The organism is Mediterraneibacter faecis (assembly GCF_055383675.1).
On the sequence record NZ_AP043803.1, the window covers coordinates 887,229 to 1,117,914 of the forward strand.

The window sequence follows — 230,686 nt, forward strand, 5'->3', positions numbered from 1 at the left end:
GACCAAGGGTGTCCTATTCATAGAGTTGCTATGATTAACGTGAGGGGAATCTGAAGGAAGGTGGAGGCAAATCTCTGGTCTGACGAACAGAAATCACATCAGGCTACAGTTAAGGATAAGGTTGCACAACAAACTAAAGTCCAATAACTACTCGGAATTAACAGTAGTAAATGTGGCAGATATATGGAGAGAAAGAAACGTGTGGTACCAAGGGAGGTCTCGTCAGCGGATGAAAACAGAGTATGAAATCCGTCAGTAACAACGAATGGAGAGAAGTCAGCAGAAGCCATAGTAAACCAGTGGTTGCAAACACTGGCGAAGGGCTGAACTTTAGGAGACACAAGCAATGAATGTAACTGAAAGTAGATTTAAGAACAGACAACTTCATATGGAAGACTATCTGCAAATGGTATCTGCGGAACAGAAAGAGTATGCAGAAGTGTTCGACTACTCTAAGATTGCTGAAAAGAGCGGTGTCATCACAGACTATTGGACGAACAATCTTTTGGATTTGATTTTGCGAAAAGGCAATCTAAACAATGCCTATAAACAAGTCAAGAAAAACAAAGGAAAAGGTGGAATCGATGGTATGCAGGTGGATGAACTTCTGCCCTTCCTTAGAGAAAACCAAGATTCCTTAATCCAAGAGATAAGGGAAGGAAAGTATAAGCCTAACCCAGTTCGAAGGGTAGAAATACCCAAGGAAACAAAAGGCGAATTTCGAAAGTTAGGAGTTCCTACTGTTGTTGATAGAGTTATTCAACAGGCAATAGCACAGGAATTATCGCCAATCTATGAGGAGCAATTCTCAGAAAATAGTTTCGGTTTCAGACCAAAGCGAGGAGCACACGATGCTCTCAGACAATGCCAAAAGAACGTAAATGATGGCTACGTATATGTGGTAGATATGGACTTGGAAAAGTTCTTCGACACAGTATGCCAGAATAAGCTGATAGAAGTATTGTCAAGAACCATCAAAGATGGCAGAGTTATATCCTTAATACACAAATATCTGAATGCGGGAGTAATCGCAAAAGGAATGTTTGAACGTACAGAGGTTGGAATGCCACAAGGCGGTCCGCTTAGCCCATTGCTTAGTAATGTAATGCTAAATGAGTTGGATAAGGAACTGGAGAATAGAGGACATAGATTTGTCCGATACGCAGACGATTGTATGATTTTCTGCAAGAGCAGAAAAAGCGCAGAAAGAACCTTGAAGAACATCATTCCATTTATTGAAAAGAAACTATTTCTTAAAGTAAATCGGAAGAAAACAGAGGTGGCTCATATCAGCACAGTCAAATACCTCGGATATAGCTTTTATAGACATAAAGGTAAATGCGGATTTAGAGTACACCCGAAGTCAGTAGCAAAGATGAAGAATAGAATCAGAGAACTTACTGACAGGAACAAAGGGATAAGCAATGAAGTGCGAGAAAAGAAGTATCAAGAGTATGTGCGAGGATGGGTAGAATATTTTAGATTTGCAGACATGAAGAAACTTCTCCAGAAAACGGACGAATGGGCAAGACGCAGAATCAGAGCGGTCTATTGGAAACAGTGGAAGAAAATCAAAACAAAGTGCCGAATGCTGAAAGCACTAGGATTAGAGGATTGGAAAGCCAAGGAATTAGCCAACAGTAGAAAAGGCTATTGGAGAATGGCGAAAGTCTTGAACCAAATCTTTTCGAATAAAATAATAGCCAAGTTAGGATATACATCCATGCTTGACTATTATCTAGTAGTCTACGAAAACTAAAGAACCGCCGTGTACCGAACGGTACGCACGGTGGTGTGAGAGGTCGGCTAATCAACTAATGGTTAGCCTCCTACTCGATGGATATTTATCTTCGTACCTTCATCGCACTAAGTGCAGCACCGATCGCACCGGCGTAACGGGCATCCGGGCAGGAAAAAACATCTTTTCCAAGTTCTTTTGATAAAGCCTCACGGATGTAATCACATTCACACAGACCTCCGGTCAGGCAGAATGTGAACATTTCACCATTCATCCGGCTGACCTGGGCGGCAACTTTACGAATGGTGGAATTTACTACTGCATAAGCAATATTTTCTTTTGGCTCGCCTTTACCGATCAGTCCGATGACCTCAGATTCTGCGAATACAGTACACATAGAGCTGATCGTTGTGTCAGAACCCAGGCGTGCCAGATCAAACATTTCATTTGGGCGAAGGGAAAGTGTGTTGGCCATCACTTCAAGAAAACGTCCGGTTCCGGCGGCACATTTATCATTCATGATAAAATCTTTTACGAATCCCTGTTCAATCTGGATGATCTTCGTATCCTGGCCACCGATGTCAATTACGGTCAGGTCAGGATGCTGAAATAAATGTACGGCACCAAGTGCATGACAGGTGATCTCTGTAACAGTCTTATCGGCATAAGGAACAGAGATACGTCCGTAACCGGTTGCTACACAGTGGGAAGATTCATTAGAAAGATTGATTCCGGCAAACTCCAGTTTTTGACGGATTTCCTCGGCTGTATCTACGCTGCTCCATCCGGTTGGCTGAACGAATTCCAGGATAAGTTCTTTCTTTTCGTTCAAAACAACTGTCTTCGCACAGGTTGAACCGATGTCAATTCCAATATAGTTCATAATAAAAGCTCCTTTATAAAAACAGTCGGCTCTCACACGAGAACAGCCGATTGTTCAGAGCCAACCTCCAAAATGCTACGCATTTCGTCGGTGTGGCGTATCCGCCAAATAAAATTTCAAAAACATTCTTAAAAATGCAAGCATTTTATAGCTGTTTTTTGAAATTTTGCTTGGCTCTGAACAGTTACCAGATTATAACATTTCGATAAAGGCTGCAATACGTGTATTCAGCTGTCCGACATCAGTCTGGGAATAATCTGTCTCAACATTCATGTATGGAATTCCTTTTTCCTCGTTTACAAAGCGGCGGATGGAAAGAGTCTCTACGTTATATGTGTGGCATGCCTGAAGAGTCATCTCAAGGACTCCGTCTACCTTATACTCATCAATCAATCTTCCGAGAAGTTCCAGACGGTTCGGGTTTGGAGTCATAACAGAACATCCGATTGAGAGGTAACGCTCTGCGATTGCCTGGTAAATGTCTTCAGCATCTTCGTCAATGAGGCGGTCGATGGATTTTGCACCGGAGCAGTTTTCAAATGTAACAACGATTCCACCGTTATTCTCAACAGCGTCGATAATCTTCTCTGTTGCACCGCCGATCGGACATCCTGTGATCAGGATTCTAGGTTTCTTATCTTCACGTTTTCCTTCCGCATATTCTTTCTCGATCTTGGCTGTCAGTGCGTCAACTTCGTCGGCGATCAGAGTGCGGTCAAGCTTAAAACCGCTTCCATACAGAACGCGGAAAAGATCATGACCTTTGATCGGTGCAGGATCATGTCTCATAACTCCGTAAAGATTCTTCAAGGATGTGCGGACTTCATTTTCAAGCTTAACTGCTTCACGAACCTGTTCCTCCGTGATCGTTACCTCGAATTTTTTTTCGAGATATTCTTTGAAGCGGAGAATCTCAGCCTTCCAAAGGTCGAGTACTTCAGCTTTCTGGGATTGTGGCAGTTCCATGATGAAGACCTCTTTGAATTCGCCCATGTATTCGTACATTTTCTTCTTACCGTCACATGTTGTCTCTCCGACAACAACGTCTGAGAAGTAGAAGAAAGGGCATTTGTCTGTCTTTGCAAATCCATAACTTGATTTGATCAGTGGGCATAAGTTACGTGGAAGATCTTTTTCTGCTGCTGGGATCGTCTCATCAGATGTAGAGCAGAGGCTGACTGTTGCTGCGCCCATTGCCATGGCAATCTCCTTTGGAAAATAAGTACAGTAGGATCCAATCACAGGGATTCCTTTGTCTTTCAACTGTTTTACAGCGAGAAATGATTTCTGACGCTGTTCTGCGAATTCTTCGAATACTTCCGGTAAATCTTTAATAATTTCCATAATCGTTCTCCTTATTGTTGGTTTTGTGGATGGCTGTTGTAGAGAGCTTATTTTATTAAACGTATGCTTTCCAAAAAAACAAACGATGGGAATAATACACTCATAACCAAAGTCTTTATAGATAAATTTTATCGTTTTTGAATGAAGTTTTCCAATAGATAATGTGTATATGAAATGAATATATATAGATGAAACCTATAAGTGAAAAAGGAGAAGAAACTACAGTCGGAAATACGGGTTATAATTTACATATATCATTAAGTGCCAAATGTTATTACAAACCCTACTCTTTGTTTAAGCGGAAAAATATGATACAATAGGGAAAGTAATGTGATAATAACATGCGGAAAGGATCTGGATTATATGAATCAGTTTATGAATCAGGTTGCACTTCAGACCTTTAGCAGTTTTGATACCGGGAATAAGCCATCCGAAGAACAGGAACCGGAGAGATTCTACCACGGATTTGTTCTTGGACTGATCGTGGATTTAGCCGAAAAATATAGAATTACATCGAACAGAGAAAGCGGATTTGCATTTCGTGGAAAAAAGGTTTTGATAGGAACAGAAGAATAAAGGTAAAATAAAGGGATGAAGATTTTAGGGGATTCATCCTTTTGTTATAGTAACAAAAAGATTTTAAAAAGTTTTCTTTCCACTGGCTTTCCTTGTATTTACCAGTGAAATCGGATATACTAAAGAATAGTCAATCTTTGAAAAATTTGATATTTATAAGAACAAAAACCAAGGAGAAAAAGAATGAGTATATATGATTTGAATGCATATGAAGTGCTCCAGACAGAAGATTTATCTGATCTGAAGTCAAAGGGGACACTTCTGAAGCATAAGAAAAGCGGAGCACGAGTGCTTCTTATGGAAAATGATGATGAGAACAAGGTGTTTACAATTGGATTCCGTACACCACCGTCAGACAGTACAGGAGTTCCACACATTATGGAACATTCTGTTCTGTGCGGATCGAAAGAATTCCCGGTGAAGGATCCGTTTGTTGAGCTTGTGAAAGGTTCTCTGAATACATTTTTGAATGCGATGACTTATCCGGACAAGACGGTATATCCGGTGGCAAGTTGCAATGACAAGGATTTCCAGAACCTGATGCATGTCTATATGGATGCAGTATTTTATCCAAATATTTATCAGAATGACAAGACATTCCGCCAGGAAGGTTGGAGCTATAAGCTGGATGATCCAGATGGAGAGTTGACAATCAGCGGTGTTGTATACAACGAGATGAAAGGAGCATTCTCTTCTCCGGAAGGCGTACTTGACCGCGTGGTTCTGAACTCTCTGTTCCCGGATAATACGTATTCCGTAGAGTCCGGTGGAGACCCGGAGGTGATTCCGGAACTTACTTATGAGCAATTTTTAGATTTCCATAGAAAGTATTATCATCCATCTAACAGCTATATTTATCTGTATGGTGATATGAATATGGAAGAGAAATTAAGATGGCTTGACGAGAAGTATTTGTCAGATTTTGAGAATGAACCGGTGGATTCAGAGATTCATCTGCAGAAGCCATTTACAGAGATGAAGGAAGTCGTTCAGGAGTATTCCATCGCAAGTGAAGAGAATGAGGAGGATAACACCTATCTTTCTTATAACAAAGTGATCGGTACTACACTGGATGAGAAACTATATCTGGCATTTGAGATTCTGGATTACGCACTTCTGTCCGCACCGGGCGCACCGCTGAAGAAAGCACTTCTGGATGCTGGGGTCGGCAAGGATATCTCAGGATCTTATGACAACGGAGTTTATCAGCCGATCTTCTCTGTGATTTCTAAGAATGCGAATGTAGAGCAGAAGGAAGAATTCGTTCGTGTAATTGAAGATACATTGAAAGATATTGTGAAAAATGGAATCAATAAGAAAGCACTTCGCGCAGGAATCAACTATCATGAATTCCGTTTCCGCGAGGCTGATTTCGGAAATTATCCGCGTGGATTGATGTATGGTCTTCAGTTGTTTGACAGCTGGCTGTATGATGAGACGAAACCATTTATCCATATGCAGGCGATTCCGACATTTGAATTTTTGAAAGAACAGGTGGAAACAGGATACTTTGAAGAACTGATCCAGAAATATCTCCTGGATAATACACATGGTTCTATCGTGATCATTAAGCCGGAGCGTGGACGTACTGCAAGAATGGATAAGGAACTTGCAGATAAGCTTCAAGCATACAAAGACAGTTTGTCAAAAGAAGAAATCGATGCACTTGTGAAAGCGACGAAAGAGTTGGAAGAATATCAGGAAGAAGAGTCGGCACCGGAGGATTTGGCGAAGATTCCTGTACTCGGACGCGAAGATATTTCCAGAGAGATCGCACCGATTTATAATAAAGAGCTTGAGACAAGCGGAGTGAAGCTGGTACACCATGAAGTTGAGACGAATGGAATTGGATACACAGCGCTTTTGTTTGACCTGTCCGGTATTCCGGAAGAGAAACTTCCATATATCAGCATTCTGCAGAGTGTGCTTGGAATTATTAATACAAAGAATTATGAATACAGTGAATTATTTAATGAGATCAATGTACACACAGGAGGAATCGGAACTTCTCTTGAGCTTTACACAGACGTAACAAAGGTAAAGGAGAAAGAATTCCGTGCAACATTTGAAATCAAAGGTAAAGCACTGTATCCGAAGATGAATGTTCTGTTTTCTATGATGCGTGAGATTCTGATGGAATCTGATCTTGGAGATGAGAAGCGTCTGAAAGAAATCTTAGCAATGTTGAAATCCAGACTGCAGATGTCTTTCCTGTCATCCGGACACACAACAGCAGCCCTTCGTTCCCTGTCTTATACTTCACCGATGGCGAAGTTCAAGGATGATACAGATGGAATCGGTTACTATGAGGTTGTAAAGGAACTGGAGGAAAACTTTGAGGAGAAGAAAGCAGAACTGATTGAAAACTTAAGACAGATTGCACAGCAGATTTTCCGCAAGGATAATCTGATCATCAGTTATACTTCATCAGCGGATGGTCTTGCACCGATGGAAGAGGCATTTGCAAAGATTGCAGACACACTTCATACAGAGGAGAAGGAAGCAGAGATACCGTGTGAAATTCATTGTGTGAAACGCAACGAGGGATTCAAGACATCTTCAAAAGTTCAGTATGTTGCAAGAACAGGTAACTTTATCGACCGTGGTGTTGAGTATACAGGAGCACTTCAGATTCTGAAAGTCATCTTGAGCTATGATTATCTGTGGCAGAATGTCCGTGTGAAGGGCGGAGCTTACGGATGCATGAGCAGCTTCAATCGTATTGGAGAGGGATATCTGGTATCTTACCGTGACCCGAATCTGGAGAAGACAATGGAAATCTACGAAGGAGTTGTGGATTATCTGAAGAACTTCAATGTAGATGACAGAGACATGAACAAGTTTATTATCGGAACGATCAGTAATATCGACCGTCCGATGAATCCGGCAGCAAAGGGAAGCAGGTCAATGAATCTTTATATGAACCATGTATCTGCTGAGATGATCAGGGAAGAGAGAGATCAGATCCTTGATGCACAGCAGTCAGAACATCCGTGCACTTGCCGATGTACTTCAAGCATTACTTGATGCACATGAACTTTGCGTGATCGGAAGTGAAGAGAAGATTGAGGAGCAGAAAGAGATGTTCCTTGAAATAAAGACACTTTAAGATGGAAAAAGAAAGGAAAAAGTATGCAGGATAATTTTAAATCAGGATTTGTCACACTGATCGGAAGACCAAATGTTGGAAAATCTACTTTGATGAATCGTCTGATCGGACAGAAGATTGCAATCACATCAAATAAACCACAGACAACAAGAAACCGTATCCAGACTGTTCTGACAACAGAGGAAGGTCAGATTGTGTTCGTAGATACACCGGGAATTCACAAAGCAAAGAATAAACTTGGTGAGTATATGGTGAATATTGCAGAACGTTCTTTGAATGAAGTGGATGTTGTACTTTGGCTTGTAGAGCCATCTACATTTATCGGTGCAGGTGAGAAGCATATTATTGAGCAGTTAAAGAAGGTAAAGACACCGGTTATTCTTGTTATTAATAAAGTTGATATGGTGAAGAAGGAAGAGGTTCTTACGTTTATTGATGCATATCGTAAGGAATGTGATTTTGCAGAAATCGTTCCGGTATCTGCAAGAAGAGGCGATAATACGGATGAGCTTGTAAATGTAATTATGAAATATCTTCCATACGGACCGCAGTTCTATGATGAAGATACAATCACAGACCAGCCGGAGCGCCAGATCGTGGCAGAGATTATCCGCGAGAAAGCATTGCACAGCTTGAATGAGGAGATCCCTCATGGAATCGCAGTAGCAATCGATCAGATGAAGATGAACCACAAAGTGTGTCATATTGATGCTACAATCATCTGCGAGAGAGATTCCCATAAAGGGATCATCATCGGAAAGCAGGGAAGTATGCTGAAAAAAATCGGAAGTACTGCAAGATTTGAGATCGAGCGTTTGCTGGATTGCAAAGTAAATTTGAAGCTGTGGGTGAAGGTTCAGAAGAACTGGAGAGACAGCGATTATATGATGAAAAATTTTGGATACAGGGAAGACGAGATGTAAGCCCTGAGATGCATTTGCGGTAAATTCTGAAGATATTCTAAAGAAAAAAGTGCTGTTCCTTAAAGAATGGCACTTTTTTCTTTAATAAATGCCAAAGCCTATTGTTATTATGAAAAAGTGGGATAAAATGATGTAAGTACATAGCAATGGAGCAATCTGGTTACATCATAAAATGGGAAAAGAATGGAGAAAACAAGAAGTGAGACAAAGGACAGGGGATTTGGACAGAAAGAGAATAATAGAAATCTTACTCCCGCCGGTAATTGTTTTTCTGGTGAATTCAGCTGTCTACTGGGGAGCACCGAGATTGACAGATACAAGTGAGTACCATAACCTGTCACTTGCATTAGATACAAAGATCCCATTGATCCCGGTATTTATTCTTGTTTATTTTGGATGTTACATTTTCTGGGTGATTAATTATCTGCTTGTATCATTGCGGGAGGAAGAGATAAAATACAGATTCTTTACGGCTGATTTGTATGCAAGAATCATTTGTTTTCTGTTTTTTGTGTTTTATCCGACAACAAATGTAAGACCAGAACTTGTAGGAAACGGAATTTTTGTTCAGGGCATGCGTTTTTTATATCAGATTGATAAACCGGTGAATTTATTTCCATCAATCCATTGTATGGCAAGCTGGTTCTGTTGTATTGGAATCAGGGGAGATAAAAAAGTACCGGGGTGGTATAAGATCGTATCTGTAATGATCGCAGTGTTGGTCTTTGTTTCTACGCTTGTAACAAAACAGCATGTAATTGTGGATGTGATCGGTGGAGTTGCGGTAGCGGAGCTGACCTGGTTTGTGAGCTGCCGGACAAACGGATGGAAAATTTACAGAAATCTGGTTCGTAAAGCAGGAGGAGAAAATGGAAAATAAAAAGAAAATGATATTTAATGTACTTTTTCTCTTTCTTGTCTTTGCGGCAACAATCTATGGAGTATTCCATGGGGAGGATTTAAGTGAGATTGCAGAAATTCTGAAAACAGTGAATTCATACTGGTTGCTTCCGGGTGTTGCCTGTGTGATTATCTTTATCTGGGGAGAGTCAATTATTATATTTTATATGATGCATACGCTTGGTATTCATCTAAAGAAATGGAAATGTTTCTTGTTTTCCTCTGTAGGATTCTTTTTCAGCTGTATCACACCATCCGCAACAGGAGGACAGCCGGCACAGATTTATTATATGAAGAAAGAGAAAATTCCAATCCCGGTATCAACGCTTGTATTGATGATTGTCACGATTACCTATAAAATGGTTCTCGTTGTGATCGGTCTTGGACTTATGATCTTCGGCAGGGGATTCATCAGAACACATATGTATAATATCCGTCATATTTTTTATCTTGGAACAGGCCTAAATGTATTTTGTGTGGCTTCTATGCTGCTCCTTGTATTTCATCCGGTGCTTGCGCGTTCTATTCTTGTAAAAGGGATGGAACTGCTGGAAAAAATGCATCTGATGCGATATAAAAGTACAAGAATTGAGAAACTGAATGCATCGATGGATCAGTATCATACAACAGCGGTTTATCTGAAAGATCATATAATGGTACTGGTCAATGTATTTGCAATCACATTATTTCAGAGGTTCGCACTGTTTACAGCAACCTGGTTTGTATATAAGGCATTTGGACTGTCCGGAACGAATGCATTCGTGATTATTCTTCTGCAGTCTGTGATTTCCGTTTCTGTGGATATGCTGCCACTGCCGGGGGGGATGGGAATCAGTGAAAAACTGTTTTCGATGATTTTTGAACCAGTTTTTGGAAGTGCACTTTTGATCCCGGGAATGATCTTAAGCAGAGGACTTGGATATTATACAGAATTATTGATCAGTGCAATTTTTACGATCGTGGCGAATTTTACAATAGGAAGAAACTTAAGGAAGAAAGCATAAATAAAAGGATGGTTATTCTGATAAGAATAAAAGCAAGGGGGAAATAAAATGTTAGGTGTTTATGATTACACAGTTATACTTACATATATCAGTCTGTGGATTTCAATTGGTGGGATGATGCTGTCATTGAATGGACATCTGGATCTTGCAGTATTGTGTCTTGCATTGTCTGGTCTGTGTGATATGTTTGATGGGAAGATTGCAAGAACAAAGAAGGATAGAACAGAAACAGAGAAACGTTTTGGAATCCAGATTGATTCACTGTGCGACATTGTCTGTTTTGGAGTTGGACCGGCGATCATCTGTTATTGTATGGGAATGAATGGGATTGTCGGTGTTCTTATTCTTATGTTTTATGTGTTGGCAGGATTGATCCGTCTGGCATGGTTTAATGTAACAGAAGAGTGCCGACAGGATGAGACAACAGAGAACAGAAAGTGTTATCAGGGATTGCCGATCACATCCATGTCGATCGCATTACCGATTCTTGTTGTGCTTCGCCCATTTTTGCACTGTGATTTCAGAATTGCACTGCATGCGATGGTTCTTCTTGTAGGACTTCTGTTTGTTATGGATTTCAAATTAAAAAAGCCGGGGAATAAGACACTTTCTGCATTAGTCGGAGTAGTAGCGGTTGCAGTAGTCTGGACATTGAGACGAAGATTCATGTAAGAGGAGAGATTATGATTTATGCAGACAGAAACGGAAACAGGATGGAGAAAACAACAGGGCAGGACAGATTCCTGGAATATATCTATGGACATACATTGACAAGAATGATGTTGAAACCATTGCTTGGATCCGGGGTATCCCGACTTGGCGGAAAAGTGCTGGACAGCAGAGTGTCCAGGCTGTTGATTCCATCGTTTGTCAGAAAGAATCAGATTGATCTGTCAATCTATGAAAAGAAACATTATTCTTCTTATAATGACTTTTTTACGCGTAAGATTTTAGTGGAGGAACGTCCGATTGACGGAAGAAAAGAAGTGCTGATCAGTCCTTGTGACGGGAAAGTGACAGTTTGTCCGATTCAAAGGGATGGACTTTTTCTTATCAAACAGACACAGTATACAGTCCGTAGTCTTCTGAAGGATGAAAAGCTTGCGAAACGCTATGAAGGTGGAACAGCTTATATAATCCGTCTCACGGTAGATGACTACCACAGATATTGTTATGTGGCAGATGGTGTGAAATCTGCACAGCGAAAGATCAGAGGAGTATTCCATACAGTAAATCCGGTGGCAAATGACTATGCTCCGATTTACAAGATGAATACAAGGGAATATTGTCTTGTACAGACAGAAGAACTGGGAACCGTTTTGCAGATGGAAGTCGGTGCTCTTATGGTTGGACGGATTAAGAATTATAAAAAGAAAGTATCTGTTGTACACCGGGGAGAAGAAAAAGGAATGTTCGAGTTTGGCGGGTCTACAGTCGTTCTTTTGACAGAGCCGGGAAAAGTGCAGACGGATGAAGATCTGGTGAGAAACAGTGCAACCGGTGCAGAGACATTGGTAAAGATGGGTGAGAAAATTGGTGAAAAATGTCAGAAAGAACCGTTTTCGGGCGAGAACTGAGGATTTTCTATAGCTTTCTAAAATAAAGTGTGCTAAAATGGCTGTGTTTGTTGATGAAACACAGCCATTTTTTGCAAATATGCAGAGAAACTGTTACTGTTCACTCCCGTGTCAATCACTCCGCTGATTGACACGGAGGAGGCATGTTTTGGCTTGAATGCATCTCGCCTTATCGCCAAAGGCGATTTAAAATGGCGAGATGCGTTGCTGGTCGCACATCGTGTGAACAGTAACGAGAAACTTTTTCGTATCAATATGGAGATAAGACAGAGAGAAGGAGGAAAATTCAGGTGAAAAAGAGAAGAATACTTGCAGTTCTTTTGATTGTTGCACTTGCAGTTGCTTCTTTTTCCGGTTGTGGAAAGAAGAAAGAAAAGGAAGAGCCAAAGAAAGAGACAAAGCAGGTAGTACAAAAGGAAGAAGAGCCGGAAGAAGTAGAAGAAGAGCCGGAAGTTAATCAGGAGACATTTGCTATTTTTGGAGTTGACTCCAGGGAAAATAATCTTGGTAAGGGAACAAGATCAGACTCCCTGATGGTGGTAAATGTAGATAATACAAATAAAAAAGTGTATATTGCTTCTGTCTATAGAGATTGTTATGTACAGATTGAAGGTCATGGTCTGGATAAGATCACACATGCACACTCTTTCGGAGGACCGGAGCTTGCAATGGATACATTAAATACAAACTTTGATCTGGATATTCAGAAATATATTACAGTTAACTTCATGAATGTTGCAGAACTGGTTGATGATATGGGTGGAATCGAGCAGGATATTACAGAAGAAGAAACAAAGTATATCAACGGTTATATTAATGAGCTTAATGGAATCAGGGGAACATCTTCTGCACAAATTACAGAAGCTGGTACTTATACATTAGACGGAACACAGGCGGTTGCATTTAGCCGTATCCGTTATACAGAAGGAGGAGATTATAAGAGAAGTGAAAGACAGAGAACAATTCTCTTTAAGATTTTCTCAAAAGCACAGGAGCTCGACAAAGCGAAAAAGATCGATATTGCCAAGAGCATGCTTGATAAAATTAATACAAACTATTTAGAGAGCGAAGTGCTTCGTCTTTTAAGTACAATCACAGAATACAAGGTGGAAGCAATGGATGCATTTCCAAAGGTATTCTATTCCGGTAAGATTGATGGTGTGTTCTATGAAGTTCCGGTTACATTGAATGACATGAGTACACAGATGCATACATTTTTGTATCCGACAGAAACGTATACACCTTCTGAGACAGTTCAGTCGATCAGTGCTCAGGAAAGTGCGGTAGCACCAACAGCGAATAATGATTTTACACAGCAGTAAGAGCTGGAGTTAAACCGATTTTTGAAAAGAGTTGTGAGAAATAGAGGATAATCTCGTTTTTTACAGCTCTTTTTTGTATATGAAAAAGTCATGTTCTGGTTACTGTTCTGATATAGAAAAACATCTACTCGGGTTGCAATTACTTTCAATTTTATAAAATGTGTGTTATCCTAGCATTGGATGTTATTTGAACGTTTAACTAAGATAAGAAAAAGGTAGATAAGGGGTAAGAAATGAAATACGAGAAGATGAATAATCTCTTCCTGCGTCAGTCCTATCTGGATTCCTGGGAAGATTATGAAAGAAGTTTAAAGAAAAAAAGCTTTATCAAATGGGATTATATTATATTGACAGCATCAAATGAAGCACAGGCAACGGCTTATCGGAATCAGATCGAGAACCGTCTGGAAAAAGGTCTTCTTCCGGAAGAGACAACGTATGCGGTTCTTCCGGATCCGGAGGGAAAACGTGTGGGATCAGGAGGAGCTACATTTCAGGTGATGCGTTATATTGCAGAACAGGAACCGGAGAGAGAGAATCCTTTTAAGAATCGTAGAATTCTTGTGATTCATTCAGGTGGTGACAGCAAGAGAGTGCCGCAGTATTCTGCAATCGGCAAGCTTTTCTCACCGGTTCCAAGAGAATTGCCGGATGGAAGAAGTTCCACTTTGTTTGATGAGTTTATTGTAGGGATGTCAGGGGTTCCATCCAGGATTCAGGAAGGAATGCTTGTTTTGTCAGGTGATGTATTGCTTCTGTTTAATCCACTTCAGATTGATGCGCAGTTTGACGGAGCGGCAGCAATTTCCATTAAAGAGCCGGTAGCTACAGGAAAGAATCATGGCGTATTTCTGAATGACGGACATGATTATGTAAAGTGTTTTCTTCATAAACAGACAGAAGAGCGTCTGCGAGAGATGGGAGCTGTTAATAAAGCAGGAAATGTAGATCTTGATACAGGTGCGGTATTGTTTGGCAGCGCACTGTTGCAGGCACTGTTCCGTCTGATTTCAACAGAGGGCAAAGTAGACGAGAAGAAATTCCGTCAGTTTTGTAATGAAGAAGCAAGGATCAGCTTTTATGGAGACTTTTTATATCCGCTTGCAAATGATTCTACATTAGAAGATTTCTATAAAGAGGCAGCAGAAGGACAGCTCAATGAGGCACTGCATGAATGCAGGACACAGATCTGGAATGCGATCCATCATTTCTCAATGAAGCTGTTGTGTCTGTCACCGGCGGAATTTATTCATTTCGGGACAACAAGGGAATTGAGAAGCCTTGTAACAAAAAATGTGCAGGATTACGAGTTCCTGGATTGGAAGATGCAGGTGAATTCAGCGGTGCAAAAAGAAGGATTTGCAGCGCATAATGCTTATGTAGGAAGCCGTGCAAAGATAGGAAAAGAAGCATATCTGGAGAATTGTTATATTCTTGGTAATTCTGAGGTCGGCGACGGAACCGTTCTTTCCCATGTGCGCATTATGGACCGGAAGATTCCAGAACAGATTGTTATGCACGGAATTGAACTGACAGGTGGGAAAAAAGTAATTAGGATTTATGGTGTACCAGATAATCCGAAAGGAAAATATCCGGGAGAGGTTTCATTTCTCGGCACGACATTGAATCAGTTTATGGCTCAGAATAAAGTGACGAAAGAAGAACTCTGGAAAGGAGAAGAGACCTATCTGTGGTTTGCAGATCTTTACCCGGTGTGTGATGACTGGGAAGATGCACTTGATATGGCTGAAATCATTTACAAGATGGCACATGGTACTGCAACAAAAGAAGAGATTTCCAGATGGCGTGAGACTGAACGTTTGAGCCTCTATTCCAGTTTTAATGCAGCAGATATTGAGGCATCCTGTGATCAGGAGAGGTTTCTTGAAAACCGTATTCTTGCAAGGTGTTTCATCAGAAAACTGGAGCAGGGAATGTATTATGCGGATGCACTCAAGATATTTGGAAAGCGTGGAATATCGAAAGAAATCTTTAAGTTACTGATGGAAGATGCGGCAGAAGCAGATTTCTCATTGAAGATTCGAATCTATCATGCAGTCTCCTGTTATATGAAAAAGACAAGAACGATTTATGATGATCTGCATTATGATGCACTTGAGAATGACTGTTTTGGAACAATCCAGGAGGTAATTTATGAAGAAGCAGAGAAGAAACTTCCGGATAGTGCAGGATATAGAATTGTAAAAGATCAGGTTGATATCGCCCTTCCGGTTCGCGTGAACTGGGGCGGAGGCTGGACGGATACACCACCACATTGTAATGAAAAGGGTGGAGTAGTTCTTAATGCTGCAATGAAATTAAGAGGAATTTATCCGGTACAGATCACGGTGAAGAGATTAGATGAGCTTCATGTGGAATTTGAAAGTAAGGATATCGGAGTCTATACAACTGTAGACAGTGCAGCTGAGATCCAGGATTGTCATAATCCATATGATTCATTTGCACTGCATAAAGCAGCTTTGATCGCCTGTGGAATTATCCCGGTCAGGGAAGAAGCAGATCTTCAGGAGATTTTAAAGCGGATGGGAGGAGGAATCTATCTTTCTACCCAGGTTTATGGAGTACCGAAAGGATCAGGACTTGGAACAAGCAGTATCTTATCAGGAGCGTGCGTAAAGGGAATCTTTGAATTTCTTGGTCAGGAGCGTACAGATGCAGAGATCTATGATGTTGTCCTTGGTATGGAGCAGATCATGAGTACCGGAGGAGGATGGCAGGATCAGGTTGGCGGACTGACAGAAGGAATTAAACTGATCTCAACAAAACCGGGGATTGCTCAGAATCTTGTTGTAGAGAAGATAGAAATGCCGGAAGAGGGAAAGAAAGAACTGAAAGAACGTTTCGCATTGATTTATACTGGTCAGAGGCGTCTCGCAAGAAATTTGCTGCGTGATGTGGTTGGTGGCTATATCGGAAGCAGACCAGAATCATTGAAGGCATTAAAGGAGATGAAGGCAGTCGCCGTGTTAATGCGTTTTGCACTGGAGCAGGGAGATATTGACGAATTTGCTGAGCTTTTAAACCAACATTGGAAATTGTCCTGTATGTTGGATGCCGGTACAACCAATACCTGTATAGATCAGATCCTTCTTGTATGTGAAGACCTGATCGATGGGAAGTTTATATCAGGAGCCGGTGGAGGCGGATTCATTCAGGTGATTCTAAAGAAAGATGTGACAAAGGAGCAGCTGCATGAACGTCTGCATGGCGTGTTCCAGGACAGTGGCGTAGATGTATGGGATTGCGAATTACTTGTTTAACGTATAAGTAAGACAAGAAATGAAATTTGACAAAGAATTTCTACATGGTATAATGAGCGAAAAAGAAAGCAGTATATCAGTTAGGAGTAGATTTTTGAAGAGCAATAAGAAAACGAATAGAGCGAAGAACAGGAAATTGACGATGATCTCATTTTTGCCGGCAATCATTTGGCTGATCCTTCTTCTGGTTTTGTCAAGCCAGAATGGACCACAGACAGCGGCAACCAGTCTGCCGATGGCAGAATGGATCCAACAGCACTTTTTTCCACAGGACAGTGTGGATTATGTGCATATGTATCTGAGAAAATGGGCACACTTTATCGTTTATTTCATAGAATCAGGATTATTGGTTCTGGCAATGAAGAATGTGATGAAAGCCTGGAAAGCGGCGTGTGCGGTATTCGGACTTTGTACGATCCTGGCAATTGCAGATGAGGCACACAAGGTTCTGATCGTAGGAAGACACTGTCAGTGGGATGAAGCAGGAATCAATATTGTCGGTGTGATCATGGGAGTGTTGCTGACCTGGAGTATTCTATGGCTGATTCGTTGGGCAAGGGGAACACTTGAAGATTAGAAGGAATATTTTCGCAGAAAGCTTCATATAATGACATCAGGAAGACAAGCGGTGAAAGGGGAAATCGAAAGGTGGTTCTTGGATATATTGTCTGTTTTCTCGGTGGTCTGATTCTGGGCGTAGTCCTTATGTGTTTGCTTCAGATAAAGAGATGATTTGTGAGAGAGGTTGAGAGGCCTCTCTTTTTTGTATATCAGGAAAGTATTTTCCTGATATACAAAAAATACTCCGTTTAGGATCTGCACAAATCCGAAAAACACCCGTTGTTGTTTTACATAAACTTAACATTTGGTTGATTTCAGACTTTACATTTCTTACGTAACATATGTACTGTGCTTGAGGGAAGCATAAATGACTGCAGAAAATAAAAAAAAGAAAATGCAGTGGGATTAGAAATGTGTATGAAATGTAAAGGAGATAATTGACATGAAAATGAAAAAGTTTATTGCATTACTTACAGTAGCAGGTATGACAGCAACAATGGCAGTTGGATGTGGAAGTTCATCAAACGAAACTTCAGATAATGCAGCAGATACAAATACAGAGAGCAGTGACAGCTCATTAAGCGGAACAATCACAGCAGCCGGTTCATCAGCACTGAAACCACTTGCTGATGATGCAGCAGATTCGTTTCTAAATGATCATCCGGATGTATCTATCACAATTGATGCAGGCGGTTCAGGAGAAGGACTGAAGCAGGTATCAGAAGGAACTGTAGATATCGGTAACTCTGATGTGGCAGCAGAAGATAAACTGGATGAGACAGCAGCAAAAGAGCTTGTAGATCATCAGGTATGTGTTGTAACTATGGCACCGATCGTAAACAAAGATGTTGCAGAAGCAGGTGTTAAGAGTCTTACAAAAGAGCAGTTGATCTCCATCTTCACAGGAAAGACAACAAACTGGAAAGATGTTGGAGGACCGGATGAGGATATCGTTCTTGTAACACGTCCTGAGTCTTCAGGAACAAGAGCAACATTCCAGAAATATGCACTGGACGGAAACGAAGAAGCTTCTAACACATCCATGGAAACAGATGATTCCGGAGTTCTTCTTACAAATGTAAAGAGTACAAACGGAGCAATCGGTTATGTAGCACTTTCTTATCTGACAGGAGATGCAGGTGTTGAGACAGTAGCAATTGATGATGTTGAGCCAACACTTGAGAATACTTACAGCGGAAAATATCCTGTATGGACATTCGAGCATATGTACACAAAGGGTGAACCAAATGAAGTGACAAAAGCATTCCTTGATTATATTACAGGTGATGAATATGGCGCTCAGATGGAGAAACTTGGTTATGGTGTTGCATCTAAGATGACTGTAACAGAGCATTAATAGTGTTACTGTTCACTCCCGTGTCAATCACTTCGCTGATTGACACGGAGGATGCATGTTTTGGCTTGAATGCATCTCGCCCCATCGCCAAAGGCGATTTAAAATGGCGAGATGCGTTGCTGGTCGCACATCGTGTGAACAGTAACCTAATAGCATAAAGTGAAAAGCTATGAAATGTACTGTGTGTTCCGAGAAAATTCAGAACAGCAGTACATTTCACTGATAAAAGGTGAAAATATGAAGAAACAAAACATGTTTACAAAAGAGTATGCATGGAGAGGACTGATGACAGCAGGCGGTTTGCTTGTTATTGCCATCACAATCTGTATCGGAGCCTTTCTTATATATAAGGGATCCGGTACATTTACGATATTTGGTCATTCCATATTTGAATTCTTAGGATCGACAGACTGGAACCCGGAAGATAATGCACAGGGTGGTGGAACTGTCGGAGCATTGATCTTTATTGTGGGTTCTCTATGTACATGTGGTCTGGCACTTCTGATTGCGACTCCATTTGCAGTAGGTTCTGCAATCTTTATGATTGAGATCGCGCCGAAATTCGGAGAAAAGTTTTACAGACCAATCGTTGAAATTTTCGCAGGAATTCCATCAGTTGTTTATGGATGGGTTGGACTTACAGTTCTAATTCCGGCAATTAAGAAAGTATTTCATTTACAGGTTGGACATTCAGTTCTTGCGGCAGGGATTGTTTTGGCACTGATGATCTTCCCAACCATCAGTAATGTAGCAGCAGATTCCATTCATTCTGTGCCAAAAGATTACCGTATGGCAGCCTACGGACTGGGTTCTACAAGATGGCAGTCCATTTATAAAGTTGTCATTCCGGCAGCAGGTTCAGGAATTCTTTCAGGAATTATTCTCGGACTTGCGAGAGCATTCGGTGAGGCACTTGCGGTTGCAATGGTAATTGGACAGACAACAGCTCTTCCAAAGGGATTATTCTCCACAACAAAGAGTTTGACTACAGAAATCGCAGCACAGATGGGAAATGCAACGGAGGGCGGTGAGATGAAGACAGCACTCTGGACAATGGCATTGTTATTGTTCTTATTGTCTCTGTTATTCATCCTGCTGATCCATTATTTCTCAAGACCGAAGAAAGACAAAGAGTAAGGGGGAGCAAATAGATGAATCGAGTACAACGTGCGCGTGGAATAAATCAAATAATGACCGGCGTGTTTTATCTGATCGCAGTGTTCTTCTTTACATTATTGATTGGATTTGCATCTTATGTAATTATTAAAGGATTTACAGGAGCAACACCGGAGATGTTTGCCTTTGCAAGAAAAGGAAGCATCGGAAACCAGTTGTTCAATACAATTTATCTAGTATTTATTTCGTTGTTATTCTCCATTCCGCTTGGAGTGACAGCCGGAATCTATCTGGCAATGTATGCGAAGAAAGGATTTCTTACAAAATTTCTAAGAATCTGTATTGAGACACTTTCTTCGCTTCCGTCCATTGTTGTTGGATTGTTTGGATATCTGGTATTTCTTGTGTTTTTCGGACTTGGAAAGAGTCTTCTCGCGGGAGCATTATCAGTTTCTATTCTGGCGATCCCAGTTATCACAACAACGACAGAGGACGCGATCAATGGTCTGCCGGGACATTACCTGCAGGCAAGTCTTGGACTTGGAGCAACAAGATGGCAGTCCATTTATCATGTGTTGATCCCGGCGTGTATCCCAAGAATCATGACAGGTGTCATCCTGGCAGCAGGAAGAGGATTTGGTGAGGCGGCAGCACTTCTGTATACAACAGGATCAGGAACAGATCTGCGCTGGAACAACTGGAATCTGACATCCCCAACCTGCCCGCTGAATATTTTCCGTCCGGCAGAGACATTGTCATTGCAGATCTGGGGACTTCAGATCAATGGACAGGATCCGAATCTTGCAAACCTGTCAGCAGCAATCCTGATGATTCTTGTTCTGCTGTTCAGCATTGGCGCAAATGCATTGAGCCGACACATTAATAAGAAGAATTCAGGAAACTAAAGACAGAAAATGAAAGAGGAAGCCAACTGATAATTTCTATGTCAATCATTTCGTTGACTGGCATGTAGAAAGGATAATTAATAAAAATGGAAGCAAAAAAAGCAAATGATTATAAATTTGATATCAGCCATCTGAATCTTCATTATGGAGACTTCCATGCACTCAAAGATGTGAATATGAAGATCGAGGCGAATAAGATCACTGCATTTATCGGACCTTCCGGATGTGGAAAATCTACATTTCTGAAGACACTGAACCGTATGAATGATCTGGTGGAAAATTGTAAGATTGATGGAAATGTTCTGCTCGACGGTAAGGACATTTTCAAGGAAATGGACGAGATCACACTGCGTCATCGTGTTGGAATGGTATTTCAGCAGCCAAATCCATTTCCAAAGAGTGTGTATGACAATGTGGCTTACGGACCGAGAATTGCCGGAATCAAGAAAAAATCTCAGCTGGATGAGATCGTTGAGCGAAGCCTTCGTCAGGCAGCGATTTGGGATGAACTCAAAGACCGTCTGAATAAAAGTGCGCTCGGACTTTCCGGTGGACAGCAGCAGAGACTTTGTATCGCAAGAACACTGGCAGTTGAGCCGGAAGTAATTCTGATGGATGAGCCGACATCCGCACTGGATCCAATCTCAACATCTAAGATTGAAGACCTTGCGATGGAACTGAAAAAAGATTATACTATCGTTATGGTAACGCATAATATGCAGCAAGCTGTCCGTGTATCGGATAACACAGCATTTTTCCTCTTAGGAGAAGTGATTGAATATAATGACACTGAGAAATTGTTCTCCATTCCTGAGGATAAGAGAACTGAGGATTACATCACAGGGAGGTTTGGTTGATTTATGCGTAACAGATATGATATGCAGCTGCATCTTTTGGATACACAGCTTACACATATGGGTGAGTTGTGTGAAACAGCAATTGCAAAGGTAACTCAGGCATTAAAGGAAGGTAACACGGAACAGGCTCAGGTTGTGATCAAAGAAGATGAAGAGATCGATCAGATTGAAAAAGATATCGAGAGACTTTGTCTGAAGCTTCTGCTCCAGCAGCAGCCGGTCGCAAGAGACCTCAGAAGAATCTCAGCAGCACTTAAGATGATCACAGATATGGAGCGAATCGGAGATCAGACTTCTGATATCGCAGAGATCATCATTTCATCCAAGTGGGAGAAGATGGATGAGAATCTTGACAAGCTGACAGCGATGGCAACAGGCGTAAGCAAGATGGTTCGCAACAGTGTAACAGCATATGTTGAGAAAGATTTGGAGCTTGCACGTACAGTCATGAATGATGATGATGAGATTGATGATTATTTTGATGAGATCCGGGATCAGATCATCCAGCTGATCCGTGAGGCTGATGGCCGTGATGGAAGAAAACTCTTTGATTTTATCATGGTTACAAAGTATCTTGAGCGAATCGGAGACCATGCGACAAATATTGCCGAGTGGGTAGAATTTGCAATTACCGGAGTGCATAAGGATAGTGCTGTAATGCATTAGAAGGAGAAAGAAATATATGATTTTTTGTGTAGAAGATGACGATAACATTCGCGAACTTGTAATCTACACTCTGGAGACAACCGGACTGGAAGCCAGAGGATTTGCAGACGGGACGGCATTTATGGAGGCTTTGGCGTTTGACACGCCAGAGCTTGTTTTGCTTGATATTATGCTTCCAGGGGAAGATGGACTCGAGATTCTTAAGAAACTGAAAAATTCATCAAAGACAAAGGATATCCCTGTGATCATGGTGACAGCGAAGGGGTCAGAGTATGATAAGGTAGTGGGATTGGATTCCGGCGCGGATGATTATGTGACGAAACCATTTGGTATGATGGAGCTGATTTCCAGAATCAAAGCAGTGCTTCGCAGAAGTGGAAAGCAACAGGATAAGACGAAACTTTCTGTTGGAGGAATCAGCTTAGATACGAAGAAACATGAAGTAAAAGTAGATGGCGAGCAAGTTGTGCTGACATTGAAGGAATTTGAACTTCTTGAGAAATTGATGCGCAATCAGGGAATCGTGCTGACAAGAGACCAGCTACTGACAGAGATCTGGGGATATGATTTTGATGGAGAGACGAGAACGGTTGATGTTCATATCCGGACACTCCGCCAGAAGTTAGGTGAGCAGGGCAGTCTGGTCAAGACAGTTCGTGGTGTTGGATATCGGATCGGTGGAGAAGCGTAATACAAGTCTGGAGGATATGAGAAAGTGAGAAAACGAATTCAGAAAAGCATGATGTTTATACTGATTGCAATTTTAGTTCCGATATATCTGATCATGTCTGTTGTTGTGTATCAGCGGAACCTGAAGATCCTTGAGGGTGAGATCAAACAGGAAGCAGCGTATATCAAACGGGCAGTCGATCTGTCAGGAACAGAGTATCTTGCACAGCTGGATGATGTGGATCAGGGAACGCGAGTGACGCTGATCGCATCTACGGGAGATGTTCTGTATGATTCCAGAAATGATGGAAGTACGATGGAGAATCATAAGACCAGAGCCGAAGTACAGCAGGCTTTGAAGAATGGAACAGGCGAGAAGATCCGTATGTCAGATACCGTAAGCAAAGAATTGTATTATTATGCGGTTCTTCTGGATGATGGGAACGTTCTCCGTGTTTCAAAATCAATGGATAGTCTGATGTGGACTTCATTAAATATTTTGCCGGTGGTTATAGGGATTGGAATCATTGGACTTGTACTTGCCTGGTTTCTTGCAAAATGGCAGACAAACAGACTGATGGAACCTGTAATTCATCTGGATTTGGAAAACCCATTGGATAATGTTGTATATGAGGAGATGACCCCGCTTTTGAAAGCTATGGATAAGCAGAATAAAGAAAAAGAAGCTGTGGCCAATATGCGTAAAGAATTCTCTGCAAATGTATCCCATGAGCTGAAAACTCCGCTCACTTCGATTTCCGGATACGCAGAGATCATGATGAATGGACTCGTGCGTCCGGAGGATATTCCGAGATTTTCTGAGACAATTTATAAGGAGGCACGTCGGCTTTTGACATTGATTGAAGATATTATTAAAATATCAAAGCTAGATGACGAATCTGTTGAGCTTGAGAAAGAAGATGTAGATTTATTTGAACTGACGAGAGAAATTGTCAGTCGTCTTTCTCTTACTGCGGCTCAGCGGAATATTCATATGGAACTGACAGGAGAATCTGTGAAAATACATGGAATCCGTCAGATTCTGGATGAAATGATCTATAATATTACAGAAAATGCTGTAAAGTATAATAAAGAAAATGGAAATGTAACCATTTGGGTAGGAAATACACTGGAAGGACCGAAAGTCCGCGTGAGTGATACAGGAATCGGAATTCCAAAAGAACATCAGGATAGAATCTTTGAACGATTCTACAGAGTTGATAAGAGCCATTCGAAAGAACGGGGTGGAACAGGACTTGGACTGTCGATCGTGAAGCATGGAGCAATTCTGCATGGGGCAAAAGTTCAGGTGGATAGTGAGTACGGAAAAGGAACAAGAATGGAGATTATATTTCCTGAGAAATAAAATAGTGCTGTTTTACGCAGGAGAAGAGGAAGAAAACCTTCCTTTTCTTCTGCGTTTTTGCTTGAATCAAACAAGAGGTTGTGCTAGGATAGATATAACAAGTGGAAAATATCCCCTGCGGCTGATTTTACGTTACTGTTCACTCCCGTGTCAATCACTTCGCTGATTGACACGGAGGATGCGTGTTTTGACTTGAATGCATCTCGCCCCATCGCCAAAGGCGATTTAAAATGGCGAGATGCGTTGCTGGTCGCACATCGTGTGAGCAGTAACGATTTTACAGAAGACAGCAGGAGATCTGTTTTACACGAAAGAGAAAGGGGCTACGCGTATGCTGATAGAAGTTGATTTCAACAGTGATGAGGCGATTTACATTCAATTGTGTAACCAGATCATTCTTGGTATTGCTATGTCAGATATTCAGGAAGGGGATTCACTCCCATCTGTCAGACAGCTTGCAGATACGGTTGGAGTGAATATGCATACTGTGAACAAAGCGTATCATGTGTTGAAGCAGGAAGGATATATTAGTCTGGATAAACGCAGAGGTGCAGTGATCGCAGTTGATGTAGATAAACTTCAGCAGCTCGAAGTGATGAAAGAGCAGTTAAGGATCGTACTTGCGCGAGGGCGTTGCAAGAATATCTCACGGCAGGAGGTTCATGGGCTGGTAGATGAGATATTTGACGAGTATGAGCTGCACGAGAACCGGTAGCAGAGAAGTAGAAAGACATAAGGGAGATATATATGCAGATTTCATATACAAAGTCGGCGCAGCATGCGCTTAAGTATGCGGCTAGAGCTGCCAGAGAGATGAAGCATCCGTATATCGGAACAGAACATTTGCTTCTGGCATTGAGAGAAGAATATACAGGAGTGGCAGGACAGGTACTTGCGAACAGTGGAGTAGAGTCGGAGAAGATTCTGAAGCTGATGGATGAGCTGATCACTCCGGCAGAAGAACATCCGGCAGCGAAAGGAAAGAGGTTAGAAGAGAGTCCGAGACTCCAGTATCTGTTAGAGAACAGCGCGAAGGAGTGTAAAAGACTCCGTACAACGGAAATCGGAACAGAACATCTCCTTCTTGCGATGATACGTGATGTGGATTGTGTGGCAGCAAAGATTCTGATCACATTGAATGTGAATCTTCAGAAATTATTCCAGAGCATTATGAATGCAGCAGGGATCGATCCGAAGATCTATCAGGAAGAACTTCAGGAGGATAATCGCGGAAGCGGTGCGATGATGGAGCAGTACTGTACAGATCTGACAGAACGTGCGGCAGAAGGAAAAATGGATCCGGTTGTGGGAAGAAACCAGGAAATTTACCGTCTGATGGAGATTTTAAGCCGAAGAACAAAGAACAACCCATGTCTGGTTGGAGAACCGGGGGTTGGTAAGACAGCAATTATTGAAGGTTTAGCACAGAGAATCGCATCCGGTGTGGTTCCGGAGAAGATGAAAGATAAGAAGATTTACAGTCTGGATCTTCCGGGACTGATCGCTGGTTCAAAGTACCGTGGTGAGTTTGAAGAGCGTATGAAAGGCCTGATCTCAGAAGTAGAGGCCTGTGGAAATGTGATTCTGTTCCTTGATGAGATCCATACGATGATCGGTGCCGGAGGCGCAGAAGGAGCGATTGATGCATCCAACATTCTGAAACCTTCACTGGCGAGAGGAGAGATGCAGCTGATCGGTGCAACTACGATTGCGGAATATCGGAAGTACATTGAGAAAGATGCAGCACTTGAGCGAAGATTCCAACCGGTGACGATTGAAGAGCCGACACAGGATCAGTGTATTGAGATCTTAAAAGGTCTGAAAGAGAAATACGAAGCGCATCATAAAGTTGTGATCGAAGAACAGGCACTGGAGTCAGCAGTACAGCTGTCAGAGCGTTACATCACAGACCGGAATCTTCCGGATAAGGCGATTGATGTTTTAGATGAAGCATGCTCAAAGGTGAGTCTGAAGGGATATGAGGTTCCAGAGAATCTGAAGCAGTTAGAACAGGCAGTGAAAGAACTTGCTTCGCAGAAGGAAGAGAGCATTGAACGGGGAGATTTTGCAGAAGCGTCCCTGATTCAGAAAGAACAGGATGCAGTGCAGAAGAAATTAGACTCAGTGAAGAAACGCTTTGAGAAGAAACAGGCGAAGGTCAACCCACCGGTAACTGTAGATGCGGTTGCAGAAGTGGTGTCTGCTTGGACAAAAGTACCGGTGAGTAAGCTCGCAGAGAGTGATGCCCAGCGTCTGAAGAATCTGGAGCATGTCCTTCAGAAGAGAGTGATCGGACAGGACGAGGCTGTCGGCGCAGTTGCAAGAGCCGTGAAGAGAGGAAGAGTCGGACTGAAAGATCCGAAGCGCCCGATCGGTTCCTTCCTGTTCCTGGGACCAACCGGTGTTGGTAAGACAGAATTATCAAAAGCACTGGCAGAAGCATTATTTGGGAAAGAAGATGCAATGATCCGTGTTGATATGTCAGAATATATGGAGAAACATTCCGTTTCCAAGATGATCGGATCTCCTCCGGGATATGTCGGTCATGAAGAAGGTGGACAACTCAGTGACCAGGTGCGTACACATCCATATTCCGTGATTCTGTTTGATGAGATTGAGAAAGCACATCCGGATGTATTCAATGTACTTCTTCAGGTGCTGGATGATGGGCATATTACAGATTCTCAGGGGAGAAAGGTTGACTTTTCTAATACTGTAATTATTATGACATCAAATGCAGGTGCGAAAGCAATTGTTGAACCGAAGAAGCTAGGATTTGCGACAAAAGAAGATCCGGCCAGTGATTATAAGAAGATGAAGCAGAATGTGATGGATGAAGTGAAGCAGATCTTCCGTCCGGAATTCCTGAATCGAATTGATGAGATTATTGTATTCCATTCACTCGGCAAAGAAGAGATGAAGAAAATCGTTTCTTTGTTATGCAATCAGTTTACTAAACGTCTGGAATCACAGATGAATATTCATCTGAAACTGCGTGAATCTGCGAAGGCTCTCATTGTGGAGAAAGGAACGGATGCGAAGTACGGAGCAAGACCACTGCGCCGTGCATTGCAGACAGAACTGGAGGATAAGCTGGCAGATGCGATCCTGAACGGAGAGATTCAAGAAGGGGATCATGTGGCAGCAGGAGCATCCAAAAAGGGAATTCATTTTGTGAAGACAGAATCTTAAAATCACATCGAATTGTAAATGTGAAGAATAAATAAAATCTATAGAAAAACTATTTTAAGTAGTATATAATAGGAACATATATATACCCAGGAGGAAATTAAAAATGGCAACAGTGAAAGAATTATTGCGTGCAGAGAACGACGGAACATTAAGCTTTGGAGATTACACTCTTGCATCCAAGACAAAGAAGGACGGATTTGAATTTAAAGGAGATCTTTATAAAGTAAAGACATTTGCGGAGATTACAAAGCTGGAGAAAAATGGAATGTTCGTTTATGAGTCTGTTCCGGGAAGTACAGTAGAGAACTTCAAAGAGACAGAAACAGAAGTTGAGTTCACAGTTTCCGCACCGGAAGACGTACAGTTTACATTGGAACTTGAGCCAGAGAGCGAATATGAAGTATTTATCGCCGGAGAGTCTGCAGGTAAGATGGGAACAAACTTAAGCGGAAAATTAAGTGTAAGTGTTGAACTTAACGCAGATCAGAGTGCTGCAATCAAAGTTGTCAAATGCTAATCAGTCAGATTCGGATAGAAACAAGAGTAGTGTAAAAACAGAGGGAAAGGAATTGCAAGATGCGCCTTTCCCTTTTCTAATCTATAAACCTGGCAAGCTGTATTACGCTTGCTTCGAACAGAAAGGAAATTATGAATGGCAAAAGGAAAGAAAACAGTTTACTTCTGTCAGAATTGTGGGCATGAGGAAGCGAAGTGGCTTGGTCAGTGTCCAATGTGTAAGGAATGGAATACATTTGTCGAGGAGAGAATTGACAGTGGCATCACGAAAGGAACGACTGTAGCAGCCAGAGCGGTGAATGAAGCGAAAGTGGTCCCAATCACAGAAGTTTCCGCGGATGATGATACAAGGAATAAGACTGGAATTAAAGAATTAGACAGGGTTCTTGGTGGTGGGATCGTGCCGGGGTCACTCGTTCTGGTAGGAGGAGATCCGGGAATTGGAAAATCAACTTTGCTCTTGCAAGTCTGCCAGAGGATGGCGAAGCAGCAGAAGATTTTATATATTTCAGGTGAAGAGTCTCAGACTCAGATCAAGCTTCGTGCAAACCGTATGGGTGAATTTAGCCAGAATCTGTTGCTTTTGTGTGAGACGAATCTTGGGATTATCCGCAGCGTGATCGAGAAAGAGAAGCCGGAGCTTGTGATCATTGATTCCATCCAGACGATGTACAGTGAAGATGTGAATTCCGCACCGGGAAGTGTCTCCCAGGTCCGTGAGTCTACGAATGTATTTATGCAGCTGGCGAAGGGACTATGTATCCCAATCTTCATTGTTGGCCATGTGACAAAAGAAGGAACCGTGGCTGGTCCGCGTGTGCTGGAACATATGGTGGATACGGTACTTTATTTTGAAGGAGATCGTCATGCATCTTACCGAATCCTCAGAGCTGTGAAGAATCGTTTTGGCTCTACGAATGAGATCGGTGTCTTTGAGATGAGACAGAATGGACTTGTAGAAGTAGAGAATCCATCCGAATATATGCTGAGTGGAAAACCGGAGAATGCATCCGGTTCAGTTGTAGCCTGTTCGATGGAGGGAACACGCCCAATTCTTCTGGAGATTCAGGCACTAGTTGCAAGAACGAACTTTGGTATGCCGAGAAGAACTGCAGCAGGAACAGATTATAACAGGGTGAATCTTCTGATGGCAGTACTTGAAAAACGACTTGGTATGAATCTTGGAAATTGCGATGCCTATGTAAATATTGCGGGCGGAATCAAGATGAATGAGCCGGCAATCGATCTCGGAATCGTGATGGCACTCGTGTCAAGTTACCGGAATCGTCCGATCGATGAAAAAACGATCGTGTTCGGTGAGGTTGGTCTGAGTGGTGAGGTACGTGCGGTGAATATGCCGGAGCAGCGTGTGGCTGAGGCGAAGAAGCTTGGATTCGAGACGTGTATCCTTCCGGAAGTGTGCATGAAAACGGTGAAGGATGTTAAGGGAATCAAGCTGCTGGGTGTGAAGAGTGTGAATGAGGCTGTGGCGATTTTTTAGTAATAAGAAACATTGCAAGGTTATAATGAAATAGAGCAAATGAAGAAAGAAGTTTCTGATATAAGATGAAAATTTTATGTTAGAAACTTCTTTTTATATCTTAGGACGCATTTTAGTTTACAACATGCTGAAAAATAATGGATAACGGAGTAATATAATAAACCATTGCTCTAAAAAATAAAAAAACAAACAGTATATAACAGTTGACAACAGTGATACACTGTTATATACTGTTTACAACAGGAGGTTGCTTATGAAGATTATAATCAATAATTCATCGATGGTACCGATCTATGAACAGATCATGGAGCAGATCAAGGCGCAGATCATCTCCGGAGAATTAAAAGAAAATGATATACTGCCGTCAGTGAGAACGATGGCAAAGGAACTGAAGATCAGTGCACTTACCGTAAAGAAGGCATATGACAATCTGGAAGCGGAGGGCATGACGGTCACGGTTCATGGAAAAGGAACTTATGTTGCAGCTTCGAATACACAGTTGATGGAAGAAGAGCGCAGGAAAGAAGTTGAGGCGGATCTGGAAGCGGCGATTCAGAAAGGAAGACGCTGCGGAATGAAAGAGGAAGAGATCCGCTCCTTGTTTGAACTCATCATGGAGGACGAATAATTATGTTAGATATCAAAGGGGTAAAGAAAAGCTACGGCGAATTTCAGTTAGACTGTTCGCTAAATGTAGAAAAAGGAAGAATCACAGGTCTGGTCGGAGAGAACGGAGCCGGTAAGAGCACTGTGTTCAAGGCAGTACTCGGACTCATTTCCTATGATGGTGGCGAGATAAAGATTCTTGGAAAAACACCGCAAGAGTTAAGCGAGAAAGAGAAAGAACAGATAGGAGTAGTCCTGGCAGAAGCAGGATTCAGCGGATATTTAAAAGGAAAAGATGTTAAGGCAGTTCTTGCCAAACTGTATCCAAAGTTTGAAGAAGAAAAATTTCTTCAGATGTGTGAAAGATATCAGATTCCACTGGATAAATTCTTAAAAGAGTATTCAACCGGAATGAAAGCAAAGCTGAATCTGATCATTGCATTGACGCATCAGGCAGATTTTCTGATGCTGGATGAGCCGACAGCCGGTCTTGATGTCGGAGCAAGAGAAGGGATGCTGGATATTTTGAGAACATATATGGAAGAAGAACCGGAGAGAAGTATCCTGATCAGTTCACATATATCTTCAGACTTAGAGCATCTGTGTGATGATATTTATGTGATTCATAAAGGAAAGATCGTACTTCATGAAGAGATGGATAGAATTCTTGAAAAGTATGCCATGTTGAAAGTCAGCGAGGAACAGTATCAGGCTTTAGATAAAAACTATATCCTGAAAGAGAGAAAAGAAAATTTCGGAATTGCCTGTCTGACAAATGAGAAGCAGTATTATACAGAAAATTATCCGGAAATTGTAGTGGAAAGCGGATCACTCGATCAGGTGATTCTGATGTTGACAGGAGGCGGGATGTGATGAAAGGAATCAGAGGACTTTTGGAAAAGGATTTTCGGTTGTTTTTTCGGCAAGGTGGCAATCTTTTTTTTGTGTTAGCGTTTGTGGCGTTATTTTTTACGCTGACGGAAAAGAAGACAGCTACTTTTATTGCAATCTATATCCCATCTGTTATAGCAGTATATGCGGGGAATACAATTAGTTATGATGAAAACAATCATGGATATATGTATTTATTTTCTTTACCTGTAAATAGAAAAGTATATGTTAGAGAAAAATATATTTTTTCCTTTATTATGACAGCGTGTGGATGGTGTATTGGAGTAATCTGTGCAGGAATCACTGTACTCATAAAGCCAGAAGAAGTGTTTGATCCGGAAACGCTGGCAATGGAGTTGATCACAATCTTTGTATTTCAGGCAATTGCGGGAATTACGATTGCAATTCGGTTAAGGTTTGAAGGAGAGAAAGGACGATTAGTGCTACCAATTGCAATTTTAATTGTTTTTGCAATTTGTTATGCAATTGGCTCTTTTGTGATGGATAACCTGGGATTAAAAGAAAGTATTTTGTATATGATAGAAGGGATAGGTGATTTTGAAATTGCGATTGCACTTATCGTGCTGAGTCTGCTTGTATGGTTCATTTCTTATATTTACAGTATGAGAGTCATGAAAAAGAAAGAGTTTTAGTTATTGTTCACTTTTTAAGATGGAGTGATGAAATCAGATGGTGTCAGCCATTTGGTTTCATCATTTTTATATATTGAATTTAATTAACTATCTAACTTGTTTGTGTGCAAAAAGTATTAAGAAAATGTGAAAAAATAGAAATAATATTGACTTACTTTGTGAAAAGTACTATATTTTCATTTAGTTAATTAACTAACTAATTTTCACTATTCATTCTGTGGAAAAAGGGATAGTCAGAATTTTTTTGTAGAATGTATCAATAGATCAAGGAGGGAAAAGAACGTGAAGTGTCATAAAGAAGATGCCCCATTACTTGGATTGATGGGACAGAGTATGCGCCTGATCGGAAAGAGAGCACAGGAATTGTATGCAGAATACGATTTGAACAGAGCCCAGTCAGGGATCTTATTTGCCCTTCATCAGGAAGATTCCATGTCTCAGAAAGAACTTGCGAAGCGCCTGAATGTAACGCCGCCGTCAATTACATCGATGATCAAGAAGATGGAACAGGAAGGTTACATTACAAGAAAAGCCGATGAACAGGACCAGAGAGTGATGCGCCTGACTCTTGCACAGAAAGGGAGAGACAGCATTGCTTATGTGATCAAGACAGCTGAGAAACTGGAAGAAAAAGTGTTTGAAGGAATGAGCGTGGAAGAGAAGATGCTTTTTCGCCGGCTGCTCCTGCAGATTATAGAGAATGTGGAGTAGTGAATGAAGTAGATTACTGTCGCTGAGAATCAGCGGTTAGTGATAAATTGTGTAACTTGAAGAGAGTTGTTGTTGCTTACACATATTGCGAACAGTAACAGAGAATTACCAGGAAAGGAAATACGCAGATTATGAAGAACTTATTCAAATACGCTGCATCGTACTGGAAAGCCATGATTGCGATCGTGCTGATTCTGGTTGTGCAGGCGTATTGTGATCTGTCCTTGCCGGCCTATACATCAGATATTGTAAATGTAGGAATCCAGCAGGGCGGTATTGAAGATGAAGTACCGAGACAGATTGCAATAGAAGAAATGGAAAAATTGCTTTTGTTTGTATCGGAAGACGATCAACAGACGGTGATGGATGCATATACAGAAGATAATACTTCTTATAAAAAAGAAGCTTATGTCTTGAAAGATTCTGTTGCTGAAGAGGAAAATACGATGGAGAATCTGAAAGATATTCTTCAGATTCCAATGATGATGACATCCGGAATCGAGTCCGGAAGTGATACAACAAAACAGATGGAAGACAAGCTGAAAGAGCAGATGTCCCAGGGAATGGCGCAGAGCATGCCACAAGGGGCAGACCGGACAATGCCGGAAGGTGAATCCCAGGCGGAATCCCAGGCAGTGTCACTGGATGACATGTCTATGTTTGATCTTCTGAAAATGCTTCCGGCTGAGCAGAGAGCAACAATGGTTGAGAAGATCGAAGAGCAGATGTCAGAGATGCCGGATACAATTCTTGATCAGGCATCAGTGAGCTTCTGCAGGAGTGCATATAAAGACCTTGGAATGGACATGGATCAGACACAGATTCATTATCTGTTAAAAACAGGAGGTCAGATGGCTGCACTTGCTCTTCTTGGAATGGTAGCAAGTATTATGGTTGCATTTCTGGCATCAAGAGTTGGAGCAAGTGCAGGACGTGATCTGAGAAGTGGAGTATTCCATAAGGTTGTTGGATTTTCAAACAACGAGTTCAATCACTTCTCAACAGCATCTTTGATCACGAGAAGTACGAATGATATCCAGCAGATTCAGATGCTGATCGTTATGCTGCTTCGTATGGTTCTGTATGCGCCAATCCTTGCAATCGGTGGAGTGCTGCAGGTTATGAAGACGAATGTATCCATGTCCTGGATCATCGGACTTGCAGTTATTATCATTGCATTTGTAGTTTTGTTGCTGTTCCTTGTTGTTATGCCAAAGTTCAAAGTGCTGCAGAATCTTGTTGACAAGTTGAACCTTGTAACAAGAGAGATTCTGACAGGACTTCCGGTTATCCGTGCCTTCAGCACAGAGAAGCATGAGGAAGAGAGATTTGATGATGCAAACCGCACTCTGACAAAGACGAACCTTTTCGTCAATCGTGCAATGACATTTATGATGCCGGTGATGATGTTAGTCATGAACGGTGTATCTGTTCTGATCGTATGGACAGGAGCACATGGAATCAGTGATGGACAGATGCAGGTTGGAGATATGATGGCATTTATCCAATATACGATGCAGATCATTATGGGATTCTTAATGCTTTGTATGATTTCAATTATGCTTCCAAGAGCAGCTGTGGCAGCAGACCGTGTTGAGGAAGTATTGAAGAGTGAGACGATGATCCACGATCCAAAGCAAGAAAAACATTTCCCAGAAGACGGAAAAGGAGTACTTACTTTCGATCATGTATCTTTCCGTTATCCAGGTGCAGATGAAGATGTTCTGGAAGATATTACATTTACGGCAAAACCTGGTGAGACAACAGCAATCATTGGAAGTACCGGAAGTGGTAAGTCTACGCTGGTAAATCTGATTCCACGTTTCTATGATGTGACATCCGGAGATATTACGCTGGATGGTGTAGATATCCGTGAAGTGAAACAGCAGGAACTTCGTGAGAAGCTTGGATATGTTCCGCAGAAGGGAGTTCTGTTCTCGGGAGATATCGCATCTAATATCATGTTTGGTAATTCACATGGAAGCGATGATGAGATGATCGAGGCGGCAGAGATTGCACAGGCAACAGAATTTATTGACACAAAACCGGAGAAATATAAGAGCCCGATCTCACAGGGAGGTTCGAATGTATCCGGTGGACAGAAGCAGAGACTTTCTATTGCAAGAGCAATCGCAAAGCACCCGCAGGTATTTATTTTTGACGACAGTTTTTCTGCCCTTGACTATAAGACGGATGTAACACTCCGCCGTGCGCTGGCTGAAAAGACAAGCGGAAGTACGGTGCTGATCGTTGCACAGAGAATCAGCACGATCCTGCATGCAGAGCAAATCATAGTATTGGACGAAGGCAAAGTGGCAGGTAAGGGAACTCATGCGGAGCTTCTCAAGAACTGTCCGGTATACCGTGAAATCGCAGAATCCCAGCTGTCCAGGAAAGAGTTAGAAGCAGCGTTAAATGAGCAGACAGATGGAAAGGAGGATCAGATTCATGGCTAGAATGCATGGCGGTCGAAGACCGAATGAAAAAGCAAAAGACTTCAAAGGAACAATGAAGAAACTGATCCGCTACATGGCAATTTACAAAGTACAGGTATTTTTCGTAGCCGTGTTTGCTATCTGTGGAACGATATTCAATATTGTCGGACCGAAGATTTTAGGAAAAGCAACGACGGAGATTTTCAATGGACTTGTAAGTAAAGTTTCCGGTGGAGACGGAATGAATTTCGGTAAAATCGGACAGATTCTGCTGACTGTTCTTTGCCTGTATGTGATCAGCGCAATCTGCAGTTTTGTGCAGGGATATTTGATGACGGGGGTGTCTCAGAAGACAACCTACCGTTTGAGAAGAGAAATCTCCGAGAAGATCAACCGCATGCCGATGAGCTATTTTGACACAAAGCCGGTAGGTGAAGTGCTTTCCCGTGTGACAAATGATGTTGACACACTTGGACAGAGCCTGAACCAGAGTGCGACTCAGATGATCACATCGGTTACAACTCTGATAGGTGTATTTATCATGATGTTGTCAATCAGCCCGCTGATGACAGTGATTGCAGTTTTGATTCTTCCGCTTTCTGCCGGATTGATCGGATTCGTAATGAAACATTCACAGAAATATTTCGTAGGGCAGCAGACATACCTTGGAAATGTGAATGGACAGGTAGAAGAAATCTATGGTGGTCATAACATCATCAAGGCATTTAATAAAGAAGAGGAAGTAATTGAAGTATTCAATGAAACAAATGATAAGCTGTATGATTCCGCATGGAAATCCCAGTTCTTTTCCGGTTTGATGATGCCTGTAATGCAGTTTGTAGGAAACTTGGGTTACGTGGCAGTGGCAATCCTTGGGGGATATCTGACAATTAAGGATGTGATCGAGGTTGGAGATATCCAGTCCTTTATTCAGTATGTACGTAACTTTACACAGCCATTGCAGCAGATCGCACAGGTGGCGAATATGCTTCAGTCAACAGCTGCAGCATCAGAGCGTGTCTTCGAGTTCCTGGAAGGACCGGAAGAAGATCAGACAGTAGAGAATCCGGTTTCTGTAGAGAATCTTCAGGGAAATGTTGAATTTGAGCATGTACGTTTTGGATACAATGAAGATAAGATCATCATCAATGACTTCTCAGCGGATGTGAAAGAAGGCCAGAAGATCGCAATTGTTGGTCCGACAGGAGCCGGAAAGACAACAATGATCAAATTGCTCATGCGTTTCTATGATGTGAATGGAGGTTCGATCAAGATTGACGGACACGATGCCCGGGACTTCAATAGAAGTGAACTCCGTGAAATGTTCGGAATGGTTCTGCAGGATACCTGGCTGTTCCATGGTACGATCAGTGACAATATCCGTTACGGAAAACTGAATGCGACAGAGGAAGAAGTGATTCAGGCAGCGAAGGCGGCACATGTGCATCGTTTCATCCAGACACTTCCGGGTGGATACAATATGGAACTGAATGAAGAAGCAAGTAATGTATCCCAGGGACAGAAACAGCTCCTCACAATCGCAAGGGCAATCCTTGCAGATCCGAAGATCCTGATTCTCGACGAGGCGACAAGTTCCGTTGATACCCGTACAGAAGAAATGATCCAGAAAGCAATGGACAATCTGATGAAGGGAAGAACAAGCTTTGTTATTGCCCACAGATTATCAACGATCCGTGATGCAGATCTGATCCTTGTTATGAAAGACGGGGATATCATCGAACAGGGAAATCACGAGGAACTTCTTGCAAGAGGCGGTTTCTATGCAGATCTGTATAATTCTCAGTTCGAAAGTACGACAGAGATCGCGTAAAATAATAAGAAACTCTATTATCTCTTCCAGATTAGAATATGGCAGGGATAATAGAGTTTTTTTCTATAAAGGATTAGCTAAAAATTCAATCGTATATTGTTCAAGTGAAGCAAGAAGCTTATCAAGTGGAAATACCTTAAGATCATTTACAGCATCTTCGGTAACACTGAGATATCCATGCAATGAATCCAGGACTTGCTGTACATTTCCATACTGAATTTCATTAATCCCTGGATTTATTATCTGTGCGTTCAGATCGAGTGGAATCTGATAACGATTTACAAGATAAGTATTCATCTTTGTATAGTCACCGTAATAATATTCCTCAGTAAGATACTTTTCAAAAGGGATATAAGTCTGAAAATTTCTGATATAAACGGTCGCAATCTCTTCTTTTATATCTGTAATCTGTCCGGTTTCATCATAAAAATCAACAATCTCCGGAATAAAATCCTTGAAAAACCGACGGTCGATATATAAATGAAAATAGTAGCCCAAAACACTGGAATCAGAAAGAAGAGAGTCATATTTAGCAGTAAAACGTGTTAAATCCGGAAATACCATCATCTTATCACGATAAACAGGGTTACGGAAATGTGAAACCTCTTTTTGGTCTGTTGCATCCGGTAGAAGATTCCCAATCAGAAAATCATTTACAGATTGAATCGGATAAGGAAAATCAGGGTACTCGTGAAGATGGCTTCGCAGCATCTGGGCTGCAGTTAAATGTAAAATAAAACCAGGCATGAGAAAATCCTTTCATAATATAAAGCTGATACTATCTTAACATGAAATGAGTATATTATACAAGCAGGCTGATACGGGAGTAAAATAAGTCCTTTTTGTCATGTCACGAATTTGATATTTTGAGTTCTTATTTTGTATATTAATGTGTTCTGATTTGATATTCTTTTATCACAGTAAAGATAGAATTGCAGATAGTAGGAATGGCTGCAATTTGTTTATAATAAGTGTGATAGGAGAATGTGAAGTATGAAATATGGTTTTTTTGACGAATCGAAAAAAGAATATGTGATCACAAGACCGGATACACCGGCACCTTGGGTGAACTATCTTGGATCTCCAGAATATGGAGCAATTATTTCTAATAATGCAGGTGGATATAGCTTTGCAAAATCAGGAGCGAACGGAAGAATTTTAAGATATATCTTCAATCAGTTTGACCAGCCGGGAAGATATATCTACTTAAGAGATCAGGAGAGTGAAGATTATTGGTCAGCTTCCTGGCAGCCGGTAGGAAAAGATCTGAATTCTTATAAGAGCGAATGTCATCATGGTACAGCATACACAAAGATGATGGCTGATTATAGCCAGATCCATTCAGAAGTAAGATACTATGTTCCGCTGAATCAGTCTTATGAAGTGTGGAATCTTGCAGTGACAAATACCTCAGATCGCATACGCAAGATCAATGTAACAGGCTATGCAGAATTTACAAACAACAGCAATTACGAGCAGGATCAGGTAAATCTTCAGTACTCTCAGTTCATTACAAGAACAGTGTTCCGTGGAAACCGTGTGCGGCAGATGATCCATGCCAATCTGGATCAGCTGGAAGATGGAAAAGATGTGGATGACAAGATCGTTGTTGACCGTTTCTTCGGACTTGCAGGTGCAAAGGTTGATTCCTGGTGTGGAAGCAGGGAAGGTTTCCTTGGAAGATATCATGGATACAACAATCCGGTCGGAGTGGAAGATGGTATTTTAAATTGTGAAGGAAATTATAATGAAAATGGATGTGGAGCATTAGCTACAATCCTGACTTTATATCCGGGAGAGACAAAAGAAATAGCATTTATTGTTGGTATGAAAGAAGATGCTGATGCAGAAACAATCATGTCTCGTTATGAGGATTGTGAAACAATCTGCAGAAATGAATTGGAAGAACTGATCCAGTACTGGCATGGACATCTGTCCCATTTCCAGGTGAAGACACCAAGCGAAGAATTTAATATAATGATCAATACATGGAATGCATATAACTGCTTTATGACATTTATCTGGTCACGTGCTGCATCCTTTACATATTGTGGACTGAGAAATGGATACGGTTATCGTGACACAGTACAGGATATCCAGGGTGTGATCCATCTGGCACCGGAGATGGCAGTAGAGAAGATCCGCTTCATGCTTTCTGCGCAAGTAAATAATGGTGGAGGGCTTCCACTTGTAAAATTCACACACAATCCGGGACATGAGGATACACCGGATGATGCTTCTTATGTGCAGGAGACAGGACACCCGGCTTATCGTGCAGATGATGCGTTGTGGCTGTTCCCGACAGTATACAAATACATTTCCGAGACGGGAAATCTGGAATTTATCGATGAAGTGATTCCGTTTGCAAATAAAGAAGAAGGTACCGTGTACGAGCATTTGAAACGTGCAATAGATTTCTCCATGAATCATCTTGGAAAGCATGGTATGCCGGCAGGACTTTATGCTGACTGGAATGACTGCTTAAGACTCGGAAAAGATGGAGAGTCAACCTTCGTTGCATTACAGTTCTACTATGCAATGACAATTTTGAAGGAATTTGCTGAGTATAAGAAAGACACAGAATATCTGAATTATCTGGAGGAAAGTCAGAAGAAGCTGGAAAAACTGATCCAGGATCTCTGTTGGAACGAAGACCGCTTTATCCGTGGTTTCACAGAGGATGGTGAAGTGATCGGACAGCGCACAGATCCGGAGGCAAATATGTGGCTGAACCCACAGAGCTGGTCTGTGATCAGTGGGCTTGCAAATGAAGCGCAGGCAGATCTTGCACTTCAGAATGTATATGACAAACTGAATACAGAATATGGTGCAATCCTGATGGATCCTCCGTATCATGCACATGCATTTGAAGGTGCACTGGCTGTGATCTACAATGCCGGAACAAAGGAAAATGCAGGAATTTTCTCACAGTCTCAGGGATGGATCATTCTTGCAGAGGCGCTTCGTGGACACGGAGAGAGAGCATTTAACTATTTTATTGAAAATGCACCGGCTGCACAGAATAATCGTGCAGAGATCAGAAGACTTGAACCATACTGCTATGGACAGTTTACAGAAGGAAAACACAGCCCGAACTTCGGCCGTTCTCATGTACATTGGCTGACAGGAACAGCATCTACGGTTATGGTGGGATGTGTAGAAGGGATTCTCGGAATGCGGCCAGACTTCTATGGACTGAAGATTGCTCCGTCAGTACCGAAAGAGTGGGAGGAATTTGAAATCGAAAAAGATTTCAGAGGTTCACATTTACATATCGTTGTGAAAAATCCGGGGCATGCAGAGTCAGGATGTGAAAAACTTTTCGTAAATGGAGAACAAATGAAAGATAATTATATTCCACAGGAGAAGTTAACAAAGACAACAGAGGTAGAATTATTCCTTTCTTAAATGAAATGACGAGGGACTGGACATGAGAAAAATCAATTTTACAGATAAAAACGGAACATTTACGATTACAAATCCGGAAAATTATAGTGGACTTTACTTACCACTGGCAGGAGAAGAAGGTCTGAAATCCAGTATTACACCAACTTTGGGGGGAGATAGTAAAACGGACCAGAATCATTTCCTTCTCGAACCTGTCAGCATTGAAAACCTTCACAATAACCGTGGCACCAGAAATTTCTGGTGTCGGGTAGAAGGAAAAGGCTACTGGTCAGCATGTGGAGTTTCAGCGGAGCAGGAGTTTGATAAATATACAGACAGACAGGATGAAAGTACTCTGGAAGCAGGAATGATGTGGCAGAAGTTGACAAGAACTTCAAAAAAATATGATCTTCAGTCAGAAATCACATCCTTTGTTTCTATTGATGGCACAACAGAGATCCAGCTGATCAAGATTACAAATCTTTCGGAAGAAGAACAGGAAGTAACACCGATCGTTGCCATTCCGGTTTATGGAAGAAGCGCAGATAATATCCGCGACCACAGACATGTCACATCACTTCTTCACAGAATCGACACGAAAGAATGTGGCGTAGAAGTTACACCAGTATTATCCTTTGATGAGCGTGGACATCAGAAAAATGATACGACTTATTTTGTATATGGTTTTACAGCAGAAGGAAATGCCCCGAAGGAGTTTTATCCGACTGTTGAAAGTTTTATTGGAGAGGGAGGTTCTTTCCTGATTCCGGAAGCAGTACGTGTAGAAAAAACGGGATGTACCGCAGGCTGCCATCTGGAGGGGAAAGAGGCTGTTGGGGCATTCAGGTTTGAACGCAGAAAATTAAAAGCAAATGAATCAATAGAGTATGTTGTTCTTGCCGGAGCAACGGGAGAAAAGGCTTCCATTTCAAAAATCTGTACTTCATTTGGTACGAAGGAGCAGGCGGAGAACGAGCTTGCCAAAGTGAAAAAGTATTGGACAGAAAAAGTAAATGTAGAGTTTGAAACCGGTGATGAAGCTACAGACAATTATCTGAAGTGGATTTGCTTCCAGCCAATTTTAAGAAGAATTTATGGATGTTCCTTCCTTCCATATCACGATTATGGAAAAGGAGGAAGAGGCTGGAGAGATCTCTGGCAGGATTGCCTTGCACTTCTGATTATGGATCCTTCAAACGTCCGTCAGATGATCGTGGATAATTATGGCGGAGTAAGAATTGATGGAACAAATGCGACAATCATCGGAAATAAGCAGGGTGAGTTTATTGCAGACAGAAACAATATTACACGTGTCTGGATGGATCATGCATTCTGGCCATTTGTAACGACTCGTCTGTATCTGGATCAGACAGGAGATATGGATGTTCTGTTTGAAAAGGTTCCGTATTTTAAAGATTTGCAGTCTATGAGAGGTACTGCACATGATAAGCTTTGGAACAGCGAATATGGACAGAAGCAGAAAACAGAAAGAGACCACATTTATTTCGGAACAGTTTTGGAGCATATTCTTTTACAGAATCTGTGTGCGTTCTATGATGTAGGAGAGCATAATGAAATGCGTCTTCATGGTGCCGACTGGAATGATGCACTGGACATGGCATGGGAGAAGGGTGAAAGTGTTGCATTTACCTGTGCTTATGCCGGAAATTTGAGAAATATTGCAAAAACACTCCGTCAGTTGGAAGAAATCAGTGGAAGCAGCAAGATTGAAATTGCACATGAGATGGAAGATCTTCTTGCAGGAAGCGTGGAACTGTATGAAGATGCAGCACGTAAGCAGGCACTCCTTGCAGGATACGCAAAGAAGTGTGAACATAATATCAGTGGAGACACAATTGTTGTAAGATTGGATCAACTTGCGGCTAATCTTGAGGGAAAAGCAGACTGGATGATGAAAAACATCCGTGCCAACGAATGGGTGAAGGATGGAGAAGATGGCTGGTTCAATGGCTATTATGATAACCATGGCAGAAAAGTAGAAGGCGTTATGGATGAAAGCGTGAGAATGATGCTGACCGGACAAGTATTTGCCATTATGAGTGGAACGGCAACAGAAGATCAGGTGGAATCTATCTGCAGGAGTGCAGACAAGTATCTTTATGATCAGAAAGCCGGCGGATACCGTTTGAACACAAACTTCCATGAGGAAAAATTTGATCTTGGAAGAATGTTTGGATTTGCTTATGGCGAGAAAGAGAATGGAGCAGTGTTCTCACACATGGCTGTTATGTACTCAAATGCATTGTACCAGAGAGGATTTGCAAAAGAAGGAAATAAAGTACTTCAGGCACTTTTAGATGCAGCAATGGAATTTGATAACAGTAAGATGTATCCTGGACTTCCGGAATATTTTGATAATCAGGGAAGAGGCCTCTATGCATATCTGACAGGCGCTGCAAGCTGGTATATGCTTACCATGATCACAGAAGTGTTTGGGGTGAAAGGAGATTGCGGTGACTTGAAGATCGCACCTGCACTTATGCCGGAACAGTATAATCAGAATGGAAAAGCAGTACTTAAGATGACATTTGCCGGAAGGAACTTTGAGATTATATTCTATAATAAAGAAAAGAAAGAATTTGATCAGTTGAAGATCCAGAAAGCAGCTTGCGATGGAAAAGCATTAGAAATAACAGCTGAAAGGTGTACAATACTTTCAAAGAGAGAGATTCAGATGCTCTCAGTGAAAGAGACACATAAGATTGAAATTGAATTAGTATAATCGACAGATTAAAAAAAGATAAAAATACTGTCAGAAAGAGAATTGCTTTCTGACAGTATTTTTTGTGGGAAAATCTGCGAATTCTTCTGTGAAGAAATCTGATTTTACCACATGCTTTTATAGTATTTGTCCCGGTACTTCTTTGGAGTGAGCCCGGTAAAGTTCTCGAATGTCTGGATGAAGTGACTCTGTGAAGAAAATGCAAGATAATTTGCGATATCTACAATTGATTTGTTTGAGTATCGCAGCAGATGAGTTGCTTTTTCTATCTTCTGTTCACGGATATAATCGCTGACAGAGACTCCCAGATTCTGCTTGAAAATGCGTGAAAGATAATTCGTGGAAAGTCCGGTGTGGTCAGCAAGAACCTGAATCGTGATTCTTTCTTTGATGTGACTGTAAATATAATCAACACATTGCATAACGGGTTTTGATAAAATGGAACTTTTTTTCTGAAGAATCATCTTACCTGTAAAATCCTTTGCCATCTCATGGTGAAGATCTGCAACCTGACGGATCGTTGTGCAGGAATCCATCTTCAGAATATAGAAGTCACTGAGCCTGTAAGCCTGCTCTGGTTCGAGCCCACCGTCGATACAATAACGGGTCAACATTGCAGTGGTGACAACAAAATGGTATTTTATATTAGTAAGCGCATTACGGGATAGAACACCTGTTCCTTCCAGGCGAATAAATTCATCTTCGGAACAGTTTTTAATGACTGCTTCCATGTCGCCGGAGCGTACAGCATTATAGAAAGAATATTCTACAGTTGGTGATCTGTGAAGAGTTTCTAATTCGCTGTTTTCGAGTTCTGTATTGTACCATTCATTAGATAAAGTCATAAAAAACCTCCTTTTTTATATTATGACATGAATTTGATATTTTGTTAAGATAAATAATATAATCGGAGGAAAAAAGATGGTATATTTAGTTCAACAACAAGAAAAGCATAGCAGAGTGCTTAGATAAAGGAGGATTTATAAATGAAAAAGAGAGTTGTTGCGATTCTTATGGCAACAGTAGTTGCTGTTGGATCACTCGCTGGATGTGGAAGCAAAGGCGGAAATGGCGGAGAGGCCAGTACAGAAGAAGGAAAGGTAATTAACATTTATTCTTGGAATGATGAGTTCCGTGAGAGACTGGAAGCTGTATATCCTGAAGTTGAGTCAACATCCAAAGATGGAACTGTTACAACATTGAAAGATGGAACAGAGATCCACTGGATCATCAATCCAAACCAGGATGGTGTTTATCAGCAGAAACTTGATGAGGCACTTATGAAACAGGCAGATGTTGATACAGATGATAAAGTAGATATCTTCCTGTCAGAGACAGACTATGTATACAAATATACAGATGCTGAAGCAGACACTGCAGTACCACTGAAGGATCTTGGAATTGATCCGGATAAAGATCTTGCAGATCAGTACGACTTCACAAAAACAACAGCATCTGATGCAGACGGGGTTCAGAGAGGATCTACATGGCAGTGCTGCCCGGGAACAATGGTTTACCGTCGTGATATTGCAAAAGAGGTATTCGGAACAGACGATCCGACTGCTGTAGGTGAAAAAGTAAAAGACTGGGCTGCTATGAAACAGACAGCAGAAGAATTGAAGCAGAAAGGATATTATGCATTTGCTTCTTATGCTGATACATTCCGTCTCTATGGAAACAACATTTCTAATTCATGGGTAAAAGATGGAGACACAAAGGTTACAGTTGATCCAATGATCATGCAGTGGATTAATGATTCAAAAGAATGGCTGGATGCAGGTTACTTAAACCCGACAGTAAAAGGTCAGTGGAATGATGACTGGAACAAAGCAATGGGAAGTCAGTCCAAAGTATTTGCATTTCTCTTCCCGGCATGGGGTATTGATTTCACATTGAAACCGAACTGGGATGGAGAAGACGGCGTATGGGGAGTAACAAACCCACCGCAGGAATACAACTGGGGAGGATCTTACATCCATGTTGCAACAGGTACAGATAATCCGGAACATGCAAAAGACATTATCCTTGCTATGACAGCAAAAAAAGATAATCTGTTAAAGATCTCCCAGGATTACTCAGACTTTACAAATACAAAATCCGGTATGCAGGAAGCAGCAAACGATGATGCTACATATGGTTCAGAATTCCTTGGCGGACAGAACCCATTCCAGTACTTTGCACCAGTTGCTGAAAACATCAAGATCGCACCACTTTCCGCTTACGATCAGGGATGTGTGGAGTTGATCCAGAACGCATTCAGCGATTACTTCCAGGGCAAAGTTGACTTTGAGAAAGCAAAATCAAACTTTGAAACAGCAATTAAAGAACGTTATCCTGACATTACAGAGGTTGTTTGGCCAGAATAATGTCTGGAATGAACAGCTACTAACGCAGGGAGCTCTGTGACAGCAGAGCCTCTGTTCTGTTAGAAGATATTGTGGAAAGGAAGAACCATTATGAAGAAAAAGAAAAAAAGTATTGATTATGGAAAATGGGGATATATATTTATTCTTCCTTTTTTCGTAGCATACATTATTTTCTCATTGATACCGTTGATCGATACAGTAAGGTATAGTTTCTTTGAATATTACCGATCAGGAATTAAAGAGGTTGGACCGAATTTTATAGGAATGGCAAACTATGTGAGTCTTCTTCATTCAGATATGCTGAAATATGGAGTGAATACTTTAATTCTGTGGGTAATCGGATTTATACCTCAGATTGTGATCGCGCTGGTACTTGCAGCGTGGTTCACTGATGTCCGATTAAAGATTAGAGGGCAGCAGTTTTTCAAAGTTGTCATTTATCTTCCAAACCTGATTATGGCATCTGCATTTGCATTGTTATTCTTTACAATGTTCTCAACAAATGGACCGATTAACTCAATTCTGATGTCAATCGGAATCCTGAAAAAACCGATCGATTTCCTTGGATCTGTATTTGGAACAAGATCGTTGATCGGATTTATGAACTTCCTGATGTGGTTTGGAAATACAACTATTATGTTGATGGCAGCAATCATGGGAATCAGTCAGGACGTCTTCGAGGCATCTGACCTGGATGGATGTAACAGTATCCAGAGATTCTTCTATATTACACTGCCTTTGATCCGTCCAATTCTGGCATATACATTGATCACATCCATTATTGGCGGACTTCAGATGTTCGATGTTCCTCAGATCCTGACAAATGGACAGGGTAACCCGAACAGAACATCCATGACTCTGATCATGTTCCTGAATAGTCATCTGAAGAGCAAAAACTATGGAATGGCCGGTGCACTTTCTGTATATCTGTTTATCGTAAGTGCAATCCTCTGTTTCTTTGTATATCGTATGACAAATGATAACGATCCGGATGGTTCTAAGAAAGCAGCTAAGAAAAGAGCAAAAGCAGAAAGGAGAAAGAGATAATGAAATCAAAAACAAAGTCAAGTCGTGGACGTAGCATACTGGCACATACCGTATTGATTCTGTTATCTTTTATGTGTCTGTTTTTCTTCTATGTATTGATTATAAATGCAACACGTTCTCATGCAGAGCTACAGAAGGGATTCTCAGCACTGCCGGGAAAATATTTCTTGACAAATCTAAAAAATGTAGCGAATGACGGAAGCTTCCCGATGTTCCGTGGTATTTTGAACAGTTTGATCGTATCAGGGTGTTCAGCAGCATTATGTACCTATTTTTCAGCTCTGACAGCATATGGACTTTATGCTTATGATTTTAAAGGAAAAAAAGTAGCATTTACATTTATTATGGCAATCCTTGTTATGCCTACACAGGTTACAGCAATGGGATTCCTGAAATTGGTTACGAACATGGGAATGTATGATTCTCTGCTTCCATTGATCATTCCATCAATTGCATCACCGGCTGTATTTTATTTCATGTACAGTTATCTGCAGTCTTCCCTTCCGATTTCTCTTGTAGAAGCGGCAAGAATAGATGGATCTGGAGAATTTAAGACATTTAACCACATTGTTCTTCCAATCATGAAGCCGGCAATTGCAGTTCAGGCAATCTTTACTTTCGTAGGTTCCTGGAACAATTACTTCGTTCCGGCTTTGATCATTCAGTCAAAGAATAAGATGACAGTCCCGATCCTGATCGCAACACTTCGTGGAGCGGACTATATGAACTTTGATATGGGTAAAATCTACATGATGATCACGGTAGCAATCGTGCCGATCATTATTGTATACCTGCTGTTGTCTAAATATATCATTGCAGGAGTTACTCTTGGTGGAGTAAAAGAATAATAAGAATTAAGTTGTTGGAGGAAAGCTGTCATTTAGTGGGCAGCTTTTTTCTTACAGTTGGTTTATCTCAGTCGAGAAGACTCCCACCTCTTCAGGTGGTGAGTAATAGCAAATTTGTTCTCAGTTGGAGTCCAATCTCCGACTGAGATAAACGCTCCGCGAGGATGCGCAGTGATTCTGATAGGAATATGTCAGCTTCGCTGACCAGAATCACGCGCCAAGTCTCACGGAGGTTCGAATTGAATTAAGGAGATGTGTAAATGGAAAAGAATTTGAAACATAGTGGAACAAGAAGTACAGAAGTTTGCCAGCGTGAAATAGATCATGCTGTGTTTGCACGTGAGGCAGCAGAAGAAGGAATTGTTCTGTTGAAAAACGAAGGACTGCTTCCATTAAAAAAAGATACAAAGATTGCACTTTTGGGGATTGGGGCAGAAAAGACGATTAAAGGTGGTACTGGTTCCGGAGATGTAAATAACAGAGAAAGTGTATCTATATATGCCGGAATGAAAGAGAAAAACGCGGGTATTGTAAGCGAGGAGTGGCTGAAAGATTATCACAACCGCTATGAGCAGGCGAGAACAGAGTGGAAGGAGCAGATCTTAGAAGCTGCAAAACATGTAGACAATCCGTTTGATGCCTATGCTGCCAATCCATTTGCCATGCCGGATGGCCGTGCGGTGACAAGTGAAGATATCAAGGCTGCGGAAGCAGCGGTTTATGTTATAAGCCGTATTTCCGGCGAAGGAAAGGACAGAAGAAAAAGAAAAGGGGATTATTATCTGAGTGACCAGGAAGAAAAAGATCTGTATTTCCTGAATGAGCAGAAAATCCCAACTGTATTGATCCTTAATGCAGGTGGACCGGTAGAACTTACAGACCTGCTGGCTGGAACAGAAAATATATGTGCAATCCTGAATATTTCCCAGCTTGGACAGGAAGGTGGAAATGCAGTTGCTGATATATTGTTTGGAGAAGTTACACCGAGTGGAAAGCTGACAACAACATGGACAAAACGCTACGATGATTGTCCGGCAGCAGAGGAGTTCAGCTATTTGAACGGAAATCTTGAGACGGAAGAATATGCGGAAGGAATCTATGTTGGATACCGCTATTTTGACAGCTTTGGAATTGAACCATTATTTTCATTTGGTTATGGTCTGTCTTATACAGAATTTGACATTCGACTTTGCGATATAAATACTGATTCGAAAGGTGTGACAGTAACTGTTGAGGTAGAAAACACAGGAACAACATACAGCGGAAAAGAAGTTGTGCAGATTTATGCTTCTCTTCCTCAGGATGGAAGCAGAAAAGAATTCCGTCGTCTGGTCGGATATGAAAAGACAGAAGAACTGAAACCGGGAGAGAAAGAGATGCTGAATATTGTTCTTCCTGCAAAGGCGTTCGCAAGCTTTTTAGAAGAGCAGCAGGAGTGGAGAATCCAGGCTGGTGCTTATGGAATATGGATTGGAAACAGCTTGTCAGAGGCAAAACTTTCAGCGGGGGTAAAGGTATCTGCTGATGTAATGATGGAGAAAACAAAGAAACTGGAAGATCATAGTGAAGTTGTTGAAATCAAAGACTGTGCAGAAGAATTATGCAGACGCGCAGAAGAATGGACAGCACTGCTTGAGGAACTTCCGAACGTATCATTTGAACCAGAGGCAGAAGAAAAGAAAGTATGCAGATTTCCAGAAGAAACGGAGATTCCTGTAGAAGATTTGATTCCACTTATGTATGGAAATATGTCTGAAATCAGAAGTACACTTGGAGCATCTGGAATTAAAGTGCCGGGAACAGCAGGAGAGACGAGTGAAGCACTGCTTGATCAATACGGAATCCCATCTTTGATCATGGCAGACGGACCGGCCGGAATCCGCCTGCAGCAAACTTATGAAGTAGACCGTGAGAAAGATACAGTTTATGGAACAGGTGTGCTTGGTTCACTTGAAAATGGTTATCTTGTTGGAAAAAAAGACCATGAGGGCGCGGAACGTTACTATCAGTATTGTACTGCATTTCCGGTAGGAACAGCACTTGCACAGTCCTGGAACAAAAAACTGATGGAACAGTTTGGACGGAAGGTTGCGGCAGAGATGGAAGAATTTCATATTAATCTCTGGCTTGCACCAGGATTGAATATTCACAGAAATCCGCTGTGTGGAAGAAACTTTGAATATTATTCAGAAGATCCATTCCTTGCAGGCACACTGGCAGCAGCAGTGACCAGAGGAGTTCAGAGCAGACCGGGATGTGGTGTTACAATCAAGCATTTTGCATGCAATAATCAGGAAGATAACAGAATGGGTGTTGATGCACACATATCAGAAAGAACATTGAGAGAAATTTATCTCAGAGGTTTTGAAATTGCAGTGAAAGAGGGTGCACCAACTGCGATCATGTCTTCCTATAATCTGATCAATGGTGTGCATGCAGCAAACAGCAAGGACCTTTGTACAAGGATTGCACGTGAAGAGTGGGGCTTTGACGGAGTTATCATGTCTGACTGGAATACAACAGTACCGGAGGATGGAAGTATTCCGTGGGTTTGTGTGGCAGCAGGAAATGATATTATCATGCCGGGAAATCCGGATGATGATAAAAACATTCGTGATGCGTATAAAGAAGGAAAACTTACAGAAAAAGAAATCCGTCTTTGTGCAAACAGAATCCTGAAACTGATTCGAAGATTAAGTTGATTATGTCAATTTAGTTTTTGCCCTATGTTCCCTAACCCTATCAGCTTACTGTAAGCAAGCTTGCAATAGCTGTCGTGTTTTGGAATGTATGTTACGCATCTGCAACAACCGAAAGAACTGACGTCCTTTCGGTTAAGGGCATTCGCCCTATGTTCCCCAACCCTACCAGCCTGTTGCAAGCAAGCTTGCAATAGCTGTCGTGTTTTGGAATGTATGTTACGCATCTGCAACAACCGAAAGAACTGACGTCCTTTCGGTTAAGGGCATTCGCCCTATGTTCCCCAACCCTACCAGCTTACTGCAAGCAAGCTTGCAATAGCTGTTAGTGTTTGGGAACGCAGATGCTAATTTTTCAGAATATTCTGAATTGCATGAAATATATAAAAAACATTGACAATTAGAAATGGCTATGATAAGATAACATTCGTCGCTGAGAACGGCACTGAAAACTACAGAACAGATGCTTGGGTAAGAGGAAGGCGCGGAGGCGGACAGTCCCTGAGAGAGAAAAAGTTCGAAGAAAAGATTTATAAGTAAAGATGATAAAAACTTATAAGAAATTTTAAAAAGTGGTTGACAGAAAAGTTTGAATGTGATAGCATAAATACACTGCTAGTGAGAAGTAATCAAACGGATTCGGCAGTGAAAGAAAAATAAAAAAGTTCTTGACAAAGATAAAAGCTTTTGATAAAATATAAAAGCTGTCGCTTGAAAAGAACGACACAAACAAAGAACCTTGATAACTGAACAATAGACAACAACAACCCTTGAAAATTTCTTTAAGAGAAGATTTTTAAGAACGGTTTTTAAACAAACCAAAACAACAGTAAAAAGGGAAGAATTAGCTAGTTAGTTGGTTCTGAACTGGATACAAACACTTTTAACGAGAGTTTGATCCTGGCTCAGGATGAACGCTGGCGGCGTGCTTAACACATGCAAGTCGAACGAAGCACCTTGATTTGATTCTTCGGATGAAGATCTTGGTGACTGAGTGGCGGACGGGTGAGTAACGCGTGGGTAACCTGCCTCATACAGGGGGATAACAGTTAGAAATGACTGCTAATACCGCATAAGACCACAGCACCGCATGGTGCAGGGGTAAAAACTCCGGTGGTATGAGATGGACCCGCGTCTGATTAGGTAGTTGGTGGGGTAACGGCCTACCAAGCCGACGATCAGTAGCCGACCTGAGAGGGTGACCGGCCACATTGGGACTGAGACACGGCCCAAACTCCTACGGGAGGCAGCAGTGGGGAATATTGCACAATGGGGGAAACCCTGATGCAGCGACGCCGCGTGAGCGATGAAGTATTTCGGTATGTAAAGCTCTATCAGCAGGGAAGAAAATGACGGTACCTGACTAAGAAGCACCGGCTAAATACGTGCCAGCAGCCGCGGTAATACGTATGGTGCAAGCGTTATCCGGATTTACTGGGTGTAAAGGGAGCGTAGACGGAGTGGCAAGTCTGATGTGAAAACCCGGGGCTCAACCCCGGGACTGCATTGGAAACTGTCAATCTAGAGTACCGGAGAGGTAAGCGGAATTCCTAGTGTAGCGGTGAAATGCGTAGATATTAGGAGGAACACCAGTGGCGAAGGCGGCTTACTGGACGGTAACTGACGTTGAGGCTCGAAAGCGTGGGGAGCAAACAGGATTAGATACCCTGGTAGTCCACGCCGTAAACGATGACTACTAGGTGTCGGGCAGCAAAGCTGTTCGGTGCCGCAGCAAACGCAATAAGTAGTCCACCTGGGGAGTACGTTCGCAAGAATGAAACTCAAAGGAATTGACGGGGACCCGCACAAGCGGTGGAGCATGTGGTTTAATTCGAAGCAACGCGAAGAACCTTACCTGCTCTTGACATCTCCCTGACCGGCAAGTAATGTTGCCTTTCCTTCGGGACAGGGATGACAGGTGGTGCATGGTTGTCGTCAGCTCGTGTCGTGAGATGTTGGGTTAAGTCCCGCAACGAGCGCAACCCCTATCTTTAGTAGCCAGCGGTTTGGCCGGGCACTCTAGAGAGACTGCCAGGGATAACCTGGAGGAAGGTGGGGATGACGTCAAATCATCATGCCCCTTATGAGCAGGGCTACACACGTGCTACAATGGCGTAAACAAAGGGAGGCAGAACCGCGAGGTCGAGCAAATCCCAAAAATAACGTCTCAGTTCGGATTGTAGTCTGCAACTCGACTACATGAAGCTGGAATCGCTAGTAATCGCGAATCAGAATGTCGCGGTGAATACGTTCCCGGGTCTTGTACACACCGCCCGTCACACCATGGGAGTCAGTAACGCCCGAAGTCAGTGACCCAACCGTAAGGAGGGAGCTGCCGAAGGTGGGACCGATAACTGGGGTGAAGTCGTAACAAGGTAGCCGTATCGGAAGGTGCGGCTGGATCACCTCCTTTCTAAGGAAGAAAAAAGTAGAGAGTTTTTACTGTTGTCTATTGTTGGGTTATCAAGTAACCAAAACTTTTGGTGGCGATGCGCTTAGGGGTAACACCCGTTCCCATCCCGAACACGATGGTAAAGACCTAAGCGGCCGATGGTACTGCACTGGAGACGGTGTGGGAGAGTAGGTGGCCGCCAAATTAAAAAGAAAATAAACCGAGAGGTTCTGCGATAAAGCTGGTCTTCACCAGTGATCAGAGTTTAAAAGAAAGCTTTTAGTCTCTGATGACTGATGAAAAAGTCAGTCAGATGAAGAACTGAATAAGGACTTCATCTTATGTACCTTGAAAACTGCATATAGTAAAAATCAATAGATTTAGATAAATATCTAATCAAGACATCCGAGGTAATGTTAACAACATTAACTTACAGTCTGAAGAAAACAGACTTAAAATAAATTGACTATCACCAACGCATACAACGCTATGTATGTGTGGACATTATCCCATTCCCGTGGGATGAGGTCGAGTTGGTTATGCTGATAAGAGCGTATGGTGGATGCCTTGGCACTAAGAGCCGATGAAAGACGTGATAAGCTGCGAAAAGCTTCGGGGAGGAGCAAATATCCTTTGATCCGGAGATTTCTGAATGGGGAAACCTACTTGAGCAAACCTCAAGTATCCTTAAGCCAATACATAACTTAAGGAAGGGAACCCGGTGAACTGAAACATCTAAGTAGCCGGAGGAAGAGAAAACAACATGTGATTCTGTGAGTAGCGGCGAGCGAAAACGGAAGAGCCCAAACCAGCGTGCGTGCATGCTGGGGTTCGGACCGCGGAATTGATTCAACGAGTTTAGCAGAACGGTTTTGGGAAAGCCGGCCAGAGAGGGTGAAAGCCCCGTAAGCGAAAGACGAGTTGACATGGCGGGATCCAGAGTACCACGAGACACGTGGAACCTTGTGGGAAGATGCGGGGACCACCCCGTAAGGCTAAATACTACTTAGTGACCGATAGCGCATAGTACTGTGAAGGAAAGGTGAAAAGGACCCCGGGAGGGGAGTGAAAAAGAACCTGAAACCATATGTTTACAAGCTGTGGAAGAGCTTTATATGCTCAACCGCGTACTTTTTGTAGAACGGTCCGGCGAGTTACGCTGGCTGGCGAGGTTAAGGACTAAAGGTCCGGAGCCGAAGGGAAACCAAGTCTGAATAGGGCGCATAGTCAGTCGGAGTAGACCCGAAACCGGGTGATCTATCCATGTCCAGGTTGAAGTTGCCGTAAAAGGCAATGGAGGACCGAACCCACATCCGTTGAAAAGGGTGGGGATGAGGTGTGGATAGGGGAGAAATTCCAATCGAACCCGGAGATAGCTGGTTCTCCTCGAAATAGCTTTAGGGCTAGCCTCATACGAGTCTTGCGGAGGTAGAGCACTGAATTCCTAAGGGGGCGTCAAAGCTTACTAAGGGATATCAAACTCCGAATGCCGTGTAGATGATGTATGGGAGTCAGACGATCCGAGATAAGTTGGGTGGTCAAAAGGGAAAGAGCCCAGACCAACAGCTAAGGCCCCAAAATGTGTGTTAAGTGGAAAAGGATGTGGGATTTCGAAGACAACTAGGATGTTGGCTCAGAAGCAGCCATTCATTCAAAGAGTGCGTAATAGCTCACTAGTCGAGAGGTCCTGCGCCGAAAATGTCCGGGGCTAAAACACACTGCCGAAGCTTTGGAATTGAGAATTCAATTGGTAGAGGAGCATTCTTAAAGGGACGAAGCAGTACCGAAAGGAGCTGTGGACTTTTAAGAAGAGAGAATGCCGGAATGAGTAGCGAGAGGAAGGTGGGAATCCTTCCGGCCGAATATCTAAGGTTTCCAGAGTAAAGCTGATCTGCTCTGGGTAAGTCGGGGCCTAAGGCGAGGTCGAAAGACGTAGTCGATGGATAACAGGTTGAAATTCCTGTACTATCCTGTAACAGAACTGTGGGGACACAGGCAGAGAGCGTGAGCCGGGAATGGAAAGACCGGTACAAGCGAGGTAGGAGAAGAGTTGGCAAATCCGCTCTTTAATCTGAAGACGTGATGTGGACTGAAAATAAGTAGGGAAGCACGTGAGCTGACTGTCAAGAAAAGCCGCTATTGTTTGCAGGATACCCGTACCGTAAACCGACACAGGTGGATGAGGAGAGAATCCTAAGGCCGACGGGAGAAGCATTGTTAAGGAACTCGGCAAAATGACTCCGTAACTTCGGGAGAAGGAGTGCCAGTAAGATGGCCGCAGAGAATTGGCCCAAGCAACTGTTTAGCAAAAACACAGGTCTATGCAAAACCGAAAGGTGAGGTATATGGGCTGACGCCTGCCCGGTGCTGGAAGGTTAAGGGGAGAGGTTAGCGCAAGCGAAGCTTTGAACTTAAGCCCCAGTAAACGGCGGCCGTAACTATAACGGTCCTAAGGTAGCGAAATTCCTTGTCGGGTAAGTTCCGACCCGCACGAAAGGCGTAATGATTTGGGCACTGTCTCAACAATGCACCCGGTGAAATTGAAATACCAGTGAAGATGCTGGTTACCTGCGCCAGGACGGAAAGACCCCATGGAGCTTTACTCCAGCTTGATACTGGGATTCGGTATTGCATGTACAGGATAGGTGGGAGGCTAGGAAATGGTAACGCCAGTTGCCATGGAGCCAATGTTGGGATACCACCCTTGCAGTACTGGGTTTCTAACCAGCAGCCGTGATCCGGCTGGGGGACAATGTCAGGTGGGGAGTTTGACTGGGGCGGTCGCCTCCGAAAGGGTATCGGAGGCGCTCAAAGGTTCCCTCAGAATGGTTGGAAACCATTCGAAGAGTGCAAAGGCAGAAGGGAGCTTGACTGCGACACCGACGGGTGGAGCAGGTACGAAAGTAGGACTTAGTGATCCGGTGGTATAAAGTGGGATTGCCATCGCTCAACGGATAAAAGCTACCCTGGGGATAACAGGCTTATCACTCCCAAGAGTTCACATCGACGGAGTGGTTTGGCACCTCGATGTCGGCTCATCGCATCCTGGGGCTGAAGTAGGTCCCAAGGGTTGGGCTGTTCGCCCATTAAAGCGGTACGCGAGCTGGGTTCAGAACGTCGTGAGACAGTTCGGTCCCTATCCGGCGTGGGCGTAAGATATTTGAGAGGAGCTGTCCTTAGTACGAGAGGACCGGGATGGACTGGCCGCTGGTGTATCTGTTGTCTTACCAAAGGCATAGCAGAGTAGCCAAGCCGGGAAGGGATAAACGCTGAAGGCATCTAAGCGTGAAGCCCCCCTCAAGATGAGATATCTCATAACGTCAAGTTAGTAAGACCCCTTGAAGACGACGAGGTAGATAGGGCAGAGGTGGAAGTGTGGTAACACATGGAGCTGACTGTTACTAATAGGTCGAGGGCATAACCAAAGCAGTGATAGGTTTGGATGATGATGTTGGTTTTGACTGTATGTAGTTTTGAAGGTACATGGAATATAGACAGGAATGAGAAGCAGTGCGAAAGCGCTGTTTTTTTCTTTGCAAAATTAAGTAACCTACACATATTGAAAAAAATAAAAATATAGGTTACAATAATAATGGGTGATGAACTATGGAGATACAACAAACTTACAGAATGTTAAAATATCAAGAAGCACTTTATAAAAAGGAGTTGGATATTAAGAAAAAAGAATTACAAGAAATTTCTATGGAAAAGCAAAACATTACAATAAAGAAAATTCATGGCGAATTATATTATTATGCACAACAACGTAAAGATGGAAAGGTCAAAAGCAGATATCTGTCTCCAGTTATTCCGGGAAAGATAGCAGATATAGAAAATATTCAGTTAAGAATTGAGCATTTGTCAAATGAGATACAAGATTTAGAATGGGATATTATGACTGCAAGTAAGATGCTAGCGTGCTATGAGAAGAGGACTAAAAAAGAAAATTTCATGGATGAATTTACTTTTGAAGTATACTGGAAAGATGAAATTACGGCCAGAGTATATGTGAAAAAGAAAAATGTTATTGTATCACGCTTTTCAGACAATCCAGGGCGACAACTATTTGCAGAGAAGAAGATGACTCGTTATCAGTTAGGCAAGATCTTAGAATTAAGATGCTTTGAAAAAGGTAGGCCTGATATTGATGAAATCTTAAAACATCTGGGACTTAAAGAGTATAATCCATATGAAATAGTACGAAAGACACATGGTGTCAGTCATAATGATTTTATATGGTTTCGCTTTCCGGGAGAAAATATCACAAGCAAAGATGTATTGGTAAGGTGAAGATATGTTTAGTGAAAATTTTTCCATAGAACGAAATGTATTAAGATATCAGATTGATAGATACAACAACAAACTTGATGTATTTTAACATTACTTGACCATATTTAACGAATATAGCTAAAAAACAGATTGTACTCTGTTTTTGCTTGACAAATCACTCCTTCGCGGTCTAATATATGACTCATAAAGAATATCAATTCGTTTTGAGGAGGAGATTATTATTATGAAGATGTGGAAAAAAGCAGCAAGTGTAATGCTTGCATCAGCTATGGTAGTATCATTAGCAGCATGTGGAAGTTCAGGAAATAAGAGCGGAGGCTCATCCGATTCTGACACTTTTAAAATTGGTGGTATCGGACCTACAACAGGAGATGCAGCAATCTACGGAACAGCTGTAAAGAATGGTATTCAGCTTGCAGTAGATGAGATCAACGCAGCAGGCGGAATCAATGGAAAGCAGATCGAATATAAGTTTGAAGACGATCAGGCAGATTCAGAAAAATCTGTAAATGCTTACAATACTCTGAAAGACTGGGGAATGCAGGCACTGATCGGAACAACAACTTCTACACCTTGTACAGCAGTTGTTGAGGAGACTCATTCAGATAACATGTTCCAGCTGACACCATCTGCTACAGCAGTAGACAGTATCCAGTATGACAATGCATTCCGTATGTGTTTCTCAGATCCTAACCAGGGTAGCGCATCAGCAGATTACATTGCAGAGAACAAGCTTGCAACAAAAGTAGCAATCATTTATAACAGCTCTGACACATATTCATCAGGAATTTATCAGACATTTGCGACAGAGGCAAAGGCAAAAGGCCTTGATGTTGTAGCAGCAGAAGCATTTACAGCAGATAACAAGACAGACTTCTCTGTACAGATCCAGAAAGCAAAAGATGCAGGTGCTGAACTTGTATTCCTTCCAATTTACTATCAGGAAGCTTCTCTGATTCTTGCTCAGGCAAACAAAGCAGGATTTACACCGAAGTGGTTCGGATGTGACGGTATGGACGGTATCCTTGATCTTGATGGATTTGACGCAAGTCTTGCAGAAGACTTAATGTTCCTTACACCATTTACAGCAAATGCTACAGACGAAGCAACACAGAAATTCGTTGCTGATTACAAAGAAGCATTTGGAGACACACCGATTCAGTTCGCAGCAGATGCTTATGACTGTGTATACGTAATCAAAGCAGCAGCTGAGAAAGAAGATGTTACACCGGATAAGAGCGTATCAGATATCTGTGACGCACTTAAAAAAGGTATGACAGAGATCACATATGATGGACTTACTGGAAAGAGCATCACATGGTCAGAGGATGGAGAGCCTACAAAAGAGCCTACAGTAGTTGTTGTTAAGAGTGGAGAGTATCAGGTACTTCAGGCAGAAGATGCTGCTGAATAATTGATCTATCAAATTCATTTAGAAAAATACAGAGAGCAGCAACACTCTTTGCAGATACATTAAAAGAATAGGAGAAGTCCCCCCGACAGACATCGTTTCTGCCGGGGGACTTCTTTTAGGAGCAGTGTTAGTCATTTGATTTACAAGATGTTTTTCCGTTGGTGTGGCCATAGTTTCAAGCTTGTGAATTTTCTATAGCATGCTGTTCTATCTTTGTGCTATTATTTATATTATACTTTTTATAAATGTAAGATATGGTGTGCTTCTGAAGAATTCGGAAGAAGCTTAAGAAAGGGAAAAATCATGAATACAGTAAAAGTAAGAAATATTGAAATTGGCGCTGGAATCCCGAAAATCTGTGTACCTATTGTTGGCGTAACAAGAGAAGAGATTCTTGCAGCAGCCGAGAATATCAAGTCAACAAAGGCTGATGTTGTTGAGTGGCGTGTTGACTGGTATGAAGATATCTTTGATTTTACAAAGACAGAGGCGACAATGCAGGCACTTCGTGAGGTGCTTGGGGAGATGCCGATTCTTTTCACATTCCGCACATCAAAAGAAGGTGGAGAGAAAGCAATCGAGACAGAGGCTTATGTTGAACTGAATCAGAATGCGGCGAAGACAGGACTTGTTGATCTGGTAGATGTTGAAGCATTTACAGGAGATGATGTAGTGAAGGCTGTTGTTGAGATAGCACATGAAAACGGAGTAAAAGTGATCGCTTCTAACCATGATTTCCATAAAACTCCGGCAAAAGAGGAAATCGTATCCCGTTTAAGAAAAATGCAGGAGCTTGGAGCAGATATTCCGAAGATCGCTGTGATGCCACAGAATAAGAAAGATGTTCTTACACTTCTTGCAGCGACAGAAGAGATGGCAAGCGAGTATGCAGATCGTCCGATCATTACAATGTCTATGTCAGGAACAGGTGTGATCAGCCGTCTCTGTGGAGAAGTCTTTGGTTCTGCATTGACATTTGGAGCAGTTGGGAAAGTATCTGCACCGGGACAGATGAGGATTGAAGATCTGACAACAGTACTTGGATTACTTCATAAAAGTCTGTAAATAAGAATCCGCGAAAGAAGAAAAAGACAGTATTTTTAGGTATAGATAGAAAAAACGGAAAATGTTGTCTTTTTTCTTACAAAAGTCAAAAAATAACACAGGAAAACAGAGCGGATTCTGTTTTTTGTATTGATACGAGAAAATAATTATGCTATAATCAATTCAATTTAAAAGGTTAAAGTAGTACCTTACAAAAATATAAAAAGGATGAGAGGGACGGATATGAGCTTTATTTCATATTTAGTAAATGGACTAAGTCTTGGCAGTGTCTATGCGTTGATCGCGCTTGGATACACAATGGTATATGGAATCGCCAAGATGTTGAACTTTGCACATGGTGATGTGATCATGATCGGTGCATATGTAGCTTTGATCACGATGAAGCAGGCAGGACTTCCTACCTGGGTGGCAATCCTGATTTCAATCATTGCCTGTACAGTACTTGGTGTTCTGATGGAGCGTGTAGCGTATAAGCCACTTCGTAATGCAACATCTTCACTTGCCGTACTGATCACAGCTATCGGTGTCAGTTATCTGCTTCAGAATGTAGCACTTCTGATCTTCGGTGCGAATGCACAGACATTCCCATCAGTGATCAAGTGGAGCGGACTTTCACTTGCAGATGGCAAGCTGAATATTTCAGGAGAGACAATTGTTACGATCGTAGTTTGTGTGGTTATTATGATCGCATTGATCACATTTGTTCAGAAGACAAAACCAGGACAGGCGATGCGTGCAGTATCAGAGGATAGAGGCGCAGCGCAATTAATGGGTATCAATGTAAATGCAACAATTGCTCTTACATTTGCGATTGGTTCCGGACTTGCAGCAGTAGCCGGTGTGCTTCTGTGTTCTACCTACCCGAGCCTGACACCATACACAGGTGCGATGCCTGGTATCAAAGCGTTCGTGGCAGCTGTATTTGGAGGAATCGGTTCCATTCCGGGTGCATTTATCGGAGGAATTCTTTTGGGAATCATCGAGATACTCAGTAAGGCATACATTTCTTCCCAGCTTGCAGATGCGATCGTGTTCGCAGTTCTGATCATTGTGTTGCTTGTGAAGCCTACAGGACTTCTAGGCAAGAAGATTCAGGAGAAAGTGTAGGTGGATGGAGTTATGTTGAAGAATATGAATAAAACAAAGAGAAGTAATCTCATCACTTATGCTATCGTGATTGTAGCTTTCATAGTGATGCAGACTTTAAGCAGCACAGGAAGTATTTCCAGTCTTTTGACAGGACTTCTTGTTCCGCTTTGTACATATATTATCCTGGCGGTTTCTCTGAACCTTGTAGTAGGTATTCTCGGAGAACTTAGCCTTGGCCATGCAGGATTTATGTGTGTGGGAGCATTTTCCAGTGCATTTTTCTCAAAATGTATGAGAGATGTGATCGAGAATTCGATTGTACGATTTCTGCTTGCACTTTTGATCGGTGTTGTAGTAGCAGCAATCTTCGGTGTTATCATCGGAATCCCGGTACTTCGTCTGAAAGGCGATTACCTTGCAATCGTTACACTTGCATTCGGTGAGATCATAAAGAACCTTGTAAATGTTCTTTATATTGGAAAGGATTCCAAAGGATTTCATTTTGCAACAAAGGACGTTATGGCACTTGACATGGATCCAGACGGAACAGTTATTCTGAACGGTCCGCAGGGAATCACAGGAACTCCGAAGGATTCAACTTTCCTGATCGGATTTATCCTGATCATGGTGACATTATTTATCGTACTCAACCTGATCAATTCCAGAGACGGACGTGCGATCATGGCGATCCGTGATAATGTAATCGCAGCTGAGTCTATCGGAATCAATGTTACAAAATATAAACTCATGGCATTTACAATTTCAGCAGCTATGGCCGGTGCAGCAGGTGTTCTGTATGCACACAACCTGTCAACACTGACAGCAAATACAAACAACTTTGGATACAATATGTCCATCACGATTCTTGTCTTTGTAGTACTTGGTGGAATCGGAAATATCCGTGGATCTATTATTGCAGCAGTTATCCTGACACTCCTTCCGGAGCTTCTCCGTGGACTGTCTGATTACCGTATGTTGATCTATGCGATCGTTCTGATCATCATGATGCTCTTTAACTGGGCACCAAAGGCAATCGAGTGGAGAGAGAAGTATCTTCATTTTGGAAAGAAAAAGGAGGCTTAAGTAAGAATGAGTACATTATTAGATGTAAAAAATCTTGGAATTTCTTTCGGAGGTCTCCGTGCGGTAAATGACTTTGACCTCAAGATACAGAAAGAAGAACTTTACGGATTGATTGGACCAAATGGTGCCGGTAAGACAACCGTATTCAACCTTCTGACAGGAGTATATAAACCGGATTCAGGAAAGGTTCTTTTGGACGGAAAGGATCTTACAGGAAAGAAAAATATTGAGATCAGTAAGGCCGGAATTGCAAGAACATTCCAGAACATCCGTCTTTTCAAAGAACTGACTGTTCTTGATAATGTTAAAGTAGGACTTCACAACCATCATCATTACTCTACGATCGAAGGAATCTTAAGACTTCCGAATTATCGTAAGGTAGAAAAAGAGATGAATGAAAAGGCGATGGAGCTTCTGAAGGTATTCGATCTTGAGAAGTTTGCGTCATATAAGGCTGCAAACCTTCCTTATGGACAGCAGAGAAAACTGGAGATTGCCAGAGCACTTGCGACAGATCCAAAGCTTCTTCTTCTGGATGAGCCGGCAGCAGGAATGAACCCGAACGAGACAGGAGAACTGATGGATATGATCCGTTTCGTGAGAGATGAGTTCCATATGACGATCCTTCTGATCGAACATGATATGAAACTGGTAAGTGGTATCTGCGAGGAGCTGACAGTACTCAACTTCGGTGAAGTACTTGCACAGGGCAAGACAACAGATGTACTGAATGATCCTCAGGTAATCAAGGCATATCTGGGAGAATAGGGGGAAGATAACAATGGCAATGCTTGAAGTCAAAGACTTAGAAGTATATTATGGAATGATCCAGGCAATCAAAGGCATTTCCTTTGAGGTAAATCAGGGAGAGGTTATTGCACTGATCGGCGCGAACGGAGCCGGAAAGACAACAACACTTCATACAATTACAGGACTTCTTTCTCCAAAGAAAGGTTCTGTTATGTTTGAAGGAACTGATATCACAAAGATCCCGGCGCATAAGATCGTGTCTATGGGAATGGCTCACGTTCCGGAAGGACGAAGAGTTTTCGCTGAACTGAGTGTTTATGAAAACCTTAAAATGGGCGCCTATACAAGAAAAGATAAAAATGAGATCGAAGAGAGTCTTGCAAATGTTTATAAGAGATTCCCACGTCTGGAAGAGAGAAGAAATCAGATGGCCGGAACACTCAGTGGTGGAGAGCAGCAGATGCTTGCCATGGGACGTGCACTGATGTCTAAACCGAAGATCATTCTGATGGATGAGCCTTCTATGGGACTTTCTCCAATCTTTGTAAATGAGATTTTTGATATTATCCAGGCAGTAAGTGAGAGTGGAACAACAGTACTTCTTGTAGAACAGAATGCAAAGAAAGCTCTTTCTATCGCAGATCGCGCCTATGTTCTTGAGACTGGTAAGATCACAATGTCAGGAAATGCAAAAGACCTGCTGGAAGATGAAGCAGTTAAGAAAGCGTATTTAGGAGAATAGGAGGCGATTCAGGTGAGCAGCAATATTGTAATTACAATGGCGAGACAGTATGGAAGCGGTGGTAAGACAATCGGAGCTATGCTTGCAAAAGAGCTTGGAATCAACTGTTATAGCAGAGAAATCCTGCGTATGGCATCCGAGGAAAGCGGAATTAACGAGAGACTCTTCGGTATGAGTGATGAGAAGATGAAGGGAGCCGGCTGGTTCAAGATCCTCAGTCGTCCATACGACGGAGAACTTCTTCCGCCGGAAGATAAAGACTTCGTTTCAGAAGAAAATATCTTTAACTATCAGGCAAAGATCATCAAAGATCTGGCTGAGAAAGAATCCTGTGTAATCGTTGGAAGATGTGCAGATTATGTTCTGAAAGACAATCCAAATGTTGTCAGTGTGTTTGTTCATGCAGATGAGAAATTCTGTCTTGATCGTGCGATGGAGCGTAACAGTATGACAGAAAAAGAAATGAAAAAATACATCGAGAAGACGGATAAATTTCGCGGTGATTTCTATCGTTACCATACAGGACACGAGTGGGCAGATGCAAGAAATTATGATTTGTGCCTGAACAGTGGAAAGCTTGGATTCCAGAAATGCGTGGAAGAGATCAAAGCATATATCAAGATCAGATTTGATCTGTAAATGAAAGAGAAAGCAGACAAAAGAAACAAGTCTGCAAGAAGAAAGAGATACGGTTGCGTATCTCTTTCTTGCTATCTGAAATGTGCTGCATGCAGGCGACATCGTTCTACAAAATGTGAACTGATATCATGCTATACTGTGACAGAAATAAAATAAGTGTAACTGTTCAGAGCCAACCTCCAAAATGCTACGCATTTCGTCGGTGTGGCGTATCCGCCAAATAAAATTTCAAAAACAGTTTTAAAAATGCAAGCATTTTATACCTGTTTTTGAAATTTTGCTTGGCTCTGAACAATTACAAATAAGTTATTCAAATTACAGTTAGAAAAGAGGTAAAGTTGATGTCAGGAAAAAAAGAAAAGAAGCATTTTATAGTAGGAATTATAATGGTTGCAATTATCGTCGCAGCAACAGCAACAATGATCTATTGTTACATAAACCGTTTTGATCCGCAGGAATATGTACAGGCATTTTTAGATGTATCTTATAAGCAGAAAACAGAATCCTATATAAAACAGACCGGCATTTCCGAGAAAGAAGCAAAACAGGTTTTCGAAGATAATCTTGCTTATACAATGGAAAAATTTCCGGAGCATGTAATGACAGATGAGATGACAGAAGAATATAGAGAGCTGTTTGCAGATCTTGCAAAGAAGACATCTTATACTGTAGGAGAAGCAACCAGGGAAGAAAATGGAACTTATCAGGTTGTTCTTACAGTGAAACCAATCACATTGCTGAAGGATACTTATGCTGAATTTCAGGAGAAGGCGCAGGAATACGCCACAAAAGTTTCAAATGATGTGATGAACGGACAGGCTATGCCAGAAGAAACACAGATGCAGACAGAAATTTATCAGATCTATTATGAGGTTTTAAGACAGGCGGAAGAGAAAGGGCTGAAGTACGGAAAACCAAATAAAATTGTTCTTCATGTAGAAAAAGATAAAGAGGGAAAATATGGAATCAGAAAAGCAGACCTGCAAAATCTGGATCACCTGCTGATTGAATCTGTCGGAGAAGAACAGGAGAAAGAAAATAGTTAAACAAGAGGAAAAAAGCGAAAAGAGTGGAAGAATTGGAAAGAAAAACAGAAGAGAAAATGATTCAAAAGAAAGAATTAAGAAGAAAAATAAAAGAAAAACTTTCTTTTACAACAGAAAAATACAGAAAAGAAGCAGACAGAAAGATTACAGAAAGCGTTTTGGAACTGAATGAATACAAGAGCGCAGACTGTGTGTTCTGTTATGTGAGCACAGAGAAAGAAATGGATACATTTTCTATATTGCAAGATATTCTTCAATCAGGAAAGCATCTTGGAGTGCCAAAGTGTACGGGAAAAGGAATTATGAACGTATACGAGATCCACTCATTACAAGAGCTGTATCCGGGTGCATATGGAATCCTTGAACCAAAAGAAGACCCGGAAAGATTGATTCAGCCGGAAGCAATTGATTTTGCTTTCATTCCATGTATCAGCTGCGATAGAAGCGGAAGACGCCTTGGTCACGGAGGTGGATATTACGACAGATATCTGGAAAAGACACATTGCGTGAAAGCAGCACTTTGCAGGGAGGAACTGCTTGTAGACGAAATTCCCGTGGAGGAACATGATCTGCGGATGGACCTTGTGATTTCTGAAAAAGGTTGTTATAAGATGTAAATAGTAAGGGCAGATTTAACTCGTATGAGTCAGATCTGCCCTTGAAAATTATTTAATCGTTTTCATTTCTGTAATTGGCCAGTAACGAAAGACTGCTTTCCCAAGAATCTTATCTTTGGATACATATGGATTAATCCAGTAGCGGGAATCTTTCGAATCATTTCTATTATCTCCCATCACAAAATAGCATCCTTCCGGTACGGTATAAGGACCATAATTTCCGACCATGTATTCTTTCGTCTCTACATCTTCAAGCGGTTCAGAAGAGCCATCAATGTAGATATGACCGTCACGAATCTCCACGGTTTCACCAGGAAGTCCGATGATACGCTTGATAAAAAGCTGGCTTTCATCATCAGGATACTTAAAAATGATTACATCATAACGCTCAGGATCCTTAGTTAAATAAGAAAGCCGGTTACCAACCACACGATCTCCGGTCATGATGGTGTTTTCCATTGAACCGGATGGGATCTGTGCATTGACGATTAGAAAATTATCAACAAATAAAGCAATAATAAAAGCCACTAAAATAGCAATTAGCCATTGAATAAGTTCTGATGTAGTAGAATTTCTTCTTTTTGCAGCCTCCCGTCTTAGGGAAGCCTTTTTTCTGTTATTTCTTTTTGAGGCAACTTTTTCAGCAGCAACTTTTTCAGCAGCAGCTTTTCTTGCAGCAGCTCTTTTCGCACCTTTTTTATGTTTAGACTTCATATGAGTTCCCCATTTCTGAAATTTATACTCTTGTTGATCTTATTATCTAGATAGATATTTCGCAATCAATAACGTAATCATAACATAGATGAGACAATGTGGCAAATAAAGGGAAATGAAAATTTTATAAAATCAGATCATGACGATAAATGTGTCCCAAACTTCATAAAAGAAGTATAAACAATTCTAAAATAAGCGGTAAATGCACTGACAAAAAGAAAATCATCTGATAAAATACAGCCATGTCAGAAAAGAATAATATGGCATAGGTATATATAGCAGAAATGCAGATCATTTACTTATGATAGGAGGTAGAACAGTATGACAATAGAACAATATTATAGATGGATCAATACAAAAGCAGGGAAGAAGATCAAAGATTTTATGAATCGTCTGATCCCAGGACTGATGCCAGAACCAGTACCGGTCAGAGTGCCGGTTAGACAGGAAGATAGATATAATAGAAGATGATGAAATAAAAAGCTTTCGGTTCAAATGAAAAAATCCGAAAGCTTTTTATATTACTACTTCATGTTACTGGTGTAGTAAGTTTGAAGAGACTTCTTAATAACCGGATGTTAGTACAGCGTTTTCAAAATAACTGCCTCATACACTTGCCTGCGAATCCGATTGCTCAGTTGAAAAAGCCTCGACGTAGCCCGCTACGCCTACGTTTTTTCAGCTGAACACTCGAATCCGCATTCTGCGTGAATGAGACAGTTATTTGTGAAACGCTGCACTAGTTACAGAAGCAAGCCGACAGGAAATGTAGCTGAGCGAAGTGACTTGACTGAGTAAATCGAAATGGAAATATGTCTGATGGTGTGATATGATTTGAATGGCAAAAGATATTTTAAGGAACAGACATGCTAGCGTTAAGTTTGCTAAGGAGAATAATATGGAATGGTTTGGAATTGTAGCATTGTTGCTGTTACTTTGTTATTCGGCGTAAGATGAGGCAGTTTTATTGCACTTTTCCAATTCGAGATACACTGTGTCCTGAATTGAGCTGGTCACATTATCGTGTCTTGATGCGTATAAATGATGAACAGGCAAGAAGATTTTATATGGAAGAATGTGCAAAAGCAGCATGGAGTGTTCGTCAACTGGAACATTTGAAAGAATTTCACAAAAAAGAATAAAAACGAAAATACAAAGCGGAAGTTATAGTAAAGGAGATTTACAATGGAGTTTTGGATTTTTATGTTGATTATGGATTTGTTTCTTCCATTTACGATGATTGGTTTTGGAAGATATTTTATGAAAAAGGCTCCAAAGGAAATAAATTCAGTATTTGGATATCGGACTTTGATGTCTATGAAGAATAAAGACACATGGGAATTTGCTCATAAATATTGCGGTAAAGTCTGGTATGTCTGTGGAATGGTTATGTTGCCAATAACAGTAATATTCATGCTTTTAGTAATTGGAAAAAGTGAAGATTGTGTTGGGAGTATGGGAGGAATTATTTGTGGTGTTCAACTTATTCCTTTAATTGGGTCTATTCTCCCAACAGAAATAGCATTAAAAAAGAATTTTGATAAGAATGGAACAAGACGATAAAGTTTGCAGAATCAAGAAAATCGGTATTTAACGTTTGAAAAAAGGAGAAATAAACATGGCAAAGAAAGAAGAAAGATTTGAAGTTACATTCAGAGACGGAAGTTGGCTTAAAGATGAAGGAATTCGTCAAATCCTTGTAGATAAGAAGACTGGGGTTAATTACCTTTGTTGGAACTCCGGATTTGGAGCCAGTATTACACCTCTTCTGGATTCGGAAGGAAAAGTCATAGTCACAAAGTAAAATCGGGAATTAAAGGATAAAACTAATGAAAATCAAAAAGGTAATTATAGGAGTCACTATCGGAATAATCGCAGCAATACTTTGGAGCGTTGTTTTCATAAACTCATTAAATAGCATGGCTGGAATTGGAATCGGAATATGTCTGGGTATATCTTTTGGCATATCTGGCAGTCTTATTTTTTCAAAAAAAGATAAAGATAAGTGATGATACAACTTCAAGTTTGGAGAATTGAGAAACTTGGAATTTGGAGGGATAATGAAATGAATATAAAAGATTTTAAGTGGACGAGAGAACCTGATGATTACACGCTGACAGATGACAAAATTGAGATTATTACACAGCCTGGAACTGATTTGTGGCAAAGAACTTACTATCATTTCCGTAATGATAATGCTCCGGTTCTGCAGATAGAAACAGAGGAAAAGTTTTTTTCCTTTATAGTGAAAACTGATTTTAAGGAAAGCCATCATCGCTTTGATCAGTGCGGTGTGGTTATGTATCTTGACAGTGAGAATTGGTTGAAAGGTTCTATAGAATATGAGAATGACAATTTTCAGCACCTGGGAAGTGTTGTGACAAACAATGGATATTCAGATTGGGCAACTACGGAAATTGATGCAGAGATTAAATCTATGTGGTATCGTCTCAGTAGACGTGAAGATGATTATTGCATTGAATGTTCTGAGGATGGCATACGGTTTAAGCAAATGAGGATTTGTCATATGTGGGCTGGTGCAGGAAAAATCAAATTTGGAATTTATGCATGCAGTCCGGAAGATTCATCGTTTAAAGCGGTATTTACAGATATGAAATTGACGGAGTGTCAATGGAAAGCCCACGACGGTCAAAAACCGGATGAGATGTAGCAGAATGTATTTGATACAAAAAACCAATATGAAATTAGTTAAAGTTTTTCAGTTTGTGTAACTGAGAAAAATGAAAATTGCGGAGGTGGATTTGTTGAAGGAAAGTACATATCAAACTCCTTGCGGAACAATTCACTATTGGTCAAGTATTCTGAGGTTGGATACAACGACGCTTGTATTTCTTCCGGGGCTGACTGCTGACCATAGACTGTTTGATAAACAGGTTGCGTACTTCGATGGAAAATATAATATTATTGTATGGGATGCACCGGCTCATGCCTCTTCCTGGCCGTTCCGGTTTGATTTTGACTTGTTTGATAAGGCAAAATGGCTGAAGCTCCAGAGAAACTATGTGACAGCAGTGGAGATCTGGCTTCTGAAAAGAATGGAACCAGTATATGCACATTACCCATGGAAGTTGCTTTTGAAATCCGGAACAAAGGGAGTTGCAACTTCTAATTATGGCAGAAACCTGATGAAGGAAATGATGCTGGTCTATGATGGTGATCAGCATCGTTATGCACAAATTGCCGGGCATGGATTTCGTATTCTGGCAGAGGTAATGGAAAAGGATCTGCCTTATGAAATCAAATGTCCTTCCCTGTTGATATGTGGTACAAAGGATCATGCCGGTTCATGCATAAGGTATAACAGAGAATGGCATCGAAAAACGAAAATTCCTTTAAAGTGGATTGAAGGGGCCGGTCATAATTCTAATACAGATAAACCGGAGATGATCAATAGTTTACTAGAAGAGTTCTTCTCGAATATTTTATGACAGGCAACCTAAAGTTATTTGAATTGAAAAAGTTGGAGGATACACGCATGAAAATTGTAATCATTAATGGAAGTGCCAGAAAAGGAAACACGCTGACAGCAATCAATGCATTTATAAAAGGAGCGTCAGAAAAGAATGAAATTGAAATCATTGAACCCGACAAACTCAACATTGCACCATGCAGGGGATGTGGTGTCTGTCAATGCTCTAAGGGATGCGTCGATAAGGATGATACAAATCCTACAATTGATAAAATTGCTGCCGCAGATATGATTCTTTTTGCTACGCCAGTTTATTGGTGGGGAATGTCAGCACAATTGAAATTAGTCATTGATAAGTGCTACTGCCGTGGATTGCAGTTAAAAAATAAAAAAGTGGGCACGATTGTTGTAGGTGGTTCTCCTGTAGACAGTATCCAGTATGAGCTGATTGATAAGCAGTTTGACTGTATGGCAAAATATCTTTCATGGGACATGCTTTTCAATAAATCATATTATGCAACAGCCAGAGATGAACTTGAAAAAAATAAGAATTCCATGAACGAACTTGAGGGAATCGGAAAAAATTTATAAAGCACACTCCAAATTCCAGTTTGGAGAATTGAAAAAAAACGGAATTTACCTATTAAGACATATAAACTCTTGACAATAAAGCTCCTATATAGTATGTTTTTAATAAACTACTATATAGGAGCTTTTGTATGGAAATGAATGGAGGATTTCTTGTTACCAAAATAAAACAGCTTGGAGACCGGATTTTCGAGAAGATTCTCAGTGAAAAGAATATTGATGCGTTTAATGGAGCCCAGGGGCGTATTCTTTATGTGCTGTGGCAGAAGGATGGTATTTCAATCAGGTCACTCTCGACTAAATGCGGATTAGCGATAACATCTCTTACTACGATGCTGGAAAGAATGGAAAATCAAGGGCTGATAAGCCGTGTTCAGTCTGAAACGGACAAAAGGAAAACGCTCCTGTTTCTGACTGAGAAAGCACATGCCTTAAAGGGCGAGTACGATTCTGTATCTGATGAGATGGGCAGTATTTACTACAAAGGTTTTTCAGAGGAAGAAATTATCCGGTTTGAGGAATGCCTCGACCGCATCAGAAAGAATCTTGAGGAGTGGCAGAAGTCATGAGTATTTGTATCAAAGATCAGATTCAGAACATGAATATCGTCATTGGCTGCACAGTGGGGTGTACATATTGCTATGCCCGCAACAACGTGAAACGCTGGCATATGATTGATGATTTCGCTGACCCTGAATTCTTTCCGGGTAAGCTCAAGATGATGGAAAAGAAACGTCCGCAGAACTTTCTTCTTACCGGCATGAGCGATCTCTCTGGATGGAAGCCGGAATGGAGAGACGAGGTATTTGCAAAGATCCGTGAAAATCCACAGCATCAGTTCCTGTTCCTTACCAAGCGACCTGATTTGCTGGATTTTGATACCGATCTGGAAAACGCATGGTTTGGCGTTACGGTGACGAGGAAAGCAGAACGGTGGCGTATCGACGCCCTTCGGAAAAACGTCAGAGCAAAACATTACCATGTTACCTTTGAGCCGTTATTCGATGATCCCGGCACAGTTGACCTTTCCGGAATCAATTGGATCGTTGTCGGCACCATGACCGGAGCTCAGAGTAGGAAGATTCATACGGAGCCGGAATGGGCATGGTCTCTGACGGACCAGGCACATAAGCTCGGCATTCCGGTGTTTATGAAGGAAGATCTTGTCCCTATCATAGGGGATGAAAATATGATTCAGGAAATGCCGGAAGAATTTAATAAAGTGTTAGGGGTACAGAAATCATGGAAGAAGTAATAAATGGAATCCTCATTCGTGAGGTGGAAACAAAGAACATCATGACTAAGTCTAGTCTGCCGGTAGGTGGTTACTCGGTCAATCCCTATGTGGGCTGTACACATGCTTGCAAGTATTGCTATGCTTCTTTTATGAAGCGCTTTACCGGGCACAAGGAGGAATGGGGCACTTTCCTTGATGTGAAGCATTGGCCGGAAATTAAAAATCCGAAGAAATATGCCGGCCAGCGGGTGGTCATCGGTTCTGTGACAGATGGCTACAATCCACAGGAGGAGCAATTCGGGAATACCAGAAAACTTCTGGAGCAGCTGATTGGCAGTGACGCAGATATTCTGATCTGCACAAAGTCGGATCTTGTGGTACGGGATATTGATCTGTTGAAGAAGCTTGGACGTGTAACCGTTTCATGGTCGATCAACACACTAGATGAAAATTTCAAGAACGATATGGATTCTGCTTCGAGCATTGAGCACCGTATCGCTGCTATGAAGCAGGTATATGAGGCAGGTATTCGTACAGTCTGTTTCGTATCCCCGGTATTCCCCGGTATCACGAATTTTGAAGCAATCTTTGAGCGGGTAAAGGATCAGTGCGATCTGTTCTGGCTCGAAAATCTCAATCTTCGAGGCGGTTTCAAAAAGACAATTATGGATTATATCGCCGGAAAATATCCTGATCTTGTACCACTTTACGACGAGATCTATAACAAGCATAACCGCAGCTACTTTGAAGCACTTGAAGTAAAAGCTGAGAAAATGGCTAAGAAGTATGATTGTGCCTTTGTGGATAATGAAATGCCTTATGGCAGAGTCCCGCAGGGGCATCCGGTGATCGTAGATTATTTCTATCATGAGGAAATCCGTGGGACAGAGAATACCGGAAAAAGAAATCGCTAACTTCAAGTTTGAAAAATTGAGAAAACGTAATATTGAACAAAAAAGAAATGCACAGTTTATAGCTTATCGTGAACTGTGCATTTTGTAAATAAATACTTTTAATTAGCCGATTACGGCATCCTCTGCTGTAAAATGTTCCAGAGAATTTTCTTTTACCTGAATGCAGATATAAGTAATTCCGGAAATATCGGATGCAAAAAACTGGCGCTTTGCAGCAGGTGCGATTTTTAGCCAGTCTCCGGTTGAAAGGATGATTTCTTCTCCATCAATTATGGCTTTGCCGTTACCTGAAAGAATTCCATAGATTTCTTCATTTTCTTTATGAGAATGAACAAATGGTACATTTGCTCCTGCAGGTAGTTCGTTTAAACTGATTTCTGCACCAGTTAAAGACAACTTTTCATGCAGCTCAATTCGGCTTTCCTTTCCAATAGTTGTTTTTGTGTAATTTGCCATAATAATACCTCCATAGTTAATTTGTAGTTTCCGGTTGCTTGGTATTAGTATAGTGTGAGACACATACAAAAACAAGTACGCACTTTTTTGTAACTGTACACTCAAAATTGAATGTGTTACAATAGACTCGGAGGTGAGAATTATGCGAGCAAGAGAAGAATTACCGGAATGCCCAGTTGCAACAGCAGTATCTCTCATCGGAGGAAAATGGAAACTGCTGATTTTGCGTAACTTGAAAGAGCGTCCATGGAGATTCAATGAGCTACAACGAAGTATAGATGGTATTTCACAAAAGGTTTTGACAGATAGTTTAAGACAAATGATGAGTGATGGACTGGCATATCGCCACGATTACCATGAACAGCCACCGAGAGTTGAATACGGCTTAACGGAACTCGGAACAAAAATGCTTCCAATTGTTAATTCACTTGCTGACTTTGGTAACTACTATAAATCAATTATTGAACAGAATTAAGGACGTTAGTATTTGAAAAGCTCGAACAATTCAAGTTTGTAGAATTCAAAAATTTAATATGAAATGTGAGATAGAGCGTATGGAAATTAACTATACGTTCTATTTTTTTCCCTTTTTGAAAAGTGATTAAAAAACTATTGACATTTTGTTACTGGAAAGACAGCAAAATCTATTCTGATTAGCTGTGGTGCAAGGTTGGCACCATTTGACATCAAGGAGCTGCGTGACCTGACTGCTTATGATGAACTGGAGCTTGATACATTAGGGGAGGAAAAGAGAAAGATACTCTGAAAGATCTGGCAGAAATCCTTGGGAAAGAAACGATTGATCTTTACAATACCTCGGATACAAGGGGTACGAGCCAGTCTTACGGTCTGAATTACCAAAAGACCGGAAAGGAACTGATGAGCCAGGACGAGATTGCAGTCATGGATGGCAGCAAGTGTATCATGCAGCTTAGGGGCGTGAGACCTTTTTTCTCGGACAAGTTTGATATAACGAAGCATAAGCAGTACCCGCTGTTATCCGATTATGACAAAAAGAATGAGTTTGACATTGAAAAATACGTCAAGAACCGCAACAGACTCCGCTTTAAGAGGAATGATGTGGTGGATGAGGTATGCGATGTCGGAGAAATCATAGCTTAACTTCTAGACATTGTGACCAGAAGTTGTTTTACAACTGAATATGGAACTTATGACATGGGAGCTTTTCTAAAAATTATAATTCAGAGAAGCTCCCTTTTTATTTTTGGAAAAAGGAGACAAACAAATGGGCTTTTTTACAACATCAGTAACAGGACTTAAAACAGTAGTAACCGCAATCGGCGCAGGTGTATGGGGCGTTATCAATCTTCTTGAAGGATACGGAAATGATAATCTCGGTGCAAATGCTCATGTGCGGTAAAGTAACACACAAGAATTTGATAGACAGCCACTCGCTTTTCCGAATGTATTTACATCTTTTCTCTTGACAGGTTCACACAAACCGCCTATACTGTGCTTATCGAATAAGTACGCTTATTACGATAAGTACACATGGTGAGGTGAGCAAGTGGAGATTATCATAAGTAATAGCAGTGATAAGCCTATTTACGAACAAATCTGTATGCAAGTAAAAAGTTTTATTATGGACGGCACATTATCTGCTGGCGAAGCCCTCCCTTCTATGAGAGCTTTAGCAAAAGATTTACATATCAGTGTTATTACCGTTCAGAGAGCATATGAAGATTTAACGAGAGATGGATTTATAGAAACTGTATCTGGAAAAGGCAGTTTTGTAGCATCACAGAATAGGGAATTTATTCAAGAGGAACAGTTACGAATTGCTGAAGAACTTTTACAAAAGGTCGCAGAAATTGGTCGAGCACATGGCATTAGTCTTGGGCAAATGACGAATATTCTAAAACTATTTTACGAGGAATAACGAGAGGTGACAGGCATGGATAACAACATTTTGGTGCAGAATTTATGCAAGCAATTCGAGGATTTTTCTTTGGACAATGTTTCGTTCAAAGTCCCTAAAGGCAGGATTGTAGGTTTTATTGGCGAGAATGGTGCAGGAAAAAGCACTACTATCAATCTGATATTAAATGAACTAAGCAAAGATAGCGGACAGATACAAGTCTTTGGAATAGACCATACAATTCCAACTGTCAAAGAAAATATTGGCGTCGTTTTTGATGAATGTAATTTTCATGATGTGTTTACAGCCGCAGATATTGAAAAAATCTTGAAAGAAGTTTATAAGACATGGGATAGTAACCTTTTTTCACAATACTTGAAAAAACTCAAAATCCCGACCAAGAAAACGATTGGCACATTTTCTAAAGGCATGAAAATGAAGTTGTCTATCATTTGTGCTATGGCACATAGACCTAAACTGTTGATTTTGGACGAAGCAACAACAGGTCTTGACCCCGTTGTGCGTGATGAAGTATTAGACCTATTTTTGGAATTTATCCAAGATGAAGATTGCTCTATCTTCTTTTCGTCGCATATTACTTCGGATATACAAAAAATTGCAGACTATGTGATTTTAATTCATCAGGGAAAAATCATTTTCGAGGAACAGAAAGATAATCTTGTTTATAATTATGGCGTGGCAAAGTGCGGAAAAGAAAAATTTGCACAGCTTTTCTCTGATGATTATATCATACACCGAACTACAAATATGAGCGTGGAGTGTCTTGTTCATGACAAGGAAGCATTCAAACGAAAATACAAAAACATCATTGTGGATAATGCCACATTAGAAGATATTATGCTTTTCTATGTTAAAGGAGGTACATCATGCGAGGATTGATATATAAAGACATATCCATTTTCTTCAAGAGTATTGATAAGAAACTTATTCTGATTGCAGCAGCAGCTATTGTTCTGCTTATTTTCAATGCTGGAATTTATGCTGGCTTATTTGCTTCCGTTATGTTTGCCATGACAATCGGTATGCAAAATATTATGAGTTTCGCAAGTGATGAAAAGGCAAGCTGGAAAAAATATCAATTAGCTATGCCGATAAGCAATTTTACTGTTGTTGCAAGTAAATATGTTTCCGTAATATATACTGTTGCAATCAGCATTTTGGGAAGCATTGCGTTCAATAGTTTATCCATCATAATTTTTCAAAACTTTGATATGCTTATCTGGTTGTTTTCGATTGCAGCAGCAATTATTATCCCATTATTATGGACAGGAATTTGCTTGCCATTAACTTATTGGTTTGGTTTTCGTTCTGCGCAAACTATGGGATTGATTGTGGTAATTCCAATGTTTTACTTTGTAAAATATTTTGAAGATGGGCCGGGAATGGCTGCTATGGTAAATTCTGTTCATTCATATGTGCTAATCACAGGGATAGCGGCAATTTTGATTTTTGGAATTTCCCTCATAATAAGCACCATTGGATATAGTCGCAAGAATTAAATCTGCAATTACCATTCAAAAATAGCAAACCCAGCCGAGCCACACTAGATGAAAATTTCAAGAACGATATGGATTCTGCTTCGAGCATTGAGCACCGTATCGCTGCTTTGAAGCACTTGAAGTAAAAGCTGAGAAAATGGCTAAGAAGTATGAGTGTGCCTTTGTGGATAATGAAATTTCAAGTTTGTAGAATTCAAAAATTTAATATGAAATGTGAGATAGAGCGTATGGAAATTAACTATACGTTCTATTTTTTTTCCTTTTTTGAAAAGTGATTAAAAAACTATTGACATTTTGTTACTGGTGTCCACACAAAGCACTTCCTATATTAGAAAAAATAGTGTATACTTAACAAGTACGTATGTTCGAAAAAGGAGTGCAATATGAGCAAAAAGAAATTTAAAACCATATTATGTGGATGTATAACGGCCCTTTGTCTTCTTTTGACATCCTGCGGTTCACTGCAGATATCACAAGGATCAGGCAATCAGGATTCCGACCGCGGAAATCAAACGACAACAGAAACGACATTCGCATCAACAGGACAGATAGAATCCGTTGATACGCTGGAAGAAGTACCGGAGTATACAGGACAGCCATACGTGGAGATCAATGATAATGAGCCAACATTTACAGAAGATGAGCTGACGGCAGATTCTTACGAAGAATACAGCCCGTTAGATGAACTGGGAAGATGTCAGACAGCGGAAGCCTGTGTAGGTGAAGATTTGATGCCGACACAGAAAAGAGAAAGCATCAGTAGTGTGAAGCCAACAGGCTGGGTGAATAAGGAATATGACGGAATTGACGGTGGATATCTGTATAACCGTTGTCATCTGATTGGTTTCCAGTTGACAGGTGAGAATGCGAATGAACGTAACCTGATTACAGGAACCCGCTATATGAATGTAGATGGTATGCTTCCGTTCGAGGATGAGGTGGCAGACTATGTTAAAGAAACGGATAATCATGTGATGTATCGTGTCACTCCAATCTATAGTGGTGATGACCTGGTGGCTTCCGGAGTCCAGATGGAGGCAAAGTCTGTGGAAGATGATGGCGCCGGGGTGACATTTAACGTATATGTATATAATGTGCAGCCATATATTGTGATCAATTATGAGACAGGAGAAAGTTATCAGACGGAAGAACTCGCAACGCCGGAAGGTGAGTGGGCTCCTGGAACAGAAGCTGAAGTGACTGATAAAAATGTATCCAATTCATCGAAAACATCAAATTCAACCCAAAAAGAAACTTATATATTGAATAGGAATACAAAAAAGTTTCATAAATCAACTTGTTCTGGTGTGAAGGACATCAAAGCAGAGAACAAAGAAGAGTATACAGGAAGTAGGTCGGATTTGATTAAAGAAGGATATGAGCCTTGTGGCAGATGCAAGCCGTAAGAGTTATGAGATTAGAAATGGTTGCTGGTCGCACGAAGTGAGAACAGCAACCACTAATGTGTAAGCACATGTGGTCTCAGATCTTTTTGCTATAGAGATTATTATAGAAAATATAATATCAACATATAACAGATAGTTCCACCTGCAATGGATAGAAACATATTTTTCTTCCATATATGAAGTACTGCGGTGACAAGAATGGAGATTCCTTCCGGAATTCCATGAGTTCCGTGCAGTACTTCTACATTTTTCAGACAATAGATAACTAACATTCCGAAAACAGCAGAAGGAAGAAATTTACCAAGATACTGGATATATTCCGGTGTCTTTTTATTTTCTTTAAAAATAAAGAAAGGAAGATAGCGCGTTGCCATTGTTCCAAGTATGCACATTCCGATTGTAATTATCTGTTGTGCCAAAGTCATGCTACTCATTTGGTCGGCTCCTCCTTTTCTTTAAGTTTGGCGCATTGTTCCAGCCACTTTCGAAGTACTGTCAGTAGAAGTACAATCAGTATCATTGTCGGAATCATAAAGGAATCCGCTCCGAAGAGAATCAGACATACAAGCGAAACCAGGATTCCAATCATAGAAGAAACATGGATTTTTTCTTTCATCCACTGATCCAGGAAAATTACAACGAACATAGCTGTCATGACAAAACTGATTCCTGATGTGTCGAATTTAAGAAGAGAACCAATGATTCCACCAATCGTTGCGGAAGCAACCCAATAGAACTGGTTCAATAATGTAACAAAAAAATAAAACCATCCGCGGTCTACATCTTCGGGAATCTCAGAGGTGTAATTGACAGAGAAGGTCTCATCACACATTCCGAAAATCAGATAATACTTCTTCCATCCAAGTCCTTTGAATTTATCTAACATGGAAAGTCCATAGAAAAGATGTCTGGCCTGGATCATCACAGCCATGATCAGTACCTGAACAGGTGCAAATGGACTAAGCAGCATCTCAACACAGACAAATTCCAGTGATCCGCCGAAAATCAACATACTCATGAAAAATGGGTAGATAAAAGAAAAACCAGATGCATTCATATATATTCCATAAGCCATTCCAAGAAAAATGAACCCAGTCATAATAGGGATTGTTCGTGGAAAGGCTGCCTTTAGTGCTCTACGTTTCATAATTTTATTATAGTACCTCCTGATATAGTTCAGAATTATAGCATGATAGGCTTGATTTGTGTTAATGTCTTTCGGATTGTACAATTTTTTTTGAAAAAAGTGTTTACAAACCACATGAAACTATCTATAATACAAATAGAAACCACAAGAAAACAATAGTAAAAAAGAAATAAACCACACAAAACAACATTGCGGTAAATGAGTAAAAACAGGAGGAGTAGAATAATATGAAGATTTTAGATGCGAAGTTTGTACAGGATTTTATTAAAATGGCAAATGACGGATTCCTTCAGGGATGGCATGAGAGAAATGGTGGTAATTTGAGTTATCGTCTGAAACCAGAAGAGGTTGAGCTGATCAGACCACGTCTGAATGAATCAGGAGAATGGACAGAGATCGGAACAGAGGTTCCGGGACTTGCAGGAGAATTCTTCCTTGTAACAGGAAGTGGAAAGTATTTCAGAAATATTATCGTTGATCCTGAAGTATGTCTTGCAATTATCGAGATTGATTATACAGGAACAAAATACAGAATCCGTTGGGGGCTGGTAGAAGGTGGAAGACCGACAAGTGAGCTTCCAACTCATCTGATGAACCATGAAGTGAAGAAGAGAATCACAAACGGAAAACATCGTGTAATCTACCATGCACATACAACAAATACAATCGCACTGACATTCGTTCTTCCTTTGGATGATCAGGTATTTACAAGAGAACTTTGGGAGTCAGCAACAGAGTGTCCGGTCGTATTCCCGGATGGAGTTGGAGTTGTAGGCTGGATGGTTCCGGGCGGAAGAGCAATCGCAGAGAAGACAGCTGAGCTGATGGAGAAATACGATGTTGCTATCTGGGCACATCATGGAATGTTCTGTTCAGGAGAAGACTTCGATCTTACATTCGGTCTTATGCATACAGTAGAGAAGTCAGCAGAGATCCTTGTGAAGATTCTTTCTATGACACCAAGAAAGATTCAGACAATCACACCGGAGAACTTCCGCGAACTGGCACATGACTTTAATGTAACACTTCCAGAAGAGTTCCTGTATGAGAAAAAGAAATAATTAAATTTCTAAAAAAATAATAAAACGTATCAAATCGACCGGATATTCAATAGTGATAATTGAAATCCAGTCAGTTTGATACGTTTTTTTATAACCATTTCTTAAAAGTGCGTGCTATAATAAAACAGGTCGGAAATTCTATAGACGATCAGAAAAGCGAAAGGAATGGATAAAGTAGATCAATGTTATATACAATCCCGGATTATTATCATGAATTTAGCTGTGTTGCAGGAAAATGTGAGGATACTTGTTGTGCCGGATGGCAGATCGTTGCAGATGAAGCTTCATTAGAAAACTATAAAAATGAGACAGGTACATTTGCAGAGCGTTTGAAAGAATCTGTCAACTGGGAAGAAGGAACATTCAAGCAGGATAAAGACAGAAGATGTGCTTTCCTGAATCAATCAAACCTCTGTGATATGTATACCGCCCTGGGAGAAGAGAGCCTGTGCAGAACCTGTAAATTGTATCCAAGACATATCGAAGAATTTGAAGATGTGCGGGAGGTTACACTTTCGGTATCCTGTCCGGAAGTGGCGAGAATCCTGATGAATAAAAAAGAACCGGTACATTTTCTTACTTATGAAACAGATGAGGAAGAAGATTATGAAGATTTTGATCCGTTTTTATATTCGAAACTGTTAGATGCAAGAGATGTGATGATTGAGATTTTACAGGACAGAGAGAAAAAGCTGAATCTGCGAGCAGCTCTTATTCTGGCGATTGCACGTGATCTGCAGGAATGTATTGACGAAGAAGATATATTCTCGATGGATGATGTATTTGATTACTATCAGGCTGAAGAAGGCGTGCGGGAAGTGAAAAATGCTCTTGCAGAAGTGGATTACTATACATATAGTAGAAAGATGTTTCAAAATCAGTATCAGATGGAACATTTAAGGGCGGATTGGGAATCTTATCTTCAAGAAACAGAGAAATTATTATATAGAAATGTAAATGAAAAAATAGACAAAAAACGGTATATTGAGATGATACAAGAATTTCATGCTTGGATGGCGAAAGAAATGCCGGAATATGAAATACAGTATGAACAGCTCCTTGTATATTTCATCAGTACCTATTTTTGCGGTGCAGTATACGATGGAGAAGCGTTTGCAAAAGCACAGATGGCTGTTGTCAGCACCCTGTTGATCCATGAACTTCTGATGGCACAGTGGATGAAGCAAGAAAAAGTGCTAGATATAAATGATGTGATAGATACGGTGTATCGTTATTCAAGAGAACTGGAACATTCTGATTCGAACCTTAATTTAATACAAGAATTGCTGCAAGAAAGTAACGAATAGATGGGAGAAATTCTTGACAGTGTTTTTTTAACATGTTATGCTATAGTCGATTTTGAGAGACGAAGATGCAGAGTAACAGACAGAGTCTTTTCAAAGCAATTGTTTCGGACCACCCAGCGAGGTTAAGGCCATACGGACAGCCGGGTCCACTGCCGATTATGGTAACTTTGGTTGCCTTATTGATTGAGTGAAAAGCTCTAATTTTATAAGTAGGTTTCTTTGATAGCCTTATGCGCCAGACGCGCAGACTTGTGAAACGGTCAATAAGAGTAGTAAAAGTATAATTGCTATATAGACTCTGACACGCATGATCCAGAAGTTTTATTTAAAAATCTAAGAGAAGATATTGCCTTTTCTGTTACAGCTGAGAATAAAACAGACGAATACATACCGAACGCAGGTTTGTGGCTTAGCGCCCTTATCTGCGTTTTTTCTGTATTAAGAAAGTGTTTTGACAAAGGAACCTGGAAAGAGAGGAAATATGAAAGGGAGTCGTTTTAAATTAAACCAGAATCATGCACCGATCCATGAGGCTCTGGAGACTTTCCGGCGAATGAGAGTTGTGCCATTTGATGTCCCTGGTCATAAACGGGGAAGAGGAAATCCGGAGCTGACAGAATTTCTCGGACAAAAATGTGTAGGCGTCGATGTCAACAGTATGAAACCACTGGACAATCTCTGCCATCCGGTATCTGTAATACGGGAAGCAGAAGAACTGGCAGCAGATGCCTTTGGAGCAGCACATGCATTTTTAATGGTAGGGGGCACGACAAGTTCTGTACAGACAATGGTTCTGACTGCCTGCAAACGTGGAGATGAGATCATATTGCCACGTAATGTTCACAGGAGTGTGTTGAATGCACTTGTTTTATGTGGTGCGATCCCTGTTTATGTAAATCCGGAGGTAGACCAGCGGCTTGGGATTTCCTTGGGAATGCAGAGAGAACAGGTTGCAAAAGCGATAAAAGAGCATCCAAAGGCAGTCGCAGTGTTAGTAAATAATCCGACTTACTATGGAATATGCAGTGATCTGCGAGCAATTGTCAAGATGGCACATGAGGCAGGAATGATGTGTCTGGTAGACGAAGCGCATGGAACACATTTTTATTTTGGTGGCGGACTTCCTGTTTCAGCTATGGAGGCAGGCGCAGATATGGCGTCCGTATCCATGCACAAAAGCGGAGGCAGTCTTACACAGTCGAGTCTGCTTCTTACAGGTCCGGACGTACATGCCGGGTATGTGCGGCAGATCATCAATCTGACACAGACAACATCAGGAAGCTATCTTCTGATGTCGAGTCTTGACATTTCAAGAAGGAATCTTGCACAGCGTGGCCGTCAGATTTTCCATCAGGTAGCAGATATGGCAGAATATGCCAGAGAAGAAATCAATGCAATCGGTGGTTATTATGCATTTGGAAAAGAACTGGTAAATGGAAATTCTGTTTTTGATTTTGATATTACAAAATTAAGTGTACATACGTTAGATATCGGACTCGCAGGAATTGAAGTTTATGATATTCTGCGTGATGAATACGACATTCAGATTGAATTTGGAGATATCGGAAATATTCTTGCCTACCTTTCGATCGGAGACCGCGCACAGGAAGTAGAACGGCTTGTGAGTGCACTTGCAGAGATCCGCAGACGTTTTCAGACAGACGGAACAGGACTTCTGAGTCAGGAATATATTGATCCTCAGGTAGTGACCAGCCCACAGGATGCTTTTTATGCAGATAAGTGCAGTCTGCCACTCAGGGAAACAGAAGGTATGGTCTGTAGTGAATTTGTGATGTGTTATCCGCCTGGAATTCCGATCCTTGCGCCTGGGGAACGCATTACAGCAGAAATTCTGGATTATATCGAGTATGCAAAAGCGAAGGGGTGTAATATGACCGGACCAGAAGATCCGGATATTTTGAAACTGAATGTTCTGACAGGGAGGTAATAACAATGGAAATGTGGTTTTCAGAATTCCATACACCGGATGTGAAACACAGTATCCGGGTAAACCGTCAGCTCTTTTCCAGACAGAGTGATTATCAGAGAATTGATATTTTTGAGACACCGGAATTTGGCCGTGTTCTGACTTTGGACGGAAATGTAATGCTGACAGAACGTGACGAATTTATTTATGACGAGATGATCACGCATGTGCCGATGGCGATTCATAAAGAAGCAAAAGAGATTATGGTGATTGGAGCCGGAGATGGCGGTGTTGTTCGTGAACTGACCAGATACGACAGGGTCAGGCACATTGATCTGGTAGAAATGGATCCGATGGTTGTCGAGGCATGTCGTGCATACCTTCCGGAAAATGCATGCAGACTGGATGACAGAAGAGTACATCTTCATTACGAAAATGCACTCCGTTTTATCCGAAGATGCGAGGCAAAATATGATCTTATTATCGTAGATTCTTCTGATCCGTTTGGCCCATCGGAAGGATTGTTTACCCGCGAATTTTATGGGAATTGTTACAATGCGCTGAAAGAGGATGGAATTATGGTCAACCAGCAGGGAAGTCCATTCTACGCAGAAGATGCACATGCAATGCAGCGAAGCCATAAAAGAATTGCCAGTACATTTCAGATCAGTCGTGTTTATCAGGCACATATCCCAACTTTTGCCGCAGGTTACTGGTTGTTTGGATTTGCCAGCAAAAAATATCATCCCGTAGATGATCTGGACGCAGAAGCATGGAATGCATTAAATCTTCGTACACGTTACTATACAACAAGACTCCATAAAGGAGCATTTTACCTTCCGGCATTTCTGGAAGATATGCTGAAAGAAGTGGAGGAATAATTCATGATTTTACCGAATATAGAAACTTTTATCGGATGCGAAAGCAGCTTTAAGGAAGCATCGATTGTCCTTTATGGTGCGCCGTTTGATTCGACGACAAGTTTTCGTCCGGGCGCAAGATTCGGTCCGGCAGCTATGCGTCATGAGAGTTTCGGACTTGAAACTTACAGTCCATATCAGGATAGAGACCTTATGGATATCAGTGTATTTGACAGCGGGGATCTGGAACTTTGCTTTGGAAGCAGTGAAATGGCGCTTTCGGATATTCAAAAGAGAGCAGAAGAAATATTGAAATCAGATAAATTTCCATTGCTTCTGGGAGGAGAACATCTGGTGACGCTGGCAGCAGTACGCGCTGTAGCTGCGAAATATCCGGATCTACATATCATCCATTTTGATGCACATGCAGATTTAAGGGATGATTATCTGGGAGCCAGATTGAGTCATGCATGCGTTCTGCGAAGATGCCATGATCTTCTGGGAGACGGACGTATTCATCAGTTCTGTATCCGAAGCGGAGAGAGAGAAGAATTTAGATTTGCCGCGCAGCATACAGATTTCCATCCACTTTCTTTTGACGGACTGGAAGAGACTGTAAGAGAACTGAAAGAGAAAAATGTACCAATTTATTTTACAATTGATCTGGATTGTCTGGATCCGGCAGTATTTCCGGGAACAGGGACTCCGGAGGCGGGTGGAGTAACTTTCTTAGAGCTTCTTGAAGCTATCCGTACAGTTGCGCAGGCAAATGTAGTAGGAGCGGATGTGAATGAACTTGCTCCTATGCTGGATGCAAGTGGTGTCTCAACCGCAACAGCATGTAAGGTTCTTCGTGAACTGCTTCTTGCAATTGCAAAATAAACCGGCAACTTATAAGAGAGCAATTATAAATATACAACTGTTGAAGAAAAGGAGAAGAGTTATGAGCAGAGTACTTGTAATCGGCTGCGGAGGAGTGGCCAGTGTAGCAATTCAGAAATGTTGTCAGGCAGATGAGGTCTTCACAGAACTTTGTATCGCAAGTCGTACAAAGAAAAAATGTGATGCACTTGCAGAAAAGCTGAAAGGAAAGACAAAAACAGTTCTTACGACAGCCAAGGTTGATGCAGACGATGTGGATCAGCTGATCGAACTGATCAATGATTACAAACCGGATCTGGTAATGAACATTGCGCTTCCATATCAGGATCTGACGATTATGGATGCGTGTCTGGCATGTGGCGTAAATTATATGGATACAGCAAACTACGAGCCGGAAGATACGGATGATCCGAAGTGGCGTGCGATTTACGAAAAACGCTGTAAAGAAGAAGGATTTTCAGCATATTTTGATTATTCCTGGCAGTGGGCATACCGCAAAAAATTTGAAGATGCAGGTCTTACAGCACTGCTTGGATGCGGATTTGACCCGGGTGTCACACAGGCATATTGTGCATATGCATTAAAACATGAATTTGATCAGATTGATACCATTGACATTCTGGATTGCAATGGCGGTGATCATGGCTATGCATTTGCGACAAACTTTAATCCGGAAATCAATCTTCGTGAAGTAAGTGCACCGGGAAGTTACTGGGAAAACGGACATTGGGTAGAAATCCCGCCGATGGATATTAAGAGAGAATACAACTTTGATCAGGTCGGAGACAAGGACATGTATCTGCTTCACCATGAGGAAATAGAGTCTCTTGCAAAAACAATTCCAGGTGTGAAACGTATTCGTTTCTTTATGACTTTTGGACAAAGCTATCTGGATCATATGCGTTGTCTTGAGGATGTGGGAATGCTTTCTACAACACCGATCCAGTACAATGGACAGGAAATCGTTCCGATCCAGTTCCTGAAAGAACTTCTTCCGGATCCGGCAAGTCTTGGTCCACGCACAAAAGGAAAAACAAATATCGGCTGTATTTTTACCGGTGTAAAAGATGGAAAAGAGAAGACTTACTATATCTATAACGTATGCGATCATCAGGAATGCTACCATGAGGTTGGAAGCCAGGCAATCAGTTATACAACAGGTGTTCCGGCAATGTGCGGAGCATTGATGATGCTGACTGGAAAATGGATCAGACCGGGTGTATATACTGTAGAAGAATTTGATCCGGATCCGTTCCTGGACGCACTTGACCGTTATGGTTTGCCGCGCAGTGAAAATCATGATCCGAAGTTGGTAGACTGATGGAAAGATTAGATAAAAGAGCACCATTTACAGCCACCGGCGGAATTATTCCGCCGGAATTTCAGAACATCAAAACACCTTGTTATATACTGGATGAAAAAGCACTTACAGAAAACGCAAAACTGCTCGGTGAAGTAGCAGAACGGACAGGATGTAAGATGCTTCTGGCACAGAAAGCATTCAGTAATTATGATTGTTATCCTTTTTTTGAACCGTATCTGGCGGGTACAGAGGCCAGTGGATTGTATGAGGCAAGATTAGGGGCAGAGGAAATGGCGGGAAAAGAAGTTCATGTATTCTGTGCAGGTTACCGGGCGGATGAATTCGAGGAACTTCTTCAGTATGCCGATCATATTGTATTTAATTCTCCGTCCCAGCTTCTTCGCTTTGGAAGAATGGCGAAAGAGGCAGGAAAAAGCGTGGGACTCAGGATCAATCCGGAATGCTCTACCCAGGAGGGACATGAGATTTATGACCCTTGTGCACCGGGAAGCCGCATGGGTACAACAAGAGTACAGTGGGATGAAGCAATTGTGAAGAATCCGGAGTTGATGGAACTTTTGGATGGGGTTCATTTCCATACTCTCTGTGAGCAGGACTCGGATGATCTGGAGACAACCCTTGCTTCCGTAAAGAAACAGTTCGGTGATTTGATTGCCAAAGTGAAATGGATCAATTTTGGCGGTGGTCATCATATTACAAGACCAGGATATGATATTGAGCGACTGGAGCAATGCATCCGAATGGCACAGGAAGAATGGAAGGTTGAGGTTTATCTGGAGCCGGGAGAAGCCTGGGCATTGAATGCAGGATTTCTTCTGACCAGTGTGCTGGATGTTCTGAAAAATGGAGACACACAGATTGCAATCGTAGATGCCAGCGCCGCCTGCCATATGCCGGATGTACTGGAAATGCCTTATCGTCCACCGCTTCTTGGATCATCGGATGAGACAACAGATAGTGGGATTACAGTCCGGTTAGGAGGTCCAACCTGCCTGTCAGGGGATATCATTGGAGACTATAAATTCAGCAAATTACCGGAATACGGAGATCTTCTTCTGTTTGGAGATATGGCGATTTATACGACTTGCAAAAATAATACATTTAACGGGATGCCATTGCCGGATATCTGGATCAGACATGCTGACAGAACCATGCAGCAGCTAACCGTATTTGATTATACAGATTTTAAAGAAAGATTAGGAAGCCGTGAATAGCGACTTCCTAATACATTTATCTAACACATTTCTTGTTTCACATCAACGTCCATACCCAATATACAACTCCAAGCGCCCAGCTTGTCACAATTCCATACAAGATCACAGGCCCGGCAATCGTGAAGATCTTACAACCAATACCAAAAACCTGCCCCTCCTTTTTATATTCAATCGCAGGTGCAGCAACAGAGTTGGCAAAGCCGGTAATCGGAACAAGTGCACCGGCACCGCCCCATTTGGCAAGCAGTGGATAAATTCCGGTACCGGTGAGAAGGATACTCAGAAGAATGAGCAGAATAGAAGTCCAGCTGCTGCAGTCATCCGGGGAAAGCTTTTTCAGTTCACAGAAATGATAAATACATTGTCCGATCAGGCAGATTGTTCCACCAAGGAAGAATGCCTTCATCATGTTGAACCACACATTGTGCTGTGGTGTTTTCTTTTTGACATAGGCTTCGTATTGCTTCTGTTGCTTCAATTGTTCTATTTTGTCCATAAATGAAAATCCCTTCTTTTTGTTTTTAAATTCTACACATAGTTTTTCACAAAATGAAAATAATATCCTTAAAAATAAATAATGAAACATCAGAAATGAGGAAACGATATGAATGATACGGGAAACAAGAACCGGGCAGTTGAATCAGAGTGTGGTCCTTTTCATCTGTCCCAGCTTCGTGGAGCACAGAGCATTGTATTCACAAAAGCACCTTATCTTCTAAGCGCAGCATCTGTTGCCGGAAGCAAAGAAGCGCAGGGGCCGCTTGGAAAATACTTCGATCTGACCAATGAGGATGATCTGTTTGGAGCAGAGACCTGGGAGGAAGCCGAAAGCAACATGCAGAAGGAAGCCTGTGTACTGGCACTTGGAAAGTCGCATGTGGATCCGAAGTCTGTGCGTTATCTCTTTGGAGGAGATCTTCTCAGACAAGGGATTGCAACTTCTATGGGCGTGGAAGATCTGCAGATTCCCATATTCGGCCTGTATGGCGCATGTTCCACATCAGGAGAAGCACTGGCATTAGCAGCAATGAGTGTGGCAGCAGGATACGGAGATTACATGCTGGCAGTAACTTCAAGTCATTTTGGAAGTGCAGAGAAAGAATTTCGATTTCCGTTAGGATATGCGAACCAGAGACCACTTTCCGCACACTGGACCGTGACAGCCAGCGGGGCTTTCCTTGTAGGAAGCCATTTGAATAAAATACATTCCGATAAGCAACGTCAAAGAAAATCCCAGTTCCGGCATATTCGGATCACTGGCGTTACAATAGGGAAGATCGTGGACTTTGGCTTGAAGGATTCGCAGAACATGGGGGCATGTATGGCTCCGGCTGCAACCGATACCATCTACCGTAATTTTCAGGATCTTGGACGTACACAGGAAGATTACGATCAGATCATAACAGGTGATCTTGGATATATTGGTCAGTCCATACTTTTTGACCTGATGAAAAGCAGAGGATATGATATCAGAAAAAAGCATATGGATTGTGGAATGACTATCTTTGATCAGGAGACGCAGGATACACATGCCGGCGGAAGCGGCTGTGGATGCGCAGCGTCAACACTGGCTTCTTATATTCTGCCAAAGCTTGAGAATGGAGAATGGAGAAAGATACTCTTCGTGCCGACCGGTGCATTGATGTCAACGGTCAGCTTCAATGAAGGAGCAAGTGTGCCTGGAATTGCGCATGCGATTATGATCGAACACTGTTGAAAAGCCCTATTATAATAGGAAGAAGTAAAAAATGTGCTAAGTGTGTGTTAAAAAAAGAAAAGGAATAGAAAAATGGATTATATAAAAGCATTTTTAATCGGAGGTCTCATCTGCGCTGCAGTGCAGATTCTTCTGGACAGAACAAAGCTGATGCCGGGACGTGTTATGGTATTACTCGTCTGCACAGGCGCAGTGCTTGGATTTATTGGAGCATACGAACCATTTGTAAAATTTGCAGGAGCAGGTGCAAGCGTTCCACTTCTTGGATTCGGAAATGTCCTGTGGAAAGGTGTGAAGGAAGCTGTTGATAAAAACGGATTCCTCGGAATCTTTCTGGGAGGGTTCAAGGCAAGTGCCGCCGGAATCAGCGCAGCACTGATTTTCGGATACATGGCTTCATTGATTTTTGAACCAAAAATGAAGAAATAAACAAGAAATCACAATAATGTTATAAGGTTCATAAAAATATACATGAAAATAACTTGACAGTAAAAGAAAAATAAAATATCATTAATTGGGTGTTAAAGGCAATAAGATAAGACGATACAAGGAGGCACGGCAGGACAGATTTTTATCTCAGGTGTCTCTTTCATTATGTAAAAGGACGAGTTAAAGATGATTGATATACATAGCCATATCTTGCCTGGAGTTGATGATGGAGCGTCTTCGATGAAAGAAAGTCTTCATATGCTTTCTATGGCAAGAAGACAGGGAATCACAGATGTGTTTGCAACTTCACATTATTCCAAAGCGTTTCCAAACAAAGATCCGGAGAAGTTGAGACGGCTTCGGGATGAGTTGATGAGTCGCGCAAACCGTCCGGTGAAAGGTCCGGATGGGAAGATAAAGCGAAGACAGCCAATTCGAATCTGGACAGGACAGGAGATTTTTTATTCTAATAGTGTTATACGTCTGCTTGAAGAGGGAAAACTGCTTACGTTGGCAGACAGCAATTATGTATTGGTTGAGTTTATGCCTTCAGTACCGTATTCTGAGATATGTACAGCAGTGAGGAATCTGTCAAGAGCAGGGTATGCTCCGGTAGTTGCTCATGCAGAGCGGTATCGCTGTCTTAGAAAAGGTAAGCGTGTAGAAGAACTGATTGACCTGGAAGCATTGATCCAGATGAATTACAGATCCGTCAGCGGTGACTGGAAGGATTCGACAGCACGCTGGTGTAAGGATAATCTGAAAAAAAAGAATATCCATTTCATGGGAACCGATATGCACAATATCGGGAACAGAATGCCTGATACAAAAGAGGCAATGAGCTGGATGAGGAAGCATTTAGACAGTACTTACCTCAGACAGATAACAAAAGAGAATGCACTTCGCATTGCAGAAGGCAAAATAATAAAATAAAGGGGAGTAAAGATGGGAAATACGCATGATGACGACGAGGTCGAGATTGACCTCAGAGAACTATTCTACGCATTGAAAAAGCACATTCTGGTAATTCTTGCGGCTATATTGGCCGGAGCAGTGATTGCCGGAGCAGCAACAAAGCTTTTGATGACACCTGTTTACAGCGCAACATCTACGATGCTTGTTCTCACAAAGGAAACCACACTTTCTTCACTGGCTGATCTGCAGATCGGTACTCAGTTGACGAAAGACTACAACATCCTGATCACAAGCCGTACGGTATTGCAGGACGTAGTAGATGAACTAAATCTGGATATGACATATAAAGAGTTGAAGGAATGTATCACCGTAGAGAATCCAAGTGATACACGTCTTCTTTCCGTTACAGCAATAGACAAAGATCCAGAGATGGCAAAGAAGATTGCTGACACGCTGGCAAAGACATCAGCTGACTTTATCGGAGACAAGATGGAAGTAACACCGCCGAAGATTATTGAAGAAGGTGAAGTGCCGACAATCCAGACAAGTCCGAGTACAAAGAAGAATGTGCTGATCGGAGCACTGGCTGGTCTGGTTCTTTCCGCAGGTATTATTATCCTTCTCACACTGATGGATGATACAATCAAGTCAGAGGAAGATATCGAGAACTACCTTGGTCTGACAACACTGGCAAGTATTCCAGATAGAAAAGACTACATTACAGGAAAAGGATCTCGCAATTCAAGCAAGGCAGCATCAAAGAAAAAGAAGAAAAAAAGGAGGAAAAAATAAATGGCAATTCAGAGAGTTATGATGACGGACTCCAGAAAAGAAGACGTCTTCTATGAAGAGGCTATTAAAACCCTCCGTACAAATATGCAGTTCAGCGGTGTCGAGACAAAGAGTATTGTTATCACAAGCTGTTATCCGAATGAAGGAAAAAGTGACGTGGCTTTCCAGCTTGCAGTAGAGATTGGAAAGATGGGAAAGAGAGTTCTGATTATAGATGCAGATATCCGTAAATCCAGTTATATCAAACGTTACCAGATCAAGCAGAAGACCAATGGACTGTCACAGTATTTAAGTGGACAGGTTGCTTTGGAGGAAGTGATTTATTCTACAAATTACCGTAATCTTGAGATTATATTTTCCGGTCCGTACGCTCCGAACCCATCAGAGCTTTTGGAGCAGGGACGTTTCAGCAGACTGATTGAAGAGACGAGAAAAGCCTATGATTATGTTTTAATCGATACACCACCGATCATCAATATGAGTGATGCAGCAATCGTAGCAAAACAGTGTGATGGTGCAATCCTCGTAATCGAGAGCGAAGCAGTAAGCAGAAGAGATGCTATGAAAGCAAAAGATCAGCTTATGAAGAGTGGATGTAAGCTTCTCGGTGCAGTATTGAATAAAGTGGATATGAAGAAAGAGAAATATTATAGTAAGTATAATTCATACTACTATGGTAAAAGCAAACAGGAATAGTCGGATATGCAGTGGAGAATATCCGCTGCATATTCCATTTTACTGAGAAAAAACAAACAAAACAGTTAAGATAAATAAAATCAGATGTTTTGTTATGTAGTCAGACAGAAGATTATCAGGGGAAAAGGGTGTACGAGGAGAATGTACAGGAAGAACAGTAATAGTTGGTTGAAGCACTGGGATTTCATCATATTAGATCTTGTCGCATTACAGCTGGCTTATGTAAGCAGTTTTGTATTGCGTATGGGAATGGATAATCTGTATCATAACGGATTATATCTGAATATCGGGATTTTCATCGCACTGGTAGACATTTGCACTGCTTTCTTTACAGAGCCATATCATGGAATCATGAGAAGAGGATACTTTGTAGAGTTTAAGAATGTATTAAAGCATGTGTTTATCGTGAGTGCGCTTGTAATCGTATATCTCTTTATGAGTAAACAGGGAAGCATGACCTCACGTCTTGTGATTACATCATTTATTCCAATGTCAGTTATTTTGGTTTATGTGGTGCGAATCATATGGAAGAAATATTTACTGAAACATGGCAATATGCTCTATTCAAAAATAAATATGCTCCTTGTTTCGACAAGTGATGAAATAGATTCCATGTTAAGACAGGTGGAACAGAATGTATTTAATGAATTCGATATTGTCGGAATCGTACTTGCAGACCGCGAACCGGAAGAAAATGAATTGATCGAAGGAATTCCGGTTGTAAGTAAGATTGATACAGTAACTGAATACATACAGACAAGATGGGTTGATGCTCTTCTTGTTGGAATTAAGAAGAAAACATTGATACCGGAAGATTTGTTTGAAACATGCGTGAACATGGGAATTACAGTTCACGAATGTCTGGATGACAGAACAGGATGGACAGGCAATCAGTTTATTAACCGTATGGGTGGATATACAGTCCTGACTTCCAGCGTCAGAGTGATTTCCTCACGACAGGCTATGATGAAGAGAACGATGGACATCTGTGGCGGAATCGTTGGAATGATTCTGACAGGTATCATTACAATATTCCTTGCTCCGGCAATCTATATTGCTTCACCGGGGCCAATCTTCTTCTCTCAGATGAGAGTAGGAAAAAACGGAAAATTATTTAAAATCTATAAATTCCGAAGCATGTATATGGATGCAGAGGAACGCAAGAAAGAACTGATGAAACAGAACGAGATGAAGGGGCTTATGTTCAAGATGGAGAATGACCCAAGAATCATCGGAAGCGGAGCGGATGGAAGCAAGCATGGACTTGGCTGGTTTATCCGTAAGACATCTTTGGATGAATTCCCGCAGTTCTGGAATGTACTCAAAGGAGATATGAGTCTCGTAGGAACCCGTCCACCAACAGTAGATGAGTGGAAACAGTATGAGCCATATCACCGCGGAAGACTTGCCGTGAAGCCGGGACTGACCGGAATGTGGCAGGTGAGCGGAAGAAGTGATATCACTGATTTTGAGGAAGTTGTGAAGCTTGATATGGAATATGTCAAGAACTGGAATATCGGAATGGATATTAAGATTCTGTTCAAGACCGTCGGGGTCGTGCTTAAGGGCAGCGGATCCAAGTGATGGAATGGATGGAAGAGATAAGGAAAATGATATAAGAATGATGATCTGCAGTGGAACCGGGAGGGGAAACTGCAGGTATTATTGGTATTGAACGTATAGCTATAGGTAGAAATAAACGAAGAGGGAAGACAGGGGTGCTTGGGAGTGGAATGGAGCTTGTTGAGATGGTTTTCTTTTTTTGAGGGATTGAACGTATAGCTATACGAGAAAAAGCAAGAGGAAATTATAGGAATGTCAAATAAGAAAAATCTTCTGATTTATGCTCATTACTATATTCCGGATACTGCGTCAACGGGGCAGATTCTCCGTGAACTGGCGGAGGGTATGCTGGATAAGTTCAACATCACGATCATTTGCGTGGTGCCGAGTTACTTAGGGACGATTGAGGATAAATATAAGACACAGAAATATTACGAAGAAGAAATCAATGGCGTGAAGGTTCTGCGAATTCGAGTGCCGGAGTTCAGTAAGGCCAATAAAAAGAGCCGTGTGAAGAATATTGTTTCCTATTTCTTTGGGGCAATGGGGGCAACTTTCAAGGTTGGAAAAATGGATTATGTGTTCTCCATTTCTCAGCCTCCGATTCTTGGAGGTCTGCTGGGTGTTTGGGGTAAGTGGGTGAAGCACGCCAAGTACATCTACAATATTCAGGACTTTAACCCGGAGCAGGTGCTTGCTGTAGGCTATACCAAGAGCAAATTTATCACTGATGTCATGATGTGGTTTGATAAGTTCAGCTGCAAGCGCAGCAACCTTGTGATTACAGTCGGACGGGATTTGGTAGAAACAGTGGAGGACCGTTTTAAAGGAAAGAAAATTCCTAAGACTGTTATGATTAACAACTGGATTGATGAGAACGAAATTTATCCATTGGATGAAAATAATGAAAAGGTTCTGGCTTTTAAGAGAAAATACGGTTTGGATGGTAAGTTTGTCATCATGTACTCAGGAAACATTGGTTTATATTACGACCTTGAGAATTTGATTAAAGTTATAGAGAGATTCAAACCGGGTACAAAGACTGTAGATGGAAGAGATATTGTCTTTGCATTTGTTGGGGGTGGCTCTGTGCTGGACAAGCTGGTGCTTTATGTGAAAGAGAATCACATGGACAACGTGACTTTCATTCCGTATCAGGATAAAGCAGACCTGATTTATAGTTTAAACGCCGGTGATGTTCACTGGTGTGTGAACGCAAAAGGTATCAAAGGTGTGAGCTGTCCATCGAAGGCATATGGAATAATGGCGGCGGCTAAGCCGATTATAGGAGTTCTCGAATCAGGATCCGAGGTTCGATGCTTGATTGAAGACACACATGGCGGTCTTTGTTGTGAACCTGGAGATTATGACAAGGTAGAGGAGAATATCCGCTGGTTCATTGAGAATGCCGAAAATAGTAAATTGAAGGCAATGGGAGCCAGAGGTCGTGAAAATTTGGAGAAGAATCTGACCAGAAATGTGTCGGTGAGGAAATACGCAGAAGAAATTCTGAAGCTGTAAAGGAGGCGAGAGGTATGAACAGTAACTGGTTTAAGCTAGTTATGAAGATGACAAAAGTTGAATATGGAAAGAACCTCTTGCTGAAGGGGGTACCGATCGTCTTCAACAAGGGCGGTGCCAAGTTGAAGATTGGGGAGAACGTCACGATCAAGAGCAGTTTCCTCAGTAATCTGGTTGGTCTTTACAGCCGGACGATTATCGTAACCCGTGCTCCGGGAGCTGAGATTGAGATTGGCGATAATGTTGGAATAAGTGGAGCAACGATCTACGCCCGGAAAAAGATCACGATTGGCGATAACACCTGCATCGGTGGAAACTGTAAGATTCTGGACAACGATTTCCATCCCATTGAGGCAGAGGCGAGAAACAAACTCCTGCGAGATGAAAACGGTGGTGACAGTGATCTGGTGCCAAGCCGAGAGATTAAGATTGGCAAGAGCTGCTTCATTGGGTGCAATTCGATAATACTGAAGGGCACAGTGCTGGGAGATGGCTGCGTTGTTGGTGCCGGTGCTGTGGTTGCTGGGAAGTTTGAGGATAACTGTGTGATCGCTGGAAACCCGGCGAGAGTTATTAAAAGGTTGTGAGGAAAATAGAATGGCAAATTTAACAATTATTATCCTCACAAAGAATGAGGAGCAAAACTTAGAAAAGTGCATTGCATCTTTTAAGGGCGTGGCACAGCGTATTGTAATTATTGATTCCTATTCGACTGACAAAACAGTGGAACTGGCAAAGTCACTCGGAGCGGAAGTTTATGAGCATCAGTTTGAAAACCATGCTGCACAGTTTAACTGGGCACTGGATAATATCAACCTGCAGACCGAGTGGGTAATGAAGGTTGATGCGGATGAGGAGTTTACTTCAGAACTGGCAGATGAGATTGACGAAAAGCTGGATACTCTTTCTGCAAAAGTGAACGGTGTAATTCTTCGCCGTAGAGTTTATTTCATGGGAAGGTGGCTTAAACACGGTGGAAAGTATCCGGAACTTTTGCTTAGAATTTTCCGTGTGGGTCATGGAATGTCCGAGATGAAACTCATGGATGAGCATCTTATTGTTACGGATGGTAATGTGGTTACCTTCAAAAATGACTTTTCTGATAACAATAATAAATCTTTGGAATGGTGGATCAATAAGCATAACTGGTATTCAAATAAAGAAGTGCTGGATCAGCAAATGAAGTCGGATGCTGCAAATGGAGAGGAATCTGTGGAAGAAACCTCGACGTCAATGCAAGCGAAGGTAAAGCGTTTTGTGAAGAATCATGGCTATTATAGTTTGCCGAAGTTCTTCCGGGCGCATTTGTATTTTATTTATAGATATTATTTCAGACTTGGCTTTTTGGATGGCACTGAGGGAAAAATTTATACGTTCCTTCAGGCGTACTGGTATCGCTATTTGGTGGATGCCAAAATTTATGAATGCGAGAAGTTAGGAGTAAAAATGAAGTCACAGGGAGACTTGAAGGCGTAGGAGAAAATTAAAATGCGGGTATTACAAATTACAGCATATAGTGGATGGGGCTGTACAGGGCGGATTGCGGTAGGAATCCACAATGCATTGATAAATCAAAATCAGGAATGTGCGATTGCATGGGGCAGAATAAATACGGCAGCAGATACTGTTACGACGATTAAAATAGGAAATAAACTTGATCAAAATGTGCATGGATTGTATACACGCATTACTGATAAATGTGGCTTTGGTTCTCAAACTGTGACAAGGAAATTTTTGAAAGAGATTGATGAATATGCCCCCGATTTGATTCAGCTACATATAATGCATGGGTATTATATTAATCTGGAAATTCTTTTTGAGTATATTAAAAAGAAAAATATTCCTGTCGTTTGGACATTCCACGATTGTTGGGCATTTACAGGACACTGTCCATATTTTGATCTTATTCACTGTGAAAAATGGAAAACTGGATGCTATGACTGTGAACAAAAAAGACATCACCCAACAAGCTTGATATTTGATAACTCAAAGTGGAATTGGGAAAAAAAGAAAGAACTATTTACAGAAATTCCTGATTTAGCAATTGTAACTCCGTCTAAGTGGCTAGCTGGATTAGTAAGGCAATCATTTTTTAAGGGTTGTAGAATCGAGGTTATCAATAATGGCATAAATTTAAATGATTTTAAGCCAACGACTGGAACTATTACAGACAAGCTTCAGATAGGGAACAGAAAAGTAATTTTAGGTGTTTCTTCAACGTGGGCAAAGTCAAAAGGTCTAAATGATTTTATTCAATTGGCGAGTTTACTACCAAAAACGTATGTAATTGTTCTTGTCGGGTTGACGAAACAACAGAAAGAGGAATTGCCTAATACTATTATTGGAATTGAACGCACAGATAGTATAAAAGAATTGGCGGAGTTATACACCGTGGCAAGTGTTTTTGTTAATCCCACTTATGAGGATAACTATCCGACAACAAATTTAGAAGCATTAGCATGCGGCACTCCGGTTCTAACATATAGAACGGGAGGATCTGTGGAAGCAGCAGGAAGCGAGTATGGAAAGATTGTAGATCAAGGTAATGTAAATCAACTTGCTGAGTATATAGTGAGCCGCAAGTGGGAAAGTGTCACGTCTGAAATGTGTAGAGAAAAAGCTAAAGAGTTTGATGAGAATATCAAGTTTAATGAATATGTTGAACTCTATAAAGAACTGATAAAAAAGAGGAATGGCGAATGAAAAAAGACATAAGCGTTGAAGAATTAAAAATGATTCAATTGAAAATACTGGATTCGATAGATGATTTTTGCAAAAAAAATGGAATGCAGTATTTCTTGTTTTCCGGGACGCTAATTGGTGCAGTTAGACATAAAGGATACATACCGTGGGATGATGATGTTGACATTTGCATGAAGAGAAAAGATTATGATCGTTTCTTTGCAGAATTTAATCAACAGAGACAGGACACATTAAAGGCTATTTCAACGGAAACAGAGAAAGATTATTATCTCGCAAGTGGAAAAGTGATTGATACAGCGACAGTTATTGAAGAAGAAAATAATTATGCCATGCCGATTGGCGTGTATGTTGATGTGTTTCCGATGGATTATCTGCCGGCAGACGATAAGAAATTAAAGCAGCTAAATCACCGGATAGATATATATCGCAAAATGCTTGTTTTGAAATCGGTTCCGGTTAGTGATAGAAGATCAACTGTGAAAAATTGGGTTTTAAAGGTAAGTTCTTTTTTATTGAAGCCGATTTCGATGCAACACCTTATAAGTAAAATAGCAAAATTGGCTACATCTTATAATGATGATGCTACCTGCAATAGAATTGCAGATATATCAGTTTTTACTTATGGAATGAAAGAGGTTTTTCCATGTGAAGATTTTGCAGAAGCCGTAGAACTTGAATTTGAAGGGAAAAAATATAGTGCGCCGAAAAATTATAAACATGTTCTTTCAAATATGTATGGCGATTATATGAAACTTCCTCCTAAAGAAAAGCAGGTTTCACATCACCATTTTACAGCATACTGGAAATAACGGAGTGAAAAATGAAAATTTCAATAATAACAATTACATATAACAGTGAAAAAACATTAGAAGATACGATTCAAAGTGTAGCACGACAGAATTATCCGGATCTTGAGTATATTATTGTGGATGGCGGTTCAAAAGATGCTACTTTGGATATAGTAAAAAAATATTCGAACGTTGTAACAAAGTGGATTAGCGAACCAGATAAAGGTATTAGTGATGCATTTAATAAGGGAATTAAGATTGCATCAGGTGAATTGATTGGAATAATCAATTCGGACGATATGCTAACAGATAATTCGCTAAATATAATTGCAAAGAACATTAAGCAGGAAACAGATGTCATTTATGGAAATGCAATTATGTTTGGGGGGAGAGAAGCAAACTATCGTTGTAAGCCAGCTGATTCGCTAGAAGTTATGAGAAAAAGGATGGCAGTTGTCCATCCCGCAACTTTTGTAAAAAAATCTGCATATGATAGATATGGAACATTTGATTTGAAATATAAGTGCCAAATGGATCGTGACCTGCTTCTAAGAATGTATGTGGCAGGTGCTAAATTTCAATATTTAAATGAAGATTTGGCGATGATGAGATTGGGCGGTGTTAACCAACGTACTTATGTAAAACAAACTGTTCCTGAAGGCATAGAAATTTCGATAAAAAATGGGATGAACCCTGTGCAGGCTTATATGCTGGGTATGAAGTCAATTGCTCGATTTAGAGTAGCAAACTTTATTAGAAAACTTCCGGGATCAGAAAGCATTAGAAAGAAATTACATGCAAAAACTACAGATTTGGATGTGTAAAGGAGAATAATTATGAAGAATATTGCGCTGATTATTGCTGGTGGTGTTGGTGCTCGAATGGGACAAGATATACCCAAACAATTTATTAATGTTCATGATAAACCGGTTATAATTTATACGTTGGAAGCTTTCCAAAAGCATCCTCAGATTGATGCAATCGAGGTAGTATGTTTGGATGGCTGGCATGATGTTTTAAGAGCATATGCCAAGCAGTTTGGCATTTCAAAATTGGAGAATATTGTTTCTGGCGGAAAAAATGGTCAAGATTCAATTAGAAATGGCTTATACGATATTGTGGAAAGATATAAAAATGATGATGATGTAGTTTTGATTCATGATGCAATCAGACCGATGGTTAGTGCAGATGTTATTACGGACAACATCAGAGTTTGCCGACAGTATGGGAATGCAATCACTGTTGTGCCCTGTACGGCGGCGATGCTTAAAACATATGATGCACTTTCTACGGTGGAGCAGGTTCCAAGAGATAATCTTAAAATCACACAGACACCGCAAGCCTTTTTCTTAAAGGACATTTGTGACGCACATAAGGAAGCACTTGATAAGGGAATTACAAATTCGGTTGCCTCTTGCACGATGTACATTGAACTTGGAAGAAAACTTTATATGTCGCAGGGGTCTGAGAAAAATTTAAAACTTACAACATCTGAGGACATTGAAATCTTCAAAGCACTATTGATGGCTAAGAAAGACGAGTGGATGCACTAATGTATGGAGAGAGTATAAGAGAAACAGCTAACGCAATTGACTTAAGAAATGTATCAATTCTAGTGACTGGGGCAACTGGGCTAATTGGATCGTGCATAATAGATACTTTGCTGGTGGCAAATAAAGAATTTGGTGCCGGGATAAAAATATATGCACTTAGTAGAAGCAGAGAAAAACTTGAAAAGAGATTTGGGACGGCGGTTATACCGATTGTTCAGGATATTATGAATCCCTTGGATAAAGAAATTAAGTATGATTATATTATCCATGGGGCGAGCAATGCAGATCCTAAGTCCTATGCTACGCAACCTGTTGAAACAATACTCACCAATATTATCGGGAATAAAAATATTTTAGACTATTGCGTGAGTCACAAAGAAATCACCAAAATGATTCTGACTTCGTCGTTTGAAGTTTATGGAGAATTGAATGGACAAGACATTTATTCTGAAAATATGAGTGGAATGATAGATCAGACAATTCTCAGAAATGGTTATCCTGAAAGCAAAAGATGCTGTGAACTTCTGGTTAGAAGTTATGTTGAAGAATTTGGAATCAATGCAGTTATTGCGAGATTGCCAAGTGTATATGGCCCAACTATGCTGAGGTCGGATAGTAAGGCCCATGCACAGTTTATACGAAATGCTTTAAATGGTGAAAATATAATCCTAAAAAGTAAGGGTGACCAAAGAAGAACATATTGTTATGTTGTTGATGCTGCAAGTGCAATATTTAAAATTTTGTCTGCTGGTAAGAATGGTGAAATTTACAACATCTCAAATGAAAAATCGGTGGCATCTATTGCTGAAGTTGCAAAAATGTGTGCAGAAATTGCAGGGACAACAGTGGTATTTGATTTGCCAGACGAGATAGAAGAGAAAGGTTTTTCGCGTTCAAAAAATTGCATTTTGGATAATACAAAATTGCGAAAACTTGGATGGAATGGAAAATTTACGCTTAGAGATGGGCTTACAGAAACATTGGCGTATTTGAAGGATGAGTGATTATAATGTTAGAAGATTTAAAAATTAGTGTGTGTGATGCCAATCTTGAATTGGTAAAACGAGGTGTAGTTATCTATACATGGGGAAATGTTAGTGGGATATCCAGCGATGGAAAATACATGGTGATTAAGCCATCTGGTGTTGAATACGATAAAATGAGTCCAGATGATATGGTTGTAGTTGACATCGAAAGTGGCTTAAGAGTGGAGGGAAAATGGAATCCGTCATCTGATACCAAAACACACTTGGCATTATATAGAAAGTTCAAAAATATAAAAGGAATAGTCCATACACATTCTGTAAATGCTGTGGCCTTTGCCCAAGCAGGTATTGCAATTCCTGCGTTGGGAACGACTCATGCAGATTATTTCTATGGTGATATTCCATGCACTCGTGAACTGACAAAACAAGAGGTTATGGAAGATTACGAGGCAAATACAGGTAAAGTGATTATTGAAACAGTAGATAATGGTGGATATGATCCGATGGCAATTCCTGGAATCATTGTAAAAAATCATGGGCCATTTGCATGGGGGAAAAGTCCGGAAAATGCAGTATACAATGCTGTTGTGCTGGAAAAAGTAGCGGAGATGGATTTAAAGACGCTAGCGCTAAATCCGAAGGCTAAAATGGAAACATATATTCTTGATAAGCATTATATGAGAAAACATGGGCCGAATGCCTATTATGGACAGCGTTAAATGGCGGTTAGAGAAGGAAAGTGATAGTGATGCCTAAAACGATAGTTGAGATTAATTGCAGCACAGTTGGAAGCACTGGACGCATTATGTTTATGATTGCTAAAGAGGCAAGAAAAGCAGGATTTAAAGTATATACATGCTCAGCAGTTCATGGAAATGAAAAGAAAATAGAAGAACAAAATCATATATATATCGGAAATAAACTTGACAAAAGACTTCACCTCTTGATGGCAAAAAAGACCGGCTACAATGGTTGTTTCTCCCATTTGATAACAGGGCTGTTTCTAAGGAAACTAGATGACATAAAGCCGGATCTTATACATTTTCACAATTTACATAACTGCTATATTAACCTGCCGATGCTTTTTAACTATATAAAAAAGAGAAATATTCCAGTAGTATGGACATTACATGATTGTTGGCCGTATACAGGACATTGTCCATACTATGATTATGTGAATTGTAGCAAGTGGGAGAGTACGTGTCAGGAGTGTCCGCAAATAAAGGGCTACCCGTATAGTGATGTTGACCGTACAAAAGAAATGTTTCAAAAAAAGAAAGAATGGTTTACGGGTGCGAATATTACAATTGTGACGCCTTCTGAATGGCTTGGTTCGGAGGTGAAAAGGTCTTTTTTAGCGGAATACCCTGTTAAGGTCATTAATAATGGAATAGATTTGAATATTTTTGCACCGACAGATTCTGAATTTAAAAAAGTTCATAATATAGAAAATAACTTTATGGTTCTTGGTGTTGCAAGTGCATGGGCACCACGCAAAGGATTAGATGTATTTGTTAAGTTGGCTGAAACATTGCCAGATGAATACACAATAGTTATCGTTGGCATTGGGGAAAAGGAAAAAGATAATTTACCGGCAAATATGGTTTGTATAACACATACTAACAATCAGAAAGAACTCGCTGAAATTTATTCGGTAGCAGATATTTTTGTGAATCCAACGCGCGAAGAAAATTTTCCAACGACTAATATTGAAGCGCTAGCATGTGGAACGGGAGTTATTACTTACAAAACTGGCGGAAGCCCAGAAATTATTGATGAAGAAACAGGAATAGTTGTTGAGAAAGATGACTACGAGGCATTAAAACAAGCAATTTTCAGAGTAAAAAAAGAGGGCTTGTTTAGAAAAGAAAAATGCAGAGAGAGAGCAATGAAATATTCATGTAAGGAAAAATATAAAGAATATGTTGAACTGTTCAAAGGCATATTGGAAGGGAGATAAAGGTGTCAATACTTGCGTTTATTATTATACTTTTAGCCTTTTGCGGTTGCTATGTTAGTTATGCTAAGTACAACTCGGCACTCCATCCAATTTTTCTATATAATGCATTGTGGCTTATTGTGACCATAGTATTACAGATTAATACTATGGAGTGGTACCCGTTAGGAAATGATGTTTATGCAATATTGCTTATCGGACTGATTTCGTTTGATTTCGGGGGTCTACTAATTGGTTATGGAACAATTAACAAATCTTCAATATATATCAATACATACATTGAAGAATGCGAGAATGATGAGATAGACTATAGAAAAGTTGGAAATCGTCTGCTGATGATCCAACTAGTTTTGACGCTTATAAGTATCCCACTCTTTCTCAGAGGGCTATCTTATGTGCAAAGATATGGAATGTCCGTTATGAGAAATATTTTTGCAAATGGCGTGGAAGAAGGTTATATGACAGCTGCAGAAAGAATTCTTTTCTTACATCTAGGAATTTTTCCTGCTATGCAAACATGTTCTTTTATTCAGGTGTTTCTGTGGGCAAAGGGCAAAATAAAAGGTTGGAATTTGATAGCTAGTATTATTGATTTGGTTATAGTTGTAGTATCAACAGTAGGTAGATGGGAAGTATTTTATTTTGCGTTGGCAATGCTTTGCGCTTACATGCTCAATAAAAGCCCTAGCGACTCGGGAATGAGCATAGGAAAACAGAAAAAAATCCGAAGAAGGATTAGAATGATAATTGTAATAGCGATTATTGCACTTGCCAGTGTGACGATTCAAAGACATAAAGTTATTGGAAATATTTTTGAATCAATTCTAAATATCGTTGCAGGTTATTTTTGCTGTGGACCAGCACTTTTGCAAGTTATGCTAAAAAATCCAGTGTCATCAGGAATTTCCGCTTGGCATTGGGGACAGGCTATATTTGGAGGCCTTCTTGGATGTATCAATTATATTCTGCAGATAGTTACATTTAAGAGAGTTCATTTAAACCTTTATGACACTCAAGCGTATGCTGCTGAGTTTTATGCCGTTAGTGCCCATCAGAGTATGAACGCATATCCAACATGGTACTATTATTTCATGCAGGATTTTGGATATCTTGGAGTTGTTCTTGTGACTGCTATTATTGCAGGAATTTCTGTGAGAATATACCGAAAAGCAAAAAGAAATCCATCAATTAACAACCAACTAGCATATTTTTATGTTCTGCACGTTATTTTGTTTGCGTCAGTTTGGTGGGAACTGAGAAGATCGGATATTGTAGCAACAATTTTGCACAATCTTTGGATTATGCCATTGATTGGATTAAGTATACGAGGAAAAAAGAATGGGAAAGTCTAGGAGTGCAAATTCTGTTAGAAACGTTTCATTTGGTTTTGCACAGCAGCTAATAACGCTTGTGTTGGCTTTTGTGACAAGGACAATATTTGTAAGAAAATTAGGAGCTGAGTACACGGGGGTAAATGGCCTTTATGCAAATATTCTTACTCTATTGTCCTTAGCAGAACTGGGAATAGGAAATGTTTTAACGTATAGTTTATATGGTGCTTTACATGATAATGACCATGAAAAATTAAAGCAGTTTATAAGTTATTATCGAAAATTATATCGCTATATAGCGGCAACGGTAACCGTAGTGGGTTTAGTCATCGTTCCTTTTTTAGGGCAACTGGTTAAAAGTACATTACCTCACAATGAAGTTGTTCTGTACTATTTATTGTTTCTGTGTAATTCAGTAGTATCTTATTTTGTGATGTTTAAGGTAACGCTGCTTCGAGCAGATCAAAAGGAGTACATCAGAAACATTGTGGCGACAATCTGCTTGTTACTTCAGTATGTATTACAGATTGCCTTTTTATATGTTAACAATAATTACACGACATACTTAATCATCCAGATCTTTTTTACAATTATGCAGAATGCTGTCTGCAATGTAATAGCGAATAAGTATTATCCTTTTTTAAAGGAGTATACAAAAGAAACGAATCTTATAGACAAAAAAGGGTTAATCAGTGATGTGAAGTCTATGTTCGTTTATAAGGTTTCAAATGTTGTAGTAACGAGCACAGATAATATTCTGATTTCGATGCTGCTTGGAACAATATATGTTGGTTTTTATTCTAACTACAGTATGATTATCAACTACATTGCGACTTTTATTAATTTGATGATAACTGGTTTGATTGCAAGTCTTGGCAATCTGAATGCGGATAATGACTCAGAGCATTCATATAGTGTGTTCAAGGGCATGGTTTACTTATTTGGCGTTATAACAATTTTTTGCTCAGTCTGTGTTCTTAATGCAATCCAAGGTTTTATACCAATTTGGGTTGGACGTGAATATGTTTTGGGAAAAGATGTGCTGATTGCAATACTTGTGACTTTTTATGTTACACATGCGTTTGATCCAACATGGATGTTCTGCGAAACAATGGGGCTTTTTAAAGAACGTAAAAATGCAATGGTGATTAATGCGATTCTTAATATTCTGTTGTCCTTAGTATTAGCTAAGCCTTTTGGAATGTCAGGAATTCTTGGAGCGACAGCAATTGCAAGAGTTTTGACGATTGTATGGTGGGAACCGTATATTCTGTTTAAGAAAAAATTTAAAAGGCCTTTGGTAGATTATTTTAAACAGCAGGCTGGAATCATTGGTAGTAATGTTCTGATTGTGATTATTTCATATATGCTCTGCTCTTTTGTATCAGAATCGTTTATAGGTCTTGTTGTGCGCGTTGTGATTAGTGGTTTGACAGTACTTTTAGTTGAACTGATTTTCATGAGAAAGACAGAAGAATTTGCGTGGGCAAAAAACAAGGTAAAACAGATCATACATAGGTAGTAAACGGGGAGAAGAGGATGGAGAGAAACAAACAAGTTGATATTATTCGGGGGGGGGCAATCCTCCTCGTAGTTTTAGAGCACGCCCTTGGAACAAGTGATAATTTTTTTGCAAAAATTATATTGTCATTTCATATGCCAGCGTTTTTCATATTGTCTGGCTATTTGGCTCACGAAAAAATTACAGGAAATTTTGATGCTGTAATAAAGAAAAAAATCAAAAGACTATTAATACCGCAGCTTACATTGGCAATCTTATCACTTTTGTATAATTTCTTTATTGGAAAGCTAGTGTTGCATACAGCTACAGCTGAGGAACTCAGCTTTTTTTATTGCTTTTTCAGATGGTGGTTTTTACTAGTGATGGCACAAGTGATCATTGCTTGGGAAGTGCTAACCCGTATATGTAAAAATCACTTAATTGAAGCAGAAGGTATCTTGCTTGGTGTTTGTATAATTTATACCATTGTTGTTCCGCAGGGAGTGTCTGGTCCATTATATATTGCAGTGACGCCAGTTGCTTTTGGATATTATCTTGCTGGAAACATGATACATAAAGCGGGAACAATCCTTAAGGATAGGCAAATGGGTGAAAAGATTACCGGGAAGGGTAATATTGTTCTACTGCTTGTCGGCTGTGCGCTTATAACAGTATTGTCGCTGTACAATAAACCTGTTTTGATGTATGAAAATAGTTATGGCAATGTACCGATTAGTTTGGTGACAGCGTTTTTAGGATATTATATTTTAAGTGATGTAGCCAAGTTGATGCATGAAAATACCTTTTTACAGTGGTGTGGAAAAAATTCGATTATTATTTATGTAATTCATTTTTCTATAGTGCAGGGAACGCGCGGGATTCTTGTCCGATTATTACCACTGCCGATGGAAATTTTAGGTTGGATTGTTTTTGTAGTAGCAGGACTAATTGTTTTAGCAGTAGGAAAAATCTGTGAAAGACATTTTATGTTTGCATTTGGTAAATAAATTTTGAGGGAGAGTTTGGAACATGAGTCGTAGAAAACGGGGGGGGGGTACCGCAGTAACTCCCGGAAAAATCTGATATACGGAATAGTAATTGTTATATTAGCAGCACTGCTAGGTGTCCTTTTGTGGATGAGTAAGGTGGAAGACGATAAGCGGTCAGCAGAACTTCAAGCACTTAATAAAAAACTATATCAAGAGGAACAAGATAAACAGACCGCCTTGAAACAGCAGGAAGCAGAAGATAGCTTTTATCAGAAGTTGGCAGATGGATTTGATGTGAATGTGCTGATCGTAGGTGACTCCATTGGTGAGGGCGCAGGTACAGAGACAGATGGACAACAGTGGTTTAAACAGCTGCAGACATATCTCCAGAACGTAAATAAAGGCAAAGTTTCGGTAACCAATGTATCTATGGGTGGAAATACCTCTTACGCCGGTTATGTTCGGACAATGGCTTTAAATGATGATGTAGATTATGATCTGGCAATTATCTGTTATGGTCAGAATGATAGAACAGATGGCTTCTCCACGAACTACGAATCTATCATCCGAACTATCAGAACTAAGTACCCAGATTGCTCTATCATCTCTATTCTGGAATCCTCTCAGCGTGAGTATACGGAGAAAATGACTACTATTCAGAGCATCTGTGAGCATTATGGAATTCCAGTGGCAGATACAATCGATGCCTTTAACAATTCTGGCAAAGCTTATGATGACTTGTCCAGTGATGGTGTTCATCCGAACGATGCCGGACAGGAAATCTACTTTGAAACTGTCAAGGCAGTTATTGACGATAATGTAGCTGCTTCCACCGGAAAGATGAAAGACACTGATGTGATCAATGCTGATGTGCATAAGTTCGACAACTTTGTCTGGTACGATGCAAGTTCGGATTTTGAGCAGGTAGATGATACTACCTTTACCATCAGCACAAGTGCGTCTGGCATACTGGGTATCGACTATACCTACGAATCCGGAGATAACAAAGCAGATATCTATGTAGATGGAGAACTGTTTGAATCCCCAACGGTAACATTTGATTATGACTTCTCTCAGAGACATATCCTAGTAGTCAGCGATGACTGCACCGTGAAGAACGAAATTAAGGTAGTGTTTACCAGTAAAGAGCAGGCCGATGGCTTCAAAGGAATGTGCTTTAGCTGGGAGTAAAGGGATAAGACAATAGGAAACAAGGCCGTGTGATTTCTCACACGGTAGCTGCTCGAAAAATGCACACCGCTACGAGGCGAGCAGCAGGCAACACAGCGGAAGCTGTGGCGAAGATGCGATTATTAGAATTGAAGATAAAAAATTGTTGCCAAGAGTAATAGAAGCTTGAGACAGGCGATAGCTGTTTGAGTTAACAAAAAAAGAAATTGTATTCAACTTTTTGTTAAGCAAACTTTTCTCGGAGGAAGACAGGCGAGATGAGTAGAGTAATTATAATATATTCTGTAATAATTTTTGCAGGGGTAATATCTTTTTTTGTAGGGAGTAGATATGCTTTTCAGAAAGCCTGTAAGCGGAGGACTTCGCATCCGGTGAATTTAGAAACGGCAGATGATGAACAGAATAGTTTGTCTACAAAAAATGAAAAAATAATAATTACGGCATCAGATGGAGTGAGATTAGTAGGCTATTTTTATGAAAGAAAGAAAAATGCACCGATTGTGATTTTCTTTAACGGGCTTTGGAGCACTGGATTTGTAAATGGAAAACCAATTTACAGGATTACTGAGAAACATAATTGGAATTTGCTTTTAGCTACTTTAAGAGCGCATGGTGAGAGTGGGGGAGAATATTCTACATTTGGTGCGTTAGAGAAATATGATTGTCGTGATTGGGTGAGTTGGGCAAGAAAGAGATTTGGAACTGAATCTTTGATATTTCTAATGGGAATTTCTATGGGTGGAGCCATAGCTATGCTGAGTAGTAATTTAGAAGGTATGGAATGTGTGCGTGGCATCATCGATGAAGGTGGATATACCTCGCCGTTAGAAATGATAGAAATCAATAGTAGAGATAAGCTGCAAAGCAAATTTTTGGTGAGAATATTCTCAGAACTCGTTAATGTTGGGGCAAGAATATGGGGGAGATGTAATTTGAGAGGTGTTGATGCGTGTAAAGCACTGATGAACACGAAAATTCCAGTTTTAATTATTCATGGCGATAAAGATACGCAAGCACCGGTAGCAATGGCATATAGACTTAACAATAGTTGTAAAAGCGAAAAGCAAATGCTCATTATACGAGGTGCTGGACATACAGATTGTTATAAAATAGATCCGTTAAGATACGAAAATGTGGTGTATGAATTTATAAAGAACCATATTACGTAAATTAAACGTTTACAAATTTGAAAATAGGAGAAAAGTAAGGCGTAGTAGGAAAGGGGAGCAACTTATGGACAAAGAATTATTCAATCCACAATCTTCATCCGTAAGTTCCTCCCGAATCATTTACACCCCATCAACCTTTGCCCGGACATCCTTGCTCCATTTGCAGGAGGTCGGCTCTTTGCAGGCTGTTCACCCACATGTATCCCAGAGAGAGGATTTGATGTCGTTTCTTTGCTTCATCGTTCTGTCTGGCGAGGGAGAACTTTCCTATGAGGAGCAAACATATCAGCTGAGCGAGGGAGACTGTGTGTTCATCGACTGTCGAAAAGCGTATAGCCATTCAACCTCCGACAATCTCTGGTCGCTCCAATGGTGTCACTTCTATGCACCGTCTCTTCCAGCTGTGTATGAGAAGTACAAAGAGCGAGGCGGTCGGCCTGTGTTTCATCCAGATGATTTAACACCATTTACATCGCTTCTAACAGATCTTTACAACTTAGCTTCCTCATCTGATTACATCCGGGATATGCGGATCAATGAGAAGTTGGGAACTCTGTTGACTCTCCTGATGGAGCAGTCCTGGCATCCAGAGAGCGTAACGGTGAGCCGGAAGAGAATGGAACTGGCGGCTGTAAAGGAGTATCTGGACGAGTATTATACGGAGAAGCTTACATTGGATGATTTGTCAGAGAAGTTTTTCATCAACAAGTTCTATCTGTCCAAAATCTTCAAAGAGACTTACGGAACGACGGTCAACAACTATCTGATCTCAAAGCGGATTACCAGAGCGAAGCAGCTGCTTCGATTCACGGATATGACTGTGGATGAAGTTGGTGCTGCGGTCGGCATGGGAGATGCGAACTACTTCAGCCGGATGTTCCGAAAAGTAGAAGGCATCAGTCCAAGAGAATATCGGAAACTTTAACGGCCTTTACCTCTCTTCTGACAGATCTTTACAACTTAGCTTCCTCATCTGACTACATCTGTGACATGCGAATCAATGAGAAGTTGGGGACTCTGTTGACTCTCCTGATGGAGCAGTCATGGCATCCAGAGAGCGTAACGATATCTCGGAAGCGACTGGAATTAGCAGCCGTGAAGGAGTATTTGGACGAGCATTATATCGAGAAGCTTACATTGGAAGAGTTGGCAGAAAAGTTCTTTATCAATAAGTTCTACCTGTCCAAAATCTTCAAAGAGACTTACGGAACGACGGTCAACAACTATCTGATCTCAAAGCGGATCACCAGAGCCAAGCAGCTGCTTCGCTTCACAGATATGACTGTGGGTGAAGTTGGCGCTGCAGTCGGCATGGGAGATGCGAATTACTTCAGCCGGATGTTCCGCAAGGAGGAAGGCAGCAGTCCAAGAGAATATCGGAAGCAGTGGTAAAAACATAAGACACAGCGAGAAATCGCTGTGTTTTTCTTATGGGCTACTTACGTTGAGAATAACAAGAGGCAAGAGAAAATACTATTTTCTCTTGCCTCTTGCCATCCGTGCAGGATACCATTTTTCAAACCATGCTGTGAAAAGCCCCATCAATATAGGAATCAGATTATTCACAAGGATAAGTATATTTCCAAACCCGGCTTTCTTAAACAGAAAGGTCCAGATTGCTGTTAGTACATATAGCGTGCCCCATGCCGCGGCAAGAATATAATTTGTCTTCATAAAGAGAGGGTTCTGATGCGCATTTTCACCCCCATAATTATATTTTACATATGCAGCGCATAAAGGTTCTTTTGTCAGGCATGAAAGCAGCCAGAAGAGTCCAAATACAAGATATCCGATGTTTGTTGGAAGAACTCCGTTTCCGGTTATATTTGCCGCTGCAGAAAGTATAGCAACAGCTGCCATAGAGAGCTGATCCCAGATGACAAATTTATGTTTTCTCATAATAAACGGTACTGTTGCGACCACAAGTAGTGTTATCATAGCTCCGACTTTCGGATGAATAGAAACAGCGATCCAGAACGTAATCCATGGTATCAGCATTGTCGTCATAGAAGGATTTTTCTGTTCAATTGTATTTTGAGGCGTTTTCTCTGTTTTTTTGACCACAGATGCGCTTCCGAAGATTTTATCCCAATCAATCATCAAGGAAAAGTCGCCGGATACCGTATACATCTGTTTTCCCAATGCTTCTGCGCCACCGATTTCTCCACGGGAAATAGCTGACCATACAGTAAAAGGCGTATCTATGCGAGTAGTTGGAGAAAGACGTCCATCAGTAAATACTTCGCTTCCTGTCTTGCTAAGCTGAATCTGGTAGGTGTGATCCAAATCGGTAAAGTGAATCTCAAGCACGCGGTCTTTTCCATCGTAGGCATCTTTATTATAAAGAGCTGCCATTTGCCGGGTAAATACAAGATCATCCGGTTCTTTTTCTCCGGTTGTTTTGCTGATGCCCCAGCTGGCATCTGCCATTTTTTCAAACACATCTCTGGAATATAAAAGCGTGTGGAGTATTGCATCTGTTTCTTCAGAGATTGTTCCGGTCATTGCATATTCTGAGCCGGCACATTTTACAGTGGAAAGATATTCATCTGTTCTTGCAGACAATTCTTTTACACGGAATAATTCTCCCTGACCACAAAAGATGGTCGTATAATTTCCTTTGCCGAGAAAATGATCAAACATCCGCAATACACTGTCATAGTTTCCAACAGCAGAATAAAAGCCACAGGTGGAAATCAGAACATGCCTTTTACCTTCCATATCATATCTGGAGTCATGACTTCCGCTTCCGTATCCGTTCTGTTTTGAACTCATAAAAGGAAGACTCATAGGAAGCTGACGATCGATCAAATTCTTTAAGATACCTGGGACATTAAAATAGTACAGTGGAAAAGACCACAGAATAAGATCAGCATCAATCAATTTTTCAATAACCTTTTGCATATCATCCTTGATACAGCATATGCCAGGCGTTTTCTGCCAGCACGCAAAGCATCCTTTACACGCAGCTATATTCATTGAAGCTACATGGAGTTCATCGATGGAGATGCTTTCTTCATCATCCGTACATCCATTTTTAAATCCTTCAATAAAACTGTATGCAAGCTTTAATGAATTACTTCTTTTACCTTTAGGACTCCCATTGATCAGAAGTATCTTCATGCTTTCATCCCTCCAAATTCGTACATAATAATAAAGTATAAGAGGTGCTTACAAAATCCGCAACCTGAATTTCGCAAAATTGTTGTAAAGTATTATGGAAAAGTGATATTATGATCTAATGAGGAAACAGCAGGAAAAATTAAGTGAGGAGCATTTATGGGATATGATCCTCAGTTATCAAAACATAACGTTTAAAACATATTCCGGTTTGTCGTTCACCTATGAAGTGCGAAAAGGAAGAAATGGTGAATATACAAAAGAACTTTGGATTGACCGCAGGGAAAAAAGTAAAAGTCTGGCCTGGAGTTCGGTGAGGCTGGCATTTCATAATATAAAGCAGACAGGAGAAATAGTTGAAAGGCCGAAGGCTCTTGGAGATATCAGGGGCGTTACCTACATTTATGGAATGTTTTATCGATTTGGACTGATTGATGTACCGGATAAAGTGAAAGAAAAAATGAAGGAAGTATGAAACAACAGAAATTATTAAGTCTGATCCGTCAGGCGATACAAGATTACAACATGATAGAAGACGGTGACAGGATTGCAGTAGGTGTTTCCGGCGGTAAGGATTCCCTGACTCTGCTTTATGCGATGAAGCTGCTGCAGGAATTTTACCCGAAGAGGTTCGAATTATCTGCGATTACCTGCAACGTAGGATTTGAAGGGATGGATTTTACGGGCGTAGCAGAGTTTTGTGAGCACCTGGAGATTCCTTATGAGCAGGTTGATACAGAGATTGCCCGGATCGTATTTCAGGAGAATAAGGATACAAGACCGTGTTCTTTGTGTGCAAAGCTTCGGAAGGGTGCGATGTATCAACGGCTGGGAGAGCTTGGAATCAATAAGATGGCATATGCACATAATAAGGATGATTTTATTGAGACAGCATTGATGTCATTAATCTATGAAGGTCGGTTCTATGCATTCCCACCAGTGACAGAATTGCCGGAAGCGGGAGTGACGGTGATCCGTCCGATGATGTATGTTCCGGAGCAAGGTGTAGCGCACTTTGTTGCAGACCAGGGAATCCGTGTGGTTAAGAATACGTGCCCGGTAGACGGTTCAACAAAAAGAGCATATGCAAAACAGTTGATGGAGCAGATCAACAGGGAGACGCCAGGGGCGAAGGACAGGATCATGCATGCAATCGTGAACGGAAGGTTCCCTGATTGGCCACTGTAGTGATGGGAAAGTGATTAAGAAAATGCATTTTTTACTTCCCTATTTCGCCTATCTGTGTTACACTAACGAATGAGTTATTTAACTTTTTTGTAACAATTACGAAAGTGATAGGCTCATTGAAAAGGGAAAACAACATGGAAATGTATATAACTATTTGTAGAGAGGGATGCAGATAGTTAATAGGAGGAATTATTTATGTGTGGAATCGTAGGATTTACAGGAAACCATCAGGCAGCTCCGATTCTGTTGGACGGATTGTCTAAGCTGGAATACAGAGGATATGATTCAGCAGGTCTTGCAGTGCGTGACGGAGAGCATCTTGCACAGGTTGTTAAGGCGAAGGGACGTCTGAGTAATCTTTCAGAGAAGACAGACAGTGGTAAGGCACTCAAGGGAACTTGCGGTATCGGTCATACACGCTGGGCGACTCACGGTGAGCCAAGTCAGGTCAATGCACATCCGCATGTATCCGGAAACTGTGAGAGAAGTGGATCCGGTACAGTTGAGGCTGAGGTTGTCGGAGTACATAACGGTATTATCGAAAACTATACAGAGTTGAAAGAGAAGCTGTTAAAGCATGGTTATACATTCTACAGTGATACAGATACAGAAGTAGTGATCAAACTGGTTGACTACTATTATAAGAAATATAATTTAGGACCGATCGATGCGATTGCCAAGACTATGGTTCGTGTACGTGGTTCTTATGCACTTGAGCTGATGTTCAAGGATTATCCGGGAGAGATCTGGGTTGCCAGAAAAGACAGCCCGATGATCATCGGTATTGCAGATGGCGAGACTTATGTTGCATCTGATGTACCGGCAATCCTGAAATACACAAGAAATGTATACTATATCGGAAACCTTGAGTTTGCAAAGCTTGTTCCGGGAGAGGCTCATTTCTATGATCTCAATGGTGACGAGATCGAGAAAGAGACAACAGAGATCAAATGGGATGCAGAGGCAGCAGAGAAGGCCGGTTTCGAGCATTTCATGATGAAAGAGATCTATGAGCAGCCGAAAGCAATCCGTGATACTCTGAATTCTGTTGTGAAAGACGGAGTGATCGACTTTACGGATATTGATATTACAGAGGAAGAGATTAAGAAATACAGCCAGATTTACATTGTTGCGTGCGGTTCTGCATGGCATGTAGGAGTTGAGGCTCAGTATGTGATCGAGGAGCTGGCTCAGATTCCGGTTCGAGTAGAGCTTGCATCTGAGTTCCGTTACCGTGAGATGCCGCTTGTGAAGGATGGTCTGGTTATCGTGATCAGCCAGTCCGGAGAGACCGCAGATACATTGGCAGCTATGCGTATGGCGAAAGATAAAGGACTTGCTACACTTGCAGTTGTAAATGTAATCGGAAGCAGTATTGCCCGTGAGGCAGATAAGGTGTTCTATACACTGGCAGGACCGGAGATTTCGGTTGCTACAACAAAGGGATACAGCGCACAGCTTGTAGCTCTTGATTGTATTGCAGTTCAGTTTGCAAAAGTGAAAGGACTGATCACAGACGAGCAGTACAGCTATTACATTTCCGAGCTTCAGACAATTCCGGAGAAGATTGAGAAGATTCTTCAGGATAAGGAGAGAATCCAGTGGTTCGCAGCCAAATATGCGAATGCACATGACGTCTTCTTTGTAGGCCGTGGAGTGGACTATGCAGTGTGTCTGGAAGGAAGTCTGAAACTGAAAGAGATTTCTTATATTCATTCTGAGGCTTATGCGGCAGGTGAGTTAAAGCATGGAACAATCAGTCTGATCGAGGACAATATTCTCGTAATCGGAGTTCTGACACAGAGCAAGCTGTATGAGAAGACAGTCAGCAATATGATGGAATGTAAGAGCCGTGGCGCATATCTGATGGGTGTGACAAACTATGGCAATTATGAGATGGAAGACAAGGTAGACTTTACAGTCTATGTTCCGAAGGTGGATGAGCACTTTATGGGAAGTCTCGCAGTGATTCCGCTGCAGCTGCTCGGATATTATGTAAGTGTTGCAAAGGGACTTGATGTAGATAAGCCGAGAAACCTTGCAAAGAGTGTAACAGTAGAATAAGAATATGATGAATCAGGCAGGTCGGGAAAATGAATCCGTCCTGCCTGATTTTGGCAAGAGCCAGAAACAGCACCGCATCTTCCCACTGTTCTGGCTCTTGTTTTATATAGGAATTATTATCTAGGCATATCCCACTTTGTATGATCTGTATGAAGCAGCATATGTGATTTGTGTGACAATGGTTTCTCAAGGAAATCGTTGTACAATTTCATAACATCCTGGTTCTCATGGGAGAAACGGATCTTTGCGTTCTTGTCAAGGAAGTAGAGGTTTGCACCGCGTGTGTGTGCAAGCTCTTCGCCGTCGTGGATCGGCTGGCCGCCTCCGCCGACGCATCCGCCCGGACAGGCCATAACTTCCACAAAGTCGTAGTGTACTTCACCGTGTTCAATTGCTTCAAGCAGTTTGCGTACATTTCCAAGACCACTGACAACAGCAGCACGGATCGTAGCATCACCGATCTGGACTTCAGCTTCTACAACACCCGTCTCAAAGGATGGACTGCGGACAATCTTAAATGCATCCGGATCTGGGTTACGTCCTGTTACAAGATAGTGTGCGGAACGAAGTGCAGCTTCCATAACACCGCCGGTAGCACCGAAGATAACACCGGCACCGGACCACTCTTTCATAAGCGGATCACATTCGCGGTCTTTCAGGCTCTTTGGATCAATATGCGCAGCACGGATCATTCTTGTCAGCTCTCTTGTAGTGAGAACTGTGTCAATGTCATGTCCGGCATACTCGCCGTAGAAAAGTTCCATGTTGCGTTCACCTTTTTTCGCTACGCAAGGCATGACAGATACGGTGTAAATGTCCTCCGGAGCGACACCGATGGACTGTGCAAAATAAGTCTTCATAACAGCACCGAACATCTGCTGTGGTGACTTGGCTGTGGACAGCTGTGGCACCAGATGTGGGTACTGTGATTTGATGAAACGGATCCAGCCAGGGCAGCAGGAAGTGAACATCGGACGCAACTTTAATTCTCCTTTGGTGAAGCGCTGCAGGAATTCATTTCCTTCTTCCATGATCGTAAGGTCAGCAGAGAAAGAAGTATCGAAGACGTAGTCTATGCCGATCTTTTTCAAGGCGTCCATGATCTTTCCGATTGTTGCTTCTTCTCTGGACAGGCCGAGAGCTTCTCCCCACGCAGCACGGACTGCCGGAGCAACCTGTGCAACCACCACTTTCTTCTTGTCAGCAATCGCACTCCATACATCCTCTGTATCATCACGCTCACGAAGTGCGCCGACAGGACAATGAGTGATACACTGTCCGCAGAGAGAACAGGAGACTTCATTGATCTTTTTATTTCCGTTTACATTGATCGTTGTTCTTGAACCTGTACTTGTAACATCCCAGATGTTCAGTCCCTGGATCTTGTCACAAATCTGGATACAGCGCATACATTTGATACATTTGCGTGAATCACGGATGAGTGGGAATGTCTTGTCCCAAGGTGTATCTTCAAAGCGTTCTTTGAACGGAAGATCGATCAGGTTCAGATCATTTGCAACCTGCTGAAGTGTACAGTTCCCGCTTCTGACACAGGTTGCACATTTGCAGTCATGCTGGGAAAGGATAAGCTGTACAGTCTGTCTTCTTGCAATGCGTACCTTCGGGCTGTTCGTGTAGATCACCATGCCTTCGGTTACAACGTTATTACAGGATGTGACCAGACGATCTTTCCCTTCAATTTCAACAACACAGACACGGCATGCCGCAATCTCGTTGATATCTTTTAAATAACATAATTTCGGAATCGGAGTTCCAAGTTTTGCCGCAGCTTCCATGATAGTAGTTCCGGAAGGTACGGATATTTTCTGATTATCAATTGTAATATTTACCATTTTTCTTTCCGACCTCCTTTAAAGATACCATAACCGAAGTGGTCGCAGCGCAGGCATCTGTGGGATTCCTGTTTTGCTTCGGCTTCTGTCATACAGTTTTCAACACCTTCAAAATCACAGACACGGCTGCAAGCTTCACGTTCTGTAAGTTCAACTCTTCCGCAAGGTTCACGGTCGCTTAAGCGAGGCTCCGGAATCTCAACATCGCAGCTGATGATATGGTGGAAACCAAGATATTCATCGATATTGGCTGCAACAACCTTTGAAGCGGCGATTGCTTTGATTACAGAAGCAGGTCCGGATGCACAGTCTCCACCGGCGAATACGCCAGGGATATTGTCGAAACCGCCATAACGCTCTGTCATGATCTTACCGCGGGAAACCGGAACACCGGCTTCAGCGAAGTGTTCAGATTCGATATCCTGACCAATCGCAACGATGAGTGTCTGACAAGGGATAAGGAAATCTTCTTCACCTGTCGGACAGACACTTGCACGCCCATCTTTGATCTTGCTGATCATCTGTGGTGTGACGTAGATACCTGAAACGTGTCCGTTCTTATCAGTCTCGATTCTGGATGGCGCTTTCAGTGTAAGTACTTCAATTCCCTCTGCAACTGCACCTTCGATCTCAGCCGGAAGAGCAGTCATATCTGCAGTACGGCGTCTGTAAACGATACTTACTTTTTTAGCACCGAGACGTTTTGCTGTGCGGACGGCGTCCATGGAAACGTTACCGCCACCGATGACAGCAACTTCCTGTCCGGTAAGATCAGGGCTCTTGTCTGCTCCAACATCACGAAGGAAGGACACAGCAGAGATGACGCCTTCTGCATGTTCGCCTTCGATACCAAGCTTCTTATCAGTGCTTGCACCGATGGAAATAAGAACAGCATCATATTCCTGGCGGAGACTCTGAATTGTGATATCTTTACCAATACGTTTTCCAAATTCTACCTGAACTCCTGTCTCAAGGATTGCCTGAATATCTTCGTCAAGACGATCTTTTGGAAGTCTGTAGTTCGGGATTCCATAGCGGAGCATTCCGCCGAGCTTTGGAAGCATCTCGAATACGGTTGTCTGATGTCCCATCAACTGCAGGTAGTAAGCAGCACTGAGTCCACCAGGTCCACCGCCTACGACAGCGATACGCTTTCCGGTGGAAGGTGCGCATTCCGGTGGTGGAACCTTGCCTGCATAATCAGCGGCCATACGTTTCAGTCCACGGATATTGATGGCATCATCTACGATATTTCTACGGCAGCGGGCCTCACAAGGATGCTCACAAATAAAACCGCAGGTTGTCGGGAACGGATTATCCTTACGGATCAGACGGATTGCGTCAGCGTAACGGCCCTCTCCGGTCAGCGCGATATATCCAGGGATATCAACATGTGCAGGACAGAGAGAAACGCAAGGTACAGGCTGTGTATAGTGGCAGGTACAGCGTCCCTGACGGACATGTTCTTCATAATCTTCGCGACAGTCTCTTAAGCTCTTATGTACCATGGCACCGGCTTCATATCCGATCGGACAGTCAGATCCTTCGCGAATGGATTCAGACAATGTGTCAATCAGATCAAGTGTCTCCATTGTAGCAGTACCGTTCATAACATCTGTCAGAAGGTTCTTCAATTGCCACAGCCCAACGCGGCACGGGGTACATTTTCCGCAGGATTGTGTCTGACACATCTCGATGAATGCACGAGTCATGTCAACCGGACATAATCCCGGAGGGCTGGATTCAATTCTGCGTTCCAGATCTTTGTACAGCTCTTCAACGACGAGCTGGCCTTTGTCTGGACCTGGGATTTCAAGTCTACTCATTTTAAACCTCTCCTTTTACCATAACGTTCATTACTGACTGATTTTAAAATAGGAAATGTATTTGAAAAAACCTATCTTCAAACCAGTAAAGTTCCATTTAGTAATATTCTACAAATAAATCTAAAAATTATCAAGAAAAGTTTAAAAAATGACAAGCCTGTTATTTATTATACAAACAACAAGCTTGTTAAAAATAAACAAAAATATTCTAAAAAATATTGAGAAATAGATAAAAAAATCAATTCATATAGCGGTAGCAACGAAAATAATAACAGAGCGTTCACCTAAAAATATTTTAGATTCTACCGTAGGCATTGAATTTTTGTGAAAAAACTGACATTTAGCATCGCCGGTGTTGACCGCAACTTTCCATTTGTAATGTTCAGGAAGTTCCGGCAGAGTGAGTGTGACCGGAAACCATCCGGAATTTACAGCCAGATAAACAAGGTCTTCTTCTTGTATTGCTTCATCATAACCTGCGAATCGTACACAGACAACATGGCGGTCACCGGAGAAATTTGTCTCATCCGGAGTGAGCCCATGCGTGCTCATTGCCGGAACACCAAGATAGCTTGGCTCTAGATCCTTACGGATGACAGGGTGATCTTTGCGGAACTGGATCATATATTGAAAGAAATCGAACAGATCCTTATTTTTTTTGAGGAGACTCCAGTCCAGCCAGGAGATCAGGTTATCCTGGCAATAAGGGTTATTATTTCCATAACGTGTGTCTGCAAATTCATCACCGGAGAGGAACATTGGAGTTCCGCGGCTGCAAAGCAGAACGGCACAGGCATTTTTCATCAGTCGTTTACGAAGTGCCAGAATGGCAGGATCATCTGTTTCGCCTTCTACGCCACAGTTCCAGCTGTTATTGTCGTCAGCTCCGTCAGTGTTCCCCCAACCGTTGGCTTCATTATGCTTCTGGTTATAACTGTACAGATCATAAAGCGTGAATCCATCATGACAGGTGAGAAAGTTGATGGAAGCATTTCCACCTCGGTAAGCAGGATCGTACAGATCAGGAGAACCTGTGATTCTTGCTGCAGCAGTCTGGGCAAGGAAGTCATCTCCTTTTAAAAAGCGGCGCATATCATCACGGTAGCGCCCATTCCATTCAGCCCAGCGCTTCCAGGAAGGGAAGGAACCGACCTGATAAAGTCCGCCGGCATCCCATGCTTCAGCGATCAGTTTTACATTTCCAAGGATTGAGTCGAATGCAAGGCTTCGCAGAAGCGGTGGTTGGCTTAGAGGGGTTCCGTCATCATTTCGCCCAAGAATGGAAGCAAGATCAAAACGGAATCCATCTATACGGTATTCGATGACCCAGTAACGCAGACACTCCAAAATCATGTCTCGTACAACAGGGTGATTGCAGTTCAGTGTATTTCCACATCCGCTGAAATTATAATAATGTCCGTCCGGAGTCAACATATAGTAAATGTTGTTGTCAAAGCCTTTGAAAGAAAAGCACGGACCGAATTCATTTCCCTCAGCAGTGTGGTTGAAGACGACATCGAGGATCACTTCTATACCATTGTCATGGAGATCTTTGATCAGTGTCTTGAGTTCCAGTCCTTCGCGGTTATATTCCATAGAAGAACAGTAGCTTGTATTTGGTGCAAAGAAACTGACAGGATTATATCCCCAGAAATCAATAAGTTCATTTTCATCAATCAATCGTACATCACGCATCTCATCAAATTCGAAGATTGGCATTAGTTCAACAGCATTGACTCCAAGTTCTTTCAAATAAGGAATCTTTTCGCGCAGGCCTTCGAATGTACCGTGGTGCTTAACACCGGAACTTTCATCCATGGTAAATCCGCGGACGTGTAGCTCGTAGATGATCAAGTCTTCCATAGGAATAGAATGGTGACGTTGGTCACCCCAGTCAAAGTTGGATTGTACCACACGGGCACGATAACCATGCTGGGCGTTATTTACATGCCCCCACTGGCTTTGTCCGGTGACGGCGCGCGCATAAGGATCCAGCAGGATTTTGTTTTTATCAAAACGGAGTCCTTTCTTTTCATCATAAGGACCATCCAATCGATAGGCGTACTCAAATTCTTCGATATCCAGATCAAAGACGATCATAGAATAGCAGAAACCAATCCTGTAACTTTCCGGAAATGGAATCACGGCGTAAGGTTCTTCGGCTTTGCGGTGAAACAGCAGAAGCTCGCAGGAGGTAGCTCCGTGTGTATGAATCGTAAAGTTGACACCACCCGGGATAGCGACTGCACCAAATTCACGGAAAAAGCCGGGACGGATCTGGAATCCATTGACGGTATCGATTGGCTTGAGCTGTTCGGATATTACTGGCATATAGGAAAACTCCTTTCTAATTGTATTCAAGTTAGAATGAATTAAGAATTAACATAAGTATAACACTTAGAAAAATAAAAGCATAGGTTCAGCCTATCATTCTGTGAGAAAATGTGCTACAATGATACCACTATTTATTTGTAGAAAAGAGGTTATGGTATTATGGCAGAAGAGCAGAAAACAGCAGGATGTTCAGAGGAATCCTGTGCCAGCTGTGCCAGTGCAGGAACATGCACAAGTAAGAAAGTTGATATGCATGAACCGATGAACATGTATTCATCTATTAAAAAAGTGATCGGCGTTGTCAGTGGAAAGGGCGGCGTTGGTAAGTCACTCGTGACAGCATCCCTTGCAAGAATGATGAGAGCAAAAGGATATAATGTTGGTATCATGGATGCAGATATTACAGGTCCATCTATCCCAAAGATGTATGGACTTCATGAGATGGCAGTAGGAACTGAGCAGGGAATTCTTCCATGTGAAGCAGCAGATGGAACAAAGATCATGTCTGTCAATCTTCTTTTGGAAGACGAGGAAGCACCGGTTATCTGGAGGGGACCAGTGATCGCAGGTGTTGTAAAGCAGTTCTGGACAGATGTTATGTGGGGAGATCTTGATTATCTCTTCGTTGATATGCCACCTGGAACAGGTGATGTTCCGCTGACAGTATTCCAGTCTCTTCCGGTTGATGGCGTTGTGATCGTTACATCTCCGCAGGATCTTGTACAGATGATCGTGAAGAAGGCATATGGAATGGCGAAGCAGATGAATATTCCGGTTCTTGGAATTGTTGAGAACTACAGTTATGTGAAATGTCCGGATTGTGGCAAAGAGATCAAAGTATTTGGCGAGAGCCACATTGACGAGATCGCAGCAGATCTTAATGTTCCGGTTCTTGGAAAGATGCCGCTTGACCCGGCAATCGCGCAGATGGTTGAGGAAGAGAAGTTTTCTGAGGCAGAGAATCCATATCTGGAAGGATTCGAACTGTAAAGCAAGTTGAGTGTATGTAATGGGAGTCATGGAAGACAAGGTTGGGGGATCTTGTCTTTCGTGGCTTTTTTACGCGAGCAACGAGCAAAGTCCGTGCTCCTAAAAGAATAACAGAAAAGCACAAATTATAAATCAGACAGGAGGTATTAACACATGATAGGCGAAAGAATAGAATTATGGCACAAAGAAGAATATCATTACCCGGCGGCGCATGGGTTTATCCCGATTATGGTCAGCTATATTCATGAGGATGAGCTGATGCATCCGGCGATGCTGGTGGTTCCGGGAGGCGGTTACAGACTTGTATCGCCTTCGGAAGCACATCTGGTTGCAATGGAATTTTATCAGGCCGGTTATAATGTGTTCGTCCTTGAATATACAGTGAATCCACTGGATGAAGCACCATTAAAGCTTCAGCCGCTGAAAGATATTTCCAGAGCAGTGCGAATGATCCGTTTTCGTGCAGAACAGCTGCATATTTTATCGGATCAGATCGTGGTTTGTGGATTTTCAGCCGGAGGACATCTGTGTGCGAGTCTGTGTGTGCATGGAGCGGATATTGAGGATTCGGATGAAAAATATCAGAAGTTTTCAAACAAACCGGATGCTGCAGTGCTGTCTTATCCGGTAATCACTACAGGAAAGTACACACATAAAGATTCTTTTGTAGCTCTGTTTGGAAAGAATCCTACAAAAAAAGAGCTGGAATATATGTCAATTGAAAAGTATGTAACAAAAGAAATGCCACCATGTTTTATCTGGCAGACAGCAACGGATGGAACCGTTCCAGTACAGAATAGCTATCTTTTAGCCCAGAAATGTCTGGAAGAAGGAGTTCCATTTGCGCACCATGTATTTTCAGAAGGCGTACATGGAATGTCTGTTGCAACAGAGGACTGGCTGGAACGCAGAGGAAGACAGCCTTATACACAGGAGCAGCTTCGTATGCTTGCAGAAGCGATTCTTGCGGGAGAAACTTCATTTTCAAAGGAAAAGGGAGAAGAACTTCTTGTGCAAAATGGGATTGGAAGAACACAGCCACCGAAATGGACAGCAGAGCAGAAAGAAGAAATCCGAAAGACTCTGAAAGAAGTACAGATCTGGCCCAAACTGGCAGAGGAATGGTTGGAGAAAATAATTGATTACAAAGGAGAAGCACGATGAGAATTTTATTGATCCGTCACGGAGATCCGGATTATGTAAATGACACATTAACAGAAAAAGGAAGACGTGAAGCGGCACTGCTTGCAAAACGTGCAGCATCTATGAATATGGGGGAATGCTATAAGTCTCCACTTGGAAGAGCGAAGGATACGGCGGCTCCATGTCTTGAGGTAACTGGGAAAACAGCAGAAATATTGGATTGGCTGCAAGAGTTCCCGGCGCAGGTTGATTTGAATAAAAATCCGGAACTTGAAAAAGCATATCCCGATGTGAAAAAAGAAGGTGAGCATTTCCTGCCTAGAATTGCATGGGATATGGTTCCGGGGTATTGGACAGAACATGAAGCTTATATGGATAAAAATGCATGGCGTGAAACAGAAGTGGCGAAAAATTCTGATCTTGTAGAAGTATACGATCATGTGATTGAAGAATTTGATTGCTTTCTCGCAGAGCATGGATATGTAAGAGAAGGGGCGCATTATCGTGTGGAGAAAGAAAGTGATGAGACAGTGACATTTTTCTGCCATTTCGGAATCAGCTGCGTGCTGTTGTCCCATTTATGGAATGTATCACCATTCGTGCTTTGGCATAGTCTGGCTCTTGCACCGACTTCTGTGACAGAAGTAGTAACAGAAGAGAGAGAACAGGGAACGGCATATTTCCGAGGATTGAAAGTAGGAGATATCTCACATCTCTATGCAGGTGGAGAAGAACCGTCCTTCGCAGCAAGATTCTGTGAGACATATAGCAACAAGGAGCAGAGACATTAAAATCAAATGTCTCTGCTCCTTGCTTTATGGATTTTGGTATTATTAAACCACTTTCTGATAAGCAATTCGTTCTGTTCCATCCTCAACATATACGATTCCGCAATATTTGAATCCATTCTTATCTAACAGATGCTGCATTACGATATTGTCCCGGTGTGTATCAATACGGATGTTGCCGCATTGTTCCAAGGCCCAGTTCAGGCAGAAGGACGCTGCACCTTTTACATTTCCGGTGGAAGTGATGCGGTGGACGACTCCGTAACGGGAGTCGTTGATCCAGTCCCCATCGTAGATGCGCATATAAGTCGGATCAGCCCCTTCTTTATAATAGAAAGTAGCAATGATCTGATCCTGTTCTGTGCAGACATAACTGTTCCCCTCAGTGATGTCATCCAGAATCAACTGTGGAGAAGGATAAGTGTTTTCCCACTGAGAAGCATTTCCGTGAGTTGCCATGAATGTCCGTGCATGTTCATACATCTTAAGAAGTACTTCAAGCTCTTCAGGTTTTGTCTTTCTGATTTCCATAATATTCCTCTTTCATAAACTAAATATAGATACGCTAATGCACTATTATATCAAAAAACAGAACGTAACTCCATTGACAAAAATATAGAGAAAACATGAAACGAAATCGTTATCATAGAGGAAAAGTACCTAGAGTGAATTTTGAAAGAAAAAGAGGCTGTTTATTTGTCTGTAAATCAGACCGTACACATGGGGAAAATGTTCTTTTTACAGTACATTTTTACTGTATTAAAGTTCGTACAATTCCCCGTAAAATGGGCGTTTTTTCGTATATTTTGTACTAAATCGAATACAAAGCGATTTCCGATATTTATTCTCGATTTTACGCTTGTCATTTATTTAACACGGTGTTATACTATGCCCGTAAAACAATTACAAAACTATTTTAGGAAAGAATATAGGAGGATTTTTCAATGGCTAATTTTGAGCAGTGGGCTGGCTTCAAGGGAAGAAAATGGACACACTCTGTAGACGTGCGTGATTTCATCCAGGAGAACTACACACCATATGAAGGTGATGAGTCATTCCTTGAGGGACCAACAGAAGCAACAGACAAATTATGGGGAAGACTGCAGGAACTTCAGAAAGAAGAAAGAGCTAAGGGCGGAGTTCTCGACATGGAGACAGAAGTTGTTTCCGGTCTGACAGCATACGGCCCAGGATATATCGATGAGAGCATGAAAGATCTTGAGCAGATTGTTGGTTTGCAGACAGACAAACCGCTGAAGAGAGCATTCATGCCTTATGGTGGAATCAAGATGGCAGAGCAGGCTTGTACAACATACGGATATCAGCCAAGCGAGAAACTGCATGAGATCTTCACAAAATATCATAAAACACACAACCAGGGAGTATTCGACATCTACACACCAGAGATGAAGAAAGCTCGTCATAACAAGATTATTACAGGACTTCCGGATACATACGGACGTGGACGTATCGTAGGTGACTACCGTCGTGTTGCACTGTATGGTATCGACTTCCTGATCGAGAGAAAACAGTATGACTTCGAGCGTTATGCAAGACACGGCATGAAGGGTGAGGATTTCCGTCTTCGTGAAGAGCTTGCAGATCAGATCAAAGCTCTGAAAGAAATGAAAGAAATGGCTGCAGCTTACGGATTTGATATTTCACAGCCGGCTAAGGATGCTCATGAAGCAGCTCAGTGGCTGTACTTCGGATATCTTGCAGCAATCAAGACTCAGAATGGTGCAGCTATGTCTGTAGGACGTATCTCTACATTCCTTGATATCTATATCGAGAGAGACCTGAAGGCTGGAAAGATCACAGAGAAGGAAGCTCAGGAGATCATCGACCACATGGTAATGAAATTCCGTATGGTTAAGTTCGCAAGAATCCCATCTTACAACCAGCTGTTCTCAGGAGACCCGACATGGGCAACACTTGAGGTTGGTGGACTTGGACAGGACGGACGTTCTATGGTAACAAAGAACGACTATCGTTTCCTTCACACACTGAACAACATGGGACCTTCACCAGAGCCGAACCTGACAGTTCTTTATTCTTCAAGACTGCCAGAGAACTTCAAGAAGTTCGCTTCCCTGATTTCTGTAACAACAAGTTCTATCCAGTATGAGAACGATGATGTTATGCGTCCGGTATGGGGCGATGACTACAGCATCTGCTGCTGTGTATCTGCTACAGAGACAGGTAAAGAGATGCAGTTCTTCGGAGCTCGTGCAAACCTTGCTAAGTGTCTTCTTTACGCTATCAACGGTGGTATCGATGAGAAGAACAAAGTACAGGTAGGACCGGCTTACCAGCCAATTACTTCCGAGTACCTTGATTACGATGAAGTAATGGAGAAATATGACCAGATGATGGAGTGGCTGTCCAAGCTGTATGTTGATACACTGAACATGATCCACTACATGCATGATAAATACTACTATGAGGCAGCTCAGATGTCCCTGATCGACACAGACGTTAAACGTTCTTTCGCAACAGGTATTGCTGGATTCTCACATGTAGTTGACTCCCTGAGCGCTATCAAATACGCTAAGGTTAAAGTTGTCCGTGACGAAGATGGTCTTGCAACAGACTTCGAGATTGAGGGAGACTTCCCAAGATACGGTAACGATGATGACCGTGCAGATGAGATTGCTGTATGGCTTCTGAAGAAATTCATGCACAAACTGAACAAGTGCCACACATACAGACATTCTGTACCGACAACATCTATCCTTACAATTACATCTAACGTTGTATATGGTAAGGCTACAGGATCTCTTCCGGACGGAAGAAAGGCTGGAGAGCCACTTTCACCAGGAGCTAACCCGTCTTACGGCGCAGAGCAGAGCGGACTTCTTGCTTCTCTTAACTCTGTTGCTAAGCTTCCTTACGAGCTTGCACTTGACGGAATCTCTAATACACAGACAATCAACCCAGGTGCACTTGGACATTCTGATGAAGAGCGTAAAGAGAACCTTGCTCACGTACTTGACGGATACTTCGATCAGGGAGCACATCACCTGAACGTAAACGTATTTGGTGTTGAGAAGCTGAAAGATGCTATGGAGCACCCAGAGAAACCTGAGTACGCTAACTTCACAATCCGTGTATCAGGATACGCTGTTAAGTTTATCGACCTTACTCGTGAGCAGCAGCTTGACGTTATCGCAAGAACTTGCCATGACCACATGTAAATAATGTTGCGATTTGCGGATAAAAGATCATAAATAACAGATAATATATCAGGACGCAGTCATTTCACCATGCTGCGTCCTTTTTTAAACAAAATTTAGGAGGGAAAGACAATGTCAGAAGTAAAAGGATACATTCACTCAACAGAAAGCTTCGGTTCCGTTGACGGACCTGGCGTACGCTTTATCATTTTTGTAAGCGGATGTCCAATGCGCTGCCAGTTCTGCCACAACCCGGACACATGGAAGATGCAGGACGGCGAACTGAAGACAACAGATGAACTGCTTAAGACAGCACTTCGCTATAAAAGCTACTGGAAAGATAAAGGTGGTATCACAGTCAGCGGTGGAGAGCCACTGATGCAGATGGATTTCCTGATTGACCTTTTCAAGAAAGCGAAAGAACAGGGAGTTCATACCAATATTGATACAAGCGGAGCTGTATTTACAAAGGAAGAACCATTCTTTGGTAAAATGCAGGAGCTGCTGAAATACACAGATATGCTGATGCTTGACATCAAACACATTGATGATGAGCAGCATAAGATTCTCACGGGACAGAGCAACAAGAATATTCTTGAGTTTGCACGTTATCTGTCTGATATCAAGAAACCAATCTGGATCCGTCACGTACTCGTTCCGGAGCGCAGTGACAAGGATGAGTACCTGGAGAGACTTCATGATTTCATCGAGACACTGGATAATGTAGAGCGTGTTGAAGTTCTTCCATATCATACACTTGGTGCATATAAGTGGAAAGAACTTGGATATGATTACAAGTTAGAGGGAATCGATCCTCCGACACAGGAGAGAATTGAGAATGCAAACCGTATTCTTGAGACAGCGAAATATTTAAAATAAGGTAAAAAAAGAACTCTGTTATGAGATGTATGAATCAATACATTCGTAACAGGGTTCTTCTTTTGTAAGTACTTTACTTAAAATTTTCTCAGAAAGAAGAAGGTCACGACACACACGATTGCCTCGGTAACAGGAAGGCAGAGCCAGATACCTGTCATTCCAAAAAGTGCGGCAAGCAGGAAAGCAATCGGCAGGATCAGTACAAGGCCGCGCAGGATAGAGATGATGAATCCCGGTACCGGCTGGTCGGAAGCACTTAAATAAGTGGCTGACACCATATTGATGCCTGAAAAGAACAGGCTTACAAAGTAAATGCGCATGCCTTCTGCTGCCATTGAAGTAAGCAACGGATCCTTGTCTTTATTAAATAAGTCAGCAATCGGAACTGCAAAGACAAAGACAACCAGATAGGCAATGAAAGCCATAAGTAATGCAGTGCTTAATGCATAACGTCTTACCTGGTTGCGTACAGGAGCTCCATTTTTACCAGGGTGGCTGCTGACAATCGGCTGGATGCCCTGCCCGATTCCGGTAAAGATCGCCACAAGTACGAGTGCGATATTAGCAAGGATACTGTATGCCGCAAGTCCGGTCGTTCCACTGAACTTCAGCGTCAGCATGTTAAAGACAAGAATTACAATGCCGGAAGATAATTCAGCGACAAGAGAAGAAACTCCAAGCCGGCAGATATCTATAGCAGTTTTCAGATGTATCCTTGTTTTTACCAGATGAAACTGATTCTTCTTTTTCCAGAAATGCATGGACAGAATACTCATCCCAACCAGTGGAGCAGTTGCAGTAGCCAGTGCAGCTCCGGTCATGCCAAGCTGCATAGGATAGATGAAAATGTAATCCAGCACAATATTTGTCAGACTTCCAACGAGCATTGCAGTCATTGAAAGTCGCGGTTCTCCATCATTTCTGACAAAACAGTTCAACAGATTGTTGCACAAAAACAGCGGAGAGAACATAAGCAGGATGCGGATGTATGGAATCGCATGCGGCAATGTAGTTCCGTCGGCTCCGAGTAAGACACAAAGAGGTCTTGCAAAAAACAGTCCGATGCTGAAAAAGAACAGCATAGCTACAAATGCAAGCTGAAGTGCCTGGGTGAAGATCGTGCGATGAATCTCACTGTCAGCTCTGCCGGAGGAAAGCGAGTATCGCGCAGCAGCACCCATGCCAATCATCAGCCCTGTTCCGTTTAACAAGCTGAAAGCAGGAAGAACCAGATTAAGCGCAGCAATCGCATCCGAGCCGATTCCCCGGGCAACAAAAAATGTATCGGCAAGGATATAACAAGAATATCCGATCATGCCGAGTACATTTGCTGAGACATATTTAACAAAGAGTGGAAATACATGTTCCCGGGCAGTTAAAGTGACTGAGTTGGATGACATAATAAAAAATTCCTTTCTGTATTTTCAGAATGCGTATAATACCATAGAATTTTGAGAAAATCAAATCTTTCTTTCTTATGAAAATAGAGGTAAAATAAGAATGTTATGTCTACGGTATTTACAATCCCCGAAAAGATGGTTTATTCATTATAACATAGAAAGAATGGAGAAAGGAAACATATATGAATAAAAAAGAAGTACTTGAGATCCGTAAGCAGTTCTCACCGAAAAACTGTGCGATTACGAAAATCTGTGGCTGCTATGTGGATTATGAGAAGAATAAAAAGATGGAGTCAAAAGACGCATTTCTCGCACTTCCGGAGGAAGAAGCATTTAAGTATTTTGATATTTTTAAGAAGACACTTTCCGGAAGTATCGGAAAGAATATGCTGAATATGGAGTTTCCACTGGATGCAGAGATGCCGGGCGGAACGCAGGAATTTCTGTTGAAGCTTCGTGACAGCCGTCTCGAAGACGATATGCTTCTGGAAGAATTCTATGACAAAGTTATTGCAACGTATGAGTATGCGGAGAATTATTACATTATTTTGATCCATGCAGCATACGATGTTCCTGGAAGAACATCCGATGATCTTGAGATGGATGATGCTTCAGATGAAGTATATCAACATATCCTGATGAGCATCTGTCCGGTCAGTCTGTCAAAGGCAGGGCTTAGCTATAACGCGGAAGAGAACTGTATTCAGGACAGAATCCGTGACTGGATCGTTGATAAGCCGGACAAAGGATTCCTCTTCCCGGCATTCAACGACAGAAGTACTGATCTTCACAGTGTGCTTTATTACACGAAGAAATCAGAAGATCTTCAGCCGGAGATGATCGACCAGCTTCTTGGTGCGAAGATGCCGATGTCTGCGGATACACAGAAAGAGACATTCCAGATGATCATTGAAGATACATTAGGAGAAGATGGTGATTACGAGACTGTCCGTAACATTCACGAGACATTGAATGATATGATCGAAGAACACAAAGAAGAACCGGATCCGCTGACATTGGATAAAACGGATGTGAAGAAGATTTTCGAGCAGAGCGGTGTGCCGAATGAGAAGATGGAAAACTTTGAGAAGAACTTCGAAGAAAATGCAGGTGAGAAAGCAACGCTTCTGGCAAGTAATATCGCAGAGACAAGAAAGTTCAATATCGAGACACCGGATGTTGTGATCAAGGTGAATCCAGACCGGATGGATCTTGTAGAGACAAGAATGATCGACGGAAGACAGTGCCTTGTGATTCCTGTGGATGACCACATTGAGGTCAATGGGATCAATGTCAGAACGATGAAGGTAAAAGGCGTTGCAGGACCGAAAGCAGGTGGTTCTGGTGAAGCTGTGGAAAATGCAGAGGATGATGTTGTTCCGTTTGATGAAGATTAATTGACGGGGAAAGAAATAGAGAAAACGTACAAAGAGGATTCCTGCCTGAAAATATTTCCATTTATTTAAAATGAAATATTTTCAGGAGGGAATCCTCTTTACAGTCTTCTTTGAATAAAAACAGGTAGAAGAATAGTAACATTAGATGATTGTATACTGCATCAGTTCATAGTGCAGTTTACAACCTTCTACAATCTCAGCCGGGAGCAGTGCTCTGGCTACGAGTTTTAACTCTTCATCCGGAAGATCAACTCTTCTTAAGTGTGCATAATCTCCGTCGATCTGTTCTACGATATAATCACATACTAACATTTTAAAATCTCCTTTTAAACACGATATAGTATTACAAATATTTTATCATGAATTATAAAAAAGTAAAGAATAAAGGTGAGTTCGTAAGCGGACGATGTGATGAGAAGATAAAAAGTGCCAAAAACAGACAGTTGTAGATTTATCCTTCGTGTATTATAATATTGCATACAGACTAAACAGGTCTGAGAAAGGTTGGAGATTACAGACATCTGTGAATTAGGACCGAAAAATAGTATTGGAGGATTCTTCCTATGAAAAAATCTAGTTTTTTCAAAAGCCTGCCATTTAAACTTCTGGTAGGTGTTGTGATCGGAATTCTTGCCGGACTTGCTCTTAATGCAAATGACGGGACAGGTTTGACAAATGCAATTCTGAACATTATTGTAACTTTGAAATATGTTCTGGGACAGATTATTTCATTCTGCGTTCCGCTGATCATCATTGGATTTATCGCACCGTCCATTACAAAGATGGGAAATAATGCATCGAGATTACTTCTGCTTGCAGTATGTATTGCATATGTATCTTCTGTTGGGGCTGCGTTATTCTCTACAGCAGCAGGATATGCGCTGATCCCGCATCTTTCTATTGTGACAGATGTAGATGGACTGAAAGAACTGCCGGAGATGGTGTTTGAACTTTCTATCCCACAGATCATGCCGGTTATGAGTGCACTTGTATTTTCTATTATGATCGGACTTGCAGCGGCATGGAATAAGGCAAAATTAATCACAGGAATGTTGGAAGAATTCCAGAAGATCGTGCTTTCCATCGTGTCAAGGATTTTGATTCCAATCCTTCCGTTATTTATTGGATTCACATTTTGTTCTCTGGCGTATGAAGGATCCATTACAAAACAGCTTCCGGTATTCCTTAAGGTTATTATTATTGTTATGATCGGACATTATATCTGGATGGCACTTCTTTATACAATCGCCGGCGTTTATTCAGGAAAGAATCCACTGGAGGTTGTGAAGCATTACGGACCGGCATATCTGACAGCTGTTGGAACAATGTCTTCCGCAGCAACACTTGGAGTTGCTCTGCAGTGTGCAGGAAAGGCAAAACCATTAAGAAAAGATATGGTACAGTTTGGAATTCCGTTGTTTGCTAATATCCATCTGTGTGGATCTGTACTCACAGAAGTGTTCTTCTGTATGACAATCTCACAGATTCTGTATGGAAAACTTCCGTCAATTCCAACAATGCTTCTGTTTTGTATACTTCTTGGAGTATTTGCAATCGGTGCACCGGGAGTTCCAGGAGGAACAGTTATGGCATCCCTTGGACTTATCACAGGAGTCCTTCTGTTTGATGATGCGGGAACAGCACTGATGCTTACAATTTTCGCACTTCAGGATAGTTTTGGAACAGCTTGTAATGTGACCGGGGACGGAGCGCTTACGCTGATTCTTACAGGATATGCGGAAAGACATAAGATTCCGGAGAAGTCAGATGAGATGCGGAATATTGAATTTTAATAATTGATTTTAAGGGCAGCTATTATAGTTGTCCTTTCTTTTTGCCAAAACATTGAATTTTAGCACTATTCTGTGGTACAATCGTTTGGTATAAAAAAAGCAATCGTCTTGTTGATATTTGCAAGGGGAATGTGGATATCAACAGCATTTTCAGATTGAGAGGTGAAAAAAATGGGATTTACACATTTTGATGAAAAAGGAAAAGCCATTATGGTAGATGTGACGGAGAAGCGGGACACAGTCCGGGAAGCAACCGCCACAGGAAAGATCACGGTGAATGAAGAAGTGTTCCGTGCTGTCAAAGAAGGAACTGCAGGCAAAGGGGATGTGCTTGGAGTTGCGACAACAGCAGGGATTATGGGAGCAAAGAGGACATCGGATCTGATTCCGATGTGTCACATTCTTCCGATCACAAAGTGCAAGGTAGAGTTCGAGATGGTTGAGAGTGAACTTGCAATTTATTGTAATTGTACGGTACGTGTGACCGGGAAGACAGGCGTTGAGATGGAAGCTCTGACAGGAGCAAGTGTAGCACTTTTGACAGTTTACGATATGTGCAAAGCGATGGATAAAAAGATGGAGATTGGGGAAATCTATCTGGTCAGAAAGAGCGGCGGTAAGAGTGGGCTGATCAATAATGGATATAAGAAGGAAAGAAAAGAAGGCGAAAAGTAAAGTGGAAAAGAAAGAACAAAGATGGAAAGTAGCGGTAGTGACACTGAGTGATAAAGGATATGCAGGAGAGCGGGAGGATAAGAGTGGACCGCTTCTTTGCAGTATGTTAGAAGAAGCCGGATATGAAGTGACAGAAGTAAGACTTCTTCCGGATGAGCAGAAGATGATCGAACAGTGTCTCTGCGAACTTGCAGATGAGAAAAAAGTGGATCTGATCGCAACAACCGGAGGAACAGGTTTTGCACCGCGTGACTGCACACCGGAAGCGACACTTGCCGTGGCAACAAAGAATGCACCTGGAATTGCAGAGGCGATGAGACTGGCTTCACTTCAGGTAACACCAAGAGCAATGCTGAGCCGTGGTGCATCAGTGATCCGCAATCAGACGTTGATCATTAATTTCCCGGGAAGCCCGAAGGCTGTAAAAGAGAATCTAGAAGCAGTACTTCCATCTCTGGAACATGGTCTTGCAATTCTTACAGGAAATGCAAGTGAGTGTGGAAAACCAGTTTCTGAAGGAAAGTAAAACAGTAATGTAAGAGATAAAAAATATGAGGTATGTAAGAGATGATCGATCAATATGGAAGAACAATAGAATATCTGCGTATCTCTGTGACGGATCGTTGTAATCTGCGCTGTGTCTACTGCATGCCGGAAGAGGGCATTGAGCAGCTGCCGCATGAGCAGATTCTGACTTTTGATGAGATTGAGAGAGTATGCCAGATCAGTACAGAACTTGGGATTTCAAAGATCAAACTGACCGGTGGGGAACCGTTGGTGAGAAAAGGATTGCCGGATTTATTGGGGAAAATTAAGAGAATTTCGGGGATCGAACAGGTGACATTGACAACAAACGGAATTCTTCTTAAAAATCAGTTGGACGAGTTGATGCGTCAGGGGCTGGATGCAGTGAATATCAGTATTGATACATTGGATGAAACGTGTTACCATACAGTGACAAGATGTGGGGAATTAAATCAGGCACTGGAAGGACTGCAGGCAGCACTCGAATATCCGAATCTGCGTGTGAAGTTAAATTGTGTGCCGATGAATCAGTCAGAAGAAGAGTATATTCAGATGGCAGAGTATGCAAAGGAGCATCCGGTAGAGGTTCGTTTTATAGAAATGATGCCGATCGGGATGGGAAAAGCCTGTCAGGGAAAATCAAGGGATGAGCTTCTGGAACTTTTAGAGAAAGCATTTGGAAACGCTGAACCGTATGAAAAACATTTGGGGAATGGTCCGGCAGAGTATGTGAGCTTTTCGGGATTTCAGGGCAGAATTGGATTTATCAGTGCAGTGAGTCACAAGTTTTGCGATTCCTGCAACCGGATTCGGCTCACAGCGGAAGGATATCTGAAACTCTGTCTACAGTATGAAAGTGGAATTGATTTAAGAAAACTTTTAAGAAGCGGTGCAACGGATGAAGAAGTGAAAGAAGCAATGCGTCAGGCAATCTGGAAAAAACCGGCCTGTCACAATTTCTCGGATGAGCGAAGAGATGAAGAAGTTGGTCAGAAAAAAGAACATCGGGGCATGTACGGAATCGGTGGTTAGATCAGTAATGAAATAAAATCAATAACAGAAAAGTAACGGTGCAGATCATACACAAAAATTATAAAAGTGAAAAAGTAATTTGAGAGGTATAGAAAAATGGGAAAAGTAATAGCAATTTGTACAAGTCCGGCAAAGGGAACACAGAAGACAAGAATCGAGGAAGGCACATTTATTGAAGATTTTGGTCTGGAAGGAGATGCGCATGCAGGAAAATGGCATCGTCAGATCAGTCTTCTTTCTTATGACAAGATCGAGGCATTCCGTGCAAGAGGTGCAGAAGTAGAAGATGGCGCATTTGGAGAAAATGTGATCGTTCAGGGGATTGATTTCCGTAATCTTCCGGTTGGAACAAGATTAAAATGTAATGATGTTCTGTTAGAGATGACACAGATTGGAAAAGAATGTCATCATGGCTGTCAGATCTTCCAAAAAATGGGAGAATGTATCATGCCGCGAGAAGGGGTATTTGCAAAAGTGCTTCATGGTGGTAAAATAAAAGCCGGAGATGAAATGATCGTGCTTGCAGCAGACGAATAAGGAAAATTACCTTGGAAACATTTCGTTACTGTTCACTCCTGTGTCAATCACTTTGCTGATTGACACGGAGGATGCATGTTTTGGCTTGAATGCATCTCGCCCCATCGCCAAAGGCGATTTAAAATGGCGAGATGCGTTGCTGGTCGCACATCGTGTGAACAGTAACAACATTTCTGCAACGGTACGGAACAGATGCGATTGGAAGGAAATGAATGAGAAAGAAGCAATGGATGGCGGCGGCTCTTGTGGGGCTTGCAGTTATTCTTGTCGGCGTGGGTTCCGGCAACGTGAAGACAAGACAGACGAAGAAAGACAAGCAGGAAAACACGCAGATTGTCAGTGGAGTTCAGATTGTTACAGAAGACGGAAAGAAGTACTATGACTTCCAGGATGTGAAAGAGAATAATTACAGAGCAAGGCTTCAGGATCAAGTACCAAGGAATTCTTATGATTTTAGCAATCTGGCATTAGATGAAGAGACAGGATATCTTTCGTATAAAGATACGAAGGGAAAAGTGTCAGCGAAAAAAGGAATTGATGTTTCGGAGTTCCAGGGAGAGACGATCGACTGGCAGCAGGTGAAGGAAAGCGGAATCGAATTCGTGATCGTAAGACTTGGATACCGTGCATATGGAGAGAGCGGCGCGTTAGTTGAAGATGCCATGTTTGAACAGAATGTACAAGGCGCATTGGATGCCGGTTTGGAAGTCGGTGTCTATTTCTTTTCCCAGGCAATCTCAGCAACGGAGGCAGTCGAAGAGACTGACTTTGTTTTGGAACATATCCAGCCGTATCAGATTAAAGGACCTGTTGTCTATGACACAGAAGAAATCAAAGATGATACAGCAAGAACAGGCCAGAATACAAGGGAAGACTTTACGAATTTTTGTAAAGTCTTTTGTGACGGAGTGAAACAGGCTGGATATCAACCGATGATTTATGCTAATATGAAATGGATGGCATTTACCTTGAAGATGGAAGAGCTGACAGAATATGATTTCTGGTATGCGGATTATCATGAACTTCCGCAGTGTCCATATGATTATAAGATGTGGCAGTACAGTGAGGCCGGTACGGTTCCGGGAATTCGTGCAAGCGTAGATTTAGATTTGTGGTTTCAGGAGGAAAACTAGATGAAATGGAATAAATTCAGATTGAAGACAACAACAGAGGCAGAGGATATTGTAAGCAGTATGCTGGCAGATCTTGGGATTGAAGGTGTTGAGATTGAGGATAAGATCCCGCTGACAGAGTCTGATAAAGAGCAGATGTTTGTTGATATTTTACCGGAGATCGAGGCAGATGATGGTGTGGCTTACTTAAGTTTTTATCTGGAAGAGGATGAGGACAAAGAAAAAGTTCTGGCAAATGTGAAAAAAGAACTGGAGGAGATGTCTGCTTATGTAAATGTCGGAGCCTGCGAGATTGAAGAATCCCAGACAGAGGATGTAGACTGGGTGAATAACTGGAAGAAGTATTTTCATCAGTTCTATGTGGATGATATTCTGATTATTCCATCCTGGGAAGATGTAAAGCCTTCGGATGAAGATAAGATGGTGATCCATATTGATCCAGGTACAGCATTTGGTACAGGAATGCATGAGACAACACAACTTTGTATCCGTCAGATCAGAAAGTATACAACAGAGACGACAAAGATTCTTGACGTGGGATGCGGAAGCGGAATTCTTGGAATGCTTGCGCTGAAGTTCGGAGCAGAGTATTCTGTTGGAACAGATCTGGATCCGTGTGCAATCGATGCTACATATGAGAACATGGAGAACAACGGAATTTCCAGAGATAAATATGAAGTGATGATCGGAAATATTATCAATGACAAAGAAGTTCAGGATAAGGTTGGATATGAGTGCTACGATATTGTGGCAGCGAATATCCTTGCGCCGATTCTTGTAGAACTTACACCGGTAATTGTGAATCAGCTGAAACCAGGCGGAATCTATATCACAAGTGGGATTATCGATGATAAAGAAGAGATGGTAAAAGAAGCTGTTGCGAAAGCCGGACTGGAACTTCTGGATGTTACATATCAGGGCGAATGGGTATGTGTGACAGCGCGTAAGAATGCATAAGGAGAAACAAGATGCAGCATTTTTTTGCAGATCCATCCTGTGTGGACGGAGAACAGATCCGTCTGGCAGGAAGTGATGTGAATCATATGAAGAATGTACTCCGCATGAAACCCGGTGAGGAAGTGTGGGTCAGTGATGGAGAGGGAATGGATTACTTCTGCAGTGTGGAAGGTTATGAGGAGAAGGAAGCAGTCCTTCGTGTTGTGAAAAAAGAAGTGTCTCAGACAGAGCTGGCTTCCCATATGATCTTATTTCAGGGACTTCCGAAAGGGGACAAGATGGAATGGATCGTACAGAAGGCAGTAGAGCTTGGAGCTTACAGTATTGTTCCATTTGCGGCAAAGCGCTCCGTTGTGAAACTGGATCAGAAGAAAGCCGGAAAGAAGAGAGAACGCTGGCAGGCAATTGCCAAGGGGGCTGCGGAACAATCGAAGAGAGGAATTGTGCCACAAGTGCAGGATGTGATGAGCTTTCAGGAAGCAATGAATTACGCGAAAGAGCTGGATGTAGTGCTTGTTCCTTATGAACTGCAGGAAGGGATGAAAGCAACAGAAGCTGTCATAAGTAAGATTGAACCGGGACAGTCTGTCGGTATCTTTATCGGACCGGAAGGTGGGTTTGACGAGAGCGAGATCGAGCAGGCGGAAGAGGCCGGAGCGGTTCCAATCACACTTGGAAAGCGTATTTTAAGAACAGAGACAGCGGGACTTACAACATTGTCAATTCTGATGTATCATTTAGAATGCAGGGAACAGTTGGACGATAAAAACATAAGATAATAGAAAGACGTTGCCAGTTGCAGACGCCTGTGAATGGTAACAGAGTTAGAAAAGGGAAGATAAAATGGAAGCATATTTGGATAATTCAGCCACAACCAGAGCATATCCGGAAGTGGGAGATCTTGTATATAAAGTAATGTGTCAGGATTATGGCAATCCATCCTCCATGCACCGAAAAGGTGTAGATGCGGAGCATTATGTAAAGGAAGCCAAGGAAACGATCGCAAAGGTTCTTAAGGTAAATGCGAAAGATATTTACTTTACATCAGGAGGAACAGAGAGTGATAATCTTGCACTGATCGGATGTGCAAGAGCAAACAGAAGAGCGGGAAATCACCTGATCACAACTTCAATCGAGCATCCTGCAATCTTAAATACAATGCGTTATCTGGAAGAAGAGGAAGGCTTCCGTGTGACATATCTTCCGGTAGATGCGAGTGGAAGAGTGAATCTGGAAGCATTGAAAGAAGCACTTTGTCCGGAGACAATTCTCGTATCAGTTATGTATGTGAACAATGAGGTTGGAACACTTCAACCGATTGATGAAGCGGTAAAGATTGTAAAAGAGTATAATTCTTCTATTCTTTTCCATTCGGATGCAGTGCAGGGATTTGGAAAATATCACATTTATCCAAAACGTCAGAAGATCGACCTGTTAAGTGCGAGTGGACATAAGATTCATGGACCGAAGGGAACCGGATTTCTTTATGTGGGTGAAAAGGTGAAGATTAAACCGATTCTTTTCGGAGGAGGACAACAGAAGGATCTCCGTTCGGGTACAGAAAATGTTCCGGGAATTGCAGGGCTTGGACTTGCAACAAAGATGATCTATAATGATCTGGATATGAAAGTAGCTCTGATGCGTGAACTGAAGGATTATTTTATTGAGCAGGCAGGAAAGATTGAGAATACAACAGTCCATGGTCTGAAAGATGAAGGAAGTGCACCACATATCATCAGTCTTGGAATTGCAGGAATCCGAAGTGAGGTTCTTCTTCATACACTGGAAGATAAGGGGATTTATGTCTCATCAGGATCTGCATGTGCATCGAATCATCCGGCAGTAAGCGGTGTTCTCAGAAGCATTGGGGCGGCACAGGAATATCTGGATGCGACGATTCGTTTCAGTATGTCAGAATTTACTACAAAAGAAGAAATTGACTACACGCTGGAAACACTATATAATTGTATACCGATGCTGAGAAAATATACGCGTCATTAATTGACGTCGATTCATAAAGGAGAAAAAGCATGAAATTTCATTCATTTCTGATAAAATACGGCGAGATCGGAATTAAGGGAAAGAACCGTTATATCTTTGAAGATGCACTGGTACGTCAGATTCGTTATGCTCTGCAGGGCGTAGACGGAGAATTCCTTGTACACAAATGTCACGGAAGAGTCTACGTGGATTGTGATGGAGATTATGATTTTGATGAGACAGTAGAAAGCCTTCAGAAGGTATTTGGTATTGTCGGAATCTGTCCGGTAGTCCGTGTACCGGTGGCTGAACTGGCACAGCTGAGAAAAGATGTTGTGGCATATGTGGATGAGGCTTACGAAGAGAAGAATATGACTTTCAAGGTTGATGCAAGAAGAGCAAAGAAGAGCTATCCTGCGAACTCTATGGAGATCAACTGTGAAGTTGGAGAAGCAATCCTGGATGCATTTCCGGAAATGAAAGTAGATGTTCATAAGCCGGAACTTCGTATCAATGTGGAGATCCGTGAAGAAGTTTATATCTATTCCAGAATTATTCCGGGACCGGGAGGTATGCCAATCGGGACAAACGGAAGCGCAATGCTGCTTCTGTCAGGAGGAATTGACAGTCCGGTTGCCGGATATATGGTATCCAAGCGTGGTGTTGAACTCGAGGCAACTTATTTCCATGCACCACCGTACACAAGTGAAAGAGCAAAAGAGAAGGTGGTTGATCTTGCAAGACTCGTTTCTGCTTATTCAGGACCGATCAAGCTTCATGTTGTCAACTTTACAGATATTCAGCTTTATATCTATGAGAAGTGTCCACATGATGAATTGACGATCATTATGCGTCGCTACATGATGAAGATCGCAGAACATTTTGCAAAGAAAGACGGATGTCTTGGTCTGATCACAGGAGAGAGTATCGGTCAGGTAGCAAGCCAGACAATGCAGAGTCTTGCAGCGACGAATGCAGTATGTACACTTCCGGTTTATCGTCCGCTGATCGGATTTGATAAGAAGGATATTGTAGAAATTTCTGAGAAGATCAATACCTATGAAACTTCAATCCAGCCATTTGAGGATTGTTGTACAATTTTCGTTGCAAAACATCCGGTGACAAAGCCGAATATTGAACGAATTGAGAAGTCTGAGTTGAACCTTGCAGAAAAGATTGACGAACTGATGCAGACAGCAATTGATACTGTTGAGATCATTGAAGTGAAGCAGGGAGAATAATAGGAAAAAGAAAAGCTGCTCCAATGGAACAGCTTTTCTTTACTCTAAAAAATATGCGGACAAGCTACAAAAACAAAGTCCGCATGAATCGTATTCAGATAGAATTATTTGATGATGTAAGCATCAAGTGCAGCAAGAATATCATCAACATTGCTGTCAGCGTGGATGTTCAGGTCGATCGGTTTGGAAAGATCAAGGCTGAAAATACCCATGATTGATTTGGCATCTATAACATATCTTCCGGATACTAAATCGAAATCATTATCATATTTTGTGATAGTGTTAACGAATGATTTGACTTTGTCGATTGAGTTTAATGAAATCTGTACTGTTTTCATTTGAAATCCCTCCTTGAATTATACAATAAAATTGGCTTCTAAGCCTAGGTATATTCTACGGGATGCAGGTTCAAAAGTCAAGAAATTAACGAGATAAAAGGAAAAAAGAGGTAGAAATAAATGAAGAAAGCAGCACTGCATAATTTGGGATGCAAAGTAAATGCCTATGAGACGGAAGCCATGCAGGAAATGCTTGAAAAAGCAGGGTATGAGATCGTTCCTTTCAAGGAAGGGGCAGACCTTTATGTAATCAATACATGTACTGTTACAAATATCGCGGACCGCAAGTCGAGACAGATGCTGCACCGGGCGAGAAAAATGAATCCGGATGCAGTTGTTGTCGCTGCAGGATGTTATGTCCAGGCGAAGGAAAAAGAGATTCAGGTGGATGATTGCATTGACATTGTGCTTGGTAATAATAAGAAGCAGAATCTGATCGAAGCATTGGAAGAGTATGAAAGAACACACAATGCAGATTGCAACGTAACAGAAAATGAAAAGAATGCAAAGAACCAGGAAAACGACAGAAAAGCAGAGATCAAGATGGAAGAGATCGGAAAGACAAAAGAGTACGAGAATCTTCACCTGACGAAGCCGGGAGATCATACAAGAGCTTATATTAAAGTTCAGGATGGATGTAATCAGTTCTGCACATATTGTATCATTCCATATGCCCGTGGAAGAGTCCGCAGCCGTTCCATGGAAGATGTGCTTGATGAAGTACGTACACTGGCAGATAACGGATATAAGGAGGTTGTACTGACAGGAATTCATTTGAGCTCATATGGAATTGATTTTGATAAAGAATATCACCTTCTGGAATTGATCCGGGCAGTCCATGAGATTGATGGAATTGAAAGAATCCGTCTTGGCTCTTTGGAACCGGGGATCATCACAGAAGAATTTGCAGAAGGGATTGCAAAGCTTCCGAAGATGTGTCCGCATTTCCACCTGTCTCTGCAGAGCGGATGTGATGCAACATTAAAGCGTATGAACCGTAGATATACAAGCAGTGAATATGCGGAAAAATGTGAACTTCTCAGAAAATACTTCCCGAATCCGGCATTGACAACCGATGTGATTGTGGGATTCCCAGGAGAGACAGAAGAAGAGTTCAAAGAGTCATATGATTTTGTGGACAGCATAGATTTCTATGAGACACATATTTTTAAATACTCCCGCCGTGAGGGGACAAAAGCAGCTGTGATGCCAGATCAGGTAGATGAACAGATCAAGGCAAAGAGAAGTGCACAATTAATTGAACTTGGTGAGAAAAAGCGTGCAGCATATGAACAGAGTTTCCAGGGAAAAGAAGTGGAAGTACTTGTGGAAGAGGATCTGGAACTGAATGGAAAAGAAGTACAGACAGGTCATACGAAAGAATATATGAAAATTGCACTAGAGACAAATGAAAATCTCAAGAATAGTATCGTAAAAGTTCAAATTGGGAAGGATTCGCAAATTATACATTGAATTTTGAATTCGGTTATATTAGAATTATAAGTAGGGTTTCTGGGTTTCCAGAGCGTTTTGCGCTGTTTGACAGAACAACAGCAAAGCCCTTCGGAAGAAGGAAATAGATACAAGAAAGAGAAGGAGGAAGAAAGATGAGTGATTTAAGTAGTACTCAGTTCTTTCAGGTAGAGCCGGGTCCGCAGATTTCTGCGAAGGATATTTTTGAGATCGTATACAAGGCTCTGAAAGAAAAAGGATACAATCCGGTGAATCAGATTGTTGGATATATCATGTCAGGAGATCCGACATATATTACAAGTTTTAACGGAGCAAGAAGCCTGATCATGAAGGTGGAACGTGATGAACTGGTAGAAGAACTGTTGAAAGCGTATATTGAGCATAATGCGTGGGAATAATCAGACAATGAGAGTAATGGGACTGGACTATGGGACGAAGACTGTAGGTGTTGCTATCAGCGACCCGCTCGGACTTACGGCCCAGGGAATTGAGACAATACAACGGAAAGAGGAGAACAAGCTGCGCCGTACCTGTGCGAGGATTGAAGAATTGATCAAAGAATATCAGGTAGAGAAGATCGTGCTTGGATTTCCAAAACATATGAATAATGATATCGGGGAGCGTGCACAGAAGTCATTAGAATTTCGTGACATGCTGGTTCGTCGTACAGGACTGGAAGTGATCATGTGGGACGAGAGACTTACGACAGTAGCGGCAGAGCAGACACTGATCGAGAGTGGTGTGAGAAGAGAAAATAGAAAGCAATATGTCGATAAGATTGCTGCTGTGTTCATTCTCCAGGGATATTTAGATTCGATTTATATGCAGAAAACAGCAGAATAGAGGAAAATCATATGGAAAAGGCAAAGTTTACTTTTAGTGATGGAAGTGGAGCAGATGAGTTCTTTGTACTTGAAGAGACAAAGATCAATGGTTCCGCGTATATTCTTGTAGTTGATTCAGAAGAAGATGACGCAGAATGCCTGATTCTCAGAGAAGTTGAAGAATCAAAAGACGCAGAGAAGACGTATGAGATCGTGGAAGACGATACAGAGCTGATGGCAGTTTCCAAAGTATTTGAGGAATTGCTGGAAGACGTCGATATTGAGATGTAATTACATGAAAGAAATACGAATGTAAGAGAAACTGCAGACAGGAATACTTTTCTCACTTTTGCAGAAGTGTTAGAAAAAAGTCTGGAGTTCTTTTTACAATATAGATAGGAGGCAGACAGATGGAAGCAGATAAGACACAGAAGCTTCTGAAAGAGAGGTTAAAGGAAAAGGGGCTGAAGGTGACTCACCAGAGACTGCTTGTTCTGTCCGTACTTGAAGAGAACAGTGGGAGTCATATGACAGCGGAAGATATCTATGATCTGGTATCAGAGGATTATCCGGAGATTGGGCTTGCCACAGTATACAGAACATTACAGCTTTTGTGGGATATGCAGCTGGTAGACAGGATTAATTTTGGGGATGGATGTGTGCGCTATGAGATCGGACATTTACTGAATGGGGAGACAAAGCACAATCATCATCACCTGATTTGTAAGAGATGTAACAAGGTAATGCCGTTTGATGATGACCTTCTGGAGAGTCTGGAAGATCATATCGAGAAGGCAACCGGCTTCCATGTCCTGGACCACGAACTGAAATTCTACGGACTGTGTAAAGACTGTATGAAGAAACAGAGATAGTGGAGGTGTATATTTTTTGAAAAAACAGAATAATGGAAAATTGCGTATCATACCGCTTGGAGGTCTGGAACAGATCGGTATGAACATTACTGCGTTTGAGTATGAAGACAGTATTGTTGTTGTAGACTGTGGTCTTGCGTTCCCGGAAGATGATATGCTTGGAATCGACCTTGTAATTCCGGATGTAACCTACCTGAAAGATAATATTTCCAAGGTAAAGGGATTTGTTATCACGCACGGTCATGAGGACCATATCGGTGCATTGCCGTATGTACTCAAAGAGATCAACATTCCGATTTATACAACCAAGCTTACAATGGGAATCATTGAGAACAAGCTGAAGGAGCATAATCTGCTTCGTGGAACGAAGAGAAAGGTTGTACGTCACGGTCAGTCAATCAATCTTGGAAAGTTCCGGATTGAATTTATCAAGACGAACCACAGTATCCAGGATGCGTCCGCACTGGCAATCTATTCACCGGCAGGTGTTGTTGTCCACACAGGAGACTTCAAGGTTGATTATACTCCGGTATTTGGAGATGCGATCGACCTGCAGCGTTTTGCTGAGATTGGTAAGAAAGGCGTGCTGGCACTGATGTCTGACAGTACGAATGCAGAGCGAAAAGGATTTACGCAGTCAGAACGTACAGTAGGTATCACATTTGATCACATTTTTGCAGAGCATCAGAATACAAGACTGATCATTGCGACATTTGCTTCGAATGTTGACCGTGTACAGCAGATCATCAACTCTGCTTATAAGTATGGCAGAAAGGTTGTTGTAGAAGGTCGCAGTATGGTGAATATCATTTCTACAGCATCAGAATTAGGATATCTGAATGTACCGGATAATACATTGATTGAGATTGATCAGATGAAGAATTATCCACCGGAGAAGATGGTGCTGATCACAACAGGAAGCCAGGGAGAATCTATGGCTGCACTGTCAAGAATGGCAGCTGACGTACACCGCAAGGTTACAATTCAGCCGAATGATACGATCATTTTCAGCTCAAACCCGATTCCTGGAAATGAGAAATCGGTTTCACGTGTGATCAATGAACTCTCTGCAAAGGGAGCAGAAGTTATTTTCCAGGATGCTCATGTATCAGGACATGCCTGTCAGGAAGAATTGAAGTTGATCTATTCTCTTGTAAAACCGAAATATGCGATTCCGGTGCATGGTGAATACCGCCATCTGAAAGCAAACGCCGGTGTTGCGAAGAGCCTTGGAATTCCGAAAGAGAATGTATTTATTATGCAGTCCGGTGAAGTACTTGAATTGTGTGATGATTACGCTAAGGTTGTAGATAAGGTTCATACAGGAGCAATTCTGGTAGACGGACTTGGTGTTGGAGATGTTGGAAATATCGTTCTTCGAGACAGACAGCATCTTGCAGAAGATGGTATCATTATTGTAGTTCTTACATTAGAGAGAAGAACGAACCGCCTGCTTGCAGGACCGGATATCGTATCAAGAGGATTTGTCTATGTCAGAGAGTCAGAGGAGCTGATGGATGATGCAAGAAAGGCTGTTTCAGAAGCACTTGAGAAATGCCTGAAAGGAAGACATACAGACTGGAATAAGATCAAGCTTGTGATCCGTGATGCAATGAATGACTATATCTGGAAGAAGACAAAGAGAAGACCAATGGTGATCCCGATCATCATGGATGTGGATGTGTAAGATATGATAGTAGATGAACGTATTATTACATTCATCAATTCTATGGATACAGAGAACAGTGAAATACTGGAGACAATTGAACAGGAAGCGCTGGCGGCGGATGTACCGATCATCCGACGAGAGATGCAGAGCTTCCTGGAGGTTCTCCTTTTGATGAAAAAACCTATGCGCGTTCTGGAAGTCGGAACTGCCGTAGGTTTCTCTGCGTTATTGATGAGTGATTACCTGCCGGAAGGTGGACATATAACAACAATAGAGAATTATGAGAAGAGAATCCCGATTGCGAGGGAGAATTTCCGCAGAGCGGGAAAGGAAGATAAGATTACTCTGATTGAAGGAGATGCGACAGAAGTTCTTGCGGAAATGGAAGGAACTTTTGATTTTATCTTTATGGATGCAGCGAAAGGGCAATATATTCATTATCTTCCGAATGTGTTGCGACTGCTTTCGGATGGAGGCTGTCTTGTGTCAGACAATGTGATGCAGGATGGGGATATCATAGAATCCCGTTTTGCGGTAGAACGCAGAAATCGTACAATACATGCGAGAATGCGGGAATATCTGTATGAATTGAAACACAGAGAGGATCTGGTCACATCTATTATTCCGCTTGGAGATGGTGTGGCAGTGAGCATAAAACAAGGAGTAGAAAAATGAGTAGACCGATCGAACTATTGATCCCGGCGAGCAGCCTGGAAGTGTTAAAAACAGCTGTAATTTTCGGTGCTGATGCAGTATATATCGGAGGAGAAGCATTTGGGTTGCGTGCGAAAGCAAAAAATTTCTCTATGGAAGAAATGAAAGAGGGAATAGAATTCGCACATGCACATGATGTAAAAGTGTATGTTACAGCAAATATTCTTGCCCACAACGATGATCTTGAAGGGGTAAGAGAATATTTTGAAGAGTTGAGAGAGATTAAACCTGATGCACTGATCATTGCGGATCCGGGAGTGTTTGAGATTGCAAAAGAGGTATGTCCTGAGATTGAGCGTCATATCAGTACACAGGCGAATAACACAAACTATGCAACTTATAACTTTTGGTATCGACAGGGTGCAAGTCGTGTGGTTTCAGCAAGAGAATTGTCTCTGAAAGAGATTAAGGAGATCAGAGAAAGAATTCCGGAAGATCTTGAGATTGAGACATTTGTCCATGGAGCAATGTGTATCTCTTATTCCGGACGCTGCCTTCTGAGTAATTATTTTACAGGAAGGGACGCAAACCAGGGGGCATGTACACATCCATGCCGTTGGAAGTATGCAGTAGTCGAGGAAAAGAGACCGGGAGAATATCTTCCGGTCTATGAGAATGAACGCGGAACTTACATCTTTAATTCAAAAGATCTTTGTATGATCGAGCATATTCCGGAATTAATTGATGCGGGAATTGACAGTTTTAAGATCGAAGGACGAATGAAAACAGCACTTTATGTTGCAACAGTGGCGAGAACTTACCGTAAAGCAATTGATGATTATCAGAAAGATCCAGAGCTTTACAAGAAGAACATGCCTTGGTATCTGGATCAGATTTCAAACTGTACTTATCGTCAGTTTACGACTGGATTTTTCTTTGGAAAACCAGATCATGAGACACAGATTTATGACAATAATACATATATCCGAGAGTATACTTATCTTGGAATTGTCGGGGCTGTTGAGAATGGGCTTGCAAGAATTGAACAGCGCAATAAGTTTTCTGTAGGTGAGACAATTGAGATTATGAAGCCGGACGGAAGTAATGTTGAGGCAAAGGTTCTCCGGATCCTGAATGAGGATGGAGAGGAACAGGAAAGTGCACCGCATTCAAAGCAGGTTCTTCATGTAGAACTGAGCGAGACACCAGCTCAGTACGATCTTCTCAGAAGACAGGAAGAGGATAAAGAAGTTAATTCATAGAAGAGTCTTAGAAAGTTCAAAAATATTGTCGGAGTTTTCCGATAGCACTTTTTTCGATACGGGATACATAGGAGCGGGAGATGCCCAGTTGTGCGGCAATCTCCCGCTGCGTGTATTCTTCTCCCTGATACAGTCCGTATCGCATTTTCAATACAAGTTTTTCTCTTGGAGAAAGTTCATTTTCCAGTTTTTCATAAAGCTTTTGAATATTGTCCTTCAGATGAATCCGCTCTGGAATATCTGTTTCTGTAGATTCGATGATATCGTAGAGGTTGACTTCATTTCCTTCCCGATCTGTGCCAATCGGTTCATAAAGAGAGATTTCATGGCTGCATTTTTTTCTGGCGCGCAGATACATCAGGACTTCATTTTCTACACAGCGGGAGGCATAGGCAGCCAGACGATTTCCCTTTTCAGGATCGAACGTAATTACAGCTTTGATCAGGCCAATCGTGCCGATAGAAATCAGATCTTCCGGATCTTCACTGGTATTTTGGTATTTCCGTATAACATGGGCAACGAGACGGAGATTGCGTTCAATTAAAATATGCTTGGCTTCCAGATCGCCCTCGGTGTATCTCTGAATGTATTTTTTCTCTTCCGCCGGTGTGAGGGGATTAGGAAATGCTTTCAAGACAGCACCTCTGGATGCATTTAATATAGTTTATGAAAAAATGTGGAAATTGTGCTTTTCCATATGCTCAAGTTCTCGGAAACTGATTGACAAATCGATATTCGGAAGTTATGATATCTATACATTCTCGGAATGTCAGTTCCGAAAATCAAATCCGGCTGATTCAGCCAGAATTTCAGCAGCTTACAATGGGGTGTAAGAAGAACAGGTGCGCTTGTGACTGGGAAAAGGAAGGAGCGCATATGAGTTTTAGTACAGTAAAATCCGCGGCAATGGAAGGGCTTGCGGTAGAAATGGTCTATGTGGAGGCGGATGTCAGCAATGGACTTCCGATTTTTCACATGGTGGGATATTTGTCATCAGAGGTGAAAGAAGCAGCAGAACGCGTACGGTCTGCAGTCCGGAATTCAGGTCTTGAATTTCCGGCGAAACGTGTGGTGATCAATCTTTCGCCGGCAACTATGAGGAAAAGAGGAGCGTCATTTGATCTTCCAATCGCAGTGTCGATTCTGACGTCACTTGGCGTTTTACAACAGAATAGAAGAATGAAAGACTGTATGATCATCGGAGAACTGGGATTGGATGGACAAGTTAGGAAAGTTCCCGGGATTCTTTCTATGGTATCAGAGGCAAAGGTACAAAAAGTTACAAGCTGTATTGTTCCGAGAGAAAATGAAAAGGAAGCAGAACTTGTAGAAGGGGTTCGGATTATTGCAGTTGGAAGTCTCAGGGAATGTATCAGTTATTTGGAACATGGAGACAGAACAGGTGGAGAACAGAGATGTCTTGGTGAAAAAGAGGCTGATAAAATAGAAGACAGAGGAAAAGTGGGAGAAGAAGTCCCTGATTTCGCAGACTTATATGGTCAGGAGAATGTTCGTCGGGCAGCGGAAATTGCTGTGGCGGGAGGGCATAATCTGCTTATGGTCGGACCACCCGGAAGCGGGAAGACAATGACCGCAAAATGTATGGCAGGAATTCTGCCGCCGATGAATTATGAAGAAAGTATGGAGCTTACAAAGCTTTATAGTGTTATGGGAATGCTGGATGGAAAGGAACCACTGATTTCCAGAAGACCTTTTCGAGAGGTACATCATACTGCAACGAGAGCAGCGCTGATTGGTGGTGGGATTGTTCCAAGACCAGGAGAGATCAGCCTGGCGCATAGTGGTATTCTATTTTTGGATGAACTTCCTGAATTTAAGAGAAGTGTTCTTGAAGTGCTCAGGCAGCCACTGGAACAACGCAGCATACAGATCACAAGAACCAGTGGGAATTATATCTTTCCGGCTGATTTTATGCTTGTATCTGCCATGAATACGTGTCCGTGTGGGAAATTTCCATCGACAGCCTGTACTTGTACGCCGGCACAGATCCAGGCGTATTTAAGCAAGATCAGCCAACCGTTTCTCGATCGGATTGACCTTAGTGTTGAAGCTTCTAAAGTGGAATATCGGGATCTGGTGAAAGAGTCTGTTTCCTGTCCGGAGTCTTCGGCGGTGATTAAAGCGCGGGTATGTGAAGCAAGAAAGAGACAGAAGATTCGCTACCAAAACACGAAGATCCAGTGTAACGCAATGCTTCATGGTGCAGAATTGAGTAAGTATTGCAGATTAAACGGAGAAGAAATGCGACTGATGGGGCAGGCTTATGATGTACTGAATCTGACGGCGAGGTCTTATCACCGAATCTTAAAGGTTGCGAGAACGATTGCGGATTTAGATTACAGTGAGGAGATAAAACTGGAACATTTACAGGAGGCGATCGGTTATCGGACATTGGACAGGAAATATTGGGGGAGGTATGTATGATGTGTGAAGAGATGATTTTTGAATACTGGTTTTCTACGATTCGAAAACTATCTGCAAGAAAAAAGTATCTGCTCCGAGAACTCATAGGAAGTGGAAAGAAGATATATTATATAGAAGAAACTGAAATTACAGGAATTGAATTCCTTACAGAGGAAGAAAAAGAGGGATTAAAAAAAGCCCGGAAAGAGAAAACGAAAGAACAATTAAAAGAAGAGTTTTACAAAATGCAGGAACATGGAATCGAATTTATTCCATTTTTTTCAAAAGAATATCCTCCGGGGCTGGCTGAGATACCAGATCCCCCGTTTGCTCTTTTTGTGAAAGGAACATGTCCGGGAGCCAAGAAGAAGGCAGCAATTGTCGGAGCAAGGGGGTGTAGTGGATATGGAGAACATTATACAAGAGAATTTGCGGAAGTACTGGCGGCAGCAGGTGTTGATATCATCAGTGGCATGGCGAAAGGGATCGATGGAACAGGACAAAGAGCAGCGTTGAATGCAGGCGGAAAATCTTATGCTGTTTTAGGGAGCGGAGTGGATGTCTGTTATCCAAGAGATCATATCGGTTTATATATGGATATCATAGAACACGGAGGCGGAATCCTTTCGGAATTTCCACCGGGAACCCCTCCGCTTGCAATGAATTTTCCAATGAGGAACCGGATCATCAGCGGCCTGTCAGATGCGGTTCTGGTAATGGAGGCCCGGATAAGAAGTGGCTCTTTGATTACAGCAGATATGGCACTGGAGCAGGGAAAGGATGTTTATGCCCTTCCGGGACCGCTGGACAGTCCTTTGAGTGCCGGGTGTAATCACCTGATCCAACAGGGTGCCGGAATCCTTCTGAATCCTAAAAATCTGCTGGAAGAATGGGGGATTGAAACAAATGTTTTGTGCAGAAACACGGAGATAAAAAACGAGAAAAATAAAAAAGTGCTTGAAAGTACAGATGATTTGGTGTATAGTTGTGTCGGTTTGTATCCTAAGAATGTGGATCAGATTGCGCAGGAATCTCGGGTGGAGATCAGAAAATTGATGAGCATTCTTGTTACACTGGAACTGCAGGGATACATTCGTGAAATAACAAAGAATTATTATATCAGAATAAAATAGGAGTATAGTTTTTATGGCACATTATCTTGTAATCGTGGAGTCTCCTGCAAAGGTGAAGACGATTAAAAAGTTTCTAGGAAGCAATTATACAGTTGCAGCGTCACAGGGACACGTCAGGGATCTGCCGAAAAGTCAGCTTGGAATTGACGTGGAGAATGATTACGAACCAAAATATATTACCATTCGTGGAAAAGGAGAGATTCTTGCAACGCTCAGAAAAGAGGCGAAGAAATCAGACAAAGTTTATCTTGCAACCGACCCTGACCGTGAAGGAGAGGCTATTTCCTGGCATCTTGCTGCTGCCTTGAAGCTGGACGAGAAGAAAATGCGCCGTATTACATTTAATGAGATTACAAAGAATGCTGTGAAAGCATCTTTGAAAGCACCACGCGATATTGACATGGATCTTGTAGATGCACAGCAGGCAAGAAGAGAGCTTGACCGTATGGTTGGATATAAGATTAGTCCATTGCTTTGGGCAAAGGTAAAGCGTGGGTTGAGTGCCGGACGTGTACAGTCAGTCGCACTTCGTATTGTTGCAGACAGGGAAGCAGAGATTGATGCATTTATTCCGGAAGAGTACTGGTCATTGGATGCACAACTGAAAGTAAAAGGTGAGAAACGTCCTCTGACAGCGAAGTTCTACGGGACAGAGAAGAAAAAGATGACGATCCATTCAAAAGAAGAGATGGACGAGATCTTAAAGAAATTAGAGAACGAAGAGTTCCAGATTACAGATATCAAGAACAGTGAGAGGACGCGTAAAGCACCACTCCCATTTACGACGAGTACGCTGCAGCAGGAAGCTGCCAAGGCATTGAACTTTGGTACACAGAAGACAATGCGTATTGCACAGCAGCTGTATGAAGGTGTGGACATTAAAGGGAATGGAACAGTCGGTGTGATTACTTATCTTCGTACGGATTCTACACGTATTTCAGAGGAAGCTGATGCAGCAGCAAGAAGTTATATTGCTGAGACTTACGGGGAAGCATATGTAGCAGAAGGAACAAAAACAAAGTCCGCAGATAAGAAGATTCAGGATGCGCATGAGGCGATCCGCCCGACAGATATTACACGCACACCGGCAGCGATCAAGGATTCATTAAGCAGAGATCAGTTCCGTCTGTATCAGCTGATCTGGAAACGCTTCACAGCAAGCCGCATGCAGCCGGCGAAGTATGAGACAACAGCAGTCAAGATCGGAGCCGGTGAGTACTGCTTTACTGTATCAACAGCAAGGGTTGCATTTGATGGATTTCGCTCTGTGTATGTAGAGGCAGAGGAAGAGAAGGAAGAGAGCAATGTACTGGTCGGACATCTTAGCATGGATTCTGTTCTTACAAAAGAAGAATTTGATCCAAAGCAACATTTTACGCAGCCGCCGGCACATTATACAGAGGCGAGTCTTGTAAAGACAATGGAAGAGCTTGGGATCGGACGTCCAAGTACCTATGCTCCAACCATTTCTCTGATCCTTGGAAGAAGATATATTACAAAAGAAGGCAAGAATCTTTATCTGACAGAGATTGGTGAAGTTGTTAATAATATTATGAAACAGTCATTTCCAAGTATTGTAGATGTTCATTTTACAGCGAATATGGAAGGTCTTCTTGATATGGTTGAAGAAGGAAAGGTTCCGTGGAAGGAAGTAATCCGTAATTTCTATCCGGATCTTGAGGAAGCTGTTGAAATTGCAGAGAAAGAGCTTGAGGAAGTTAAGATTGAAGATGAAGTAACAGATGTGATCTGTGAAGAGTGCGGTCGTAACATGGTGATCAAATACGGTCCGCATGGTAAATTCCTTGCATGCCCGGGATTCCCGGAATGCAGAAATACAAAACCATATCTGGAAAAGATCGGAGTTCCGTGTCCTGTGTGTGGAAAAGAAGTTGTTATCCGCAAAACGAAAAAGGGAAGAAAGTATTATGGATGTGAGGATAATCCGGAATGCGAATTTATGTCCTGGCAGAAGCCATCCAGTAAGAAATGTCCTGAATGTGGTGGATACATGGTAGAAAAAGGCAATAAATTAGTTTGTGCTGATGAAAAGTGCGGATATGTGGAAACAATTAAGAAAGAAGATTAAATATTTCAAAAAACAGAAAAACACAACGTTGCTATTTTCTGAATTGTATGATAATATAAGCTAGTAAGGAATTTGAAATTTGATTTGTGTATACAACTTGGGAAATAATAGTTACTGTTTGCTAGAAGTAGTGAATAAGAGCAAATCATGTGGAGGAGACAATGAGCGTACAATTATTGGATAAGACCAGAAAGATTAATAAGTTGCTGCATAATAATAACTCCAGCAAAGTTGTGTTTAATGATATCTGTGCGGTACTGACAGAGATTTTGGACTCAAATGTGCTGGTAGTCAGCAAGAAGGGAAAGATTCTTGGAGTCAGCAAAAGCAATAAGGTGAGAGAAATCAGTGAACTGATCACAGAATCCGTAGGATCTCATATTGATAATATGCTTAATGAAAGATTGCTGAGTGTTCTGTCTACAAAAGAGAATGTTAATCTGGAGACACTTGGTTTTTCTTCAGATGCTGTGGAAGGATGTCAGGCAATCATCACACCGATCGATATTGCCGGGGAGCGTCTCGGAACATTGTTTATCTACAAACAGGATGCAACGTATTCTATTGATGATATTATTCTCAGTGAATATGGTACTGCTGTAGTAGGACTTGAGATGCTTCGTTCAGTGAATGAAGAAAGTGCGGAAGAGACAAGAAAAGAACATGTCGTTCAGGCAGCAATCAGCACACTTTCTTTCTCAGAGCTGGAAGCAATCATTCATATCTTTAAAGAACTTGATGGTACAGAGGGAATCCTGGTTGCCAGCAAGGTAGCGGATCGTGTGGGAATTACAAGATCGGTTATCGTGAATGCACTTCGCAAGTTTGAAAGTGCAGGAGTAATTGAATCACGTTCTTCAGGAATGAAAGGAACTTATATTAAAGTTCTGAATGATTATGTATTTACAGAGCTCGAGAGGATTGAGAAAGAGCGGATGTAAGCAGAAGGAGAAGACAAGATGTACGAGGGAAATCCGGTTGATCTGCAGATGGAAAAAGTGATTTCAGCAGATGCTATTTTTGATGATACAACAAGAGTCTGTAAGGTGGATCATTATGATACAGAAGAAGATTACATTTATCTTGAAGTGATGGAAGATCCTCTGACAACGATTCTGCTGGATGCAAAATACAGATGTTATATTTCAACGGGGACAGAGCTGTTGTGCTGCTCCGGTGTTGTGAAAGAGAGATACCAGTCGGAAGACAGGAATCTACTGAAGTTTAAAATTGAGAACGGATTCTATGAGATGAACGAAAGAAGATCATAGAGAAGTTTTAGAGACGAAAGAAAAGCTGTGAGGCAGAGAAAGCCCCATGGCTTTTCTTTTATAAAAAATATGTAAACTGTGTTGACAAATGAAATGGGGAGTGCTATTTTATATTCATGGGTTAGCACTCAAGAGAAATGAGTGCTAATAAAGTAAGGAGGAATTACAATGAAATTAGTACCATTAGGTGACAAGATCGTTTTAAAACAGTTAGAAGCAGAAGAGACAACAAAGTCCGGAATCGTATTACCGGGACAGGCAAAAGAGAAACCACAGGAAGCAGAAGTAATCGCAGTCGGACCTGGCGGAGTTGTGGATGGAAAAGAAGTTGTAATGCAGGTTAAGGTTGGAGATAAAGTAATTTATTCCAAATATGCCGGAACAGATGTAGAGCTTGAAGGAGAGAAATACATCATTGTAAAGCAGAATGATATTCTTGCAATTGTAGAGTAATACCCAGACAAATATAAAGGAGATGCAGTTAAAATGGCAAAGGAAATCAAATACGGATCAGAAGCAAGAGCAGCACTTGAAAGAGGTGTGAATCAGTTAGCTGATACAGTTAAAGTAACATTAGGACCAAAAGGAAGAAACGTAGTACTTGATAAATCATTCGGTGCTCCGCTTATTACAAATGATGGTGTAACAATCGCGAAAGAGATTGAACTGGAAGATGGATTTGAGAACATGGGTGCACAGCTGATCAGAGAAGTTGCAGCTAAGACAAATGATGTTGCCGGAGATGGTACAACAACAGCTACAGTTCTTGCACAGGCAATGGTTCACGAAGGAATGAAGAACCTTGAGGCAGGAGCAAACCCGATCGTTCTGAGAAAAGGAATGAAGAAAGCTACAGATAAAGCAGTAGAAGCAATCCGTGAGATGAGCAGCAAAGTCAACGGAAAAGAGCAGATTGCAAGAGTTGCTGCAGTTTCTTCAGGAGATGATGAAGTTGGACAGATGGTTGCAGATGCAATGGAAAAAGTATCCAACGACGGAGTTATCACAATCGAAGAGTCTAAGACAATGCAGACAGAGCTTGACCTTGTAGAAGGTATGCAGTTTGACCGTGGATACATTTCCGCATATATGGCAACAGATATGGAGAAGATGGAAGCAGTTCTGGATGATCCATATATTCTGATCACAGATAAGAAGATTTCCAATATCCAGGAGATTCTTCCGGTTCTTGAGCAGATCGTTCAGTCTGGAGCAAGACTTCTTATTATCGCTGAAGATATCGAGGGTGAGGCACTCACAACTCTGATCGTGAATAAACTGCGTGGAACATTCAACGTTGTAGCAGTAAAAGCACCTGGATATGGTGACAGAAGAAAAGAGATGCTTCAGGATATCGCAATTCTGACAGGTGGACAGGTGATTTCTGAAGAACTCGGATTCGACCTTAAAGAAACTACAATGGATCAGCTTGGACGTGCAAAATCTGTTAAGGTTCAGAAAGAGAATACAGTTATCGTTGACGGATGTGGAGACAAGAACGCAATCGCAGATCGTGTTGGACAGATCAAGAAAGCAATCGAAGAGACAACATCTGATTTCGACAGAGAGAAACTTCAGGAGAGACTTGCAAAACTTGCAGGCGGAGTTGCTGTTATCCGTGTAGGTGCAGCTACAGAGACAGAGATGAAAGAAGCTAAACTTCGTATGGAAGATGCTCTGAATGCTACAAAAGCAGCAGTTGAAGAAGGAATCATCGGTGGTGGTGGATCCGCATACATCCATGTTTCTAAGAAGGTAAAAGAATTCGCAGAGACTCTTGAGGGAGATGAGAAGACAGGTGCCAAGATTATCCTGAAAGCACTGGAAGCTCCTCTGGCTCAGATCGCAAAGAATGCAGGACTTGAGGGAGCAGTTATTGTAAACAAAGTAAGAGAGTCTGAAGTAGGAACAGGATTTGATGCTTACAATGAGACATATGTAGATATGGTTGAGAAGGGAATCCTTGATCCGGCGAAGGTTACAAGAAGTGCTCTTCAGAACGCAACAAGTGTTGCTTCTACACTTCTTACAACAGAGTCTGTTGTATCTACAATTAAAGAGGATACACCGGCTATGCCAGCAGGCGGAGCAGGTGGAATGGGAATGATGTAATCTATCCATCAGGAAGATTTGCAGAATTTCTATAAGAATAGAATAAAAGAGCTGTTACATAGAGATCTGTAGCAGCAGGAACAGAGGGTTCTATCACATTTTCGTAATGTCAGATAGAACCTTTTGTTTGTTCTAAAAAAGGCTCAGTTTGTCGCATAGATAATAAATAAAGGAGTACTTATAAGTAAAACTTAATAATAAAGGTTAAAATAAATCAATACAAATTATGAGCACATCAGGGAAAATACTCTTGACATCCTTCGGGAATTTCTGTAGTATATCAGTTAATAATTACAAAAGATTTTTAGATACATTAACTGCCATTTCAAAGCAGTTTCATGGGTTCTTAAGAAAGAGAGGTAAAGTATAATGGGTAAGATTATAGGGGAAGGTATTACATTTGATGATGTTCTTCTTGTACCGGCTTATTCAGAAGTAATTCCGAATCAGGTAGATCTGTCAACACATCTGACAAAGAAAATCGTATTGAATATTCCGATGATGAGTGCAGGAATGGATACTGTTACAGAACATAGAATGGCAATCGCTATGGCTCGCCAGGGTGGAATCGGAATCATCCATAAGAATATGTCTATTGAAGCACAGGCAGAGGAAGTTGATAAGGTGAAACGTTCTGAGAATGGTGTTATTACAGATCCTTTCTTTCTTTCACCGGAGCATACACTTGAAGATGCAAATGACCTGATGGCAAAATACCGTATTTCAGGTGTGCCGATTACAGAGGGACGTAAACTTGTCGGAATCATCACAAACCGTGACCTGAAGTTTGAGACAGATTTCTCTAAGAAGATCAAAGAATCCATGACTTCAGAAGGACTTGTTACAGCAAAAGAAGGAATCACATTAGAGGATGCAAAAAAGATTCTTGCCAAAGCAAGAAAAGAGAAACTTCCGATCGTAGATGATGAAGGTAATCTGAAAGGACTTATCACGATTAAAGATATTGAGAAACAGATCAAGTACCCACTGTCAGCAAAGGATGAGCAGGGAAGACTTCTCTGTGGAGCAGCTGTTGGTATCACAGCAAACTGTCTGGAGCGTGTAGAAGCACTTGTGAAATCTCATGTAGATGTTGTTGTTATGGACTCAGCACATGGTCATTCAGCGAATGTTATCCGCACAGTGAAGATGGTTAAGGATGCATTCCCGGATCTTCAGGTGATCGCTGGAAATGTGGCTACAGGAGAGGCTGCAAGAGCACTGATCGAAGCTGGTGTAGATGCAGTTAAAGTTGGTATTGGACCTGGATCTATCTGTACAACACGTATCGTTGCAGGTATTGGTGTACCTCAGGTTTCAGCTGTTATGGATTGTTACGAAGTTGCTAAAGAGTATGGTATTCCGATCATTGCAGATGGTGGTATCAAGTACTCAGGAGATATGACAAAGGCAATCGCAGCAGGTGCGAATGTATGTATGATGGGAAGCATCTTTGCAGGATGTGATGAAAGCCCGGGAACATTCGAACTGTACCAGGGAAGAAAATATAAAGTATATCGTGGAATGGGATCCATCGCAGCGATGGAGAACGGAAGTAAAGACCGTTATTTCCAGGAGAATGCAAAGAAACTTGTTCCGGAAGGAGTAGAAGGACGTGTAGCTTACAAGGGATCTGTAGAAGATACGGTATTCCAGCTCATGGGTGGACTTCGTTCAGGAATGGGATATTGCGGAACACACACAATCGAAGAACTCAAGGAGAACGGAAGATTTGTGAAGATCTCTGCGGCATCACTGAAAGAAAGTCATCCACATGACATTCATATTACAAAAGAAGCTCCGAACTACAGTGTAGACGAGTAATTGGGAAGTTTGCAGATTTTATGCAGACTGATAATTTGGAAGTACTGCGGATATTCCGCATTACCTGACGGGATGAAAAATCACATCCCTGATATAATAAAATAATATATAGGAACGCCTTGAGGAATTCCCGGAGGTTCAGTGAGAGCTGGATCTACCGGGAATTTCTCTTTTATACGAATATAAAACAGTTAAGACAAAATTCATAAATGGTTAAGAAACATATGGTATAATAGCTGAAATAAGAAGATGTTTGTTTTAAACGATGGAAATGAGAGAATTAAAAATCAGGAGAAATACCGAATGAGTACGTCAAGACGAAATCAGCTGGCAGGACGGAAAACATTGCCGAAGAATACACGAAGGAAGAAAAAGCGAGGCAGGAAAATGCTGCGGATCATAATGATCCCATTAATGATTTTATTACTTTTTCTTCTTTTTAAATCCTGTATACAAAAGAAAAATCAATATGCTGATGTGGATGCAACGCAGCCGGAGATGGATGTACAGTTGTTAGATATAAATCCGTATTCCAGACCAGGGACAACAATTGACCATGTGAATGGGATTGTTGTCCATTACACAGCGAATCCGGGGAGTACAGCGCAGGATAACAGAGATTATTTTAATGGTCTCAAAGATAGCCATGAGACTTCGGCAAGCAGTAATTTTGTGATAGGATTGGAAGGAGAGATTATTCAGTGCATTCCGACCTGGGAGATGGCATATGCTTCAAATGACCGCAATGCGGATACGATTTCGATTGAATGTTGTCATCCGGATGAGAATGGAAAGTTTACTGATGCAACATACCGCTCACTTGTACAACTTACAGCATGGCTTTGTGCAAAATATGATCTGACAGCAGATCAGGTGATCCGTCACTATGATGTAACCGGAAAAATCTGTCCGAAATATTTTGTGGAGGATGAGGACGCATGGGTAGAATTCAGGAGAAATGTGCAGGATGCGTTGGAAAAACAGTAGACATCATTTCACTGAATTGTTATAATGAAATCAATTCTTGGGATCATAGAAGAATTGATTTCAAAGCTTACGGAGTTAGATGAAAATAATGTTTGAAAAATTTTTTCCAGATGAATATTTGGGGTCGACTTATAAGATCCCTTTTGAAAAACTATATGAGCAAGGATACCGGGGGGTAATCTTTGATATTGATAATACATTGGTTCCTCACGGTGCACCGGCAGATGAACGTGCAAAGAGACTGTTTCAGAGACTGAGAGAGATTGGCTTTGAAAGCTGTCTGTTGTCCAACAATCAGAAAAAACGTGTAGAGATGTTTAATCAGGAGATCCAGACGCATTATATTTATAATGCGCTGAAGCCTGCAAGAAAGAATTATCTTCATGCGATGGAGATCATGGGAACAGATCAGGCGGACACGCTGTTTGTCGGCGATCAGCTTTTTACAGATGTATGGGGCGCAAAGAGGGTCGGAATACACAACATTTTAGTGCATCCGATCAATCCAAAAGAAGAGATTCAGATCGTTTTAAAGCGGTATTTGGAGAAGATTGTGCTTCATTTCTATAAGAAGAGCAAAAAAAGATTGAAAAAAGTCGCAAATTAGTATAGAATGGTAGAAGCAAAAAGTCTGTAACGAACAGTTACATTGTCTGAACGAAATGCAATTAAGGAGGATTATACATGGTTTCAGCAGGAGATTTTAAGAATGGTTTAACAATTGAGATTGAGGGAAATATTTTCCAGATTTTGGAATTCCAGCACGTTAAACCTGGTAAAGGTGCAGCGTTCGTAAGAACAAAACTGAAAAACATCATCAGTGGTGGTGTAGTAGAGAAGACATTCCGTCCGACAGAGAAGTTCGAGAATGCACACATCGAGAGAAAGGAAATGCAGTATCTGTATCAGGATGGAGATCTGTATAACTTCATGGATGTAGAGACATATGATCAGATCGCTCTCAACGCTGATGTAGTTGGAGACGCTCTGAAATTTGTAAAAGAGAATGAGAACGTTAAGATCTGTTCCCATAAGGGTAACGTATTCTCAGTTGAGCCGCCGCTGTTCGTAGAACTGGCAATCACAGAGACAGAACCGGGATTCAAGGGTGACACAGCTCAGGGAGCTACAAAGCCTGCAATCGTTGAGACAGGAGCTACTGTTATGGTACCGCTGTTTGTTGAGACAGGTGATGTTCTTAAGATCGATACACGTACAGGCGAGTATCTGTCAAGAGTTTAATTACGAATTTAGTACAGTTTAAGCTGTATTTCAAAAAGGAATCTGTATCATGCAGGTTCCTTTTTTCTTTGACAAAATCAGATGAAATTCTCTGTTTTCACTAAAAAAATCAATTCGGATTTATGCAAAATTCTGGCTTGCTTTTTAAGGAAGGCCTGTCTATAATAAAGAACACATAATATTTGTTCTAAATTTTAAGAAATTCTATTTGGAGAGATTCTGAACTCTCCGGGAAATTCTAACTCAATTGAAATAGTACATTTCGTACTGGTTTCTCATTTTAATTTTATGAACCGCAATCAGGAAGGAGAAGAGTGAATTATACAGAATTTGTAAATGCGGTAAAGGAAAAACTGACTCAGGAGTTAAATGGAGGTGTCAGGGTAAACGTCTATACGACGAAAAAAAATAATGCAACAGAGCGTACAGGACTAATCCTGGAGACGCCGGGTGTTAATATATCGCCGACAATCTATCTGGAAGAATTTTTTGAACTATATGAAAAAGGGAAACAGATGGATTGGATCATTGAAGATCTGGTGGGGCTATATGAAGAAATCCGACAGGAAAAATCATGGGATTATGAGAGAATGCTTTCTTTCGAAGGGGTAAAAGACAGAATCATCTTTCGACTGATCAACACAGAGAAAAACAAGGAATTACTTCTGGATGTTCCACATAGAGAATTTTTGGATCTGTCACTTGTGTTTGCAGTACTTGTAGAAGCGGACAATGATGGGACGGCAGTGATGCTGATCAAAGATCTGCATATGAGACAATGGAAGGTGACAAAAGAACAGCTTTGGAATGTGGCAAAAGAAAATACAAAGCGTCTGCTTCCGGCAGAATGTTTCGGAATGAATTTTGCAGTGTATGAACTGCTCAGCAGATCAACTCCGGGGAAACATGATCGGGAGAATTTGTTAAGAAGAACCTGGCATATTCATGAAGAACTGGAACTTCCGGAAAAAGATAAAATGTATGTTTTGTCTAATAAACTGAAAAATTATGGGGCGGCCTGTATTGCATACCCTTATATTCTGGACATGCTTGCAGGAGTCTTAAAGGAAAATTTCTATGTTCTTCCAAGCAGTGTCCATGAAGTGATCATCGTACCGGAATCCTCTCAGATCCGTCAGTCAGAATTAGAAAGAATGGTGCGGGAAATCAATGAAACGCAGGTGCCTGAGGAAGAAATCTTAAGCAATCATGCTTATTTTTATTATGCACAGGAAGGGAAACTTCAGCTGGGGAAAGAGATGTGTATCGACAGGGAGGACAATGAATGAAAGGACGCGGAGAGATTATAACAATCCTCTGCATGTCAGTCTTTTTGATCTGTATTCTCTATGCAATGACATATGGAGGCATTGTCAAGGCCGAAGAACTTGAAAAACGGCCTGAAGAGGCCGGAGAAAAAACAGAGGTTGATATTGAAGAAGAACTGCGCTGGGCAGAAGAAGTAAAAAAAATCCTGAAAGATATCGGTGTGGGATTTTGCGATGAAACAGAGGATAAACAGGAGGAAGACAAGGAAGAAACTTTTGATCAGACAGATGAAAAGAAGATACAAAGCATAGGCGTATATGCAGCGGCAAGGGCAGGAGAAACTGTTTATACAAAGGCGATCGAAAGGGGAATCGGTGCAATCGATGTAGTTGACTATAATGACCCAAACTGGCCTGTGCTGCAGCACTGGAATGAAGGAAGACTTGGTACGAAATCAGGAGAAAGTCTGTATTGCACCAATCCAACATTAAAGTTTCAGGAGGGCAACAAAACAGCAGTAGATGCTTCAAAACGTTATAACAAACAGACCATTCAGATGATCGCGGCAATGTTCTATTACTACGATAAGAATAAGTGCAACGGTGTGAGTTCGAATTACGATTATCTCTTAAAACAATGCGCAGTATGGTGGATCATGAATGAAGTACATCACTGGTATGGAGATATGGTTCAGATAGAAACAGGAAATAATGTAGCCTGTGGGAATGGTCATTGGATTTCAGCACACAAATCTGAGTATTATCAAAAAGGGATTGCATGGGCGAAAGAGAATTATAAATATTTTCCGGATGCATATGGAGTTATTTATGAAGGCAATGGCCAGCCGCTCAGTAAATGGGGCGGAACATACCAGCCGACCGGAACAGGCAGATTAAAGAAGGTGTCAGCGAATACTTCTGTGACAGAAAAGAACAGTTGCTATTCTTTGGAGGGAGCAGAGTATGGTGTTTATAGCAGTCCTACTCTTTCGGGTGCATCAAGAGCAGGAACGTTTAGAACGGATGCGGCAGGAAATTCGTCATCAGTTGCGCTGAACGCAGGAACTTATTACGTAAAGGAACTAAAAGCTCCTAAAGGTTATGCACTTGTAGATGAAGTGAAAACGGTTACAGTAAAATCCGGGCAGGAAGCGACAGTGACATTTTCAGACCCGCCGCAGATGAATCCTGTGGAACTTTTGTTAAAGAAAACAGGTATGGAACAGGAATATCTTGATCCGTCGGGAACAGCAGCGTATCAAGGAGCACAGTTTTTAGTGAAATTCTATGCAGAACTTCTGGATCCGGGAAAAAATCCGGAAAAAGCAGGGAAAAAGCCAGTCAGAAGCTGGGTCTTTCAAACAGATGCAAAAGCAGTTTGCCGTTATCAGGAGAAGTATAAGGTAAAAGGTGATGCATTGTATAAAGCGACAGACGGAACAGAAGCACTTCCGCTGGGAACTGTAACAATTCAGGAGATAAAACCGCCAAAAGGATATTTCCTGAATGAGGAAGTCTTTGTTTGCCAGATAAAACCAGAAGGTACGGGAGAAAAAATAAATGTATATCAGAACCCTACGATACCGGACAGGGTTTTCCAGATCCATTTGGTGAAAAAAGCAACAGAGACAGGACATCCTCTTTCGGGAGCGCAATTTAAGCATATCAGACCGGATGGAAGTGAAAAGATTCTCACAACGGATGAAAAAGGGACTCTGAAAGTAATGCCATTATCTCAGGGAACGCACAAATTAAAAGAAGTAAAAGCACCGGACGGGTATCGGACAAATAATAATGAACTGATTTTTCAAGTTGATGAGAGCGGGAAAACAGAATTTTTATCTGAGGTAAATACAGAAGAAGGAGAGGTTATTATCGAATATACAGAGGATGGAATTGCGGTAGTGACGATAGAAGATAAGCCGGCCTGTTACAAGATTGAGCTGAAAAAGGAAAATGAAAAAGGTGTTGCACTTGCAGGAGCTGAGTTTACTTTATATGAAGACCAGGCATGCCAGAAAGAAATTGACCGGGTGTTGACGGATGGGAATGGAATTGCAATGTTCGAAAATCTGGAAGTAAAGAAAAAATACTATATGAAAGAAACAAAAGCGCCGACAGGTTACAGAATTCCGAAAACATCAGATGATGCAGATATTGTATATGAAATCTGTCTGGAAAGTAATCCGGAAGAAGGGAAGTGTCTGTTGGTTGTGAATGGAAAAGAATACAGCAGCAAAGATACTGCAGACAGCAAGATAAGTATTGAAGGTTCAATTAAGGAGTGGAATGTGAAAATGAAGATCATAAATCAGACGGGAAAGAAGCTTCCAGATACTGGATCGGCAGGAAAACCTGTGTTACTTACAGGAATTTTAGCAGTAGGGATCATGACAATGATTTACAGAAAAAAAGAGCAAAAAAGATAGTAGTAAAACGGTGAAAATGAGGAGATGAGAAAATGAAAAAAAGAATGATGAAAATTTGTTATATGATGACTTTAGCTGCGGTACTCTGTACTTCTGGAACAACAGGTGTGACTGGAATCAAATCTGTATATGCAGTGGAAAATGAGGTACAGGAAAGAGCAGCAACTACAAATGGGGTTTTAAATCTTAACAATGGACCGGCAAGTATTACAATCAAAGGAAATGACGGACAGAGCCTGAAAGGAAAAAGATTCCTGGTATATCAGTTGTTTCAGGCAGAAAATGCGAAAGGAATGGAATCCATTAATTACACATTTAATCCGGAATACAAGAAATTTGTTTGTTATATCGTGGGACAGCGGATTCATAAGGATGAGAGAAATGTAACAGAGTATGAGGTGATCGACTATATTCAGTCTTTGAATACGCATCAGACAGAAGGTGCGCAGACCGCTCAGGAAAAGGAAGGAGCATACAGTGAATATCGTGTTTTTGTAGAAGAATTAAGAACCCATCTACAGAGAAATGGAAAAACAGGTCAATCTGTTGAAGTGACAAGTACAAAAGCAGACAATTCATTTGAAATTAAGGGATTGCCGTATGGATATTATATTATTGATGAAGTGACAGAGGTAAAAGGAACGAATTCGGCAGCCTCTTTGTGTATGGTAAGTACAGCTAATCCGGAAATGAATCTCAACATAAAATCAGACTATCCGGTTGTGACAAAAAAGATCCGGGAAGATGATGATCAGGACAAAGTTGGAAATCAGGGATGGAATGATTTGGCTGATTTTGAAATCGGGCAGACTGTTCCGTATCGGTATGAGTCAAATATGCCTGATGTTAACGGATACAACACCTATTATTACGCATGGCATGATGTGATGAGTGAAGCACTTACTTTCAAAAAGGATTCTGTAGCCATCCGGATTTATGAAAGTTCAAATGCAAGAAATTATTATGAATTGAAAGAGGGTGAATTTGAAGTAAAGGAAGCTCCGGGAGGAGGAGATACGTTTCAGGTCATTGTTTCTGATATGAAAAAAATCATAGACAGAGAGTTTAATCGTAAAAATGAAGCAGGAGAAAATAAATATGGACAGAAAATAGTGCTTACCTATCAGGCAACATTGAATGAAAAGGCAGCGAAAAATACAGGACGTCCAGGATTTGAAAACGATGTTCGGCTGGAATTTTCAAATGATCCGGATTCAGCGGTGAGAGGAAGTACAGGATATACACCGTGGGATACAGTTGTTTGTTTCACTTATAAAATCAATGCATTGAAATCAAATAACCATGGACAAAGTCTGGAAAATGCCAGGTTCAGACTTTATTCTGACGCTGGATTAAAAAATGAAGTATATGTAAAACAGGGAGAAGGTGGGTACATTGTAATTAACGGGGACAGTCTTGGAGGAAACGACCATACAGGTGGAAAGCAGCCGGAAAATGCGGTGGAGATGAAATCCGGTCAGGATGGAACATTTGTGATCTATGGATTAGATAGTGGCACCTATTATCTGAAAGAAACAGAGGCACCGGCAGGATACCGTCTGCTGACAGAGCCGATTGTGGTAAATATAAAAGCAAGTTTTCCAAATGATAGAAACGCATATGTAAAAGGAGACGGAAAAACAGACAAAGGATTGAAAAAACTGGAGACATCTGCGCAGATCAAAGAATTTATTAACGGAAACTGGAAAGAATCAGAAGTCAGTCTGACAACAAATGAAGGCGAAGGATCTGCTAATCTGACAGTAATTAATACAGTTGGAAAAAAACTGCCGGTAACAGGTTCTTCAGCAGCTGTTATCTGTATTACAACCGGAAGTGTTCTTGTTCTTGCAGGAGCAATGAGAAGAAACAGAAAAAATGCAAAGGAAAAACAATAGATTACAGTCAGATCTTTTACTATGGATAGGAGTTCTTTTGTGTAGTATACCTCTTTTGACTGGCTGGTATAGTCAGAAGAAAACACAAAATGTGTTGGCAACATATGAACAGGTTGTGGAACAGACAACAGGAGATGAAATTGAACAATTAAGGAATCAGGCTGATGAATATAATAAAAAGCTTTGGGCAGAATCGAAAGGAGTCAGGGAACAAAGCGAGTCTGACCAGATGGAAGAGTATGAAGGTCTGTTAAATGCCGAAAAAATACAGACAGGAATGATGTGTGTACTGGAAATTCCGTCAATAGATCTCAGGCTTCCGGTTTATCATGGAACCAGCGAGGCAGTACTTAAGGAAGGTGTAGGGCATTTGATGGACAGTAGTCTTCCGATAGGGGGAGAAAATACGCATTGTGTGATGACGGGACACCGTGGGCTTGCAAGTGCGAGACTTTTCACTCGTCTGGATGAATTAAAGGAAGGCGATGAGTTCTTTCTGGAAGTACTGGGAGAAAAACTCGCATATAAAGTAGAAGAAATAAATGTAATCTTACCAGAAGAGGTAGAAAGTCTGGAAATCAGACCGGGAGAAGATCTGGTTTCGCTTGTCACATGTACCCCATATGGAATTAATACCCATCGGTTAGTGATTACTGGAAAACGGGTTGTGTATGAAGAGAAAAAAGAAGAGGAAATCAAAAAGAAACGTCCGTCTGTCAGAGAAATGATCTTCACAATGATTCCAATTCTCTTTTTGGTATATGTTGTGATTGAAAGAATAAAAAGAAAGCGAGAAAAAAGAAATTGTGAGGGAAAGAGAAAAAGAAACAGAAACCAGAAAAGGAAATGTAAGCACTACAGGAGAAAGAAACGAAAAAGAAAGAAAAGCAGAAGACAAAAAAGAAAGATGCAAAAGACGGCAAAATGGGAAAATCAAATGCGGAATTCTTCTTCTTTTGATATGTTTTCTGGTGGTAGCAGTAAAGAACCCGGCGTTTGCAGAAACAGAAACAGGAAATATAGAAATCTGTATTGAAGATACCGGAGAACAAATTAAGAGAGAAGGTGTTACATTCCAGTATTCCAAAGTGGCATCTCTTGTTGATGGTGCTTACGAGATGGAGAAAAGATATGAAGATAAAGGCGTGGATCTCAATGAGGTAAGGTATGCCAGAGAACAGGAAGAGCTGGCGCGGACTTTGAGTAAATATCATTATAGTGATGGATTGTGCAGGACGGATTGTGATGGAAAAGCAACCCTTACGAATCTGAGGGCAGGAGTTTATCTGATCTATGTTGAAGATGAATCAGAATACGAGGTTCAGCCGGTTCTTGTCCAGCTGCCAAAATGGGAAGAGGACAAAGGGGCAATGAACTGGAATGTCAGGGTATGTCCAAAACAAACGATAAGGGAAGAGGCTGCAAAGACCGGAGATTCACAACAGGCAGGTGCATGGGCAATGCTTTGTCTTGGGGCAGGGATATTAATTCTTCTGCTTGCAGTGAAAAAAGATTAACCGCAGAAAGTTAGAGGTTTATTTGCCACTTTACATTTATACAGAATTGTGCTAGGATAAAAAAGGTTGTTAGCTGTACGAAATTAAATTTTCCTACTAACAACCGAGATGCGTCTGTAGCTCAGTGGATAGAGCGATGCCCTCCGGAGGCATGTGCGGCGGTTCGACTCCGCTCAGACGCTATAGGATAAAAAAGTCCTGTTATTTCAGCGCATTCAGATGGCTGAGAATAACAGGATTTTTTCATATAGTTTTTTATTCACAATCTGCAAGGATGTGGTCTTTCATTTCAGGATCAAACCGGTTGTTTCTTAGCATTTCAATCTCATACTTATAAGGGGCATAAGATTTCTTTGCTTTTGTTACAGAAGGAATATAAGGAGTCTCAAGGATCTTCGGTACAGATTCGAAATCCGGGTGATGGACAATTGTAGAAATTGCATCAAAACCGATTTCTCCAAAGCCGATATTTTCATGCCGGTCTTTCGCGGCTCCTGGAATATTTTTGCTGTCATTGATATGGAAGACGGCAATCTGATCTTTTCCAAGCAGACGGTCAAAAGACTCCATAACATCATCAAAATGATGGATGATATCATATCCGCTGTCGCTTGTATGACAAGTGTCAAAGCAGACTCTCAATTTATCATTCTGGACAACTCCATCATAAATCCGGGCAAGTTCTTCAAAATTCCGTCCGATTTCTGATCCCTTTCCGGCCATTGTTTCAAGGGCAATACAGCAGTCAGTCTCAGCAGTGAGAACTTCATTGAGTCCTTTGATGATCTGTGCAGTTCCGATTTCGACACCGGCACCTACATGAGCACCCGGATGAAGGATCAGAGTATGGCTTCTGCAGGCAATCGTGCGGTCGATTTCTTTTGCCAGAAATTCTACGGCAAGAGAGAACGTTTCTGGTTTTACTGAATTACCGAGGTTGATGATATAAGGTGCATGAACGACAATTTCATCAATTCCGTGTTCTTTCATATATTCCCATGCTGGTTCGATATTCAATTCACTGATTTCTTTTCGGCGGGTATTCTGTGGGGCTCCGGTATAAAACATAAATGTATTGGCACCGTAAGAAACGGCTTCTTTCGCAGAACCAAGAAGCATTTCTTTTCCACTCATGCCAACGTGTGAACCTAATTTTAACATTGTTGGGTATCCTTTCTGTCTGATGTTACATCATACAGGTAACAGTATGTGTAAAGTTTTGGTTACATTATAAGTATTCGATATTTTTATGTCAATCAGTTTTGCGACTGGTTTCATTATCTTTGCACTTAATCTCTGTTTACAGTATGTTAATCTCCGTTTACAGTAACGCTTGCTGTTCTGTTGGATACATGATAGAATAAATAGTGGCTGTTTGTCTCCAGAAAAGTTGGGAGGCAGAAAAGACAAACGAAAAGTAAAGAGGAGTGTGAAACTTTGAAGACATTACTGGAAATGATCACAATAGAAATGAAAGAAGCGTTCAAAGCAGCAGGATATGATGAAGAGCTTGCAAGAGTTACGCTTTCCAACCGCCCGGATCTCTGTGAATATCAGTGTAATGGTGCAATGGCAGGTGCGAAGAAATATAAGAAGGCTCCAATCATGATTGCGAATGCAGTTGTGGAAGAACTTGCAGATAGCAAGTATTTTGCATCAGCAGAAGCGGTGAATCCGGGATTTATCAACCTGAAGCTGGCACCGGAAGTTGTTGCAGAGTATTTGAATGAGATGGCAGCAGATGAGAATCTTGGTGTTGAAAAAGAAAAGAATCCGAAAAAAGTTATTATTGATTACGGCGGACCGAACGTGGCAAAACCGTTGCATGTCGGACATCTTCGTTCTGCGATTATCGGAGAGAGCATTAAACGTATTATCCGTTTTAAAGGAAATGATGTAACAGGAGATATCCATCTGGGAGACTGGGGATATCAGATGGGCCTGATCATCACAGAGCTGAAAAAACGTAAACCGGAACTCCCGTATTTTGATGAGAGTTTTGAAGGAGAATATCCGGAAGAAGCACCATTTACGATCAGTGAACTGGAAGAGATTTATCCTACAGCAAGTGCTTATGCAAAAGAGCACGACGATTATAGAGAAGAAGCACTTCATGCAACTTATCTGTTACAGAATGGATATAAAGGATATCGTGCAATCTGGAAACATATCATGAATGTGTCTGTAACTGACTTGAAGAAGAACTACGAGCGACTGAGTGTAGATTTTGATCTTTGGAAAGGTGAAGCAGATGCCCAGGCATATATTCCGGATATGGTTGAGATGCTCAAGGAGAAAGGATTCGCACATTATGATGAGGGTGCGCTTGTAGTAGACGTTGCAGAAGAGACAGATAAGAAAGAGATTCCTCCGTGTATGATTCTGAAATCTGACGGAGCTGCGCTGTATGATACAACAGATCTTGCTACACTGGTAGAACGTGAGAAACTGTATGATCCAGATCAGGTGATCTATGTTGTTGATAAGCGTCAGGAACTGCATTTTGTGCAGGTATTCCGTTGTGCGAAGAAGACAGGAATTGTAAAACCGGAGACAGAACTTACATTCCTTGGATTTGGTACAATGAACGGAAAAGACGGTAAGCCGTTTAAGACAAGAGAAGGCGGTGTTATGCGTCTTGAGAATCTGATCCGTGAGATTGATGATGAGATGTATAAGAAGATCATGGACAACCGTACAGTAGAGGAAGAAGATGCAAGACGTACAGCAGAAGAAGTTGGACTTGCAGCAATCAAGTACGGAGATCTTTCTAACCAGGCTTCTAAGGATTATATCTTTGATGTTGACAGATTTACTTCCTTTGAGGGAAATACAGGACCGTATATTCTTTATACAATCGTTAGAATTAAGTCTATTCTCAAGAAATATGCTGAGAATGGCGGAGTTTTTGACGGAACGATCAGACCGGCTGAGAATGATGCAGAGAAGTCTCTGATGCTTCAGGTAGTGAAATTCAATGAAGTGATCGATAATGTATATAAAGAGACAGCTCCTCATAAGTTGTGTGCATATATCTATGATCTTGCGAACGACTTTAATAAGTTCTATCATGAGACAAAGATTCTTGCAGAAGAAGACGAAGAGAAGAAGAAAGGTTATCTTGCACTTCTTACACTTGCGAAAAAAGTACTTGAGACCTGCATTGACCTTCTTGGATTTACAGCTCCGGAAAGGATGTAATACGAATTATGACAGAAAATGGATTGATGGATGGTACAAGAACAGAAAAACTGTTTTACAATGACAGCCATCTTTCAAAATTTACTGCAAAGGTTCTGGAATGTGAGCCGTATGAGAAAAAGGAAGGATGCTATGCGGTAGAACTTGACCGTACAGCATTCTTTCCGGAAGGCGGCGGACAGTATGCAGATACAGGAAAACTGAAGGATGCGAAGGTATCTGATGTTCGGGAAAAGAATGGAAGAATTCTGCATATTACAGATCAGCCGTTTGAAGCAGGAGAGATTGTTGAAGGCGAGATCGACTGGGAGACCAGATTTATGAAGATGCAGCAGCACACCGGAGAGCATATTGTTTCCGGAATCGTGCATGCAAGATACGGTTTCAACAATGTCGGATTTCATCTTGGAACAGAAGATTGTACGATGGATTTTGATGGAGAGATATCAAAAGAAGCACTGCAGGAGATTGAACTTGAAGCAAATCGTGCAGTGTGGAAGAATCTGACAATAGAAGTGTCCTATCCATCCAAAGAAGAGCTGGAAGAACTGGATTACCGCAGTAAGATTGAGATTGAGGGACAGGTTCGTATCGTATCGGTTCCGGGATATGATATCTGTGCGTGCTGTGCGCCGCATGTTGAACGCACAGGAGAGATCGGTATGATCAAGCTTGTTAATATGCAGCGATACAAAGGCGGCGTTCGTGTGACAATGCTCTGTGGAAGCCGTGCACTTACAGATTATGAGAAGAAGCAGGAACAGAACAGGAAAATTTCAGCGTTGCTCTGTGCGAAAGAATATGATACAGCAGAGGCAGTGGGACACTTGAAAGAAGAGCTGGATTCTTTGAAACGGACACTGGTGGAGAAAGAACGCCAGCTTGTACACGTCTGGGCGCAGTCTGTTTCGGAAGAAGAAAAAACGGTCTGTATGTTTTCGGAGGATATCAGTGCGGATGCCATGCGTCAGTATGTGAATGAAGTGCTTGAAAAAGAAAGAATTCTTTGTGCTGTGTTTTATGGAAATGATGCAGCGGGATACCGTTATGTGATCGGAAGCAGAACCCAGGATCTTCGTGCATTTTCCAAAATGTTAAATGCTGCATTCGAAGGACGGGGAGGCGGAAAGCCGGAGATGGTTCAGGGAACTGTAAAAGGTGAAGCCGGAAAGATCAGAGAGTGGATTCAGAAGATAGCGGAGGAATTGTCTTATGAAAAATGATCCGAGACGCTCCTTCTGGAGAGCTGCCGGTCCTTTACTTGGATTCTGGGGAATCCAGCTGGTGATGGAATTTGTGATTGAGTTTATAATCATTCTTCCTTTTATGGGGGAAGCATCTTCCAGGATGACACAAAGTGGAGAAGTTCTTAATTATCAGGAAATGATGAATAAGTACTATGAAGTGTTAAGTCCTGCGTTTGATAAAATCATAGGAGGTCAGATTGCGATTGCAGGGATTGCTACAGCAGCAACGTTGTTTCTGACAGTTACATTGTTTGTTATCGATCGAAAGAAAGAGCAGATTGCAGGGATACAGCGGATGGGGGTTCAAAAGCCACTGAAGAGTTACTGGTCACTTTTTGTGATGGGAGTGATCGGAAGTATTGGTGTTACATGTCTGTCCGCTATGGCACAGGCCGTTTTGGTTGATCCGGAGTATATCCAGACCGCACAGAATATGTATTCAGCAGATTTTGTGGTCCAGATTATTGTATTTGGATTTGTAATTCCGATTGCAGAGGAATTTATGTTCCGCGGAGTGCTCTATCAGAGGTACCGGGAGACCAGAGGATTTTATTATGCGGCAATCTGGTCAGCACTGTTTTTCTCAGTCACACATACCAACACGGTACAGATGATTTACACTTTCCTCCTAGGAATTCTTCTGTGCTATATTTATGAGAAATTTGGTTCAATGAAAGCTCCGATTATGCTTCACGTTGTTTTGAATCTGGGCTCTTTGATCTTTACAGATATCGGAGTATTTAACTGGCTTGCCAGAGAACCGTTTAAAATGGCAGTGGCAGTGATCATCAGCACATTTATCTGTGCAGCTTGTTTTGTGTGGATTCAGAGAAGCGGGGATCCGGTGAGTACTCAGAAAACAGAAGAATAGTGAAAAAATACGAATGAAATAAATTGTACTAATAAAAATACAATCTTAAATTGTGCGCGATGAGGTGCGAAACCTTGTCGCGCATTTTCTTTTTAATCCAGTATTTTATTAAATAAAATCAAAGAAAAACAGAAATCTTAATAATTAATATTATTTTTATAAGAAAATCAAAATAATCTGACTATTAAAAGAAAAATAATGAAAAATCAAATAATCAGACAATTTACAAGAGTTTCCCTATTTACAGCCTAGGTAAAAGGGTGTATATTCTAGAAAAAGTTTTACACGACGTGAGAAAGAAATGATTGAATGCGCCGGACAAAGAAGATTTTAAAGTAAACTTTAGATTACAGGAAGAAAGGATAGCGACTATGAGGAAAGAAATGGAAAGTCAGAATCGTGGTCTTTACCGCGAAAGTTTTGAACATGATAACTGTGGTATTGGTGCAATTGTCAATATCAAAGGCAAAAAGACACATAGTACAGTGGCAGGAGCCTTGAGTATTGTAGAACAACTTGAGCACAGAGCCGGAAAAGATGCAGAAGGAAAGACAGGAGATGGCGTGGGTATTCTGACACAGATTCCTCATGGATTTTTCAAAAAAGTCTGTCAGCCACTTGGGATCAAGCTGAAAGATGAAAGAGATTACGGTGTAGGTATGTTCTTTCTTCCGCAGGATGAATTAAAACGCAATCAGGCGAAAAAGATTTTCGAGGTTATTGTAAAAAAAGAAGGATTGAAGTTCTTGGGCTGGAGAGAAGTTCCGATTCATCCGGACATTCTTGGAAAGACAGCAGTAGATTGCATGCCATGTATTATGCAGGCATTTATTGAACGTCCTGCAAAATACGAGAAAGGAATCGACTTTGACCGTCGACTGTATGTAGTCAGAAGAATCTTCGAACAGAGCAGTGATGATACTTATGTTGTTTCACTTTCCAGCAGAACAATCGTTTACAAAGGAATGTTCCTTGTAGGACAGCTGAGACTTTTCTTTGAAGATCTGCAGGATGAAGAATTTATTTCTGCAATTGCAATGGTACATTCCAGATTCAGTACGAATACTGCACCGAGCTGGCAGAGAGCGCATCCGAACCGCTTTATGGTCCACAACGGAGAGATCAATACGATCCGTGGTAATGCAGATAAGATGCGTGCCCGTGAGGAAACGATGGAGGCAGGATGTCTGAAAGGCGAACTTCACAAAGTACTTCCAGCAATCAATACTTCAGGTTCTGACTCCGCAATGCTTGACAACGCATTAGAATTCATGGTGATGAGTGGAATGGATCTTCCGCTTGCAGTTATGATCTGTATTCCGGAACCTTGGATCAACAATAAAGAGATGTCCCAGAACAAGAAAGATTTCTATCAGTATTATGCAACAATGATGGAGCCATGGGATGGACCGGCGTCAATCTTGTTCTCAGATGGAGATGTTATGGGAGCTGTACTTGACCGTAACGGACTTCGCCCTTCCAGATATTACATTACAGATGATGATAATCTGATTCTTTCTTCAGAGGTTGGAGTTTTGGATATCGATCCATCCAAGATCGTGATGAAAGAAAGACTTCACCCAGGTAAGATGCTTCTTGTTGATACTGTTGCAGGACGCGTGATCGATGATGAGGAATTAAAAGAAAAATATGCAAATCAGTTCCCATATGGAGAATGGCTGGACAGTAATCTGATTCAGCTGAAGGATTTGAAAATCCCGAATAAGGATGTGCCAAAGTATACTGCCGAAGAGTGTACACAGCTTCAGAAAGCATTTGGCTATTCTTATGAAGACGTGAAAACTTCTATTCTGACAATGGCAAAGAACGGTGCCGAAGGAACCGCAGCGATGGGAATGGATGCACCGATTTCAGTCCTTTCGCAGAAACGTCAGCCACTGTTCGGATATTTTAAACAGTTGTTTGCACAGGTAACAAACCCACCAATCGATGCAATCCGTGAGGAAGTTGTAACATCTACAACAATTTATGTCGGAACAGACGGTAACCTTCTGGAGCAGAAGGAAGAGAACTGTAAGATGCTCAGAGTCAATAACCCGATTCTGACCAATACAGATCTTCTGAAAATTAAAAATATGAAAGTGGATGGATTCAAGGTTGCAGAGATTCCAATCACTTATTATAAAAACACAAGTCTTGAGAAGGCAATCGAGTATCTGTTTATTGAAGTAGACCGTGTGATCCGCGAGGGTGCTAACATTTTGATTCTGACAGACCGTGAGGTAGACGAATATCACGTTGCAATCCCGTCACTTCTGGCAGTATCCGGACTGCAGCAGCATCTGGTACGTACAAAAAAGAGAACCTCAGTCGCGATGATTCTGGAAAGTGGAGAGCCTAGAGAGGTTCATCATTTTGCAACACTGCTTGGATATGGAGCATGTGCGATTAATCCATATCTTGCGCATGAGTCAATCCGTCAGCTGATCGAGTCTAATCTGCTTCACAAAGATTATTATGCAGCAGTAGATGATTATAACTCAGCAGTAATTCATGGAATTATTAAGATTGCATCCAAGATGGGAATTTCAACGATCCAGTCCTATCAGGGAGCAAAAATCTTCGAGGCAATTGGTCTCAAGACAGATTTTATTAACCGCTATTTTACAGATACAGTCAGCCGTGTTGGTGGTATCGGTATTGAAGAAATTGCAGAAGATTACACAGCATTCCATACAGAAGCATTTGATCCGCTTGGACTGCAGGTTGATACGACACTGGACAGTGTTGGAAAACATAAATATAAAAGTGGCGGAGAAGAACATCTCTATAATCCACAGACAATCCATATGCTTCAGCAGTCCACAAGACGTGGTGATTATGAAATGTTCAAACAGTATACAGAGATGGTTGATGAGGAAGGCGAGAAGATCAATCTGAGAGGTCAGCTTGATTTCAATTTCCCGAAGAAGAGTGTACCGCTTGATGAAGTAGAAAGCGTAGATTCAATCGTAACAAGATTCAAGACAGGTGCGATGTCCTATGGATCTATTTCAAAAGAAGCACATGAGACAATGGCGATCGCCATGAATATGCTTCATGGTAAATCAAACTCCGGTGAAGGTGGAGAGGATATTGAACGTCTTGACACAAACAGATGCTCTGCAATCAAGCAGGTTGCTTCCGGCCGATTCGGAGTTACATCCAGATATCTGGTCAGTGCACAGGAAATCCAGATCAAGATGGCTCAGGGAGCAAAACCAGGAGAAGGAGGACATCTTCCGGGTGGAAAGGTATATCCATGGATCGCGAAGACACGTCACTCAACACCAGGTGTAAGTCTGATCTCACCACCGCCGCATCATGATATTTATTCAATCGAGGATCTTGCACAGTTGATCTATGACTGTAAAAATGCAAATAAAAATGCAAGAATTTCTGTGAAACTGGTATCAGAAGCAGGTGTTGGAACAGTTGCTGCAGGTGTTGCAAAAGCCGGAGCCGGAGTTATCCTGATCTCAGGATATGACGGAGGAACAGGAGCAGCACCGAGAAGCTCGATTCAGAATGCAGGACTTCCGTGGGAGCTTGGACTTGCAGAAACTCATCAGACATTGATTCAGAATGGTCTGCGTGAGCGTGTCCGTATTGAGACAGATGGTAAGCTCATGAGTGGCCGTGATGTTGCGATTGCAGCAATCCTTGGAGCAGAAGAGTTTGGATTTGCAACAGCTCCGCTTGTAACAATGGGATGTGTTATGATGCGCGTCTGCAACCTGGATACTTGTCCTGTTGGTGTTGCAACTCAGAATCCGGAGCTTAGAAAACGTTTCAGCGGAAAACCGGAATATGTTGTCAACTTTATGCGTTTTATTGCAGAAGAATTAAGAGAATATATGGCAAAACTTGGTGTCCGCACAGTGGATGAACTGGTAGGACGTACAGATCTTCTGAAAGTAAAAGACGTTCCGACATCAGAGCGTGCCGCAACACTGGATCTGTCACAGATTCTGTACAATCCATATGCGAAAGAGAAGAAAGGTGTTATCTTTAATCCAAAGAAAGTCTATGATTTTGAACTTAACAAGACGTTGGATGAAAAAGTACTATTGAAACAGCTTCTTCCAGCCCTTGAAAGAGGAGAAAAGAGAGGACTTGAAGTAGATGTTACAAATACAGACCGTACTTTCGGAACAATTTTCGGATCTGAGATCACAAGAAGATATCCGGAAGGACTGGAAGAAGACAGCTATGTGATCCAGTGTAAAGGTGCCGGCGGTCAGAGCTTTGGAGCATTTATCCCAAGAGGACTGACACTGGAACTGACAGGAGACAGTAATGACTATTTTGGAAAAGGACTTTCTGGTGGAAAACTGGTTGTTTGCCAGCCGAAAGGTGTGAAATTCAAATCAGATGAGAATATTATCATCGGAAATGTTGCTCTTTACGGAGCTACAAGTGGTAAAGCATTTGTAGGAGGTGTTGCCGGAGAACGTTTTGCGGTAAGAAACTCTGGTGCACGCGCAGTTGTAGAAGGTGTCGGAGATCACGGATGTGAATATATGACAGGTGGATGTGTTGTTGTACTTGGACAGGTTGGAAAGAACTTTGCAGCCGGAATGAGCGGCGGTATTGCCTATGTGATCGATCTCGATAACAGCCTGTATCGTAAAGTAAATAAAGCAATGGTCAACATTGAGCGTGTCACAGATAAGTATGATGTACAGGAATTAAAAGGAATGATCCAGGAGCATGTTGCTTATACAAACTCTGAGGTAGGTAAGAAGATTCTTGATAATTTCAAAGAATATCTGCCAAAATTCAAGAAGATCATTCCGGAAGACTATGAGAGAATGATGTCCACGATCATCCAGATGGAAGAAAAAGGACTTAGTAGAGAAAAAGCAAAAATCGAAGCATTTAATATGATCAAGAACGGAAGATAGGAGGCATAGAGATGGGAAAACCGACAGGATTTATGGATTATGAAAGACAGGATAAACCGGCAGAGAGCCCATTGGAACGCATCAAACATTTCAATGAGTTCCATACGCCTCTTAGCAAAGAAGAACAGGAGCTTCAGGGCGCACGCTGTATGGCGTGCGGAGTTCCGTTCTGTCAGTCTGGAAAGCCGCTTGCAGGAATGGCCAGTGGATGTCCACTGCACAACCTTGTGCCAGAGTGGAATGACTTGATTTACAATGGAAATTGGAAGGAAGCTTATTTACGTCTGAAAAAGACAAATAATTTTCCGGAATTTACTTCCCGTGTATGTCCGGCACTGTGTGAAAATGCATGTACCTGTGGACTGAATCAGGAAGCAGTTGCATCAAAAAGTAATGAATATGCAATTATTGAAAATGCATATGAGATGGGATATGCAAAGGCAAATCCACCGAAAGTGCGTACAGGAAAGAAAGTCGCAGTGATCGGTTCCGGTCCGTCCGGACTTGCGGCAGCAGATCTTCTGAACAGAAGAGGTCATCAGGTAACTGTTTTTGAACGTGAGGACAAACCGGGCGGATTGCTCCGCTACGGAATTCCGAATATGAAGCTGGAGAAACAGATTATCGACCGTAAGATTGCGATTATGGAAGAAGAGGGAATTATCTTCCAGACTGGATGTAATGTCGGAAAAGACGTGAAGGCGGCAGATATCTTGAAAGAATATGACCGCGTGATCCTTGCATGTGGAGCATCAAATCCAAGAGATATCAAAGCACCGGGAAGAGATGCACAGGGAATTTATTTTGCAGTAGATTTCCTGAAATCAACAACGAAAGCATTATGGGCAAATGACATGAAGCTTAAAACAGGAAGCTACATTTCTGCAAAAGGAAAAAATGTAATTGTAATCGGAGGTGGAGATACAGGAAATGACTGTGTCGGAACATCTATCCGTCATGGAGCAAAGAGCGTTCTCCAGCTGGAGATGATGCCGAAAGCACCGGACGAGAGGACACCGCTGAACCCATGGCCGGAGTGGCCAAGAGTCTGCAAGACAGATTATGGCCAGCAGGAAGCAATCGCTGTGTTTGGTTCTGATCCTCGCGTTTACACAACGACAGTGAAAGAATTCGTAAAAGACAAGAAAGGAAATCTCTGTAAGGCAGTTCTTATCAAGCTTGAGAGTAAGACAGATGAGAAGACCGGACGGAAAATGATGGTTCCGGTAGAAGGAAGCGAGTATACCGTAGATGCAGATCTTGTTCTGATCGCAGCTGGATTCCTTGGAAGTCAGGATTATGTAACAAAAGCATTCGGTGTAGAAGTGAATGAACGCACAAATGTAAAGACAGAGGCAGGAAAATATTCTACAAATGTGAAGGATGTATTCACAGCCGGGGATATGCACAGAGGACAGTCTCTTGTTGTATGGGCTATCCGTGAAGGTCGTGAAGTGGCAAGAGAAGTAGATGAAAGCCTGATGGGATATACAAACTTATATATTCAGTAGAAAATAAAAGATCATACAGTGAAACAGGAATCTGGAAAGTTTATCTAAGAATAAAGAGAACTTTCCAGATTTTTTGTTACAAAAATGTTACGAAAAAATGAAAAAAGTAAGGGAAACTATTGAAAATATTACATAAATACGCTATAATATTGAACGTAGAATGTAAATAAAATACCCTCTTGTTACGAGAAATATGTTGAAAAAACACAATAGATGTTGTATTATAACATATGAGTATGTGGAATTATAATGTAACTATTTACAATGAATTGTGATACGAAAAATTATAATGCATCACATGGGGGACTAGATAAAAATAAGGATAGGTGGAAAGATGAAGTTAAAAAAAGTAAGCAGTATGATTCTTGCAGTAACACTTGCATGTACAATGACTGTTACACCGGTACTTGCTGACGAGGTCAGTGATCTGAAGCAGAAGAAGCAGGAGACACAGAATCAGGTAAGTAATCTTCAGACACAGCTGAATTCACTTATGACCAAGATCTCTGATCTTGAGAATGATCTGATCGAAACAGGTGAGGAAATCTCTCAGACAGAGGAAGATCTGAAGACAGCGCAGGAGGAACAGGAACAGCAGTATGCAGCTATGAAGCTTCGTATTAAGTACATGTATGAAGAAGGAACAGGCACTGCTACAGTGGAGAAGGTACTGACATCCGGAGATATTTCCAGTGTACTGACACAGGCAGAATATTCCCAACAGGTACATTCTTATGACAGAGACAAGCTCGAAGAGTATGTTGCGACAGTTCAGAAAGTAGAAGATCTTAAGACAACACTTGAGACAAAGATGGCTGATCTGCAGGAGACACAGACAGAGTATGATGCGCAGAAGGATGAACTGAATACAACAATCACAGAGAAGAGTAGTGAAATCGCAAATCTCGATGTTAAGATTGATGCAGCTGTAAAGAAAGCAGCGGAAGAAGAAGCTAAGAGAAAGGCAGCAGAAGCAGCAGCAAAGAAAGCTGCCGAGGAAGCAGCTAAGAAGAATAACTCAAGCAGTAGTTCTTCTAATAGAAATAACTCAAGTAATAGTTCTTCCAGTAGTTCAAGCTCAAGCAGCTCAAGCTCAGGAAGTTCAAGCAGCTCAAGCTCCAGTAGCTCAAGCAGTAGTTCTTCCAGCAGTTCAAGCTCAAGCAACTCAAGTTCTTCCTCATCAAGCCCAAGCTATAGTGCAGATAAGGGAAGCATTATTGTAAATGCAGCTTATTCACAGATCGGAGTTCCATATGTATGGGGCGGATCTACACCTGGAGTTGGACTGGATTGTTCAGGACTTGTACAGTATTGCTATAGACAGGCAGGAATTTCAATTCCAAGAACAAGTGGAGATATTCTTGCAGCAGGAACAATCGTAAATGATCCACAGCCGGGAGATATCTGCTGGACACCGGGACATGTAGCGATTTACATTGGCGGCGGACAGATGATCGAAGCACAGCAGACAGGAGTACCGGTTAAGGTAAGTTCTGTACGTGTTACATATTATGTGAGATATTAAAAAGCTTTAAAATTTAAAAATAGAAATCACTAAAATCATTAGAAAATGTACATAATAAAAAGGAATCAGATTATGATTCCTTTTTATTTTACACTTTAAAATTAAAATAGTCACTTCTTGCGTCTTCGTCCCTTACAATAAGGACAGCTTTCACGATGACGTTTCTTGTATAAAATCTTTTCAGAAACACGTAATTCATAGAGGTGATCAGAATTGTATGAAGCAATGTTTCCGGATTTTAAAATAATATTGTGGGCTACACAGTCTTTTACACATTTACTGCAGCTAATGCAAAGAGCTTTCTGTATTTCAATTATGGTTTTTTCTCCTCTTACTCTCATTCTAAATAAAATACTCCATTCGGATTATACGAGTCACCAGTTTCAGCAATCTCAATTCCATAGTGATCGTACACCTTCCCGTTCGTATCCATATCAATCCAGCGTTGATCCAGATCATCCTCGTCCATTATACAATGTCCTACACAGGCAGGATCATTAAAATAAAATACATATCCACTTTTTTGCTTTTGATAACCAATACAGATTACCCAGTGTCCCTCTGTTAAATACGTCTCTGAATCCTCTGAATCTGTAGTATTATATCCATCCTCCGATGAGGTCCATGCCTGTATACACATCAGTATCGGATGCCCCTGATCCAGCACAAAAATCAGATCATTTATGGTTCTTTTCTCTTTTTCATGTATCTGTATCTTATTTTCTTTAAAATAGGTGACTATATTTTCCGGTGGAGTCCCGGCTTCTTCACTAGTTCCAAGCTCTTCTTCATATGTAGCCAAATTTAGATCTCCCTGATATGGAAACATCCAGTTCATCAACATCTGTACACAAGTTGTTCCACATGTATAGCCTCCGTATTGGCGTAAATTCGGGATATCAATAAAAACATCCGCTTCCTGAATTTCTCCGGCATAAAGAGTCTGATCTGATATCTGGCTTGTTGTCTGAGTTTTGTCCACTGCTTCACATGATACTAAAAACATACTTGTGAGGATGCATATCACGGCAGCAAGTCTCTTATAAATCGAATGTTCGTGTATTGTTTTCATGGATAATACATCCTCCTTCACATGGCATTGCTGTTTTCAATTCCATTTTTCATATCATAAGAATCTGATTCGCTGTAATTTTAAATATATAGTGTTATCTTTTTAAGAAAAGAATACAAATTTTTGAATCGTTTGTCTACCCTACAGTTTTATTTCTTTATCAAAACTTTTCTACATATGTCTCAAACTCAATAATACTTAGAACTTCTCGCTTCATTATGCCAACCAAAATTATTTCAATTCGTAGCCTTGCAAGGAGGATGACCTCTTAAAAGAAATCGGTGGTGCCAAAGCTGCTAAAGAATTAGGGATTCCTGAAGGAGCTAACCATGTTTAGAAAACGCATGAAAGATCAGGATAAATGCATAGAGAAAGATAAAAGCAAATAATGTACATAAACCAAAAAGGAATTTTCATTTGATTACTTGAAAATTCCTTTTTGATTTATGCGAACAACGAGCTAAAGTCTGTGTTTATTTTACAATAAGAACGAACTACTGATTCCACCATCTACAACAAGGTCAATTCCACTAATAAATCGTGCTGCATCAGAGCAAAGGAAAGCAACAGCCTGTGAAAAAAATTTTTCTTCACGGCGTCCAAGGATGCTGAACTTACAAAAATGACCCATTTGAAAGTCAGACAATTTCTGAATTCAGATGGGTCAGAATTAAACGTAAAAGAGGGTCAAATTTCTTAACAATTTTAGTGGGATTATTTGCCCGGTACAATTTCCAGCCAGTATCCGTCAGGATCTTCAATAAAATAAATTCCCATAGATGGATTTTCGAAGCAGATACATCCCATCTCTTTATGTTTTTTGTAAGCAGCATCGAAATCATCGACAGCAAATGCAAGATGGATCTCATTATCTCCCAGTTCATATGGTCGATCCATATCACGCAGCCAGGTGAGCTCTAAAAGATGCGGGGTCACACCGTCTGTGAGATATACAAGCTTAAAACTTTCGTCATCGGCAAGTTTTTCACGTTCTACTTTTAAATTCAGAGCTTTCTGGTAAAAATCCAGAGATTTTTCAAGATCATATACATTCAGGTTATTGTGTGCAAATGTAAAATTCATTTTAGTACCTCCATAGAATCATAAGGTTTTTATTCACAGTCAAGTGGAATGATGACTGGAATCTACTTTCTAAGGATATCACAGGAGGAGAGGAAAAATCAATAATGCATAAATAAAACCTGATGGGATAGAGTGATAACACAGAACATAGTGAAAAATGAATGAAAAACATTTTTGAAATGCAAAACATGTGGAAAAAAAGCTGAAAAAAACAAAAAAATAAAAAAGAATGCAAGAACCCATTGACGAAACGTCAAAAATTATATACAATAACAAAAGTGAAAAAATAAAGAAAGTGGAGGATTCCTGCAATGACTGCATATAAAGATTTGAGCAAAGAAGAGTTATTGGAATTAAAGAGTGGCCTGGAGGCGCAGTTTGAAGAAGTGAAGGCAAAAGGTCTGAAACTGGATATGTCCAGAGGAAAACCGTCAGCAGACCAGCTGAATCTGTCAATGGGGATGATGGATACACTGACAAGTGGTGTTGATCTGACTTGTGAAGATGGTGTTGACTGTCGTAACTATGGCGGACTTGATGGAATTGATGAAGCAAAACAGCTTCTTGCAGATATGATGGAAGTTCCGAAAGATAACGTGATCATTTTCGGAAACTCAAGTCTGAATGTGATGTATGATACGGTAGCACGTGCAATGACACATGGTATCATGGGAAGTACTCCATGGTGTAAGCTTGATAAGGTAAAATTCTTATGTCCGGTTCCGGGATATGACAGACATTTCGCGATTACAGAGCATTTCGGAATTGAGATGATCAATGTACCGATGACATCAACAGGACCGGATATGGATATGGTTGAGAAACTTGTAAGCAGTGATCCGGCAATTAAAGGAATCTGGTGTGTACCGAAGTACTCTAACCCACAGGGAATCACATATTCTGATGAGACAGTGTTCCGTTTTGCGAACCTGAAGCCGGCAGCAGAAGATTTCCGTATCTTCTGGGATAATGCTTACTGTGTACATCATTTATATGAAGATAAGCAGGATTATCTGATTGAGATTCTGATGGAGTGTAAGAAGGCAGGTAACCCGGATATGGTTTACAAGTTTTCTTCTACATCCAAGATCAGTTTCCCAGGATCAGGAATTGCAGCAATGGCAGCATCTGATGCGAACCTGGAGGATATCAGAAGCACAATGCGTGTGCAGACAATCGGACATGATAAGGTAAATCAGCTGCGTCATGTAAGATTTTTCAAAGATATTCACGGAATTGTAGAACATATGAAGAAACATGCAGATATCCTGCGTCCGAAGTTTGAGACTGTTCTTGAAGTTCTTGAAAGAGAACTTGGCGGACTTGAGATTGGATCCTGGATCGCGCCACGCGGAGGATATTTCATCTCCTTTGATGCGCTGGATGGATGTGCGAAAGCGATTGTTGCGAAGGCGAAAGAAGCTGGCGTTGTTATGACAGGAGCGGGAGCAACATTCCCTTATGGAAAAGATCCACATGACAGCAATATCCGTATCGCACCGTCTTATCCAACACCGGAAGAACTTGCAGTTGCCGCTGAAGTGTTTGTATTGAGTGTAAAACTGGCAAGTGTTGATAAGATTCTTGAGACAAAATAAATAACAGCATTTTATAAAGACCTTTTGCAAGTGGTTGATCTGCCGGCAGAAGGTCTTTTTCTGATGGTTGACAGTTACTGTTCACTCCCGTGTCAATCACTCCGCTGATTGACACGGAGGATGCGTGTTTTGGTTTGAATGCATCTCGCCCCATCGCCAAAGGTGATTTAAAATGGCGAGATGCGTTGCTGGTCACACATCGTGTGAACAGTAACGGTTGACATGCGTTTCCAGGGAGATTATAATGTAGTGCATAGCAGAAAAGAGGAATGACATGATAAAAGGTGTAATATTTGACGTAGATGGTGTCCTTCTCAATTCCATGCCTGTCTGGGAGAATCTTGGAGAATTGTATTTGGATCATTTGGGAATTGAGGCCGAGAAGAACCTAGGGGAGACATTATTTGAGATGAGCCTGGAGGAGGCGGCAGATTATCTGATCTCACATTATAACCTGGAGAAGACAGTGGAAGAGGTTGTACAGGGACTGAATAAAGAAGTGGAAGACTATTATGCAAAACGAGTTCCATTGAAAGAAGGGGTTCGTCAGTATCTGGAGGAATTCAGAGAGCGGAAGATTCCTATGGTGATCGCAACAACCGGTGACCGGAAGAATGCAGAAGCAGCTCTGAGCAGATTGAAGGTATTACCTTATTTTCAAGGAGTTTTTACAGCATCTGAGATCGGAAGCGGTAAGGATCAGCCGGATATTTATTTTGCAGCACTTTTGCAGCTGGATACGGAGCCGGAACAGACCTGGGTGTTTGAAGATACTTACCAGGCTTTGAGAACGGCAAAGCATGCGGGATTTAAGACAGTAGCAGTTTATGATAAGGCAAATGACAAGAATCTGGCGCAGATCTGGAATACGGCAGATATCTATTTGCCGGAATTTGATGATTTTAATGTTTTTTGGAACAGGGTGTCTGAGGAAGAGAAAGAACAGTTGCTGATTGTAGAATAAGAGGAGAATGAAAAAGCAGATTCGAATTCAAAGGAGAGATGCTCCAGTAGAATTCGAATCTGCTTTTTATCATATAATTGGCTGGTCTGTATTGTGTTTAGAGAAGGTGGATGCCGGCATCAGCAGCAGCTTCAACTACATTTTCAGGCCAGAGGGAAGACTGTACTTCACCGATATGAGCCTTTCTTAAGTAATACATACAGATACGGGACTGTCCAATACCGCCGCCGACTGTATATGGAAGCTCGCCGTTCAGCAGTGCCTTCTGGAATGGAAGTTCTGCACGATCTTCACATCCGGCTTCTTTTAGCTGTGCCTTTAATGAGTCTTCGTCAACACGGATTCCCATAGAAGAGAGTTCAAGACCGATGTCAAGAATCGGATAGTAAACGATAATGTCACCGTTCAGCTCCCAGTCATCATAGTCCGGAGCACGACCGTCATGTCTTTCGCCGGAAGCAAGTACGCCACCAATCTTGGAGATAAACACTGCGCCTTTTTCCTTCGCAATCGCTTTTTCACGTTCTTTGGTAGTAAGATCCGGATAAAGGTCTTCCAGCTCCTGTGTAGTGATGAAAAAGATATCATCAGGAAGAAGAGGATCGATATAGTTGTAACGTCTGGAAATGTATTCTTCTGTATCTTTCAGAGCCCGGTAGACTTTGCGGACAGTGTACTGAAGTGTTTCTGTGTTACGTTCTTCCTTAGAAATTACTTTTTCCCAGTCCCACTGGTCAACATACAGAGAATGGATGTTGTCTGTATCTTCATCACGACGTATCGCACTCATATCTGTGTAAAGCCCTTCGCCGGAATGGAAATTATAATTCTTCAATGCATATCTCTTCCATTTTGCAAGAGAATGAACGATCTCTGCAACAGAACCATCCTGTTCTTTGATGTCAAAGGAAACCGGACGTTCAACACCGTTTAAGTTATCATTCAGACCGGATTCCGGACGGACAAACAGTGGTGCTGACACTCGTGTCAGGTGGAGATTCTTTGCAAGAGCACGCTCGAAGTGGTCTTTCACTTCTTTGATGGCTACTTCTGTCTCACGAATTGTAAGAGGGGAATGATAGCCAGCAGGTATTCTTAACTGTTCCATAATAAACTCCTTTATGTTAGCATTTTATTGCTGTTCACAGTATTATGCGGTCAGCAATAGCATTTCTCTTCTATTTTAAGTGGAGAAGAATAAGAAGTCAATGGAAAGGTGAAATGAACACTTGTAATCAGTAAAAAAAATTGCTAAAATGAGCAGTAGTGAGTAATAAATAGTAAGGGACGAAGGTGTAAATAATGAATGTAAATGATATGATTGATACAATTCTGAATTTTGACCTGGATGTTGTTCTGGCTGGACTTAATGAAAGCAGTCATCATTTGAGTCAGATGGAATTTATTTCTCTGATCGTTATAATGGCCGGAGCGGTACTGTTATGTCTGACGGGGCTGAAACTGGTACGTTTCTGGTCTGTGATCGCAGGATTGTCAGCAGGATGCGCAGCCGGAATTGCGGTCGGAGCGATTGCAGATCTGGATCAGACAATCGCATTGGCGGCAGGAGCAGGTGTGGGACTTGTATTGGCGGTGCTTGGTGCATGGAAGAAGCAGATTGGTGGATTTGTGACAGTAGCGGTACTCGTTTTTGTTGTCAGTGTACATTTGATGAAACCACAGGATTTTATTATCTATGGAATCTGTGCGGGTATTGGTCTTGTGTGTGCATTGCTTTCTATTAAGTTTCATAACTTTATGCTGATTGCTTCTTCTTCTGTGTTTGGAGCAATGGCAGCGGGCAGCAGTATCTTTTATCTGCAGCCATATAAAAACGGAATGATCCATGTGGCACTTTGTGCTGCAATTGGTGCACTTAGTATCTGGATCCAGCTTCTTTTGGAATCCGGAAAACGTAAGAAAAAGAATTTACTTAAAGCAGCAGAGATCCGTGAAGAACATTCTACAGAAAATGAAGTCGAGAAGGCAAGGGCACTGGTTGAGAATCTGGATGATTTTGATGAGCTGGATGAGATTATAGAGAGTCTTCCGGAAAATGTCCGGAAAGAAGACAAGGGCACAACAGTTGTCAGCATGGATGAATTTGATGATCTTGAAGATGATCTGGAAGAGGATGAAGTGGAGAACTTTAAAGAAGAGAAGTTTGATGTAGACGAGGAAGATTGGGAGGAAGACGTCGAAATTGAAGTAACTGCTGATGAGGCAGATGCGACAGAGGATTATGATTTTGATGAAGATCCGGATAACTTAGATGACTTGAATGATCTGGAAAATCTGGATGACTTAGATGATTTAGATTATCTTGATGACGATGATGATATCGAGTTTCTGGATGAAGATGAGTAGATAAAAAAGCTATCGATTACAATAACTTAACACATATCTGTGTTGTTATCGTAGTCGATAGCTTTTGTATTATCTTACTGCTGTAAATACTCCGCGGAGATCATGGATTACATGTCTTGGACATTTTACAGAGCACATTCCACAGCTTAAGCAGATGTCTTCCTGGATTACTGCGCAATTATCTTCTACATGAATTGCACCTGCAGTACATGTTTTTTCACAAATACCGCATCCAATACAACTGACTTCACATTGTTTACGTGCAACAGCTCCTTTTTCTTTGTTAGAGCATTTTACTACAATGTAGTTTGCACATTCGTGAATCTTGATCACGTTCTGTGGACAGACTTTTGCACACTGTCCACAGGCAATACATTTTTCTTCGTCTACTTCGGCAACGCCATATTCATTCATGGAAATCGCGCCGAATTTACATTTTTCTATACAGGCTCCACATCCGATGCAGCCATCTTTGCATCCACCGTCTTCAGAGCCGGCTGCGCGGCAGCCACCGTTACAGGCAACCAGAGCTGCCCGGTAAGGAAATCTCTTTTTAATTGCCATGATTATTTCTTCCTTTCGTATGGTGTGTTAGAAAGAGGAAGGCTGTAGCGTCTTTCTCCGTCAAATCTGCAATATGCATCTGCGATTGCAGGAGCAGTAGGGATGGATGTGATCTCTCCGATACCGATTGCTCCACAGGCAACATCCAGACCAGGTTTATCAATAACGATTGCTTCAATCTCAGGAACTTCGTGAGAACGGAAAAGTCCTAAGGAACCATACTTGTCAATTGGTTTACAATTTTCATCGATTGGATACTGCTCTCTGAGTGCGAATCCCATAGACATTACAACACCGCCTTCAATCTGACCTTCGCAGGAAAGTGGGTTGACAGCTTTACCAACATCGTGTGCGGCAATCATTTTCTCAATCTTACCTGTCTTAGGATCAAGGATGCAGACCTGAGTTGCATATCCATAAGCAACGTGAGATATCGGATTAGGCACATCTGCACCAAGTGGATGAGTCTTAGCGAGATACTCTCCGTAGAAAGTTTCTCCAATCATATCTTTCATGGACTTACCGCTGTTTTTCGCTTCCATGAATTTTTCACATGCTCTGCGGCACGCTTCACCGGTTACAAGTGTCTGACGAGAACCGGAAGTTGTACCGGAATCAGGTGAAATCCATGTGTTGCTTCGCTCATAGACGATATCATCATGGGAAAGATCTGTATTTGTAACGATCATCTGTACAAGTACAGTACCAAGTCCCTGACCGATACAGGAAGCACCAGTGAAGATGTGAAGTTTTTCATCTTCTTCAACAATTAATTTTACACGTCCTGTATCTGGAATACCAACACCAACGCCGGCATTCTTCATAGCACAACCAAGTCCAACAGCCTTACCGGCCGCAAGTGCAGCATCATACTCTTCTTTGACAGCCTCCAGTGTCTCTACAAGACCTGTAGAGTTATCTACAATCTGTCCGTTCGGAAGTACTTCGCCTGGGCGGATCGCATTGCGGTAATGAATCTCCCAAGGCGTAATGCCTACTTTGTCAGCCATCATGTTCAGAAGTGTCTCTGTTGCGAAACAAGTCTGTGTAACACCAAATCCGCGGAATGCTCCGGCAGGTGGGTTATTTGTATAGTAAGCAGTTCCTTCAATTTCAAAGTTTTCATAATGATAAGGTCCTGCTGCATGTGTACATGCACGTTCAAGAACCGGGCCGCCAAGAGAAGCGAATGCACCTGTGTCAGATTTAACAATCGCTTTTACACCCTGGATCACTCCATTCTCATCGCATCCCATTGTCATATCCATGTAGAATGGGTGACGTTTCGGATGAACAAGCAAGGATTCCGCTCTGGATAATTTCATCTTGATCGGTTTCTTTGTTACGTAAGTAAGCAATGCACTTAAATGCTGAACAGTCATGTCCTCTTTACCACCGAAACCACCGCCGACTAATGCGTTCTGAACCTTTACTTTATCTGTTCCAAGCATAAGTGTAACTTCGTGCAATGTCTGGTGAGCGGACTGGTCTGTTGAATATACGAAAATGTCACCGTCTTCATCATAGAAAGAAACAGCACATTCCGGTTCAAGGAAAGCATGCTCAGTCCAAGGTGTCTCGAAGTGATGTGAGATCACGTACTTGGAATTCTTGATTGCTTCTTCCGCATTTCCGCGGCTGATGTGCTTATAAGCACATACGTTAGTCTCTTCTTCATCATAAACAAGAGGTGCATCCGGAGCAGCAGCTTCTTCCACTGTATGCACATGAGGAAGTACTTCATATTCAACTTTAATAAGTTTCTTTGCTTTTTCTACAGTTGCCATGTCAGTTGCAGCTACAAGGGCAATTGCATCTCCGAGATAATGAGTCAGTCCGCCAACCGGAATCAGTGAATACTGATCATGTTTTAAGTGTCCGATCTTATTCTCCCCAGGAATATCATCGGCTGTTACAACCGCTTCTACGCCAGGCAGAGCCTCGGCAGCAGAGGTATCAATAGAAAGTACGCGAGCTCGTGGATATTTACTACGAAGAGCAGCGCCATAGAGCATTCCTTCCGGATAATAGTCATCCGGATATTTACCTGTTCCAAGCACTTTTTCTTCAACATCTATACGAGAAACACGGGAACCAAGAGTCCAGCTAGGATCTCCGTCATCTGGTAAAACTCCTTCTTTCAGAATCTTAGCTGCCAGACGTACCGCGTCCATGATCTTAACATATCCTGTACAGCGGCAATAGTTGTTGCGCAGCGCATAGCGAATCTCATCATCGGTTGGTTCCGGATTTACATCCAAAAGTGCTTTTGTGCACATAACCATACCAGGAATACAGAATCCGCACTGTACAGCGCCTGCCTTCCCGTAAGCATAAGTGTAAACTTTCTGTTCCCAATCAGAAAGCCCCTCGACTGTGATGACATTCTTTCCGGCCAATGAATCTGTGTCAGGTACGCAGGATTTGCAAGTCTGTCCATCAATGATAACAGTACAGGCTCCACAAGCGCCTTCGCTGCAACCATCCTTTGCAGAGGTAATGTGCAGTTCATCACGCAGGAACCGTAACAGTTTCTGATTCTTTGAAGGTGAGACTTCCTGACCATTTACTATAAATGATGCCATGTCAGTTACTCCTTTCTTTGTAACAAAATCCCCAAAGAAAAATCTTTGAGGAGTATGTGTTTGTTGTGTATTTTTAATTATATAAAGATACCTATGGTTATATTTTATCACATATTCAACAAAAAGCAACAACTATTCTAAAAAAGTTTTTGACACCTAAAAATATTTTAGATATATGATATAAAAAATGCATATCAGGACAAAAAAAGGGAAGTACCGCAAAATGATACTCCCTTGTAATTATCTTATATAAATTGTTCTTAGAAACCAAAAAGATTTACAACGCGATTTTAATTATCGTGTTCTTCTTCAAATGGATCGTCGTAATCATCTTCATCATCGTAATCATCTCCACCGCGGGAAGCAATTGCGAGAATCAGTGAAATAACAGCAAGTACACCACTTACACCGGCTAAAATCAGAAGCTCGAATTCATCTCCATGTTTCAGGAAAGCAAAAACAGCACCACCGATATAGACAATCATCGGGATAAGGAATGCAAAAAGTGTATCACGGTTATTCATGATGAAGTATAACAGTGCAGTGACAAGCATACAAAGAGCAACAATGACATAATTCATGCCTGGAGCAGAAGTTACGTCAGCTCCTGATGTGCTGAGTCCTGTTACGAATCCTTTATAAATACAGAAACCAAATGCAAGCAGGGAAATGATTCCAAGGATGATGCGTCCAGGTCTGAAGCGTGGATATTCGTCTACATATTCATATTCATCATCATCTTCATCATCAGAGGATTTCTTATCATCATAGTCATCCATTTTTCTGGATTTTACATCTTCCTTTGCTTTCGCAGTTTCGGCTTCCTCTTTCTTTTTCTTCTTGGCAGCTTTACTGTCAGGGTCAGTTGCAAGCATATCTTCGTATCCCTTGCGAACTGCTTTTTCACGCTTATCACGGATTTCTTCCGCTGGAATGTTCCCATATTTCTGCTCTTCGGAATTATCAGTGGCAGTGGCATCAGTGGCAGCTTTCTGTGCAGCGGCTTTGCGGGCTCTGGCTCTCTCCTTAAGAATACGTTCAGCTTCTTCTTCTGAAATCCCTTTGTCAGCAGCAAGGCGGGCAATCGCTTCTTTGCGGGCGCGGGCTTTTGCTTCTCTGCGGGCAGCTCGTTTCTCTTCAGCGGCACGGGCGGCGGCCTCAGCTTTCGCTTTTTCTTCAGCAGCACGGGCGGCAGCTTCAGCTTTCGCTTTTTCTTCAGCAGCGCGGGCGGCAGCTTCGGCTTTCGCTTTTTCTTCAGCAGCACGGGCGGCAGCTTCAGCTTTTGCTTTCTCTTCTGCAGCTTTCTTGGCAGCGATCTTCTTTGCACGTTGTTTATCAAGGTTCCATTGCTTTTTACAGCTATGGCAGATTGCATATTCATTAAAGATTGGATCCCCGTTTTCGCTGGTGCCAATCTGCTTATTCTGCAAATCCAGGTCTTTTCCACATATTGGGCACTTCATATTAATCATGTACTCCTCTCTTTTGTATCAAAATATTTATAACAGATTTATTATAGCATCTTAAAAGAGGAAGAACAACGAAAAAAGTGTGTTTTACATAAAATGTTTTAGAAAAAAATCAAAATTGTGCAAGAATTTAGTTTAAATTCATAAGAAATGGTGGACTTTAAAAATTTAATGTGTTAAAATCAAAAAGTGGCCTGAGAAGGCAAAAGGTATTGTTATGGTTTATGGTATGCCGTAAGCCATCATATAATTAGCCGGTTGAGAAGGAGATTGTTTCGTATGAGTAAGAAGATCAGAACCGAGGCAGTAGATTATCTGTTTCAGGCAATCTTAAGCCTTGAGAATAAAGAAGAGTGTTATACATTTTTTGAAGACATCTGTACGATCAATGAGCTGCTTTCATTGTCACAGAGATTTGAAGTGGCAAGAATGCTCCGTGAACAGAAGACATATCTGGAGATCGCGGAGAAGACAGGAGCATCCACTGCGACAATCAGTCGTGTGAACCGTTCTCTTAATTATGGGAATGACGGATATGATATGGTTTTCAAACGTGTAGGGCTTGCTGAGGAAGAGAATGGAACGGAAGAATAACACTTAAGAATTAAGCTTACAATAAAATACCTTTTATCAATCAAAAGATACAGCTTGCGGAAGATCCTGATAAAGTCTTTCGCAGGCTGTATCTCGTTTTAAACAGAAATGTTTATTTCCCTTTCTTTTTCTCTTCGTTTTTTGAAGACTTGGAAGAGAGGTCATCAATGATCCGTTCAATGATCATTTTCTTGATATATACATCAAAACTCAAGCTGCATATAAATGCAAACTGCTGTAAGATCTCCTTATCTTCGCCATCAGCAAGATGAGTGAAAGTCTCAGCAGATTTTTCGTAAGTAGCAGTTACATTCTCTTTGATGGAATCCAGCTGTTCTTTTTCAATCTTGCAGATTTCTTTGTAAATATCCGCTAATTCAAAAGAGCTTCCATCCGGAAAATATTTCTCTGTGAGCGGTGCAAGAACTGTCTCAATATCTTTGATTGAAAGGATATTTTTAAAATAATAAATGAAGACCAGAAGGAGCAGGTGCTCTCTGGAATACTTTTTTTTCACCGGGGGTGGAAGAAGATTGTTCTTCGTATAATTATTGATCATGGTCTTTGTCAGGATCTTATCATCAGGGTAACGTTTGGTCGAAGCCAGCTGCTCATCCATAAAAGTAGTTACTTGATCCATGTAAAGATCAATATTCGGAACATCGCCGGGATGCACATAACTTAAAGAAGAAAGTTCTTCTAAAATGCTGTTTAACAGATTACTTGTGTCTATATTCATGTTATCACCTCAATACATTTATTATATAGTATTTAAAACTAGATGGCAAGCAAAAGATAAGAGGGCCGGAAAATGTAGTTGACAAACAGGAACGTGTGTTTGATAATGGGAATACATTTACAGATATCTTTATAACTTTAAAGGAGTGGAAAGATGAGCATTTATGATAAATTAAATGAACCACAGAGAGAGGCTGTTTACCACACGGACGGCCCTCTTCTGATCCTTGCCGGAGCCGGTTCAGGAAAAACAAGAGTTCTGACGCACAGGATCGCATATCTGATCGGAGAACGTGGCGTGAACCCATGGAATATCCTTGCAATCACATTTACGAACAAAGCGGCAGAAGAGATGCGCCAGCGTGTGGATAACCTTGTCGGTTTTGGAGCGGAAAGTGTATGGGTGAGCACATTTCATTCTGCATGTGTGCGTATTTTGAGAAGGTTTATTGACAGATTAGGGTATGAGAATCATTTTACTATATATGATACAGATGATCAGAAGACATTAATTAAGGAAGTCTGTCGGAAAGTAGATGTGGATACGAAAGTGTTTAAAGAAAGAAGTCTGCTTTCAGCAATTTCATCTGCCAAGAATGAGATGATCCTTCCGGATGAATTTGAACTGAATGCCGGAGGAGACTTTGCAAAGATGAAGATTGCCAAGGTTTACCGCGAGTATGAGGCGCAGATGAGGGCGAATAATGCGCTGGATTTTGACGATCTGCTTGTAAAGACAGTACAGCTTTTGCAGACACAGCCGGATGTGCTTGAGAGTTATCAGGAAAGATTCCGCTATATTATGGTAGATGAATATCAGGATACAAATACAGTCCAGTTTCAGTTGGTAAGCCTTCTTGCAGGAAAATATAAGAATCTTTGTGTCGTTGGAGATGATGACCAGTCAATCTACAAGTTCCGTGGAGCGAATATCCGGAATATTCTTGACTTTGAGCATGAATTTCCGGATGCAAAGGTGATCAAACTGGAGCAGAACTACAGATCTACAGGGAATATTCTGAATGCAGCGAACAGCGTGATTGCGAATAACCGTGGAAGAAAGGAAAAATCACTTTGGACGGAGAACGGAGAAGGCGAACTGATTCGTCTGCGTCAGTTCGATACTGCGTTTGATGAGGCAGATTTCATTGGCGAAGATATCAAAAGTGCTGTCAGACAGGGAGGTTCCTATAATGACAGTGCAGTTCTTTATCGTACGAATGCACAATCCCGTCTGCTGGAAGAGAAGTTTATTGCCATGAACATTCCTTATAAGATTGTCGGTGGAGTGAATTTCTATGCGAGAAGAGAGATTAAGGATCTTCTTGCTTATCTCAAGACAATCGACAATGGACGTGATGATGTTGCGGTTAGAAGAATCATTAATGTCCCAAAGAGAGGAATCGGTCTTACAACAATTAACCGGATTCAGGAGTCTGCGACAGAACGTGGAATTGGGTTTTATGAGGCTTTACTGGCACCGGGGCTGATCGCAGGAGTGGGAAGAAGTGCAACAAAACTGGACTCTTTTGCGGCATTGATCGAGTATTTTAAGACGTTGGCAGAAGAGATGAGTATCACAGATCTTTTACAGGAAGTGATTGAGAAGACAGGATATATAGAAAGCCTTGAAAATGAAGATAAAGAAGAGGCGAAAACAAGAAAAGAGAATATAGATGAGCTGATCAGTAAAGCGGCAACTTATGAGGAAAGTTGTCAGGATAAAGATGAAAAGGCAACATTGAGTGGATTCCTTGAAGAAGTTGCTTTGGTTGCGGATATTGACAGTCTGGATGAAGACCAGGAATATGTTGTTCTGATGACTTTACATAGTGCAAAGGGACTTGAATTTCCACGTGTTTATCTTGCAGGGATGGAAGATGGACTTTTCCCGGGATATATGAGTATTAATGCGGGAGACAGAGAAGAACTGGAAGAAGAGCGAAGACTTTGTTATGTTGGAATTACAAGGGCAGAGCAGGAACTGACTTTGACAAGTGCGCGCAGAAGAATGGTGCACGGTGAGACACAGTACAATCCGATGTCAAGATTTGTGAAAGAGATCCCGAGGGAACTGCTTGATACAGGAAACAAGAAGTTTACTCAGGAGACGGAGATGCCAGCACAACAGAATACATATGCACGTGCCAGAGAAGCATTTCGGGCACAGGCATTCGGAGGAGCATTTGGCGGAATGGCACCTGCGAAGAATCAGGGAACGAGTAAGACAGTTACAGGAAGTCAGGCACTGGCATCCCTGCAGAAGGGCAGTCAGCTGGCAGCAGGTGGAAATGGTCCACTTGGTTATGAGGTCGGAGACCGGGTACGTCATGTGAAGTTTGGGGAAGGAACAGTAACGAATATCAAAGAAGGCGGACGAGATCACGAGGTTACGATTGAATTTGACAGTGTCGGAACACGCAAGATGTTTGCAAAATTTGCCAAGCTTGTAAAGGTATGAGAAAGTTATAAAAAAATGATAAATCAGTAGTAATATGAATCGTCAGGTGTTATAATAAACACAGATTATCTGTCACCGCAAAAGGTGAAGAAAGGACGTGTTAATATGAACAAGAGAATAGAAGACATCATTGCAGAAACAAGATTGAACGAGATTCTTCATAAGAATGAGGCTGAGAAGCAGAAGAACACAGTAATCTGGACACTGGCTATCATCGGAGCAGTAGCAGCAGTAGCTGCAATCGCTTATGCAGTATATCGTTTTGTATCACCGGATTATCTTGATGATTTTGAAGATGATTTTGATGACGATTTTGATGATTACTTCAGCGAGGATGATCAGGTATAATTCTTGAGTGAATTGCAAAAGTGCAGACAGGGTGAGAGAAGAAACCATCCTGTCTGTTTTTCTGTTAAAATAGATTAGAATTGATAGGAGATTAGGATGAAAAAAGGTCAGATCTACGAGGGGATTATTGAACGTGTAGATTTCCCAAACAAGGGGATTGTATTTGTTCCGGAGGAAGAACAGTATGTTACTGTGAAAAATGGGATTCCGGGACAGAAGATCCGTTTTATGATAAATAAATTTAAAAGAGGAAATGCAGAAGGAAGACTTCTTGAAGTGTTGGAGAAATCTCCATTAGAGACAAGAGAGCCGGTATGTAGTATCTTTCCTGCCTGTGGCGGCTGTATGTATCAGACAATGCCATATGAAGAGCAGGTGAAGATGAAAGAAGGACAGATCCACAGGATTATGGATCCGGTAGTAAAAGGCGAGTATCTTTTTGAGGGTGTGAAGCACAGTCCGAAGGAATTTCATTACCGTAACAAGATGGAATTTTCTTTTGGAGACGAATTCAAAGACGGTCCGTTATCTCTCGGTCTTCATAAAAAAGGAAGTACTTATGATGTACTGACAGCAGGAGACTGTCAGCTTGTCCATGAAGATATGGATAAGATTCTCCTTTGTGTGCTGGATTATTTCAAAGAAAGAAATGTAAGTTATTACAAGAAAATGCAGCATGTCGGTTATCTTCGCCATCTTCTTCTGAGACGAGGCGATACAACAGGCGAGATTCTTGTGAATCTTGTAACGACAACGCAGGAAGAATATGACTTAACTCCATTAGTAGAAGAACTTCTGGCATTAGAATTAGAAGGAAAGATTGTTGGAATCCTTCATATATTGAATGACTCCCTGTCTGATGTCGTGAAGAGTGATGAGACAAGAATTCTTTATGGACAGGACTTCTTTTATGAGAAGCTTCTCGGACTGGAATTCAAGATTACACCATTTTCCTTCTTCCAGCCAAACTCAAAAGGTGCAGAAGTGCTGTACGAGACTGTAAGAGAATACATTGGAGATATTGATAATCAGGTTGTATTCGATCTGTTCAGCGGAACAGGAACAATCGGTCAGGTGCTTGCTCCGGTTGCGAAGAAAGTGATCGGTGTCGAGATTATTGAAGAAGCAGTCGAGGCAGCAAAAGAAAATGCTGTCCGAAACGGACTTTCCAACTGCAGATTTATTGCCGGAGATGTGTTTAAGGTACTTGATGAGATTGAAGAGAAGCCGGATGTGATCGTACTGGATCCGCCGAGAGACGGAATTCATCCGAAGGCACTCCCGAAGATCTTGAATTATGGGGTGGATAAGATTGTATATATTTCCTGTAAGATGACCAGTCTGGCACGTGATCTGGAGATGATGCAGCTGGCGGGATATCGTGTGGAGAAGATGACGGCGGTGGATCAGTTCTGTGAGACGGTGCATTGTGAGGTTGTATGTCTTTTGGGCAAATGAAAACCAGATGCCAAGGTAAAACTCAGTGAGGATATGGATGATTACTACCGTATTAAAGATGGTAAAGATGAGGAATGATGATTTCGCTATAGTGACTCGTTCATGTTGATAATATATCTGATTTTGGAGGAAAATTAATTTATGGATAAAGAAAAAGCAGATATGATTATTTATACGACAGAAGATGGTCTGACGAAAGTTGAGACTACTTTTGATGGTGATACAGTTTGGTTGTCCATTGATCAGATGGCAGAATTGTTTCAGAGAGATAAATCAACCATTTCTAGACATATAAAAAATATATTTACAGAAGGTGAATTACAGCGGGATTCAGTTGTTGCAAAATTTGCAACAACTGCTACTGATGGAAAAGTTTACAATGTAGACTATTACAATCTTGATGTTATTATTTCTGTTGGCTATCGTGTAAAATCAAAACGAGGAACACAGTTCAGAATCTGGGCAACCGGAATTTTAAAAGAATACATGAGAAAAGGTTTTGCACTTGATGATGATCGTTTGAAAAATCTAGGTGGCGGAGGATATTTCAAGGAATTGTTAGAGAGAATCCGTGATATTCGTGCATCCGAGAAAGTATTTTATCGTCAGGTTCTGGAAATTTATGCAACGAGCATAGATTATGATCCGAAAGCAGAGTATGGTACAGGCTTGCTAAAAGAGTTGTCAAAACAAATGACTACGCATTGCGTAGCGAATTGAGTTGGACTCATTATCGGCTTTTGATGCGTGGGGAAAATGATAAAGCACGAGAATTTTATATGCAGGAAGCCGTAAAGTCAACGGAGACTATATTAAACAGATTTTCGTCCTGACTCACAATGTTTATTTCCATTAGGAGATTACACATCACCAAGCAAAGCCAGAGAGTACCTACTGAACAAGAAAACTATAATCCAATTCAGAACTCTTATGCCGCTTTGTGGGATGAATACAAAGAACTAAAAATGGCAAATACAGTGAAGAATGTAATCCGTCATATTCTTGAGTACTACTTTATTCAGATATGCGGTTATGAAGGAAATGATCTTCATAAAATTGTTTTGGAGCAGAATAAACCTTTGTTTGTGGACGAAATAGAAGGTCAGAAGCCAAATTATGATCGCTACAATATTGCTTCAAGTATGCTCACATACATGAATGATAGCCCAGCAGTTATCAGTGATGGATTCAACTATATTGATGACGGCAGTGATGTGGAACAATGCAAAAAGGTGTTTGAACTGATTTTCACAGCTATGCATCAGGAACAACACTATAAGATGATGATGGGAATTGAGGACTAAGTCCGGATTTTGGGACACCTAAAAATATAAAATTAACATTGACTAAGAAACTCTTAGTCTGAATGGAGGAAAATATAATGGCACAAAAGCAGACAATTGATGCAATGTGGGACGATAGCCCTATCGATGTATCAACAGAGGTGAATTTTATCTGGTCTATTGCAAATAAGCTGCGTGGTACATACCAGAGTGATAAATATAAAGATGTAATCATTCCGATGGTTATTATCAGACGTTTTGAGTGTGCGCTGGAACCTACCAAAGATAAGGTGGTTGCACAGTTTAAAGCAAATTCAAATTACCCAGCAAAAGCTATGTATCGTATTTCGGGATTTCAGTTCTACAATACTAGTGAATTTACACTGGCAGAGCTGATTAACGATGCAGACCATTTAGCTGCAAACTTCAAAGCATATTTGCAAAGCTTTTCACCAAATGTTCAGGAGATTATTGTATCTGCTGAGAAAGGTTTGGACTTTTATAAGCAAATTGACAAGATGGATAAAAATGACCGTCTGTTAAGTGTCGTTAAAGCATTTTCAGATCTGGATTTAAATCCTCGCACAATTGATAACGTAAAGATGGGATATATTTTCGAGGATCTAATTCGTAGATTTTCTGAAAATGCCGAAGCTGGTGATCACTATACCGGACGAGATATCATCAAATTGATGGTAAACATTCTGCTTGCTGAAGGGTGTGATGATATTTTTGATGATGGAAAGGTAATCACGGTTTTAGACCAAGCCTGTGGTACCGGTGGTATGCTCTCTACAAGCTATAATTTCATTAAGAGGTACAATCCCACTGCGGATGTGCGTCTTTTTGGTCAGGAAATCAACCCGGAATCTTATGCTATCTGTCTTGCAGAAATGCTCATCAAGGGCCAAAATGCTGAGAATATATGGTATCAGGATACAATGAAAAAAGATTGTTTTCCTGAAACAAAGATGCGCTTCGTCATTGAAAATCCTCCATTTGGTACACCTTGGGGAGGAAAGGATGCCGCTGAAGGTGTAGAAAAAGCAGTTAATGATGAATACGCAAAGGGACATGATGGCCGTTGGGGTGCTGGGCTCCCTGGTTCTGGCGATATGCAGATGTTGTTTTTGCAATCTGCTATTGACAAAATAGATGATAACTTTGGTCGTGCTGCTATTATTGAAAATGGTAGTCCATTATTTTCAGGTGGTACAGCTTCTGGAGAAAGCCAAATTCGTCGTTGGATGTTAGAAAACGATTTAATCGAAGCAATTATTGCATTGCCAACAGATCTGTTTTACAACACTGGCATAGCTACATATATATGGGTGCTTTCAAAAAATAAACGTGCTGAGCGCAAGGGCAAGATTCAGTTGATAGATGCTTCGTCTTTCTTCCACAAACTGCGCAAGGCTCTGGGTGATAAGAAAAATGAAATATCTCCGGAAGACCGCAGCACCGTAACGAAGCTCTATGCAGAATTTGCAGAAAACGAGTACTGCAAGATTTACGACAACGAGGAGTTCATTTACCGTGAGTACACGGTTATGCAGCCTCTTCAGCGTAGCTATGCCATTACAGAGGAGCGTATCGAAGCTATGCTGTCTAAGGGTGCGCTTTCTTCTCTCTATGATCAGGCTAAGGTTAATGAATTGGAGAATGCTGAAGAACTAACTGGCAAAGAACAGAAAAAATTAGAATCATTCCAAAACAATCAGGCCTTATACGATGAGATTATTACTACATTGAAAGCTGCCACTTCAGAACAAGTATATAATTCACCGACTGAGTTTATGCCTGTACTGACTAAGGCACTTGCTTCGGCAACATCTGATAAAAAATTGCTCGACAAGATTGCTAATGGCCTCTCTATTATGGATAAGAATGCAGAAATTCAACGTGACCGCAAGGGAAGGATTATTTACGACAAAGAAACCAAGGACACCGAACTGGTGAAATGGGAGGAAAGCATCGAAGATTATATGGCACGTGAGGTTTTGCCTCATATCCCGGATGCCGCCGCTTTTTTTGAGGAAGATCTTGGAAAGAAAAAACCTGTCATCAAGACCGGTGCTGAAATCCCATTCACGCGGTATTTCTACAAATATCAGGCATCAACGCCAAGTGAAGAGCTGGAAACAAAGTTTATGGAACTGGAATTTTCGGTTTCAAAGCGTGTGGCAAAGCTGTTTGAGTAAGGTGGTGCTGATATGAGAGAAATGAAAGCGAGTGGAATCTCTTGGTTGGGAGAGCTTCCCTCCAATTGGGAACTAAGAAAAATAAAATACTGTTTGCAAGAACGAGTTGAGAAAAATAATCCTGTTAGGACAACAGAAATTCTTTCGTTGACTGCTAAACAAGGCGTCATTCCATACGATCAAAAAGAAGGTGGAGGAAACAAACCTAAAGAGGATGTGAGTGCATACAGACTGGCTTATCCTGGGGATATCGTAATGAATAGCATGAATATATTGTCTGGCTCTGTGGGGCTGTCGCGATATTTTGGTTGTGTTAGTCCTGTTTATTATATGCTTCGCCCTTGGAATGCAAAGGAAGATGTACGCTACTATAACTATATCTTTCAGACAACGATGTTTCAACGCAGTTTGTTTGGACTTGGAAATGGCATTCTTATTAAAGAATCTGGAAATGGAAAATTGAATACAATTCGAATGCGCATTCCGATGGATAAGTTTGGTGGCCTTTTTATACCGGTTGCTCCAACAGGTGAGCAGCACCGCATTGCCGATTTTCTCGATGCTAAATGCGCTGAAATTGATGTGCTGACCACCGACATTCAAACTCAGATCGACACGCTGGAGCAGTACAAGCGGTCTGTTATCACCGAAACTGTCACCAAAGGACTGAATCCCGATGCCGAGATGAAGGACAGCGGGATTCAATGGATTGGCAATATGCCTTCACATTGGGAGGTTATTCGTGGCAAGTACATTCTACGATATATGCAGAAACCGGTGCGTGAAGATGATGGTGTAATAACCTGTTTCCGCGATGGTGAGGTAACCCTGAGAAGCAATCGACGTGAAGATGGTTTTACGATGTCTGATAAAGAAATCGGTTATCAAGGCATTGATATCGGTGATCTGGTTGTACATGGTATGGACGGCTTTGCAGGCGCTATTGGCATTTCTGATTCAAGAGGCAAGGCGTCACCTGTGCTTAATGTTTTAGATACCAACCAAAACAAGCGATACATTATGTACTATCTTCGCAGCATGGCGTACAGTGATGTATTCCTTGCACTGGCAACCGGAATCCGAGTTCGTTCTTGTGATTTGCGCTGGAACAAGTTAGCAGATCTCTCATACCCTGTTCCACCGCTGGATGAACAAAAAGCGATTGTTGAACATATCGATGCGGTGCTTGCAAAAGCGGATGCTGTTATTGCCGATAAAAAAGCTCAGCTTGCAACGCTTGACGAATACAAGAAATCACTCATCTTCGAGTATGTAACTGGAAAGAAGGAGGTTGTCTAATGGCTACTTTTGAAGAACAACTTAATAATCTGCTAGAAAGGACTCATTCTATTAAAAGCCCAATTAATGCAGCGGCAATCGGTACGGATATAAACGAATATAATCGTCCGAGTGAAGTATGGATCAATGATGTAGAGATTTTTTACAATAATTATCTTAAAGAACATCCATTAGGCGACCGCATGAAAACAATTCTGTTTCATAGAAATCTGGATGCTTACAAAAATCTCGTTGGATGTTTGGAGAGCATCAGTAAGGACCAAGAATTTATAAATAAAATGAACGGAATTTCAATGGTTAGTGTACCAAAGTATCAGGCAAAAACCTTGCCCGAATTTGATGTGTTTATTTCCCATGCTAACAAGGATAAAGAAGATTTGATTGAAGAATTATATCAGTCATTAAACAAACTGGGAATTAAGATTTTTTATGATAAAGAGTCTTTGGAGTGGGGAGATAATTGGAAGGATCGTATTCTGAACGGCACGAAAAAAGCAGAGTTTGCAATTATCGTTATTTCGGAAAACTTCTTTGATCGAGAGTGGACTGAGCGTGAATTGAATGAGTTTTTAAATCGACAGAATAGAAATGGACAGAAGCTGATTCTTCCGATTTTGCACAACATTACGGTTTCACAGTTACAAGAAATGTATCCATCTATAGCGGATATACAAGCGATTGACTCATCCAAGTATAGTTGCGACCAGATTGCTTTGCTTTTTGCACGTCAACTAATCAAACGGCTGAAAAGTGAGTAAGGAGGGATAACCAATGGATGATAAAACGATAATTGATATTACGGATTTGGATGCAGAAAAACATGTAGAAAATGCTGCAAAACGAGTTGCTGCGTACAGCGAGAAGCTTCGTCATCACGCATCAATTCTCTCCGAAAAAGAATATCAAAAATTCCTCCTTGAAAGGCTGGAAAAGGACAACGGTTATATTATTCGTAAGGCAAGTAACTTTGACCGCTATTTTGCAGTTGACCGAGAGATGCTCTTTAAGTTTCTAGAAGATACTCAGCACGAAACGATGGAATATTTGAGAAAAATATATAAGTCTGATTTGGAAGAGACGATTGTTAGTTTTATCAATGCTGAAACGACAAAAACTCGTAGCAGCCTTCTTGATGTGCTGAAACATGGAATTGAAATTTCTAATCAGAAGCTGGAACTTATGTATACAAAACCGGCAACTACATTCAATCCAGATTTGACCAGAAAGTATGGACAGAATATTTTCTCTGCAATGGAGGAAGTGTGGGCCAGCGATAAAGAACGAATCGATATTGTTATCTTTCTGAATGGACTAGCTATTATTGCATTTGAACTTAAGTGCAATGCAGCTGGGCAGTCTTATCAAGATGCAATTTATCAGTTCAGAACTGACCGTAGCCCTAAAACACGTCTTTTTATGTTCAAAGCAGGTACGTTGGTAAACTTTGCTATGGACCTAGAAGAAGTGTATATGACGACAAAACTCGCAGGTGACGCTACATTCTTCCTTCCTTTTAATATGGGAAACGGAGAAGGTGTAACTGCTGGTGCTGGAAATCCTGCGTTTGAAGATAAGTATAGCGTATCTTATATGTGGGAAGATATTCTTACAAAGGATACGATTTTGGACTTAATAAGTAAGTTTATTTTTGTCGAGACAAAAGAAAAAGTAGATGATAAGACTGGAAAAATCAAACGCTCTGAGAATTTGATATTTCCTCGTTATCATCAGCTGGATGTCATTCGAAAAGTGCTCACAGATGTTAGAGAAAATCGTACTGCGCAGAATTACTTGATTCAGCATAGCGCTGGATCTGGAAAAACAAATTCTATAGCATGGTTGGCACATCGTTTAACATCTCTTCATGACGAAGAAAGCAAGATTATTTTTGACAACATTATTATTGTTACTGACCGAGTTGTTGTTGACCGCCAACTTCAAAAAGCAATCATGGGAATGGAGCATAAGGCCGGATTGATTCGTGTTATGGACGATAAGTGCAATTCAGCTGACCTTGCGATTGCTTTGAATGGCAATACAAAGATTATTGCAACCACAATTCAAAAGTTTCCGTATATTGTTGATAGTGTAAAGGGACTTAAGAATAAAAGTTTTGCAGTAATTATTGATGAAGCACATTCTTCTACTGCAGGTAAAGATATGGCTGCGGTAACAATGTCGCTTGGTTCTGGTGATCAAACTGAATCAGATGTTGAAGATATGATTTCAAGTGAAATCAAAAGAAACGGTAAGCAAGCAAATGTATCAATTTTTGCATTTACAGCTACACCTAAGCCGACAACAATTCAGTTGTTTGGTCGTTTGAATACACATGGCCAGAGAGAAGCATTTCACGTTTATTCGATGAAGCAGGCTATAGAGGAAGGTTTTATTCTTGATGTTCTGCAGAACTATACAGAGTATTCAACTTTTTACCAGCTTAACAAGGAGATCGAAGACGATCCTCGTTGTAAAACGAATGCGGCAAAGAGGCAGATTGCACGCTTTATAGAATTGCATGATACTAATATTGCACAGCGTGTAGAAGTAATTGTTGAGCATTTCCGAACAACGGTAATGCAGGAACTGGGTGGCCAGGCTAAGGCAATGGTTATTACCGCGTCCAGACAAGGCGCTGTTAAATATAGACAGGCTTTCGAGGAGTATATTACCAAGAAAGGTTACGACGGAATTCATGCTCTGGTTGCATTTTCTGGAAAAGTAAAACTACCGGATGATGATAAAGAATACACAGAGGCATCTATCAATGGTTTTCCGGAGGATAGACTCACCAAAGAATTTGATACAGATAATTATCAAGTGCTTTTGGTTGCCAATAAATATCAGACAGGGTTTGATCAGCCAAAACTGTGCGCAATGTATGTTCTGAAAAAACTAAGAGGTGTTAATGCTGTCCAGACACTTTCGAGACTGAATCGTATTTGTGCTCCATATGATAAAAAGACATTTGTGTTGGATTTCGTAAATACATACGAGGATATCAAAGCTGCATTTGCTCCATACTACACCACAACATTACTGGCAAATTCAGTAACGCCTAATGCAATTTATGACTTAGAAGCTACTATTGATGCCTATGCATTATTTGATCCATCTGACATTGAAGCTGCAAATGATATATTGTATTCACAGAAAGTAACAGGAAAACAGAAGCAGAGATTGACATTCTTCCTGCAAAAAAGCAAGAAGCTACTAGAACATTATGAATATGAAACACAGCGTCAAGCTGTGGCAGATATGCGTGGATTTGTTCGTTATTATGAATTTTTGCTTCAAGTTTCTAGTTTTGAAGATACTGATTTGCACAAGAAGTATAACTTTATTTCATACCTGTTAGCTTATATCAATATTAAGCATCCAGGTGGTGGTTTTAATTTGGATGGAAAGATCAAAGCATCTCAATTTGTTCAGAAAAAAGGTGAAGAACATGTTTCATCTGGCCTGGTTGCAAAGCCGGTAATGAAACTGCCAACGGCGGAACACTTTGGTTTGAGCGAGGATAAAGAAAAGAGACTGTCTGAAATAATCGATGAGATTAACAGCAAGACTGGCAAGAACTATGATAACGATGTTGTTGTAAAGGCTATGCTGCAGATTAGAGATATACTTATGAAATCAGATAAACTTAAAACAAGTGCTAAGAATAACACACAGCAAGACTTTGAGTTCTCCTATTTTGATGATATTGATGATGCGCTTATTGAAGGATTGTCACAGAATCAAGAGTTCTTCTCAATGTTGTTGTCAAATGATGAAATGAAACATCAGGTGATGGGAATTTTTTCTGATGAGATTTATAAAAGTCTTAGAGAATCAGTATAAAGGCGGTGAAAGACAGTGTTCGATAAATTTCGACTAAAAGAAGTGCTGGTAGAGTACAAAAAACGATTTGTGCAACAACAGTGGCCTAATGAAAAATATAAATGGGAGGCTGTGCAATGCTTTCAGTTGAATTGGGATGTCAATTCAGATGATTTTGCACAGATGCTAACAAAGTCACTTGCTCAGACGGCTAATTTGTTGGCGTCGGTAAATAACTTCCCAGCAAGAATGATTACTAAGTTTGCAGAGATTGCGCCAGAAGAAGTACGCTCAATGTATATTGAACTGTATGATGAGAGTAAGGATTTATATGAGAGAGTAGCCAGCTTCAAAAATAAATCTAATACGTTATTAGAGAGGTATGGCAATGGAGCAGCTCAGCATTACCAGTATGAAAATGCGATAATGACATATTTATGGCTTCGTTATCCGGATAAATACTACATTTACAAATTGAGTGAAGTAAAAGCTGTTTCGTCGGAGCTGGAAAGTGATTATCGATTCAAAAAGGGTGCCTATGCTGATAACATCAGGAATTTTGTGGCATTTTATGATGAGATTTGTGCTGAACTTCAGCAGGATGATGAACTTAAAAATCTGCTTAATTCTCAGCTGACATCTACATGTTACGCTGATCCTGAATTACGAACTCTTACAATAGATGTTGGCTTCTTTATTTCTCGCTATTGGAACAAGGAGGAACCAGGTCCTAAATCGGATGAGTGGTGGCCGACTGATTATACTCCGGCATTAACGGTAGAGGATTGGTTAGAGCTTCTGCCAGATAAAGACGTATTTAATGAGAGTAGTCTCGAAATCATGAAACGAATGAAGGATTATGGTGGAAGGGCTACTTGCACTCAGCTTGCTGTGAAATACGGAGAAACCAAGAACTTTTATAATAGTGGATCTGTTGCATTGGCAAGACGTATTGTTCAAAAAACTGGATGTCCAGTAATTGCAAGAGATGAAGAAAACTCTCGATTCTGGCCTGTATTATATGTTGGTAAGAATGCTGCAAAAGATGAAGAAGGATCTTATGTTTGGAAACTTCGTGATGAATTAGCAGAAGCTCTAGATCAGATCGATTTATCAGAAGTCCTTTTGTATGCGCAAGATGAAGAAGGAGAAGAAGATCATAGATACTGGTTTTTGAATGCAAATCCAAAAATATGGAGTATGGCTAGCATGCCAGTTGGAGAAGTACAGGATTATACATTATATAATGATAATGGCAATAAACGGCGTATTTTTCAGAATTTCTTAGATGCAAAGGCTGGAGATATGATAATCGGCTATGAGTCCACACCGGTAAAGCAGGTAGTTGCAATTCTCAAAATTAGTGCAGAACAAGATGGAAAATCAATTTATTTTGAAAAAGTAGAAGGGCTGTCTTCTCCAATTGATTATGCAACTCTGAAAGCTTGTCCAGAACTTGAAAAGATGGAGTACTTTGGTAATCCGCAGGGGAGTTTGTTCAAACTGACAAAGGGTGAATATGATTTCATTTATGACATGATTCGTGATGAAAATCCAGCACCACCTGCAGCAGATAGTATTGAAAAATATGACAAAGAAAAGTTTTTAAATGATGTATATATGACTGAAGCAAAGTATGATCGCTTAGTTGCAGTTTTGAAAAAGAAGAAAAATATTATTCTTCAAGGTGCTCCAGGTGTTGGAAAGACATTTGCGGCAAAGAGACTTGCATATTCGATTATAGGTGAGAAGGATGATGATCGCATAGAGTTTGTGCAATTCCATCAGAATTATTCCTATGAAGATTTCATGATGGGGTATAAGCCGGTTGAAGATGGATTTGAATTGAAGTATGGTATTTTCTATAGATTTTGTCAAAAGGCTGCAAACCATCCTGATAAAGATTATTTCTTTATCATTGATGAGATCAACCGTGGAAATATGAGTAAGATCTTTGGTGAGTTACTCATGTTAATTGAGGCAGATTATAGAGATACGAAAGCAACATTAGCCTACAATGGCCTAAGCTTCTCTGTCCCAAAGCGTCTACATATCATTGGCATGATGAATACTGCTGATAGAAGTCTGGCGATGATTGATTACGCACTTCGTCGTCGTTTTAGCTTCTTTGATATGGAACCGGGATTTGATTCAGAAGGTTTTATTAAATATCAGGAAGGATTCGCAAACGACACATTCAATACTCTGATTGACCGTATTAAGGAATTGAACCAAGAAATTGCTAAAGATAAATCACTTGGTAAAGGTTTCTGTATTGGGCATAGCTATTTCTGTAACACAGATGAGTGTACAGAAGAATGGATGCAAGATGTGGTTGATTTTGATGTGTTGCCTATGTTAGCAGAATACTGGTTTGATGATACAGACAAACTGCAACGTTGGGAGAATATTTTGCATGGTGTATTTCAATGACAAAGGATAAGAGCATTTTAATCAATAATATTTATCATATGCTTTCTTATGCTTTTCAGGCACTGAACCAAGAAACCTATGAAGATGTTGCAGTAGAGTCTTTTGATGAGATGTATAATCTGCTGGCAGCGATTCTGTCTAAGGGAATTGGATTGCAGTTAAAGCAAGGGCTATATAGAGAATACATAAGTCGTCAGGAAGAACTTTCAGTTATGCGCGGCAAAATAAATATGCCGGGTACAATTAAAAATAGGTTGGCACATAAAAGGGTACTTACTTGCGACTTTGATGAGTTGTCGGAAAACAATTTACTGAATCAAATACTGAAAACAACTGTTACGCTTCTTTTACGCAATGGAAAAGTGCAAGCAAAATACAAAGATGATCTAAAAAAGAAAATGTTGTATTTTTCAAATGTAGAGATAATAGAACCAACAGGAATTAAATGGTCGTCCATTCGTTTTCAGCGTAATAATCAAACATATAGAATGCTTGTAAGTATTTGCCAGTTGATTATTGAGGGGATGCTTATTACAACAGATTCAGGTGATTATAGGTTAGCCTCTTTCGTAGATGAGCAACGTACGTGTAGGCTGTATGAGAAATTTATTCTGGAATATTACAGCAGACATTATCCTGAATTATCTGTCAGTGCATCACAGATTCCGTGGTCACTGGATGATGGTATTGGAACCATGCTTCCGGTCATGCAAAGTGATATTCATCTGCAACGTGGCAATACTGTACTTATTATTGACGCAAAATACTATAGTCACACAACACAGTCCCAGTTTGATAAACATACGATTCATTCCAATAATTTGTATCAGATTTTTACATACGTAAAAAATCGGAGTTATCAATTTGGAGAGGATAAAAATACAGTTTCTGGAATGCTTCTATATGCAAAGACAGAAGAAGAAATTCAACCGGACAATGTGTATCAAATGCATGGAAGTCAGATAAGTGTTAAAACCCTAGACTTGAACCAGCCTTTTGCGGAGATTGTTAATCAGATGGATAGAATTGTGGAGTCGCATTTTTCTGGACTTACAAAGGCATATTAAAACTATTAATTTTGTTGTGATTTTCAATTAGTGAAATGAGAAGAAACCAGAAGGAGGATTCCTATTTGAAAAAGAAAAAAGACGAAATAACCATCCGTTCCAGCGCAGCGGAATATCTGACCTATGTTGCCTCTGTTGGTGATCAGCAGGACAGTATTGAGATGCGCTACGAGGATGAGAATATATGGCTGACACAGAAGATGATGGCTACGTTGTACGATGTCGGCACTAATACTATAAATTATCACATTAAGAAAATCTTTGAGGACAGTGAGTTACAGGAGGATTCAGTTATTCGAAAATTTCGAATAACTGCCGCTGACGGAAAAAGTTACAGCACAAATCACTATTCCTTGGAGATGATCATTGCTGTTGGATTCAAGGTCAATTCTGAGCGTGCAGTGCAGTTCCGTAAATGGGTCAATCAAATTGCAAAGGACTATACCATCAAAGGCTGGGTCATGGATGACGAGCGTCTGAAAAACGGTGGTTCCGTGCTCACAACAGAGTATTTTGATCGCTTGCTTGAGCAGATTCGTGAGATCCGTTTGTCTGAGCGTAGATTCTATCAGAAGATAACGGACATCTATGCCACAGCACTTGATTACGACCGCACAGCAAAAACGACAAAGCAGTTTTTTGCAAAGGTGCAGAATAAAATGCATTATGCAGTTCACGGTCATACAGCAGCAGAATTGATTTATGAGCGAGCAGATGCTGATAAGCCACATATGGGGCTGACCACGTGGGCAGCAGCACCGGAAGGAAAGATTGTAAAAAGTGATGTGAGTGTTGCGAAGAATTATCTTTCAGAGCAGGAAATGCGTTCATTAGAGCGTATCGTTTCGGCATACCTGGATCTAGCAGAGGATCGTGCAGAGCGTCACATTCCGATGACAATGGAGGACTGGGCAAAGCGTCTGGATTTATTCCTGATGGCTGATGACAGAGAGGTCCTTCAGGATGCAGGAAAGATCACGGCAGAGATTGCCAAGGCTAAAGCGGAGACTGAATTTGAAAAGTATCGTGTCATCCAGGACAGATTGTTTATGTCTGACTTTGATAAATACATGTTGGAACTGGAAGAGAGTGCGAAGAAGTAGCAGCATCTCCATTAAAATTTTCAGCTTGCCAAGGTCGAGTGCATGGGAGTTGGGTCATCCGTCGGGGCGAAAAATAGCCGTTGACCTGTTTTTCTAGGAAGAACGGACAAGGTTGAGGCGATGGCGGTTCCTCGCAAGATTTGACTTTTATGTTAGAATCACTATAATAGTAGAAACGAATAAAAAAGTTGAACTTTTTCCGTGGACGAACGAGGTTCAATCTGCGATATGGATAGCAGAATGTATCAAGATATTTTTGATACAGAATTAATAGATATGTTTCCACGAACAAACGGAGATATTTTGGTACATACAATATTAGCCGGGATAGGTTCCAGATTACCGACATCAATCCGGACCTATCGAGCCATGTGTTGTCTACATCGGGTGAATTCGTAGAAATATAAAACGCAGTTATAGTAAAAAATGCTAATATGTAACAGAAGAAATATTGTGGTAAATGTCTTTTGCATTAATAATGGAAAATTGTAAAATTAATTATACGCAAAAGGAAACGATACTTATGGGGATATGACACAAAAAGTGCATGTCTCCTTTTTTGATTAATGGGATTATGCTAGGAAACAGTCTGATGATAGAAATTTTACTGTTTACTGTATTTGGAAATATAGTGGACTCGTTTGAAATCAAAACGATCTTGTTGAGAGTGTAGCGCATCTGGATAACCACATGGTACAATTGCAAAGGCAACTAAATCTTGAGAAATTTGCAGTACATTGTGGATTGCTTCCATACGTTCTTTTAGTGGTGCGATTCCAAGCCACACAGCACCAAGCCCAAGCGAATCTGCTTCCAATAAAAGATTTTCAACAGAGGCACTCATATCTATCTGAGCATATTCTGGCATTTTGCAAGCTGTTCTGTAACAAGCGACAAAAGCGAGAGGAGCAGATGCGGTACCTCCGGCATAAGGACTTGTTCTGTGAAAAATTTCGTTCATTTTCTTACCTCCAATTTGTGTGCGAAAATTGTTTTTAGTAATTTATGTGACATGTAATAACTATAAATGCAGGCAACGATTTCTGCGATCCAGACTGCATACCAGCCATGTGAAATGCCAGAGATTTTTATGAAAATCAAGAGGCAGGGAACTAATAAAATAAGTTGCCTTATAGCAGCACTGACCATATTAATGATGCCGTTTCCGAGGCCGGAAGCAAAATATCCGCACAGGATTGTAATTGCAGCCATAACAAAGGAAACGGAGATGATTCGCAGTGCCGGAATACCGAGAGTCAGCATTTCCTGGCTTGCAGAAAATAATTGCAATAATTGTCCGGGAAAACACCAGAATATGACGGTTCCGCATAAGGCAATAATTGCTCCGGTAGGAAGTAAAACTTTCCATGTCTGCTGTACTCGATGATATTTTCTATTGCCGTAATTATATCCGACAATAGGAATGGCAGCCTGTCCAAGACCATTGATAGGCATCATCAGGAAATTTTGCAATTTATAGTAGACACCGAAAAAAGCAACTGCTGTTGCAGAAACAGGTAGGAGAATACTGTTTACTGCAAGTGTCATAATACTTCCGATGGCCTGCATGATAATTGTAGGAAGCCCCACCCGGTAAATATCAGCAACGTCTCGCCACCTGAAATGATAGTTTTTTAGATGGGCATGGATGAGAGGATTTCGGAAACGGTTAAACAATAAAGCAGCGATGGCCCCCACCATTTGTCCGATGACAGTTGCGATTGCTGCACCACGGATTCCCATTGCAGGGCAGCCAAACAGACCGAAAATCATAATGGGATCAAGAATAATATTCAAAATAGCACCTATGATCAGAGAAATCATAGATAAAACAGTATCTCCAACAGCCTGTAGCAGTCTTTGCCCATAAGTTTGCAAAAAGATTCCACAGCAATACACGAGATTGATGGAAAGATATTGTTTACAGAGAGTTTGTAATTCTGGATCTGTAGCCATTTTAAAGGCAATCGTATCGGACAGAAAAATGCCAGCGAAAGAGAAGATGATGGATGTAAAGAGCATGAGGAAAAGTCCGGTTGTGGCAGCCTGACATGCTTCTTCAGTTTTATGTTCCCCTATTTTTCTGGAAAGCAAGGAATTCAGACCTACTGCGGTTCCGACACCCACGGCAATCATTAAAAATTGAACGGAATATACTAGCGATGCAGCGGTCAGAGCTGTTTCAGACAGTCTGGCCACAAAGATACTGTCAACAATGTTATAAAGCGATTGCACAAGTAAAGAGAGCATCAATGGAATAGCCATTGTGTACACTAAAGGACGGATTGGCATTTCTGCCAGTTTGTTTTTTGAATTCATAAGACCTCCTCGTGGCATTGCAAAAAAAGAAGCGTGAAATCTGTAAGGACAAGCAAATCCTCATGATTTCACGCTTTTACAAGCCGGCTTTCGTTATAATTATTGTTTTTCGGGTATATTATAAACGAAAGAGAAGAGAAAATGCAAGAAAAATTTATTTGATTTTGGAAAAACTGGAAATATAATTATAGTAGACGAGTAGCAGGTAAGTGTAAATCCAGTTTAGCAGCTACTCGTTTTTCGCTTTGTTAAAATAATATATTTGTTATGAAAAAGTGTGTAGCTTGTCAGCGTAAGTCCAGCTTATAAGACAAGGTGCGCACTTTTTTGTGCCAAAAAGAGAGGAGTTTAAACAAAATGTCAGAAAGCAACAAGATGAAGGAGATGCAGGTGAATAAGCTGATGATCCAAATGGGAATCCCAATAATCTTATATTACAGTCAGCAGAGAATTTGGAAGTGGCGGGCGTTTTATCGGGGAAGAAGTAGCAAAGAAACTTGGAAGTGCCTACTATGATAAAAATATTATCAGCCAGATTGCAGAAAAGTCCGGTTTAGCACCAGAATATATTCAGGAAAGTGCAGAATTGTCTCCGAAAAAAGGCTTATATTTGAAAGAAATTCCGAAGAGAGGTTTCTGCTAAATACACAATCTTACGGAGAATTGCATTGCTTGCTAATTTGTATTTTTAGCATATCTTAACTTGTGACCTGTTCCGGCATCGGACGTGATCCACATATCTCCCCTACGGCGGTTAAATATCAGGTGACAAGAATTGCAAAAGCAAATAATATGAGTGAAGAAAAAGTCAGAGATATTATTGAAAAATGCACCGACAGTAGATTTTTAGGTGTTTTTGGAGAGAAAAACCGTAAATGTTCTGAAAGTCAATTTGATGTTGGACGGTATCCTATAACTAGCGCTCTCCAAAGATGAGCAGAAGATTTCGGACTTCTGCTCATCTTTATACAATCTTAATTTCAAAACAAACTTACTTACGTCCATTTAATACAAATAAAGATAGAATAAAGAAAATATAAAAAAGAAATTAAAATTATGGGGACATAGTTATGCAACAGAAAAACAGGTCAAGACATCGGCATATGACATCATTTCAAGTGATTAGTTTAGGGTTTTTATCCGTGATTCTCTTAGGCAGTCTGCTTTTGATGCTGCCGATTGCTACAAAAAGCGGTCAGAGTACATCCTTTTCAGATGCTTTGTTTACCGCAACTTCTGCGGTTTGCGTGACGGGACTGGTTATTAAGGATACGGCAACCTACTGGTCTTTATTTGGTCAAGGAGTTATTTTATTGCTGATTCAAATCGGAGGTATGGGAATTATTACGATTGCTATTGCGATTGCTACTGTTTCCGGACGCAAAATCGGGTTGATGCAGCGAAGTACCATGCAGGAGGCAATTTCGGCTCCAACGGTGGGGGGGATTGTACGGAGAACACAATTTATTATTCGGACTACTATTCTTATCGAAATCATTGGTGCGGCTCTTTTAGCCCCTGTTTTTTGCAGGGACTTTGGGGTTTGGAAAGGAATATGGTATTCGTTGTTCCATTCTATTTCTGCTTTTTGCAATGCAGGATTTGATCTAATCGGTATAAGAACCCCTTTTTCCTCGTTGACATCTTATTCTGTACAGCCGATTGTAAATCTTGTGATTATGGTGCTGATTGTTGTAGGAGGTATTGGATTCCTTACCTGGGAGGATATAAAGAATCATAAATGGCATTTAAAAAAATACAGAATGCAAAGCAAGGTGATTTTTATGGTAACAGGACTATTGATATTCTTACCGGCTCTTTACTTTTTTTATTTTGAGTTTTCAAATGTGCCTCTTATGGAAAGAGTGTGGGTTTCCTTGTTTCAATCTGTTACGCCGAGAACTGCAGGATTTAATACAGCAGATTTGACTTTACTCAGTGAAGTTGGGCAAATGCTTATCATTATTCTGATGCTCATCGGTGGTTCGCCCGGTTCTACTGCAGGGGGTATGAAAACGACAACTCTTGCAGTGCTCGTTTCATCGGCATTATCTGTATTTAGAAAAAAGGAACACACTCATTTTTTCGGCAGACGAATTCCGGATGACACTATCAAAAATGCAGCTACGATTTTTTTGATGTATATCGTTTTATTCCTTGTCGGAGGAATGGTAATTAGCAGCACAGAAGATATTCCACTTATGACCGCTTTGTTTGAGACGGCGTCGGCAATCGGGACGGTAGGGTTATCGCTGGGAATAACTCCTGACCTGGGACTTGTTTCTCATATAATCTTGATTTGCTTGATGTTTTTGGGCAGAGTGGGCGGATTGACTTTGATTTTTGCCACCCTTTCTGAAAAAAAGTTTAACGGTTCAAAATATCCTCAGGAAAAAATCACAGTAGGTTAAAGGAGAATAAAAAATGAAATCAATATTACTTATCGGTCTGGGAAGATTCGGACGGCATATTGCTATAAAATTAGATGAATTGCACCATCAGGTGATGGCGGTAGATAAAGAAGATACCCGAGTTGATGCTGTACTTCCCTTTGTAACCAACGCTCAGATTGGGGATGCGACTAGTGAGGATTTTTTAAGTTCGCTTGGTGTTGGGAATTTTGACGTTTGTATTGTGGCAATTGGAGATGATTTTCAGAATTCATTGGAAGTAACGTCCCTTTTGAAGGAACTCGGTGCAAGAATGGTGGTGTCTCGTGCTTCTCGTGATGTTCATGCAAAATTTCTTTTAAGAAACGGCGCAGATGAAATTGTTTATCCTGAAAGGCAGCTTGCCGATTGGGTTGCGATCCGTTATAGTGCTGATCATATTCTCGACTACATAGAACTAGATGAAGAACATGCAATCTTTGAAATATCTATACCGGGAGAATGGATAGGAAAAACTATCGGTCAGTTGGATATACGAAAAAAATATAACATCAATATTATGGCACTGAAAACAAATGATATTATGAATTTGAAAATAAGTTCCGATACGCAGTTATTGAAGAATAGTACCATGCTTGTTCTCGGGGATACAAAACATATTCAAAAGTGTTTTCGTATTTAATTTTTGAAAGAAGTTGGTGATATGAAAGACTTTGTTTTACTTATAGTGGTATTGGCAGCATTTATTTATGGTTATTTTCTTATGGGAAAACTGGATAAATTTCTCGAGGAAAATGAATCCCAAAAACATATTTCAGGTTCTAAGCTTAGGATTGGATTTGAAACACCTGCAATCATAGATTCTATTGCAGATCTATTAGAACAATTTTCAAGCGAATACCCAAACTATGAGTTGAACCTGTTCTACGGTTCTGTAAGTGAAATAATAAATGGGATAGGAAATAATAAACTTGATTTTGGCTTTATAATAGAGGAATCCAATGATATTTTGAAAGATAAGTATTGTTCCTTATCCTTTCAAATAAAGCAAAGCGTCATTACTCCAGACTCTATAGACATTGCGGTACATCCAATCAACACGATTGAGAAACCAGTGAGAGTGATATGGCAAAATAACAGTAATTGTATGGAAGGTTCATTTGTAGAAAAATTGCATGATTTTTCGGAGCCTTTTCTGTTTTCGGCTACACGCCCGAATGGAAAAAAAGAAGAAAAGGTGGTATAATCTTTATATAATGTTTTTTGCACAGGGAGGTGACCGTATGGGCGAAAACAGACACAATCCGGATCAGTTATTAAAGGCAATCCAAGCCGATGAAGAAAATCGGAATAAAGGACATTTGAAAATCTTTTTCGGATATGCAGCTGGTGTGGGTAAAACCTACGCCATGTTGGAAGCGGCTCATATGGCAAAACAGCAGGGAATTGACGTGGTAGCCGGTTATATAGAACCCCACGCACGCCCCAAAACAGCAGCTCTTTTGAATGGCTTAGAAGTTCTTCCTACAAGAGAAGTTCTCTATAATGGTATGATACTGAACGAATTCGACATTGACATGGCACTGAAAAGAAAACCACAGCTTATTCTTGTGGATGAACTTGCTCATACGAATGCCGAAGGATGCCGTCATGCAAAACGGTATCAGGACATTAAGGAACTTTTGAATGCAGGGATTGATGTCTATACGACTGTCAATGTTCAGCATATTGAAAGTCTTTGTGATACAGTTTCATCCATTACGGAGATTGTTGTACAGGAACGCATTCCGGATTCTCTGTTTGATAATGCAGATCAGGTTAAATTAATGGATATTGAACCACAGGATTTGATTGACCGTTTGAATACAGGAAATGTATACAGACAGACCCAGGCAAAACAGGTGGTAGAAAATTTTTTCACAATAGAAAATTTGACAGCTCTTCGGGAGATTGCACTGCGGCGATGTGCGGATAGGGTGAATATCCTCACAGAAAATGCCCGCATTAAAAATCACGGAGATTATCATACAGACGAACATATTCTTGTTTGTCTATCTTCTTCTCCATCTAATGCAAAAATTATCCGTACCGCCGCAAGAATGGCTTCTGCTTTCAAAGGAAAGTTTACGGCTCTGTTTGTAGAAACACCGGATTTTTCAGTGATGAGCGAGGACAATATAAAACGCCTTCGTTCAAATGTTCGTCTTGCTGAGCAGCTTGGGGCAAAAATTGAAACAGTTTATGGAGAAGATATTCCGTTTCAGATTGCGGAATTTGCCCGTTTGTCCGGTGCGTCAAAGATTGTGATCGGGCGAAGTTCTGCTACAAAACGGCATTTGCTCAGCAAACCGACACTGACAGAAAAACTGATTGATTATGCCCCTAACTTGGATGTGCATATTATTCCGGATACGGTTTCTAATGCTGCAGTGTATCAGTTAAGAGGGGGCAGGAAAAAGAACCATATCGTCTTCTCTGCCACTGATACATTAAAATCTACTGCGATTCTGATTTTATCCAGTTTAGTCGGAATGATTTTCCATAATCTTGGATTTGGCGAAGCAAATATTATTACTGTTTTTGTTTTAGGCGTTCTTGTCACCGCTGTCATCACGAAACATCAGGTATACAGCCTAATTTCCTCGATTGTAAGTGTTTTGATTTTTAATTTCCTGTTTACGGAACCCCAATTTACCTTGCAGGCGTATGATCAGGGTTATCCTGTTACCTTTATTATCATGTTTTTGGCGGCATTTTTAACCGGTTCTCTTGCTATACGGATTAAAAATCAAGCAAAACAGGCGGCACAATCTGCTTACCGTACCAAAGTGTTATTTGATACAAGCCAGCTATTGCAACAGGCAAAAGATAAAAATGAAATTGTATCCACAACTTCAAATCAGCTCATTAAACTCTTGGGAAAAGATATCGTTTTTTATTTAGCTGATGGCGAAGTGTTGGATACGCCGCATATTTTTTCTGTAACTGAGGAAAATTTGGAATCATGTATTTCCGAAAATGAAAAGGCCGTTGCCGGCTGGGTATTGAAAAACAATAAACGTGCCGGATCCACAACAGGAACGCTTTCCAATGCAAAATGCCTGTACCTTGCTGTTCGCAGTAGCAGTATGGTATATGGAGTTGTTGGAATCGTGATGGGGGAAATACCTCTTGATCCATTTGAAAACAGTATTCTACTGTCCATTCTCGGAGAATGTGCTCTGGCTTTGGAAAATGAAAAAAATGCCCGCGAGAAACAGGAGGCGGCTGTCCTTGCAAAAAATGAACAGTTGCGAGCGAACCTGTTGCGTGCTATTTCACATGATTTGAGGACACCGCTGACATCCATTTCTGGTAATGCCAGTAACCTTTTGTCCAATGGCGATTCCTTTGATAATGATACAAAAAAGCAGCTATATACGGATATTTATGATGATTCTATGTGGCTGATAAACCTTGTAGAAAACCTGCTGGCTGTAACCCGGATTGAAGAAGGACGGTTGAATCTCCGTATAACGGAAGATTTGATGGATGACGTGATTACAGAAGCGTTACATCATATTAACCGAAAGAGTGAAGAACATCATATTTCTGTTGAAAGCAAAGAAGAAATTCTTCTTGCAAAAATGGATGCAAAGCTTATTGTTCAGGTGATTATCAATATTGTTGATAATGCTATCAAATATACACCTAAAAACTCTCATATTGTTATTCGGACAGAAAAACGGGGAAAACAAGCGATCGTATCTATATCGGATGACGGAAACGGAATTGCTGATGAAATAAAGCCACGGATATTCGACATGTTCTACAGCGGTGCAAATCAAATTGCAGACAGTCGCCGAAGTTTAGGACTCGGATTATCTTTGTGCAAGTCCATTATTAACGCCCACGGCGGAGAACTTACTGTTTCAGATAATCTGCCGCACGGAACAGTATTCACATTTACATTACCGGCAGGGGAGGTCAAAGTATATGAATAAGTCACTAATATTAGTTGTAGAAGATGACACATCTGTCAGAAATTTAATTACAACAACCTTAAAAGCGCACGAATACCGATATCTGACAGCGCCCAATGGTCAATCGGCAATTTTAGAAGCATCTTCACACAATCCTGACATTGTTTTACTTGATTTAGGACTTCCTGATATGGATGGTGTTGAGATTATTAAAAAAATCCGTACTTGGTCAAACATGCCAATTATCGTAATCAGTGCTCGCAGTGAAGATACCGATAAAATTGATGCGTTGGATGCTGGTGCAGATGATTATTTAACAAAGCCATTTTCTGTTGAGGAACTGCTTGCCAGACTACGAGTCACGCAAAGAAGGTTATCGATGATGCAAAAAGTATCCCCTGTCGAAACGGTTGTTTTTGTAAACGGAAAACTTCGTGTGGATTATGTTGCGGGGTGTGCCTATTTGAATGAAGAAGAGTTGCATTTAACACCTATTGAATATAAGTTGCTTTGCCTGTTGACAAGAAATATAGGAAAAGTTCTGACCCATACTTTCCTTACGCAAAGCATTTGGGGAAGTAGTTGGGATAATGATATTGCCTCCCTTCGTGTGTTTATGGCGACACTTCGTAAAAAAATCGAGAAAGAACCGAACTCTCCACAATATATCCAAACACACATTGGCGTGGGGTATCGGATGCTGAAAGTTGAGTGAACTTCACAACATTTATTATAATCAGTGAGGTGGCGGATATCTTTTCAAGTAATAATGAATAGAATATATCACTCTGTAAAAGAAGTTATAAGGTAAGCGAACAGATTGGTATAGCTTGTTAAAAATATATCAAAATCACATTGTTATTTTCCTTAAGGTGTGCTATAGTATATTTTAGTTGTGAATCGGAAAAATTAGGAGGAAAAAACAATGAACTTAAGAGAAAAATACGGTGAGTGGGGTATCATCCTTGGAGCAACAGAAGGCGTTGGAAAAGCATTTGCAGAGAAAATCGCATCTGAGGGAATGAGTGTTGTCCTGGTAGGAAGAAGAGAAGAGAAACTTCAGGAGCTTGGAAAGAGTATCAGCGAAACATATGGTGTGGATCACATGGTTATTCGTGCAGATTTTGCACAGTCCGACTGTACTGACAAGATTTTTGAAGCAACAAAAGACCTTGATATGGGATTCATGAGTTATGTTGCATGTTTCCATACATTTGGAAAATTGCAGGATACTCCGTGGGAGAAGCATGAGCAGATGATTAATGTTAATGTTATGACATTCTTGAAATGTTTCTATCATTACATGGGAATCTTTGCAAAGCAGGATCGTGGAGCTGTAATCAATGTGTCTTCTTTGACAGCAATCAGTAGTTCACCATATAACGCACAGTATGGTGCAGGAAAATCTTACATTAAGAAACTGACAGAAGCTGTGGCGGCAGAATGTGAGAGTACAAATGTAGACGTTGAGGTTATCACGTTAGGAACAACAATTACACCAAGTTTGTTAAGCAATCTTCCAGGCGGTCCAGCAGGAGAAGCTGTTATGAAGGCAGCTATGACACCGGAAGCTTGTGTAGAGGAAGCATTTGACAATCTTGGCAAATCTCTTTCTGTTATTGCAGGTGAGCACAATAAAGCAAATGTTCATAATTGGCAGGCAAATAAAACAGATGATGAATATATCCGTTATATGGGTTCATTCTATTCTAACAACTAAAAAATCAGATTTTAGATGAATCATCTTTCAGTGATTATAGTAGCTGTTTCTCTGAGTAGGGGAAACAGCTATTTTGTTTATGGGAAATATATAACTTTAAGTATCTTTAATGATAACGATATGGTAAGATGAAGTTAAGGAATAGGAGTTTTAGCCACATCATTAGGAGTAGTTGCTTTGACAGGATGCGGAGCCGAAAAGACATCCGATAAAGGAAATCAGGGTTATCGAACATTAGATGAAATCAAAGAAAGCGGTGAAATTAATATTGGAGTTTTCTAAATGAAAATTATTATAAAATAAGTCTGGCTTTTTTAAATAGAATGTGATAATATAGTAATGTTTGATAGAGGCGCGGTGATATGAGTATCCGCTGACGAGAGTCTTGGGAAGACTGTCAGTGAGAGAAAGGAGAAGCCGCCGAAGGAATGATATTCCCAGATATGATTCCTGGGCCGGATGTAGAAGATACGCCGGACTGTCACAGGTGTGGAGAGCTATCGATGACGTTAGAATTATTATGCCATGGGTGACTCACCAGCAGAGAGTGCCTATGGCATTTTTTGCGTTTAGAGAATCCCAGGCAAAACCCACTATGCTTACACACAAACTTAACAAACATAAGTTTATAGGAAAGGAAAAAAGAAAATGAGAAACAAAAGAAAAATGGGGTATGTGTTTCTGATGTCTCTGCTCATTCTGTGTTGTAGTTCAACAACAGTATTTGCCGCAGATACATCTGCCGAGTATGTACCTCAGCTCTATGCAACAATCTGGTCTCTGGTGCCGCCGGTCATTGCAATCGTACTGGCACTTATTACAAAGGAAGTTTATAGCTCCTTATTCGTTGGAATTTTAATCGGAGGTGTATTTTGGTCAGGATTTAAACCGGAAGCTACAATTTTACATGTATTTCAGGATGGAGTAGTGGGAGTACTTACAGATTCTTACAATATGGGTATTCTGGTATTTCTGGTAATTCTTGGTGTTATGGTATGTATGATGAATAAAGCCGGTGGTTCCGCAGCATTCGGACGCTGGGCGAAAGAGCATATCAAGACAAGAGCGGGTGCACAGCTTGCAACAATCGCACTTGGAGTGCTGATTTTTATTGATGATTATTTTAACTGTCTTACAGTTGGGAGCGTTATGCGTCCTGTAACAGACAGCCACAATGTATCCCGTGCGAAACTTGCATATCTGATCGATGCTACGGCAGCACCAATCTGCATTATTGCACCGATTTCTTCCTGGGCAGCAGCAGTAACAGGATTTGTTAAAGGGGAGGATGGATTTTCAATTTTTATTCGTGCAATCCCATATAACTATTATGCAATTCTTACAGTTATAATGATGGTAACACTGGTTCTTGCAAAAGAAGATTATGGTCCGATGAAGGCGCATGAGAAAAATGCGATTGAAGGGGATCTTTTTACAACAGGAGACAGACCATTTGAAAATACATCCGAAAATGCGATTTACAATAAAGGAAAAGTAATCGATCTTGTATTCCCGATTCTGTCACTTATTGTATGTTGTGTCATTGGTATGATTTATTCTGGTGGGTTCTTCTCAGGAACAGGCTTTGTAGAGGCTTTCTCCGGAAGTGATGCATCGGTTGGACTGATGCTTGGAAGTTTCTTTGCAATGGTAATTACAATTGTTTTTTATGTAGTAAGAAAAGTTCTTCGTTTTTCGGATTCTATGGCTTGCATTCCGGAAGGATTTAAGGCAATGGTTCCGGCTATCCTGATTCTTACATTTGCATGGACTCTGAAAGCAATGACAGACAGTCTCGGAGCAGCTCCATTCGTAGCTTCTGTAATGAATTCAGCAGCAGGCGGATTGATGAACCTTCTCCCAGCAATCATCTTCCTTGTAGGATGTTTCCTTGCATTTGCAACAGGTACTTCCTGGGGAACATTCGGAATTCTGATTCCAATCGTAGTTGCAGTATTCCAGGGTACGAACGAGACAATGATGATCATCTCAATCTCAGCTTGTATGGCCGGAGCAGTTTGCGGAGATCATTGTTCACCTATTTCAGATACAACAATCATGGCATCCGCAGGAGCGCAGTGTAATCATGTGAATCATGTATCCACGCAGCTTCCATATGCAATGACTGTAGCAGCGGTTTCCTGTATTACATATGTGATCGCAGGTATCTTGCAGAATGCAGTCATCTGTCTCGTGATCGGAATTGCTCTGCAGATTGGAGTTCTGCTTGCAATCAAAGCAATCACAAAAGATCACACAGGTAGGGTGAAAACAACAAACTAAAAACCAGAGAGAAAGCGAGGAGTTGATCCTCGTTTTCTTTTTACAGAAATGTAGTAAAAAAGGACGAAATGAAAAGCTTGTTAAGCGGTTCATTTCGTCCCTGTTTGTTTTATGAAATCTTATTTATCCAGATCTTTTCCTGTCAGCATCTTATATGCCTGAAGGTATTTCTCAATCGTCTTATCTACAATTTCCTGTGGAAGTGTCCAGTCGTTGTCTGGATTTGCTTTCAGCCAGTCACGGGCAAACTGTTTGTCAAAAGATGGCTGTCCATGTCCGGCTTCATAACCGTCAGCAGGCCAGAAACGGGAACTGTCAGGAGTGAGCATCTCATCTCCAATTACCATATTTCCATTTTCATCAAGTCCGAACTCAAATTTTGTATCTGCAATAATGATACCTTTGCTCAGAGCATATTCGGCACATTTCTTATAGAGAGCAATTGTGTTGTCGCGAAGTTTCTCAGCGAGTTCACGTCCTCTTCCAGGGTAATATTTTTCAAGGTGATCAACGCTCTGCTCGAATGAAATGTTCTCATCGTGATCTCCGATTTCAGCCTTTGTGGAAGGTGTATAGATTGGTTCAGGAAGTTTGTCAGATTCCTTTAATCCTTCCGGAAGTGCGATTCCACAAACAGTTCCATTTTCTTTATAGCTTTCCCAGCCACTTCCAGTGATATAACCACGAACGATACACTCGATTGGAAGCATTTCGAGTTTCTTACACATCATAGATTTTCCATCATATTTCTCCTGCTGGAAGAACTCCGGCATATCTTTTACATCAACAGAGAGCATGTGGTTAGGAAGAATGTCTTCTGTCAGATCAAACCAGAATTTGGACATCTGAGTCAGGACAGTTCCTTTCTTTGTAACTTCATTGTTGAGAATCACGTCAAAGCAGCTGATGCGGTCTGTAGCAACCATGATTAAGCTGTCTCCATTATCATAAATTTCACGAACTTTACCTTCTTTGATTGGTTTTAATTCCTGCATTTTTTCACCTCATAGAATTTTCTTAGAATTTACAACGTAACCGTACACTTTTTAGGGGAAACTGTCAAGCGGGCTGAAAACGTGGGAAGAGAGGTGTGAAAAATCATTGAAGAAGGAAAAATGTGGAAAATTGTGTTTTTTGTATAAAAACAACGGAAAAATAAAGAGAGTGATTGTGGAATACGTTAGATAAAAAGTAAAAAAAACAGAATGTTTTTGAGGTATCATAAACAAATCAGATATTATTTAATAAGAAATTATTATAGTAGAAAAGGCAGTTACACAGAAGGTGAAAGAGAATAGTAAAAAGAAATATTGACATCTATGACATATTGTAATTAAATTAGTATGTCTATTTATATAGAAGAAACGAGGGAATAGAATGATGCAGAATCATAATCAACAGAAAAAAATTGCGCTGATCAATGACTTTACAGGCTTTGGCAGATGCTCAATTGCGGTACAGATGCCGATTATTTCAATGCTGAAAGTGCAGTGTTGTGCAGTGCCTACCTCGATTTTTTCAAATCATACCGCATATGAAGATTATTATTTTACAGATTATACATCAAATATGGAAGCATATATTGAACAATGGAAGAAGCTGGATTTGAAGTTCGAAGGAATTTGTACTGGTTTTTTGGGATCAGCAGAACAGATTCGGATTGTCAGTGAGTTTATCCAGTATTTTAGAGACGAGAATACAGTGGCTGTGATCGATCCGGTGATGGGGGACAATGGGGAGGCATATTCGACTTATACGGAAGAAATGTGCAGACAGATGATTCAATTAGTCCGCTATGCGGATGTAGTTGTTCCAAATGTGACAGAGGCATGTATCTTGACAGGAACACCGTATAAGGAACGGTGGACAACGAGAGAGCTGGCAAAGATGGCAGAACAGATTGTGCAGACCGGACCAGAAAAAGTTGTGATTACAGGAATTCCACAGAAAACGTATGTATCCAACTTGTGCTATGAAAAAGGCAAAGGATACGAGATGATCCGTACACATAAAGTAGGACATTCCAGATGTGGTACGGGAGATATTTTCTCTGCAATCATTGCAGCAGATGCAGTTAATGGAGTGGAATTTACAAAATCTGTCCGAAAGGCATCCGCATTTATAAAGAAGTGCATACAAAAGTCAATTGAAATGGAAATTCCGTTGACGGATGGTGTCTGTTTTGAAGAATTAATGGGACTATTGAAATAAAAGAAAATTAAGGAGTAAACAAAAATGAATTTAGAAGAATGCTATGAAGTAATGGATAGTAACTATGATGATGTGATGAGAAGACTTGGAAGTGAAACACTGGTCCGTAAATTTGTATTGAAGTTTTTGGATGATACAAGTTTCCAGGGATTAAAAGAAGGACTTGAAAATCAGGATGCAGAACTCGCATTCCGAAGTGCACATACATTGAAAGGCGTGTGCATGAATCTTGGATTTACAAAGTTATTCGAGGTCAGCTCAGCATTAACAGAAGAGCTTCGAGACAAAGAAATCAAAGAAAACACTACAGAGATGTTTGAAGAAGTAGAACGAGAATATACCCGAACAATAGAAGCAATTAAAGGATTATGTTAAGAAGTAGACAATTGAAAAAATATAAATTTTTTCTGCCAGTAGAAATTTATCTGCTGGCAGTTTTTATAGTTGCACCACTTGCAGCGTATACTCCTTCAGCAAGGCCTGTATCAACGGAAACAACAGGTTTTTTATATGTTTTCATGATAAATTCCTTCAATGCTTTCGTGTATTACATATTATCTAACCACATTATGGAAAAATGTATAGAAATCAAGAAAAATCCTTATAAAGTGAATGACAATTCATCCAAGCAGGGTGTAGAATAGTAAAATAATGGCTGAATAGTGATTGGAAAAGGAGAAAAGGCATGCTTCAGATACAACATATTTGCAAGGAATATCGAACAGGTAATCTGATACAGAAAGCATTGGATGATGTCAGTCTGAATCTCAGAGATAATGAATTTGTTGCTATTCTGGGACCGAGTGGTTCGGGAAAGACAACGCTTCTGAATATCATTGGTGGTTTGGACCGATATGACAGCGGAGATCTGATCATCAATGGAATATCAACGAAGAAATATAAAGACAGAGACTGGGATTCTTATCGTAATCATACGATAGGATTTGTTTTCCAGAGTTATAATCTGATTCCGCATCAGACTGTTCTGGCAAATGTTGAATTGGCACTTACGATTTCGGGGATTGGCAAGTCCGAGAGAAGGAAACGTGCGACAGAAGCGCTTGAAAAGGTTGGTCTGGGTGCGCAGCTTCACAAGCGACCAAGTCAGATGTCCGGAGGACAGATGCAGCGTGTTGCGATTGCCCGGGCATTAGTGAACGATCCGGATATCCTGCTTGCAGATGAACCGACAGGTGCACTGGACAGTGATACAAGTGTGCAGGTCATGGATCTTCTTCAGGAAGTAGCGAAAGACCGTCTGGTTGTTATGGTTACACATAATCCGGAGCTTGCAGAGCAGTATGCGACAAGAATCGTTACATTAAAAGATGGTGTGATCCGTTCAGATACAGATCCGTTTGAAGTAGATGAAACGACGATGGGAGTGGCAGAACACAGGAATATGGGAAAATCCTCGATGTCATTTCTGACCGCTTTAGCTTTGAGTTTTAACAATCTGAAGACAAAGAAGGCACGAACGCTTCTGACTTCATTTGCAGGCTCAATCGGAATTATCGGAATTGCATTAATTCTGTCTCTATCTACAGGTGTGAATCAATATATTCAGAACGTAGAGGAAGAGACGCTTTCAGAATATCCTCTACAGATACAAAGTACAGGCTTTGATCTGACATCCATGATGGTCGGGATGGACAGTGCCTCTGCGGACGATAAAAAAACAGACAAAGAGAAGTCAGATACAAAGGAAAAGTCAAAGGATCAGGTTAAAGTAATTCAGATGGTGACGAATATGTTTTCCACAATGGATTCAAATGACCTTGGTGCTTTGAAGAAGTATCTTGATACTGGCAAGAGTGGAGTGGAACAATATACGAATGCTATAGAATATAAGTACAGCATTTCTCCGCAGATTTATAAAAAAAATAAAGACAGTATCCGTCAGGTGAATCCAGATCAATCCTTTTCAGCCATGGGGTTGGGTTCTTCTATAAGTACGAATAGTATGATGTCATCTATGATGAGTACAGATGTTTTTTATGAGATGCCGGAAAGCAGTAAACTTTATGAAAATCAGTATGAAGTGGAAAAGGGGCGTTGGCCAGAGAAATATAATGAATGTGTTGTGGTTCTGACTTCGAATGGCGGAATGAGTGATTTTATGCTTTATACATTGGGACTTCGTGATCCGCTGGAGCTTGATGAGATGATCCAGTCCTTTATGAAAGAGGAAAATGTTACTACACCGGATGATCTGGGAACTTATTCTTATGATGATATTATCGGAACAAAGTTCAAGCTTGTGAACAGTTCTGAGTATTATGAATATGATAGTCAGTATCAGGTCTGGAAAGATAAGACAGATAATGAAGATTATATGAAATCACTTGTAGCGAATGGGGAAGATCTTACAGTGGTTGGTATTGTGAAACCCGCTGAAGATGCGAAAGCCTCATCTCTGAGTCCGGGAATTGCATATCCTACATCATTGACGAAACATGTGGCAGAACAGGCAGCAAAAAGTGAGATTGTGAAACAGCAGCTGGCAAATCCGGATGTTAACGTATTTACAAATAAAAAATTCGGAGAGAAAGACAGTGAAAATGGATTCTCCATGGATTCTTTATTTACGGTTGACGAAGCAGCACTGCAGAAAGCATTGGGATTTGACGCAAGTGCGATGAACAATTTAGGAAATTCTCTGGATTTTGGGAATTCGTTAAATCTCAGTGAATCTATGAATTTGTCAAAAGCATTTCAGACAGGAAGTAATACGCTGGATCTGTCGGGACTTGTGAATCCAGATTCTCTGAACTTAGATCTTTCCGGAATGCCGCAGATGAATCTGGGAGAGATCGTTTCGAATCTGGATCTGAAGGTATCACCGGATGGTATGAAACAGATGGCTTGTGGACTGCTGACGGGATATCAGAAGTATGCAAAGACACATCCAGAGGCAGATTATTCAGGTCTTGGAGAGGATTTTACAGCATTTCTTAAGACAGATGCAGCAAAAAAGATTATTTCTGATAATATAAAAGATATCATAAAATCAAGCGGAATTGTGACGATTACAACCGAGAAAATACAGGAATTGATCAAAAATATTATGGCCGGATACGAACAGTATATTACGGAAAAAGGATATACAGATCCGGATCAATTTGATGAATATTTGATGGAATATCTTCAGACGGATGAAGCGAAGAAAATAATTTCAGATTGGATGTCAGAAGTTATGCCGGAAGATCCGAAGATTGAGATAACACCGGAACAGCTTGAGAAACTATCAGATGATCTTGTGAAAGGTTATTTGGCATATGCTTCAGAGAATGGTCTTCCGGATCCGTCTAAGATGGGAGAACATTTCATGGCTTATCTGCAAACAGATGATGGAAAGAAGCAATTTCAGGAAGGTCTGTCAGCAATGATCGATATGGATCAGTTGGAGAGCCAGGTGTCAAAAATCATCGGAAACTATATGAATCAGGCAATGGGGGCTATGGGAAATACGATTGGTCAGGCACTTGAGACACAGGTGTCCTCTGCAATGACACAGATTATCAGTCAGATGACAACAGAGCTTGAATCTGCAATGAAGCAGATGATGACCAACGTAGGAACGCAGCTTCAGAACACCCTCGGAAATGCAATGCAGATTGATCCGGCAGCATTTGCAGATGTATTTCAGATGAATATGACGGAAGATGATTTGGCGGAGCTTATGATGTCAATGAGTGGGAAAGGCTTGGCTTCTTATGATAGTAATCTGCAGAAACTGGGATATGTAGATTTTGCAGTCCCGTCTGCTATTAACATTTATCCAAAGGATTTTGAAGGAAAGGAACAAGTAGTAAAGGTTCTGGACGATTATAATAGCAGGATGGAGGCAGAAGGGAAGGATGAGCAGGTCATTACTTATACCGATGTGGTTGGAACTTTAATGTCCTCTGTCACAACAATCGTAGATACGATCAGTTATGTGTTGATTGCATTTGTAGCGATTTCTCTTGTGGTATCTTCCATTATGATTGGTGTTATTACCTACATCAGTGTGCTTGAGCGGAAAAAGGAAATTGGAATATTAAGAGCAATCGGTGCGTCAAAGCGAAATGTATCACAGGTGTTTAATGCAGAAACGTTTATTATCGGACTTTGTGCAGGAGTGATCGGAATCGGACTAACATTGTTACTTCTGATTCCTGGGAATGCGATTATTCACAATGTGGCAGATAATGCGAAGGTAAATGCAGTTCTGCCGATTGTTCCGGCAATCATACTGATTTTATTAAGTGTTGTCCTTACATTACTTGGTGGATTGATTCCATCCAAGAAAGCAGCAAAGAGTGATCCTGTGACAGCACTTCGTACAGAGTAGGGC

Annotated in this window: 194 protein-coding genes, 1 tRNA gene, 3 rRNA genes, 5 pseudogenes and 1 riboswitch; of the genes and pseudogenes, 173 read left to right on the forward strand and 30 right to left on the reverse strand. The window is 41.1% G+C overall.

Going from position 1 to position 230,686, the window contains the following annotated elements:
• Nucleotides 1-346: 346 nt before the first annotated feature.
• A complete protein-coding gene (gene ltrA, locus ACZ47Z_RS04240) occupies nucleotides 347-1,759 on the forward strand; it encodes a group II intron reverse transcriptase/maturase (RefSeq protein WP_054753775.1) in 1,413 nt (470 codons plus the stop codon).
• A gap of 85 nt (nucleotides 1,760-1,844) precedes the next feature.
• Here ltrA and ACZ47Z_RS04245 read toward each other — a convergent pair whose 3' ends face one another.
• Both ACZ47Z_RS04245 and ACZ47Z_RS04250 read right to left on the reverse strand, forming a co-directional pair.
• A complete protein-coding gene (locus ACZ47Z_RS04245; protein WP_054753777.1) occupies nucleotides 1,845-2,621 on the reverse strand; it encodes an acyl-CoA dehydratase activase in 777 nt (258 codons plus the stop codon).
• Between the two features lie 192 nt (nucleotides 2,622-2,813).
• Nucleotides 2,814-3,965, reverse strand: coding sequence for a double-cubane-cluster-containing anaerobic reductase (locus ACZ47Z_RS04250; RefSeq protein ID WP_441170669.1), 1,152 nt, complete (start codon nucleotides 3,963-3,965; stop codon nucleotides 2,814-2,816).
• Nucleotides 3,966-4,316: 351 nt separating this feature from the next.
• Between ACZ47Z_RS04250 and ACZ47Z_RS04255 the strand changes: the two are divergent.
• The 27 genes and pseudogenes from ACZ47Z_RS04255 to ACZ47Z_RS04385 all read left to right on the forward strand — a co-directional run.
• A pseudogene (locus tag ACZ47Z_RS04255) lies at nucleotides 4,317-4,499 on the forward strand (AAA family ATPase); the annotation flags it as partial.
• A gap of 225 nt (nucleotides 4,500-4,724) precedes the next feature.
• Nucleotides 4,725-7,650, forward strand: a pseudogene (locus tag ACZ47Z_RS04260) (insulinase family protein).
• Nucleotides 7,651-7,673: 23 nt separating this feature from the next.
• Nucleotides 7,674-8,573 carry a GTPase Era gene (era, locus tag ACZ47Z_RS04265; RefSeq protein WP_015529342.1) on the forward strand — a complete coding sequence of 300 codons (900 nt, stop codon included), beginning with the start codon at nucleotides 7,674-7,676 and terminating at the stop codon, nucleotides 8,571-8,573.
• A 199-nt stretch (nucleotides 8,574-8,772) separates the two neighbouring features.
• Entirely contained in the window at nucleotides 8,773-9,453 is a 681-nt protein-coding gene (locus ACZ47Z_RS04270) for a phosphatase PAP2 family protein (RefSeq protein ID WP_237985202.1), read from the forward strand.
• Nucleotides 9,443-10,477 carry a lysylphosphatidylglycerol synthase transmembrane domain-containing protein gene (locus ACZ47Z_RS04275; RefSeq protein ID WP_055172924.1) on the forward strand — a complete coding sequence of 345 codons (1,035 nt, stop codon included), beginning with the start codon at nucleotides 9,443-9,445 and terminating at the stop codon, nucleotides 10,475-10,477. The genes ACZ47Z_RS04270 and ACZ47Z_RS04275 overlap by 11 nt, the downstream gene beginning before the upstream one ends.
• 48 nt (nucleotides 10,478-10,525) lie before the next feature.
• Nucleotides 10,526-11,149 carry a CDP-alcohol phosphatidyltransferase family protein gene (locus ACZ47Z_RS04280; protein ID WP_054753779.1) on the forward strand — a complete coding sequence of 208 codons (624 nt, stop codon included), beginning with the start codon at nucleotides 10,526-10,528 and terminating at the stop codon, nucleotides 11,147-11,149.
• Nucleotides 11,150-11,160: 11 nt separating this feature from the next.
• Complete coding sequence (locus ACZ47Z_RS04285; RefSeq protein WP_441909946.1) at nucleotides 11,161-12,054, forward strand: phosphatidylserine decarboxylase; 894 nt, start codon at nucleotides 11,161-11,163, stop codon at nucleotides 12,052-12,054.
• Between the two features lie 290 nt (nucleotides 12,055-12,344).
• A complete protein-coding gene (locus tag ACZ47Z_RS04290; RefSeq protein ID WP_464525902.1) occupies nucleotides 12,345-13,376 on the forward strand; it encodes an LCP family protein in 1,032 nt (343 codons plus the stop codon).
• 233 nt (nucleotides 13,377-13,609) lie between these two features.
• Nucleotides 13,610-16,657 (forward strand): fucose pyrophosphorylase domain-containing protein, encoded by a 3,048-nt coding sequence (locus ACZ47Z_RS04295; protein ID WP_464525903.1) that lies wholly within the window; start codon nucleotides 13,610-13,612, stop codon nucleotides 16,655-16,657.
• A 94-nt stretch (nucleotides 16,658-16,751) separates the two neighbouring features.
• Nucleotides 16,752-17,234, forward strand: coding sequence for a VanZ family protein (locus ACZ47Z_RS04300; RefSeq protein ID WP_227165507.1), 483 nt, complete (start codon nucleotides 16,752-16,754; stop codon nucleotides 17,232-17,234).
• Nucleotides 17,235-17,660: 426 nt separating this feature from the next.
• Entirely contained in the window at nucleotides 17,661-18,575 is a 915-nt protein-coding gene (locus ACZ47Z_RS04305) for a phosphate ABC transporter substrate-binding protein (RefSeq protein ID WP_054753785.1), read from the forward strand.
• A 237-nt stretch (nucleotides 18,576-18,812) separates the two neighbouring features.
• Nucleotides 18,813-19,712, forward strand: a complete 900-nt coding sequence (pstC, locus tag ACZ47Z_RS04310; RefSeq protein WP_020435884.1) for a phosphate ABC transporter permease subunit PstC — start codon at nucleotides 18,813-18,815, stop codon at nucleotides 19,710-19,712.
• 14 nt (nucleotides 19,713-19,726) lie between these two features.
• Nucleotides 19,727-20,596 (forward strand): phosphate ABC transporter permease PstA, encoded by an 870-nt coding sequence (pstA, locus tag ACZ47Z_RS04315; protein WP_015529352.1) that lies wholly within the window; start codon nucleotides 19,727-19,729, stop codon nucleotides 20,594-20,596.
• Between the two features lie 86 nt (nucleotides 20,597-20,682).
• Nucleotides 20,683-21,453 (forward strand): phosphate ABC transporter ATP-binding protein PstB, encoded by a 771-nt coding sequence (gene pstB, locus ACZ47Z_RS04320; protein ID WP_015529353.1) that lies wholly within the window; start codon nucleotides 20,683-20,685, stop codon nucleotides 21,451-21,453.
• A gap of 3 nt (nucleotides 21,454-21,456) precedes the next feature.
• Nucleotides 21,457-22,119: a phosphate signaling complex protein PhoU gene (gene phoU / locus ACZ47Z_RS04325; protein ID WP_054753787.1), complete on the forward strand. Its 663-nt coding sequence runs from the start codon at nucleotides 21,457-21,459 to the stop codon at nucleotides 22,117-22,119.
• 16 nt (nucleotides 22,120-22,135) lie between these two features.
• Nucleotides 22,136-22,810, forward strand: coding sequence for a winged helix-turn-helix domain-containing protein (locus ACZ47Z_RS04330; protein ID WP_015529355.1), 675 nt, complete (start codon nucleotides 22,136-22,138; stop codon nucleotides 22,808-22,810).
• A gap of 24 nt (nucleotides 22,811-22,834) precedes the next feature.
• Nucleotides 22,835-24,154, forward strand: a complete 1,320-nt coding sequence (locus ACZ47Z_RS04335) for a sensor histidine kinase (RefSeq protein ID WP_055166663.1) — start codon at nucleotides 22,835-22,837, stop codon at nucleotides 24,152-24,154.
• A gap of 331 nt (nucleotides 24,155-24,485) precedes the next feature.
• On the forward strand, nucleotides 24,486-24,869 hold the full coding sequence (locus ACZ47Z_RS04340) for a GntR family transcriptional regulator (RefSeq protein WP_464525904.1): 384 nt from the start codon (nucleotides 24,486-24,488) through the stop codon (nucleotides 24,867-24,869).
• A 32-nt stretch (nucleotides 24,870-24,901) separates the two neighbouring features.
• The gene (locus ACZ47Z_RS04345; protein ID WP_464525905.1) at nucleotides 24,902-27,346 is read left to right on the forward strand and encodes an ATP-dependent Clp protease ATP-binding subunit; all 2,445 of its coding nucleotides are present in this window, start codon (nucleotides 24,902-24,904) and stop codon (nucleotides 27,344-27,346) included.
• A gap of 103 nt (nucleotides 27,347-27,449) precedes the next feature.
• Nucleotides 27,450-27,863, forward strand: coding sequence for a hypothetical protein (locus tag ACZ47Z_RS04350; RefSeq protein ID WP_015529358.1), 414 nt, complete (start codon nucleotides 27,450-27,452; stop codon nucleotides 27,861-27,863).
• Nucleotides 27,864-27,998: 135 nt separating this feature from the next.
• Nucleotides 27,999-29,363 (forward strand): DNA repair protein RadA, encoded by a 1,365-nt coding sequence (gene radA, locus ACZ47Z_RS04355; protein ID WP_015529359.1) that lies wholly within the window; start codon nucleotides 27,999-28,001, stop codon nucleotides 29,361-29,363.
• Between the two features lie 253 nt (nucleotides 29,364-29,616).
• Nucleotides 29,617-29,991 carry a GntR family transcriptional regulator gene (locus ACZ47Z_RS04360; RefSeq protein ID WP_020435879.1) on the forward strand — a complete coding sequence of 125 codons (375 nt, stop codon included), beginning with the start codon at nucleotides 29,617-29,619 and terminating at the stop codon, nucleotides 29,989-29,991.
• A gap of 2 nt (nucleotides 29,992-29,993) precedes the next feature.
• Nucleotides 29,994-30,842 (forward strand): ABC transporter ATP-binding protein, encoded by an 849-nt coding sequence (locus ACZ47Z_RS04365; protein WP_055157950.1) that lies wholly within the window; start codon nucleotides 29,994-29,996, stop codon nucleotides 30,840-30,842.
• Nucleotides 30,842-31,513 (forward strand): ABC-2 transporter permease, encoded by a 672-nt coding sequence (locus ACZ47Z_RS04370; RefSeq protein WP_117916916.1) that lies wholly within the window; start codon nucleotides 30,842-30,844, stop codon nucleotides 31,511-31,513. Before ACZ47Z_RS04365 ends, ACZ47Z_RS04370 begins: the two co-directional genes overlap by 1 nt.
• A gap of 282 nt (nucleotides 31,514-31,795) precedes the next feature.
• Nucleotides 31,796-32,224 (forward strand): MarR family winged helix-turn-helix transcriptional regulator, encoded by a 429-nt coding sequence (locus tag ACZ47Z_RS04375; RefSeq protein ID WP_227156503.1) that lies wholly within the window; start codon nucleotides 31,796-31,798, stop codon nucleotides 32,222-32,224.
• 131 nt (nucleotides 32,225-32,355) lie between these two features.
• Nucleotides 32,356-34,680 carry an ABC transporter ATP-binding protein gene (locus ACZ47Z_RS04380; RefSeq protein ID WP_464525906.1) on the forward strand — a complete coding sequence of 775 codons (2,325 nt, stop codon included), beginning with the start codon at nucleotides 32,356-32,358 and terminating at the stop codon, nucleotides 34,678-34,680.
• Nucleotides 34,673-36,490: an ABC transporter ATP-binding protein gene (locus ACZ47Z_RS04385; RefSeq protein WP_464525907.1), complete on the forward strand. Its 1,818-nt coding sequence runs from the start codon at nucleotides 34,673-34,675 to the stop codon at nucleotides 36,488-36,490. Before ACZ47Z_RS04380 ends, ACZ47Z_RS04385 begins: the two co-directional genes overlap by 8 nt.
• 63 nt (nucleotides 36,491-36,553) lie before the next feature.
• Here ACZ47Z_RS04385 and ACZ47Z_RS04390 read toward each other — a convergent pair whose 3' ends face one another.
• Nucleotides 36,554-37,237 carry a hypothetical protein gene (locus tag ACZ47Z_RS04390; RefSeq protein ID WP_054753799.1) on the reverse strand — a complete coding sequence of 228 codons (684 nt, stop codon included), beginning with the start codon at nucleotides 37,235-37,237 and terminating at the stop codon, nucleotides 36,554-36,556.
• Between the two features lie 246 nt (nucleotides 37,238-37,483).
• Between ACZ47Z_RS04390 and ACZ47Z_RS04395 the strand changes: the two genes are divergently transcribed.
• Entirely contained in the window at nucleotides 37,484-39,898 is a 2,415-nt protein-coding gene (locus ACZ47Z_RS04395; RefSeq protein ID WP_464525908.1) for a glycoside hydrolase family 94 protein, read from the forward strand.
• A gap of 22 nt (nucleotides 39,899-39,920) precedes the next feature.
• Nucleotides 39,921-42,620 (forward strand): GH36-type glycosyl hydrolase domain-containing protein, encoded by a 2,700-nt coding sequence (locus ACZ47Z_RS04400; protein WP_464525909.1) that lies wholly within the window; start codon nucleotides 39,921-39,923, stop codon nucleotides 42,618-42,620.
• Between the two features lie 104 nt (nucleotides 42,621-42,724).
• Here ACZ47Z_RS04400 and ACZ47Z_RS04405 read toward each other — a convergent pair whose 3' ends face one another.
• Nucleotides 42,725-43,465: an AraC family transcriptional regulator gene (locus ACZ47Z_RS04405; protein WP_118106916.1), complete on the reverse strand. Its 741-nt coding sequence runs from the start codon at nucleotides 43,463-43,465 to the stop codon at nucleotides 42,725-42,727.
• A 141-nt stretch (nucleotides 43,466-43,606) separates the two neighbouring features.
• Between ACZ47Z_RS04405 and ACZ47Z_RS04410 the strand changes: the two genes are divergently transcribed.
• The 17 genes from ACZ47Z_RS04410 to ACZ47Z_RS04490 all read left to right on the forward strand — a co-directional run bounded on the left by ACZ47Z_RS04410 (nucleotide 43,607) and on the right by ACZ47Z_RS04490 (nucleotide 64,707).
• Nucleotides 43,607-44,986: a carbohydrate ABC transporter substrate-binding protein gene (locus ACZ47Z_RS04410; RefSeq protein ID WP_464525910.1), complete on the forward strand. Its 1,380-nt coding sequence runs from the start codon at nucleotides 43,607-43,609 to the stop codon at nucleotides 44,984-44,986.
• 90 nt (nucleotides 44,987-45,076) lie between these two features.
• Nucleotides 45,077-46,033 carry a carbohydrate ABC transporter permease gene (locus ACZ47Z_RS04415; RefSeq protein WP_054753803.1) on the forward strand — a complete coding sequence of 319 codons (957 nt, stop codon included), beginning with the start codon at nucleotides 45,077-45,079 and terminating at the stop codon, nucleotides 46,031-46,033.
• Nucleotides 46,033-46,881: a carbohydrate ABC transporter permease gene (locus ACZ47Z_RS04420; RefSeq protein ID WP_054753805.1), complete on the forward strand. Its 849-nt coding sequence runs from the start codon at nucleotides 46,033-46,035 to the stop codon at nucleotides 46,879-46,881. Before ACZ47Z_RS04415 ends, ACZ47Z_RS04420 begins: the two co-directional genes overlap by 1 nt.
• 260 nt (nucleotides 46,882-47,141) lie before the next feature.
• Nucleotides 47,142-49,583 (forward strand): glycoside hydrolase family 3 protein, encoded by a 2,442-nt coding sequence (locus ACZ47Z_RS04425; protein WP_464525911.1) that lies wholly within the window; start codon nucleotides 47,142-47,144, stop codon nucleotides 49,581-49,583.
• A gap of 879 nt (nucleotides 49,584-50,462) precedes the next feature.
• Nucleotides 50,463-51,993, forward strand: a 16S ribosomal RNA gene (locus ACZ47Z_RS04430).
• A 66-nt stretch (nucleotides 51,994-52,059) separates the two neighbouring features.
• Nucleotides 52,060-52,177, forward strand: a 5S ribosomal RNA gene (rrf, locus tag ACZ47Z_RS04435).
• 330 nt (nucleotides 52,178-52,507) lie between these two features.
• A 23S ribosomal RNA gene (locus ACZ47Z_RS04440) occupies nucleotides 52,508-55,397 on the forward strand.
• The 16S, 23S and 5S rRNA genes sit together here, the layout of an rRNA operon.
• 181 nt (nucleotides 55,398-55,578) lie before the next feature.
• Nucleotides 55,579-56,262, forward strand: coding sequence for a DUF6788 family protein (locus tag ACZ47Z_RS04445; protein ID WP_157050445.1), 684 nt, complete (start codon nucleotides 55,579-55,581; stop codon nucleotides 56,260-56,262).
• Between the two features lie 223 nt (nucleotides 56,263-56,485).
• The gene (locus ACZ47Z_RS04450) at nucleotides 56,486-57,676 is read left to right on the forward strand and encodes an ABC transporter substrate-binding protein (protein ID WP_117570099.1); all 1,191 of its coding nucleotides are present in this window, start codon (nucleotides 56,486-56,488) and stop codon (nucleotides 57,674-57,676) included.
• Nucleotides 57,677-57,979: 303 nt separating this feature from the next.
• Nucleotides 57,980-58,741: a type I 3-dehydroquinate dehydratase gene (gene aroD, locus ACZ47Z_RS04455; protein WP_464525912.1), complete on the forward strand. Its 762-nt coding sequence runs from the start codon at nucleotides 57,980-57,982 to the stop codon at nucleotides 58,739-58,741.
• A gap of 222 nt (nucleotides 58,742-58,963) precedes the next feature.
• On the forward strand, nucleotides 58,964-59,848 hold the full coding sequence (locus ACZ47Z_RS04460) for a branched-chain amino acid ABC transporter permease (protein WP_015528707.1): 885 nt from the start codon (nucleotides 58,964-58,966) through the stop codon (nucleotides 59,846-59,848).
• Between the two features lie 24 nt (nucleotides 59,849-59,872).
• Nucleotides 59,873-60,913, forward strand: coding sequence for a branched-chain amino acid ABC transporter permease (locus ACZ47Z_RS04465; RefSeq protein WP_464526044.1), 1,041 nt, complete (start codon nucleotides 59,873-59,875; stop codon nucleotides 60,911-60,913).
• Between the two features lie 6 nt (nucleotides 60,914-60,919).
• Nucleotides 60,920-61,681 carry an ABC transporter ATP-binding protein gene (locus ACZ47Z_RS04470; protein ID WP_020436965.1) on the forward strand — a complete coding sequence of 254 codons (762 nt, stop codon included), beginning with the start codon at nucleotides 60,920-60,922 and terminating at the stop codon, nucleotides 61,679-61,681.
• 13 nt (nucleotides 61,682-61,694) lie between these two features.
• Nucleotides 61,695-62,405, forward strand: a complete 711-nt coding sequence (locus ACZ47Z_RS04475) for an ABC transporter ATP-binding protein (RefSeq protein ID WP_015528709.1) — start codon at nucleotides 61,695-61,697, stop codon at nucleotides 62,403-62,405.
• 36 nt (nucleotides 62,406-62,441) lie between these two features.
• The gene (locus ACZ47Z_RS04480; RefSeq protein ID WP_054752649.1) at nucleotides 62,442-63,044 is read left to right on the forward strand and encodes a cytidylate kinase-like family protein; all 603 of its coding nucleotides are present in this window, start codon (nucleotides 62,442-62,444) and stop codon (nucleotides 63,042-63,044) included.
• A gap of 341 nt (nucleotides 63,045-63,385) precedes the next feature.
• Nucleotides 63,386-64,090: a hypothetical protein gene (locus ACZ47Z_RS04485; protein WP_020436967.1), complete on the forward strand. Its 705-nt coding sequence runs from the start codon at nucleotides 63,386-63,388 to the stop codon at nucleotides 64,088-64,090.
• A 23-nt stretch (nucleotides 64,091-64,113) separates the two neighbouring features.
• On the forward strand, nucleotides 64,114-64,707 hold the full coding sequence (locus ACZ47Z_RS04490) for a 5-formyltetrahydrofolate cyclo-ligase (RefSeq protein ID WP_464525913.1): 594 nt from the start codon (nucleotides 64,114-64,116) through the stop codon (nucleotides 64,705-64,707).
• 48 nt (nucleotides 64,708-64,755) lie between these two features.
• On the opposite strand, the gene lepB is transcribed toward ACZ47Z_RS04490, so the two are convergent.
• Nucleotides 64,756-65,421, reverse strand: a complete 666-nt coding sequence (lepB, locus tag ACZ47Z_RS04495; protein WP_412310403.1) for a signal peptidase I — start codon at nucleotides 65,419-65,421, stop codon at nucleotides 64,756-64,758.
• Between the two features lie 321 nt (nucleotides 65,422-65,742).
• Here lepB and ACZ47Z_RS04500 point away from each other — a divergent pair, with 321 nt between their 5' ends.
• The 11 genes from ACZ47Z_RS04500 to ACZ47Z_RS04550 all read left to right on the forward strand — a co-directional run bounded on the left by ACZ47Z_RS04500 (nucleotide 65,743) and on the right by ACZ47Z_RS04550 (nucleotide 71,590).
• On the forward strand, nucleotides 65,743-65,892 hold the full coding sequence (locus ACZ47Z_RS04500) for a hypothetical protein (RefSeq protein ID WP_155205133.1): 150 nt from the start codon (nucleotides 65,743-65,745) through the stop codon (nucleotides 65,890-65,892).
• A 482-nt stretch (nucleotides 65,893-66,374) separates the two neighbouring features.
• A complete protein-coding gene (locus ACZ47Z_RS04505) occupies nucleotides 66,375-66,563 on the forward strand; it encodes a DUF1016 N-terminal domain-containing protein (RefSeq protein ID WP_334299577.1) in 189 nt (62 codons plus the stop codon).
• 43 nt (nucleotides 66,564-66,606) lie between these two features.
• Nucleotides 66,607-66,984: an SdpI family protein gene (locus ACZ47Z_RS04510; RefSeq protein WP_054752405.1), complete on the forward strand. Its 378-nt coding sequence runs from the start codon at nucleotides 66,607-66,609 to the stop codon at nucleotides 66,982-66,984.
• A gap of 55 nt (nucleotides 66,985-67,039) precedes the next feature.
• Complete coding sequence (locus ACZ47Z_RS04515; RefSeq protein WP_005341211.1) at nucleotides 67,040-67,225, forward strand: DUF6440 family protein; 186 nt, start codon at nucleotides 67,040-67,042, stop codon at nucleotides 67,223-67,225.
• Between the two features lie 25 nt (nucleotides 67,226-67,250).
• The gene (locus ACZ47Z_RS04520; RefSeq protein WP_054752407.1) at nucleotides 67,251-67,430 is read left to right on the forward strand and encodes a hypothetical protein; all 180 of its coding nucleotides are present in this window, start codon (nucleotides 67,251-67,253) and stop codon (nucleotides 67,428-67,430) included.
• A gap of 56 nt (nucleotides 67,431-67,486) precedes the next feature.
• A complete protein-coding gene (locus ACZ47Z_RS04525) occupies nucleotides 67,487-68,092 on the forward strand; it encodes a DUF1349 domain-containing protein (RefSeq protein ID WP_054752409.1) in 606 nt (201 codons plus the stop codon).
• A gap of 85 nt (nucleotides 68,093-68,177) precedes the next feature.
• The gene (locus tag ACZ47Z_RS04530) at nucleotides 68,178-68,870 is read left to right on the forward strand and encodes an alpha/beta fold hydrolase (protein WP_464526045.1); all 693 of its coding nucleotides are present in this window, start codon (nucleotides 68,178-68,180) and stop codon (nucleotides 68,868-68,870) included.
• A 47-nt stretch (nucleotides 68,871-68,917) separates the two neighbouring features.
• Nucleotides 68,918-69,442, forward strand: a complete 525-nt coding sequence (locus tag ACZ47Z_RS04535) for a flavodoxin family protein (protein WP_062807680.1) — start codon at nucleotides 68,918-68,920, stop codon at nucleotides 69,440-69,442.
• 128 nt (nucleotides 69,443-69,570) lie between these two features.
• Entirely contained in the window at nucleotides 69,571-70,008 is a 438-nt protein-coding gene (locus ACZ47Z_RS04540; protein WP_008704238.1) for a radical SAM mobile pair system MarR family transcriptional regulator, read from the forward strand.
• A complete protein-coding gene (locus ACZ47Z_RS04545; RefSeq protein WP_054752413.1) occupies nucleotides 70,005-70,694 on the forward strand; it encodes a radical SAM mobile pair protein A in 690 nt (229 codons plus the stop codon). The genes ACZ47Z_RS04540 and ACZ47Z_RS04545 overlap by 4 nt, the downstream gene beginning before the upstream one ends.
• A complete protein-coding gene (locus ACZ47Z_RS04550) occupies nucleotides 70,682-71,590 on the forward strand; it encodes a radical SAM mobile pair protein B (RefSeq protein WP_015512802.1) in 909 nt (302 codons plus the stop codon). Before ACZ47Z_RS04545 ends, ACZ47Z_RS04550 begins: the two co-directional genes overlap by 13 nt.
• 102 nt (nucleotides 71,591-71,692) lie before the next feature.
• On the opposite strand, the gene ACZ47Z_RS04555 is transcribed toward ACZ47Z_RS04550, so the two are convergent.
• Nucleotides 71,693-72,046, reverse strand: a complete 354-nt coding sequence (locus ACZ47Z_RS04555; RefSeq protein WP_054752417.1) for a cupin domain-containing protein — start codon at nucleotides 72,044-72,046, stop codon at nucleotides 71,693-71,695.
• 142 nt (nucleotides 72,047-72,188) lie between these two features.
• Between ACZ47Z_RS04555 and ACZ47Z_RS04560 the strand changes: the two genes are divergently transcribed.
• From ACZ47Z_RS04560 to ACZ47Z_RS04590, 7 genes and pseudogenes are all read left to right on the forward strand, one after another.
• Nucleotides 72,189-72,521 carry a winged helix-turn-helix transcriptional regulator gene (locus tag ACZ47Z_RS04560; RefSeq protein ID WP_054752419.1) on the forward strand — a complete coding sequence of 111 codons (333 nt, stop codon included), beginning with the start codon at nucleotides 72,189-72,191 and terminating at the stop codon, nucleotides 72,519-72,521.
• 266 nt (nucleotides 72,522-72,787) lie between these two features.
• Nucleotides 72,788-73,168, forward strand: a pseudogene (locus tag ACZ47Z_RS04565) (TraM recognition domain-containing protein); the annotation flags it as partial.
• A gap of 124 nt (nucleotides 73,169-73,292) precedes the next feature.
• Nucleotides 73,293-73,427, forward strand: coding sequence for a Maff2 family mobile element protein (locus ACZ47Z_RS04570; protein WP_081016817.1), 135 nt, complete (start codon nucleotides 73,293-73,295; stop codon nucleotides 73,425-73,427).
• Between the two features lie 147 nt (nucleotides 73,428-73,574).
• Nucleotides 73,575-73,946: a GntR family transcriptional regulator gene (locus tag ACZ47Z_RS04575; RefSeq protein WP_028087677.1), complete on the forward strand. Its 372-nt coding sequence runs from the start codon at nucleotides 73,575-73,577 to the stop codon at nucleotides 73,944-73,946.
• Between the two features lie 15 nt (nucleotides 73,947-73,961).
• Nucleotides 73,962-74,825 carry an ABC transporter ATP-binding protein gene (locus ACZ47Z_RS04580; RefSeq protein WP_054752420.1) on the forward strand — a complete coding sequence of 288 codons (864 nt, stop codon included), beginning with the start codon at nucleotides 73,962-73,964 and terminating at the stop codon, nucleotides 74,823-74,825.
• Entirely contained in the window at nucleotides 74,813-75,445 is a 633-nt protein-coding gene (locus ACZ47Z_RS04585) for an ABC-2 transporter permease (protein ID WP_054752422.1), read from the forward strand. The genes ACZ47Z_RS04580 and ACZ47Z_RS04585 overlap by 13 nt, the downstream gene beginning before the upstream one ends.
• 383 nt (nucleotides 75,446-75,828) lie before the next feature.
• Nucleotides 75,829-76,851, forward strand: coding sequence for a DNA/RNA non-specific endonuclease (locus tag ACZ47Z_RS04590; protein WP_270376904.1), 1,023 nt, complete (start codon nucleotides 75,829-75,831; stop codon nucleotides 76,849-76,851).
• Nucleotides 76,852-76,952: 101 nt separating this feature from the next.
• Here the strand turns inward: ACZ47Z_RS04590 and ACZ47Z_RS04595 are convergent, their stop codons facing one another.
• Together ACZ47Z_RS04595 and ACZ47Z_RS04600 are read right to left on the reverse strand one after the other, a co-directional pair.
• Nucleotides 76,953-77,276: a branched-chain amino acid transporter permease gene (locus tag ACZ47Z_RS04595; protein WP_054752655.1), complete on the reverse strand. Its 324-nt coding sequence runs from the start codon at nucleotides 77,274-77,276 to the stop codon at nucleotides 76,953-76,955.
• Between the two features lie 5 nt (nucleotides 77,277-77,281).
• Nucleotides 77,282-77,998 carry an AzlC family ABC transporter permease gene (locus tag ACZ47Z_RS04600; RefSeq protein WP_054752424.1) on the reverse strand — a complete coding sequence of 239 codons (717 nt, stop codon included), beginning with the start codon at nucleotides 77,996-77,998 and terminating at the stop codon, nucleotides 77,282-77,284.
• 227 nt (nucleotides 77,999-78,225) lie between these two features.
• On the opposite strand from ACZ47Z_RS04600, the gene rhaD reads away from it, so the two are divergent.
• The 7 genes from rhaD (at nucleotide 78,226) to ACZ47Z_RS04635 (ending at nucleotide 86,573) form a co-directional block, all read left to right on the forward strand.
• Nucleotides 78,226-79,059 (forward strand): rhamnulose-1-phosphate aldolase, encoded by an 834-nt coding sequence (gene rhaD / locus ACZ47Z_RS04605; protein ID WP_015528173.1) that lies wholly within the window; start codon nucleotides 78,226-78,228, stop codon nucleotides 79,057-79,059.
• Between the two features lie 182 nt (nucleotides 79,060-79,241).
• Entirely contained in the window at nucleotides 79,242-80,366 is a 1,125-nt protein-coding gene (gene fliB / locus ACZ47Z_RS04610) for a flagellin lysine-N-methylase (RefSeq protein ID WP_464525914.1), read from the forward strand.
• Between the two features lie 481 nt (nucleotides 80,367-80,847).
• Complete coding sequence (locus ACZ47Z_RS04615) at nucleotides 80,848-82,314, forward strand: aminotransferase class I/II-fold pyridoxal phosphate-dependent enzyme (RefSeq protein ID WP_015528171.1); 1,467 nt, start codon at nucleotides 80,848-80,850, stop codon at nucleotides 82,312-82,314.
• Between the two features lie 5 nt (nucleotides 82,315-82,319).
• Nucleotides 82,320-83,174 carry a polyamine aminopropyltransferase gene (gene speE, locus ACZ47Z_RS04620; protein WP_020436216.1) on the forward strand — a complete coding sequence of 285 codons (855 nt, stop codon included), beginning with the start codon at nucleotides 82,320-82,322 and terminating at the stop codon, nucleotides 83,172-83,174.
• Between the two features lie 3 nt (nucleotides 83,175-83,177).
• A complete protein-coding gene (speB, locus tag ACZ47Z_RS04625; protein ID WP_464525915.1) occupies nucleotides 83,178-84,035 on the forward strand; it encodes an agmatinase in 858 nt (285 codons plus the stop codon).
• A 61-nt stretch (nucleotides 84,036-84,096) separates the two neighbouring features.
• Nucleotides 84,097-85,356, forward strand: a complete 1,260-nt coding sequence (locus tag ACZ47Z_RS04630; protein WP_054752429.1) for a saccharopine dehydrogenase family protein — start codon at nucleotides 84,097-84,099, stop codon at nucleotides 85,354-85,356.
• Nucleotides 85,356-86,573 carry a carboxynorspermidine decarboxylase gene (locus ACZ47Z_RS04635; protein ID WP_227165058.1) on the forward strand — a complete coding sequence of 406 codons (1,218 nt, stop codon included), beginning with the start codon at nucleotides 85,356-85,358 and terminating at the stop codon, nucleotides 86,571-86,573. The genes ACZ47Z_RS04630 and ACZ47Z_RS04635 overlap by 1 nt, the downstream gene beginning before the upstream one ends.
• Before the next feature lie 37 nt (nucleotides 86,574-86,610).
• Here the strand turns inward: ACZ47Z_RS04635 and ACZ47Z_RS04640 are convergent, their stop codons facing one another.
• Nucleotides 86,611-87,069: a SpoVA/SpoVAEb family sporulation membrane protein gene (locus ACZ47Z_RS04640; protein ID WP_015528166.1), complete on the reverse strand. Its 459-nt coding sequence runs from the start codon at nucleotides 87,067-87,069 to the stop codon at nucleotides 86,611-86,613.
• A 165-nt stretch (nucleotides 87,070-87,234) separates the two neighbouring features.
• On the opposite strand from ACZ47Z_RS04640, the gene ACZ47Z_RS04645 reads away from it, so the two are divergent.
• The 23 genes from ACZ47Z_RS04645 to ACZ47Z_RS04755 all read left to right on the forward strand — a co-directional run bounded on the left by ACZ47Z_RS04645 (nucleotide 87,235) and on the right by ACZ47Z_RS04755 (nucleotide 109,766).
• Complete coding sequence (locus tag ACZ47Z_RS04645; RefSeq protein ID WP_227165075.1) at nucleotides 87,235-88,290, forward strand: stage V sporulation protein AD; 1,056 nt, start codon at nucleotides 87,235-87,237, stop codon at nucleotides 88,288-88,290.
• Nucleotides 88,291-88,362: 72 nt separating this feature from the next.
• The gene (gene spoVAE / locus ACZ47Z_RS04650; RefSeq protein WP_226900878.1) at nucleotides 88,363-88,719 is read left to right on the forward strand and encodes a stage V sporulation protein AE; all 357 of its coding nucleotides are present in this window, start codon (nucleotides 88,363-88,365) and stop codon (nucleotides 88,717-88,719) included.
• A 186-nt stretch (nucleotides 88,720-88,905) separates the two neighbouring features.
• A complete protein-coding gene (locus ACZ47Z_RS04655) occupies nucleotides 88,906-89,652 on the forward strand; it encodes a CpsB/CapC family capsule biosynthesis tyrosine phosphatase (protein ID WP_054752433.1) in 747 nt (248 codons plus the stop codon).
• 12 nt (nucleotides 89,653-89,664) lie between these two features.
• Nucleotides 89,665-90,426: a YveK family protein gene (locus ACZ47Z_RS04660; protein WP_054752435.1), complete on the forward strand. Its 762-nt coding sequence runs from the start codon at nucleotides 89,665-89,667 to the stop codon at nucleotides 90,424-90,426.
• Complete coding sequence (locus ACZ47Z_RS04665) at nucleotides 90,427-91,122, forward strand: CpsD/CapB family tyrosine-protein kinase (RefSeq protein WP_054752437.1); 696 nt, start codon at nucleotides 90,427-90,429, stop codon at nucleotides 91,120-91,122.
• Between the two features lie 141 nt (nucleotides 91,123-91,263).
• Nucleotides 91,264-92,706 (forward strand): sugar transferase, encoded by a 1,443-nt coding sequence (locus ACZ47Z_RS04670; RefSeq protein WP_046438305.1) that lies wholly within the window; start codon nucleotides 91,264-91,266, stop codon nucleotides 92,704-92,706.
• A gap of 231 nt (nucleotides 92,707-92,937) precedes the next feature.
• The gene (locus ACZ47Z_RS04675) at nucleotides 92,938-94,206 is read left to right on the forward strand and encodes a glycosyltransferase family 4 protein (RefSeq protein WP_227165057.1); all 1,269 of its coding nucleotides are present in this window, start codon (nucleotides 92,938-92,940) and stop codon (nucleotides 94,204-94,206) included.
• 14 nt (nucleotides 94,207-94,220) lie between these two features.
• Nucleotides 94,221-94,793, forward strand: coding sequence for an acyltransferase (locus tag ACZ47Z_RS04680; RefSeq protein WP_227165056.1), 573 nt, complete (start codon nucleotides 94,221-94,223; stop codon nucleotides 94,791-94,793).
• Nucleotides 94,794-94,803: 10 nt separating this feature from the next.
• On the forward strand, nucleotides 94,804-95,682 hold the full coding sequence (locus ACZ47Z_RS04685; protein ID WP_054752442.1) for a glycosyltransferase family 2 protein: 879 nt from the start codon (nucleotides 94,804-94,806) through the stop codon (nucleotides 95,680-95,682).
• A gap of 12 nt (nucleotides 95,683-95,694) precedes the next feature.
• Nucleotides 95,695-96,909, forward strand: a complete 1,215-nt coding sequence (locus ACZ47Z_RS04690) for a glycosyltransferase (RefSeq protein WP_227165055.1) — start codon at nucleotides 95,695-95,697, stop codon at nucleotides 96,907-96,909.
• A complete protein-coding gene (locus ACZ47Z_RS04695) occupies nucleotides 96,906-97,718 on the forward strand; it encodes a LicD family protein (protein WP_227165054.1) in 813 nt (270 codons plus the stop codon). The genes ACZ47Z_RS04690 and ACZ47Z_RS04695 overlap by 4 nt, the downstream gene beginning before the upstream one ends.
• Nucleotides 97,719-97,729: 11 nt before the next feature.
• On the forward strand, nucleotides 97,730-98,521 hold the full coding sequence (locus tag ACZ47Z_RS04700) for a glycosyltransferase family 2 protein (RefSeq protein WP_227165053.1): 792 nt from the start codon (nucleotides 97,730-97,732) through the stop codon (nucleotides 98,519-98,521).
• Between the two features lie 12 nt (nucleotides 98,522-98,533).
• A complete protein-coding gene (locus tag ACZ47Z_RS04705; RefSeq protein WP_054752453.1) occupies nucleotides 98,534-99,250 on the forward strand; it encodes an IspD/TarI family cytidylyltransferase in 717 nt (238 codons plus the stop codon).
• Complete coding sequence (locus ACZ47Z_RS04710) at nucleotides 99,250-100,254, forward strand: NAD-dependent epimerase/dehydratase family protein (protein WP_196021511.1); 1,005 nt, start codon at nucleotides 99,250-99,252, stop codon at nucleotides 100,252-100,254. Before ACZ47Z_RS04705 ends, ACZ47Z_RS04710 begins: the two co-directional genes overlap by 1 nt.
• Nucleotides 100,255-100,259: 5 nt before the next feature.
• Entirely contained in the window at nucleotides 100,260-100,955 is a 696-nt protein-coding gene (locus tag ACZ47Z_RS04715) for an L-ribulose-5-phosphate 4-epimerase (protein WP_118508967.1), read from the forward strand.
• A 29-nt stretch (nucleotides 100,956-100,984) separates the two neighbouring features.
• Nucleotides 100,985-102,196, forward strand: coding sequence for a glycosyltransferase (locus ACZ47Z_RS04720; RefSeq protein WP_054752457.1), 1,212 nt, complete (start codon nucleotides 100,985-100,987; stop codon nucleotides 102,194-102,196).
• Nucleotides 102,197-102,198: 2 nt separating this feature from the next.
• Nucleotides 102,199-103,545 (forward strand): O-antigen polymerase, encoded by a 1,347-nt coding sequence (locus tag ACZ47Z_RS04725; RefSeq protein WP_227165052.1) that lies wholly within the window; start codon nucleotides 102,199-102,201, stop codon nucleotides 103,543-103,545.
• Complete coding sequence (locus ACZ47Z_RS04730; RefSeq protein WP_464525916.1) at nucleotides 103,532-105,046, forward strand: lipopolysaccharide biosynthesis protein; 1,515 nt, start codon at nucleotides 103,532-103,534, stop codon at nucleotides 105,044-105,046. The genes ACZ47Z_RS04725 and ACZ47Z_RS04730 overlap by 14 nt, the downstream gene beginning before the upstream one ends.
• 17 nt (nucleotides 105,047-105,063) lie before the next feature.
• Nucleotides 105,064-106,032, forward strand: coding sequence for an acyltransferase family protein (locus tag ACZ47Z_RS04735; protein ID WP_464525917.1), 969 nt, complete (start codon nucleotides 105,064-105,066; stop codon nucleotides 106,030-106,032).
• Between the two features lie 129 nt (nucleotides 106,033-106,161).
• The gene (locus tag ACZ47Z_RS04740; RefSeq protein WP_464525918.1) at nucleotides 106,162-107,205 is read left to right on the forward strand and encodes an SGNH/GDSL hydrolase family protein; all 1,044 of its coding nucleotides are present in this window, start codon (nucleotides 106,162-106,164) and stop codon (nucleotides 107,203-107,205) included.
• 257 nt (nucleotides 107,206-107,462) lie between these two features.
• Nucleotides 107,463-108,374: an alpha/beta hydrolase gene (locus tag ACZ47Z_RS04745; protein WP_464525919.1), complete on the forward strand. Its 912-nt coding sequence runs from the start codon at nucleotides 107,463-107,465 to the stop codon at nucleotides 108,372-108,374.
• A gap of 178 nt (nucleotides 108,375-108,552) precedes the next feature.
• The gene (locus ACZ47Z_RS04750) at nucleotides 108,553-109,299 is read left to right on the forward strand and encodes a helix-turn-helix transcriptional regulator (protein ID WP_464525920.1); all 747 of its coding nucleotides are present in this window, start codon (nucleotides 108,553-108,555) and stop codon (nucleotides 109,297-109,299) included.
• 170 nt (nucleotides 109,300-109,469) lie between these two features.
• Entirely contained in the window at nucleotides 109,470-109,766 is a 297-nt protein-coding gene (locus tag ACZ47Z_RS04755) for a helix-turn-helix domain-containing protein (protein WP_227165047.1), read from the forward strand.
• 81 nt (nucleotides 109,767-109,847) lie between these two features.
• On the opposite strand, the gene ACZ47Z_RS04760 is transcribed toward ACZ47Z_RS04755, so the two are convergent.
• Nucleotides 109,848-111,497 carry a flavodoxin family protein gene (locus ACZ47Z_RS04760; RefSeq protein ID WP_227165046.1) on the reverse strand — a complete coding sequence of 550 codons (1,650 nt, stop codon included), beginning with the start codon at nucleotides 111,495-111,497 and terminating at the stop codon, nucleotides 109,848-109,850.
• 118 nt (nucleotides 111,498-111,615) lie between these two features.
• Here ACZ47Z_RS04760 and ACZ47Z_RS04765 point away from each other — a divergent pair, with 118 nt between their 5' ends.
• From ACZ47Z_RS04765 to glmS, 3 genes are all read left to right on the forward strand, one after another.
• Complete coding sequence (locus ACZ47Z_RS04765) at nucleotides 111,616-111,969, forward strand: hypothetical protein (protein ID WP_196021556.1); 354 nt, start codon at nucleotides 111,616-111,618, stop codon at nucleotides 111,967-111,969.
• The gene (locus tag ACZ47Z_RS04770) at nucleotides 111,966-112,682 is read left to right on the forward strand and encodes a tRNA 2-thiocytidine biosynthesis TtcA family protein (protein ID WP_227165045.1); all 717 of its coding nucleotides are present in this window, start codon (nucleotides 111,966-111,968) and stop codon (nucleotides 112,680-112,682) included. Before ACZ47Z_RS04765 ends, ACZ47Z_RS04770 begins: the two co-directional genes overlap by 4 nt.
• A 195-nt stretch (nucleotides 112,683-112,877) precedes the next feature.
• Nucleotides 112,878-114,746, forward strand: coding sequence for a glutamine--fructose-6-phosphate transaminase (isomerizing) (gene glmS, locus ACZ47Z_RS04775; protein ID WP_054752485.1), 1,869 nt, complete (start codon nucleotides 112,878-112,880; stop codon nucleotides 114,744-114,746).
• Nucleotides 114,747-114,862: 116 nt separating this feature from the next.
• On the opposite strand, the gene ACZ47Z_RS04780 is transcribed toward glmS, so the two are convergent.
• The 3 genes from ACZ47Z_RS04780 to glgX all read right to left on the reverse strand — a co-directional run bounded on the left by ACZ47Z_RS04780 (nucleotide 114,863) and on the right by glgX (nucleotide 120,756).
• Entirely contained in the window at nucleotides 114,863-116,599 is a 1,737-nt protein-coding gene (locus ACZ47Z_RS04780; protein WP_412310370.1) for a [FeFe] hydrogenase, group A, read from the reverse strand.
• Nucleotides 116,593-118,425 (reverse strand): NAD(P)-binding protein, encoded by a 1,833-nt coding sequence (locus ACZ47Z_RS04785; RefSeq protein ID WP_226866066.1) that lies wholly within the window; start codon nucleotides 118,423-118,425, stop codon nucleotides 116,593-116,595. Before ACZ47Z_RS04785 ends, ACZ47Z_RS04780 begins: the two co-directional genes overlap by 7 nt.
• 243 nt (nucleotides 118,426-118,668) lie before the next feature.
• The gene (gene glgX, locus ACZ47Z_RS04790) at nucleotides 118,669-120,756 is read right to left on the reverse strand and encodes a glycogen debranching protein GlgX (protein ID WP_412377431.1); all 2,088 of its coding nucleotides are present in this window, start codon (nucleotides 120,754-120,756) and stop codon (nucleotides 118,669-118,671) included.
• Nucleotides 120,757-120,918: 162 nt separating this feature from the next.
• On the opposite strand from glgX, the gene ACZ47Z_RS04795 reads away from it, so the two are divergent.
• From ACZ47Z_RS04795 to ACZ47Z_RS04805, 3 genes are all read left to right on the forward strand, one after another.
• Nucleotides 120,919-121,749, forward strand: coding sequence for an Mrp/NBP35 family ATP-binding protein (locus tag ACZ47Z_RS04795; RefSeq protein ID WP_054752491.1), 831 nt, complete (start codon nucleotides 120,919-120,921; stop codon nucleotides 121,747-121,749).
• Between the two features lie 153 nt (nucleotides 121,750-121,902).
• A complete protein-coding gene (locus ACZ47Z_RS04800) occupies nucleotides 121,903-122,913 on the forward strand; it encodes an alpha/beta hydrolase (protein ID WP_054752493.1) in 1,011 nt (336 codons plus the stop codon).
• Entirely contained in the window at nucleotides 122,910-123,683 is a 774-nt protein-coding gene (locus tag ACZ47Z_RS04805) for a histidine phosphatase family protein (RefSeq protein ID WP_412377430.1), read from the forward strand. The genes ACZ47Z_RS04800 and ACZ47Z_RS04805 overlap by 4 nt, the downstream gene beginning before the upstream one ends.
• A 42-nt stretch (nucleotides 123,684-123,725) precedes the next feature.
• Here ACZ47Z_RS04805 and ACZ47Z_RS04810 read toward each other — a convergent pair whose 3' ends face one another.
• A complete protein-coding gene (locus tag ACZ47Z_RS04810; RefSeq protein ID WP_412377429.1) occupies nucleotides 123,726-124,211 on the reverse strand; it encodes a GNAT family N-acetyltransferase in 486 nt (161 codons plus the stop codon).
• Between the two features lie 413 nt (nucleotides 124,212-124,624).
• Here ACZ47Z_RS04810 and pflB point away from each other — a divergent pair, with 413 nt between their 5' ends.
• Entirely contained in the window at nucleotides 124,625-126,877 is a 2,253-nt protein-coding gene (pflB, locus tag ACZ47Z_RS04815) for a formate C-acetyltransferase (RefSeq protein WP_015528729.1), read from the forward strand.
• Between the two features lie 111 nt (nucleotides 126,878-126,988).
• On the forward strand, nucleotides 126,989-127,735 hold the full coding sequence (gene pflA, locus ACZ47Z_RS04820) for a pyruvate formate-lyase-activating protein (RefSeq protein ID WP_054752497.1): 747 nt from the start codon (nucleotides 126,989-126,991) through the stop codon (nucleotides 127,733-127,735).
• A 77-nt stretch (nucleotides 127,736-127,812) separates the two neighbouring features.
• On the opposite strand, the gene ACZ47Z_RS04825 is transcribed toward pflA, so the two are convergent.
• The gene (locus ACZ47Z_RS04825) at nucleotides 127,813-129,135 is read right to left on the reverse strand and encodes an MATE family efflux transporter (protein ID WP_412377428.1); all 1,323 of its coding nucleotides are present in this window, start codon (nucleotides 129,133-129,135) and stop codon (nucleotides 127,813-127,815) included.
• Between the two features lie 182 nt (nucleotides 129,136-129,317).
• On the opposite strand from ACZ47Z_RS04825, the gene ACZ47Z_RS04830 reads away from it, so the two are divergent.
• A complete protein-coding gene (locus ACZ47Z_RS04830) occupies nucleotides 129,318-130,532 on the forward strand; it encodes a DUF4317 domain-containing protein (protein WP_020436192.1) in 1,215 nt (404 codons plus the stop codon).
• Nucleotides 130,533-130,673: 141 nt separating this feature from the next.
• Here ACZ47Z_RS04830 and ACZ47Z_RS04835 read toward each other — a convergent pair whose 3' ends face one another.
• On the reverse strand, nucleotides 130,674-130,844 hold the full coding sequence (locus tag ACZ47Z_RS04835) for a hypothetical protein (RefSeq protein ID WP_015528732.1): 171 nt from the start codon (nucleotides 130,842-130,844) through the stop codon (nucleotides 130,674-130,676).
• A 251-nt stretch (nucleotides 130,845-131,095) separates the two neighbouring features.
• Here ACZ47Z_RS04835 and ACZ47Z_RS04840 point away from each other — a divergent pair, with 251 nt between their 5' ends.
• The 10 genes from ACZ47Z_RS04840 to thiI all read left to right on the forward strand — a co-directional run bounded on the left by ACZ47Z_RS04840 (nucleotide 131,096) and on the right by thiI (nucleotide 140,405).
• Nucleotides 131,096-132,325, forward strand: coding sequence for a dicarboxylate/amino acid:cation symporter (locus tag ACZ47Z_RS04840; protein WP_015528733.1), 1,230 nt, complete (start codon nucleotides 131,096-131,098; stop codon nucleotides 132,323-132,325).
• Between the two features lie 171 nt (nucleotides 132,326-132,496).
• Nucleotides 132,497-133,000, forward strand: coding sequence for a cyclic pyranopterin monophosphate synthase MoaC (gene moaC, locus ACZ47Z_RS04845; protein ID WP_055163989.1), 504 nt, complete (start codon nucleotides 132,497-132,499; stop codon nucleotides 132,998-133,000).
• Between the two features lies 1 nt (nucleotide 133,001).
• Nucleotides 133,002-133,526 carry a molybdopterin adenylyltransferase gene (mog, locus tag ACZ47Z_RS04850; protein WP_054752505.1) on the forward strand — a complete coding sequence of 175 codons (525 nt, stop codon included), beginning with the start codon at nucleotides 133,002-133,004 and terminating at the stop codon, nucleotides 133,524-133,526.
• Nucleotides 133,527-133,567: 41 nt separating this feature from the next.
• Complete coding sequence (gene moaA, locus ACZ47Z_RS04855; RefSeq protein WP_464525921.1) at nucleotides 133,568-134,557, forward strand: GTP 3',8-cyclase MoaA; 990 nt, start codon at nucleotides 133,568-133,570, stop codon at nucleotides 134,555-134,557.
• Nucleotides 134,558-134,653: 96 nt separating this feature from the next.
• A complete protein-coding gene (locus ACZ47Z_RS04860; protein ID WP_015528737.1) occupies nucleotides 134,654-135,094 on the forward strand; it encodes an MOSC domain-containing protein in 441 nt (146 codons plus the stop codon).
• 212 nt (nucleotides 135,095-135,306) lie between these two features.
• Nucleotides 135,307-136,227 (forward strand): glycoside hydrolase family 25 protein, encoded by a 921-nt coding sequence (locus ACZ47Z_RS04865; protein ID WP_464525922.1) that lies wholly within the window; start codon nucleotides 135,307-135,309, stop codon nucleotides 136,225-136,227.
• The gene (gene prmA / locus ACZ47Z_RS04870; protein WP_054752509.1) at nucleotides 136,228-137,184 is read left to right on the forward strand and encodes a 50S ribosomal protein L11 methyltransferase; all 957 of its coding nucleotides are present in this window, start codon (nucleotides 136,228-136,230) and stop codon (nucleotides 137,182-137,184) included.
• Nucleotides 137,185-137,195: 11 nt separating this feature from the next.
• Nucleotides 137,196-137,963, forward strand: a complete 768-nt coding sequence (locus ACZ47Z_RS04875) for a 16S rRNA (uracil(1498)-N(3))-methyltransferase (RefSeq protein WP_464525923.1) — start codon at nucleotides 137,196-137,198, stop codon at nucleotides 137,961-137,963.
• 64 nt (nucleotides 137,964-138,027) lie between these two features.
• Entirely contained in the window at nucleotides 138,028-139,185 is a 1,158-nt protein-coding gene (locus ACZ47Z_RS04880) for a cysteine desulfurase family protein (protein WP_015528741.1), read from the forward strand.
• Between the two features lie 29 nt (nucleotides 139,186-139,214).
• Nucleotides 139,215-140,405, forward strand: coding sequence for a tRNA uracil 4-sulfurtransferase ThiI (thiI, locus tag ACZ47Z_RS04885; protein ID WP_196021702.1), 1,191 nt, complete (start codon nucleotides 139,215-139,217; stop codon nucleotides 140,403-140,405).
• 104 nt (nucleotides 140,406-140,509) lie between these two features.
• On the opposite strand, the gene ACZ47Z_RS04890 is transcribed toward thiI, so the two are convergent.
• Nucleotides 140,510-140,743 (reverse strand): HPr family phosphocarrier protein, encoded by a 234-nt coding sequence (locus tag ACZ47Z_RS04890; RefSeq protein ID WP_054752513.1) that lies wholly within the window; start codon nucleotides 140,741-140,743, stop codon nucleotides 140,510-140,512.
• 120 nt (nucleotides 140,744-140,863) lie between these two features.
• Between ACZ47Z_RS04890 and mtaB the strand changes: the two genes are divergently transcribed.
• The 8 genes from mtaB (at nucleotide 140,864) to ACZ47Z_RS04930 (ending at nucleotide 147,497) form a co-directional block, all read left to right on the forward strand.
• Nucleotides 140,864-142,216: a tRNA (N(6)-L-threonylcarbamoyladenosine(37)-C(2))-methylthiotransferase MtaB gene (gene mtaB, locus ACZ47Z_RS04895; protein WP_020436181.1), complete on the forward strand. Its 1,353-nt coding sequence runs from the start codon at nucleotides 140,864-140,866 to the stop codon at nucleotides 142,214-142,216.
• Between the two features lie 134 nt (nucleotides 142,217-142,350).
• On the forward strand, nucleotides 142,351-142,614 hold the full coding sequence (locus tag ACZ47Z_RS04900; RefSeq protein ID WP_015528745.1) for an IreB family regulatory phosphoprotein: 264 nt from the start codon (nucleotides 142,351-142,353) through the stop codon (nucleotides 142,612-142,614).
• A 7-nt stretch (nucleotides 142,615-142,621) separates the two neighbouring features.
• Nucleotides 142,622-143,059 (forward strand): Holliday junction resolvase RuvX, encoded by a 438-nt coding sequence (ruvX, locus tag ACZ47Z_RS04905; RefSeq protein WP_015528746.1) that lies wholly within the window; start codon nucleotides 142,622-142,624, stop codon nucleotides 143,057-143,059.
• An 11-nt stretch (nucleotides 143,060-143,070) separates the two neighbouring features.
• A complete protein-coding gene (locus ACZ47Z_RS04910; RefSeq protein WP_015528747.1) occupies nucleotides 143,071-143,331 on the forward strand; it encodes a DUF1292 domain-containing protein in 261 nt (86 codons plus the stop codon).
• Between the two features lie 119 nt (nucleotides 143,332-143,450).
• Nucleotides 143,451-143,912 (forward strand): Fur family transcriptional regulator, encoded by a 462-nt coding sequence (locus ACZ47Z_RS04915; protein WP_055156421.1) that lies wholly within the window; start codon nucleotides 143,451-143,453, stop codon nucleotides 143,910-143,912.
• 16 nt (nucleotides 143,913-143,928) lie between these two features.
• On the forward strand, nucleotides 143,929-145,599 hold the full coding sequence (locus ACZ47Z_RS04920) for a ribonuclease J (RefSeq protein WP_020436179.1): 1,671 nt from the start codon (nucleotides 143,929-143,931) through the stop codon (nucleotides 145,597-145,599).
• A 3-nt stretch (nucleotides 145,600-145,602) separates the two neighbouring features.
• Nucleotides 145,603-146,256, forward strand: coding sequence for an O-methyltransferase (locus ACZ47Z_RS04925; RefSeq protein WP_015528749.1), 654 nt, complete (start codon nucleotides 145,603-145,605; stop codon nucleotides 146,254-146,256).
• Nucleotides 146,253-147,497, forward strand: coding sequence for a peptidase U32 family protein (locus ACZ47Z_RS04930; protein WP_015528750.1), 1,245 nt, complete (start codon nucleotides 146,253-146,255; stop codon nucleotides 147,495-147,497). The genes ACZ47Z_RS04925 and ACZ47Z_RS04930 overlap by 4 nt, the downstream gene beginning before the upstream one ends.
• A gap of 16 nt (nucleotides 147,498-147,513) precedes the next feature.
• On the opposite strand, the gene sigK is transcribed toward ACZ47Z_RS04930, so the two are convergent.
• On the reverse strand, nucleotides 147,514-148,131 hold the full coding sequence (sigK, locus tag ACZ47Z_RS04935) for an RNA polymerase sporulation sigma factor SigK (protein WP_054752519.1): 618 nt from the start codon (nucleotides 148,129-148,131) through the stop codon (nucleotides 147,514-147,516).
• 242 nt (nucleotides 148,132-148,373) lie between these two features.
• On the opposite strand from sigK, the gene ACZ47Z_RS04940 reads away from it, so the two are divergent.
• From ACZ47Z_RS04940 to ACZ47Z_RS05020, 17 genes are all read left to right on the forward strand, one after another.
• Nucleotides 148,374-149,942, forward strand: a complete 1,569-nt coding sequence (locus tag ACZ47Z_RS04940) for a YifB family Mg chelatase-like AAA ATPase (protein ID WP_464525924.1) — start codon at nucleotides 148,374-148,376, stop codon at nucleotides 149,940-149,942.
• Nucleotides 149,942-151,054 (forward strand): DNA-processing protein DprA, encoded by a 1,113-nt coding sequence (gene dprA, locus ACZ47Z_RS04945; RefSeq protein WP_464526046.1) that lies wholly within the window; start codon nucleotides 149,942-149,944, stop codon nucleotides 151,052-151,054. Before ACZ47Z_RS04940 ends, dprA begins: the two co-directional genes overlap by 1 nt.
• Nucleotides 151,055-151,067: 13 nt before the next feature.
• Nucleotides 151,068-153,143 carry a type I DNA topoisomerase gene (gene topA / locus ACZ47Z_RS04950; RefSeq protein ID WP_015528753.1) on the forward strand — a complete coding sequence of 692 codons (2,076 nt, stop codon included), beginning with the start codon at nucleotides 151,068-151,070 and terminating at the stop codon, nucleotides 153,141-153,143.
• A 161-nt stretch (nucleotides 153,144-153,304) separates the two neighbouring features.
• Nucleotides 153,305-154,084 carry a GTP-sensing pleiotropic transcriptional regulator CodY gene (codY, locus tag ACZ47Z_RS04955; RefSeq protein ID WP_015528754.1) on the forward strand — a complete coding sequence of 260 codons (780 nt, stop codon included), beginning with the start codon at nucleotides 153,305-153,307 and terminating at the stop codon, nucleotides 154,082-154,084.
• 18 nt (nucleotides 154,085-154,102) lie between these two features.
• Entirely contained in the window at nucleotides 154,103-154,414 is a 312-nt protein-coding gene (locus ACZ47Z_RS04960; protein WP_015528755.1) for a hypothetical protein, read from the forward strand.
• A gap of 168 nt (nucleotides 154,415-154,582) precedes the next feature.
• Nucleotides 154,583-154,867, forward strand: coding sequence for a co-chaperone GroES (locus tag ACZ47Z_RS04965; protein ID WP_015528756.1), 285 nt, complete (start codon nucleotides 154,583-154,585; stop codon nucleotides 154,865-154,867).
• Between the two features lie 33 nt (nucleotides 154,868-154,900).
• Nucleotides 154,901-156,526: a chaperonin GroEL gene (gene groL, locus ACZ47Z_RS04970; protein ID WP_015528757.1), complete on the forward strand. Its 1,626-nt coding sequence runs from the start codon at nucleotides 154,901-154,903 to the stop codon at nucleotides 156,524-156,526.
• A gap of 369 nt (nucleotides 156,527-156,895) precedes the next feature.
• Complete coding sequence (gene guaB, locus ACZ47Z_RS04975) at nucleotides 156,896-158,350, forward strand: IMP dehydrogenase (RefSeq protein WP_015528758.1); 1,455 nt, start codon at nucleotides 156,896-156,898, stop codon at nucleotides 158,348-158,350.
• Between the two features lie 303 nt (nucleotides 158,351-158,653).
• Nucleotides 158,654-159,337 (forward strand): peptidoglycan recognition protein family protein, encoded by a 684-nt coding sequence (locus ACZ47Z_RS04980; protein WP_015528759.1) that lies wholly within the window; start codon nucleotides 158,654-158,656, stop codon nucleotides 159,335-159,337.
• An 88-nt stretch (nucleotides 159,338-159,425) separates the two neighbouring features.
• Nucleotides 159,426-159,944: a YqeG family HAD IIIA-type phosphatase gene (locus tag ACZ47Z_RS04985; RefSeq protein ID WP_288740828.1), complete on the forward strand. Its 519-nt coding sequence runs from the start codon at nucleotides 159,426-159,428 to the stop codon at nucleotides 159,942-159,944.
• Between the two features lie 77 nt (nucleotides 159,945-160,021).
• On the forward strand, nucleotides 160,022-160,579 hold the full coding sequence (efp, locus tag ACZ47Z_RS04990) for an elongation factor P (RefSeq protein ID WP_015528761.1): 558 nt from the start codon (nucleotides 160,022-160,024) through the stop codon (nucleotides 160,577-160,579).
• Nucleotides 160,580-160,893: 314 nt separating this feature from the next.
• Entirely contained in the window at nucleotides 160,894-161,868 is a 975-nt protein-coding gene (locus ACZ47Z_RS04995; RefSeq protein WP_464525925.1) for a DUF5688 family protein, read from the forward strand.
• On the forward strand, nucleotides 161,865-164,276 hold the full coding sequence (locus ACZ47Z_RS05000; RefSeq protein ID WP_464525926.1) for a SpaA isopeptide-forming pilin-related protein: 2,412 nt from the start codon (nucleotides 161,865-161,867) through the stop codon (nucleotides 164,274-164,276). The genes ACZ47Z_RS04995 and ACZ47Z_RS05000 overlap by 4 nt, the downstream gene beginning before the upstream one ends.
• A gap of 32 nt (nucleotides 164,277-164,308) precedes the next feature.
• Nucleotides 164,309-166,174: an isopeptide-forming domain-containing fimbrial protein gene (locus tag ACZ47Z_RS05005; RefSeq protein ID WP_464525927.1), complete on the forward strand. Its 1,866-nt coding sequence runs from the start codon at nucleotides 164,309-164,311 to the stop codon at nucleotides 166,172-166,174.
• The gene (locus tag ACZ47Z_RS05010) at nucleotides 166,155-167,210 is read left to right on the forward strand and encodes a class C sortase (protein ID WP_081021266.1); all 1,056 of its coding nucleotides are present in this window, start codon (nucleotides 166,155-166,157) and stop codon (nucleotides 167,208-167,210) included. The genes ACZ47Z_RS05005 and ACZ47Z_RS05010 overlap by 20 nt, the downstream gene beginning before the upstream one ends.
• Nucleotides 167,146-167,691, forward strand: coding sequence for a hypothetical protein (locus ACZ47Z_RS05015; protein ID WP_055144880.1), 546 nt, complete (start codon nucleotides 167,146-167,148; stop codon nucleotides 167,689-167,691). The genes ACZ47Z_RS05010 and ACZ47Z_RS05015 overlap by 65 nt, the downstream gene beginning before the upstream one ends.
• 110 nt (nucleotides 167,692-167,801) lie before the next feature.
• A tRNA-Arg gene (locus ACZ47Z_RS05020) sits at nucleotides 167,802-167,873 on the forward strand.
• A 73-nt stretch (nucleotides 167,874-167,946) separates the two neighbouring features.
• Here the strand turns inward: ACZ47Z_RS05020 and ACZ47Z_RS05025 are convergent.
• Nucleotides 167,947-168,852, reverse strand: a complete 906-nt coding sequence (locus ACZ47Z_RS05025; protein ID WP_020436167.1) for a deoxyribonuclease IV — start codon at nucleotides 168,850-168,852, stop codon at nucleotides 167,947-167,949.
• A gap of 276 nt (nucleotides 168,853-169,128) precedes the next feature.
• Between ACZ47Z_RS05025 and argS the strand changes: the two genes are divergently transcribed.
• The 6 genes from argS (at nucleotide 169,129) to ACZ47Z_RS05055 (ending at nucleotide 180,953) form a co-directional block, all read left to right on the forward strand.
• Complete coding sequence (argS, locus tag ACZ47Z_RS05030; RefSeq protein ID WP_020436166.1) at nucleotides 169,129-170,892, forward strand: arginine--tRNA ligase; 1,764 nt, start codon at nucleotides 169,129-169,131, stop codon at nucleotides 170,890-170,892.
• A gap of 8 nt (nucleotides 170,893-170,900) precedes the next feature.
• On the forward strand, nucleotides 170,901-172,115 hold the full coding sequence (locus tag ACZ47Z_RS05035) for an alanyl-tRNA editing protein (protein ID WP_020436165.1): 1,215 nt from the start codon (nucleotides 170,901-170,903) through the stop codon (nucleotides 172,113-172,115).
• Entirely contained in the window at nucleotides 172,105-173,010 is a 906-nt protein-coding gene (locus tag ACZ47Z_RS05040; RefSeq protein WP_464525928.1) for a lysostaphin resistance A-like protein, read from the forward strand. The genes ACZ47Z_RS05035 and ACZ47Z_RS05040 overlap by 11 nt, the downstream gene beginning before the upstream one ends.
• A gap of 371 nt (nucleotides 173,011-173,381) precedes the next feature.
• A complete protein-coding gene (gltB, locus tag ACZ47Z_RS05045; protein WP_117828253.1) occupies nucleotides 173,382-177,917 on the forward strand; it encodes a glutamate synthase large subunit in 4,536 nt (1,511 codons plus the stop codon).
• A gap of 11 nt (nucleotides 177,918-177,928) precedes the next feature.
• A complete protein-coding gene (locus tag ACZ47Z_RS05050; protein ID WP_226871210.1) occupies nucleotides 177,929-179,428 on the forward strand; it encodes a glutamate synthase subunit beta in 1,500 nt (499 codons plus the stop codon).
• Nucleotides 179,429-179,762: 334 nt separating this feature from the next.
• Complete coding sequence (locus ACZ47Z_RS05055; protein ID WP_412443817.1) at nucleotides 179,763-180,953, forward strand: C40 family peptidase; 1,191 nt, start codon at nucleotides 179,763-179,765, stop codon at nucleotides 180,951-180,953.
• Between the two features lie 337 nt (nucleotides 180,954-181,290).
• On the opposite strand, the gene ACZ47Z_RS05060 is transcribed toward ACZ47Z_RS05055, so the two are convergent.
• The 3 genes from ACZ47Z_RS05060 to ACZ47Z_RS05070 all read right to left on the reverse strand — a co-directional run bounded on the left by ACZ47Z_RS05060 (nucleotide 181,291) and on the right by ACZ47Z_RS05070 (nucleotide 183,108).
• Nucleotides 181,291-182,025, reverse strand: coding sequence for a C39 family peptidase (locus tag ACZ47Z_RS05060; RefSeq protein ID WP_226871208.1), 735 nt, complete (start codon nucleotides 182,023-182,025; stop codon nucleotides 181,291-181,293).
• A gap of 478 nt (nucleotides 182,026-182,503) precedes the next feature.
• Nucleotides 182,504-182,656, reverse strand: a complete 153-nt coding sequence (locus ACZ47Z_RS05065) for an SDR family oxidoreductase (RefSeq protein WP_226871207.1) — start codon at nucleotides 182,654-182,656, stop codon at nucleotides 182,504-182,506.
• 83 nt (nucleotides 182,657-182,739) lie between these two features.
• Nucleotides 182,740-183,108, reverse strand: a complete 369-nt coding sequence (locus tag ACZ47Z_RS05070; RefSeq protein WP_015528774.1) for a VOC family protein — start codon at nucleotides 183,106-183,108, stop codon at nucleotides 182,740-182,742.
• A 311-nt stretch (nucleotides 183,109-183,419) separates the two neighbouring features.
• On the opposite strand from ACZ47Z_RS05070, the gene ACZ47Z_RS05075 reads away from it, so the two are divergent.
• Together ACZ47Z_RS05075 and ACZ47Z_RS05080 are read left to right on the forward strand one after the other, a co-directional pair.
• Nucleotides 183,420-184,706 carry an aspartate aminotransferase type Ic gene (locus ACZ47Z_RS05075; protein ID WP_015528775.1) on the forward strand — a complete coding sequence of 429 codons (1,287 nt, stop codon included), beginning with the start codon at nucleotides 183,420-183,422 and terminating at the stop codon, nucleotides 184,704-184,706.
• A gap of 274 nt (nucleotides 184,707-184,980) precedes the next feature.
• Entirely contained in the window at nucleotides 184,981-185,670 is a 690-nt protein-coding gene (locus tag ACZ47Z_RS05080; RefSeq protein WP_020436158.1) for an HAD family hydrolase, read from the forward strand.
• Nucleotides 185,671-185,767: 97 nt separating this feature from the next.
• Here the strand turns inward: ACZ47Z_RS05080 and asnA are convergent, their stop codons facing one another.
• Entirely contained in the window at nucleotides 185,768-186,778 is a 1,011-nt protein-coding gene (asnA, locus tag ACZ47Z_RS05085; protein ID WP_054752546.1) for an aspartate--ammonia ligase, read from the reverse strand.
• A gap of 194 nt (nucleotides 186,779-186,972) precedes the next feature.
• Between asnA and ACZ47Z_RS05090 the strand changes: the two genes are divergently transcribed.
• Nucleotides 186,973-188,037, forward strand: a complete 1,065-nt coding sequence (locus ACZ47Z_RS05090) for a transmembrane protein (protein ID WP_054752548.1) — start codon at nucleotides 186,973-186,975, stop codon at nucleotides 188,035-188,037.
• A gap of 69 nt (nucleotides 188,038-188,106) precedes the next feature.
• On the opposite strand, the gene ACZ47Z_RS05095 is transcribed toward ACZ47Z_RS05090, so the two are convergent.
• From ACZ47Z_RS05095 to ACZ47Z_RS05105, 3 genes are all read right to left on the reverse strand, one after another.
• On the reverse strand, nucleotides 188,107-188,601 hold the full coding sequence (locus tag ACZ47Z_RS05095; protein WP_441917796.1) for a 4Fe-4S binding protein: 495 nt from the start codon (nucleotides 188,599-188,601) through the stop codon (nucleotides 188,107-188,109).
• Nucleotides 188,602-188,603: 2 nt separating this feature from the next.
• Entirely contained in the window at nucleotides 188,604-191,186 is a 2,583-nt protein-coding gene (gene xdh / locus ACZ47Z_RS05100; RefSeq protein WP_020436155.1) for a selenium-dependent xanthine dehydrogenase, read from the reverse strand.
• A 290-nt stretch (nucleotides 191,187-191,476) separates the two neighbouring features.
• A complete protein-coding gene (locus ACZ47Z_RS05105) occupies nucleotides 191,477-192,649 on the reverse strand; it encodes a hypothetical protein (RefSeq protein WP_118174457.1) in 1,173 nt (390 codons plus the stop codon).
• Between the two features lie 285 nt (nucleotides 192,650-192,934).
• On the opposite strand from ACZ47Z_RS05105, the gene ACZ47Z_RS05110 reads away from it, so the two are divergent.
• Entirely contained in the window at nucleotides 192,935-193,249 is a 315-nt protein-coding gene (locus ACZ47Z_RS05110; protein WP_015528782.1) for a YerC/YecD family TrpR-related protein, read from the forward strand.
• Between the two features lie 112 nt (nucleotides 193,250-193,361).
• Here the strand turns inward: ACZ47Z_RS05110 and ACZ47Z_RS05115 are convergent, their stop codons facing one another.
• Nucleotides 193,362-193,988 carry a DUF1836 domain-containing protein gene (locus ACZ47Z_RS05115; RefSeq protein ID WP_464525929.1) on the reverse strand — a complete coding sequence of 209 codons (627 nt, stop codon included), beginning with the start codon at nucleotides 193,986-193,988 and terminating at the stop codon, nucleotides 193,362-193,364.
• A gap of 153 nt (nucleotides 193,989-194,141) precedes the next feature.
• Between ACZ47Z_RS05115 and pcrA the strand changes: the two genes are divergently transcribed.
• The 12 genes and pseudogenes from pcrA to ACZ47Z_RS05175 all read left to right on the forward strand — a co-directional run bounded on the left by pcrA (nucleotide 194,142) and on the right by ACZ47Z_RS05175 (nucleotide 211,462).
• Nucleotides 194,142-196,448 carry a DNA helicase PcrA gene (gene pcrA / locus ACZ47Z_RS05120; protein ID WP_464525930.1) on the forward strand — a complete coding sequence of 769 codons (2,307 nt, stop codon included), beginning with the start codon at nucleotides 194,142-194,144 and terminating at the stop codon, nucleotides 196,446-196,448.
• A 105-nt stretch (nucleotides 196,449-196,553) separates the two neighbouring features.
• Nucleotides 196,554-196,796: a hypothetical protein gene (locus ACZ47Z_RS05125; protein WP_015528785.1), complete on the forward strand. Its 243-nt coding sequence runs from the start codon at nucleotides 196,554-196,556 to the stop codon at nucleotides 196,794-196,796.
• Between the two features lie 96 nt (nucleotides 196,797-196,892).
• On the forward strand, nucleotides 196,893-198,254 hold the full coding sequence (rlmD, locus tag ACZ47Z_RS05130) for a 23S rRNA (uracil(1939)-C(5))-methyltransferase RlmD (protein WP_464525931.1): 1,362 nt from the start codon (nucleotides 196,893-196,895) through the stop codon (nucleotides 198,252-198,254).
• A gap of 141 nt (nucleotides 198,255-198,395) precedes the next feature.
• Nucleotides 198,396-198,950: pseudogene (locus ACZ47Z_RS05135) on the forward strand (virulence RhuM family protein); the annotation flags it as partial.
• Nucleotides 198,951-199,219: 269 nt separating this feature from the next.
• A complete protein-coding gene (locus tag ACZ47Z_RS05140) occupies nucleotides 199,220-199,558 on the forward strand; it encodes a hypothetical protein (RefSeq protein ID WP_054752557.1) in 339 nt (112 codons plus the stop codon).
• Between the two features lie 77 nt (nucleotides 199,559-199,635).
• Nucleotides 199,636-201,738, forward strand: a complete 2,103-nt coding sequence (locus ACZ47Z_RS05145; RefSeq protein WP_464525932.1) for a type I restriction-modification system subunit M — start codon at nucleotides 199,636-199,638, stop codon at nucleotides 201,736-201,738.
• Nucleotides 201,739-201,750: 12 nt separating this feature from the next.
• Nucleotides 201,751-203,037 (forward strand): restriction endonuclease subunit S, encoded by a 1,287-nt coding sequence (locus ACZ47Z_RS05150; RefSeq protein ID WP_464525933.1) that lies wholly within the window; start codon nucleotides 201,751-201,753, stop codon nucleotides 203,035-203,037.
• Nucleotides 203,037-203,795, forward strand: a complete 759-nt coding sequence (locus ACZ47Z_RS05155) for a toll/interleukin-1 receptor domain-containing protein (protein ID WP_464525934.1) — start codon at nucleotides 203,037-203,039, stop codon at nucleotides 203,793-203,795. Before ACZ47Z_RS05150 ends, ACZ47Z_RS05155 begins: the two co-directional genes overlap by 1 nt.
• Before the next feature lie 46 nt (nucleotides 203,796-203,841).
• Entirely contained in the window at nucleotides 203,842-206,880 is a 3,039-nt protein-coding gene (locus tag ACZ47Z_RS05160; RefSeq protein ID WP_464525935.1) for a type I restriction endonuclease subunit R, read from the forward strand.
• Between the two features lie 15 nt (nucleotides 206,881-206,895).
• Nucleotides 206,896-209,292, forward strand: a complete 2,397-nt coding sequence (locus ACZ47Z_RS05165) for an AAA family ATPase (protein WP_054752565.1) — start codon at nucleotides 206,896-206,898, stop codon at nucleotides 209,290-209,292.
• Nucleotides 209,289-210,359, forward strand: coding sequence for a 5-methylcytosine-specific restriction endonuclease system specificity protein McrC (gene mcrC, locus ACZ47Z_RS05170; RefSeq protein ID WP_464525936.1), 1,071 nt, complete (start codon nucleotides 209,289-209,291; stop codon nucleotides 210,357-210,359). The genes ACZ47Z_RS05165 and mcrC overlap by 4 nt, the downstream gene beginning before the upstream one ends.
• 65 nt (nucleotides 210,360-210,424) lie before the next feature.
• Nucleotides 210,425-211,462 carry a virulence RhuM family protein gene (locus ACZ47Z_RS05175; RefSeq protein ID WP_054752567.1) on the forward strand — a complete coding sequence of 346 codons (1,038 nt, stop codon included), beginning with the start codon at nucleotides 210,425-210,427 and terminating at the stop codon, nucleotides 211,460-211,462.
• A 604-nt stretch (nucleotides 211,463-212,066) separates the two neighbouring features.
• Here ACZ47Z_RS05175 and ACZ47Z_RS05180 read toward each other — a convergent pair.
• Both ACZ47Z_RS05180 and ACZ47Z_RS05185 read right to left on the reverse strand, forming a co-directional pair.
• Complete coding sequence (locus ACZ47Z_RS05180) at nucleotides 212,067-212,423, reverse strand: nitroreductase family protein (RefSeq protein WP_083475086.1); 357 nt, start codon at nucleotides 212,421-212,423, stop codon at nucleotides 212,067-212,069.
• The gene (locus ACZ47Z_RS05185) at nucleotides 212,420-213,781 is read right to left on the reverse strand and encodes an MATE family efflux transporter (protein WP_464525937.1); all 1,362 of its coding nucleotides are present in this window, start codon (nucleotides 213,779-213,781) and stop codon (nucleotides 212,420-212,422) included. Before ACZ47Z_RS05185 ends, ACZ47Z_RS05180 begins: the two co-directional genes overlap by 4 nt.
• A 433-nt stretch (nucleotides 213,782-214,214) precedes the next feature.
• Here ACZ47Z_RS05185 and ACZ47Z_RS05190 point away from each other — a divergent pair.
• The 9 genes and pseudogenes from ACZ47Z_RS05190 to ACZ47Z_RS05230 all read left to right on the forward strand — a co-directional run.
• A pseudogene (locus ACZ47Z_RS05190) lies at nucleotides 214,215-214,391 on the forward strand (cytidylate kinase-like family protein); the annotation flags it as partial.
• A gap of 95 nt (nucleotides 214,392-214,486) precedes the next feature.
• Nucleotides 214,487-214,717 (forward strand): potassium-transporting ATPase subunit C, encoded by a 231-nt coding sequence (locus ACZ47Z_RS05195; protein WP_464525938.1) that lies wholly within the window; start codon nucleotides 214,487-214,489, stop codon nucleotides 214,715-214,717.
• A 134-nt stretch (nucleotides 214,718-214,851) separates the two neighbouring features.
• The gene (locus ACZ47Z_RS05200; RefSeq protein ID WP_464525939.1) at nucleotides 214,852-216,192 is read left to right on the forward strand and encodes a TrkH family potassium uptake protein; all 1,341 of its coding nucleotides are present in this window, start codon (nucleotides 214,852-214,854) and stop codon (nucleotides 216,190-216,192) included.
• 13 nt (nucleotides 216,193-216,205) lie between these two features.
• A complete protein-coding gene (locus ACZ47Z_RS05205; RefSeq protein WP_270347362.1) occupies nucleotides 216,206-216,853 on the forward strand; it encodes a potassium channel family protein in 648 nt (215 codons plus the stop codon).
• Between the two features lie 21 nt (nucleotides 216,854-216,874).
• Nucleotides 216,875-217,417, forward strand: a complete 543-nt coding sequence (locus ACZ47Z_RS05210; protein ID WP_464525940.1) for a LysR family transcriptional regulator substrate-binding protein — start codon at nucleotides 216,875-216,877, stop codon at nucleotides 217,415-217,417.
• 37 nt (nucleotides 217,418-217,454) lie between these two features.
• Nucleotides 217,455-220,154, forward strand: coding sequence for an ATP-binding protein (locus tag ACZ47Z_RS05215; RefSeq protein WP_464525941.1), 2,700 nt, complete (start codon nucleotides 217,455-217,457; stop codon nucleotides 220,152-220,154).
• Nucleotides 220,147-220,848 carry a response regulator gene (locus tag ACZ47Z_RS05220; RefSeq protein WP_464525942.1) on the forward strand — a complete coding sequence of 234 codons (702 nt, stop codon included), beginning with the start codon at nucleotides 220,147-220,149 and terminating at the stop codon, nucleotides 220,846-220,848. Before ACZ47Z_RS05215 ends, ACZ47Z_RS05220 begins: the two co-directional genes overlap by 8 nt.
• A 210-nt stretch (nucleotides 220,849-221,058) precedes the next feature.
• Nucleotides 221,059-221,853 carry a 7beta-hydroxysteroid dehydrogenase gene (locus tag ACZ47Z_RS05225; RefSeq protein WP_144367832.1) on the forward strand — a complete coding sequence of 265 codons (795 nt, stop codon included), beginning with the start codon at nucleotides 221,059-221,061 and terminating at the stop codon, nucleotides 221,851-221,853.
• 339 nt (nucleotides 221,854-222,192) lie between these two features.
• A riboswitch (Lysine riboswitch) is annotated at nucleotides 222,193-222,361 on the forward strand.
• A gap of 140 nt (nucleotides 222,362-222,501) precedes the next feature.
• Nucleotides 222,502-224,136, forward strand: a complete 1,635-nt coding sequence (locus tag ACZ47Z_RS05230) for a Na+/H+ antiporter NhaC family protein (RefSeq protein ID WP_464525943.1) — start codon at nucleotides 222,502-222,504, stop codon at nucleotides 224,134-224,136.
• 119 nt (nucleotides 224,137-224,255) lie between these two features.
• Here ACZ47Z_RS05230 and ACZ47Z_RS05235 read toward each other — a convergent pair whose 3' ends face one another.
• Complete coding sequence (locus ACZ47Z_RS05235) at nucleotides 224,256-225,131, reverse strand: phosphoribosylaminoimidazolesuccinocarboxamide synthase (RefSeq protein ID WP_054752588.1); 876 nt, start codon at nucleotides 225,129-225,131, stop codon at nucleotides 224,256-224,258.
• A 382-nt stretch (nucleotides 225,132-225,513) separates the two neighbouring features.
• Here ACZ47Z_RS05235 and ACZ47Z_RS05240 point away from each other — a divergent pair, with 382 nt between their 5' ends.
• From ACZ47Z_RS05240 to ACZ47Z_RS05250, 3 genes are all read left to right on the forward strand, one after another.
• Nucleotides 225,514-226,347 carry a pyridoxamine kinase gene (locus tag ACZ47Z_RS05240; RefSeq protein ID WP_015528796.1) on the forward strand — a complete coding sequence of 278 codons (834 nt, stop codon included), beginning with the start codon at nucleotides 225,514-225,516 and terminating at the stop codon, nucleotides 226,345-226,347.
• Nucleotides 226,348-226,371: 24 nt separating this feature from the next.
• The gene (locus ACZ47Z_RS05245; RefSeq protein ID WP_020437176.1) at nucleotides 226,372-226,722 is read left to right on the forward strand and encodes an Hpt domain-containing protein; all 351 of its coding nucleotides are present in this window, start codon (nucleotides 226,372-226,374) and stop codon (nucleotides 226,720-226,722) included.
• 310 nt (nucleotides 226,723-227,032) lie between these two features.
• The gene (locus ACZ47Z_RS05250) at nucleotides 227,033-230,683 is read left to right on the forward strand and encodes an ABC transporter ATP-binding protein/permease (protein ID WP_464525944.1); all 3,651 of its coding nucleotides are present in this window, start codon (nucleotides 227,033-227,035) and stop codon (nucleotides 230,681-230,683) included.
• Nucleotides 230,684-230,686: the final 3 nt, after the last annotated feature.

What these genes read in the sequence shown, in the direction of transcription:
- ltrA (WP_054753775.1), top strand. Translation starts at nt 347, where the DNA reads ATGAATGTAACTGAAAGTAGATTTAAGAACAGACAACTTCATATGGAA.
- ACZ47Z_RS04245 (WP_054753777.1), bottom strand. Translation starts at nt 2,621, where the DNA reads ATGAACTATATTGGAATTGACATCGGTTCAACCTGTGCGAAGACAGTT.
- ACZ47Z_RS04250 (WP_441170669.1), bottom strand. Translation starts at nt 3,965, where the DNA reads ATGGAAATTATTAAAGATTTACCGGAAGTATTCGAAGAATTCGCAGAA.
- era (WP_015529342.1), top strand. Translation starts at nt 7,674, where the DNA reads ATGCAGGATAATTTTAAATCAGGATTTGTCACACTGATCGGAAGACCA.
- ACZ47Z_RS04275 (WP_055172924.1), top strand. Translation starts at nt 9,443, where the DNA reads ATGGAAAATAAAAAGAAAATGATATTTAATGTACTTTTTCTCTTTCTT.
- ACZ47Z_RS04280 (WP_054753779.1), top strand. Translation starts at nt 10,526, where the DNA reads ATGTTAGGTGTTTATGATTACACAGTTATACTTACATATATCAGTCTG.
- ACZ47Z_RS04285 (WP_441909946.1), top strand. Translation starts at nt 11,161, where the DNA reads ATGATTTATGCAGACAGAAACGGAAACAGGATGGAGAAAACAACAGGG.
- ACZ47Z_RS04295 (WP_464525903.1), top strand. Translation starts at nt 13,610, where the DNA reads ATGAAATACGAGAAGATGAATAATCTCTTCCTGCGTCAGTCCTATCTG.
- ACZ47Z_RS04305 (WP_054753785.1), top strand. Translation starts at nt 17,661, where the DNA reads ATGAAAATGAAAAAGTTTATTGCATTACTTACAGTAGCAGGTATGACA.
- pstC (WP_020435884.1), top strand. Translation starts at nt 18,813, where the DNA reads ATGAAGAAACAAAACATGTTTACAAAAGAGTATGCATGGAGAGGACTG.
- pstA (WP_015529352.1), top strand. Translation starts at nt 19,727, where the DNA reads ATGAATCGAGTACAACGTGCGCGTGGAATAAATCAAATAATGACCGGC.
- pstB (WP_015529353.1), top strand. Translation starts at nt 20,683, where the DNA reads ATGGAAGCAAAAAAAGCAAATGATTATAAATTTGATATCAGCCATCTG.
- phoU (WP_054753787.1), top strand. Translation starts at nt 21,457, where the DNA reads ATGCGTAACAGATATGATATGCAGCTGCATCTTTTGGATACACAGCTT.
- ACZ47Z_RS04330 (WP_015529355.1), top strand. Translation starts at nt 22,136, where the DNA reads ATGATTTTTTGTGTAGAAGATGACGATAACATTCGCGAACTTGTAATC.
- ACZ47Z_RS04340 (WP_464525904.1), top strand. Translation starts at nt 24,486, where the DNA reads ATGCTGATAGAAGTTGATTTCAACAGTGATGAGGCGATTTACATTCAA.
- ACZ47Z_RS04345 (WP_464525905.1), top strand. Translation starts at nt 24,902, where the DNA reads ATGCAGATTTCATATACAAAGTCGGCGCAGCATGCGCTTAAGTATGCG.
- ACZ47Z_RS04350 (WP_015529358.1), top strand. Translation starts at nt 27,450, where the DNA reads ATGGCAACAGTGAAAGAATTATTGCGTGCAGAGAACGACGGAACATTA.
- radA (WP_015529359.1), top strand. Translation starts at nt 27,999, where the DNA reads ATGGCAAAAGGAAAGAAAACAGTTTACTTCTGTCAGAATTGTGGGCAT.
- ACZ47Z_RS04360 (WP_020435879.1), top strand. Translation starts at nt 29,617, where the DNA reads ATGAAGATTATAATCAATAATTCATCGATGGTACCGATCTATGAACAG.
- ACZ47Z_RS04365 (WP_055157950.1), top strand. Translation starts at nt 29,994, where the DNA reads ATGTTAGATATCAAAGGGGTAAAGAAAAGCTACGGCGAATTTCAGTTA.
- ACZ47Z_RS04370 (WP_117916916.1), top strand. Translation starts at nt 30,842, where the DNA reads ATGAAAGGAATCAGAGGACTTTTGGAAAAGGATTTTCGGTTGTTTTTT.
- ACZ47Z_RS04380 (WP_464525906.1), top strand. Translation starts at nt 32,356, where the DNA reads ATGAAGAACTTATTCAAATACGCTGCATCGTACTGGAAAGCCATGATT.
- ACZ47Z_RS04385 (WP_464525907.1), top strand. Translation starts at nt 34,673, where the DNA reads ATGGCTAGAATGCATGGCGGTCGAAGACCGAATGAAAAAGCAAAAGAC.
- ACZ47Z_RS04390 (WP_054753799.1), bottom strand. Translation starts at nt 37,237, where the DNA reads ATGCCTGGTTTTATTTTACATTTAACTGCAGCCCAGATGCTGCGAAGC.
- ACZ47Z_RS04395 (WP_464525908.1), top strand. Translation starts at nt 37,484, where the DNA reads ATGAAATATGGTTTTTTTGACGAATCGAAAAAAGAATATGTGATCACA.
- ACZ47Z_RS04400 (WP_464525909.1), top strand. Translation starts at nt 39,921, where the DNA reads ATGAGAAAAATCAATTTTACAGATAAAAACGGAACATTTACGATTACA.
- ACZ47Z_RS04405 (WP_118106916.1), bottom strand. Translation starts at nt 43,465, where the DNA reads ATGACTTTATCTAATGAATGGTACAATACAGAACTCGAAAACAGCGAA.
- ACZ47Z_RS04410 (WP_464525910.1), top strand. Translation starts at nt 43,607, where the DNA reads ATGAAAAAGAGAGTTGTTGCGATTCTTATGGCAACAGTAGTTGCTGTT.
- ACZ47Z_RS04415 (WP_054753803.1), top strand. Translation starts at nt 45,077, where the DNA reads ATGAAGAAAAAGAAAAAAAGTATTGATTATGGAAAATGGGGATATATA.
- ACZ47Z_RS04420 (WP_054753805.1), top strand. Translation starts at nt 46,033, where the DNA reads ATGAAATCAAAAACAAAGTCAAGTCGTGGACGTAGCATACTGGCACAT.
- ACZ47Z_RS04425 (WP_464525911.1), top strand. Translation starts at nt 47,142, where the DNA reads ATGGAAAAGAATTTGAAACATAGTGGAACAAGAAGTACAGAAGTTTGC.
- ACZ47Z_RS04445 (WP_157050445.1), top strand. Translation starts at nt 55,579, where the DNA reads ATGGAGATACAACAAACTTACAGAATGTTAAAATATCAAGAAGCACTT.
- ACZ47Z_RS04450 (WP_117570099.1), top strand. Translation starts at nt 56,486, where the DNA reads ATGAAGATGTGGAAAAAAGCAGCAAGTGTAATGCTTGCATCAGCTATG.
- aroD (WP_464525912.1), top strand. Translation starts at nt 57,980, where the DNA reads ATGAATACAGTAAAAGTAAGAAATATTGAAATTGGCGCTGGAATCCCG.
- ACZ47Z_RS04460 (WP_015528707.1), top strand. Translation starts at nt 58,964, where the DNA reads ATGAGCTTTATTTCATATTTAGTAAATGGACTAAGTCTTGGCAGTGTC.
- ACZ47Z_RS04465 (WP_464526044.1), top strand. Translation starts at nt 59,873, where the DNA reads ATGAATAAAACAAAGAGAAGTAATCTCATCACTTATGCTATCGTGATT.
- ACZ47Z_RS04470 (WP_020436965.1), top strand. Translation starts at nt 60,920, where the DNA reads ATGAGTACATTATTAGATGTAAAAAATCTTGGAATTTCTTTCGGAGGT.
- ACZ47Z_RS04475 (WP_015528709.1), top strand. Translation starts at nt 61,695, where the DNA reads ATGGCAATGCTTGAAGTCAAAGACTTAGAAGTATATTATGGAATGATC.
- ACZ47Z_RS04480 (WP_054752649.1), top strand. Translation starts at nt 62,442, where the DNA reads ATGGCGAGACAGTATGGAAGCGGTGGTAAGACAATCGGAGCTATGCTT.
- ACZ47Z_RS04485 (WP_020436967.1), top strand. Translation starts at nt 63,386, where the DNA reads ATGTCAGGAAAAAAAGAAAAGAAGCATTTTATAGTAGGAATTATAATG.
- lepB (WP_412310403.1), bottom strand. Translation starts at nt 65,421, where the DNA reads ATGAAGTCTAAACATAAAAAAGGTGCGAAAAGAGCTGCTGCAAGAAAA.
- ACZ47Z_RS04500 (WP_155205133.1), top strand. Translation starts at nt 65,743, where the DNA reads ATGACAATAGAACAATATTATAGATGGATCAATACAAAAGCAGGGAAG.
- ACZ47Z_RS04505 (WP_334299577.1), top strand. Translation starts at nt 66,375, where the DNA reads ATGAGGCAGTTTTATTGCACTTTTCCAATTCGAGATACACTGTGTCCT.
- ACZ47Z_RS04510 (WP_054752405.1), top strand. Translation starts at nt 66,607, where the DNA reads ATGGAGTTTTGGATTTTTATGTTGATTATGGATTTGTTTCTTCCATTT.
- ACZ47Z_RS04515 (WP_005341211.1), top strand. Translation starts at nt 67,040, where the DNA reads ATGGCAAAGAAAGAAGAAAGATTTGAAGTTACATTCAGAGACGGAAGT.
- ACZ47Z_RS04520 (WP_054752407.1), top strand. Translation starts at nt 67,251, where the DNA reads ATGAAAATCAAAAAGGTAATTATAGGAGTCACTATCGGAATAATCGCA.
- ACZ47Z_RS04525 (WP_054752409.1), top strand. Translation starts at nt 67,487, where the DNA reads ATGAATATAAAAGATTTTAAGTGGACGAGAGAACCTGATGATTACACG.
- ACZ47Z_RS04535 (WP_062807680.1), top strand. Translation starts at nt 68,918, where the DNA reads ATGAAAATTGTAATCATTAATGGAAGTGCCAGAAAAGGAAACACGCTG.
- ACZ47Z_RS04540 (WP_008704238.1), top strand. Translation starts at nt 69,571, where the DNA reads ATGGAAATGAATGGAGGATTTCTTGTTACCAAAATAAAACAGCTTGGA.
- ACZ47Z_RS04545 (WP_054752413.1), top strand. Translation starts at nt 70,005, where the DNA reads ATGAGTATTTGTATCAAAGATCAGATTCAGAACATGAATATCGTCATT.
- ACZ47Z_RS04550 (WP_015512802.1), top strand. Translation starts at nt 70,682, where the DNA reads ATGGAAGAAGTAATAAATGGAATCCTCATTCGTGAGGTGGAAACAAAG.
- ACZ47Z_RS04555 (WP_054752417.1), bottom strand. Translation starts at nt 72,046, where the DNA reads ATGGCAAATTACACAAAAACAACTATTGGAAAGGAAAGCCGAATTGAG.
- ACZ47Z_RS04560 (WP_054752419.1), top strand. Translation starts at nt 72,189, where the DNA reads ATGCGAGCAAGAGAAGAATTACCGGAATGCCCAGTTGCAACAGCAGTA.
- ACZ47Z_RS04570 (WP_081016817.1), top strand. Translation starts at nt 73,293, where the DNA reads ATGGGCTTTTTTACAACATCAGTAACAGGACTTAAAACAGTAGTAACC.
- ACZ47Z_RS04580 (WP_054752420.1), top strand. Translation starts at nt 73,962, where the DNA reads ATGGATAACAACATTTTGGTGCAGAATTTATGCAAGCAATTCGAGGAT.
- ACZ47Z_RS04585 (WP_054752422.1), top strand. Translation starts at nt 74,813, where the DNA reads ATGCGAGGATTGATATATAAAGACATATCCATTTTCTTCAAGAGTATT.
- ACZ47Z_RS04590 (WP_270376904.1), top strand. Translation starts at nt 75,829, where the DNA reads ATGAGCAAAAAGAAATTTAAAACCATATTATGTGGATGTATAACGGCC.
- ACZ47Z_RS04595 (WP_054752655.1), bottom strand. Translation starts at nt 77,276, where the DNA reads ATGACTTTGGCACAACAGATAATTACAATCGGAATGTGCATACTTGGA.
- ACZ47Z_RS04600 (WP_054752424.1), bottom strand. Translation starts at nt 77,998, where the DNA reads ATGAAACGTAGAGCACTAAAGGCAGCCTTTCCACGAACAATCCCTATT.
- rhaD (WP_015528173.1), top strand. Translation starts at nt 78,226, where the DNA reads ATGAAGATTTTAGATGCGAAGTTTGTACAGGATTTTATTAAAATGGCA.
- fliB (WP_464525914.1), top strand. Translation starts at nt 79,242, where the DNA reads ATGTTATATACAATCCCGGATTATTATCATGAATTTAGCTGTGTTGCA.
- ACZ47Z_RS04615 (WP_015528171.1), top strand. Translation starts at nt 80,848, where the DNA reads ATGAAAGGGAGTCGTTTTAAATTAAACCAGAATCATGCACCGATCCAT.
- speE (WP_020436216.1), top strand. Translation starts at nt 82,320, where the DNA reads ATGGAAATGTGGTTTTCAGAATTCCATACACCGGATGTGAAACACAGT.
- speB (WP_464525915.1), top strand. Translation starts at nt 83,178, where the DNA reads ATGATTTTACCGAATATAGAAACTTTTATCGGATGCGAAAGCAGCTTT.
- ACZ47Z_RS04630 (WP_054752429.1), top strand. Translation starts at nt 84,097, where the DNA reads ATGAGCAGAGTACTTGTAATCGGCTGCGGAGGAGTGGCCAGTGTAGCA.
- ACZ47Z_RS04635 (WP_227165058.1), top strand. Translation starts at nt 85,356, where the DNA reads ATGGAAAGATTAGATAAAAGAGCACCATTTACAGCCACCGGCGGAATT.
- ACZ47Z_RS04640 (WP_015528166.1), bottom strand. Translation starts at nt 87,069, where the DNA reads ATGGACAAAATAGAACAATTGAAGCAACAGAAGCAATACGAAGCCTAT.
- spoVAE (WP_226900878.1), top strand. Translation starts at nt 88,363, where the DNA reads ATGGATTATATAAAAGCATTTTTAATCGGAGGTCTCATCTGCGCTGCA.
- ACZ47Z_RS04655 (WP_054752433.1), top strand. Translation starts at nt 88,906, where the DNA reads ATGATTGATATACATAGCCATATCTTGCCTGGAGTTGATGATGGAGCG.
- ACZ47Z_RS04660 (WP_054752435.1), top strand. Translation starts at nt 89,665, where the DNA reads ATGGGAAATACGCATGATGACGACGAGGTCGAGATTGACCTCAGAGAA.
- ACZ47Z_RS04665 (WP_054752437.1), top strand. Translation starts at nt 90,427, where the DNA reads ATGGCAATTCAGAGAGTTATGATGACGGACTCCAGAAAAGAAGACGTC.
- ACZ47Z_RS04670 (WP_046438305.1), top strand. Translation starts at nt 91,264, where the DNA reads ATGTACAGGAAGAACAGTAATAGTTGGTTGAAGCACTGGGATTTCATC.
- ACZ47Z_RS04675 (WP_227165057.1), top strand. Translation starts at nt 92,938, where the DNA reads ATGTCAAATAAGAAAAATCTTCTGATTTATGCTCATTACTATATTCCG.
- ACZ47Z_RS04680 (WP_227165056.1), top strand. Translation starts at nt 94,221, where the DNA reads ATGAACAGTAACTGGTTTAAGCTAGTTATGAAGATGACAAAAGTTGAA.
- ACZ47Z_RS04685 (WP_054752442.1), top strand. Translation starts at nt 94,804, where the DNA reads ATGGCAAATTTAACAATTATTATCCTCACAAAGAATGAGGAGCAAAAC.
- ACZ47Z_RS04690 (WP_227165055.1), top strand. Translation starts at nt 95,695, where the DNA reads ATGCGGGTATTACAAATTACAGCATATAGTGGATGGGGCTGTACAGGG.
- ACZ47Z_RS04695 (WP_227165054.1), top strand. Translation starts at nt 96,906, where the DNA reads ATGAAAAAAGACATAAGCGTTGAAGAATTAAAAATGATTCAATTGAAA.
- ACZ47Z_RS04700 (WP_227165053.1), top strand. Translation starts at nt 97,730, where the DNA reads ATGAAAATTTCAATAATAACAATTACATATAACAGTGAAAAAACATTA.
- ACZ47Z_RS04705 (WP_054752453.1), top strand. Translation starts at nt 98,534, where the DNA reads ATGAAGAATATTGCGCTGATTATTGCTGGTGGTGTTGGTGCTCGAATG.
- ACZ47Z_RS04710 (WP_196021511.1), top strand. Translation starts at nt 99,250, where the DNA reads ATGTATGGAGAGAGTATAAGAGAAACAGCTAACGCAATTGACTTAAGA.
- ACZ47Z_RS04715 (WP_118508967.1), top strand. Translation starts at nt 100,260, where the DNA reads ATGTTAGAAGATTTAAAAATTAGTGTGTGTGATGCCAATCTTGAATTG.
- ACZ47Z_RS04720 (WP_054752457.1), top strand. Translation starts at nt 100,985, where the DNA reads ATGCCTAAAACGATAGTTGAGATTAATTGCAGCACAGTTGGAAGCACT.
- ACZ47Z_RS04730 (WP_464525916.1), top strand. Translation starts at nt 103,532, where the DNA reads ATGGGAAAGTCTAGGAGTGCAAATTCTGTTAGAAACGTTTCATTTGGT.
- ACZ47Z_RS04735 (WP_464525917.1), top strand. Translation starts at nt 105,064, where the DNA reads ATGGAGAGAAACAAACAAGTTGATATTATTCGGGGGGGGGCAATCCTC.
- ACZ47Z_RS04740 (WP_464525918.1), top strand. Translation starts at nt 106,162, where the DNA reads ATGAGTAAGGTGGAAGACGATAAGCGGTCAGCAGAACTTCAAGCACTT.
- ACZ47Z_RS04745 (WP_464525919.1), top strand. Translation starts at nt 107,463, where the DNA reads ATGAGTAGAGTAATTATAATATATTCTGTAATAATTTTTGCAGGGGTA.
- ACZ47Z_RS04760 (WP_227165046.1), bottom strand. Translation starts at nt 111,497, where the DNA reads ATGAAGATACTTCTGATCAATGGGAGTCCTAAAGGTAAAAGAAGTAAT.
- ACZ47Z_RS04765 (WP_196021556.1), top strand. Translation starts at nt 111,616, where the DNA reads ATGAGGAAACAGCAGGAAAAATTAAGTGAGGAGCATTTATGGGATATG.
- ACZ47Z_RS04770 (WP_227165045.1), top strand. Translation starts at nt 111,966, where the DNA reads ATGAAACAACAGAAATTATTAAGTCTGATCCGTCAGGCGATACAAGAT.
- glmS (WP_054752485.1), top strand. Translation starts at nt 112,878, where the DNA reads ATGTGTGGAATCGTAGGATTTACAGGAAACCATCAGGCAGCTCCGATT.
- ACZ47Z_RS04780 (WP_412310370.1), bottom strand. Translation starts at nt 116,599, where the DNA reads ATGGTAAATATTACAATTGATAATCAGAAAATATCCGTACCTTCCGGA.
- ACZ47Z_RS04785 (WP_226866066.1), bottom strand. Translation starts at nt 118,425, where the DNA reads ATGAGTAGACTTGAAATCCCAGGTCCAGACAAAGGCCAGCTCGTCGTT.
- glgX (WP_412377431.1), bottom strand. Translation starts at nt 120,756, where the DNA reads ATGCCAGTAATATCCGAACAGCTCAAGCCAATCGATACCGTCAATGGA.
- ACZ47Z_RS04795 (WP_054752491.1), top strand. Translation starts at nt 120,919, where the DNA reads ATGGCAGAAGAGCAGAAAACAGCAGGATGTTCAGAGGAATCCTGTGCC.
- ACZ47Z_RS04800 (WP_054752493.1), top strand. Translation starts at nt 121,903, where the DNA reads ATGATAGGCGAAAGAATAGAATTATGGCACAAAGAAGAATATCATTAC.
- ACZ47Z_RS04805 (WP_412377430.1), top strand. Translation starts at nt 122,910, where the DNA reads ATGAGAATTTTATTGATCCGTCACGGAGATCCGGATTATGTAAATGAC.
- ACZ47Z_RS04810 (WP_412377429.1), bottom strand. Translation starts at nt 124,211, where the DNA reads ATGGAAATCAGAAAGACAAAACCTGAAGAGCTTGAAGTACTTCTTAAG.
- pflB (WP_015528729.1), top strand. Translation starts at nt 124,625, where the DNA reads ATGGCTAATTTTGAGCAGTGGGCTGGCTTCAAGGGAAGAAAATGGACA.
- pflA (WP_054752497.1), top strand. Translation starts at nt 126,989, where the DNA reads ATGTCAGAAGTAAAAGGATACATTCACTCAACAGAAAGCTTCGGTTCC.
- ACZ47Z_RS04825 (WP_412377428.1), bottom strand. Translation starts at nt 129,135, where the DNA reads ATGTCATCCAACTCAGTCACTTTAACTGCCCGGGAACATGTATTTCCA.
- ACZ47Z_RS04830 (WP_020436192.1), top strand. Translation starts at nt 129,318, where the DNA reads ATGAATAAAAAAGAAGTACTTGAGATCCGTAAGCAGTTCTCACCGAAA.
- ACZ47Z_RS04835 (WP_015528732.1), bottom strand. Translation starts at nt 130,844, where the DNA reads ATGTTAGTATGTGATTATATCGTAGAACAGATCGACGGAGATTATGCA.
- ACZ47Z_RS04840 (WP_015528733.1), top strand. Translation starts at nt 131,096, where the DNA reads ATGAAAAAATCTAGTTTTTTCAAAAGCCTGCCATTTAAACTTCTGGTA.
- moaC (WP_055163989.1), top strand. Translation starts at nt 132,497, where the DNA reads ATGGGATTTACACATTTTGATGAAAAAGGAAAAGCCATTATGGTAGAT.
- moaA (WP_464525921.1), top strand. Translation starts at nt 133,568, where the DNA reads ATGATCGATCAATATGGAAGAACAATAGAATATCTGCGTATCTCTGTG.
- ACZ47Z_RS04860 (WP_015528737.1), top strand. Translation starts at nt 134,654, where the DNA reads ATGGGAAAAGTAATAGCAATTTGTACAAGTCCGGCAAAGGGAACACAG.
- ACZ47Z_RS04865 (WP_464525922.1), top strand. Translation starts at nt 135,307, where the DNA reads ATGAGAAAGAAGCAATGGATGGCGGCGGCTCTTGTGGGGCTTGCAGTT.
- prmA (WP_054752509.1), top strand. Translation starts at nt 136,228, where the DNA reads ATGAAATGGAATAAATTCAGATTGAAGACAACAACAGAGGCAGAGGAT.
- ACZ47Z_RS04875 (WP_464525923.1), top strand. Translation starts at nt 137,196, where the DNA reads ATGCAGCATTTTTTTGCAGATCCATCCTGTGTGGACGGAGAACAGATC.
- ACZ47Z_RS04880 (WP_015528741.1), top strand. Translation starts at nt 138,028, where the DNA reads ATGGAAGCATATTTGGATAATTCAGCCACAACCAGAGCATATCCGGAA.
- thiI (WP_196021702.1), top strand. Translation starts at nt 139,215, where the DNA reads ATGAAATTTCATTCATTTCTGATAAAATACGGCGAGATCGGAATTAAG.
- ACZ47Z_RS04890 (WP_054752513.1), bottom strand. Translation starts at nt 140,743, where the DNA reads ATGAAAACAGTACAGATTTCATTAAACTCAATCGACAAAGTCAAATCA.
- mtaB (WP_020436181.1), top strand. Translation starts at nt 140,864, where the DNA reads ATGAAGAAAGCAGCACTGCATAATTTGGGATGCAAAGTAAATGCCTAT.
- ACZ47Z_RS04900 (WP_015528745.1), top strand. Translation starts at nt 142,351, where the DNA reads ATGAGTGATTTAAGTAGTACTCAGTTCTTTCAGGTAGAGCCGGGTCCG.
- ruvX (WP_015528746.1), top strand. Translation starts at nt 142,622, where the DNA reads ATGAGAGTAATGGGACTGGACTATGGGACGAAGACTGTAGGTGTTGCT.
- ACZ47Z_RS04910 (WP_015528747.1), top strand. Translation starts at nt 143,071, where the DNA reads ATGGAAAAGGCAAAGTTTACTTTTAGTGATGGAAGTGGAGCAGATGAG.
- ACZ47Z_RS04915 (WP_055156421.1), top strand. Translation starts at nt 143,451, where the DNA reads ATGGAAGCAGATAAGACACAGAAGCTTCTGAAAGAGAGGTTAAAGGAA.
- ACZ47Z_RS04925 (WP_015528749.1), top strand. Translation starts at nt 145,603, where the DNA reads ATGATAGTAGATGAACGTATTATTACATTCATCAATTCTATGGATACA.
- ACZ47Z_RS04930 (WP_015528750.1), top strand. Translation starts at nt 146,253, where the DNA reads ATGAGTAGACCGATCGAACTATTGATCCCGGCGAGCAGCCTGGAAGTG.
- ACZ47Z_RS04940 (WP_464525924.1), top strand. Translation starts at nt 148,374, where the DNA reads ATGAGTTTTAGTACAGTAAAATCCGCGGCAATGGAAGGGCTTGCGGTA.
- dprA (WP_464526046.1), top strand. Translation starts at nt 149,942, where the DNA reads ATGTGTGAAGAGATGATTTTTGAATACTGGTTTTCTACGATTCGAAAA.
- topA (WP_015528753.1), top strand. Translation starts at nt 151,068, where the DNA reads ATGGCACATTATCTTGTAATCGTGGAGTCTCCTGCAAAGGTGAAGACG.
- codY (WP_015528754.1), top strand. Translation starts at nt 153,305, where the DNA reads ATGAGCGTACAATTATTGGATAAGACCAGAAAGATTAATAAGTTGCTG.
- ACZ47Z_RS04960 (WP_015528755.1), top strand. Translation starts at nt 154,103, where the DNA reads ATGTACGAGGGAAATCCGGTTGATCTGCAGATGGAAAAAGTGATTTCA.
- ACZ47Z_RS04965 (WP_015528756.1), top strand. Translation starts at nt 154,583, where the DNA reads ATGAAATTAGTACCATTAGGTGACAAGATCGTTTTAAAACAGTTAGAA.
- groL (WP_015528757.1), top strand. Translation starts at nt 154,901, where the DNA reads ATGGCAAAGGAAATCAAATACGGATCAGAAGCAAGAGCAGCACTTGAA.
- guaB (WP_015528758.1), top strand. Translation starts at nt 156,896, where the DNA reads ATGGGTAAGATTATAGGGGAAGGTATTACATTTGATGATGTTCTTCTT.
- ACZ47Z_RS04980 (WP_015528759.1), top strand. Translation starts at nt 158,654, where the DNA reads ATGAGTACGTCAAGACGAAATCAGCTGGCAGGACGGAAAACATTGCCG.
- ACZ47Z_RS04985 (WP_288740828.1), top strand. Translation starts at nt 159,426, where the DNA reads ATGTTTGAAAAATTTTTTCCAGATGAATATTTGGGGTCGACTTATAAG.
- efp (WP_015528761.1), top strand. Translation starts at nt 160,022, where the DNA reads ATGGTTTCAGCAGGAGATTTTAAGAATGGTTTAACAATTGAGATTGAG.
- ACZ47Z_RS05000 (WP_464525926.1), top strand. Translation starts at nt 161,865, where the DNA reads ATGAAAGGACGCGGAGAGATTATAACAATCCTCTGCATGTCAGTCTTT.
- ACZ47Z_RS05005 (WP_464525927.1), top strand. Translation starts at nt 164,309, where the DNA reads ATGAAAAAAAGAATGATGAAAATTTGTTATATGATGACTTTAGCTGCG.
- ACZ47Z_RS05010 (WP_081021266.1), top strand. Translation starts at nt 166,155, where the DNA reads ATGCAAAGGAAAAACAATAGATTACAGTCAGATCTTTTACTATGGATA.
- ACZ47Z_RS05025 (WP_020436167.1), bottom strand. Translation starts at nt 168,852, where the DNA reads ATGTTAAAATTAGGTTCACACGTTGGCATGAGTGGAAAAGAAATGCTT.
- ACZ47Z_RS05035 (WP_020436165.1), top strand. Translation starts at nt 170,901, where the DNA reads ATGACAGAAAATGGATTGATGGATGGTACAAGAACAGAAAAACTGTTT.
- ACZ47Z_RS05040 (WP_464525928.1), top strand. Translation starts at nt 172,105, where the DNA reads ATGAAAAATGATCCGAGACGCTCCTTCTGGAGAGCTGCCGGTCCTTTA.
- gltB (WP_117828253.1), top strand. Translation starts at nt 173,382, where the DNA reads ATGAGGAAAGAAATGGAAAGTCAGAATCGTGGTCTTTACCGCGAAAGT.
- ACZ47Z_RS05050 (WP_226871210.1), top strand. Translation starts at nt 177,929, where the DNA reads ATGGGAAAACCGACAGGATTTATGGATTATGAAAGACAGGATAAACCG.
- ACZ47Z_RS05055 (WP_412443817.1), top strand. Translation starts at nt 179,763, where the DNA reads ATGAAGTTAAAAAAAGTAAGCAGTATGATTCTTGCAGTAACACTTGCA.
- ACZ47Z_RS05060 (WP_226871208.1), bottom strand. Translation starts at nt 182,025, where the DNA reads ATGAAAACAATACACGAACATTCGATTTATAAGAGACTTGCTGCCGTG.
- ACZ47Z_RS05065 (WP_226871207.1), bottom strand. Translation starts at nt 182,656, where the DNA reads ATGGGTCATTTTTGTAAGTTCAGCATCCTTGGACGCCGTGAAGAAAAA.
- ACZ47Z_RS05070 (WP_015528774.1), bottom strand. Translation starts at nt 183,108, where the DNA reads ATGAATTTTACATTTGCACACAATAACCTGAATGTATATGATCTTGAA.
- ACZ47Z_RS05075 (WP_015528775.1), top strand. Translation starts at nt 183,420, where the DNA reads ATGACTGCATATAAAGATTTGAGCAAAGAAGAGTTATTGGAATTAAAG.
- ACZ47Z_RS05080 (WP_020436158.1), top strand. Translation starts at nt 184,981, where the DNA reads ATGATAAAAGGTGTAATATTTGACGTAGATGGTGTCCTTCTCAATTCC.
- asnA (WP_054752546.1), bottom strand. Translation starts at nt 186,778, where the DNA reads ATGGAACAGTTAAGAATACCTGCTGGCTATCATTCCCCTCTTACAATT.
- ACZ47Z_RS05090 (WP_054752548.1), top strand. Translation starts at nt 186,973, where the DNA reads ATGAATGTAAATGATATGATTGATACAATTCTGAATTTTGACCTGGAT.
- ACZ47Z_RS05095 (WP_441917796.1), bottom strand. Translation starts at nt 188,601, where the DNA reads ATGGCAATTAAAAAGAGATTTCCTTACCGGGCAGCTCTGGTTGCCTGT.
- xdh (WP_020436155.1), bottom strand. Translation starts at nt 191,186, where the DNA reads ATGGCATCATTTATAGTAAATGGTCAGGAAGTCTCACCTTCAAAGAAT.
- ACZ47Z_RS05105 (WP_118174457.1), bottom strand. Translation starts at nt 192,649, where the DNA reads ATGAAGTGCCCAATATGTGGAAAAGACCTGGATTTGCAGAATAAGCAG.
- ACZ47Z_RS05110 (WP_015528782.1), top strand. Translation starts at nt 192,935, where the DNA reads ATGAGTAAGAAGATCAGAACCGAGGCAGTAGATTATCTGTTTCAGGCA.
- ACZ47Z_RS05115 (WP_464525929.1), bottom strand. Translation starts at nt 193,988, where the DNA reads ATGAATATAGACACAAGTAATCTGTTAAACAGCATTTTAGAAGAACTT.
- pcrA (WP_464525930.1), top strand. Translation starts at nt 194,142, where the DNA reads ATGAGCATTTATGATAAATTAAATGAACCACAGAGAGAGGCTGTTTAC.
- ACZ47Z_RS05125 (WP_015528785.1), top strand. Translation starts at nt 196,554, where the DNA reads ATGAACAAGAGAATAGAAGACATCATTGCAGAAACAAGATTGAACGAG.
- rlmD (WP_464525931.1), top strand. Translation starts at nt 196,893, where the DNA reads ATGAAAAAAGGTCAGATCTACGAGGGGATTATTGAACGTGTAGATTTC.
- ACZ47Z_RS05140 (WP_054752557.1), top strand. Translation starts at nt 199,220, where the DNA reads ATGGCAAATACAGTGAAGAATGTAATCCGTCATATTCTTGAGTACTAC.
- ACZ47Z_RS05145 (WP_464525932.1), top strand. Translation starts at nt 199,636, where the DNA reads ATGGCACAAAAGCAGACAATTGATGCAATGTGGGACGATAGCCCTATC.
- ACZ47Z_RS05150 (WP_464525933.1), top strand. Translation starts at nt 201,751, where the DNA reads ATGAGAGAAATGAAAGCGAGTGGAATCTCTTGGTTGGGAGAGCTTCCC.
- ACZ47Z_RS05155 (WP_464525934.1), top strand. Translation starts at nt 203,037, where the DNA reads ATGGCTACTTTTGAAGAACAACTTAATAATCTGCTAGAAAGGACTCAT.
- mcrC (WP_464525936.1), top strand. Translation starts at nt 209,289, where the DNA reads ATGACAAAGGATAAGAGCATTTTAATCAATAATATTTATCATATGCTT.
- ACZ47Z_RS05180 (WP_083475086.1), bottom strand. Translation starts at nt 212,423, where the DNA reads ATGAACGAAATTTTTCACAGAACAAGTCCTTATGCCGGAGGTACCGCA.
- ACZ47Z_RS05185 (WP_464525937.1), bottom strand. Translation starts at nt 213,781, where the DNA reads ATGAATTCAAAAAACAAACTGGCAGAAATGCCAATCCGTCCTTTAGTG.
- ACZ47Z_RS05200 (WP_464525939.1), top strand. Translation starts at nt 214,852, where the DNA reads ATGCAACAGAAAAACAGGTCAAGACATCGGCATATGACATCATTTCAA.
- ACZ47Z_RS05205 (WP_270347362.1), top strand. Translation starts at nt 216,206, where the DNA reads ATGAAATCAATATTACTTATCGGTCTGGGAAGATTCGGACGGCATATT.
- ACZ47Z_RS05210 (WP_464525940.1), top strand. Translation starts at nt 216,875, where the DNA reads ATGAAAGACTTTGTTTTACTTATAGTGGTATTGGCAGCATTTATTTAT.
- ACZ47Z_RS05215 (WP_464525941.1), top strand. Translation starts at nt 217,455, where the DNA reads ATGGGCGAAAACAGACACAATCCGGATCAGTTATTAAAGGCAATCCAA.
- ACZ47Z_RS05220 (WP_464525942.1), top strand. Translation starts at nt 220,147, where the DNA reads ATGAATAAGTCACTAATATTAGTTGTAGAAGATGACACATCTGTCAGA.
- ACZ47Z_RS05225 (WP_144367832.1), top strand. Translation starts at nt 221,059, where the DNA reads ATGAACTTAAGAGAAAAATACGGTGAGTGGGGTATCATCCTTGGAGCA.
- ACZ47Z_RS05230 (WP_464525943.1), top strand. Translation starts at nt 222,502, where the DNA reads ATGAGAAACAAAAGAAAAATGGGGTATGTGTTTCTGATGTCTCTGCTC.
- ACZ47Z_RS05235 (WP_054752588.1), bottom strand. Translation starts at nt 225,131, where the DNA reads ATGCAGGAATTAAAACCAATCAAAGAAGGTAAAGTTCGTGAAATTTAT.
- ACZ47Z_RS05240 (WP_015528796.1), top strand. Translation starts at nt 225,514, where the DNA reads ATGATGCAGAATCATAATCAACAGAAAAAAATTGCGCTGATCAATGAC.
- ACZ47Z_RS05245 (WP_020437176.1), top strand. Translation starts at nt 226,372, where the DNA reads ATGAATTTAGAAGAATGCTATGAAGTAATGGATAGTAACTATGATGAT.
- ACZ47Z_RS05250 (WP_464525944.1), top strand. Translation starts at nt 227,033, where the DNA reads ATGCTTCAGATACAACATATTTGCAAGGAATATCGAACAGGTAATCTG.